Origin of the sequence: Arthrobacter dokdonellae, assembly GCF_003268655.1 — a bacterium.
GTDB lineage: Bacteria > Actinomycetota > Actinomycetes > Actinomycetales > Micrococcaceae > Specibacter > Specibacter dokdonellae.
This window is the reverse complement of sequence record NZ_CP029642.1, coordinates 170288-400973: the sequence shown is the minus strand read 5'-3', so window position 1 is coordinate 400973 and position 230686 is coordinate 170288. Positions and strand designations below refer to the sequence as shown.

Sequence of the window (230686 nt, the reverse complement as noted above, 5' to 3'; positions counted from 1 at the left end):
GGCCGCCAACGCCGCCGCCGAGGACGGGCACAGCGTGGAGGTCATCGACCTGCGCTCCATCTCGCCGATCGACTTTGACACGGTCGAAGAATCAGTGCACAAGACGGGCCGGCTGGTGGTGGCCCATGAGGCGCCCACCTTTGGCGGCATGGGCGGGGAAATCGCGTCCCGCATCAGCGAACGCTGCTTCTACTCACTCGAGGCCCCGGCCATCCGGGTGGGCGGCTTCCACATGCCCTACCCTGTGGCGCGCGCGGAAGAGCACTACCTGCCGGACATTGACCGCATGCTGGAGGCGTTGGACCGCGCCTTCACGTACTAGGAAGGCCAACATGCCCCAGCGCTCCCTTTTCAACCTGCCCGACGTCGGCGAAGGGCTGACCGAGGCCGAGATCGTCTCCTGGAAGGTCAAGCCGGGAGACGTCGTCGCCGTCAACGATGTCATCGTCGAGATTGAAACGGCGAAGTCCATCGTGGAGCTTCCGTCCCCGTACGCCGGTCCTGTGGCGGAGCTGATGGTGGCCGAGGGCGACACCGTGGAGGTGGGCACGCCCATCATCGCCATCGGCTCCGGGACCGATGCTGCCGTCGCTCCCGCCCCGGTCCCGGCAGGGCATGGCTCCGACGCTGAGGGCGAGGTCATGAAGCCCCTGGTGGGGTCCGGTCCCAAGGCCGACGCCGTGAGGCGCCGCCCGCGCGCCGGCTCGGCAGCCGCGGTGGTGCCGCCGCCCGGCCGGGTTCCGGCGTCGACCATGGGTGCGGCAGCCGGCACGGGTGCGGCGAACCGCGTGCTGGCCAAGCCGCCCGTGCGCAAGGCAGCCAAGGACCTGGGCATCGACCTGGCGGACGTCTCGCCCACCGGGCTGCGCGGCGAGGTCACGAAGAAGGACCTGCTCAGCTATCAGGACCAGCGCACGGCCGAACAGGACGGGGCCGGCACGTTCTGGGCGGCGGCTGGCGGGGCCGGCCCGGCTGGCGACCCCCGCGTGGAACGCATCAAGGTCAGGGGCGTGCGCAAGGCCACCGCCAAGGCCATGGTGGAGAGCGCGTTCTCGGCCCCGCACGTGAGCATTTTTGTGGACGTGGACGCCTCGCGCACCATGGAGTTCGTGAAGCGGCTGAAGGTGTCCCGCGACTTCGAGGGCATCAAGGTCTCGCCCCTGCTGATCCTTTCCAAGGCCGTCATCTGGGCGGCCGCGCGCAATCCGTCGGTCAACGCGACGTGGACGGGGGACGAGATTGTCATCAAGCACTTCATGAACCTCGGGATCGCCGCCGCCACCCCGCGCGGGCTCATGGTCCCGAACATCAAGGATGCGCAAAACCTCTCCCTGAAGGAACTGGCCATTGCGCTCAACGCCCTCGCAACCACGGCGCGGGCGGGCAAGACGCAGCCCGCGGACATGCAGGGCGGTTCGCTGACCATCACGAACATCGGCGCGCTGGGCATCGACACCGGCACCCCCATCATCAACCCGGGCGAGGTGGCCATCGTCGCGTTTGGCACCATCAAGCAAAAGCCCTGGGTGCTGGACGGGGAGGTCATCCCGCGCTGGATCACCACACTCGGCGGATCGTTCGACCACCGCGTGGTGGACGGCGACCTCTCCGCGCGCTTCATGGCGGACGTGGCCGCCATCATGGAGGAGCCGGCGCTGCTGCTGGATTGAGATCAGCAGGAGCCTGCCGGTGGTCGAGTCCATCGAGATCCGGAAGCTTCGACGCAGGCAATGAGCCGCATTGATATGTCTATAGCCGTATGATGCGACATGGCCTCCCGCGCATCCGAGACCCGGCGATGAGCGCGGTTTCGCGTTTAACGATTAACCAGCGTGGTTACGAAGGGCCTGCGCGCCGGGGTACCGTTTCCGCCGAAACGGCGCGGTGAGCCACCGTGGTCTGTAGACCACAGAGGACTTTTCGCTACGCCACTCACCCCGGACCGCCCACGTCATCCCTACCTGAGAGTGGAAAGAGATGCGCACGTGATGGCCACGCATGAAGAGCGACGAGCCCCCTTTCGAGGCGGTGGCGGGCCCTCACCCTTCACGGTTATGCAGCACGCGTGCCGCTCATTCGGTCGCTGAGTTCTTGGGCTGCATATAGACCTCTTTTCGCTTCATCCAGAAATAGCAGCCAATACCCGCGGCGACACTGAGTGGCGGAACGAAATAAATTGCCAATTCGCTACTGCGAAAAAAAAGCGCGATAGTCATCACTATTACGGCAGCGAATACCAAACCGGGGGAATTTGTCTGCCCGTCCTTGATTTTGGACCACTGCATCTGACCGTAGACGTATCCGGTAAAGATAAAAGCCCCGATAAGACACACTGCCCCGACGACTGCCATCGGCAGGGGTGCCATACCCACAACGGAGACTGAGGCGGCAAGGATCAAGCTGATGGTGAACCAGTATTTGGACTTCATGAGTTCCTCTGCGATGTCGGTACGTGCATTTCGCTGGAGCCGGCTAGTGCCGGGTGCCTAGCAACTCATATTGAAGTCGATGATCGCCCCGCCGATGGCGAAGCCCACGGCGCAGCTGAATGCGAGGGGCGGCATGGGTGCAAATGCGCCGCACATGGCCCCGTTCACGGCAAACCACGCCCAGAATGCCGCCCAAGCTGAGGCACAGCGAGGAAGGCTTCCCAAAGCCATCGACGACATCGCCCCACTTTGGTTTTCAGCCTTGTGAATGATCATTTCACTGCTGAAAGAGTCGGCCGATATTTTCGAGACCTTGAACTCGATGACACCTTTTTTCATCATGTCAACCAGACCAGTAAGAGCATCCGTCGGCATGGAGGCTGCCATGAAGTCACGTTGGAGTCTAAAGTCCAAACCGGAAAAGCTCCGCAAGTACTTGGTCATTTCACGCGAATTTGATATTAGGTCCACCCGCCGTTCGAAACCGGTGGGATCGGCTGCCTTTAAGCTTGACGTCTCCTCGGACGCGATGCGCAGGGCCGCCTTGTCTGGCATTTTTGTCACTGATACGCCACTCGCAGTTTGGTCAGTCGGATGTGTCACGCCTCCGCGATCCAAAGGAGCTGCCATTGCAGCGTTGGGAGTCATCGCCAGGGATGCCGCGACAATGGCCCCAATGATGGCGATCTTCAGTCTGGTCTTGTTGCGTGTGATGATGAGCACTATTCCCCCCAAGAAATGTTGTGTCTTTTGTCAATAGCCCATGACATTTTTGACACTAGTCGCTACATCACGACTTTTCAACTTCAGGAGTGGAATTTGGGTTCCCACGAATGGAGTCATTACGTGGACGGCTGGGTTATGTGGCCGGTTGGGCGTTTCCGCAGGTGAGAGCAGCGCTGAAGCCATTTCCGACCACATAACCCTGAGCGTGCCGGTCAATGGCCCGGGCGATTTGCGCGCCTGACCGGTTGCGCGTCTTGGACTGTGCATCTCGACTTTGCAAGGGGACACCTGCGCTTGTTCCCGATGTAGTGGCTATCGCTCTCGTCTTGAGCGTGCCGAAGAATCGCCTTGTCTGTTCACTGATATCAGAAAGGCCGATTCTTATGGAAACAGCAAAGCTCCGCGAGGCGTCAGGGCGCGTGATCGTCGCGTTGACGGCGGCGGGCAGGTCGCGCACCACGATCAAACGCCATGAGGCTGTGTTCAACGCGTTCGCCGGGTTCGTCGAGGCTCGCGGGCAGGGACTTCCTAATGAGGCGGATTGCCTCGATTTCATCGCCGAGCGATCCGGTTCCAGACTTGGTAGTTTGCGCGAGCCGACTCGTTCCAGGCATGCTCAACTCGCACGCCGGCCCCTGATCCTCCTGATGGAAGCCTTGGATGGGATTCTCCCTCAGGTCGGGCAGCCCACATCGCCGTTGATCGAGAACTGCCCGGCAACTTTCCGGACGGTCAGGGACGAATACCTGGCTGCGTGCCGGCAGCGAGGCAACGCCGAAGCCAGCGTCACGACCAAGCAACGCGCCGCCGATCAGTTCCTTGCCTACCTCGAAGAAGTCGGCCGAGAAACCCTCGACCAGGTACAGGCCCAAGACTTGGCCGGGTTCTGGGTCCGGCTCCAGCGTCGGAGCTATGCCCCGAAAACCACTGGCTCGCTGCGTTCGGGGTTGGCGGACTTCCTGCGCCACCTGGCCGAGCGCGGCCAGGTCCAAGAAGACCTGGCGGGGCGACTGCCACCCCAGCGCTATCCCCGGCGTGGCCAGTTGGCCCCGTACCCGTGGAAGGTTGAGGAAATTCGCTTGGTCTTGGATAAGATCGATCGGCAATCGGCGATCGGAAAACGTGACTACGCGATGGTCTTGCTGACTGCCCGGCTCGGTTTGAGAGTCGGAGATCTGCGCTGCTTGGAACTGGGATGGTTCGACTGGCGGGCTAAGACCGTGGCGTTTTCACAGCACAAGACTGGTCTGCCGTTGACGCTGCCGCTGCCCGGTGACGTCGGATGGGCTGTGATCGACTACATCCGCCATGGTCGGCCCGAAGCGGGTTGTCGGCAAGTGTTCGTCAAACACCGCTACCCGTTCACGGCTTTCGGTTCGTCCACCTCGGCGGGCTGCCGGCTGCGTTACTACGCACGGCGCGCTGGGATAGTGTTCCCGCCCGGGCGGTCGCACGGCCTTCACTCGTTGCGCGGCGCCTTGGCGGTGGCGATGCTCCAAACCGATACGCCCCCGCCGGTCGTAGCGGCGGTTCTGGGTCACGCGACGACCAACACGACTGCCGCGCACTATCTCAGGCTTGACACCGAGCACCTGCGCGGCTGCGCCCTCGACGTCGAAGATGTCCTGGACGTGGAGAAAGGGGCCCAGTCGTGAACGCGCCGACGCTGCCCGCCCTGGTTGACACCCTGGTCGCCGCGCGCCGCGCCGGCGGGTTCCGGTATAACGGCCAAGAACGGGTGTTGCGCCAGTTCGCCGAGCACTCCCGCCGGGAAGGATACGCGGACGGGTCGATCATTCAAGAAGCTGTCGAGGGATTCCTCTACGGCCGCCACCTCAAGGGGTCCACCATCCGCCGTGAAGAGATCGTCCTGCGCGAGCTGGCCGAACACGCCCGCCAATTCGGCTGGCAAGCGTGGGCACCACCGACCCTGACGCATGTGAAGACCGCCCACCGGCCGCCACCGTACGTGTTCAGCGACGACGAGATCCGCCGCCTCTTCCACGCCATCGACACCCAGACGTTGTCGGAGATGTCGAACAGGGCGCTGGTCGACCCGGTACTGTTCCGGGTTTTCTACGCCACCGGGATGCGCCTGTCAGAAGCACTCAATCTGGAACTGCGCGACTTCGACCCGGCCCGAGCCACCATCGAGGTGCGCGATGGGAAGAACCGCGAGAATCGCATTCTGCCGGTCACCGGACGCCTCGCCGCCACCCTGGAAACCTATATCGCGGCCGCCGAACCCCACTTCGAACCCGCCCACAAGCTCTTCCACACGGGGGATCGCTCCAGACCGGTTGATAAGTCCACGGTTTACAACAGGTTCCGGCGCTACCTCTCTGACGCCGACATCCCCCACTTCCGAGGTGGCCCGCACGTCCATTCGCTGCGCCACGGCTTCGCCGTTGCGAACCTGCGCCGATGGGCGGCCGCTGGCGCGGACCTGGCTGTCATGCTGCCATACCTATCGGCCTATATGGGCCACGCCGACCTGCGCGGAACCCAGTACTATCTCCAGCTGACCGCGGACGCATACCCCGAGGTCGCCGCCATGACCCAAGCCAGGTTCGGTTACGTCATCCCGGACCCAGCCAAGTCCGAAGGAGTCCAACGGTGAGCGGCGTCGACCCAGCCGGCGGGGATCTGGCCGGCAAGTGGCTCTCGAAGTTCCTCACCGACCATCTGGCCGGGGAGCGGGACCTGTCGGGCCAGACCATCGCATCCTACCGAGACGCGATCAAACTGCTGCTCACCTGGTTCCGCGACGTGGAGGAAACTCCACCGGAAAAGCTGAGCCTGGCGGACCTTGACCGGGTCCGGGTGCTCGCCTTCCTGGACTGGCTCGAAGCCGAACGCGGCAACTCAGCGGCGACACGTAACCAACGCCTTGCCGTCATCAAATCGTTCGCCCGATACACCGCAGTTGAGCAGCCAGAGTTCCTCAACCAAGCCACCCTAATCATCGCCATCAAGCAGAAGAAGACCCGGGCCGCTGACATGGGCCACCTCACCAGCGACGAGATGAAAGCCCTTCTGGCCGAACCAGACCCGGCCACCTGGCGGGGGCTGCGTGACATGGTCATACTTTCCACGCTCTACGACACCGCAGCCCGCGTGCAAGAGATCTGCGACCTGAACACCTCCGATATCCGCACGGCCCGCCCGATGGTGGTAACCCTCCATGGCAAAGGCTCCACAACCAGACGAGTGCCTCTGATGGACCCCACCGCCCGGCTCCTGACGGACTACCTCGACCGTCGCACGCCCCACCCTGGCGTCGGCGCAGACGCCGACCCACTGTTCAACGGGCCAGAACATACCCGATTGACCCGCTGGGGAATCACCAAAATCCTCGCCAGACACGTCCCATCCCTACGTCGCCGCGACCCCGGATACGCGGCGGGCATGAACGTAACCCCGCACGTGATCAGAAGGACCCGGGCAATGCACCTGCTTCAAGCCGGCGTCAACCTGATCTACATCCGCGACCTGCTCGGACACGCCGACGTCTCCACAACCGAGATCTACGCCCGCGCCGACACGGAGGCAAAACGCGCCGCCATCGAAAACGCCTACCAGTCGCTGACGCCCGAGTCCCTGCCCGACTGGACGAGCGATCAAGATCTCCTCAAATGGCTCGACCACGCCTGCCAATAACAACCAGGGTTATGTGGCCGGAAATAGCTCCAGCGCTGCTCTCACCTGCGGAAACGCCCAACCGGCCACATAACCCAGCCGTCCACGTAATGCCTCTTATGTGGAATTCCACATAAGCGCCATAGAGAGGCTGTGGACCCAAGCACCCTGCGGTGCTCATTGGCGACGACCAACGCCCACTGAAGGTTGATATCGGTGATTGCCAAGGTGTTGAACTGTTCCGAAGTTTGGAAGGGATCCACATCTTGGACATGGTACGGACCTGGGCATTTCGTGCGGAAGACTCCAATGCTGCTGTGGCGAACAGGTACGCCCCCGATTTGCGTATCGCTCCTGTGGCGGCGAATGCGGCGGCCACGTCCAAGAATGCAAGCAGCATGGAACAGTTTAGACGCCGATCCAGTAGCGGCGCTTGCCGTTGCGGCTGTCGTCGTAGATGCCGCCATTGCGTTCAATGGTGGCCCGGGAGCCGGCGTTGTCCTCGTCGCAGGTGACGAGTACGCGGTCGATGCCAAGTCCACGAGCGATCGGCAGGGCCTCATGCAGCGCCGCCGCGGCATGGCCGCGGCGGCGCGCGGACGGGCGCACGCTGTAGCCGATGTGCCCGCCTTCATTGAGCAGGAAGTCGTTGAGCACGTGCCGGATGGCCAGTGAGCCGACCACCGTGTTGCGGTCGATGATCCAGAGGTAGGTGCACGGCACGTATCCGGGCGTCCGGGGGCTGTCCGGCAGGGCGTCGGCGATGAGCCAGTCCACGAAGCGGCCAAACTCCGCGGGGTCGCGCAGGAGTTCCAGCGGCCAGTCGTCCGTGCCGCTCCCGTCTCGGTGCGCGCCGTCGAACTCCGCTGCGGCCTCCAGCCAGGAGGAGTGGTGTTTTCGGTCGGGAAGCTCAAGGCCTGTCATCACACGATGCTATAGGAGAACCGCTGTCCATCCGTTGGACTTTGGCGTCTCCAGTTGCACAGCGGACAGTCAGCGAACGTTCACCGATGAAGCATGCGCGCCAGCCAGGCTGGAGACATGAAACGCAGCCGGTTCCCTGCCCGGGCGATCCTGTCAACCTGGGATGCCGCGGACGTGAGGCGCCGCTTCAGGCAGGGGCTTGCGGCCGGACTGGCCGGATGGCAGGGCCGAACCACCATGGCCATCGCCTTGGTGGTGATGGCGGTGGTCGGCGTAGGTGCTGCAGCCTACGCCGGAGTTCCCCGCGCGGTCCCGGTCAAGGCGGTCCGGGTCGACGTCATTGGCGACTCCCTGAGCACCGGGTACAAGACGCCCGGCAACACCTGGCCCGGGCAGGCCCAGAGACTCGTGTCCGCCATGGGCCTGGCGGCAGAGATCACCAACGCGTCCGAAAACGGCGCGGGGTATGTCCAGCCCGGTGACATGGGGGACGTCTTCCTGGACCTGGTCAACCGGATCGTGAATTCCCAGTCCCAGGTGGTGGTGGTCTTCGGCTCCGACAATGACGTCGGGAACACGGGCCTGTCAGCTGCCGTAGAGGGCGCGCTGGCCAGGATCAGGATCCTGGCTCCCCAGGCGGCGATCGTCGTGGTGGGGCCCACCTCCGAATCAAATGACCCCGGCGGGCAGCTGACGCCGGTCCGCCAAGCGCTCGCCGTGCAGGCGGCGGCCATCGGCGCGAGATTTGTCGATCCCGTGGCCCTGGGCTGGTTCCAGGGCTCCGCGTCGCAGGACCTTTCCAGCGACCTGGAACATCCGAATGCCGCCGGCGAAACATACCTGGCCCGGCATATGAGCGCGCTCATGGCCCCCGCCATCAGGTCCGCGATGCGCCGGGACCGGTTGCGCGGTTGATTGGGCCTGTCCAAATCCAGGTCTCGATGCTCGCAGGGCTCACGCTGGACCAGCGGGGGGTTGCGAATGGCTCGACCGGCGGCCACCACCGGGATCATCGTGCCGCGATGGCCTCCGCCAGCACTGGCGCCAGCCGCTTCACGCCCTCCCGCAGCGTTTCGGGAGGGACGGCGCTGAACGCCAGGCGCAGCTTGTTGCTGGGCCCCCCGGCCGCGGAGAAGGCAGCCCCGGGCACAAACACCACGCCGGCCTCGATCCCGTTGTACAGCAGCGGGTAAGTGTCGATCCCCTCGGGCAGGGTGAGCCACACGAAGAATCCTCCCTCCGGCGTCGTCCAGGACACGCCGTCGGGCATGAACTCGTCAAGCGCCGCGAGCAGGGCCGTGCAGCGTTCCCGATACAGGTTCCGGTAGGTGGCGACCTGCCCCTGCCAGTCGTAGTCGCGCAGATAGTCGCTGACCAGCAGCTGGTTGAACGTCGGCGGGCAGAGCGTGACGGCCTCGCTGGCCAGGTAGTAGCGCTGCTTGAGGTGCGCCGGCACCAGTGCCCAGCCAATGCGCAGCCCCGGCGCAAAGATCTTGGAAAACGATCCCAGGTACAGCACGTCCTCCGGGTTGGCCGCGCGCAGGGGGGCCGGCAGGACGCCGTCGAACTTCAACAGGCCGTAAGGGTTGTCCTCCAGCACCAGGATGTTCGCCTCGCGGCAGATGTCCACGATTTCCTGGCGCCGCCCCGGGGCCAGCATCACACCGGACGGGTTGTTGAAGTTGGGGATCGTGTACAGCAGCTTGATGCGCTTGCCCTCGGCCTGCAGCGCGGCGATGCGTGCGCGCAGTTCGGAGGGGATGATGCCGTGTTCGTCGCCGGCCACTGGCTGGACGTCCACCTGGTACGCCTCAAAGGTGTTCAGCGCGCCGACGTAGGTGGGGTCCTCGAGCAGGATGACATCGCCCGGGTCGCAAAACACCTTGGCGGCAACGTCCTGGGCCGACTGCGAGCCGGCCGTGATGACGACGTTCTCGGGGTCGGCGTCGAGGATTCCCTCGGCCGCCATGACCTCGCAGATTTGGGTGCGCAGTTCCAGCGTGCCCTGGCCGCCGCCGTATTGCAACGCCTCCAGGCCGTGTTCGGCAATGATGTGCCGGGCCGTCTCGCCCAGGCGCTCCAGCGGCAGCGACTGCAGGTACGGGTTGCCGCCGGCCAGCGAGACGAGCCCGGGCTGCATGGAAATCTCAAAGACGTCGCGCACGGCCGACTGCTTGATGTTGGCCGCACGCACCGAAAGCAGGCTCTCGTGGCGCAGCGGGGGCGCGACGTTCACGGACTGTGCACGCGCCAGGGCATCGACGGTTTCTTCGGACAGGGTTTCGGCGGCAGCAGTGGCGCCGGCGGCTGAAGTGTTCACGATGTCAGGATACAACCGATGTTGCTAAATAGGCATCAAAAGTTTTTCATGAAGCTCTTTTACTTCAGACTGAGCACCGCATTCAACGGTTTTCCGTTGATGGTAACGGCCACCGGGCCGCCCGCCGCGTCCCTTGCCGTGAGCAGCAGCTGCTGCTGGACACGCGGGATGTCGCACTCCCCGCCCATTTTCAGCGTGCCGGTCAGGTGTGCCGTGATGGAACCCGGGCCGCGGGTCACGGACTGCACTTCCAGCCGCGACTGCCACAGCGCATTGTTCAGGCCCGACTGCCCCAGGAACTGCGAGTGGTCAGCCAGCAGCGTCCGCAGGGCACCTTCCACCGGGTCGGTGAAGCTGATCGCCACGCTGGTCACGGCCACGGCGCTGTCACCGCATCCGACGGCGGTGCCTTCGGTGCCTGCATCGCCCAGGGCAAGGTAATACAGCGTGGCCGAGGCCATGGTCGGCATGACCGTCGGGTCCTGGGCCGCCGCCGCAGGGGCGGACGACGCCGGAGCCTGGCTTTCCCCGGCCACGTCCGTAGGTGTCTGGCTGGCTTGGGCGGTGCCGGCGGCACCCGCACCCATGGCCGCAGTCGGCGCCGTCGGCGCCGTCGGAGTCGTCGGTGCCCCGGAGCAGCCGCCGAGCGCAAGCGCCAGCGCGGTCCCGGCCACAAAGACGTGGAAAGGATACCTCCATGCCGTGAACATCATGCCCTCCCTGGGTGGCCGTGCGGACGGCCCTACGCCCGGTCCCGCGGGTGGCCGCGGGCCGGGCGGGCCGCCTGACCCCAGCCTAGGCGGGCCACTGCGGGAGCTGCAGGGCAGTGGCCCAAGGGGAGCCGAAGAGCAACCTCATTGCGCCGCGGTCACGGAGCGGTGGCCCCGGTCACTGGCCGATCACGGGCGCCCGCCGGTACGTCAGGTGCGTGACCAGGTCCGTGGCGCGCGCGCCGGCCTGGTCAAACTCGAGGTGCGGCAGGCCGGCAAACAGCCGCTCGCCCGCCCCGAGCACCACAGGGACAAGGTGGAGCCGCAGCTCGTCGATCATGCCGGCCGCCAGATACTGGTTGATGGTTTGGGCCCCGCCGCAAATCGCCACGTCGCGGTCCCCGGCTGCGGCGTGGGCCAACGCCAGGGCCGACGCCGGGCCGTCGCCAACAAAGGAGAACGTGGTGCCGCCCTCCATCTCCAGGGGCTCGTGCGGATGGTGGGTGAGGACAAAGACAGGTGCGTGGTACGGCGGGTCCTCGCCCCACCAGCCGCGCCACGGACCCAACGCCACGGCGTCCCAGGTGTCCCAGGGGCCGCGGACCGGGCCAAACATGTTTCGGCCCATGACGAAGGCACCGGCATGGGTGATGGCGGCGATCTCCGCCGCGTTGGCGTCGGGCTGGTCAAACATCCAGGTGTGCAGGCGGGTGTCGGCGCCAACGCCCAGGGGGTGCTCCAGGCTTTGGTGGGGGCCGGCCACGAACCCGTCCAGTGACAGCGCCACGTCACAGCTGACCAGGCTCATGGCAGGCTGCGAAGGAACTCGGCGATCCGATTGGCCATCACGTCCGGTTCCCAGCTGTGGTTGGCGGCAGGGATGGTGGCCATGCTCCCGTGCCGGACGTTGGCGGCGATGGACTCGGCGGCCGGAGGCATGAGGGGCAGCGTCTGCTCGCCCACCATGGCCAGCGTCGGTGCCGTGATGGCGGACCACAGCTGCGCGCGGGGCGCCGACTGGGTCCAGGCCAGGGATTCCGTGTCCGGTTCCAGGGACGGGCCCATGGCCGTCATGACGGGCCACCCCGGGCTGTTCCGGGCGCCCTCCAGCCATTCCGGCGGCATGTCCTTCATGAAGTACGCAATGACCTCGTCCCCGTTCCCGGCTGCCAGCTTTTCGCGCAGTCCCACCAGGTTGGCGGCGCTGTCGGTGCCCTGTTCCACCCCCAGCGGCACCTCCCAGAGGACCAGGGCGGAGACGGGGAGCCCCGCGGCTGCGGCGGCGAGGCAGATGGATCCGCCCGAGGAACTGCCAAACAGCGCCGCGGGTGGCCCTGCCGCCTCGATGAGCGCGCGGAGGTCGTCGATGGTGTCGGCCAGCGTGAACGACGGCGCCTGGGCGCTTTCGCCGCGGCCCCTCCGGTCGTAGTTGACCACCATGAAACCCTGGGCGGCCAGCAGCGTGGCCATGGCGACGGTGTTTGGGTCGAAGCCGCGGAACTGCATGGCCCCGCCCACCAGGATGACGGGCGGGCCCGACCCTTCAACGGTGTAGGCGATACGGGTGCCGTCGCGGGAGGTGGCAAAGCTGCTCATGGGGGACTCCTTAAAGGTCTCTGGACGGCACGCTACGCGGTTGCGTGCGTGCCGTCCAGAATTTTTCCCGGGCGTCCGGGCGTCCGGGCGGGCAGGCGTCTCTAGACCAGCTGGTGCCAGTCCTGCGCCAGGGGCAGGCCGTGGGCGGTGGAGACCGAGTGGTGGGCCACCTGGCCGCCCGCCACGTTCAGCCCGGCGGCCAGTGCTGGGTCCGCTTCCAGGGCCGCGGCGACGCCGAGGTTGGCCAGCGCCACGGCGTAGCGGAGCGTGACGTTGGTCAACGCATAGGTGGACGTGTTGGGCACCGCGCCCGGCATGTTGGCAACGCAGTAGAAGATGGAGTTGTGCACCCTGAAGGTGGGGTTTTCGTGCGTGGTGGGGTGCGTGTCCTCGAAGCAGCCGCCCTGGTCCACGGCGATGTCCACCAGCACGGAGCCGGGCTTCATCTTCGCCACGAGGTCATTGGTGACCAGCTTCGGCGCCTTGGCCCCCGGGATCAGCACCGAGCCGATCACCAGGTCCGCCTGCACCAGGCAGCGCTCGATTTCCAGCGCGTTGGAGGCCACGGTCTTCAGGCGGCCTTGGTAGTGGTCGTCCAGCTGGTGGAGCCGGTCGATGTTGATGTCCAGGATGGTCACGTCCGCACCGGCGCCAATGGCCATGGCCGCGGCGTTGGTGCCGGACACGCCGGCACCCAGGATCACCACGTTGGCCGGTCGGACACCGGGCACGCCGCCGAGCAGGATGCCCTTGCCGCCGGCCGGGGCGGTCAGGCACTGGGCGCCGACCTGCACGGAGAGGCGCCCGGCCACCTCGGACATGGGGGCCAGCAGTGGCAGGGCGCGGCCCTGCTGGACGGTCTCGTAGGCGATGGCGGTGACGCCGCTGTCCATGAGCGCGCGTGTCAGCTCCGGTTCCGCGGCGAGGTGCAGGTAGGTGAACAGGACCAGGCCCTTGCGGAAGTGCGCGTACTCAATGCTGATGGGTTCCTTGACCTTGACCACCATGTCCGCCCGGCCCCAGACCTCCGCCGCATCGCTGACAAGTTCCGCACCCGCGCCCTCGTATTCGGCGTCCTCGATGCCCGAACCTGCGCCTGCGCCGCGCTCCACCAGCACGGTGTGGCCGTGGCGGGTGAATTCATGCACGCCGGAGGCCGTCATGGCCACGCGGAACTCGTTGTTTTTGATCTCCTTGGGAACGCCGATGATCATGGTATTTCCTTCTCTAGTGGCGGGACTCGGCGGGCAAATGCACCACGGCCTGGTACGTTTCAGCCTACGGCCGGGCTGTGGCCCAGATCATCGCACGTTCCGGCGCCGCGTCCGCAACGCCGCGCAATCACGGGGTTCCCGGCCTCCCAGCTCCGACAAATGTCGCAAGGGACGGCAGCAACTGTCGCCCGCTGTCTGTTGCGGGCCGTACGCTGGAGCCATGCGCAACGAGGAGATTGAGGACCTGGTGGAACGGCTCGCCGTCGAACTGGGCCGCGGGCTGTCCCTGGAGGACCTGGACGGGGTGCTTCTGGCCTACAGCGCCAACCAGGCCCAGGCGGACAGGGTGCGCGTGAACTTCCTGCTGAGCAAGCGCGTCCCCGCCGATGTCAGCGCCTGGCAGCTCTCCCATGGCATCGCCGCGGCGGTCCGGCCCGTGGTGGTGCCCGCCAACACGGAGCTGGGCATGCTGGGCCGGGTGTGCGTGCCGCTGCTGGTCCGTGGCTTCCGCGTGGGATACCTGTGGGTCCAGCAGGATGCCCAGGAGCAAAGCGCGACGGCGATCCTCGCGCAGCTGCCCCAGGTCCGCAATTCGCTGGACCTCCTGGCCACGCTGCTGCTCGACTCCAACACGGCCGAGTCCAGCCAGCGGCGCGCCCGTGAACAACAGTTCCTGGCGGCCGCGGACGGCGACCGGCATGCCATCGAGGTCGTTTCCGAATGGCCCGAAATCCGCCAGCGCGGACCATGGCAGGCGGCCACCGTCTACGCGGCACCGGGAGCGGACCCGGCTTCCCAGCCGCTCCCCAAGCCGGACCACCGTGCGGCCGGGGACCCGCTCGCGGCGGTGCTGGTCCACCGCAGCGCGGGCCTGCAGGCGACGGTGGGCATGGACGACGCCCTGTTCTCCGCCGGCCTGGGCAGCCACGCCGTCATGTTGTTCCGCGCCACGCAGGGCCGGACCGTGCACGCCGCCGTACTCAAGCGCTACGAAGGCGAGCTGGCGAAGCGGACGGGAGTTCCGGCGTCGCGCGTGGTGATGGGCATCGGGGAGCCGTTCGGCTCGCTGCGCGCGCTGCCGGCGGCCTACCGGGAATCACGGATCGCGGCCCAGGCCGCCGCCGTCGACCCGGTGCTTGGCACCATCCTCGACGTGCGCGGGGCCGGGGTGTACGAGGTGCTGGCCGGCGGCCAGGCCGACCCGGAGGACAGCGTCTATTTTCGGCTCATCCGGGCCAGGGGCGATTCCGGCGAGCTGTTTCCGGTCCTGGAGCTCCTCTATGACAACGACGGCGCCGTGGCTGGGATTGCCGACCGGCTCCACCTGCACCGGTCCACCGTCTATCACAGGATCGCCCGGGTGCGCGGGATCATCGGCGCCGATCCGCTGGCCGGCCGCGTCCGGCTCGAGCTGCACCTGGCGCTGAAGGCCGCGCGCTGGGCGGCCCGGCCGCGGATCTGAGCTGAAGTGAGGCTACGCCTCGAAGGCGGCCGCCTCCAGCCGGCAGGTGACGGTCTGCAGGAAGCGTCCGGCGTCGGCGCCGTCCACCAGGCGGTGGTCGTAGGTCAGGCAAAGGTACATCATGTGCCTGATGCCCAGCACGTCCGCGCCGTCAGTGTCCGTCACGACGCCTGGCCGCTTGACAATGGCACCGATGCCAAGGATGCCCACCTGGGGCTGGTTGAGGATCGGGGTGTCAAACAAGGCCCCGACACTGCCTATGTTTGTGATGGAGAACGTGCCGCCGGAGAGTTCGTCGGCACCGATGGAACCGGCGCGGGCACGTGCGGCGACGTCGGCGATGCCGCGGGCCATTCCGGCGAGGTTCAACGTTCCAGTGTTCCTGACCACGGGCACCAGCAGCCCCTTGGGAGTGTCGACGGCGAAGGCGAGGTGCTCGGCGTCGTGGTAGGAGATGGTGCCGGAGCCCTCATCAAATTCAGCGTTGAGCATGGGGTATCTCTTCAACGCCTCAGCCACGGCCACGGCAATGAACGGCAGAAACGTCAGCTTGACACCGTTGCGGGACGCAAATGCGGCTTTGCGGTCTTCGCGCAGGCGCACCAGGGCAGTCAGGTCAACTTCATGCACCTGGGTGAGCTGCGTTGATACCGTCAACGACTCCCGCATGCGCCGGGCAATGACCTGGCGGATACGCGGGGCCTTGACAGTTGTGCCGCGCAGGCTGGCTGAGGCCTCGTCGGGAGTTGGTCCCGCCGTCCGGGCGGCCGCAGGGACAGCGGCCGCCCGGACAGCGGTGGTATGTGGTTCGGCCGCAACGGCGGCCAACACATCGCCACGACGGATGCGGCCCCGAACACCCGTGCCTGCCAACGTGTCCAGTTCGACGCCGTTCTGCCGGGCCAGCTTGCGAACCAGCGGGGTGACATAGGTCCCGCCCGGCCTGGACCCCGGTGACTTTTTCGGTCGGAATCCGGTCGTGACCGGATAGGCATCGACCAAAGTAGTCCCGACGGGCCCAACCGCAGCTTTTTCGCTCCCGGCGGGCTCAGACATCGCGCTGCCGATGTGGGCGAGCACCTGGCCCACCGCTGCGCTCTGGTCCTCACGGACCAGAATGGCTTCGAGGACGCCGGTAAACGGGGACGGCAGCTCTGTGTCGACCTTGTCGGTGGAGACCTCCAGGAGCGGTTCGTCAACCTCAACGGCGTCGCCCACGTCCTTCAGCCAGCGCGTTACGGTACCTTCGGTGACACTTTCACCCAGCTCGGGCAGGACTACCGCTTCAGGCACGGTATGCCGCCCCGGTGTGGCCCGAAACAGCGGGGTTGCGCAGCAGCTTGCCCGTGGGAGTGATGCCGTCAATCTCAGCACCGGCCAGGAAGGTGCGCCGGACCACCCCGGTGAGGGAGGCGCCGTCGTACGGGGTGATGGCGTTCTTGTGCTTGAGCCGGGTCACGTCGACCACCTGCGATTCGTCGGCAGCGAAAATGGAGAAGTCGGCGTCCGCGCCCACCGCCAGCCGGCCCTTGGACGCAAGTCCCACCAGTTTGGCGGGGGCGGCGGACATCCAGCCCACGACAGTGTCTAGGGCGATGCCGCGCTTGCGGGCCTCGGTCCAGATCAGTGGCAGGCCCAGCTGAAGGGAGGAGACCCCGCCCCAGGCCACGGCGAAGTCGCCGTTTTCCAGGTCCTTCAAGTCCAAGGTGCTGGGGGAGTGGTCCGAGACGATGCAATCGATGGTGCCATCGATCAGGCCCTGCCAGAGCTGTTCGCGGTTGCCCGCCTCACGGATGGGCGGGCAGCACTTGTAGGCGGTGGCGCCGTCGGGCACGTCCTCGGCCTGCAGAGTGAGGTAGTGCGGGCACGTTTCCACGGTGATCCGGATGCCTTCGGCCTTCGCGGCGGCGATCAGCGGCAGGGCCTCGGCGGAGGAGAGGTGCAGGATGTGGGCGCGGGCGCCGGTGCGCCGGGCTGCGTCAATGACCCGGGCAATGGCCGCGTTCTCGGCGGCGCGCGGACGCGAGGCCAGGAAGTCCGAGTAATGGCGGCCGGGCACGGGCGTGATCTCCTCGATGGTCCGGGCGTCCTCGGCGTGCACAATGAGCAGGGAGTCGAAGGAGCCGATCTCGGCCAGGTCGCGTTCCATCTCCTCGGATTCCAGGTGCGGGAATTCGTCGACGCCGGAATGAATGAGGAAGCACTTGAAGCCGAACACGCCCTCCTCGTGCAGGGGGCGGAGGTCGGCGGTGTTGCCCGGGATGGCGCCGCCCCAGAAGCCGACATTCACGAACGTCTGGCCGGCGGCGGCCTCGCGCTTGAGCTCAAGGTGGGGGACCGTCGTCGTCGGCGGGATGCTGTTAAGCGGCATGTCCACCACGGTGGTGACGCCGCCGGCCGCCGCGGCCCGGGTGGCGGAGGCGAAGCCCTCCCAGTCGGTGCGGCCGGGCTCGTTGATGTGGACGTGGCTGTCCACCAGGCCCGGGAGCAGCGTTTCATCCGCGCCCAGCTCGATGGTCTCCCGGCCCGCCAGCCCGGCGCCGAGGGGCTCGACGGCGGCAATCACTCCGGCGTTGATGCCCACCTCGTGCGCGGCGGTGCCGGCCGGGGTGAGGACGCGCGCGCCGCGGATGACAAGGTCAAAGGCTGCTGAGTTGATCGGTGGTGCTTCAGACAAGGGTGGTCTCCTCTTTAAGGGCCGCGGCCAGTTCCATTCCAATGGTTGCACCGATCCGTTCCAGGAGCTGCCCCGCATGAATCATGCAGCGGGAGACGTCCGGTTCAAGGTCGGTCAGGGCGAACGTCCGGGTAAACCCGGCGCCGCCCAGGGCTGCCTCGTCCAGGGTGGTGCGCCCGCAGACGGCAACAACATTCACGCCGGCCGTGCGGGCTGCCGAGGCGACGCCCATGGGGGCCTTGCCGAAGAGGCTTTGCTCGTCCAGGCTGCCCTCGCCGGTGATGACGACGTCGGCCCCGGAGAGGTGTTCCGCGAGGCCGGTCAGTTCCAGGACGACCTCGATGCCCGGGCGCCGCTTGGCCGAAAGGACGGCCAGCGCAGCGTAGCCGGTGCCGCCGGCGGCACCGGCGCCGGGGGCGTCGATCGCGTCGACGGCGGCGGTGCCCAAGGCGTTGGCCATGATGCGGAAGTAGCGTTCCAGGGCCCTTTCCAGGTGCTCGACGTGCGCGTCGGTGGCACCCTTTTGCGGGCTGAAGATGGCTGCGGCGCCGTCCGGGCCGAGCAGCGGGTTGTCCACGTCGCTGGCCAGGGTGAACGTCACCCCGCCCATCCTCGGGTCCAGGCCCGTGAGGTCAATGTTCGTGACCTGGCACAGGGCCCCGCCGCCGGGCGCCAGGTGGCGTCCGGCGGCGTCCTTGAAGGTGGCGCCCAGGGCTGCAAGCATGCCCGAGCCGCCATCCGTTGTTGCGCTGCCACCCAGGCCCAGGACGATGTCCGTGCAGCCGTGGTCCAGGGCCGCCGCGACGAGCTGGCCCGTGCCGTAGGTGCCGGCCCCGAGAGGGGACAGGCGGCCGTCGGGCAGCTGGGCCAGCCCCGAGGCGGCGGCCATCTCAATGACGGCAACCTTCCCGCGGACGGCGAAGTCGGCGCTGACAGGCTCGCCGGTCGGGCCCTGCACGGTGGCTGAGACCCGGGTGAACCCCGCCGCGATGACGGCGTCGACAGTGCCTTCGCCGCCGTCGGCCACAGGCATGAGCTCAATCTGGAGGTCGGCGTTCGCGGAGGCCAGCCCGGTTGCCAGGTGGCGGGCCACCTCCGGGGCGGACAGCGATCCCTTGAACTTGTCCGGGGCGAGGATGACGCGCATGGTTGCTCCTAGTCCTGCAAAGCCAGGATGGCGGTGGGGGCGTCCGTGGCGTACTCGGCAATGTCCTCGATCTCGTTGACGTTGTCCAGTTCGGTGCCCATGGAGATGTTGGTGACCTTTTCCAGGATGGCCTCGACCACCACGGGAACCTGGTGTTCGTCCATCAGGCGCTTGGCCTCGGCGAACGCTGCCTGCATGTCCTCGGGACGCTCCACACGGATGGCCTTGCAGCCCAGCCCCTCGGCGACCTTGAGGTGGTCCACGCCGTAGCCGTTGGTCTCCGGGGAGTTGATGTTCTCGAAGGCCAGGGACACGTGGTAGTCCATCTTGAAGCCGCGCTGCGACTGGCGGATCAGGCCCAGATAGGAGTTGTTCACGACCACGTGGATGTACGGCAGGTTGAACTGTGCGCCCACGGCCAGTTCCTCGATCATGAACTGGAAGTCGTAGTCGCCGGAGAGGGCGACGACGGTCTGGCCGGGCTTGCCGCGGACAACGCCCAGGGCGGCCGGTCCGGTCCAGCCCAGGGGGCCGGCCTGGCCGGCATTGATCCAGCGGCGGGGGCCGAAGACGTGCAGCATCTGCGCTCCGGCAATCTGCGAGAGGCCGATGGTGGAGACGTAGGTGGTGTCCTCGCCAAACGCGGCGTTCATCTCTTCGTACACGCGCTGGGGCTTCATGGGCACATTGTCGAAGTGGGTCTTGCGCTGCAGGGCGCCCTTGCGGGCCTGGCAGTCGTTGGCCCAGGTGCCGTAGTCCGTCACGGAGCCGGCGGCCTTGCGCTCGCGGGCCGCTTCCAGCAGCACGTCCAGGGCCGCGCCGGCGTCCGAGACGATGCCCAGGTCCGGCGCGAACACGCGGCCGATCTGGGTGGGCTCGATGTCCACGTGGATGAACTTGCGGTCTCCGCGGTAGGTGTCCAGGCCGCCGGTGTGGCGGTTGGCCCAGCGGTTGCCGATGCCGATGACGGTGTCCGACTCCAGGAACGTGGCGTTGCCGTAGCGGTGCGAGGTCTGCAGGCCCACCATGCCGGCCATCAGCGGGTGGTTGTCCGGGATGGCGCCCCAGCCCATGAGGGTCGGGATGACGGGGATGTTCAGCAGTTCGGCCAGTTCCACCAGCTGCGCGGAGGCGCCGGCGTTGATGATGCCGCCGCCGGCGACGATCAGCGGCTTCTTGCCTGCCAGGAGGATGTCCAGGGCCTTCTCCGCCTGCTTGCGCGTGGCGGCCGGCTTATTCGGGACCAGCGGCTCGTAGGCGTCGATGTCGAACTCGATCTCGGCCATCTGCACGTCGATGGGCAGGTCCAGCAGGACGGGGCCGGGACGGCCTGAGCGCATCAGGTAGAAGGCCTTCTGGAACGCGCCGGGAACCTGGCCGGGCTCCTTGACGGTCATGGCAAGCTTGGTGACGGGCTTGGCGATGGTCTCGATGTCCACCGCCTGGAAGTCTTCCTTGTGCAGCTTGGCCACGGGGGCCTGGCCGGTGATGCACAGGATCGGCACGGAGTCGGCCCACGCGGCGTACAGGCCGGTGATCATGTCGGTGCCGGCGGGGCCGGAGGTGCCGGTGCAGACGCCGATGTTGCCGTCGGCGGCGCGGGAGTAGCCGTCGGCGGCGTGCGAGGCGCCCTCAACGTGGCGGGCCAGGGTGTGGCGGAGGCCGCCGTGGTCCTTCATGGCCGAGTAGAACGGGTTGATGGCGGCACCGGGGAGACCGAAGATCTCGGTGGCGCCTTCCTTTTCCAAGATCAAAACGGCTGCGTCTACGCTGCGCATCTTTGCCATGGTGTGCTCCTTCAAAAATATGTGGGGTGCGCCCGGAACGGGCGGCTGGGGGTGGTGAACGGGGAAGCTGAACGGGGAGCCGAACAGGGGTGGGTTTCCCGCCGCCGGACGCTTCGACGTCGTCCGGCGGCGGGACGCTTGTGGGGGCGGGCCCCTGTGTGGGGGCTACTTGCGTCCGGAGGAGGCGAGCGCCTGCTTGAAGAGGCCCGAGTGGTCCAGGCCGCCGTCGCCCTGGGCGACCATGCCCGTGACGAGCTGGGCGACCGCGCCGCCGAGCGGGACGGTGACGCCGGCCTCGCGGGCGGCAGCCGTGACGATGCCAAGGTCCTTGTTGTGCAGGGCCAGGCGGAAGCCGGGGTCGAAGTTGCGGTCGAGCATCTTCTGGCCCTTCTGCTCCAGGACCTTGGAGCCGGCCAGGCCGCCGCCGAGGACCTTCAGTGCGGCGTCGGTGTCGACGCCGTACGCCTCCAGGAAGACGATGGCTTCGGACAGGGCCTGGATGTTCACGGCCACGATGAGCTGGTTGGCGGCCTTGACAGTCTGGCCCGAGCCGGCGGGGCCGACGTGGACAATGGTCTTGCCGACGGCGTTGAGCACGTCCTGTGCGTCCGCGAAGTCCTTGGCGTCGCCGCCGACCATGATGGACAGGACGCCGTCGATGGCGCCCTGCTCGCCGCCGGAGACCGGGGCGTCGAGGGGGCGGATGCCCGCGGCGACGGCGTCCTCGGCGAGGCGCTTGGCAACATCCGGGCGGATGGAGCTGGCGTCGACCCACAGGGTGCCCTTGGCGGCGTTGGCGAACACGCCGTCTGCGCCGGAAACGACGGCCTCGACGTCGGGGGAGTCCGGGACCATGGTGATGACGACGTCGGCGCCCTTGACGGCGTCGGCAATGCTGGTTGCGCCGCGGCCGCCGGCGGCGGCGAGCTTGTCAATGGCGCCCTGGCTGCGGTTGAAGCCGGCGACCGTGTGGCCGGCCTTGACGAGGTTGACCGCCATGGGCAGGCCCATGATGCCGAGACCGATAACTGCAACGTTGCTCATTGTGTGTCCTTTGCGTGAAGTGTGCGGGAAAGTCGGGAGGGGCTAGAGGGCAGGCTGGCGGATGGCCCAGGCGAACGCGTCGTCCGCCGCTGCCTTGTATTCCAGGCCGATGTAGCCGTCGTAGCCGAGCTCGCGGCTGCGGGTGATCCACTCGCCCAGGGGCAGGTTGCCGGTGCCGGGGGCGCCGCGGCCGGGGTTGTCGGCGATCTGGATGTGGCCGAAGTCCTTGGCGTGGTTCTCGATCACGGCGGCAACGTCGTCGCCGTTGACGGCCAGGTGGTAGAAATCGGCGAGCAGCTTGACGTTTCCGACGCCGGCCTCGCTGGTCTTGGCGATGACGGCCAGCGCGTCGGCGGCGGTCTTCAGCGGGTAGGCCGGGGTGCCGGAGACGGGCTCCAAGAGCACGGTGCCGCCGATCTTTGCGACGCCCTGGGCGGCGGCGACGAGGTTCTGCACGGCCAGCTCATCCTGCTCGGCCGGGGTGAACTCGTCCTGGCGGTTGCCGTAGAGGGCGTTGAAGGCCTTCGTGCCGAGGCGCTCGCCGATGCCGACGACGACGTCGATGTTGTCCTTGAATTCGGAGCAGCGGCCCTTCCAGGAGACCAGGCCGCGGTCGCCGGCAGGCATGTTGCCGGCGTTGAAGTTCAGGCCGGTCAGCTGGACGCCCGCGTCGGTGATGGCGCGCTCAAAGGCGGTCAGGTCGGCGTCCGTCGGGACAGAGGTGTCAAAGGGCCACCAGAACTCGACGGCGTCAAAACCTGCGGCCTTGGCTGCTGCGGGGCGCTCCAGCAGGGGCAGCTCCGTGAGGAGGATGGAGCAGTTCACTGTGTACGTCATCGTGGGGTCCTTCCGAGGAACGTCGGCGTTCCGTGATCTTGGTCGACTCTTCCGTCAGATTTTCATCTAGTGGAATTTAGATTCTACTTTATGAAAAGTTTAGGCAAGGTGGAGCGCATAGTCAAGGGGGTTGGCGGGCTTTGATGTGTGCCACGGCATAATCCGCGCCGGTGGACCATCATCACGCGCCGCCGCGGCGCCTGTCGTTGCGCAGGAGGACAAGCTGCGCAGAGCTGGGCCTGCGCATAAGGCAAGCGTCAGGGGGGCTCCCTGCTAGGCTGGCGCGCATGCACACCTCGGGGGACCACAGCGGCAGGCCAAGGCAATATCGATTCGGTCGGCTCAGGGGGCGTGCCGTGCCGGGCCTGGCGCTCGCCGCCGTGCTTGCAGGCGTTGTCATGCTTGCCTACGCCGGCCAGCCCAGGGAGTTCGTCACCTCGGACAACCTGACCTTGACCGGGTCCGGCGATCTCCCGGACTCCCTGACGTTCGTGGACCCCTGGGCCATTGCCGGCGTGGTGCTGCTGGTGGCGGGCCTGCTGGTGCTCGCTTTTACGGCCGGGTACCGCATGGGCCGGCGGCGCCGGGCGCGCAGGCCCTGACGGCCCCCGTGCAAAAATGCCGCCGCTCCCCCACTCTCGCCATGGTTGGACCGGCGGCAAAAATTCCGGCTGGCGGCGCGGCTGCCGGAGCAGCGGGGTTATTGGCCGGTCATGGGTCGATATGAGGCACTGTAGCGGACCGTCGCGCCCTGCATGCCTGGGTGCGGTGCGGCGAATTCCACGTGCCCGTCGGCGCTGCCCTCATTTTCACCGCTCTCGCCTGCTCCGGCACCACTACTGCCAAGCAGGCTCCGGGTGAGGGATTCGCCCTCGGCCATGAGCTCGTCAACGGCCGCGGCCAGGTGGCAATCGTTGGGGCTTTCCCCATCCAGTGAGGCGGCAAGCACGCAGCGCCGGATGAGTTCCTTGGCAAAGGAGGCCGTGGTGCCTGCGACCCGTGCCGCGGCGGCCTGGAACGCCGGCTCCGAGAAGGACATTCCGCGCGAATAAAGGCTCAGCAACGCCAGGCGTTCCGGCTCCGAAGGCAGCGGGATCTCCACGGCCAGGTCAACGCGGCCGGGCCGCTGGGCCAATGCACGTTCGAGCATGTCCACGCGGTTGGTGGTGAGCACGAACGCTACGTCGGAATCGCTGTCCAGCCCGTCCATGGCGTCCAGGACCTCAAACAGCAGCGGCTGCGGGCCGTGGCCAAAGCTGCGGTCCTCCGCGATCAGGTCGACATCCTCCAACACCACGATTGACGGCGCCAGGGCGCGGGCCAGCTTCGCAGCCTCCGCGACGCGGGCGAGCGAGACGCCGGAGAGGAGCACCGCCGTCGTGCCTTCGCTTTGGCCCAAGAGGTAGCGGACGGTGTGCGTCTTGCCGGTTCCGGGCGGACCGTACAGCAGCAGGCCGCGCTTGAGGTGCTGGCCGTGGGCCTTCAGGGCCTGCGCCTGCCGGCCGATCCCCAGGGTGTGGTCCTCCACCCGGCTGAGCACGCCGTCGGGTAGGACGACGTCGCTGCCGGGCAAATCGGGGCGCCGGATGAACGTCACCCCGCCCACGCCGGGGCCGTAGTCGCTCAGGGCCAGGGAGATCACCTGGCCCTTGAACACGCTGTTTCTTTCCAGATGGCGGCGCACCTCGGCCAGGAAGAAGGCGGCCGACGGCGGATCCGCCGACAGGACTTCCAGCGAGGCAAAGTTGCTGCCGAATTGCGGGTTCGCCTCGCGCTGCAGCACAGCCAGCGGCGATCCGTCGTAGGTGAAAAGCCACAGGCCCAGTGCCACCACCTGGCGCTGCTCGTCGGGGCCCACGGCCTCGTTTTTGTAGTCGGGCCGGGAGAGCGGGAAGCGCGGGTACATCAACGACTGCTGAATGATCTCACTCAGTGACATGTGGTTGCGATGGTCGCCGCCGCCGACGCCCACCAGGCGGCTGTCCGGGTCGCGTGCCGCGATGGCCTCCATCAGCATGTCCAGGTCCACCAGGCGGTGCGCCGGTAGTTGCTCCACCACCACGGAAAGCTCGGCGGCCGGCGTTCCCATGTGTGCGTTGAGGGCGTCAAGGACCTGCCTGCCGTTGGGCACCACGTCCATTCCGGCCTGCGCCAACTGCACCAGCGAACCAAAGTCCTTAACGAACATCCCCAATTTTTCATCCATGGGCAGACACTAGCAGAGCGATCCGCTGCCGGCGGCGGGCGCGCAGGCCCTGACGGCTCCAGCGCAAAAATGCCGCCGCTGCCGCAAAATGCCACCGGTCCAGCGGCGGCAATTTGCAGGAGCGGCGGCAAAAACCACGGAACCCCTACGTCAGCTTGATCTGTCGGTTCATGTCCTTGTAGAGCAGGTAGCGGAACTCGCCCGGACCGCCGGCGTAGCAGGCCTGCGGGCAGAACGCGCGCAGCCACATGAAGTCGCCGGCCTCCACCTCGACCCAGTCGTTGTTGAGCAGGTACATGGCCTTGCCCTCCAACACGTAGAGGCCGTGCTCCATGACGTGGGTTTCGGGGAAGGGGATGACCCCGCCGGGCTGGAACGTCACGATGTTCACCTGCATGTCGTGTGCCAGGTCGGAGGAATCGGTGAAGCGGGTGGTCTTCCAGGCACCGTTGGTGTCGGGCATGGCCGTGGGCTCCACCTCCGCGTCACTGGTGACGAAGGACTTGGCCTCATAACCGTCGAGCCGCTCGTAGGCCTTTCGGATCCATTGGAAGGACACGACGTCGTCGGAGACGTTTTCCAGGCCCCAGATGTCGCCGGCGGCCAGGTAGGCGTAACCGCCCTCCTCGAGCTCGTGCAGTTCGCCCTCCAGGGTCAGGTTGACCTTGCCGCGGGTGACGAAGATGACGCCTTCGACGCCGGCCTCGAACTCGGCGCGCGGTGCGCCGCCGCCCGGGCCGATCTCCACGATCAGCTGTGAGAACGTGGTGGCGAAACCGGAGATCGGCCGGGCCAGGATCCAGGCACGGGAGTTCGAGAACCCCGGCAGGGTGCTCGTGACAATGTCCGTCATGACACCCTTCGGGATGACCGTATAGGCCTCCGTCACGATGGCACGTTCGGTGGTGAGGTGTGTCTGCGGCGGCAGGCCGCCCACGGGGGAATGGTACTTGGCCATCAATGAATCCTTTAGTGGGAAACGGTAGCGAGCCGCGGGTGGGCCAGCGCCGTCAGTTGGGTTCGGTCAAGGCCCGTCTGGGCCTGTACTTCCTCGGCACCGGCAGCTCCGCAGACCAGGCCGCGCAGGATGAAGTTGGCCAAGGCGCGGGCCGTGGCTGGTTCGTCCATGACGGCCCCAGGGGTCTGCTCCACGTAGTTGCGCAGGCGTAAGGCAGCGGCTGGCAGGCCCTGGCGGTAGAACGCGTACGTGGCGCTGAAACGGCTCGGCAGCTGGGCCGGGTTCAGGTCCCAGCCCTGGTAGTAGCCGCGCTCCAGGGAGCGGCGGACCAGGCGGCCGTGCAGTGCCCAGGCAGCATCTGCACCCTCACCGACCGGCATGATGTTGGTCGAGCCGTCGGAGAGGCGGATGCCCGTGCCGGCCACGGCCAGCTGCATGACTTCCTTGGCAAAATCGGCAACAGGATGTTCCATGGACTGGTATTCGGCGGAAATTTCCAACGAGGCGCTGTAGTCATAGGTGCCGTAGTGCAGCGCACTGATGCGGCCGGGAACCACGTGGGGCAGCTGTGCCACAGGGGAGGTGCCGTCAGGTCCCAGAATGAGCTGCGGTGTTTCCACCTGCACCTCAAAGCGCAGCCGGCCAGCTGGCAGTCCGTGGATTTTTTCCAGACGTCCCACCGCGAAGTCCATGGCCTTGACCTGGTCCACGGCGGTCACCTTGGGCAGGGTCAGCACGAGGCCGTCAGGGAGTTCCCCGGATTGGACCAGCGTCGAGACGAACAGGTCCAGGGTGCGCACGCCGCGGGCCCGGGTGGGGGCCTCAAAGCACTTGAAGCGGATGCCGATGAACGGCGGGGCCGTCCCGGCAGCCACTGCGGCGCTGACGGTCTTGGCCGCGGCCACGGCGGCCGCGTCCTCGACGTCGTCGCCGCGGTCGCCGAAGCCGTCCTCGAAGTCCAGGCGCAGGTCCTCAATCGGCTCGCTGGAAAGTTTGGCGGCGACCCGGGGGGCCACGGCCGCGGCCAGTTCGTCGTCCTGGCCCAGCAGGGCGCCCAGGCGCTCGAGGCCGCCGGCGTTGTTGATCGCCTCAAGGCCCTGCGCCCCCCAGTCGGCGGCAAAGGTGGTGGTGAACCTGTCCGCCGGCACGTACACGGTGTGCACAGGCTGGCGCGAGCCGTCGTCGCCGGGGTAGTTGCGGTCCAGCAACTGGTCGGTAGCCTGCAGGGAGGCATCTATCCGGGCGAGGTCCTCCGGTGAGAGCGACGTCACGTGGCTCATGCTCCAGCCGCCAGTTCGTAGGCCGGTACCGTCAGGAAGTCGGTGTAATCCTCCGAGAGGCAGATGTCCGCGATCAGGTCACTGGCCGGCTTGTAGTACTTGGCAAAAGCGTTGTCGCCCACCTCACCGTGGAGCTTTGCCGTTTCCTCGGCCAGGATTTCCTGGACAAGCTCGCGGGTGACGGTCCTGCCGGTGTCCGCGAGCGTGACGGCGTTGTGGATCTGCTGCCACACCTGGGAGCGGGAGATTTCAGCCGTGGCGGCGTCTTCCATGAGGTTGTGGATGGCCACGGCGCCGCTGCCGGAGAGCCAGACGGCGGTGTAGGCGACGGCCACGTAGAGGTTCAGGCGCAGCCCTTCCTCGGTCACTGTGCCCTTGGCGGAGGCGATGTCCAACAACTCGGAGGCATTGACACGGACTTCCGGTCGTTGCTTCTGAAGCTGGTTGGGGTTCTCACCGAGGACTGAATCGAATACTTCTCGACAGACGGGGACCAGGTCCGGGTGTGCCACCCAAGAGCCGTCAAAGCCGTCATTGGCCTCACGTGTCTTATCCGCTCGGACCTTGTCAAAGGCTGCGGCGGTAACCTCGGGCTCCCGCCGGTTGGGGATGACGGCAGCCATGCCACCCATGGCGAAGGCGCCGCGATGGTGGCACGTCTTCACCAGCAGTTCGGTGTAGGCACGCATGAACGGCGCGGTCATGGTGATCTGGCCGCGGTCCGGGAGGACAAAGGCGGCGCCGGCGTCCCGGAAATACTTGATGATGCTGAAGAGGTAATCCCAGCGTCCGGCGTTCAGCCCCGAGGCATGTTCGCGCAATTCGTAGAGGATCTCGTCCATTTCAAAGGCGGCGGGGATCGTTTCGATGAGCACGGTGGCGCGCACGGTTCCCTGCGGGATGCCGAGGTAGTCCTGGGCAAACATAAAGACGTCGTTCCAGAGCCTTGCCTCGAGATGGCTTTCCATCTTCGGCAGGTAGTAATACGGACCCTGGCCGTTGGCGAGAAGCAGCTTGGCCGTGTGGAAGAAGTGCAGGCCAAAGTCCACCAGGGCGCCCGAGCTGGGTTCGCCGTCGACCAGCACGTGGCTTTCCTCCAGGTGCCAGCCGCGGGGGCGGGCGACGACCACGGACAGCGGGGCGTCCGTGCGGAGGCGGTATTCCTTGCCTTCGGGGGAGGTGTAGGACAGGGTGCCCTGCGCGGCATCGCGCAGGTTCAGGACAGCGTCCACCACGTTTGCCCAGAGGGGGGTGCTGGCGTCCTCGAGGTCGGCCAGCCACACCTTGGCGCCGGAGTTGAGCGCGTTGATGGCCATCTTGGCCGGCGACGCCGGTCCGGTCATCTCCACGCGCCGGTCCGCCAGCGCAGGGGGGGCCGAAGCCACCTTCCAGCCGCCGGCGCGGACGCTGGCTGTTTCGGGCAGGAAGTCCAGGCCGCCGGTGGCCGCGGCACGCTCGCGCTTCGAGGTGCGCTCGGCCAGCCGCTCCTTGCGGACCGGGTTGAAGCGGCGGTTAAGTTCCGCGACGAACGCCAGGGCGCCGGGCGTCAGGATCTCGCCGGCGCGGGGAATCGGGGTAGGATCCGTGACGGCAACGGAGGCGGTGGGGAGGGAGGCGTTGGTCATGACTGCGTCCTTTCGTTCGATGATCCTGCCGCGGCGGCCACTGCGGAGGCGACGTCGCCGGCCACATGCGGGTCGAAGACGCTGGGAATGATGTAGCTGGCATTCAGTTCGGAGGCGTCCACGCGGTTGGCAATGGCGGAGGCTGCTGCGACCAGCATATCGTCGGTGATGTCGGACACGCCCGCGTCGAGCAGTCCGCGGAAGAAGCCGGGGAACGCCAGGACATTGTTGATCTGGTTGGGAAAGTCGCTGCGGCCCGTGGCCACGACGGCGGCGTGCCTGGAGGCGACGACCGGGTCCACTTCGGGGGTGGGGTTGGCCATGGCGAACACGATCGAGTCCTTGGCCATCGAGGCAACCTGGTCCTCGCCAAGGACGTTCGGGCCGCTGACTCCGATAAAGACGTCCGCCCCGGCCATGGCCTCGTGCAGCGTTCCGTCGAAGTTCTCCGGGTTGGTGTTGTTGGCCAGCCAGGTGCGGTGCGCGTCTGTGTAGGACTCGTTGCGGTTCACAGCACCATTGCGGCCACAGGCCACGATGTTCTTCGCCCCCTGGGCCAGCAGGAGCTGGATGATGGCGTTGCCGGCAGCGCCGACACCAGCGACGACAATCTTGACGCTTTCGATCTTTTTCTCCACGACCTTCAAGGCGTTGGTCAGTGCCGCCAGGGTCACAATGGCCGTGCCGTGCTGATCGTCGTGGAAAACCGGGATGTCCAGCTCTTCCTTGAGACGGCGCTCAATTTCAAAGCAGCGCGGTGCGGCGATGTCTTCAAGGTTGATGCCGCCGTAGACCGGGGCCATGGCCTTGACGATCATGATGATCTCTTCGGTGTCCTTGGTGTCCAGGCACACAGGCCAGGCATCGACATTGGCGAACTGCTTGAACAGCGCCGCCTTGCCTTCCATGACCGGAAGTGCGGCCGCCGGGCCAATGTCACCCAGGCCCAGGACCGCGGTGCCGTCGGTGACCACGGCGATGGTGTTGCGCTTGACGGTCAGGTTCCGGGCTGCGGCAGGATCGTCGTGGATGGCCATGCAGACGCGGGCGACACCGGGGGTGTAGGCGCGGGAAAGGTCGTCACGGTTGCGAATAACGAACTTGGAGTTGACCTCGAGCTTGCCGCCCAGGTGCATGAGGAAGGTGCGGTCCGAGACGTGAAGGACGGAGACGCCCTCCAATGCTTCCAGTGCGTCACGTACGCGGTCCGCGTGGGCGTCATCGGTGGTGTTGGCGGTGATGTCCACGGTGATTTTTTCGTGGTGGGACTCCGTCACATCCAGGGCGGTCACGGCTGCCCCGGACGCTGCCACGGCGGCGGCCAATTCACTGGTGACGGTGAAGTTGGAAGGGGCGCTGACGCGGAGGGTGATGGAGTTTCCGGGGCTGGGGTTCGCCATTGAATGTCCTTTGTGTGGGCCCGGAGGGGCTGTCGGAATCTATTTTCTTTTCGTATGATGGATATTATTATCTATCTAGTGGAAACACAAGCCCCATCCACCAGCTGGATGCAAATGCGGCGAGGTGCTGTATCTTTAGGGGTGAAACACAGTTTTCACGATGCGGATATTTCCTTCGGTAGATGCCGCGGTATGGACGGGCTCATGCCCAACAAAACAGGAGAAATGGCAATGGCGGCAAAGGCAAGCGGTGGCGTGCAGTCAGTCGAACGGGTGTTTGAGCTGCTCGAACTCATCACGGATGCTGGCGGCGATGTGACTTTAAGTGAACTCTCCGGCTCGACGGACCTGCCGCTGCCCACCATCCACCGGCTGCTGCGGACCTTGGTGTCGCTGGGCTACATTCGCCAGCTGCCCAACCGCCGCTACGCGCTGGGCCCGCGGCTCATTCGCCTGGGCGAGGGAGCCAACAGGCAGCTGGGTGCGCTGGCCCGGCCTCAATTGAAGTCTTTGGTTGACCGCTTGGGTGAGACGGCCAACATGGCTGTGCTGGAATCGGACATGGTCATCTACATTGCCCAGGTCCCTTCGCCGCACTCGATGCGTATGTTCACCGAGGTGGGCCGTCGAGCCCACACGCACGACACTGGGGTGGGTAAGGCGCTTCTTGCCCAGCTGGATAACGACGCCGTGCGCGGCATCATTTCCAGGCAGGGCATGCCCACACCCACCAGCAAAAGCCTGGGCACCATCGATGAGCTGCTGGCTGATCTGGAACTGATCCGCGCACGCGGCTACTCCATTGACGAGGAGGAGCAGGAGCTTGGCGTGCGCTGCTTTGCCATGGCCGTCCCGCATGCCCCCACCCCGACCGCCATCTCCGTCTCCGGACCCGTCACCCGCGTCGACCAGGCCTTTGCAGACCGCGCCGTGCCCATGCTGGAGGCGGCCGCCGCGGTCATTTCGGCGGAGATGAACAGCAACTAGCCGGCGCCGACTGGGGTGAAGTGCGCTGCGCTGCACTGGGCTTCGCTCGGACTGGCGGCCGCGCACAACAGCTCGGAGTGCGGGTCCCGCTGCTCGACCGCGGGCATCAATCGCCGTTCACCAGCCGGCGGGCCGCCGTGCTGTGTTCGGCAATGAGCGCGCCCAGGTCCAGGCCCGGAACCTGCCCGTCGACCACGCGCCACTCCCCGCCCACCATGACCCTGTCCGCCTGGTCGGCGCCGCAGAGGAGCAGGGCGGCCACCGGGTCGTGCGAGCCCGAGAAGCGCAGCTCGTCGAGGGTGAACAGGGCCAGGTCGGCCTGGCGCCCGGGGGCAATCTCGCCCAGGCTGTCCCTTCCCAGCACCCGGGCCGAGCCCCGGGTGGCCCAGCCGAGCGCCTGCTCCACGCGGACGCCGGCGCCGTAGCGCAGCCGCTGCAGGTAGAGCGCCTGGCGGGCTTCCAGGATCATGTTGGAGGCGTCGTTGGAGGCGGACCCGTCCACGCCCAGGCCCACCGGGACGCCGGCAGACTCGAGTTCCAGGACGCGCGCCGTGCCGGACGCCAGCCTCATGTTCGACGTCGGGCAGTGGGCCACGCCGGTTCCCGCGGCCCCCAGCCGGGTGATCTCGGCGTCGTCAAAGTGGATGCCGTGCCCCAGCCAGGTGCGGGACGTCAGCCAGCCCACGCTTTCCAGGTAGTCCACGGTGCGCAGGCCAAAGCGCTCGCGGCAGAAGTCCTCCTCGTCGAGGGTTTCCGCCAGGTGCGTGTGCAGCCGCACGTCCAGCCGTTCGGCCAGCTGGGCGCTTTCCGCCATGAGCCCGCGTGTGACGGAGAAAGGGGAGCACGGGGCCAGCGCGATCTGGATGACGGCGTCGTCGCCACGCTCGTGGTAGGCGGCCACGAGCCGTTCGCTGTCGGCCAGGATCACATCCGGGTCCTGCACCGTGGACTGCGGCGGCAGCCCGCCGTCGTTCTCGCCCAGGGACATGGAACCGCGGGTCAGCGTGGCCCGCATGCCCAGCGTGCGCACCACCCGGACCTGGATGTCGATGGCGTCCTCGAGTCCGTCGGGAAACAGGTAATGGTGATCGGCCGCCGTCGTGCAGCCGGAGAGGAGCAGCTCGGCCAGGGCCGCGGTGGTGGCGAGTTCCAGGTCGCGCGGGGTCAGGCGTGCCCAGACCGGGTAGAGGTTCTTCAGCCACGGGAAGAGTTCGGCGTTGGCCACCGGGGCCCAGGCCCGCGTGAGGGTTTGGTAAAAGTGGTGGTGGGTGTTGACCAGGCCCGGCGTGATGACGTGCCGGCCGGCGTCGAATACGTCGTCGCACGGCGCGGCGGGGGACTGCCCGGTACCCACCACTTCGTCGATGGTGCCGCCGGAAATGACCACCCCGCCGCCGGCGTCGAGGTCATTGGCGGAGAAGGCGGCCAGCGGGTTCTTGAGCCAAAGGCGGCGCGGCGGCGGGGGCGTTTCGGGTGTGCTGTGCATCGTGAGTGGGTCCTTGCGGGTGCGTGGGGTCGGTGGACTGCCCCGCGGGAACCCGGCGCCAATGACGAAGAGCCGGCACCCCGCGGGTGCCAGCTCAGTGTTGTCCTGCTCGTGAAAGACGCCGCCTGTGACAGGCGCTGCTTCCCATGACCCTGTCTGCTGATCCAGGTTGGCCCGACGAAAGCGGCCACAGCCACAATCTAGGCGGCCGGAGGGCGGAAGTCAACGCTGCTTTCATGATGTGAAAACAAGTTTCCAAAAAACTGTTGCCTGGTTCACAATCCGGTGTTAGTGTCTTCCTCAAGTCTATGGCGGGCGCCCAGCGAAGGGCCGCTATCTACCGGGCGTATCTTGAATCCAAACCAAGTGCACACCGGTAAGTGGAGGCCCCAGACGGGCGTCCCGCAAGGACATGAGTTGCCGGGTGCTCGAAAGTGACAAGGAAGTCACCATGAATACCAATCAGAGCGGCCAGGACCACCTGGCCCGGGCAGTGGAGTTGGCCACGGCCAACGTCCTGAACAGCGGCGGGCCCTTCGGCGCCGTCGTCGTCACAGCCGACGGGCGGGCCTTTGACGGCATCAACCGCGTTACGGCCAACAACGATCCCACCGCCCACGCGGAAGTCACCGCCATCCGCAGCGCCTGCACGGCGCTGGGCACCTTCGACCTCACCGGCGCCACCCTCTACACCAGTTGCGAGCCATGCCCCATGTGCCTCGCCTCGGCCCTCTGGGCCCGTGTGGACAAGGTGTTCTACGCCGCTGACAGGCACGACGCCGCCCGCGCCGGCTTCGACGACGCCGCCTTCTACGACTACTTCGACACCCCCGTGGAGCAGCGGCCCATGCCCGTGCGCCAGCTGGCACCCGGCGCCACCGATCCACTGGCCCCCTTTGTCACGTGGAACAGCCTCGCCACCCGGATCGACTATTAGGGCGGGCGGCGGAAATGGCACTCCTGAATAAGACCGGCAAGGACAAGGCCGGCCATGACATGGTGACCCCCACCGGCTCCGTCCCGCCAGCACGCCAGCGCGGGCTCGCACGGTCGATTGACCGCTACTTTGAAATCACGGCGCGCGGCTCCAACGTCCTGCGCGAATTCCGCGGCGGCCTGGCCACGTTCTTCGCCATGTGCTACATCGTGGTCCTCAACCCGCTGATCCTCAGCTCGGCGGACGGCTCCGGCCACACGCTGGGCATACCGCAGGTGGCGGCCGTGACCGCCGTCGTCGCCGGCGTGACCACCATCGTGATGGGCGCCTGGGCAAAATATCCCTTTGCGCTCGCCGCCGGGCTGGGCGTGAACGCCTTCGTCTCGGCCACCATCGCCACCACCAAGAACCTGACCTGGCCGGAGGTCATGGGCCTGGTGCTCATTGCCGGGATCGTCATGTTCGTCCTGGTCATCTCCGGACTGCGGGAGGCCGTCATGCGGGCCGTCCCGGCCGGGCTCAAGACCGCCATCGTGGTGGGGATCGGCCTGTTCATCGCCATCATCGGGCTCGTGAACGCCGGGTTTGTCCGCCGCGTGCCTGACGCCGCGCACACCACCGTGCCGGTGCAGCTGGGCCAGGACGGCAAACTGCTGGGCTGGCCCACGCTCGTGTTTGTGTTTGGGCTGGTGCTGACCATCATCCTGGTGGTGCGCAAGGTCAAGGGCGGCATCCTGATCGGCATCATCGCCTCCACGCTGTTCGCCATGGGACTCCAGCTTTTCACCCACACGGCCTCCAGCCAGACCGACCCCTCCGGCTGGTCGCTCATGGTGCCGGTGGTGCCTGGAACGTTCTTTTCCCTGCCTGACCTGTCGCTGATAGGCAAGGTCGACGTGTTTGGCGCCTTCGCCCACCTGGGGCTCATGTCCGCCCTGCTGCTGACCTTCACCATCCTGCTCAGCGTGTTCTTTGACGCGATGGGCACCATGACGGGGCTGGCCAGCGAGGCCGGGCTGGTTGACGAGAACAACAACATGAAGAACGCCAACCGGGTGCTGCTGGTCGACGCCGCGGGTTCCATGGCCGGCGGCTTTGGCTCGGTCTCCGCCAATGAGATCTTCGTCGAGTCGGCAGCCGGCATCGCCGAGGGCGCGCGAACGGGGCTGGCGAGCCTCGTCACGGGCGGGCTGTTCCTGCTGGCGGCATTCTTTGCGCCGCTGGTGGCCATTGTCCCGTTCGAGGCCGTGGCTCCCGCCCTGGTCATTGTCGGGTTCATGATGGCCTCCCAGGTCCGCAGGGTCGATTGGAGCGACTATGGCATTGCCATCCCGGCGTTCCTGACGTTCATCCTGATGCCGTTCACCTACTCGATCGCCAACGGACTGGGTGCCGGGTTCATCGCCTACGTCGTCATCCGGGTGGTGCAGGGCCGGGCGCGGGAGGTGCACGCGCTGATGTGGGGCGTCGCCGCGGCCTTTGTGGTGTACTTCGGCATCGGTCCCCTCCAGCAGATCCTCGGGATTGCCTAAAACAAGGATCGCCTGGAAAAGAGGGCGGCTGGCAGCCGGTCGGACGGACCGGGCCGCGACAACACGAGCGGCCCGGTCCGTCCATCCCACACCACTCAAACGGCACAGGAGGTTTCCATGGACATGAACACGATTGAAGAGGTGGTGGCCACCGCCGACCCCGCCGCCTGGCGGCCCGGAGACGCGTGGCTGGCCGGCGGCACCGTGCTGTTTTCCTACGGCAGCACCACGCTGCGCCGCCTGCTGGACCTGACCGCCGCGGGCTGGCCCGCCATCGAGGTGGACCGCGGCGGGATCGAGCTGGCGGCCACCTGCACCATCGCCGAGCTGTACGCGCTCCCGGACCGCCCGGGCCTGCCACGCAACTGGGCGGCGATGGAACTGGTCCGGCTGTGCTGCGACTCGTTTGTGGCGTCGTTCAAGATCTGGAACGCCTCCACGGTAGGAGGCAACATCTGCACGGCCCTGCCGGCGGGCCCCATGACCTCCCTGTGCGCCGCCCTGGACGGGACGGCCACCGTCCTGGAACCAGGCGGCCGGAGCCGGCAGGTCCCGGTGGCTGACCTGGTGGTGGGCGACGCCCGCACCAGCCTGGCACCGGGGGAACTCCTGCGCAGCATCCACCTGCCCGCCGCAGCCCTGAATTCCCGGGCGGCATTCCGGCGGCTTTCGCTCAGTAACCTTGGCCGTTCCGGCGTCCTTTTGATCGGCCGGCTGACACACGACGGCGGACTGGTCCTGACCGTGACCGCTTCCACCAAGCGGCCGGTACAGGTGCGCTTCGCGGGCGCCGCGAAGGACACGCGCAGTGCGGCCGGACCGGGCGCCGCGGAGCTGCGCCGTGCCCTGGACGACGCCATCCCGGCGGAGCTCTACCACGACGACATCCACGGGCTGCCCCAGTGGCGGCGCGACATGACCTACCGGCTGGCCGAGGAAATCCGTGCCGAACTGCTCGGCACCCCGAGTCACGCCGCAAGCGAAAGGCCCTGAACGATGGCCATGGACATCAACGGCACGCCCCACGCCAACCAGCCCCGGGCCGGCCAGTGCCTGCGCACCTTCCTCCGTGAAGAGGGCATGCTGGGCGTGAAAAAGGGCTGCGACGGCGGCGACTGCGGCGCGTGCACCGTGCACGTCGACGGGGTGCCCGTGCACAGCTGCCTCTACCCGGCCGTCCGCGCCGAAGGCAGGTCCGTCACGACCGTGGAGGGACTGGCCGACGGCGGCAGGCTGCACCCCCTGCAGGAGCAGTTTCTGGCCGCGCAGGGCTTCCAGTGCGGTTTTTGCACGGCCGGCATGCTCATGACGGCCGCCACCTTTGACGACGCGCAAAAGCGGAACCTGCCGCGGAACCTCAAGGGGAACCTGTGCCGCTGCACCGGCTACCGGGCCATCGAGGATGCCGTGCTCGGCGTGTCCACGGATAAAGTGTCCACGGAAACAGGGGCGGAGACAGGGTCCGCGGAGACGGCGGCGGCCTGCGGCCACACAGCGGGCGGCGGCACTTCTGCCGGCCGCCCCGTACCGGGCCAGCTGGGCGCCAACCCCGGTGCCCCGGCGGGTTCGGCCGTGGTGACCGGCACGGCCCGCTACACCCTCGACGTCGACCCCGCGGACTACCCCGGCCTGCTGCACCTGAAGCTGCTGCGTTCCCCGCACGCGCACGCCCGGATCACCTCGATCGACGACTCGGCCGCCCTCCGGCTGCCCGGCGTCCGGGCCGTCTTCACCCACAGGGACTCCCCGAAGCAGCTGTTTTCCACCGCGCAGCACGAGCTGTCTACGGACGACCCGGATGACACCCTGGTGCTTGATCCCGTGCTGCGCCACGTTGGCCAGCGCGTGGCCGCCGTCGTCGCGGATTCGGTGCAGGCGGCCGAGGCCGGGGTGCGGGCCCTCGTGGTCCGTTACGAGGTGCTGCCGGCCGTCCTTGACCCGGAGGAGGCGCAGCGACCCGGCGCACCGGCGGTCCACGGCGACAAGGATGCCGCGGCCAGCCGCATCGGCGACCCCGCGCGCAACATCGTCGCCGAACTTCACTCCGAGCTCGGCGACGTGGCGGCGGGACTGGCGGAGGCCGACGTCGTGCATCAGGAAACGTACACCACCCAGCGGGTGCAGCACACCGCGCTGGAGACCCACGCGTCCATCGCCCGCGTGGACAGCGACGGCCGGCTGCACGTGCGCTCGTCGACCCAGACGCCGTTCCTCACCCGGCGTGCCCTGTGCCGCGTCTTTGGCCTGGCGGAAGAAAATGTGCGTGTCGTGGCCGGGAGGGTGGGCGGCGGATTCGGCGGCAAGCAGGAGATGCTCACCGAGGACATCGTGGCACTGGCCGCGCTGGCACTGCGGCGGCCCGTGCAGCTGGAATACACGCGCACCGAGCAGCTCACGGCGTCCACCACGCGGCACCCCTTCACCATCGCGCTGCGGGCCGGTGCCAGGCGCGACGGCACGCTGACGGCGCTCGCCGTGGACGTCCTCGTGAACACGGGCGCGTACGGCAACCATGCCCCGGGCGTCATGTTCCACGGCTGCGGGGAGTCCCTGGGCGTGTACCGGTGCGCCAACAAGAAGGTCGACGCGAGGTCCGTCTACACGAACACGGTGCCGGCCGGCGCGTTCCGCGGCTACGGGCTGAGCCAGATGTTCTTCGCCGTGGAATCGGCCATGGACGAGCTGGCCGTGGGGCTCGGCATGGACCCGATGGAGTTCCGGCGCCGCAACATGATCCGGTCCGGAGACCCCATGCTGTCCACCTCTCCCGAGCCCGAACAGGACGTGCAATTTGGCAGCTACGGGCTGGACCAGTGCGTGGAGCTCGTGGACGATGCGCTGCGCCGGGGCGCGGAACGGGACATGGACGCCGGGTTGGCGGACCTGGGCCCGGAGTGGGTTGTAGGGACGGGGACCGCGCTGTCCATGATCGACACCGTCCCACCGCGCGGACACTTCGCCCATACCGTGTTGGAGCTGCTGGCCGACGGGACGTTCCGCGCCAGCGTGGGTACGGCCGAATTTGGCAACGGGACGACGACGGTGCACGCCCAGTTGGCCGCGACGGCGTTGAACAGCCGGGCGGAGCTGGTGGCCGTGCGCCAGTCGGACACGGCCCTGACCGAGCACGACACCGGCGCGTTTGGCTCCACCGGCACCGTGGTGGCCGGCAAGGCGACGCTGCTCGCCGCGCAGGACCTGGCGGAAGCGATCGTCAAGATGGCCGCCGACGGGGCCGGGGAGGCCGCCGCAGAATGCCGCCTGGTGCCGGGCGCCGTGGACTGCGCCGGCACGCCGGTGCCGCTCACCCGGGTGTTCCAACTGGCCGCCGCTTCGGGGCGGGCCCTGGTGACGGAGGGGCGCTGGGGCGGCACGCCGCGCTCGGTGGCGTTCAACGTCCACGGCTTCCGGGTGGCCGTCAACACCGGCACCGGGGAGCTGCGGATACTGCAGAGCGTGCAGGCAGCGGACGCCGGGGTGGTGGTCAACCCTCGGCAATGCCGCGGCCAGATCGAGGGCGGCATTGCCCAGGCGTTGGGCGCAGCCCTGTATGAGGAGGTGCTGGTGGGGCCCGACGGCGCCGTGACGACGGACATCCTGCGGCAGTACCACATTCCGACTTTTGCCGACGTGCCGCGCAGCGAGGTGTACTTCGCTTCCACGCACGACTCCCTGGGGCCGCTCGGCGCGAAATCGATGAGCGAGAGTCCGTTCAATCCTGTGGCCCCGGCGCTGGCCAACGCCATCCGCAATGCCACCGGCGTGCGGTTCACGCGGCTGCCACTGGCGCGGGACGTCATCTACCTGGGGCTTCGCGCAAAGCAGGGATAGAAGACGCTCCTGCAGTTGCGCGGCGGTGTGGCTGGACGCTCCTGCAGTTGCGCGGCGGTGTGGCTATCCCCCGGTTGCCCCTGAAGCTGCGGGACCACCGAGCAGGTGCAGATCAGACTCGGTGTCCAGGTCGGCGCCGTCGAAGAGGTCAATGCAGTCCACCAGGTCGATCAGCTCGGGGTGTGAGCGCAGGAAATCCCTGGCTCCGACGTCGCCGTTTGAGATGGCCGCCGCCTGGACGGCCAGGAGCGGGTCGAAGATGATGGGGTGGCCCCGGTGCAGGCCGCCGGTCGCGCCATGGTAGCCGGCGGCCGTGATGCGGCCCGGGCGGTGGGCGGCATTCAATCTGGCCACGAGAGCCGGGGACACCCCGGGCTGGTCCACCAGGGCCACCAGCACGTTGTGCCCGGCCCGCATCGATTCAACGCCCAGGTGGAACGATCCGCCCATGCCTGACGCCCAATCGTCATTGCGTACGAGCCGGCAGCCGGCCAGCGCTGATCCTGGCTGCTGCAGGGCCGCGACCTCAGCTGCTCCCGCACCTACGACGACGACGACATCGCTGCAGCCGCCGTCCCGCAGGACGGCGGCTGCATGCTCCACGAGGGTGCCGCCGCGGAACGGCAGCAGTGCTTTGGGTCCGTGCCCCAGCCGGGTTCCGGCCCCAGCCGCCAGCAGGACCGCCGTCGTGTTCGCCATGGCATCCAATGTATCTCCACCCACTCCCCGTCGGAACTTGGGTTCCGGCGGGCCCGACCTTTGGGCGTGGGCGCGCCGGTGGGTGTTAGCTGTCGCCGCCGGCGTTGCCGGTGGTGCCGGCGTTGATGTTGTGCAGGTCGTATTTCTCGGCGGCCTGGCGGGGCGCGTCGGGGTCGATCTGCCCGGTTTTGGCGAGCATTTGCAGGGCGCGGACGACGATGCTGTGGGAGTCGATCTTGAAGAACCTTCGGGCGGCGGCGCGGGTGTCGGAGAAGCCGAAGCCGTCGGCGCCCAGGGTCGCGAAGTCGTTGGGCAGGAACTGGCGGACCTGGTCCGGGACGGCCTTCATGTAGTCCGTGACGGCGACGACGGGTCCTTGCGCGCCGGCCATCTTTTCGGTGATGTACGGGGTGCGGGCGGGTTCGCCGGGGTGGAGGAACGCGTGTTCCTCGGCGGCGAGCCCGTCGCGGCGCAGTTCGGTCCAGGACGTCACGGACCACACGTCCGCGGCGACGCCCCACTCGGCGGCGAGGATGTCCGCGGCTTCCAGGGCCCAGGGCACGGCGACGCCGGAGGCGAGCAGCTGCGTGCGGGGCCCGTCGTGGTCGGTTTTTTTGAGCAGGTAGATGCCGCGGGTGATGCCCTCGACGTCCATGGCGGCCGGGGCCTTGGGCTGGAGGATCGGTTCGTTGTAGACGGTGAGGTAGTACATGACGTTGGGATCGGTGGAGTCGGGCCCGTACATGCGTTCCAGCCCGGCCTTGATGATGGCCCCGATCTCGTAGCCGTAGGCGGGGTCGTAGGTGATCACGGCGGTGTTGGTGGAGGCCAGGAGGGGGGAGTGGCCGTCGGCGTGCTGGAGGCCTTCCCCGGTCAGGGTGGTCCGTCCGGCGGTCGCGCCGATGATGAAGCCGCGGGTCATCTGGTCCCCGGCGGCCCAGAACTGGTCCCCGGTGCGTTGGAAGCCGAACATGGAGTAGAAGACGTAGATCGGGATCAACGGTTCCCCGTGCGTGGCGTACGCGGTCCCGGCGGCGGTGAACGCCGCGACGGAACCGGCCTCGTTGATGCCCGCGTGCACGATCTGCCCGGACACGGATTCCTTGTAGGCCAGGACCAGGTCCCGGTCCACGGAGAGGTAGTTCTGCCCGTTGGGGTTGTAGATCTTCGCGGTCGGGAAGAACGCGTCAATGCCGAAGGTGCGGGCCTCGTCCGGGATGATCGGCACGATCCGTGAACCGATGCCCTTGTCGCGCATCAGGTCCTTCAGGAGCCGCACGAACGCCATGGTCGTGGCGGCGTGCTGCTTGCCCGAGCCGCGGTTGGCGACCTCGTAGGTCTTCTCCCCGGGCAGCGCCAGCTCGGTGTGGGCGTGGCGGCGTTCGGGCAGGAACCCGCCCAGGGCGTGGCGGCGTTCCATGAGGTACTTGATTTCCGGGGCGTCCGGGCCGGGGTGGTAGTACGGGGGACGGTACGGGTCCGCTTCCAGGACCTCGTCGCTGATGGGCAGGCGCAGGTGGGTGCGGAAGTCCTTCAGGTCCTGCAGGGTCAGCTTTTTCATCTGGTGCGTGGAGTTGCGGGCCTCGAAGTGCGTGCCGAGCCCGTAGCCCTTCACGGTGTGGGCCAGGATCACGGTCGGCTTGCCCCGGAACTCCACCGCGGCCTGGTACGCGGCGTAGACCTTGTGGTAGTCGTGCCCGCCACGCTTGAGGTTCCACACCTCGTCGTCGGACAGGTGCGCGGCGAGTTCCTTCGTTTGCGGGGTCTGGCCGAAGAAGTGCTCGCGGACGAACCCGCCGGACTCGGCCTTGTACGTCTGGTAGTCCCCGTCCAGGGTCTCGTTCATGACCTTCACCAGGGAATGGTCCGTGTCGCGGGCCAGCAGGTCATCCCACTCCCGGCCCCACAGGACCTTGATGACGTTCCAGCCCGCGCCGCGGAAGAACGCCTCCAGTTCCTGGACGATCTTGCCGTTGCCGCGCACCGGCCCGTCCAGGCGCTGGAGGTTGCAGTTCACCACGAACGTGAGGTTGTCCAGCTTGTCGTTCGCCGCGAGCTGGAGCAGGCCCCGGGACTCGGGCTCGTCCATTTCCCCGTCGCCCAAAAACGCCCACACGTGCTGGTCGGAGGTGTCCTTGATGCCCCGGTTGTGCAGGTACCGGTTGGACTGGGCCTGGTAGATCGCGTTCATCGGCCCGATGCCCATCGACACCGTCGGGAACTCCCAAAAGTCCGGCATCAGCCGCGGATGCGGGTACGAGGACAGGGCATGGCCGGCCTTGGACTTTTCCTGCCTGAACCCGTCCAGGTCCTCCTCGGACAGGCGCCCCTCCAGGAACGCGCGCGCGTACATCCCCGGGGACGCGTGTCCCTGGAAAAAGACCTGGTCCCCGCCCCCGGCATGGTCCTTGCCCCGAAAGAAATGATTGAACCCGACCTCGTACAGGGTCGCCGCGCCCGCATACGTGGAAATGTGCCCGCCGACCCCGATGTCCGGACGCTGGGAACGATGGACCATCACCGCCGCGTTCCACCGCAACCACGCACGATACTTCCGCTCGATCTCCTCGTTGCCCGGAAACTCCGGCTCCTGGTCCGCAGGAATCGTGTTCACATAATCCGTCGTCGTCACCATCGGCACGCCAACACTCTGAGCCCCGGCACGCTGGAGCAGGCTGCGCATGATGAACTGCGCCCGCTCCGTGCCACGCTCACCAATCAACGCATCCAACGACTCCAACCACTCGGCCGTCTCCTCCGGATCACGATCAGGCAACGCATCCGTCAACCCGCTGAGGATATGAAAATTTTCTTTTGGCTGAAGCATTGATTTCTCTTTTCAGATCGCATTCGCACACCCCGGCGATGGTGAGGTGGCCTGTTTCCGCCCGTCGTGCGTTCTTCGTCGAACGAAGACTATGGGCTGGGGAAGTCCTTTGCGTGACATCGAACAATTTTTTTCACTGTGTGAAAGATAAATCTTGTATGTTGAGATTACTGGGTGTGGCGGCGTGATGCAACACATGTCCCGCATGGTGGATGGCTGGGACGGATAAGACGAAATTCGGGCAGCGCCACACTACGGGGCTGAGCCAAGCGCCGGCCGCCGCGTGCACGCCCAAAGCTGCCCGTCCGGGCGCGCCTGTGATGGGATGGAACCCAAGCCGCCATGACCCAGTTCCCAATGACCCAGGGTGCCAAGTACCCGCCCAAGAAGGAGCAGACATGAATGAACAGCCCGCGCCGCAGCAGCCGCAGGAAGACACCGGCGCCAAGGTGCTCGTCGTGACGGGCGCCGGGTCCGGGATCGGCCGTGCCGTGGCCCGACAGGCCCTTGTCGCCGGCTTCAACGTGGTTTTGGCGGGCCGGAGGGAAAACGAGCTGTTGGCAACCGCAGAAGGCCACGCGCAAGCGCTCGTGGTGCCCACCGACGTGTGCGACGAGGCGCAGGTGGCAGCTCTTTTCGCCCAGGCCGTGGAACGGTTTGGCCGCGTGGACGTGCTCTTCAACAACGCCGGCACCTTCGGGCCCTCGCAGTCGGTTGAGGAGATCTCCCTGGCAGACTGGAATGCCACGCTGGCCGTGAACCTCACCGGGTCCATGCTGTGCGCTGCCGGGGCCGTGCGCACCATGCAGCGCCAGAAACCCCAGGGCGGGCGGATCATCAACAACGGCTCCATTTCCGCCCACTCTCCGCGTCCACGATCCGTGGCGTACACCGTGAGCAAGCACGCCATGACCGGCCTGACCAAGTCCATTGAGCTGGATGGGCGGGCCTTCGGCATTAGCTGCGGCCAGATCGACATCGGCAACACCTCCACAGGGATCATGGCCACCCTTGACGTGGCCACGGGCGCCCTGCAGGCCGACGGCAGTCGGCGGGTGGAGCCTACCTTTCCGGTGGCCGACGCAGCCCGGGCCGTGTTGATGATGGCGCAGCTGCCGGCCTCGGCCACCATTGGCTCCCTGGTAATCACGGCCTCGGGAATGCCGTACATCGGCAGGGGCTGAACCGCCGCTCCAAACGCCGTCGGCCCCCAATCCATGTCTTGGAATGGGGGCCGACGGCGTTGCCGAAGGAACCGCTTGGTGCTTGGCTTCTTAGTGGTCGGCCTCGACCGGGCGGATGGGGACTTCCTTGCCTTCCGCGTCAAGGAGTTTGCCGTCTTCCCAGTGGTCGCCATGCTCCAGGCAGTCCACCACCTCGGCCGGGATGAGCCTGTCGGTTCCCGCGGCAAACACGGACGGGTTGTCAGGGTTGCCAAACTTGAAGTGGTTGAAGAGCAGATTCAGCAGAATCGCAACGACCGCGGCGGAGCTGATGCCGGATTCGAAGATGGTCCGGAACCAGGCGGGGAACTGGTCGTAGAACGTCGGGGCGGCAATCGGGATGACGCCGAAGGCCAGTGACGTGGCGACGATGATCAGGTTCATATTGTTTTTGTAGCTGACCGTGGACAGCGTGCGGATGCCGCTGGCGGCCACCGTGCCGAACAGGACAATGCCGGCACCACCGAGGACGGGGGTAGGGACGGCAGCCACGACGCGGCCCATGATGGGCAGGATGCCGAGGAGTACCAGGATGACGCCGCCGGCACCCACCACGAAGCGGCTCTTGATGCCCGTGACGGCCACGAGTCCCACGTTCTGGGCGAAGGCGCTTTGCGTGAAGGAGCCAAAGACGGGCGCCACGGCGCTGGAGATCATGTCGGCACGCAGTCCGTCGCCAAGGCGGCGGGAATCAATCTTGGTGTCCACGATGTCGCCCACGGCCAGGATGTCCGCCGACGTTTCGACCAGGGTCACCAGGATAACGATGATCATCGAGACGATCGCGGCCACGTGGAAGGTGGGCAGGCCGAGGTGGAACGGAGTGGGGAACGCGGCGATGGGACCATTGCCGACCTGGGAGAAGTCAGCCACCCCGAAGGCCGCTGCCACAATCGTGCCGATGATCATGGCCAGCAAGATGGACAGGCGTGAGATGGTGGCGCTGCCCAGCTTGCTCAGGAGCAGTACGATGACGAGGGTCAGAGCGGCCAGACCAATGTTGCCCATGCTGCCGTAATTGGGGGCCTTGCTGTTGCCGCCCATGGCCCAGTTGGCCGCCACCGGCAACAGCGACAGTCCGATGGTGGTGATGACGGTTCCGGTGACAACCGGAGGGAAGAAACGGATGATCTTGGAAAAGATGGGCGTAATCGCCAGGCCGACAAGGGAAGCCACGATGACCGCACCAAAGACGGCTTGGATCCCCAGGGGCTGACCGTCGCTGCCCTTGGTGCTGACGATTGCCAGCATGGTTGCCACACCGGCGAAGGAGACGCCCTGGACCAGCGGGAGCTGGGAGCCGAAGAACGGCACGCCCACCGTCTGGAGGATGGTTGCCAGGCCGCCCATGAAAAGGCAGGCCGCGATGAGCAGGCCGATGTTCGCGGAGTCCAGGCCGGCGGCCTGGCCGATGATCAGGGGTACGGCAACGATTCCCCCATACATGGTCAAAACATGCTGGAACCCGTAGGCAAAACTTGCCCCGATACCGAGCTTTTCATCTTCCGGCCGCAACGGTGCCGTGCGGCTGGCCGATTTCGATTTTCTGGTCATAGCGGACCTCCTTGTCTGCTTACCTCTACTAAAGTGCTGCGCCCAGGTTGGGTGCGACTATTCAGTGGGCGGGGACGTATGTGGTTCACCCCCGCCCACCGCGTGCTACTGGTGGTTCGAACTGCTGGTTTTAGCAGAAGCCTGCGACGCCGTCCCAGGCGTTGCCGGCATCCGATGCGTTTTCACGCAGGACGGTTCCCTCGATCAGGCCGTAGGGACGGTCTGCGGCGAAGAAGACCTCGTTGGGGTTGTCTTGGCCGAATGGCGAGAGGTCAACGAGGAAGTGGTGCTTGTTCGGCATGGAGAACTTGATCTCGTCAATCTCCGGGTGGGCCTGAAGGACCTTCGTGCCCATTTCGAACATCGTGGTCTGCAGGGCGTGGGAGAAGTTCTCGCTGAAGCCCTCCAGCAACAGCGCCTTCACGCTCTCGTAGGAGGCGTTGAAGTCAAAGTCTCCGCTGACCTTGGCCGGGTTGAAGCGCCAGCGGGCTGCAACATCCGTGCTCATGATCCTCTCGTTGGTTTCCTGCAGGGTGGTGTACTTGTCCCGCGGGAAGCCCTCGAAGCCGGACTGGGTGGACTTGAGAACGGTGAGGTTGCTCAGGCCACCGAGGATGTGCGTGTCCGCGCCATCCTTGACGACGACGGCCGTGCGGATCTCCTGGTTGCTCTTGACGAAGGAGTGGTCGTGGCCCTGGCCGCCGGCCTGGATGCGGTTCCAGGCGTACTGCTCGGCCGCCCAGCGGCCGCCGGTGACCCAGTCAAACTCGCTGGTGAAGTGGTCGCCGAGGCGGACCAGGAAGGCTTCGGGGGAGCCGACGCCGTCACGGGCAAAGCCGTAGACGGTGTTCTTCTGGGTGTCGGTGGGGACCACGTGGCCGTTGTCGCCCTCGAGGTGGGCGGCCTGGAAGTCGCCGCGCAGCTGGGAGGTGACGTTGAGGTCTTCGACCTCGTGGCGGTCGGTGTCGCGGGTGATCTTGACCAGGCGGACCTCGGCCTTGCCGTACTGGTTGGCGCCCAGGATGATGTTGTTCTCAGTCATGATTAACTTCCTCGGTATGTCGAATAGGCGAATGGACTCAGCAGCAGCGGCACGTGGTAGTGCCCCTGGCTCTCCTCGACCGCAAAGGTCAGGGTTACCTCCGGAAAGAAGGTGTCCGTATTGATGCCGGCGAAGTAGGCTCCCGTGTCGAACTGCAGCTGGTAGTTGCCGCTTTGCAGCCGCTCGGGGCCAAGGTCTTTCACCCGCCCGTCAGCATCAGTGGTGCCCGACGCAATCTGGACCCATGCCCCGCCGTCGCGGGCGTAAAGCTCGACGGCGACACCTGCTGCGGGTTTCCCTGCCGCGGTATCCAGAATGTGGGTGGTTATATGGGAGACGCTCACGCGCTCATCACTCCTTCGAGTCGCAGCAGTGCAATTTCGCGAAGCTGCTCGGCTACTATGAGGTTTTCTTCCTCAGCGGTGTTGTCCATGCGCTGGTGAAGGGTGTTGATGATCTCCTGCGGGCTGCGTCCTGCGGCCCGGATCAGGAAGACCTGGTCAAATTTGGCTTCGTAGGCACGGTTTCCCTCAGCCAAGGCGCGCACGATCTGTTCGTTGGCGGGATCCACTGCTGACTGTTCCTGGCGGGACAGCTCCGCTTCGGCTCCCGCTCCGGCAGCCCGCTCACCGATCCGGGGATGGTGGGCCATGGCAGAGGCTACTTCGTCAGCCGTGAAGGGGCTGGCAGCGTTTCCGGCCATCTCCATGAGCTCGCGAACGCTGGAGAACGGGCGGGCCGCGATGATCTCGCGAGCCCAACGCTCGATGTCAATGCAGGGGCGAAGTGCGGCCAAAACCTCGTCCGGCGCGGCTTCGTTGAAGTGTTCAAGCAACATGGCTTGGGCTGTCCTAGCGACTCGATGCTGGCATTCACGGCGTTGGCTATACGAAAGAATATTTTCGTATCGTGAAACTGTTATTTCAGCATATGAATAGTGAACAGCATCACATGAACGTTGTCAATGCCGAGTTCTTGTTTCGTTGCCGGTCCCTTGCCTGTCCGCTGGAACAGCTGAGGCCCGGGAGTGCGCCACTTTTGTGCGTGGCGCACTCCCGGGCCTTCACTACGTGCAGGGCAGGATGGAACCCGCCGGCACGGCTCGCCCTGGGGGACCCTAGAGGCCCAGCTCACGGCGCAGGCGTGCAACGTGGCCGTCTGCGGCAACGTTGTACTCGGCGGACTGGACGGTGCCGTCGGCGTTGACCACAATGGTCGAGCGAAGCGTTCCAATCAGCGTGGTTCCGTTGATTTTTTTCTCGCCCCAGGCGCCCCACGCCTCTGCAGCCTCGTGATTGACGTCGGAAAGCAGGGGGAAGTTCAGCTCGAATTCCTCCGTGAACTTCGCAAGGTCTTCCTGCGGATCGGTGGAGATGCCCACGACGTCAACCCCGGCGCTGTTGAGCGCTGAGAGGCTGTCGCGAAAGTCGCAGGCCTCGGTGGTGCAGCCGGGAGTGGCGGCCTTCGGGTAGAAATAGACCACCACCCGGCGCCCGGCGTAATCGGCCAGTGAGACCTGCCCTCCGGCGGCGTTGGGTAGGGAAAAGTTCGGTGCCGGGTTTCCGGCGGCAAGTTGTGCAGGCATGGTGCTCCCAGGTTGGTTTCTCGGACGTCACGGCTCTGTGATTTTCATATTATGAAATATGAATTCTGTCAGATGAAAAGATTCTAAGGTGGTGGCCGGTTCCCGTCAACGTTTGTGACGCGTGACCCGGCCCCTGAGACTAGCCGGACGGCTGCGCCGCCAGCCAGGCCAGGATGTCGTCGCGGCGGATGCGCCGGTGCGAGCCGCGGTACTGCACGGGGATGTCCCCGCGGTCGGTCATGTTGCGCAGGAACGTGTGGGAGATCCCGGCCAGCTCGGCCGCCTGCGAGGTGGTGAGGAGCTCCGCCACGCTGGCCACCGTCACCGCCTCGCCGCGGGAGAGCCGCTCCAGGAGATCGACGACGGCGTCCCTGGCCGAGGGCGCCAGGCGGTGCGCCGTGCCATCCACGAAGACGGTGACGTCGCGGCTCCCGGCGAGTGTCCTGGCCAAGGCGGCCCGTTCGCCGGGGCCCAGCCCGGTCACTTTCGGCGCATCCTGACTCATGCCAGCCACGCTATCAGCGTGATCCGCTGCTGCCCAGTGCGGCCGTCCACGCCCTGGCCATCGCTGCCGCAAGGCGCCGCGCGCCCTGTCCCCAGCCGCACAGGTAGTGTTTGGGCCATGACAGAAAAGATCAGCACTGCCCTGCTGGGATACGGGCTGGCCGGCAGCGTTTTCCACGCCCCTTCCCTGGAAGCGTTGGAGGAATTCAGCCTCGACGTCGTCGTCACTTCCGACCCCGGCCGGCAGGCCGCCGCGCGGGCCGCGCACCCCCAGGCCAGGGTGGTGGGCCGGGACGAATGGGTCCACGCGGGCGAAGGCCTGGACCTGGTGGTCGTGGCCACCCCGCCCGCAACCCACATGGCACTGGCGCGGGAGGCGCTGGAAGGCGGGTGCGCCGTCGTGGTTGACAAGCCCTTCACCGTGACAAGCGCCGAAGGGGAGGCGCTCATTGCCCTCGCCGGCGAAAAGGGCCTGGTATTGACCACGTATCAAAACCGGCGGTGGGATGGGGAGTACCTGACGCTGAAGAAGCTCCTCGCCGAGGGCACGCTCGGGCAGGTGCGGCGCTTTGAATCGCGGCTGGAACGGTGGCAGCAGGACATCACGAAGGAGTGGAAGGCGCAGGCCACGGCGGCGGACGGCGGCGGCATCCTGTACGACCTCGGCACGCACCTGATTGACCAGGCGCTGCAGCTTTTCGGCCCGCCCGTGCGTGTATACGGCGAGGCGGCCGCCCGCCGGCCGGGGGAGAAGGCCGACGACGACGCCTTCGTGGCGCTCGAACATGCCGGCGGCGTGGTGTCGCACCTGTGGATGAACCTCAACGTGCCCCAGCGCGGGCCCCGGCTGCGAGTCCTGGGGTCCGAGGCGGCCTTCACCAAGGACCTGGCCGACCAGCAGGAGGCCCAGCTGGCGGCCGGCATCCTGCCCGGCGACCCCGCGTACGGCGTGGACCCGGAGGAAAACTGGGGGCTGGTGGGCCGCGACGGCGCCCTGCACCCGGTGCCCACCGAACGCGGCAACTTCACGGGCTTTTACGAGGTCCTGGCCAGCGCCCTTCTGGACGGCGCGCCGGTTCCGGTGGATCCGGCCGACTCCGTGGCGGCGCTGCGTGTCATTGAAGAGGTACGCAGGCAGCTGTCCTAGGCGGCCGACGTGGCTGCCGGACAAAGTATGCTGGCCCTAGGATTTGCCCCTCCCGGGGCAGGCTGGATGCAGGGCAAAAATGGGGGGATGGTGACCATGGACGACGCCGGTGTGCAGGGTGGGGCAGGGCACTCGCGTTTGGCGCTGTCCGAACCAACCAAGAAGGTCCGGATGCGCTGGACCATGTCGGTGGTGCTGGTCAACGTGGGCATCAACACGGCCTTCTTCGGCCCGATACAGGTCCTGCTGGGCCAGCAGGCCATCCACTTCAGCGAGCCGGACAAGGAAGCCATCCTGGCCCTGGTGACCGGCGCCGGGGCCGCCGTGTCCCTCGTGGCCAACCCCTTGTTCGGCACGTTCAGCGACAGGTCCGTCTCGCGCTTTGGGCGGCGCGTGCCGTGGGTGTTCATTGGCGCCGTGCTGGGCACCATCGGCCTGCTCGGCTTGGCCGTGGCCCCCGGTGTCGCCGCCATGGTGCTGCTGTGGTGCCTGGTGCAGCTGGGCTGCAACGGCGCGCTGGCGGCCATCACGGCCGCGGTGCCCGACCAGGTGCCCGTCCGCCAGCGCGGCACGATCGGCGGGCTGGCGTCCATGGGGACGGTGGTGGGAATTCTGCTGGGCGCCGCCGTGGGCGCCGTCGTCGCCGGGAACTTTGCGCTGGGATACATCCTGTGCGCCATCGCGCTCGTGGCAGGCATGGTGCCTTACCTGTTTCTGTCCAACGACCACGTCCTGGCCGCGGCCGACCGCCCTCAGTTCACCTGGGCGGCATTCTTTGCCGGATTCTGGATCTCGCCCCGGCGCTACCCGGACTTTGCGTGGGCCTGGCTCACCCGATTCCTGGTCAACGTGGGCAACCACCTGGTGACGTTGTACCTGCTGTTCTTCCTCCGCGACGCCGTGGGCTTCGCCAACCCGGAATTCGGCGTTCTGGTCCTGACCGGCATCTACGCCGTCCTGACGCTGGTCACGGCGGTCATTGGCGGGCGGTGGACGGACCGGGTGGGCAGACGCAAGCCCTTTGTGATTGCCTCCTCCGCCATCATCGCCCTGGCCGCGCTGATCCTGGCCTTCGCGCCCACGTGGACCGGGGCCCTGGCGGGTGCCGCGGTCCTCGGGGTCGGCTACGGCGCCTACCTGGCCGTGGACTTTGCGCTGTTGACGCAGGTGCTGCCGTCAGCCGCCAGCCGGGGCAAGGACCTGGGCGTGATCAACGTGGCGAACTCCCTGCCGCAGGTCATTGTGCCCGTCATCGCCCTGCCGCTGGTCACCGAACTGGGCGGCTACGTCACGCTGTACGTGGTGGCGGCCGTGATCGGCCTGCTGGGGGCCGTGTTTGTGGTCAAGATCAAGGGCGTGGACTGAGGTTCGACGCCGGAAAACGTCCGGGCCGCCCGCTCAGGGGAAGAACACCATCTTGACCAGCGCCGCCGTGCCCACCACGACGATGGTGGCGCGCAGGGCCATGGGCGGCAGTTTCCGGCCGAACTTCGCGCCCACCATCCCGCCGAGCAGGGACCCCACCGCGATGAGGGCCGTGACCCTCCAGTCGATGTAGTGCCAGGCGACCAGCATGAACGTCACGGCCGCTATGCCGTTGACGGCCGTGGTGAGCACGTTCTTGACGGCGTTGATCTGCTGCAGCGCCACCGTGGTCATGATGCTCATCAGCCCGACAATCAAAATGCCCTGGGCTGCGCCAAAATATCCGCCGTACATGCCCAGCACGAAGATGGCCGCAACCAGGCCGACGGCGCCGCGCGAGGGCCCGCGCCGGGGACCCGTGTAGCGCCGCTTGGCCAACAGGCGCTGCAACGCGGGGCCGAACGCCACCATGAGGAGGCCGATGATGATCAGCACCGGGACAATCGTGCTGAAGGCCGACGCCGGAAGGACGAGCAGGAGCAGCGCCCCCACCAGCCCGCCGGCGGCCGATGCCGGCAGCAGCCGCTTGATCATGTCCTTGTTGGGCGCCAATTCCTTGCGGTATCCCCAGGTCCCGGACAGCCCGCCGGCCACGAGGCCGATGTTGTTGGAGATGTTCGCCGTCAGGGGCGGGAAGCCAAATAGCAGCAGCACAGGGAACGTCACGAGCGTGCCGGACCCGACGACAACATTGATCATGCCGGCCCAAAGGCCCGCCAGAAATATTGCCCCCGCTTCAAGCATGTGCCATCCGTTCCGGTATTCGCGCTGGAAGTTGCCTTCAAAGCCCGCACGCCGGAGCGGCGCCAGGGCCTTTCAAAGTCTACTGTCCGGCCGGCGGCGAACCTGCCCTGTTACTTCGCCACCCGCCTGGCAACCTGGAAGTGGCCGTCTGCGTGGACGGTGACGTAGCGGATGCCGGGGAACCGGGCCTCGGCCTCCGTGGCCGTCGTCGTGTCGGCTGTGCCGGCGCGGCCGGAAACATCCATGAGGACATAGTCCGGCGCCGGGTTCGTGTTCCCCACCCAGTACACCTCGTCGCGGTCCACCAGGTAGCTCATGAGGCTGATGTCCGTTTCCACACTCACCCCGCTGGGGACGGCTGCCAGCGCGCTGTAGGCGGCGGCGTTGCCCGCGGTGGAAAAGTCCCGTGCGGGGTGCAGGAGCCTGCCGAACGCGAAATGGCCGCTGAGCGACACCGCCACCAGGGCCAGGGCCACCCCGGAAAGCAGCCGCAGCTTCGCCGAATCAAGCACCTTGCGGCGGGACAGCGCGTCCAGGGCGGCGCAAAACACCACCGGCATCAACACGGCGCTGTACTGCCAGTCCTGCCCCCAGTAGTAGGGCAGGTCGCCGAGGAACCGCCACGCCAGCGTGGGCAGCACGAGCAGGACCAGCGGCGAAAACAAGGCCAAGCCGGCGGTGATGGCTGCCAGCAGCAGCACGGTGGCCACCTTGTCCTTTTGGAACAACGACGCCGGATCCGCCAGGAAGCCGGCAAGGTCCAGTTGGCTGCGGTACGCCCACGGCGAGCCGTGGTTCAGGGCGGGCAGGAAGACCTGTGTGGCCAGCACAAACCAGGCCACGCCCCACGCCGCCAGCCACAGTCCGGCGGGCCTGCGCGAACGGTGCGCCATGGCCAGCCCCAGGACGAGCACAGTCAGGCCCAGGTCCTCCTTGACGAAGACCAGCAGCGCCGCCCAGATCCAGGCCTGCCGCCACTTTTCCTCGAGCAGGGCACAGAGCGACAGCGCCAGGAAGGGGACGGCAAAGGCAATCTCGTGGAACTGCGCGTCCACGGCCGACTGCAGGCCCCAGCTCAGCGCGTAGGCGATGCCGAGGCAGGCGCCCGGGATCCCTCCGAGGCGTTTGACGGCGAGGTGGGCAATGACGGCCACCGACGCCGCGAACAGCAGGTCTTGCGCCACGAGCAGGGTGAAGGCGCTGGGGAAAAGGCGGTACACGGGACCCAACAGCACCAGGATCGGGTGGAAGTGGTCGCCGAGAAGGTTGAACCCCTGGCCCTTGATGCTGACGATCGGCGCCTGGAAGTGTGCGTAGTCTTTGGCCAGCTGGGTGAAGATGCCCAGGTCCCAGGACCGGATGGCGAAGCTTGTCCACTGCAGCCATGAATACAGCATGTAGACCACCAACGCGCCGATCCCCAGCAGGCCGGCCACGGCCCGGGGGCCGCCGGAAGCACCGTGCAGGCCGGGACGCACGGCGGTCCGGCCCAGGCGTCGCGGCGGCGCCTTGCCGGGGGAGGCTCCGCCCGGTGAGGGGCCGCGGTCCTTCGTTGCAGTCACGCTTGAAAGTCTAGGCCGTCGCGCGGGCGCCGGGCACGCGCCGCCGTCGTCCGCCCCGTTGACATTGGAGATCACCACGCCCCGCCCCGTTGACATTGGAGATCACCACGCCTTCGCAGGAGCGTTGAGGTGGTGATCTCGAACGTCAACGCGTGGAGCGGTGGTGATCTCGAACATCAACGGGGGCGGGGCGCGAGGTGGGAGGATGGCCGGATGGACCCACAAATCATCTGGACGGTCATCTGCGGCGTCGCCATCCTGGTGGGCGCCGCCGGCGTGATCATCCCGGTGCTGCCCGGCAGCCTGCTCATCGGCGTGAGCCTGCTGGCCTGGGCCCTGGCGCTGGGCCAGCCCGAGGGCTGGGTGGTGTTCGCCGTGGGCGCGCCGCTGCTGGCCGCCGGAATGGTCTCCAGCACCGTGCTCACCGGCCGGGCGATGAAGGCGCGGGCCATTCCGGGCCGGTCCGTTGTCGCCGGCCTGGTGCTGGGCGTGGCCGGATTCTTTGTGATCCCCGTGGTGGGGCTGCTGCTTGGATTCGCCGTCGGACTCTTTCTCGCCGAGGTGGCGCGGCACAAGAGCCTGAAGCCGGCCGTGTCCTCCTCCATCGCCGCGCTGAAGGCCACGGGCCTGGGCATGCTGGCCGAATTTGGCTTCGCCTCACTCGCGGCGGGGATCTGGGCGGCCGGTGTCCTGGTGTACTTCCTCAACCGCTGAGCCGGCTCACTCCAGATTCAGGGACACCTTCAGGGCCGCCATGGGGCCGCCGCACTTTTCGTTGCCGCCCACCCTGGTCCAGTTCAGGATGTTGGACTGCTGGCCCAGCACCATTCCGGCCGCGTCAAAGGCACTGAAGGTGACGGACGACGACGGTTGCGCACCGACATTGAGGAGCCAGGAGCCGTCCCGCTGGCGGGCCAGCATGGCGGACCCGCCGTCGGCCTGCTTGGCAAAGGTGGGCGTGAGCGGGACGCACTTGGCGCCGTCGCAGGCCGTGACGGCATCCACGCGGGCAACGGCCGCCTCGTTCCCCGTCACTGTCAACGTCACGTGGTTGCGCCATGACGGCGGCGGGCAGCCGCCCGAATCCTTGTCCATCACAATGGCGCCGATGATGAACGCCATGCACAGGGCCGCCACGAACGGGACCAAAAGAAATTCCACGCGGCGGCGGGGCGGAGGGACGGCGGACATGCAGTCATGCTAGCCAACGGAACTGGACGTTTCCTTACAACTTACTGGGTTCCAGTGGCCATTTTCCGAGCCCGGGATCATCCCAGCCAGCGCGCGGCAGTGCCCACGATCCCCAGCCCCACGTAGCCGCTGAGAGGAACCAGCAGCGTCCATTCGCGCCAGGAACCGGCGTTGCCGAGGACGGGCAGCGCCACATTGCCGTTGCGTTTCCACAAGAAGGGCACCAGCGGCAGTTTCCGCGCCAGCCGCGGGGGTCGGATCCGCAGCGGCCACAACAGATTGCAGCCGCCCGTGGTCAGCATGTCCCCGGCAACATGCACCGCCGCGCCCAGCCCCACCGCCAGCGGGAACCAGAACTGGTCCTGCGGGGCGAAGAAGGTGATGAAAACGCCCACGGCGATCCCCAGGACCCACGGAAACCTGCGCATGGTGTCGGGGATGAACTTCAGGGCCTTGGCCGCGAACGACGCCAGCAGCACGGTCAGGACCCCGGCTCCGGGATAGATCACGCCGAAAGGTTCCAGGTGCGCGGTCCACATTCCCGCCAGCATGGAGATGAACACAAAGACGGCCAGGCCCAGCAGGGAGTGGGTGCCATGCCGGTGCCCGCCGGACAGGCGCCCCACCTGGACGCACATGGCGTTGGAGACCGGCGGCAGCGAGTGCGCAATCGTGGCCTTCCGGTGGTCGGCGTCGGGCAGCAGCGCCGCGCCCGCCGTGACGATGGTGCCGGCCAGCACCCCGGCGGCGCCGACGTGCAAAAGCCCCAGTCCGACGTCGAACCCGTGCGGCAGGAACGGCAGCACCGCGGCGGCACCACCCGTGTCAACGTGGAAGCGGGTGGTCAGCGCCAGCCAGGCGGCGGCCCCGCAGGCGGCGTGGTGGGGTCCCATCATGACGTTTCCTTTCGGCGCGGGTGGATCCCTCAACGCTCGGAGGAAAAAGACGCAAGCACCACAGTAAGGCCACGGACGGACAAAGTCGTGTTGGCGCCGCCGTGAAATGCGCCCCATCGCGATACCGTAGCCCCATGGCAAAGGATTCAAGGCACGACGGCGGCCTGCGGCTCACCGTGAACGTTCCCATGCGCTGGGGGGACATGGACGCGTACGGACACATCAACAACGTGGAGGTGCTGCGCATCATGGAGGAGGCCCGCATCCACGCGTTCGGCCCCCCGGCGGGCACCGGGCTGCCGGGCGTCGACGTGGAGCTGCCCATCTTTTCCGACCTGCCGGAAGGCACGCAGGCGCTGGTGGTCGAGCACCGGGTGAAGTACCTGGTGCCGCTGAACTACCGCAACGTCCCGGCCCGGATCGAGGTGTGGATCAGCGCGGTCAAGGGGGCCAGCCTCACAGTGGCCTACGCCATTTTCGATCCGGTCACCCGCGTGAAGTGCGCCATGGCGGAAACCACCATCGCGTTCTTCCACGAGGGAAGCGGGACCGTCCTGCGCATTGCGGCGGAAAAGAAGGCGCAGCTGGCACCGCTTCTCGGCGAGGCGAACTTTCACTGAAATTTTCAGGCCGCCGCGGCGGTTACACCGACATGACAACACTGGGAATCATCGGGGCAGGACACATCGGCAGCCAGATTGCACGCAAGGCGGTACAGCTTGGGTATGACGTGGTCATCAGCAATTCGCGGGGGCCGGAAACCCTCGCCGGCCTCGTGGAGGAGCTGGGCCCGCGCGCCCGGGCCGCCACGGCACGGGAAGCGGCGGAGGCGGCCGATTTCGCCGTCGTCACGGTCCCCCTGAAGAGCTACCTGGACATTCCGGCGGAACCGCTGGCCGGCAAGGTGGTCATTGACACCAACAACTACTATTGGGAACGCGACGGCCGCGTTCCCGCCCTGGACAACGGCGAGGCCACCACCTCCGGTCTGCTGCAGGCGCACCTGGCGGAGTCAAAGGTGGCCAAGGGCTTCAACCATATCCTGGCAGCGGACATCACCACCGCCGGCACGCCCGCAGGCACCGAAAACCGCCGGGCCCTGGCCACCGCCAGCGACCACGCGGACGCCGCGGACCTGGTCACACGCCTGTACGACGAGTTCGGCTTCGACACCGTGAACATCGGGACGCTGTCCGAGAGCTGGCGGGTGGAACGCGACCGCCCGGCCTACGTGGTGCGGCAAAACGCGGCAGAGCTCGCCGAGAACCTGGCGAAGGCGCCGCGGGTGGTTTAGCGCGCAGGACGGGGCCGGCCTCCCGGGCGGGTCCGGTCCTTCCGGCGGCCGCCCTACGCTGCCGGATTGCGGCGTTCGACGAGGATGCCGTCCGCATCGGCGTAGACCATCGCTTCCGGCCAAATGGTGATGGCGCCCAGCTGCACGGGGACATCCACCTCCCCGATGCCGTCCTTGGCGCTCTTGACCGGGTTGGTGCCCAGGGCCTTCACACCCAGCGGCAGCGTGTCCACCACCTCGCTGTCGCGGATGGCGCCGTTGATGATGACCCCGGACCAGCCATTCTCCACGGCGGACCGGGCAATCATGTCCCCCATCAGGGCGGTTTCCAGCGAGCCGCCGCCGTCGATCACCAGCACCGCGCCGTTGCCGGGCGTCGCCAGCAGGGCCTTGGCCAGGGCGTTGTCCTGGAAGCAGCGGACGGTGCGGGCAGGTCCGCTGAATTCGGTGCGGGTGCCAAAATCGCGGAACTGCAGGGAAACGGAGGCCAGTTCGGTGCCGTGTTCGTCGTAGAGGTCAGCCGTAGTGAATGTCATGGTGCCAGCCTATGCGGCCGCGGGTGCGCCGTCACGGCCAATTCGTGTCCGGTCCCACGCCCACCGCGTCCGCCAGGCGCTCGCGGGCCGTGGCCAGGTGGGCGTCCAGCACGCTTTCCAGGCACGCGCGGGCCAGACGGGGCAAGGGACGCCTTTCCACGGATGGTCACAATGCTCGCTCTGAGTATGCTTGTCAGACAATCCGCGGCTGTTCGCCACTTGGACGTCGCGGAAGTGAATCGTCGGTGAAGGGATTCAGGCATGCCAGTGCAGCGAGATCGGGGCGGCGCCGGATCCAGGGGCAGTGTCGCCTCCATCCGCGCGGCCCTGGCAGCCCCGGAGCAGACCACCACCCGGCCGCTGGACCTGCATGCGCATGCGCATGACGCCTCCCACTTTTACCTCCTGCCGCAGGCCGTGGCCGTGCCGGCCAGTGCCGAAGAAGTCGGCCAGCTCCTGCAAGCCAGTGCCGCGCACCGCCTCCCGCTGACGCTCCGCTCGGGTGGGACCAGCCTCAGCGGCCAGGGAGTCACGGACGGACTGCTCGTGGATGTGCGGAAAAACTTCCGTGGGATCGAGGTGCTCGACGGCGGCGCCCGCGTCCGCGTCCAGCCCGGCGCCACGGTGCGCGCGCTCAACGCCCGCCTCCTCCGCTTCGGCCGCAAGTTCGGCCCGGATCCTGCCAGCGAGGTGGCGTGCACCATCGGCGGCGTGGTTGCGAACAATTCCTCCGGGATGGCCTGCGGCACGCGGGACAACGCCTATCGCACGTTGGAGTCGCTGACCGTGGTGCTGCCCAGCGGCACCGTCATCGACACCGGCGCGGACGACGCCGACGCCCGCCTCCGCGCGCTGGAACCCGACATTTTTGCCGGGCTGGTGGAACTGCGCGCCCGTGTCCTCACCAACCCCGAGTCCCGAAAGATCATCGAGCACCAGTTCTCCAGGAAAAACACCATGGGCTACGGGCTGAACTCGCTGCTGGATTTTGACAGCCCGGCCGAGATCCTGGCGCACCTGATCGTCGGCAGCGAGGGAACGCTCGGCTTTGTGGCCGAGGCCGTGTTCCGCACCGTGCCCCGCCTGGCCCACGCCACGTCCGGACTGCTCGTTTTCCAGGACCTCGAGGCCGCCAACACGGCACTGCCTGAACTGGTGGCCAGCGGCGCCGCCACCGTGGAGCTCATGGACGCCATGTCGCTGAAGGTGGGCCAGGGGCTGGCCCGGGTGCCCTGCGTCGTCCGTGATTTGCAGGTGGAAAACCATGCGGCGTTGCTCGTGGAATACCAAAGCGGCGACGCGGCGGAGCTGCCCGGGCTCGAGGACAGCGCCACCGCGCTGGCGGCCACCCTGGGCTTGTCCGCGCCAGCGCATTTCAGCACTGACGCGAGTGTCCGCGCGGAACTCTGGCACCTCCGCAAGGGCCTGTACACCTCCGTTGCCGGGGCCCGCCCGCCGGGCACCACGGCACTGCTTGAGGACGTGGTGGTGCCCGTTCCCGCGCTGGCCCGGACCTGCCTGGCGCTGGGGAAGCTGTTCGAAAAGCACGGCTATGAAAACTCCGTCACGTTCGGGCACGCCAAGGACGGCAACATCCACTTCATGCTGACCGACGGCTTTGAAACCGCCGACCAGCTGGACCGCTACGCCGCGTTCACGGAGGACATGGTGGATGTGGTGCTCGGCGAGGGCGGCTCGCTGAAAGCCGAACACGGCACGGGGCGCGTCATGGCCCCCTTCGTGCGGCGCCAGTACGGCGATGAACTGTACGACATCATGCGCCGCATCAAGGCGCTCTTCGACCCGTCCGGCATGCTCAACCCGGGCGTCCTGCTCGACGACGACCCCTCCGCCCATCTGCGCCACATCAAGTCCGCCCCGCCCGCAGTGGACGCCGAGGTGGACCGCTGCGTTTCCTGCGGCTACTGCGAACCCGTCTGTCCCAGCAAGGACCTGACGCTGACCCCACGGCAGCGGATCGTGACCCTGCGCGCGATCGAGGCGGCCCGCACCGACGGCGACCTGGCGCTGGCCAACGCGCTGGAGGCCGACTACGGCTACGCCGCCGTGGACACCTGCGCCGTGGACGGCATGTGCCAGACCGCCTGCCCCGTGGACATCAACACCGGCAACCTGGTCAAGCACCTGCGCCGCGACGCTGCCGGAAGACTCGAAAACGGGGTCTGGGAGACCGCAGCCAGGCACTGGGGAGCCGTCACCCAGGGGGCCGGGCTGGCACTGACGGTGGCCTCAAAGGTGCCGGCCGGCGTCGTGCTTCCGGCCAACACGCTGGGACGGAAGGTCCTCGGCGCGGACACCCTGCCGCTGTATTCGACCGAGCTGCCGGCCGGAGGACACGCACGACGCCGTCCCGCCCCTTCAGCGGAACCGGCGGCCGTGTATTTCCCGGCCTGTGTGAACGCCATGTTCGGCCCGGCGGCCGAATCCTCGCCAGGCGTGCAGGCCAGCTTTGAAGAATTGTGCGTGCGGGCCGGGCTGGAACTGCTGGTGCCGGAGGGGATCGAGGGTGCCTGCTGCGGCACGCCATGGTCGTCCAAGGGGATGGAGGCCGGGCTCGCGGCAATGCACGCGCGCACCCTGGCACTCCTCCGGGAGGCCACGCGCGACGGCGAGCTGAACATCATCTGCGACGCCTCCAGCTGCACGGAGGGGCTGATCCACACCATTGGATCGGAGGTTCCCGTGCCCGGCCGGCGGCCGCTGCGCGTGGTGGATGCGGTGGCCTTCACGGCGGAGCGCGTGCTGCCGGCGCTGGGCCGGACGTGGACGCGGATCGACTCCCTGGCGCTGCACCCCACCTGCTCCTCGACCCGCATGGGACTGAACCCGGCGCTGGAAAAGGTGGCCGGCGCCGTCGCGGATAATGTCCAGGTCCCCGACGGCTGGGGCTGCTGCGGCTTTGCGGGGGACCGTGGCATGCTCCATCCGGAACTGACAGCGTCCGCGACCGCTGCGCAGGCCACAGACGTCGCGGCGATGGGCGCCTCCGCGCACGCCTCCTGCAACCGGACCTGTGAACTGGGCATGACCCGGGCCACCGGCGCCCAATACCGGCACGTGCTTGAGCTGTTGGCGGAGGTCTCGACGAGCCCTGCCACCGCCGGCGGCCGCGAAACGTGCGGTTAGTTGCCCCACCTTCCGGCCTAAAGGGCACATTCTGTGGCTAAGGTAGTTATCAATACTGCTTGTGCACAATACCAAACGAAGGATGTATGAAAATGGCAGGAATTATCATCGTCGGGGTCGACGGCAACTCAACGTCCATGAAGGCCGCCCGGGTGGCAGCGAACCTGGCCAAGTCTCTGGGATCCACGCTCCGCGTGGTGACCGCGTTCGGTGAGGACAAGACCGAAAAGGTCGAGATCGGCAACGACGAATGGTTCCTGTCCACCGCCGACGAAGCCGAACGTGTCGCACAGCGCGTGGCCGACGAGCTGAAAATCAGCGGCGTGAAGACCGAGTACTCCTCCGCGCTGGGCAAGCCCGCCGACGTCCTCCTCGAGGAAGCCACGAAGCTCAAGGCAGACCTCATCGTGGTCGGCAACGTGCGCATGCAGGGCCTCAAGCGGGTGCTGGGATCGGTGGCCAACGCCGTGTCCCACAACGCCCCGTGCGACGTCTACATCGTCAAGACCGACGACTGACTGGTCCCGGACCGCGCGACCGACGTGAAACCCCCGCTGCCGCACGGCGGCGGGGGTTTTGTGGATTCAGGCCGCCTTGCTGCCTGCGGCTTCGTCCGCCATGGGCCGCGTGCGCGGGGCGTGCACGACGACGGCCCTGCTGGAGTGCCGCAGCACGGCCGGTCCCGGACTGACCACGGGCCTGGACTTCACGGACTTCACGGCAGCGTCGGCGAGCCGGCGCGCGGCTCCCACCAGCCCGTAGAGCACGGCCAGCACTGATGTCACGGCCAGGAAGGACACCAGCATGATGGCCAGCATGAGCAGGCCGAGCGCCACGGTCCCGGAATAAACCAACAGGTATGAATTGATGTGCGTAAAGTCCACGGAAATACTCCATATCGTCCACAGGCATGTGTACTTTCATACGGTATGCGTGGCCCATGCGGGGTGAATCATGCGCCCCGCGCGCCGTGTGAATGACATCAAGATGTGATGCTTTTTCGTGGGCTGTTACCTTACCGGTATTTACGGTGTTGGTCCTCCCGCGTGGTGGGGCCGGGTGTGGCGTCGGCGATCCACGGGCCGGTGCCTTCGGACAGGTCGATGATCCCGTCCTCCAGCCAGGCGTAGTCGCCGGCCAGGAGGGAGGCGGAGAGGGAGGAATCGGCGTCGTCCGTGTTGTGCCAAAGGTCGCTGAACAGGGCCTCGATGCGCAGCCGGGACTGGCCGGCAAACGCGTCGGCGAGCTGGAGCGCGGACCGGCCCTGAGCGGGGTCCTTGAGCCGGATCATCTCCACCCTGCTGCAGCAGGCGGCAATGGCAAACAGCTCGGCTCCGATGTCCACAATCCGGCCCAGGAATGCCTGCTTGTACTCGAGCCTGCCCTGCCAGCGCCCCATCCCGTAGAAGGTCTGGCGGGCCAGGCGCCGGGATTCGCGTTCCACGTAGCGCAGGTGCTTGGCGAGGGGGCCGAACTCGTTGTAGGAGCGGGGGTCCAGGCCCTTGCCCACCACCAGCTGCGGGAGCCACTTGGCGTAGAAGCCGCTGGCCGCCACGGCGGCCTTGCCCTTTTGCTGCAGCGTCGCCGTGGTGGAGGCCAGGTCGCCGGCGGCGGCCAGGTGCGCGTCCACCGCCTCGCGGGCGATCAGTAGGTGCATGATCTCCGTGGAGCCCTCAAAGATCCGGTTGATGCGCAGGTCGCGCAGCAGCTGCTCCGCCGGGACGGCGCGCTCGCCGCGGGCCGCGAGGGATTCGGCCGTTTCATAGCCGCGGCCGCCGCGCACCTGCACCAGCTCGTCGGCGCACCGGTAGGACATTTCCGAGGACCACAGCTTCGCCAGGGCGGCCTCGATCCGCACGTCCTTCATGCCGGCGTCGGCCAATGCGGCCGACAGTTCAAAGACGGCTTCCAGGGCGAAGGTGGTGGCGGCCATGAAAGCCAGTTTCTTGCCCACGGACTCGTGCTGGCCCACGGGGTGGCCCCACTGGGTGCGCGCGTTGGACCATTCGCGGGCGATCTTCAGCGACCACTTGCCGGCGCCGGCGGCCATGGCGGGGATGGACAGCCGGCCGGTGTTCAGCGTGGTCAGGGCGATCTTCAGCCCCTGCCCTTCGCGGCCCAGCCGGTTCTCCGCGGGCACCCGGACCTGGTGGAAGCGGGTGACGCCGTTTTCAATGCCACGCAGGCCCATGAACTTGTTGCGGTGCTCCACCGTGATGCCGGGGGAATCGGCCTCCACCACAAAGGCGGTGATGCCGCCGGTCCTTTTGCCGTTCCCATCCAGGCCCCGCGAGGGCACCACCGCCATGACCACGACCAGTTCGGCGATGACGCCGTTGGTGGTCCACAGCTTGACGCCGTCCAGGACGTATTCGGATCCGTCCTCGGTGGGGACGGCGGCGCAGGCCATGCGCGCGGGGTCGGAGCCGACGTCGGGCTCGGTCAGCAGGAAGGCGGTGACGGCCCCCGCGGCACAGCGGGCCAGGTACTTCTGCCTTTGCTCTTCCGTGCCAAAGACCTTGACGGGTTCCGGGACGCCGATGGACTGATGGGCGGAGACCAGCGCGCCGAAGGAGGGGTGGACGGTGCCCAGGATGGCCAGGGCGCGGCCGTAGTAGGTCAGGTTCAGGCCCAGGCCGCCGTACTTGCGCGGGATCTTCATGCCAAAGACGCCGAGCCTGGCGAGTCCGGCGAGGTATTCGTCCGGGACCAGGGCGTCCCGTTCAATGATGGCCGGGTCCATGGTGCGGGCATAGGCCTCCAGCTCCTCGAGGAAGGCGTCGCCGCGCGCCACGTCGTCGTCCGGGGCCTGCGGATGCGGGTGGATCAGGCTCAGGTCAAAGTCGCCCAGGTAAAGGCCCTTGGCAAAGCTGGGCCGCTCCCACGTGGTTTCCCGCGCCGCCTCAGCCGCATTGCGCGCGTCCTCGGCCGTGACATTTACGGGCGCCGCGGCCGGACCGTCAACATGTGTGCTCATGACTACCTCGATTCCGCCGGCGCCGACGTGGGCACCGGCATGCGGAGCTCAAGAATCGGCTCTTGCCTCGATGCTACTCGGCGGTAGGTGGGGCGGCAATGGTCGGTCGGGGGCATGTGCTTTCACGCCCGTTAAGGGCAGTATGGGGAGGAGTCATCGCATGCCCTACCCCAGGAGGCACCATGTCCCCGCGCCAGCCCTTTCTCCATGACTTGAGCATGCTGCTCGCCGCGCCGATGCAGGCCTGGTCCGGGCAGGACGGGCAGATCCGCGCGCAGGGGGCGCAGGGCATGTACGTCGCCGACACCCGGGTGGTCGGCGAGGCCGTGTTGACCGTCAATGGCGAGGAACCTGAGCCGCTGGGTTCCGCCGGGCCGGTGTTTGATTCCGTGGTGCGGGCCGTGGGAGGGGCCTATGCGGACCCGCTGCTCCTGCTGGCGCGGCGCCGGACGGTCGGGCCCTCGCGCGTCGCGGAGGAGATTTCCCTCCGTTCCGACCTCCCCGACGAGGTGACGGTTTCCGTGGGGCTGCGGATCGGGGTCGACTTTTCACCCATGACGGCCGTCAAGTCCGGCGGTCCGCGGGTTCCCCTTGCGCCCGTCCGCCGTGACGGCCGGTGGGTGGCTTCCTCCGGCGCGGTGACGGCGTCGTTCGAGGCCCCGGGGGCTGTTGCCATGGCGGACGACGGCGGCATCGCCTTCCGCTGGGATGTCACCATCCCTCCCCGGGGCCGGGCGCAGGTGGGGTGGTCCGTCGATGCCGTGGACGGGCAGTCACCGGTTGCGGCCGCCCGCGGTGAGAGCGCCGGTGGGATCGCCGACGCGGTCGGGACGGCCGGGCCCAAGCCGCTGCGGGTCAGCGCGCGGGATCCACGGCTGGCAGCCTTGGTGGCCCAAGCCCAGCAGGACCTTTCCGGGCTCCGGATGTCCGCCGTCGAACGGCCCGACGACGCCTTCCTTGCTGCCGGGGCGCCGTGGTTCTTTACCTTGTTCGGGCGCGATTCGATCATTGCGGCCCGCATGATGCTGCCTGTGGACCCCGGGTTGGCGGCCGGGACGCTCCGCACCCTGGCCGCACGGCAGGGCGTTGAAAACCATCCCGAAACCGCCGAGCAGCCCGGGAAGATCCTGCATGAACTCCGCCGCGGCGAGCTGGTGCTGCCTGCCAACTCCCACAACGATGGGCTCCGCCTCCCGCCTGTCTATTACGGCACCGTGGATGCGACCCCGTTGTGGATCAGCCTGCTGCACGACGCCTGGAAATGGGGCATGCCGGAGGAAGCGGTGAGGGGGCTGCTGGGCAACCTGGAGGCGGCCCTTGGCTGGCTTCGCGACTGGGCGGACGCCGACGGCGACGGATTTCTGGAGTATCTCGACACCACCGGCCACGGCCTGGCGAACCAGGGCTGGAAGGACTCGGGGGACTCCATCCGCTGGCGTGACGGTTCCCTGGCCCGCGGACCCATCGCCCTGGCGGAGGTGCAGGGCTATGCGTACAGGGCCGCCTTGGACGGCGCCGAGCTGCTGGAGGCGATGGGCCGTCCCGGCGCGGACGAGTGGCGGTCCTGGGCCGCCGTCCTGTCCGAGAAGTTCCGCGCTGCCTTTTGGTGCAGGGACGGGCTGGGGACCTATCCCGCCATCGCCCTTGACGCGGACAAGCGCCCGGTGGACGGGGTGGCCAGCAACATGGGCCACCTGCTCGGGACGGGCATCCTGTCCGAGGAAGAAGGTGCCGTGGTGGCCGCGCGACTGATGCACCCGAGCCTGTTCTCGGGCTTCGGCATCCGCACCCTGGACACCGGCAACGCCGGCTACTGGCCCCTGCGCTACCACTGCGGATCGGTCTGGACGCACGACTCCGCCGTCATTCTGGGGGGGCTCGCGGCGTCGGGCCACACCGCGGACGCCGCGCAGCTTGCGGCCGGACTGCTCAATGCCGCGGAGGGCTTTGGCTATCGGCTGCCAGAACTTTTTTCAGGGCGTCCGGCGGATGACGGCGGTCCGCAGCCCTACCCGTCTTCCTGCCGCCCGCAGGCGTGGGCGGCCGCGTCCGCCGTCCCGATCCTGCTCGCGACCCTTGGGTTGGAACCGCAGGGCGCAGGTCGGCTGCCCGTTGCGGCAGCCGTGGTGCCGACGCCGTTCGGCGCCTTCAGCGTCTCCGGCCTGTGGGCCAACGGGCGGCAGTTCAAGGTGGATGTTGACGCGGAAGGGAACACGGCCGTCTCTGCCGCTGGGTGATGGGCCCGGCGTGCGCCCCGACGCCCGCGGCCGGGCGGACGCTGAGGGCGGCCCAAACCGGCTCCCCCTTCACAGACGCTCCTGCAGATCCGGGGGACTTTTGCGAAACGCTCCTGCAGATCCGGCAACAGTGGCCAGGCACCACAGACGGCACGGAGGTAGCGCCAGCAGTGCCAGGCGCCAAGCGGGAAGTTCCTCCACTGTACAACTCTGGCGGCACGGCAGCCCGCCCAGGTCGCCAATGCTGTCCATTCGAGGGAAATTCTGCGGCGCGAGGCGCCCGGCGCTGTCCACCCGGAGACGTCCCGCGCCAACGACGACCGGCGCCGGCCTGATTTCGGCAGGCTCAATCACCGGAAGGGCCTGGAACCCAAGCCCGAAACCCCAGCTCAACCGCCCGCGCGCTGCAGCCTGAGCGTGAGGATCTGGAACGGGCGCAGCGCCACGCTGATGCGCCCGTCCGCAAAGGTGAGCGATCCGGCGTCGTATGGCTGCTCCAGGAGGTTGTTTTCCGCCACGGAGGCCACGGCAAAGGACGCCTTCAGGCCCACCGATGCCCGGGCGCCCAGCGGCTCATAGAGGCGCACGATGACGTCGCCGCTGCGGTCGTCGGCCAATTTGACGCATTCAATCAGCGCGGCCCGCGAGTCGGTGCTGACGACGGGCTCGACGGCGGTGCCATCGGCCGGCACGCCGCGCCATGGAAGGTTCAGCGCGTAGCCGGCGGCCACGGCCTCCTGCACGTCGGCCCCCACCACGAGCCCGTAAGTGAAGGAATGCCGGCCCTGGTCCGTCTCCGGATCGGGGAAGCGCGGCCCGCGCAGCAGGGACAGCCGAACAGTGGTGAAGCTGGACCCGTTGCGCCCGGGGTGGCGGGAAACGTCGTGCCCGTAGGTGGAGTCATTGACAACCGCCGCGCCGAAACCGGGTTCGCCCACATGCACCCAGCGGTGCGCGCACACCTCAAAGCGGGCGTTGTCCCATGAGGTGTTCTCATGCGTGGCACGCTGAATGTGCCCATACTGCGTCTCAAACCGCGCATGATCCGCGTGCACGTCAAGAGGGAACGCGGCCTTGAGCAGCGTCTCCCGCTCATGCCAGTCGACTTCGTTGTAGACGACGATGGTCTTCGAGTCCGGGGCGATGCGTACGCGTTGGGACATATGCGAATTGCGGAATGATCTTTTGATGGTGATCTCGGCGCTTCCGTCCTCCACAACCACCTCCATCGAATCGAGCCCGCGGATGTCCGTGACGGTGTTCTTGTAAAACTCGTCAATGTCCCACGCGTCCCACATGTTGGGGAAATCGGCGTGCAGCTGCAGCAGGTTGGCGCCCTGCCCGGCCGGCACCAGCTCGCGGTCCGCGGCCACGTCCAGGATCGAGCCGATCACGCCGTCCGCGCCGAAGCGGACGCTGATGAGCCCGTTATGTACGACGACGTCTGCACCGTCCCGCTCCACCGTCACCCCTCCCGCGGCTGGCGCCGGGACGCCGGCGCTGAGCGGGGCAATGCCGCGGCGCGGGTAGGGCGAGGCGTTGAAGAGCGTGTAGCCCGCGGGATCCCGCTCCGCGCGCAAGGGATCCCCGGCAGGACTTGCGAGGTTGGGGAGCGGTTGGGGGTCCGCCTCCGCGCCCGGCTGGAGGTCCGGTGCCGGGGGCGCCAGCGCGAGCAGCGCCGGGCTGATGATCGCGTTAAGGTCGGTGGCGATTTCGGCGTACCGTTCGGCGGCCTCGCGGTGCACCCAGGCGATGGAGGAGCCGGGCAGGATGTCGTGGAACTGGTGGAGCAGCACCAGCTTCCAGAGCCTGTCCAGCTCGGCGTACGGGTAGTCGAGCAGGCCGCGCACCGCGGCGGTGGCGCTCCACAGTTCGGCCTCGCGCAGCAGGTGCTCGCTGCGGCGGTTGCCCTGCTTGGTCAGCGCCTGGGAAGTGTAGGTGCCGCGGTGCAACTCCAGGTACAGCTCGCCCTTCCAGACCGGAGCGTGCGGATATTCGGCTTCAGCCGCGGCGAAGAACTCCGCCGGCGAGGCAATCGCGACCTGCGCAGAACCCTCCAGGTTTTGGGTGCGGCGCGCCCGCGCCAGCATCTCGCGCGTGGGACCCCCTCCGCCGTCGCCCCAGCCAAACGGCACCAGCGACCGGGATGCGGCGCCCTTGTCGCGGAAATTCCGCACGGCGTGCGCCAGCTCGGCGCCGGAGAGTTGGGAGTTGTACGTGTCCACGGGCGGGAAGTGCGTAAACACCCGGGTGCCGTCAATGCCCTCCCAGTTGAAGGTGTGGTGCGGGAACTTGTTGACGGTGTTCCAGGAGATCTTCTGGGTCAGGAACCACTTGGCGCCGGCCAGCTTCACTATTTGGGGCAGGGCGGCGGAATAGCCAAAGGAGTCGGGCAGCCACACCTCCTGGCACTGGATGCCGAAGTTGTCGCGGAAGAACCGCTGCCCGTAGCTGAACTGGCGGGCCATGGCCTCCGAGCCGACCATGTTGGTGTCGGATTCGACCCACATGCCGCCCACCGGGACGAACCGGCCCTCCGCCACGGCGTCCTTGACCCGCGCGTAGACCCCGGGGCGCTGTTCCTTGAGCCATTCATACTGCTGCGCGGAGGACATGGCGTACTTCAGCTCGGGGTGGTCCGCCAGCAGGTTCACCACGTTCGACGCCGTGCGGGCCACCTTCCGCACCGTCTCGCGCAGGGGCCACAGCCAGGCCGAGTCGATGTGTGCGTGGCCGACGGCGCTGAGTTGGTGGGCGCTGGCATGGGCCGGACGGGCCAGCACCTGCTTCAGTTCGGACCGTGCGGCTGCCGCGGTTCCGGGAACGTCCGTGAGGGAAACGGCGTCGAGCGCGCGCTCCAGGGCGTAGAGGATGTCCCAGCGCCGCGGGTTGCCCAGTTCCAGTTCGGCCGCCAGCTGCTCCAGCACCTCCAGGTCCTGCACCAGTTCCCAGACGTCGCTGTTGAAAATGTTGATGTCGGCCCGGGCCATCGTGTAACGCGGTTCCGGGCCAGCCGTTGATTTTTCGCCCAGTCCGGTGGGCACAAAGGGGTTGTCCGTGAACACAAACGGGTTGGCGGCCGCCTCGACGTAGAGGTCGATTTGTTCGCCGCCCAAAGCGCTGTCCGCCACCGGAATCCAGGTGTTCAGGGGGTTCAGGGCCTTGACCGCGGTGCCGTCCGGGCGGTACACGAGCCCCTCGGCCTGGAAGCCCGGCCACGACTGGCTGAATCCCAGGTCGACCACCAGTTCCACCTTGTGCTCCGCGGCTTCCGGCGGGACGGTTCCGGTGAGGTGGATCCAGCTGGTGCCCCAGGCCGGGCCCCACGCCTGGCCGACAGCGAACGGCGCAAAGGAGGGACCGTCGTCGTCCATGGCGCCGCTCTGGGCGGACGCATCCTGCCCGCTAAGCCCCAACGCAACGGCCGGGTCAACGGGTTCCCCCGCGCCGCCCTCCACATGCCAAGCCGTCAGGTCCAGCTGCGCCACCGGGGTGTGGACGGCGGGCAGGATCCGTTCCGCCAGGACACGCTTGAGGCGGTTCTCGATCAAGGTGTGCTTGTCATGCATGCGTAGCTGCCTTCCAGAGCGGACGGGCGGTACTTGAAGCTTTAGTCTAGTGGCGGCCTTGTGTGCGTCGGCGGGCATCCGGCGCGGTGCGCAGGGGTGCGCCGCTTGTTCCCTAGAGTGGTCCCATGAACTTTGCCACCGATGAATTCGCCTCCGTCCGCAGGCTTTTTGACTCAATGCTTGACGCCGATCCCGCCTACAGCGCCCAGCTGGCGGTCTACCGCGACGGCGTGAAGGTGGTGGACGTGGTGGGCGGACCGGATTCGTCGGCCGACTCGCTGACGGGCGTGTTCTCCTGCTCGAAGGGCGTGGCCGCCCTGGCCTTCAGCCTGCTGGTCCAGGACGGCCTCATCGACGTCGATGCCCCCGTGGCCTCCTACTGGCCCGAGTTTGCCCGCCATGGCAAGGGCGGCATCCTGGTCCGTGAACTGCTCTCCCACCAGGCCGGGCTGGTGGGCGTGCAGGGAGGCTTCGCCATGGAGGAATACAATGACCTTCCCGCCGTCGCGGACCGGCTCGCCGGCATGGCTCCGCTGTGGCGTCCCGGCAGCGTGACCTTCGGCTACCACGCCCTGACCATGGGCGTGTTCCTGGAGGAGCTATGCCGCAGGGTCACGGGCGAGCGGCTGCAGGACCTGTACAACCGGCGGATCCGAGAGCCCTATTCCGCGGACATGTTCCTGGGCCTGCCTGAATCCGAGGAGCCGCGCTTCCGTCCCGTCCGCTTCGCCGACGAACCCCCGGCGGGCTTCCTGGACCCTCACTCCATCGCGGGCATGTCCGGCAACGTCCAGGCCGGCAACCTGCTGGGGCTGCCCAACATTCGCAGTGTCCGCGCAGCGGGCAGCTGCAGTGGCGCCGGCGTGGGATCGGCCGACGGCCTGGCCCGCGTCTATGCCGGTGCCATCACCGGCGTGGACGGGCTGCCCGCCTACCTGTCGGCCGAAACCGTCGCCACCATGTCCCAGGAGCAGGTCTGGGGCCTCGACAGGGTCTTTTGCGACACCAGCGCGTTCGCCATCACGTTCATGAAGTCGCACCCGCGCATGGATTTTGGCAGCGCGCAGGCCTTCGGGCACGACGGCGCCAACGCGGCTTTGGGCTTTGCCGATCCCCTGTACGGGATCGGATTTGGCTACGTCCCGGCGTGGAACGAGGAGGGAGCCACCGCCGGCCGCGGCATGCAGCTCAGCGCCGCCGTGCGCAGGGCGGTTCTCGCTTTGCGCTGAAAGAGGTGGTGATCTCGAACTTCGACGGGGCGGGAGGTGGTGATCTCGAACGTCAACGGGGTTGGAGGTCCGCCAGGGCTGATTCAACGGCGCGGTGGAACGTGGGGTAGGCGTAGATCATCGTCCTCAGCGTGGCCACGGGCACGCGGGCGTGCACGGCCAGCGCCAGCATGGACAGGACCTCCCCGCCGGACGGCCCGACGGCGGCCGCGCCCACCAGGGTGCCCCTGTCCGCGTCCGCCACGAGCTTGATGAAGCCCTGCGCCTGATGGATCCAGCCGCGGGTGGAATCGGCCAGGTCCGTGAATCCGGTCCGGACGTCCAGCCCGGCCTCCCGCGCCTGGCGTTCCGTCAGGCCGACGGCGCCAATCTCCGGGTCCGTGAACGTCACGCGGGGCACGGCGTGTGACTCGGTGGTGCCCCGGTCCCGGCCCGCGTCCTCCCGTCCCGCGTCCTGCCGGCCCGCGTCCTGCCTGCCCGCGTCCTGCCGGGCCAGGATGTGCCCGGCCACGATGTTCGCGTGATACATCGACAGGTGGGTGAATGCCCCGGCCCCGGCCGCGTCGCCCATGAGATACAGCCCCTCCGCCATTTGCAGGTGGCCGTCCACTCCGGGCGCGTTTTTCCCGTCCCAGGCGATGCCCGCGGCGTCCAGGGACAAGGCACCCAGCGTCGATGTCCGGCCCGCGGCGACCAGTAACTTCTCAACGGTCAACTGCGAAACGGAAGGACCGGCGTCGTCCGGACCGCCTGTGGACAACTCCACCGTGAAACCGCCGGGGGAGTGGGAGACAGCCGTCGTGTCCGTGTTGAGCAGCACGTCGATGCCCTCGCCGCGGAACACGTCCGCCAGCAGTTCAGAGGCCTCGGGCTCCTCGCGCGGCACCAGCCGCGGACCGCGCGCCACCACCGTGACGTGGGTGCCAAAACGCGCAAATGCTTGTGCCAGCTCAACGCCGATCGGGCCGCCGCCCAGCACCATGAGCGACGCCGGCGCCTCCTCGGCCCGCAGGGCCTCCCGATTGGTCCACAGGGGGGTGCCGGCCAGTCCGGGGATGGGCGGCACGGCGGGATCGGTGCCGGGATTGAGCACTACGGCCAGGCGGCCCGCGAAGGTGGCCTCGCCGCCGTCGTTCATGGCGACGGTGACCTGCCGGGGGCCGGACAGCCGGCCGGTGCCGCGGACCAGATGCCCTCCCTTGTCGGTGAAGCGCCTGGCGGCAACGGCGTCGTCCCAGTCGTCGGTGGCCTCGTCCCGGATCCGCCGTGCCACCACGGAAAAATCAGGCTCCACGGAGGACCGCCCGGCCAGCCCGGGCACCCGGCGGGCCTCGGCCAGCGCGTTGGCCGCACGGATCATCATTTTGGAGGGGATGCACCCAAAGTAGGGGCATTCCCCGCCCACCAGCCGGGATTCCACGCCCACCACGGACAGCCCGGCCGCGGCCAGTTCCCCGGCAACCGCCTCGCCTCCGGGCCCCATGCCGAGCACTACAACGTCAACGGTTGTCACAGGCGAAGTCATGACAGCTCCTTATTTGGTGATGCCCTTGTCCTTCAGCCAGGCGGCCGCGGCGTCCTTGGGATCCATCTTCTTGGGGCCGCTGACCTCGGTGTTCAGGGCGATGAGGTCCTCGGTGGTGAGCAGCCCGGAAATTTGGCCCAGCGCCATCTTGGCCGCGTCGTTGAGCCTGTCCGTCTTGATCAGCGGAACCACCTGCTGGGCCAGCCAGTTGTTCTTGGGGTCGCTCAGGACCACCAGCTTGTTCTCGGGGATCGCGGGGGACGTGGTGAAGATGTCCGCCACCTGGACGTCATTGTTCAACAGCGCCTTGACGGTCAGGGGGCCGCCGCCGTCGCTGATCGGGGTGAACTTGGCCGGGACGCAGTTGTACTTTGCCTTCAGCCCGGGCAGCCCGTAGGGGCGGGTCTGGAATTCCGGCGGGGCGCCGAGGGTGAGCTGGCTGCAGACCTTGGCGAGGTCGTCGAGTGACTTCAGGTGGTACTTGGCGGCGGTCTCGGCCGTGACCACCATGGCGTCCTTGTCCTCCGCCTTCGCAGGGTCGAGGACGGAAAGCCCTGAGGGCATCACCTTGGGCAGCGCCGCCACGACTTCTTCCGGCGTGGTGGCGGTGGTCTTGGGGTCCAGATACCCCAGAAGGTTGCCGGTGTAGTCGGGCACGACGTCGATGGAGCCGTCCTCCACCGCCTTGACGTAGACCTCGCGCGCGCCGATGTTCAGCTTGGTGGTGGCATTGACGCCTGCCGCATTGAGCGCGCCGGCATAAATCTCGGCGATGGTGGCGCTCTCCGGGAAGTTGGCGGAGCCCACCACCACGGACCCGGAGCTTCCGGTGCCGCCGGTGGCGCCCGTGGAGCTGTTGGCGGTGAGCGGGCTGCCGCTGCAGGCCGTGGCCGCCAGCAGGACGGACAGCCCCGCGGCTGCACCCAAGACGACCCTGCGGGCGGGTCGGGAATTGTGAGTCATGGTTTTCCTCCTGTGGTGGCTGTTTCTGCGGTAGCTGGTTCTGCGATGGCTGTGGGGGTGTCGGCCGGAAGGTGCCGGGCTTCTTGTAATCCTGGTGAAACGGCAACGCGCTGCAGCAATGCCAGGAGCGCGTCAATGGCGATCGCCAGGGCGGCGATCACCACCGCGCCGCCCAGCACCTGACCGTAGTCCTGCACAGCCAGCCCGTCAATGATGAAACGGCCCAGCCCGCCGAGGCTGATGAAGGCCACGACGGCCACGGTGGCCACCACCTGCAGCACGGCGGATCGGAACCCGCCGAGCATCACGGCCAGCCCGTTGGGCACCTCGACCCGGAACAGCACCTGCCATTCGGTCATGCCCATGCTGCGGGCGGAGTCCACAATTTCGGGTTCGACGGCGGAAATCCCGGCATACGTCCCTGTCAGGATGGGCGGGACGGCCAGCAGCACCAGCGCCCACACTGCGGGCATGAGTGAAAGCGTCGACGTCGCCATGAGCGCAAACAGGGTCATGATGCCCAGGGTGGGCAGGGCACGCAGGACTCCGGACAGGGAAACCACGACGACGCGTCCCCGGCCCGTGTGCCCCACGTAGAGTCCGATGGGGACCGCGATGGCGAGCGAGATCAGCAGCACCAGGCCGGTATAGCCCAGATGCTCGGCGATGCGCTGCGGGATGCCCATCGGCCCCTGCCAGTTCGCCCCGTCCTGGAGCCACTGCAGGCCCTGGCCGAACGGATTGGTCGCCGAATAGCTGGTGGCGGGCAGGCTCATGCGGACACCTGCGCGAGCTTGGGTGTGTGCAGCCACGGCGTCAGCAGCCGCTGGAGCAGCACCAGAAGCACGTCCATGACCACGGCGAGGACCAGGGTTCCGATGATGCCCACCACAATCTCGGTCGGGAAGTTGCGCTGCAGCCCGTCGGTAAAGAAGAAGCCCAGGCTGGGGATGCCCAGGAGCGCGCCGACGGTGACGAGGGAGATGTTGCTGACGGAGATGACGCGCAGCCCGGCGAACAGCACCGGGACGGACAGCGGCAGGTCAACGGCGAGGAAGCGCTGGAGTGGCTTGAACCCCATGGCCTTGGCCGCCTGGCGGATGCCGTCGTCGACCGAATTAAGCGCGTCCAAGGTCGAGCGGACCAGTAGGGCGACGGCGTAAATCGTCAGGGCCACGATGATGTTGGCAAAGTCCAGGATCTTCGTTCCCAGCAGTCCCGGCAGGATCACGAACAAGGCCAGCGACGGCACCGTGTAGAGCAGCGATCCCACCGACAGGATGAAGGCGCCCAATGCCTTGTTCAACCGCGCCAGCTGAGCCAGTGGGATGGCAATGACAACGCTGAGCGCCAGTGGCACCACGGCCTGGACCAGGTGCGACCCGGTCAGCGAGAGGACCTGCGCGAGGTTGGCCAGAAACCACTCCATCAGGGCTGCGTCCCGTTGCCGTTTAAGGAAATCCTGGCGGCGTCGATGGCGGACAGCACCTCGGGCGCCTGCACCACTCCAGTGACGGTTCCGGCGTCGTCCACGGCAACCCCCAGGCCAGACGGGGAGGACAGTGCCGCGTCGAGGGCGTTGCGCAAGGGATCTCCGGCATGGAACAGGGAGCCGCCCGGCAGCAGTGGACCGCCGTGGCCGGGCGCCAGCCAGCCCAGGGGGCGGTTCCCGGCGTCGACCGCCAGGCGCCAGTCCGGGGAGGGGGCCGCGACATCCGGCCCGGCCGGTTCCATGGGCACTGTCGGGACGGGGTGGAGGGGGACGGCGGTCCCGGGGTGGAAGGACAGGTGCCGGAAGCCGCGGTCCCGGCCCACAAAGGCGGCAACGAAATCATCCACGGGGGCCCGCAGGATTTCCTCCGGCGCAGCGTACTGGGCCACGCGTCCGCCGGTGGCGAAGACCGCCACCTTGTCGCCCAGCAGCGTGGCCTCGTCGATGTCGTGCGTGACGAACACGATGGTCTTGGCAAGGTCCCGCTGCAGCCGCAGCAGCTCCTGCTGCAGCTCGGCGCGCACCACGGGGTCCACGGCGCTGAACGGTTCATCCATGAGCAGCACGGGCGGGTCCGCGGCGAGGGCCCTGGCCACGCCGACGCGCTGCTGCTGGCCGCCGGAGAGCTGGTTCGGATAGCGGCGGCCCATGGCCGCGGAGAGCCCCACCGTGTCCAGCAGCTCGGCGGCGCGTGCGCGGGCCTTTGCGCGTGGCACCCGGTTCAGGCGCAGCACCGTGGTGATGTTGTCCACAACGGTGCGGTGCGGCAGCAGGCCGGCCGACTGCATGACGTACCCCATGGAGCGGCGCAGCGCGGGGGCGGGAATGCTGGAGACGTCGCGGCCGCCCACCGTGATGGTGCCCGAGGTGGGTTCCACCATGCGGTTGATCATGCGCAGGGACGTGGTCTTTCCGCAGCCCGACGGACCCACGAAGACGGTGATCCTGCCGGCATCGATGCCCAGATTGAGGTTTCCCACGGCGGGCTGGCCGGCCTGGTAGCTCTTGACCACGTCGTGGAATTCGATCGTGGCGGAGCCGGCCTGGCCGACTGGGCGGCTGGCGGGAGCGGTACTGGTGTCGGCGTGTGGTGAAACATCCGGCACGACCATTTGCGGGTCCTCACTGTTGGGTGACTTTCACCTGCTGCCTTTGATCATAGGCGGGGTGTTTTTCCCGAGTAAAGCAGCGTCGGCGCCGAGGGGGGCAAAAGCAGCGGATTCCCGGGCCCGGGTTTCGCTTACCGCGGATGTCATGGCGGCATAGGGTGGAATCATGGATACACACCACACCAGCGACACGGAATTCAGCACCAAGGGCAGCTACGTCACGGGCGGCGAATACACGCGCGACACGAACTACATCGAAACGCGGATCACCCGCGATGGGGCGGACGGCTACCCGGTGGAAGCCGGCCGGTACCGGCTCGTCGTGGCGCGGGCCTGCCCCTGGGCGCACCGGTCCACCATTGTGCGCCGGCTGCTGGGGCTCGAGGAGGCCATCTCGATTGGCGTGTGCGGGCCCACGCATGATGCGCGGAGCTGGACCTTTGACCTGGACCCGGGAGGCCTGGACCCGGTGCTGGGCATTCCCCGCATCCAGGACGCCTATTTTAAGCGCACGCCCGGCTACCCGCGCGGCATCACGGTTCCCGCCGTCGTCGACGTGCCCTCGGGGGCCGTGGTGACTAACAACTTCCCGCAAATCACGCTGGACTTCTCCACGGAGTGGGTGGACTTCCACCGCGAGGGCGCGCCGGAGCTGTACCCGGAGGCGCTGCGCGAGGAGATCGACACCGTGAACAAACGGGTGTTCACCGAGGTCAACAACGGCGTTTACCGGTGCGGCTTTGCCGGGAGTCAGGAAGCGTACGACGCCGCCTACGACCGCCTGTTCACAGCGCTGGACTGGCTGGAGGAACGTCTTGCGACGCAGCGCTTCCTGGTGGGCGAGACCATCACGGAGGCGGACGTGCGCCTGTTCACCACGCTGGTCCGCTTCGATGCGGTCTACCACGGGCACTTCAAGTGCAACAGGAACAAGCTCACCGAGATGCCCGCGCTGTGGGCCTACGCCCGCGACCTGTACCAGACCCCCGGTTTTGGCGATACCGTGAACTTCGAGCAGATCAAGCAGCACTACTACATCGTCCACGAGGACCTGAACCCCACACAGATCGTCCCCAAGGGCCCGGACGCCTCCGGCTGGGAGACCCCGCACGGGCGCGACGCCCTCGGCGGGCGCCCGTTCGGCGACGGCACCGCTCCCACCCGCCCCGTGGACGCATAACGGGGCCGTACGGTTCCGGTGGTTGAGCCTGTCAATAACCAGGCTATCCGGTCGTTGGCCGAGGGTGGCCGCCAGAATCGGGCCCACAAGCGCCAGGGGCCCGCTGCTGGCTTGCGGGCAGTGGGAGCGCATGGGGACTGACGGCGGACGACACAAATACCGGTTCCGCCGCCTCCACTGTGCAGCTCTGGTGGCTTGGACGGCGCGTCGAGCGCGCCGAAAGCTGCCCAGAGTACAGTTTTGGCGACTTGGCGAGCCGCGAAGTCGCCAGAAATGTACGCTCGACGGGCGCGCCGGCGGCTGCACTGGGGAAGGGCGTGGGGATTTGTCGATAATCTTCAGCCCGGTGTTCCAGTTGAACGTCCCGGCGGCCGGGTTGGCCTGCAGCGTCAGGATCAGGGACTGGAAGCCTTCGAGTTCGCGGACGCGCCTGAGCGTTCCGGCCACCTTGCGACGCATGCCGCCGTCGGACACCAGGGAGGAGGCGGCAGCGGTTGCCTCGGCGGTGTCGCCGACCGCTCGGCCAATGAACGGCCGACGCAGATTGGGACCCGTGGAAAGATGGTGCCCATGAGTGACAAGGGACCGCGCTGGCTGAGTGCGGATGAGCGCGCCGCGTGGCTTGCGCTCCTGTCCACCACAACACTGCTCCCCGGTGCCCTGGAGGGACCGTTGCAGCAGGCCGCGAAGCTGTCACTGTTTGACTACAACGTTTTGGCCATGCTCTCCGAAGCAGCGAGCCGCACGCTGCCCATGAGTGAGCTGGCAGCGCGCACCAGCGCCTCTCTGTCCCGGCTGTCGCACGTGGTGAAGAAGCTGCAGGCCCGCGGGCTGGTGGAACGTGCCACGCACGCCGAGGACGGCCGCGTCACGGCGGCCACCATCACTTCCGGCGGCGTGGCGCTCATCGAGGAACTGGCGCCGCTTCACGTCGAAACCGTCAGGGGGCTGGTCTTTGACCGGCTTGACGGCGAAGATGTGGCCGACCTGGCCCGCATCGGCCGCAAGCTCGTCCGTGGCCTTGACGAAGGGCACTGGATTCTCCGCACGCCTGCGCCGTGACGAATGCTCCGCCAAATTCAATACGTCACAATTGTGTTCCCTATTGTCGAAAAAATCCGCAGGAAATAACCGGCTTACCGTAAGGAACAATTGTGGAATTCTCGCGTCGACAGGGACTGACGTTCGGACTGCTGGCAACCATCGCGGCAGCGGGGGCCACCCTGGCGGGGTGCTCCACCGGCGCCGTTGGCGCGGCAGGCGCCGGTGCTGACAACAAGGCCACGGACACCTTCCCCGTGACGGTGAAGCACAAGTTCGGCAGCACCGTCGTCAAGGCGGCCCCGCAGCGCCCCGCCACGGTGTCGTGGGTCAATGCCGACGTGTCGCTGGCCCTCGGCGTTGTCCCGGTGGGCATGGCCAGGGATGACTGGGGCGGCAATGCCGAAGGTTCGACGCCGTGGAAAGACGCCGCGCTGAAGAAGGCCGGGGCTGCGCTGGGCACGGACAGTGCGCCTGTCCAGTACTCCGAGGTGGACGGCATTAATTTCACCGAGGTGGCCAAGGTCAATCCTGACGTCATCCTGGCCGCCTACTCGGGCCTGACGCAGGAAGACTACGACAAGCTTCCACCACCATGATCGGCGCCGCGCTGGGCAAGTCTCAGTCGGCCAGGGAACTTATCGCCACCACGGAGAAGACCATCGCGGAACAGGCTGCCAAATACCCGAAAATCAACGGCAAGACCTTTGTTTACGGCAACTTGGAACCGGACAAGAGCGACGGCGTGAACGTCTACCTCTCCGCCGACAACCGCCCAAGGTTCCTCACGAGCATCGGCATGAAGCTTGCACCCGTGGTGGTTGCCGCCGAGAAGGGCAGGACCGCGTTTTTCCTCCCTTGGTCCGCCGAGAAGGCCAACGAACTGGCCTCGCAGGTGTTCGTCAGCTGGGTGCCGGATAAGAAGACGAAGGACGCCATCGTCAAGGACCCCCTGCTCGGCCAGATCCCGGCCATCAAGAAGGGCGCTTTCGTGGCCGATTCGGACAAAACACTCACCTACGCGATTTCCGCTTCGTCCCCACTGAGCCTGCCCTGGGCGCTGGACGCGTTCCTGCCGCAGCTCGGCGCCGCCGCCAGCAAGGCCTAAGGACCTGTCGCATGGGTGGCCCCGCCCAGAAGAACCCTGCAAGCTCGACGCCGGCGCCGCCCGCAGTGTCCCTGCCGCCTGCCGCGTTCCTGCCGCCTGCCTGGGCCGGCAGGCCGATAACGGCCCGGCGCCGGATCACCTGGCTGGTTGTGCTGGCGGCAGTGCTGGCGGCGGCCGCGCTGCTGTCCCTGCCCGCCTTCATCGCCGTCGCCCCCCGCGGAAAACAGGCGGAGCTGTGAGCATTCTGGACAGGACTGCGGGGCCGGCCGGCCCAACCCAACCGGCGGACGCCTGGATCCGCGAACAGCGCAAGGCGCCCCGCCGACGCCGTAACTGGGTCACGGCCGGCCTGGCAGCGGTGGTGGCCGTGCTCCTGGCCGTGAACGTACTGCTGGGCAGCTACACCGTCACGGTCCCGGACTTCCTGCGCCTGCTCGGAGGGGACACGATTCCGGGCGCGAGTTTCATCGTCATGGAAAATAAGCTGCCACAGGCGCTGCTCGGACTGCTGGCGCGGGCGTCGTTCGGCATGGCGGGCGCCATTTTCAGGCCATGCTGCGCAACCCGCTGGCCGTGGCGCTGCTGATCACGTGGCTGGCACGCGGGCGCGGCGGCCCGGGACTGATCCTGGTGGGCATCGGCGCCGCCGCATTTATGCAGGCCGCCGTCTCGATATCGACTTCGTGCTGCACCCCGACTGGCGGGTGCTGCTGGTGGGCGACGAGTCTTCGGGCACGCTGTTCTGGAGGTGCCCACCGCCGCCGACTTTTTGGACATTGCGTTCCCGGCCAACGTGGAAGTGCGCTGGCATGCCCGCAACGGTGCCGGCCACGGCGGACTCATGGACGCGGACGTCCGCAACTTCCTTGTGTCCGCAGCGTGCCTCCGGGGCGAAGAACCGGAAGAGGTTGACATTGACGGCGCGCTCCTCTGGGAGACGCCGGAAGCAACGCCGGGGCACGGACTTTATGCTTGGCTCGCAGGCGAGGCCGCCGCGATCCGAGGGCTGAGGCGGTACCTCGTGCGCGACGTCGGCATGGACCGCAACGCGGTGGCCTTCATGGGCTATTGGCGGATGGGCCAGGTGCTTGCCGCGTGAGTGCCCGGCAGCTACAGACACGTGCCGCGATGGAGGGCATAATGGCTTGCATCGCACGGCCACCAACGCCCTAAGGAGCATAGCCATGTCCGTTCAACTCAACCCATATTTGAACTTTCGCGACAACGCCAAGGCTGCCATGGAGTTTTACCACTCCGTGTTTGGCGGCAAGCTGGATCTGAGCACCTTCGCCGAATTCCACGCTTCCGACGACCCTGCCGAGGCTGACAAGATCATGCACGGCCAGCTGACCGGCGACAACGGCGTGGTGCTCATGGGCGCCGATGTCCCCCAGTCCATGGCCATCACGGCCAACTCCACCGTCTCGCTCTCCGGCGACGATGAGGAAACCCTGACAGGCTACTGGAACAAGCTTTCCGACGGCGGCACCGTCGCCGAGAAACTGGCCAAGGCACCTTGGGGCGACACCTTCGGCATGTGCACCGACAAGTTCGGGGTTCCCTGGCTCGTCAACATCTCCGGAACGCCCCAGCCCTAAGCCCGCAGGGGAGCCGCAACGGCTTGTGCAGGAGCGTCTGTCAATAACGGCCGTTACCTGCAGGAGCGTCTTCTAAAAACGGCCTTTATCTGCAGGAGCGTCCGCTTAGTCGCGGAGCTGCTTAGTCGCGGAGCTGGGCCAGGATCCTGGCCAGCTCCGCCCGGTCCCCGGCGGAGAGCCGGGCGAAGTATTCGCTGGACTTGTCCCGGCGCTCCGCCGTGATGTCCGCAAATAGCTGCCGGCCTGCCGCCGTCGACACCACCAGGGTGGCGCGGCGGTCGGTGGGGTCCGGATCCCGGCGCACCAGCCCCTTGGCCTCCAGCTGGTCCACCACCTCCGTGGCCGAACGCGGCGCAATCCGCAGCTTCTCGGCCAGGTCCTTCAGGCGCATTTCCTCCGGTTCCGCTGGCGGGGCCTGGCCGACGGGCCGGCTGTGCAGGAGCGTCATGAGTGCCCGCCACTGGTGCGGTGTCAGCTGCCAGGGGGACAGCTGTTCGGACCAGGTGCGCCGCAGCCCCCGGAATGCGGCGTGGAACAGCTCGCCCAGGTCTGCGGGATGGTCAGCGGAGGATGTCATGCCCACATTCTACCAATTGACACACAACCTCATAGTGAGGTAACCTCTGTATTGATTGGTGCGAGCCCCGCACCCGGCACACCATCTGGAGGTGCAGCCCATGACGGATAATGTCCGAACACAAAATCCCGCGCAACGCGGCGGAGGCCGTGGCCCGGGCCGCATCAACCCCGCAGACACGACGCAACTCAAACGCCACCCCGTGGACCTGTTGCGCATCGCGGCCCTGTTCGCCCCGCACAAGGCGAGAATCGCCGCCGTCGTGCTTCTTATCAGCGCATCCAGCGTCATCGGCATGGCGCAGCCGTTTTTGGTCCGCGGCGTCATCGATGTGGCGCTGCCGCGCAGGGACCTGGGGCTCCTGGGCATGCTGGCCGGCGCCATGGTGGCCGTCGCCGCGGCCACGGCCGTGATCGGCGTGGTGCAGACGTGGATGACCACGGCCATGGGCCAAAAGATCATGCACACGCTGCGCACCCGCCTGTTCACGCACCTGCAAAAACAGTCACTGGCGTTCTTCACCAAGACCCGCAGCGGCGAGGTGCAGTCCCGCCTGAACAACGACATCTCCGGCATGCAGTCGGTCATCACGTCCACGGCCACCGGCGTCGCGTCGAACCTGACCACCGCGGTCGCCACGGCCGTCGCCATGGTGGCGCTCTCGCCGCGGCTGTCCCTGCTGTCCCTCGTGGTCATCCCGCCGGCCGTCTGGTCCTCCCGCCGCGTGGCCCTGCTCCGGCGCGACATCACCTCCACCCTGCAGGCCGAGCTGGCCACCATGAACACCTATGTAGAGGAGGGCCTGTCCATCTCGGGCGTCCGGCTGGCCAAGACACTGGGCACCACCGGCCGCGACGCCGCCCGCTACACCGAAAGCTCCGAACGCCTGATTGGCCTGGAACTGCGCTCGCAGCTGGCCGGGCGCTGGCGCATGGCGACCATGAGCATCATCTTCTCCGCCATCCCGGCGCTGATCTACTTTGCCGGCGGCCTGCCCGGCAGCACCATGAGCATCGGCACCGTCGTGGCGTTCACCGCGCTGCAGGCCTCCATCTTCCGGCCCATCATGGGCCTGCTGAACCTCGGCGTCCAGTGGGTCAGCGCCATGGCGCTGTTCAGCCGCATCTTTGAATACCTGGACCTGGTCCCCGACATCGCCGCCCCCGACCGTCCCGTCGCGCTGGACCCGGCCAGGGTGCGCGGGGAGGTCCGCTTTGAGGGCGTCCGTTTTGCGTACGACGGCGGCCCCGACGTTTTGCGCGGCATCGACCTTGAGCTTGCGGCCGGGTCCGCAACGGCCGTAGTCGGACCCACGGGGTCCGGCAAGTCCACGCTGGGTTCACTGGTGCCCCGGCTGCACGACACGACCGGCGGCCGCGTCACGATCGACGGCGTGGACGTCCGCGACATCGCCCCCGACGTGCTCGCACGGATTGTGGGCGTGGTGTCGCAGGAAACCTATCTGGTCCATGCCTCGATCCGCGAAAACCTGCTGCTCGCCGCACCCGGTGCCGGCGACGCGGCGCTCTGGCAGGCCCTCGGCGCGGCCCGCATCGCCGATCTCGTGGCCGGGCTGCCCGAGGGCCTGGACACCCTGGTCGGCGCCCGCGGCCACCGCTTCTCCGGTGGCGAGCAGCAGCGGCTGGCCATCGCACGGACCATCCTGCGCAACCCGCGCGTGCTCATCCTGGACGAGGCGACGTCGGCCCTGGACAACACCACGGAAGCGCAGGTGCAGGCGGCGCTGGACCAGCTCGCCGTCGGACGCACCACGCTGACCATCGCCCACCGGCTCACGACCGTCGAGGACGCGGATCAGCTGGCCGTCCTCACCGGCGGCCTGCTGGTGGAAGTGGGCACGCCGCCGGCCCTGCAGGCCGCCGGGGGAGCGTACGCGCAGCTGGTTGCGGCGGGCGGCCAACTCCAACCGGCCGCGTAAGAAGATTTGTCGCCTCGCCAACCTCAACTGTTTTGCACGCATGGACGCCCACTGCCGCCGCGACTGCTGACCTTGGCCCCAAAAAAGCCGTTGTAAGCACCGAACTCGCAGCAAAGGTCAGAAGTCGGCGCGAAACGGCGTCGCTGAGCCGCTGATGTCAGCGGTCGTGATCTCGAACCTCAACATTGGAGGGTGCGGGCCCGGACATAGGATTGATCTGGTCAGCACAGGGTGGCAAGGAGACAGGCGTGGAATTTACGGAACGGTACGTGGCGCTGGGCGACTCGTTCACCGAGGGGCTCGGCGATACGGACCCGCAACTGCCCAACCAGGTGCGCGGCTGGGCGGACCGCACCGCCGAACAACTGGCCGCTGCCCATCCGGGCGAATCGTTCGGCTACGCCAACCTGGCCATCCGCGGCAAGAAGATGAAGCAGATCCTGACGGAGCAGGTTGACACGGCCGCGGCCATGAAACCCACCCTCGTCACCATTTATGCCGGCATCAATGACATCCTGCGGCCCAAGGTGGACATCGACGCCATGCTGGCCGGCTACTCCGCCGGCATCGCCAAGCTGACCGCCGCCGGCGCCCGCGTGCTCGTGTTCACGGGCTTCGACGCCAGCACCTCCAAGGTCTTCGCCGGCATCCGCGGCCGCACCGCCGTCTACAACGAGCTGCTGCGCGAAGTGGCGGAGGTGCGCGGCGCCGAAATCGTCGACTACTGGCGCTTCCGCGAATACAACGATTGGCGGCTGTGGGGCGTGGACCGCATGCACATGTCCACGCCCGGCCACATCAACATGGCCAACCGGGTGCTGGAAAAGCTGGGAGAAACAGCACGCATCCCCTTGCCGGAACTGCCGGCCATCCCGGTGCGGACCACCGCGGAAACGTTGAAGGACAATGCAGCCTGGACCCGCGAATATGTGGGTCCGTGGATTGGCCGGCGCCTGCGCGGGGTGTCCTCCGGGGACAACCTCGCGGCCCGCTGGCCCGAGCTCCACACGCCGGTGGTCCCGGGCTAAATGGCCGTGGTCGACACCTGGGCCGGCACGACGCCGGGACTCCTGGAGCTGCCTTCCGGAAGGCTGGTGCGGGGCCGAGGCCTGCAACGGCCGCTTCCGCAGGGGCAGCGGCCTGAATTTGGGCTGTATCTGACCGGCCGCCGGCCGGACATGACCGGCTGGCCAGGCCGGTGGCTACGCTGGCCCGACTTTTGGCTGCCGGTGGACCGCGACGCGGCGGTTCAGGCATTCAACGAGGCATGGACGCACGCAGAAACCCGCCGGGTGGAGATTGCGTGTGGAGGAGGCGTGGGCCGGACCGGCACTGCGCTGGCCTGCCTGGCCGTCCTTGACGGGCTGTCCGGAGGCGAAGCCGTGGACTATGTGCGCCGAAACTATTTGCCGCGTGCCGTGGAAACACCGTGGCAGCGCCGCTACGTGCGTAATTTCCGGTCGTGACGATCGCTGAACCCCGCCCCACGCAGGCGGCGGGGAGCGGCAGGGAGGTGAGTTCCGGCGTCGTGCTTCCCTCCGGCAAGGGACCATGGTAAGGGCAATTAGTCTTATTCGCTCCGCAACGTCTAGACTGGGTAGGCGCTAGGTGGCGCGGAGCGTGTGCAATTGCTCCGGTTTGCGGTGATCATCCTCCCGCCGGCCGGTAGTTAGGGGCTCAAGTTGCGTGCATTCTAAGTATTAGCCGGACCGGATTCGGTTCCCATCATCTCGAAAAGGACGACGGGGGCCCATGCTGTCCAAAGGCGGACGCTGCCTCGGCGCACGGTTTGCACCAGCGGACCGTTCCCATTCATTTATTAGGAGTGATCATGGCAGCACACTGCCAGGTGACCGGAGCCGAGCCGGGCTTTGGGCATAGCATTTCGCACTCGCACCGCCGCAACAAGCGCCGGTTCGATCCGAACATTCAGAAGAAGCGCTACTGGGTTCCGTCCCTGCGCCGCAACGTTACCCTGCAGGTTTCTGCCAAGGGGATCAAGGTCATCGATGTACGCGGAATTGACGCCGTTGTTGCACAGATTCTGGCACGAGGGGTGAAGCTCTAATGGCGAAGGACAAGGACGTACGTCCCATCATCAAGCTCAAGAGCACGGCCGGAACCGGGTTTACGTATGTGACCCGCAAGAACCGCCGTAACACTCCGGACCGCCTGGTCCTGAAGAAGTACGATCCCAAGATCCGTCAGCACGTTGAATTCCGAGAGGAGCGCTAAAGACTATGGCCAAGAAGTCCATGATCGCCAAGAACGAGAAGCGCAAGGTCATCGTCGAGCGTTACGCTGCGAAGCGCCTCGAACTGAAGAAGGCCCTCGTTAACCCCGCCTCCACCCCGGAAGAGCGCGAAGCTGCCCGCCTGGGCCTGCAGAAGCTCCCCCGCAACGCTTCGCCCGTGCGCGTCCGCAACCGCGACGCCATCGACGGCCGTCCGCGTGGAACGCTCCAGAAGTTTGGCATCTCCCGTGTCCGCTTCCGCAAGATGGCACACGCCGGCGAACTGCCCGGCATCAAGAAGTCCAGCTGGTAATACCGGGCTGAAAAGTTAGGGCGGCGACCTTCGGGTCGCCGCCCTTTTTTGACGCCTCGGTTTGACGCCGGGTGCTCGAGCTTGATGCCCGGTGGTCGAGCTTGATGCCCGGTGGTCGAGTTTGTCGAGACCCGCGGACCCGGCTTGCCATGAAGGCCCGACGGCGGACCGGCCCCTCGGCGGGGCGGTCCGGCGCCGGGCTTTTGTGCCTTGGCCGTGCCTTGGCCGTGCCGTCTAGGCCTGTAGCCAGGCCGTTGCCGCTCCGGGCAGTGAACCGGCTTCGAGGCCCGTGCTGGAAACCAGCACTTCACCGGCTGGCAGCGTGAAGGCTTCCGTGCCGAAGTTGGTCACGGACGTCCACCCGTTCGGGCGGCGGAACGCCAGGACGTCCGCGCGCCCCGTCTCCAGCCACTCCATGGACTCGGCCGCCTGCAGCCGTGACCGCAGGGCCAGGGCCGTGCGGTACAGCGACAGGGTTGAACCGGCCACGCCGGCCTCCGCCTCGACGGAGTATCCAGTGAACCATGCAGGCTGGGGCAGGTGGGAACCGCCCGCGCCGAAACCGTATGACGGTCCGGTCCGGGTCCAGGGCAGCGGCACCCTGCAACCGTCGCGGCCCATGTCGACGCCTGGATTGCGGAAGAATGCCGGGTCCTGGCGCTCTGCCGCTGGAATGTGGGCCACCTCCTGCAGGCCGAGCTCCTCTCCCTGGTAAAGGTAGGCGGATCCGGGCAGGGCAAGTTCCAGCAGCGTGGCGGCGCGCGCCCGGCGCAGGCCCAGTTCGGCGTCGAGCTCGGAGGCGGGGCCGCCGCGCAGCAGCCACTGGGAACCCTGCTTGGCCGCAGCGCCGTTCCGGGGCGGCAGTCCGTAGCGCGTGGCGTGGCGGACCACGTCATGGTTGGAGAACACCCACGTGGTGGAAGAGCCCGATTCCGCCGCGAGGCCCAGGTTGAAGGCGATGATGTCCCGGAACTGGCCGGCGTCGAAATCGGCCTCGAGCAGGTCGAAGTTGAACGCCTGTCCCAATCCGTCCGCGCTGGCATAGCGGGCGCGGCGGTCGGAGGCCACCCACGCCTCGGCCACGGCCGTGCGGGCAGGCGCGTACTCATTGAACACGGCGCGCCATTCGGCATAGATCTCGTGGACGTCGTCCCGGTCCCACAGCGGGTGGCTGCCGTCCTTGGGCAGGGCGTCAAGCTCGGCCTGGGTTGGCAGCGTCCGGCCCAGGTCCTTGGCCAGCCCATGCGCCACGTCGATGCGGAAGCCATCCACGCCACGGTCGGACCAAAAGCGCAGTGTCCGGCGGAAGTCCGCACGGACCTCAGGGTTGTTCCAGTTCAGGTCGGGCTGTTCCTTCGCGAAGAAGTGGAAATACCACTGGCCGTCGCCCACCGGTTCCCATGCGGGGCCGCCAAAGGTGGATTCCCAGTCCGCCGGGGGCTCGGCGCCGTCGGGCCCAGCCCCGTCCCGGAAGATGTACCGCTCACGGGCTGCGGAGCCCTTGGGGGAGGCCAGCGCCTCGCGGAACCACTCGTGCCGGTCGGAGGTGTGGTTCGGCACGATGTCCACGATGAGGCGGATGCCCGCGGCGTGCAGGGCTTGTGTCATCACGTCAAAGTCGGCCAGGGTGCCCAGGCGTGGATCGACATTGCGGTAGTCGTCCACGTCGTAGCCGCCGTCGGCCAGGGCCGACGGATAAAACGGGCTGAGCCACACCGCGTCGATGCCAAGCTCCACCAGGTAGGGGACGCGGTCGGTGATGCCGGACAGGTCGCCCACTCCGTCGCCGTTGGAATCGGCGAAGGAACGCGGGTAGATCTGGTAGACGGCAGCCTGCCGCCACCAGGTCTCGTCGGGGGTGGGCAGCAGCCGTGCCTCGGCAAGTGTGTCAGTCATGATGCGACTCTCCTTGGATGGTGGTGAGCTGGGGGTGGTGAGCTGGGCAATGGCGCGCTGGGTACCGTGCTGGGGTATGGGGGTGGCACCAGGTGTCTCCGCGTATTAAATCTAGGACCTATATTTAATACCAAGTCAATGCTCCCCGAATGCGGCGATAAGGTCAAGGGATGCTACGGGAAGATGTTGCGACGTCGCCGCAGTTGTTGCGGCGCATGAATGTAGGGGCCGTGCTCCGCTTCGCCTTGGAAGCCCAGACGTTTCCGGCCTCCGACGTCATGGCGGCGACGGGGCTGACCCGTTCAACGGTCCTGGGCCTTTGCGACACTCTGGTGGAGCAGGGGTGGATCGATGAGGTGGTCGATTCCCGGGAGGCTGGCCGCTACGGCAAGGGCCGGCCGGCCCGCCGGTACCGGCTGCGCGACAGGGCCGGCTACGTCATCGGCGTCGACGCCGGCCAACACACGGTCACCGCGGCCGTGGCCGGGCTGCGCGGCAACGTCCTCGCGCGCATCAGCCGTCCCGTCGCCGGCGGGAACGGCAGCGTCCGCCGGGCCACGACGCGCGCCGCCGTCGACTCCGTCCTGTCCGAGGCAGGTGCCAGGCCCGAAGAGGTCTTCCTCGTGGTGGTCGGTGTCCCGGCCCCTGTGGACGGACAGGGGCAATCGCCCGAGGGGCACGGTTTCTGGAAATTGATGAATCCCGGCTTCCCGGCGGTCTTCGAGGGATGTGGCCGCACCGTGGTCGACAACGATGCGAACCTGGCCGCTCTTGCCGAGCAGGCGCACGCTCCGGGAGTTACGTCCTTCGCAACCCTTTTGTCCGGAGAACGCTTTGGTGCCGGTCTGGTCATCGACGGCATGCTTCTCCGCGGCCGGCATGGCGGCGCTGGCGAATTGCGCCTGTTGGACATGGTCGAGGGGGTGGGCTCCTCCGAGGGGCTCGGATTCCTGGCGCGTCAATGGGCTGTGGCGGCCAGTAAGGCTCGGACCCTGCCGCCGGGATCGGCGCTGGCGCGGGTTCCGCGCGCCGACCTGTCGGCCGAGGCGGTGTTCGCCGCGGCCGCGGCCGGAGATGGGGCGGCGCAGGGGATCGTGGACCGGTTGGGGGAGCGGCTGGCCCGCGTTGTCCAGGTGCTGGCCAGCCTGCTGGACGTGGAGCAGGTCATCGTGGGCGGCGCCATTGCCAGCGCGGCCCAGCCGGTCATCGAAAAGGCCGCCGCCGTGCTGCAGGAACTCTTTTACCCTCCCGTGCCGAGGTTGGTGGCCTCGCGTCTGGGGGCAGACGGCGTGCTGCTGGGCGCGCTGGAATGCGGACTTTCAATGCTGCGCGCGCAGCCGCTGCAGTTCGCACCCTTTAGTGCCGGCACTGGACACTAGCGCGTCATTCCGGTCGCGAAAACGAGGCGCACACGCGACTTTTTTCGGTCCCGGACGCCGAGACCGGCGCCCGTACGGGAAGGCGGCGTATTCTCCGTTCTCTCGCTGCTGGACCCCCCGCGTCGGCGGATCGCGGGCCCCCATCGCTTGGCTAAGAGCGAAAATCGGCCCCGAATCCCGTCGATTTGGCCCAAAAAACCACGAAAAACGCCCAAAATTGCCGGAATCCCGCGGAGGAACTGGTAAGTTCGCTAGCAGTGGTTGACACGCAACCGCGTGGAACAAGAAAATCTTGACGTCCAGGAGGACAAACATGGCTAAGAATCGTAGCGAACTGGTAGCTGAAGTTGCTGCAAAGGCTGAGACCAGCCAGACCGCAGTGAACGGTGTCCTGGATGCACTGTTCTCGGTGTTCGAGAGCTCCGTTGCCGCCGGTGAAAAGATCACCATCCCGGGCTGGCTCTCCATCGAGCGCACCGACCGCGCCGCCCGCACCGGCCGCAACCCGCAGACCGGCGAGACCATCCAGATTGCGGCAGGCCACAGCGTCAAGCTGTCCGCCGGCTCCAAGCTGAAGGCTGCTGTCTCCAACAAGAAGTAGTCACCACACACTTCACCGCGGAGGCGGCTGGCACACGCCGGCCGCCTCCGGTTTTAGCCCGGGCCTCGGGAGGTTAAGCCGGTGCCTCGTCAGGCCTTTGCGCCGGGGTCCAATCTGGGAAGTCCCTGATTCGCCCTATCCCGGCATGGTGAAAGACAATGGAAGCGTGCCGCCCGTAGAATCAGCCCCCGCCACCAGCCCCCGCCCGGATACCGCCACGCCAAACCGCGGCGCGCAGGGCACTTTTGCGGCGGGCGTGCGCGGGCCGTGGTGGTGGCTTGGACTCGCAGCCGCGGTGGCCGGCGTCGTCGGCGCGCTCCTGTGGACCGGTGCCGCGGGTGTGCAGCAACTCGGCGATCCGGGGTCATTCACCCGATGGGGCCTGCCCGTGGCAACCACCATCCACAACCTGGCCCTGGCCACGGTGGTCGGCTCGCTGGTTTTCGCCATCGTCATCCTGCCCAAGGACGCCAAGGCCCGGCGCCCCCACACGGGCAAGCAAAAGATTGACTCGGCCATGCACGCCAATGCTCCCGAACACCCCGCATTCACCCGTGTCATGACGCTCGCTGCCATGGCCGGCGGGGTGTGGACCGTGACGGCCATTGCCGTTCTGGTGCTGACCTACTCGAGTATCTCCGGCCTGGCGGTGTCCGGCAGCAGCGGCTACACCAATCAGTTGGTGTTCTACATGACGGCGCTGCCCGTGGGGCAGGCCTGGCTCATGGTGGTCATTTGCGCGGCGGTCACCACCACACTCGTGTTCGGCCTGCGGAACGTCAGCGCGTTGGCCGTGCCGCTGGTGCTTGCGCTGCTGTCCTTTGTGCCGCAGGCCTTGATTGGCCACTCCGCCTCCAGCGCTGACCACATTGGCGCCGTGAACTCGCTGTTCCTGCACATCACCGGCGTTTCGCTGTGGGTGGGCGGCATCATTGTGTTGGTGGTGGTCTCCGGCGTGCTGGGCAACATCACCGCCCAAACCTTGCAGCGCTTCTCCGCCCTGGCCATTTTTGCCTTTGCGGGCGTGGCCGGGTCCGGAATCGTGAACGCGTCCATCCGCATCACCAGCTGGCACGATCTCTTTTACTCCAGTTACGGGCAGCTGATTCTGGCCAAGTCCGCGGCGACCATCCTGCTCGGCGTCATTGGCTGGATGCACCGCACCTGGATCATCCCGCGTCTGGCCGGGGGCCAAAAAAGTTCGACGGCGGCACGCACCCGGCGCCTGCTGTGGCAGTTGGTCTTTGGCGAACTGCTGATCATGGGCGTCACCAGCGGACTCGCCGTGGGCCTGAGCCGCTCGGCGCCGCCGCAGTCCCGGGAGCTGGTGCAGGCCGCGTTGACCCCAGCGCAGATCCTCACCGACTACCCGCTGCCTCCGGAGCTGACCTTTTCCCGGTGGTTCACTGAATGGCGCATGGACTGGCTGTGGGTGGCCTTTGCCGCGGCCGCCGCGGCCGCCTACCTCGCCGGCCTGCTCAAGCTGCGCCGCCGCGGCGACAAGTGGTCCGTCCTGCCCACGATCTCCTGGTTCGCAGGGTTGGTGTCGCTGGTGTACATCACCTCCGGCGGCACTGCAGTTTATGGCCAGGTGCTATTCAGTGCCCACATGGTGGAGCACATGTCGCTGATGGTCATAGCGCCGCTGTTCCTGGCTATGGGCTCGCCGGTTTCGCTGGCCCTGCAGGCACTGACGCCGCGTCGGGATGGCAGCCGCGGCATCCGCGAATGGATCCTGGTGCTGGTGCACTCCCGATACTCCCAGCTGATCACCCATCCGCTGGTTGCCGCGGCCAACTTCTCGGGCAGCTTGATCGTTTTTTACTACTCGCCGTTGTTCAACCTGGCCATGCGCTCCCACGTGGGCCACGAGCTGATGATTGTGCACTTTACGTTGACCGGCTACATCTTCATCATGAGCATGATCGGATCCGACCCTCTCCCGCGCCGGGCCCCGTACCCGATGCGGCTGCTCCTGCTGTTGGCGACCATGGCTTTCCACGCCTTTTTCGGCGTGTCGCTGATGATGGCCACCAACCTGCTCTCCGGCGAGTACTTCGGCAACATGGGCCGGCCCTGGGGTGACTCCGCATTGGTCGACCAGCAAACCGCCGGCGGCATCGCCTGGGGCGTGGGGGAGATCCCCACCCTGGCCATCGCCATGGGCGTGGCCTACATGTGGGCGAAGTCTGACGCCCGTGAGACGAAGCGCAACGACCGGGCCGCCGTTCGGAATAACTACGCCGACCTCAACGCTTACAATGACATGTTTGCCCAGCTGGCCCAGCAGGATGCCACGATGGATTCCACGCACAGCGGCCCGCCGCTGCCGCACCGGCTCAACAGTCCGGTTGCCGCGGCACAGTCCACCGGTAGCCAGGCAGACACGCCCCCGGCTTCGGCTTCACCACCCGGTTCACGATCTGGTTCACAAGGAGAAAAGCAATAGTGGAATCCGCAACGAACACCGCCTCCGCCGTCCGAATCCGGGCCTCCGAGCTGGAAGGCCGCGGCTGGCTGAACACCGGCGGCGCCGAGCTGAACCTGGAAAAGCTGCGCGGCAAGATCGTGATTCTCGATTTCTGGACGTTCTGCTGCATCAACTGCCTGCACGTGCTGGACGAGTTGCGCCCCCTGGAGCAGGAGTACAAGGACGTGCTGGTCACGGTGGGTGTGCATTCGCCCAAGTTTGAACACGAGGCCGACCCTGTGGCCCTCGCCGCCGCCGTGGAGCGTTACGACATCACCCACCCCGTCCTGGACGACCCCGACCTCATCACTTGGCAGGCATATTCCGCGCGCGCCTGGCCTACCTTGGTGGTGGTGGATCCCGAGGGCTACATCGTGGCCCACCTCTCCGGCGAGGGCCACGCGGCCGGCCTGGCGTCCTTCATCCCCGAACTCATTGCCGAGCATGAGGCCAAGGGAACGCTGCACCGCGGTGACGGCCCGTACGTGGCCCCCGAGCCCGTCTCCCGCGACCTCCGCTTCCCCGGCAAGGTGCTGCCGCTGGCGGACGGGAACTTCCTTGTCGCGGACACCGGCCACCACCGCCTCGTGGAGATGGGCCCGGACCTGGCCACCGTCATCCGCACCATCGGCGCCGGAACGAAGGGCCACAGCGACGGTCCAGCGGAACGGGCCGAGTTCAACGAACCCCAGGGCCTGGCGCTCCTGCCGGCCAGCCTTGCCGCCCAAGTGGGGTACGACGTCGTCGTGGCTGACTCGGTGAACCACCGCCTGCGCGGCATCACGCTCGCCACCGGGCAGGTGCGCACCGTGGCTGGCAACGGCGTGCAGCGCCTGCTGGAGGCGGGTCCGGCCCGCGTGGACGACGACGGCGCCACCGCCTCCGCGACCGAACTCGGCACCGTGCCCCTCGAGATCGCGCTGTCCTCGCCGTGGGACGTTGCCTATTCCTCGGTGCTGGAGACCGTCGTGGTGGCCATGGCAGGCACGCACCAGATCTTTGGTTTTGAACCGGCCAGCGGCAACGTGACGATTGTGGCCGGCAACGGGCTCGAGGGCCTGCTGGACGGTGCGGCCGACCAGGCCTGGTTTGCCCAGCCCTCCGGCCTGACCGAGGACGCCAAGGGCAACATCTGGGTGGCCGACTCCGAAACCTCGGCGCTGCGCGTTCTCAAGTTTGGCGACGCGGCGGGGCCGGGTGGGCGAAAGGTGACCGTGGAGACTGCCATCGGCGAGGGCCTCTTCGACTTTGGCTTCCGAGATGGCGACGCTGCCCAGGCTCGTCTGCAGCACCCGCTTGGCGTCGCGGTGCTCCCGGATGGATCCGTTGCAGTGGCGGATACCTATAACGGTGCCGTGCGGCGTTACGACCCCGCGACCAGGCAGGTCAGCACGCTGGCGCGCGGACTGGCCGAGCCCAGTGACGTGCTGCTGGACGAGTCCGGCGAGGTCCCGCTGCTGATGGTCGTGGAGGCCAACCGGCACCAGCTGATCCGCCTGCCGCTGCCCAAGAACGCCCTGCAGGTTGATGAGGGATCTGTGCAGACCCAGCGCCCGAGGACCCCTGTGGCCAGCGGTGAGCTGGCCCTCGCGGTACGCTTCTCGGCCCCGACCGGGCAGAAGTTGGACGACCGCTGGGGCGATCCCACGCAGTTGAAGGTCTCCTCCACGCCGCCGGAACTGCTGGTCTCCGGCGCTGGCACGTCCGTGGGCCTCTCTCGCACGCTGGTTCTATCCCCTGACGTCCCCGAGGGTGTCCTGCACCTGACCGCGCGCGCCGCAGCCTGTGACGGCCCGGAGGATGCCAGCGGTGAGATCCCGGACCACGCCGCCTGCCACCTGTACCAGCAGGACTGGGGTATCCCGGTGCTGCTCTCCGCGGACGGTGCCAGCGAGCTGGTCCTGGACCTGCGCGGAATGGACTGATCTCCCCCTGCGCCGGACGAGACTCCGGCAACGGAACCCAGCCGTTCCAGTATCCACGGTGTAGGCACACGGGCTGGCCGGGGTCGTAAGGTCCGCTGCTTCTTGCCGTGCTGGTCGCGGCCTCTTTGCGCTGGTCGTCCTAGTCTGCTGCTTCTAGTCGCGGCACCTGGGTCCCGGTGCCCGGGGCGCAGGCAGGGTTTGAACGGTGGTGGTCAGCTTCCGGTGGTGGGGAGGCCGTGGTGGTAGGGGTTGCGGAGTTTGGTTCGTGTGGGGTCGATCTTGTAGCTGGGGGTGAACCAGGGTGTGCCGTTGATGAGTTCGACGCTCCAGGAGCCGTCGTGGACCGCGTGGTGGTGCAGGGTACAGAGCAAGGCGGCATTGGAGATGTTGGTCTCGCCGCCGTCGGCCCAGGGCACGATGTGGTGGGCGTCGGTGGTCATGGCTGTTCTTCGGCAGTGGGGGAAGGTGCAGCCCTTGTCGCGGGCGATGAGGATTTTGCGTTGTGCGGCGGTGAAGAGGCGTTGGGTGCGGCCGACGTTGAGGATGTCCTGGCCGTTGCCCAGGATCATGGTGGTCACGTCGGCGTCGCAGAGTTCTGTGGTGAAGAGGGCCAGGGGCTGGGGTCCGCTGTAGGGCAGGAAGGCGATGCCGCCGGGTTGTCCGCACCGGGTGCGGCGTTGGAGGTCGGTTTCGGTGGTGGAGATGAACAGTTGGGGTTTCAGGCCGCCGTTCATGGGCAGCCTGCCGGTGCGGGCGGCGAGCTTGATGCCGTCGATGGTGCCGTCGAGGAGTTTTTGGGCGCGGGTGCGCCTATCTGCCACGACGGGATTGGTGCAGGCGGGGTCGATCGGGTCCAGTTCGGGAAGTTCCTCATCGGAGCCGGGCTCGGGCACCTGGATGCCGTTGACCAGGTGTGGCCACGGCGCCGCGGTTTCATTGTCCGCGTTGGTTGCACCGCCGGTTGCACTGCCGGGTTCCTGGGCCCAGTCCGGGGCCGGGCCCTGGCCTGCCGGTGGCCACGGGGAGGCTGCGCCGCCCGGGTTTTCCCCGCCTTCGCCGCCGCATCCGTCCCGGCTGTCCCGGCCGTCCTGGGTGTCCTGGTTGTCCTGGTTGTCCTGGTTGTCCCGGGTGTCCTGGACTTCAGGCTTTTCGCTGGGGGTGAGGAGGCCGTCCAGGAGCATTTGCCCGGGCATCACGTCATCCCCAGCCCGGGTGGATTCGAAGGTGCCGCCGTTGCCGGATGCGGGGTCCGCGCCGGGGTCGGTGTGTTGGCGGGGGTTGGCGGCGGATCCGATGCCTGCCATCCAGGTCTCGTATTGGGGCACGGTGGCCCAGCCTTCAAAGTGGACCAGGCCGCGGCGTGGCTGGCGGAAGGTGATGCCCTGTTTGGCCAGCAGTTCTCCCTCGGTGGGTTGCTGGCCGTCGGGATCGAGCACGTTCACCACCCGGAGTCCGACCCGGGCGAGGGAGTCGGGGTCCATGGCGCGGGCGTAGCCGGTCAGGGTTTCCTCGACCTCGCTGGCGGTCTGGGCGGGGATCCGGCCGCCGTCGGCGAGGTGGCGGGCTTCCTCGGTGTAGCGCGAAACGGTCAGTGCCCGCTCAAGGGAGAGTTCGCCGGCGAAGAAGGCTGCCGCTGCCACTGGTTGCGCGGCGGGGGTGGTGGCCAGGGTCAGTTCGTCGGTGGCGGGCAGGAACTTCCCGGCCAGGCGCAGCCGCCGCCCCGCTTCGCTGCGGCCCAGCTTCAGGCTGGTGCCGAAAAGGTCCGTGGGGAGCTTGACCCCGTCAAAGCGTCCCGCGCGCACCCGCCCGGCCAGGTCCCCGGCGGCCTGGACCTGCAAAGCGGCCAGGAAGGCGCCCAGGTGCTCCAGTTCCTGCGCCCAGGACACGGCCTGGGCGTCGCTGAGGGACCCCATGTCCATGCCCAGCGGGGCCGTGAGGCGCCGACCGTCAACCGGCGCGCACGCCCCGGGCGCCGCTGCGCCGGACCCGGGCCCGGAGGCCGGCCCGGCGGCCGGCCCGGCAGCGGGCGCGGCCACGTGCCCGGACCCGGCCGCAGCGAAGGTGGCCGGGCCGGCTCCCGCAACGCCCGGGCCGGAGATGGCCGGGCCACCGGTGATGGCCGGGCTGGCTCCCGCAGTGCCCGGGCCGGGGGTGGCGGCCGTGGAAGCCGCCGCCGCGGAGCGGGTCAGGGCCTCGGCAAGGGCGATCAGCCGGCGGACATGCCCGCCGGCGTCCCTGCCGTCCTGTGTGGAACCGGGATTGCCCGGCCTCCCCGCCATTGCTTCCATACCCGCAACTCTAACGGGTACCACTGACAAAAATAATGATCATTAGAACATGTGTGCTATTTGGAGTGCAGCCCTGCCTGTGGAGGAAGCAACGACACCATCGGTCCGTCCCGGAGACGGCGGGAACACGCCGGATCACCGCAAGCAGCCGGCTCAACCACGGAATACGACCAGCCCACCCAACGGTTTCGAGGCTCATCATCTGAGGTTCGACCGCCCCGGCCGCCAGGACAAACTCGACTGGCTGCGCTGGAGATCCACCCGGGAATTAGTAGCTGACCACCGGGGTGACGCCGACCGAATTGCCCTCGATGGCCAGCTTGGCCGTAAAGCCGAAGTCCTCCACGTGCTGGAAGGGCGCGACGGTGCCGGTGAACAGGTCCTGCTCCTTGTACTGGACCCGGGCCTTGACCGTCAGCGGGGCCATGATCCACTTGCCGCCATACGGGGTGATGGACACGGTGGGGTAGTCCACGATGCTCCACTTCACGGCGGACAGCACGCGGTTCTCCGTAGCCGCGCTCATGGGGCAGTTCGCTGGCATGAGCACCGCCTGCTTGGCACACGCGTCGAGGTACTTGTGGACAGTGGAGCCCACCTGGGACAGTAGGTCGCTGGTGGGTCCGGTGGCAAGTGCGACGGCGGGAACGGCGTCCACCGGGCCCGTCACGCTGCGTTTGACGGCGGGGGCGGCGAACAACGGTGACTTGTATTCGGCCTCGTAGCTGCCCGGGTAAAACACGGCAAAAGCGTTCTTTCCGTTCGGCATGTTCACGTCCACGCCGTTGACCGAGGCCTGGTTGGCGTTGACCACGGACACGTCGATGATCGGCAGCGTGGTGGGCGCGATGCTCCAGCTGTCAAAGAACAGCCAGCGCTTCGGACCGGGGACCAGCTTGAAGGGGGTCGACAGCGACTTGCCGTCGATGGTGTAGCTGACGGTGACCTGTTGCTGGTGGTTGCCGGCGTCAACGGGCTCGCCAATGGTGACGTCCTTCAAGTCCTCCTGCGACTTGGCCAGTCCGGCTCCGTCCAGAACGGCTGCGTTGGCTGACGGGACCCTGCCGTGCAGCAGTCCCAACGCCTTAGCGCCGTCGCCGGCACGGAGGGCGTCCAAGTAATTTTCAACCGTCCGCGCAGGTCCAAAGGAATTGTTGTTCACCGCGGTGATGGTGACAATGGCCGCGGCCATGGCGAGCATCAGTATCAGCAGCCACGCGGCGGCGATCTTGATGAGTTTGGCCCCGTTCTTCACGCCGTCCACTGTACCGTCTAGGACTCCGGGCATTGGAATCGGCCGCAGCGCGGTTGTGGGCATGTGACACCGGACCCTGCGGACTTCGCCCTTGTTACCGCCGTCTCCGGCGCGGTGCAGTGCCGAACATGTCGCGCATGAGGTTGCGGCCCAGTTGCGATCCCATCGATCGGATCATGCTTTTCACGCCGCCTCCGAGGGCGCCGCCCAAGGCGTCCAGGACCTCGGCACCCATGCCGCCGCCGTCGTTCCTGGGCGCAGAAAGCGTGGCGGGGGGCGGTGGCGGGAGAGGGGCGCCCACGGCGGGGCCCGTCGCGGGGGACGCAGCCCGGGATTCCAATTTCTCATACGCGGAGACGGGGTCCACGGCAGTTCCATAGGTGGGCAGCAGGGCGGAGGCGCCGACGACGGCCTTGACGGTGCCGTCCGGGCTGGGACCCATGACGGAGCCGGGCGCGCGCATGCGGGTCAGGGCCACCGGGGTCGGGGCGCCGTTTTCATTCATGACCGTGACCACGGCCTCGCCAATGCCGGCGGAGGTGAGGACTTCCTCGAGGTCGTAGCTGCTGACAGGGAACGTGGAAACCGTGGCTTTGAGAGCCTTGGCGTCGTCCGGGGTGAAGGCGCGCAGGGCGTGCTGGATACGGTTGGCCAGCTGGGCAAGGACGTCGCCGGGGACGTCCTTGGGGGTCTGGGTAACGAAGAAAATGCCCACGCCCTTAGAGCGGATCAAGCGCACGGTTTGGGTGATGGCGTTCAGGAAGGCCTTGCTGGCACCGGTGAACAGAAGGTGGGCCTCGTCGAAGAAGAACACCAGCTTGGGCTTGTCGGCGTCGCCCACCTCGGGGAGGTCGCGGAACAGGTCGGCGAGCAGCCACATGAGGAAAGTGGAGAACAGCAGCGGCTTGTCCTGCACGCTGGGCAGTTCCAGGCAGGTGATGACGCCGCGGCCGTCCGGGGCTGTGCGCAGCAGTTCGGCGGTATCGAATTCCGGCATGCCGAAGAACCCGCCCATGCCCTGGGCGTCCAGGGTGATGAGGTTGCGCAGGATGACGCCGGCCGTCGCCTTGGACAGCCCTCCCAGCTCCGCCAGGTCCGCCTTGCCCTCGTCGGAGGTGAGGAACTGGATGACGGCGCGCAGGTCCTTCAGGTCGTAGAGCTCCAGGCCTTTGGTATCCGCGTAGTGGAAGACGAGCTGGAGGCTGGATTCCTGCGTTTCGTTCAGGCCCAGGACGCGGGAAAGCAGAATGGGGCCGAAGCTGGTGACGGTGGCCCGGACCGGCACGCCGTTGCCGGCACCGCCCAGGGCCAGGAACTCCACCGGAAACGCCTTCGACTCCCACTGCTGGCCGATGGCCTGCGTGCGCGCCGTCAGCTTGTCGCTGCCTGGGGCCGCGGTGGCTAGGCCGGTCAGGTCACCCTTGATGTCCGCCATGAACACGGGGACGCCGGCCGTGGAAAGCTGCTCTGCCATCATGTGCAACGTGACCGTCTTGCCCGTGCCCGTGGCGCCAGCCACCAGGCCGTGCCGGTTCAGCATGGCCAGTGGCAGGCTGACCTGGGCTTCGGGGTGGACCTGCCCGTCCACGAGCGCCGCACCCAGCGCGATGGACGAACCACTGAACGTGTAGCCTGCCTGAAAGGTCGCGACGGTCTCTGCCGCGGATTTGGTAGCCATGGCAAAAGCGTACCCTGCGTCACATTCGGCGTCTGGCATCCATGCGGGGATGTCTGCGGCGCCAAGGCCGTGAAGTGGCGCATCGTTGGAGGCCAACGCTGCGCCACTTGGCAAGCGGCGCAGCGTTAGGGGCTGACGGTGCGCAGCTTCAAAGTGCGGGGGCCTCCTGTCAGCCCAAAAGCACGGCCACGGCAAACATCGCCGGTATCGCCAGGACGGTCGTTGCCAGGACGGTGTCCTTGGCGATGGTCAGTCCCACGAGGTACCGCTGCGCGACCACGTACACGTTTTGGGCCGAGGGCAGGGCCGCAGCCACCACCACGGCAAAAAGGGCGGCCCCGGACATGCCCAGCACCCAGTGTCCCAGCGCGAATGCCACCGCCGGGTGCAGCACCAGCTTGAAGCCGGTGGACAGAAGTGTGTCCGTGCGCCGGCCGTCGGCGGCCGCCAATGGCCTGCTGCTGCCCAGGGACATGCCAAACGCGATGAGGATGGCAGGTATGGCGGCGCCGCCTATCAGCTGCACGGGCTCGGCCACCAGGGAAGGCAGCTTCCAGCCCGTGGCGGCCAGCAACAACCCGACAAGCGTGCCGAGGATCATCGGATTGCGGAAGATCTGCAGGAAGACCCGACCCGGCGTTGCCCGGTGTCCGCTGGTGGTGGCGTCCAGCACCAGCAGATAGCACGGCGTGTAGAACGCGAGCTGGAAGATCAGCACCGGCGCGATGAGTGCCGCATCGCCCAACACGTAGGCCGCGATCGGGATGCCCAGGTTGGCCGCGTTGACAATGGAGGAGGACATCGCCGAGACGAGGGCCTCGCTGAGGGATCGTTTGAGCCAAAACCTGGATATGAGCAGGAAGAGCATGCCGGTGAACACTGCGCTGGCTGCGGCCACGAGCAGCGGTTCGGAGAAGACCTGCTTGAGATCCGCCTGGGACAGTGTCTCGAGCAGCAGGGCCGGGCTCGCCACAAAGAAGGAAAGCCGGCTCAGGACCTGGGCTGCATTGTCGCCCAACACGTTGCGCCGGCCGACAAACCAGCCCACCAGGATGATGAGCCAAACGACCGAAAACCCCTCGACGACGGCTAGCACGGCCGCGGTTGGCAGCGGTCATTCACGTTCGGCACCTCCCAAGCCTAAGCTGAAAGGGCGCATCCACAGCACATCACCCACGCCACAAGGAGTCGTCATGAGTGTCCTTCCCCGCAAGACCGTCGCCGTCACAGGTGCCCACGGCAAGGCCGGTCGCGCGGCGGTCGCTGACTTTCTGGCGCATGGATACAACGTCCTGGCCTGCGACATTGCCGGGCCGGTGGGCCGCAACTCGGATCTGGGCGCTCCCACGATGCGTGCCGACCTGACCGACTACGGTCAGGCGCTGCAGGCACTGACCGGCGCGGACGCCGTCGTCCATCTGGCCAACATTCCCGAGCCGGGCATGTTCCCGCCGGCCGAGACCCTCAACCGCAACACCGCCATGAACCACAACGTGTTCCTGGCCGCACAGGCGCTGGGGCTGGCCCGCGTGGTGTGGGCGTCGAGTGAGACCACGCTGGGCCTGCCGTTCGCGGACGACGGCGGGACCCTGCGCTATGCGCCCGTCGACGAGGCCCATTTCCCCCACCCTTCCTCAACGTATGCGCTCTCGAAGGTGCTGAGTGAGGCCGCTGCGGCCCAGTTTGCGGCGTGGTCCGGGATCCCGTTTGTGGGCCTGCGCCTGACCAACATCTTCACCGAGGATGACTATGCGCGGGTCCCCGGATTCTGGGCCGATCCCATGTCCCGGGCCTGGAACCTGTGGGGCTACGTGGACGCCCGTGACGTCGGTGCCGCCTGCCGCAACGCCGTCGAAGCCGACAGCAGCGGGAGCGAAAACCTGATCATTGCTGCCGCGGACACCGTCATGGATCGCCCGTCCGCTGAGCTGCTGGACGAATTCTTCCCGGAACTGGAGCGGCGGCGCGAGGTCCAAGGGCACGAAACGCTGTTGTCGATCGACGCGGCGCGCCGGGTGATCGGCTACGCGCCCGCGCACTCGTGGCGCGACAGCCGGTGATTGAGCCTGTTGAAATCCAGGACAAGCGCGGCCAACGAGTATTAGCGTGCGAAGGCGGGGCGGAGCAGGCCTTCGGTGACGGCCTCGGCCGGGTCGGTGCCCAGCTTCACGATCTTGTTCCCGGCGTCCACGTGGACCACGGTGGGCACGTAGTCGCGGGCCTCGGCGTCGCTCATTTGGGCGTAGGTGATCATGATGACCAGGTCATCCACGTTGACCAGGTGTGCGGCGGCACCGTTGATGCCGATGACGCCCGAGCCGCGCTCGCCCGCAATGGTGTACGTTTCCAGGCGGGCGCCGTTGGTGATGTCCACAATGGAGACCAGCTCGCCGGGCAGGATGTCCGCGGCGTCCAGCAGATCCGCATCAACGGTGACGGAGCCTACGTAGTGCAGGTCGGCGTGGGTCACCGTGGCACGGTGGATCTTGGACTTAAACATGGTTCGGTTCATAACGCCACCAGTCTACCGTGGTGGTGCAAGCGTGGTCTGTGAGACTGCTTACGCACCTATCGCCGGCTGAGGGGGGTGAGCTTGCGCCCCATGATGGCCTGCGTCAGCGCATCCACCACCTCGGTGTTGGCGAGCGGGTTGCGGATCAGCGTGAAGTCGACGTCACCCACGGGCGGCAGGTCGAAGCGCTTGGTGATGACCTTGAGATCGTCCGGGACCAGCGACGTCGGCATGACCGCGATGCCGATGCCGGCCCTTAGCGCCGCCAGCACGCCGCTGATTTGCTTCGTGGAACAGGTGATCCGCCACGTCCGCCCGGCGTACTCCAGCGCGTCCAATGCCAACCGGCGGCTCAGGCTGGGCGCAGGGTACACGATGACCGGGACGGGAGAGCCGGGCTCCAGGACTGTTTGTTCCAGCCCGACCCAGGCGAACGTGTCCTGCTTGACCACCTCGCCTTCCTGGGCACCGGACACCCACTTCACGAATACCAGATCCAACTGGCCGGCCTTCAGCCGCCGGTGCAGTTGGTCGCTTTGGCTGACGGTGAGCTCCAGGTTGATCTGTGGATACAGCTGTCGGAACTCGCGAAGGATGCGGGGAAGGCCGGTGATGGCGAGATCGTCCGCCGTGCCGAAGCGCAGCCGCCCCCGCATGGCCGCGCCGGAAAAGTAGCGCGTGGCGGCGTCGTTCGCGGCCAGGATGGTGCGGGCGAAGCCGGCCATCGCATCGCCGTTGTCCGTCAGGCGCACATCGCGGGTGTCCCGGGCCACCAGTACGCGCTTGGCCGCCTGCTCCAACTTACGGACGTGCTGGCTGACCGTCGGCTGGCTGATGCCCAGACGTTCTGCGGCCCGGGTGAAGTTCCGGGTTTCGGCGACTGCCAGAAAGCTCTTCAGCTGCACCGGGTCGAACGTGGGTGTGTCATGCATTTAGTGCCTGCCTCATCATTACGATCTGTAATGCTACTTATAATCACCATACCCTTTCGGTATGAGCCCGTGCTGCCTAGGCTTAAAGGGAGCCAAAATTCCTCCCCTCCCACACCCGCCCCTCACACCTTACGGACCTCCGCCTTGACGCCGCCCCCAGCAACCCTGAATTCTGCCCTGACAGCGCCCATCAACCTCGTCGCCACGCGTCCGCCGTGGAGCCAGACCTTCTCCTCGCTCAAGATCCGCAACTACCGCGTATTTGCCTCCGCGAACCTGCTCGCCGTCATCGCGGTGTGGATGCAGCGTGTGGCACAGGACTGGATGGTGCTGGAACTCTCCGGCTCCGTCACGGCCGTGGGCATCACCGTCTTCATGCAGTTCATCCCCTCCCTGGTCCTCATGCCGTTGGGCGGAATCCTGGCCGACAGGTACTCGAAGCGGTTGATCCTCATGATCAGCCAGGGTTCGGCCGGCGTCCTCGCCGCCATGATGGCCGTCCTTGCCCTGACCGGGCACCTGCAGGTATGGCACATTTACGTGATCGCTTTCGTGTTGGGCCTGGTGGTGGTGGCGGACCAGCCCGCCCGTCAGGTCTTTGTCAATGAACTTGTCGGCCCCCGCCAGCTGCGCAATGCCATCAGCCTGAACTCCTCCATCTTCCAAATGGGCGGGATGATCGGCCCGGCCGTCAGCGGCATTCTCATCACGGCGGTGGGGGGCGGCTGGGCATTCGCCGCCAACGCCGTGGCATGCTGCATCACCGTCTGTTCGCTGATCTTTATCCGCCCGCAGGAACTCGTCAAGATGGCCCCGGTCAAGCGCTCCAGGGGTCAGCTGATGGAAGGCGTCCGCTACGCCCTCGCCAAGCCCACCATCTTCTGGCCGGCCGTCATGGCAGGGTTCTTCGCCGTCTTTGGCCTGAGCCTGGCCGTGCTCATGGCGGCCTACGCCAACAATGTGTTCCACGCCGGCCCCGGGGGTTACGGGCTGCTCAACACCCTCGTTGCGCTGGGCGCGCTGGCCGGCGCCCTCACCTCGACCCGGATTGCCGTCCTTCGGCTGCGCACGGTCATGTCCGCGGCCGGCGCCTACGGCGTGGTGCTCATGGTCGCCTCACTGTCACCAAACATGGTCACCTTTGGCATGGTGATGGTGGTGGCCGGCTTCGCCTCGTTGATGTTTCTGACCAATGCCAACCAGCTGGTGCAGATGTCGACCAACGTGCTGGTGCGCGGCCGGGTCATGAGCCTGTACATCATGGTCCTCATCGGCGGACAGGCGCTGGGCGGCCCGCTCATGGGGTGGCTCGCCGAACACCTGAGCGTCGAGTCGGCCATGCTGATCGCCGGGGCCATGCCCGCCCTGGCTGCAGCCACCATCGGAGCCGTCCTGGCGCGGCGCGGGCAGTTGACGCTCAAGGTCAACCTGCGCAGCCTGAGGGCGCCGCTGTATATTGCCCCCCGGGCGATCCAGTAGGCGTGCACCCCTTTTCGCGAGCACTTTTCATCAGTCTCGCCGCACCCCTTCCCGCTGTCCCGGCAGAGAGGTAATCTTAAATTGGCGCCCCAGACCCCGGAAGGCCACCCAACGTACTACAGAGCTATCCGAGGCGCACATCATGCCAAACTCCATCAACCCGGTCGTTGAAACTTACTCCGCCTTGCTGAAGTCGGTACGGGCGGCGGGGCTGATGCGCCGTCGTCGTACGTTCTACGTGACGCTCTTCATTGTCCTGCTGCTGGCGCTGGGAGCTGCCGGCACCGGTTTCGTCCTGCTGGGCCGGACCTGGTTCCAGCTGCTGATCGCCGCCGTGTTGGGCATCCTGTTCACCCAGTTCGCGTTTCTGGCGCATGAGGCCGCACACCACCAGATCTTTGCCTCCGGGCGTGTGAACGACTGGTCCGCACGGATCATGGGCCCGCTGCTGGTCGGCATGAGCTATGCGATGTGGGTGAAAAAACATACCGCCCACCACCAAAACCCCAACACGAAGGGCAAGGACCCGGACATCCACACGGGCGTCATAGCGTTCCACGAGGAGGGCGCGGCAACCAAGCACGGCCTGGCCGCCGTGTTCACCCGGCACCAGGGCACGCTGCTGTTCCCGGTGATCCTGTTCCTCGGCTTCAGTCTGGTCCTGGACTCACTCAAGACCCTGCTGGGCCGCCGCGGCGTGCGGTACCGCTACGTGGAGATCAGCCTGCTGGTGCTGCGGTTTGGCGCCCTGCTCGCCGTGCTCCTGATGATGCTGCCCTGGGACATGGCGCTGGCGTTCGTGGGCGTGCAGATGGCCGTGTTCGGTTTCTACATGGGGGCGTCATTCGCCCCGAACCATAAGGGCATGCCTGTTCTGGAGGCGGGCAGCCGGGTGGATTTCCTGACGCGGCAGGTGGTGACGAGCAGGAACATTCGCGGCGGATTTTTCATGGATACGCTGTTGGGCGGGTTGAACCACCAGGTGGAGCACCACCTGTTCCCGGACATGGCCCGGCCGGAGTTGCGCCGCAGCAATGAACTGGTCCGCCAAGCGTGCAAAAGGAACGGCATTCCGTTCACGGAAACGTCGCTTCTGCAGTCCTACGCGGCGGTGGTGGCCTACCTCAATCGGGTTGGACTGACGGCAGTAGATCCGTTTGAATGCCCGCTGGTGCGCCAATACCGTTGAGCGCAAGGTCCGTGGCCGCCGGTGCCTGACGGGTGCGCTGGTGCGGCCAAAATCCCGACGGCGTCCACGGCCTGCGCATAGCGGGCGCCGTTTGCGGCTGCCGTCCTTCGTCCGGAACCATTTCCCCTTCGAGCATCCCCAATGACATCACCTTTTCACGTGTACAGCGAAGCAATATCCTTGAGCATATGACGTGGACGCCGTCGGGGCTAGGGGCAAAAGGTTATTGGCACCTGAAGTCGCCGCATTTAACTTTCCGGCAGCCTGTCCTGCCGTGGTGGTCCCAGAAAGCTGAACAAGGCACCGGCCACATCGTCCGGGGCTTTCAGCTGGCATTCCCATACGGTGTAGGTGCCCCACCCCAGCTCGTCAAGGAGGATGAGTGCCTGGGCGTCACGCGCCACGGTCCGGGTCCGCTTCGCGTCCCAAAATTCAGGGTTCGTCAGGGGTTTGCGGGTGCCGTTCGGGCATGAATGCGAGTGCCAAAAACATCCGTTGACGAAGATGGCCTTGCGGCGGCCGCTAAAGACGATGTCCGGTGTGCCCGGCAGCCCCGCTACATGAAGCCGGTAGCGGTAGCCCTGTCCGAAAAGCAGCCGGCGGACCAGCATTTCCGGCTTGGTGTCCTTGCCCTTGATGTTCGCCATGACCCTGTGGCGCTGGTCCCGGGTCAATGAATCAACCATGCTGCTCATGCTACGCGCGGGCGTATCGTGGAAGGAAAGGAAGTGGTGCCGCCATGGAACAAGCCAGCATCCGGTACATCGTGGACGATGTCGATGCCGCCATCGGGTTTTACGTGGGGCAGCTGGGTTTTGCGGAGGTGATGCACCCTGCCCCGGGATTTGCCATGTTGTCCCGCGGGACCCTGCGGCTGCTGCTCAGCGCGCCCGGTGCCACCGATGCCAGCGGCGCTCCCGGCGGAGGCGGCCGGGCGCTGGCCGACGGCACGCTTCCGACGCCGGGCGGCTGGAACCGGTTCTCCCTCGAGGTGGAAGACGTGGCCGTGCAGGCGGCACGGCTGGAAGCGGCCGGGGTGGTCCTGCGGTCCGGGGTGGTCAATGGGGTGGGCGGCCGGCAGGTGCTCGTGGAAGACCCCTCCGGCAACCTGATTGAACTGTTTGAGCCGACGCTGCCCGCCGCCGGATAACTCCGGCTTGGTCGCGGCCCAGCTGGGCTGTCCCAGGGTACTGGGCGCACCCCAGCGCCCGGCCTACCCCAGGGGCAGGTGCGGGTAGCCTGCCTGGCGCCGCTGGAACTGGAGGATGGCGGGGTTGCCGATGACGCCGTCGCGGATTTCAATGGCGCGCCGGATGGTCTCATTGCCCTCCCACGCCGACGGGCCGGCGAGGACCGGTTCGAGGAACGGCAGCACGGCCCCGCTGATTTCCCAGGTGGCCGAATTCCACAGGTAGGAGGGGCTGTGGTCCACTGCGTAGTAGTTGACGTGGTCCCCGACGGTAAACACGGGGTGGGCAAAGCTGGTGCTGCGGGCCCAGCTGAAGCCCATGCCCTCGTCGCAGGAGACATCGACAATCAGGCTGCCGGGCCGGAAACCCGCCAGGTCGTCCTCGGCCAGATACGTCATGGGCGCGTTCGGGTCCTGCAGCGTGCAGTTGACCACGATGTCCGCCTCGGCGAGGAACGCGGCCAGCGGTGCGTCGCCGTCGTCGAGCATGACGAAGCCGGTGTGGGGAGGATCCGGGGCGAAATCGAACTGCACCATCTCGGCGGAGTGGATGGGGGAGGCCACGGCAGCCACGCTGCGGCTGGTCAGCACCTGGACGTCGTGGACGCCCAAGGCGCTCAGCGCCGTGACAGCGCCCCGGGCCGTGGCGCCGAAGCCAATGACCACCGCCTTGAGCCGGCGCCCGTAGTCACCGGTGGAGCCGATCAGCGCCAGCGAATGCATGATCGACGAATACCCGGCAAGCTCGTTGTTCTTGTGGAAAACATGCAGCCCAAAACCGCCGTCGGACCCCCAATGGTTCATGGCCTCAAAGGCAATCAAGGTGAGTTTCTTGTCAATGGCCAGCTGGGTGATGGCGCGGTCCTGCACGCAATGTGGCCACCCCCACAGCACCTGGCCGTCCCTCAGCTCCGCCAGGTCGGAGGCCTGAGGCTTGGGCAAGAGCACGACGTCGGAGCCTGCCACCACGTCTTGGCGTGGCGCCACGGCGCCGACCAGTTTGCCCAGGGCGGCGTCCGAAACGCCGAACTGGGCGCCGTAGCCTTCCTCGACCACCATGCCGGCCCGGATGTCCGCATCGATGCGGAGAAGGTGCTCAGGGTGGATGGGGGCCCGGCGCTCGTCAGGCTTGCGCGACGTCCCCAGGACGCCGAGCCGCAACCCGGTGCCTGCGGCGGTCATTTTTTCTTTGCGGGAGTGGGTTTGTCCGCGATTCCCGAGCCGGCGCCATCGGCCCGCTTGTCGGCGCGCTTTTCCTTGATGGACTTGCTGGATTTCTTTGACGCGGTTTGCCGTGGTGATTTGTCGCCCATGTCAGCTCCCTGAAGGTGGGACCGAAGATGGTCCCATAGCCCTGACCTTACAGCACGAACCCGCTGAGGACTCGGACGGGTGGAAGCTGCGCTACATGAAAACAGTGCCCCTGTTCTGAGCAACAGGGACACCGGTCTGGGGAGAGCGGGCGACGGGAATCGAACCCGCGTATCGAGCTTGGGAAGCTAGCGCTCTACCATTGAGCTACGCCCGCAAAAGCTGCCATCCGCCGTGGATTTCCTTCGAGGCGGGGGTGCTTCGAACAAAAGTCTAGCGGATGTTTGCCGACCTCCCGGACACCGCCGCACGGCGCAACGGGGGGCCGCCTTGGCAGCCGGGTTCCGGCGTCGCGCTTCCTCAAACCCTAAAAGATGACCTCCGGTTCCTTCCCGGCGGCCTTCTTGCCCTGAAAGAGGCGGACCAGCGGCTCCACGTAGCGGGCGGCCACGGGCCCGAACACGGCCATGATCAGCACGTAGGTGGTGGCCAGGGCGGCCAATTCCTTCGGCACGGCGCCGGAGGCCACGGCCAGCCCGGCAATAACAATGGAGAACTCGCCACGGGCTATGAGCGCGGCACCGGCACGCGCCTGCCCCAGGGTGGCGATGCCCTGCCGGCGGGCCGCCCACCAGCCCGTGACCACCTTCGTTGCCGCGGAAACCACGGCCAGGAGCAGCGCAAAACCCAGCACGGGCGGGATGGAATGGGGATCGGTGTTCAGGCCGAACAACACAAAGAACATGGCGGCAAAGAGGTCCCGCAGGGGTTCGAGCACCCGGGAGGCGTTCTGCGCGGTGCCGCCGGAAATGGCGATTCCCAGCAGGAACGCCCCCACGGCGGCGGAAACCTGCAGGGCCGACGCAACGCCCGCCACGAGCAGGGCAGCGCCCAGCAGCTTCAGCAGGAACGATTCCCGGTCCGGACTTTCCAGGACGTTGGAGACAATGTGCCCGTACCGCAGGGCACCCAGGAGGACCGCCGTAATGACGGCCAGGGAAATGCCGACGGCGGTCAACCCGCCCAGGAAGGACACCCCGGCGAGGACTGCCGTCAGGATGGGGAGGTAGGCGGCCATGGCCAGGTCCTCGATCACGAGGATGGCCAGCACCACGGGCGTTTCCCGGTTGCCGAGCCGGCCCAGATCGCCCAGCACCTTGGCAACGATCCCGGAGGAAGAGCTGTAGGTGATGCCGGCCATGACCAGGGCGCCCACCGGACCCCAGCCGAGCATGAACGCCACGGCCACGCCCGGCGCCATGTTCAGCACCAGGTCCAGCAGGCCTGCCATCCAGGACTGGCGCAGACCGGTGACCAGCTCGCGGGCCGTATATTCCAGGCCGAGCATGAGCAGCAGCAGGATGACGCCGATCTCGCTGGCGATGTGCGCAAAATCGTTAATGCTGCCAAAGTCGATGAGCCCACCGTGCCCAAAGGCCAGGCCGCCCAAGAGGTACAGCGGCACCGGTGACATGCCGATGCGTCCGGCCATCCTTCCCAGAAAGCCCAGCGCGAAAAACACAACGCCAAGCTGGATGAGGGAAAGGGTGGTTGGATCCACGGCAGACCTACAATCTGGACTGCAGGATGCGGGCCGCTTCCGCCAGGCCCGTCTCCGTGCCGACAATGACCACCAGGTCCCCGACCTCCAGGACCTGATCCGGGCGCGGGGATCCAATGACCTCGTCGCCGCGCAGCAGCGCCACGATGGAGGTTCCGGTCAGGGTGCGCATCTGCGTGTCCCCCAATGGGCGCCCCGCGTACGCGGAGCCCGGCCGGATCAGGATCTGGTGCGTGGTGATGCCCGCAACGTCCTTTTGTTCGGCCGAAAGCTGGGCGATGAGTTGGGCAGAGCCCAGGAGGGTACCCAGGGCGGATGCTTCCTCCGCGCTGAGCGGGATGGACGCGGCGCAGGCGTCGGGGTCGTCCACGCGTGAAAGTATCAGTTCAGTGTGACCATCGCGGTGGGTCACGACCCCCACCCTGCGGCCCGTGGCGAGCCGCAGTTCCCTGCGGACGCCGATGCCTGGAAGAGGGGTCTCTTCAATATTCATGCCTCTTACCTTAGTCGTCATGGATTGCCAATTTTCGTCCTGCGTTAACGCCCGCGGGGCGGAGTTTAGTCCGGGCGGCCGTTTTTCGGCCGGGCGCCTCTATTTCGTCCGGTGCGCCGGCAGAGAGGGCGGCATGCGCTATTTTTAGAGGGTGCTGATCTCAGACCGCGACATCCGAGCCCTCATCGACGCCGACCGGATTGTCCTGGACCCCTACGAACCGTCCATGGTGCAGCCTTCCAGCGTGGACGTGCGCATAGACAGGTACTTCCGCCTCTTCGACAACCACCGGTACGCGCACATCGACCCGGCGGAGGAACAGCCCGAGCTGACCCGCCTGGTCGAGGTCGACCCCGATGAGGCCTTCATCCTGCACCCCGGAGAGTTTGCGCTGGCTTCCACCTATGAGACGGTCACGCTGCCGGACGACGTCGCCGCCCGCCTGGAAGGGAAGTCGTCCCTGGGACGACTGGGCCTGCTGACCCACTCCACGGCAGGGTTCATCGACCCCGGCTTTTCCGGCCACATCACCCTGGAGCTCTCCAACGTGGCGACGCTGCCCATCAAGCTGTGGCCCGGGATGAAGATCGGGCAGCTGTGCTTCTTCCAGCTATCCTCGCCGGCCGAGCACCCGTACGGCAGCGGCCAGTATGGCAACCGCTACCAGGGCCAGCGGGGCCCCACGGCATCGCGGTCCCACATGAACTTCCACCGCACCAGCGTCTAGCCTCTCCTCCAGATGAGATCATCCCCACGCCCTTGGTGGGCCCACGCGCCCGAGGGACCCGCCGCGAGCTTGCGAGTGGTGGGAGGGCGTGGGGATTATCTCGAACCTCAACGCTTGGCGGCCGTGTGGAATTCGGGCCGGTGGACCGGCAGCAGCAGCGCAAGGCCAAGCGCCAGCACCAGGACGATCCCGAGGATGCCCCAGCGCTGCGTGCCGAACATGGTGATGAAGAGGTAGAACATGGCCGGCGCCAGGAACGACACGGCCCGACCGGTGGTCGCGTACAGGCCAAACAGCTCACCCTCCTGCCCGGCGGGGGCCAGCCGCCCGATGAACGTGCGGGCCGAAGACTGCGCCGGACCCACAAACAAGGTCAGCATCAGCCCAAAAATCCAGAAGGCGCCCTTGCCGTGAAGGAAGAACAGCGCTCCGCCGCAGACCACCAGTCCCGCCAGCGACGTGACGATGACGGCCTTTGGCCCAACCTTGTCGTCCAGGAAACCTGCGGACATGGCGCCGACGGCAGCCACCACGTTGCCGGCGATGGCAAAGATGAGCACGTCACCGGTCTTAAAGCCGAAGGAGCCGACGGCGATGACGGCGCCAAAGGTGAAGACTGCCGCCAGCCCGTCGCGAAAGACGGCGCTGGCGACTAGGAAGAACAGGGTGTGGCGCGAGGTGCGCGCGAGCCTTTTGATCGTGTGCCACAGTTCCCGGTAGGCCTGGAAAAAGCCGATCCTGGGCATGTTTGGATTACGCGGGGACTCGGGGATGGCAAACATGACAGGGATGGCGAAGATGATGATCCACAGGGCCGAGAACACCGCGACGGCCCGGTACGTCATGCCGTCGGCGCTCGTGATGCCGAAGACGCCGACGTCGGGCTTGATCAGCCCAAAGTAGACCAGCAGCAGGGCCACGATGCCCCCCAGATAGCCGGCCGCCCAGCCAAAGCCGCTGATTTTGCCAATCGAGGACCGCGTGGAGATCTGCAGCAGCATGGCGTTGTAGTTGACGCCGGCAATCTCAAAAAACACGTGTCCGGCGGCAATCAAGAGGCAGCCCAGCAACAAGTAAGACTCGTGCGGCTGCACAAAGAAGCACGCACCCGTCAACAAGGCCACAATCAAGGTGTTCACCCCCAGCCACAGCTTGCGCCTCCCACTGTGGTCGGTGCGCTGGCCCGTGACGGGCGCGAGCAGCGCAATCGCCACCCCACCCAGCGCCGTCGTCAGCCCCAGCACGGCCGAGGCATGGTTGGCTCCGCCAAACGCGTCTCCGGTGAGGTACAGGGCCGTGAAAATGAACGTGGTCATGACGGAGTTGAAGGCCGCCCCGCCCCAGTCCCACGCGGACCACGCGACAATCTGCCACCTGGTGCCCGGCGTCCTGGCCATGGACGCGGGAGGGACGGCGGCCGATGTGAACTCTGTCATAGGGCACATGCTATAGCCACGAAGCATCCGAGGGGTGCAGGTTAACAATCCGACATGAGGGCATGATTGCCGTCACAACGGCGGACCATCGGCGTGCGCCGCCGCGGGGGACGCCGCCCGCCTTGGTAGGGTGATCAGGAACGGGAACCGTCGATTCTCCTGCGTGTCGCTCGTCCTGCCCCGAACCCCGCGGAGCCACCTTGCTGATTGTCCTTTGTGCACATTTCATCGTGGCAATTTTCGCGCCGCTTTTCTTTTCCCGCTGGGGCCGGGCCGCGTTTTACGCGCTGGCGGCCGTTCCGGCCGCCAGCTTCGCCTGGCTGCTGGCCCAATACGGCAGCGTCTACTCGGATTCCGCCTCGAACCCCACCCTCGACCTTGCTTGGGTCCCCAGCCTTGGACTGAACCTCACCTTCCGCATGGATGAGCTGTCCTGGCTGATGTCCCTCCTGGTCCTCGGCGTTGGCGCGCTGGTCCTGGCCTACTGCGCCCGCTATTTCAGGTCGGCCGACGCCGGACTGGGCGGATTCGGCGCCCAGCTGCTGGCTTTCGCAGGGGCAATGTTTGGCCTCGTCACGGCCGACAACCTGATCCTGCTCTACGTCTTCTGGGAACTGACCACGGTTCTGTCCTACCTGCTCATCGGTTACGCGGGCACCCGCATCGCGGCCCGCCGGGCGGGGCTCCAGGCCCTCATCGTCACCACCTTCGGCGGACTGGCCATGCTGGTGGGGTTGATCATGGTGGGGGAAAGCGCCGGCACGTACAGCATCTCCGGCGTGCTGGCCAAGGCTCCCGCACTGGTGGCAGCGGCAGGCGTCCCCGGGACGGTGGTCGACGTCGGCGTCGCCCTGATTTTGGTGGGCGCCGTGACCAAGTCGGCCCTGCTGCCCTTTCATTTCTGGCTGCCTGGCGCCATGGCCGCGCCCACTCCGGTCAGCGCTTACCTGCATGCGGCCGCCATGGTGAAGGCGGGCATTTACCTGGTGGCGCGCCTGGCGCCGGGCTTTTCCGGCACCGAGTACTGGCAGGTCGTCATCACGGTGCTGGGCCTTGCCACCATGCTGCTGGGCGGCTGGCGGGCCCTGCGGCAGCACGACCTTAAGCTCATTCTGGCCTATGGCACGGTAAGCCAGCTGGGCTTCATCATGACAGTGGTGGGGCTTGGCAGCCGGGAAGCCGCCCTGGCCGGCATGGCGATGGTGCTCGGACATGGGCTGTTCAAGGCCACCTTGTTCCTGGTGGTGGGCATCATTGACCACCAGTCCGGCACCCGGGACATCCGCGAGCTCTCCGGTGTGTTTCGCTCCGCCCCGGCACTGGGCGTGGTGGCGCTCATCGGCGCGGCCTCCATGGCCGGCCTGCCGCCACTGGCCGGTTTCGTGGCCAAGGAGTCGGTGTTTGCGGCGTTCGAGGCCAACGCCCGCTACGGACCCTCCGGCTACCTCCTCGGCGTGGCCGTGCTGGCCGTCATGGTGCTGGGTTCCATCCTGACGTTCGCCTACAGCGCCCGCTTCATGTGGGGCGGCTTTGCCCGCAAGCCCTCCGGCACCGGCGTGGTCGAGGCCACGGCGTTCAAGCCCGTCGGCTGGCTGTTCCTGGGCGCGCCCGCCCTGCTCAGCGCCCTGACGGTGGCCTACGGACTGATTCCGCAGGCCGTGGATACGTGGATTGCGCCCTACAGCGCCCAGTTTCCGGCGGACGGCCCGCATGGGCTGCATCTGGCCTTGTGGCACGGCGTCACGCTGCCGCTGGTCCTGAGCGCCGTGGTCGTGGTTGGCGGCGCGCTCCTGTTTCTGCTGCGGGGCAGTTTTGAGACGCTGCAGGACAGGCTGCCGCCGGGGCTGGACTTCGAGCGCGGATACCGCCAGTCCGTCGTGGGACTGGACCTGGTGGCCATCTGGGTCACCGGCCGCACCCAGCGCGGTTCGCTGTTCTTTTACCTGTCCGTCATCCTGGCCACCGCCATCGCGTCCATCGGCGCCGTCCTCGTCGTGACGGGACCGAGCTGGACGACGCAAAAATACTTCCTGGACCCCGGATCGCCCTTCCAGGTCTTTGCGGGCCTGGCCATCGTGGTGGGGGCCGTGGCCGCGGCCCGTGCCAACAAGCGCTTCATGGCGGTGTTGATGGTTTCCGTTACCGGCTACGGCCTCGCGTTGATTTTTGCCCTGCAGGGAGCCCCCGACCTGGCGCTGACTCAGATGCTCGTGGAGACCATCGTCCTGGTCGCCTTCGTGCTGGCGCTGCGCTCCCTTCCGTCCGGCCTGCGGGAACGCGGCGCCGGCGAGCACCGGGTGGTGCGCATGGTGCTCGGGACCGCGTTTGGCGCTGTCATGGTGCTGGTGGCAGTCGTGGCCATGGGATCACGCATCGCCACGCCCGTCAGCCTCGAGCTGCCGAAACTGGCGTATGAGGGCGGCGGCGGGATCAACGTGGTCAATGTGACCCTCGTGGACATCCGCGCCTGGGACACGTTCGGGGAGATCTCCGTCCTTGCCATTGCCGCCACGGGTGTGGCGAGCCTGATCTTCGTGCGCGGACGCGGTCAGCGCCTGGCCCGTGCCGAAACGGTGGCCACCGGCAGCATTGGCCGCCTGGGCGGGGCCGACCTGTTCTCCGGTCCCGCCGTCGAACTGGCCAGGCGATTTGCCGTGGTGCCGGCCACCAACCCGTGGCTGGTGGCCGGCCGGACGCTGGCCCCGGAGCGGCGGTCCATCATCATCGAGGTGGTCACCAGGCTGGTCTTCCACAGCATCATCGTGCTGTCCATCTACCTGCTGCTGGCCGGCCACAACGGCACCGGCGGCGGCTTCGCCGGGGGACTGGTGGCGGGGCTGGCACTGACCATCCGCTACCTCGCCGGCGGACGATTTGAATTGGCCGAGGCGAGCCGTCTCTCCGCCGGAACCATGCTGGGCCTGGGCCTGGCGGCCGCTGCGCTGAGCGGCATGGCCCCGCTGTTCTTTGGGGGGCAGGTCTTCCAAAGCGCCATCTTCGCCTTTGACCTGCCCGTGTTTGGCCACGTCAAGTTTGTCACCTCCACCATTTTTGACATCGGGGTGTACCTGGTGGTGGTGGGGCTGGTGATGGACGTGCTGCGCAGCCTCGGGTCCGAAATCGACCAGCACGAGGAGGACGGCCTGGGCGCCCTCACGTTGATCGAAGACGACGAACCGCTGGAGGTGGGCCGGTGAGCGTCAACCTGACATTGCTGCTGGTGATGGGCGTGCTGTTTGCCATAGGCATCTACCTGCTGCTGGAACGCAGCCTGACCCGCGTGCTGCTGGGGCTGATGCTCCTGGCGAATGCCGCCAACCTGCTGCTGCTGGCCACCGGCGGCTATGCCGGCCTGGCACCGGTCTTCACCAAGAATATCCCGGCAACGGAATACAATGATCCGCTCCCGCAGGCCTTCATTCTCACGTCCATTGTGATTTCCTTCGCCGTGACGGCGTTCATGCTCAGCTTGATCTATCGCTCGTGGATGCTCAGCCGGGCCGACCACATCCAGGACGACAGGGAGGACCGCAAGGTGGCCGCGCAGGACCTCTTCGACGCCGAGGAGGACTCCGAAATTGCGGTTGAAATCTCCGACTTCCACGAAAACGACCAACCCGCAGCCAGCCGCGAGATGATCCCGGAAGTGACCTGGAAAAAGGCCGCACACGCCGCCCACGGCCACCGCACCTTGGGCCCTGGGCCCGACCGCAAGGCCGGCCCCGGAGGCCCCGGGGAGGACAACGCATGAGCGTGGCATCCCTGGCGCCGCTCGCTGTCGCGCTTCCCCTGCTGGGCGCAGCCCTGGCGTTCATGCTCATCCGGCGGCCCCGCGCCCAGCGCCGTGCCAGCATCGCCACGCTGGCGCTCACGCTGGGACTTGAGGTGGTGGTGCTGGCCTTCGTCTGGACCGGCGGGCCCATGGCGGTGCCGCTGGGCGGCTGGGCGCCGCCGTTTGGCATTGTCATGGTGGCGGACCAGTTTTCCTCGCTGCTGCTGGTGATTTCCTCCGCCGTCAGCCTGGCGGTGCTGGTGTATGCGGCCGGACAGGGCGCGGCCGACGGTGAGGAAAGCGGTCCGGTGTCCGTCTTCCACCCCACCTACCTGATCCTGGTCGCCGGCGTGTCCAATGCATTCCTGGCCGGGGACCTGTTTAACCTGTATGTGGGTTTTGAGATCCTGCTGACCGCCAGCTACGTGCTGATGACGCTGGGCGGGACGGGATCACGCATCCGGGCAGGCATCACGTACGTGGTGGTCAGCGTGGTGTCCTCACTGCTGTTCCTCATCGCCATCGCCATGATCTACGGGGCCACCGGTACCGTGACGCTGGCTGACCTGGCCGTGAATCTCGGCGCACTGGACCCTGGCACGCAGCACCTGCTGCACGCCATGCTGCTGGTGGCCTTCGGCATCAAGGCCGCCGTCTTTCCGCTGTCGTTTTGGCTGCCCGACTCCTACCCGACGGCCCCCGCCCCGGTCACTGCCGTCTTTGCGGGGCTGCTGACCAAGGTGGGCGTGTACGCCATCATCCGCACGCAGACGCTGCTGTTTCCCGCTGGAAATTCGAACGCAGACCATTTCGGCGCGGTCTTGTTGGGGGTGGCGCTGCTGACGATGCTGGTGGGCATCCTTGGCGCGCTGGCGCAAACGGACATCAAGCGCATGCTTTCCTTCACGCTGGTGAGCCACATCGGGTACATGATCTTCGGCGTCGCACTGTCCTCCGTGGCGGGCCTGGCCGCCACCATCTTCTACGTCATCCACCACATCACCATCCAGACCAGCCTGTTCATGGTCACCGGGCTGGTGGAACGGCGCGGCGGGACATCGGCCATCGCGCGGCTGGGCGGGCTGGCGAAGCTGTCCCCGATCCTGGCGGTGCTGTATTTCATCCCCGCCATGAACCTCTCCGGCATCCCGCCGTTCTCCGGTTTCCTGGGCAAGCTGGGGCTGCTGGAGGCAGGCGTGGCGGACGGTTCGCCGCTGGCCTACACGCTGGTGGTGGGCGGGGTGGTGGCCAGCCTGCTGACCCTGCTGGTCATGGCGCGCGTGTGGAACCGCGTGTTTTGGCGCAGCCCGGCCGACGCCGAGGATCCCGACCCGGTGCTGCTGGCCACGGCCCCGGACGCGTCGGGTGCCGAAAGCATGCGTGCACTGCGCAGCAGCAAGCACGTGGACGCCACGGAGGGACGCTTTTCCGGCGAGAACGAGATCCCGATCCTGCCCAGGATGATGGTCTATTCCACGATGGGGCTGGTGGCGCTCGGTGTTGCCTTGAGCGTGTTTGCCGGCCCGCTGTTTGAGCTGAGCCAGCAGGCCGCCGACGGCATGCTGGCCCGCACGCCGTACATCGAGGCCGTGCTGGGCACCGGGGCGGGGCAGCCATGAGCCGCCCCATGGGCACGGCGACACGGCCCAGCCGCTGGCACAGGCTGCCGCTGCTGATCTGGCTGGTGGTGGTGTGGGGTGCCCTGTGGCAGGACTTCAGCCCGGGCAACCTGGTCTTTGGCCTGCTGATCGCATTGGCCGTGTCCTACGCGTTCTACCTGCCTCCCGTCGAACTCAGCGGCCGGTTCAACCTGCCGCGGGCGCTGGCGTTCGGGTTGTGGTTCCTCAAGGAGGTCAGCGTCGCCAGCTTCCAGGTCCTGTACTGGGCGGTGGCGAAGGGTCCGCGCATCCGCAATGCCGTCATCGCCGTGCCGCTGCGCAGCCGCTCGGACCTGATCATGACGGCCGTGGGCCACGTGTTGTCGCTGATCCCGGGCTCCTTGGTGGTGGAGGTGGACCGTGGCACGTCCACCCTGTACGTTCACGCCATGAACACACCAACCCCGGAAAGCGTGGAAAGGGTCCGTGCCGGGATCCAGGACATCGAGGCCCGGCTGATCCGCCTCATGGGCAGCCGCGAGGAACTGGCAGCACTTGCCGCTGAGGTTCGAGATCACGACGGGTCCGGCCGTTGAGGTTCGGGATCAGCCCCAGCCGCTCCCTCCCGACGACACCGCCCAAGGAGGCGCAGTGACAGGCTTGGAAATTGTCGTGGTGATTGCCGCCGTCGTGCTTGCCCTGGCCGCGGCCGGGACCATTTACCGCATCGCGGCGGGGCCTTCCCTACTGGACCGCGTGATTGCGGCGGATGTGCTGTTGGCGATTTTTGGTGCCGCCCTGGCGATGGAAATGGCGTTGACCCGGCATACAGACAACCTGGCGCTGCTGGTGGTGATCAGCGTGATCGGGTTCATCGGTTCCGTCACGGTGGCCAGATTTGTGGCGCACAGAAAGGAGGAGGCGTGATCATGGATGCCCTGCTGGACGTCCTGACGGCCATTTGCCTGCTGGGCGGGGCGCTGATGAGCCTGGCCGCGGCCATCGGGCTCCTGCGGTTTCCGGATCTGATGAGCCGCATGCACGCCGCCACGAAGCCGCAGGTGCTGGGGCTGTTCCTCATGCTGGCGGCGGTTGGGCTGCAGCTGCGCGCCTGGTCGCTGGTTCCCCTGCTGCTGGTGGCGTGGCTGTTCCAGCTGCTCACCGTGCCGGTGTCCGCCCACATGGTGGGCCGCGCTGGGTACCGCACCAAGCACCGCCGTCCGGAGCTGCTCAGCACGGACGAGCTCCACGACGTGGTGGCGGCGGTCGTGGAGGACCGCGACGAGGCCTAGACCTCGTCCGGGTGCTGCTGGAAGCGGGCGATGGCCTTCTGCGTGGTGCGGCTGGTCACGACCTGGATGATGGCGGCGACGGCGGAGGACACCAGGGCGAAGGCAAGGGCCGAGCGCATGCTGTTTTCGAGGTCGGCACCGTCCTTCGGCGGCTTGCGTCCGGTGCTTTTCTCCCAGGCGGTGTCCACGATCTTGCTGGCAACAAATCCAGCTCCCAGGCTCACCCCGGTGCTGAGCAGCTTGAACACGATATTCACAAAAACGCTCCTTGAAGTGCGGTGGTCCCGATGCGATGCGAAGGTTCCCTGCCAGCCTAACCGGTCAGCGGGAGCCCGTAACGGCATTCGCCGCGGTGCGGCGGCGCGGGTAGACTGAAGGCGCAATTCAACACGACAGGGGAGCGTCCCGTTCCATACCATGGAACAAGGCGCTGAGAGTGCGGTTCGCCGCAGACCCTCGAACCTGCTCCGGCTAGTACCGGCGAAGGGAGTCGAGTTCTCTTCGGTGCGCGGAAAGACCGCCGCACCGCCCCTCCTGCAAAGGAGGAAACATGAGCAAGTCAGTCGCGGGCAATTCCGCCAATCCCCGGACAGCACCTAAATCCACGTGGCGCGTGGTGGACATCGTGGTGGCTTCCGTCCTTTCCGTGGCCGTGGGCGTGATTTTCTGGCTGTGGTCCGCCGGTTACGGCTTCATCGCCGCCCTGACCGTCGCCTTCCCACCTCTGGGCGGGTTGTACGGCGGGGGCTGGCTGATCGCGGGAGTCATTGGCGCCCTGGTGATCCGCAAGCCCGGCGCCGCGCTCTACTGCGAGCTGGTGGCGGCCATTGTCGAGGCGCTGCTGGGCAACTCCTTCGGCCTGACCGTGATCTTCTCGGGCCTGGTCCAGGGCATCGGCTCGGAAGCCGCATTCGCCGTGTTCCGGTACCGCCGCTTTAGGCTGCCCGCGGCCCTGTTGGCAGGCGCGCTGGCCGGGGTGGCCATGGGCCTGAACGACACCCTGGTCTCCTACGTGACGTGGGCGCCGGTCTGGAAGCTCGTCTACATCGTGCTCGGCGCCGTCTCCGGCGCCGTCATTGCCGGCCTGCTGTCCTGGCTGGCCGTGCGCGGCCTCGCCCGCACCGGGGCCCTGGGCAACCTCCCGTCCCGCGGCGCCGCCACCGAACCGGTGGTGTAGCCGTGCGTGTTGCCGACCGGGGTGCCGTTGCCCCGGCGCGGATCAGCGCCCGGGGGTGGGGCTGGCAGCATTCGGGCCGCGCCGCCAAGGCCATCCACGACCTGGACCTGGAAATCGCGCCGGGGGAGCGGGTGCTGCTGCTGGGGCCTTCGGGCGCCGGGAAGTCCACGCTGCTCCACGCCCTGGCGGGCGTTCTTGGCGTCGACGAGGGTGCCGACGAGTTTGGCTCCCTGCTCATTGACGGCGCCCCCGTGGCGCAGGCCCGGGGCCGGACGGGTCTCATGCAGCAGGACCCGGATTCCCAGGTGGTGCTCTCCCGGATCGGCGACGACGTAGCCTTCGGCGCCGAAAACCTGTCCGTGCCGCGGGAGGAGATCTGGCGCCGCGTCCCTGCCGCGCTGGAGTCCGTGGGCCTGACGCTGCCGTTGGACCACCCCAGTTCAGCCCTGTCCGGCGGGCAGAAGCAGCGCCTGGGTCTGGCCGGCATGCTCGCCATGCGTCCCGGCCTGCTGCTGCTGGACGAACCCACCGCCAATCTGGACCCGGCCGGCGTCGTGGACGTGCGTGATGCCGTCCGCAACAGCCTGGATGAAACCGGCGCCACCCTGGTGGTGGTCGAACACCGGGTCTCCGTCTGGCTGGACGTGGTGGACCGGATAGTGGTGCTGGCCACCGAAGCCGCGGGGGAGCCCGGCGGCGTGCTGCTGGACGGGCCGCCCGCCACGGTCCTGGGCCAGGCGGCAGAGATGTTGTCGGCCGCCGGCGTGTGGGTCCCCGGGCGCGTGCCCGCCGTCCGTCCCCGTACCGCCATCCCCACGGCCGACGCCGGCCCCCGGCTGTTGCTGGAGGCCGGAGACCTGGCGGTGTCCCGCGTCAGGGGACGGCGAGGGCACCCTGCCGTGCCAGCCGCCGTCGTGCCTTCCGTGCGGATTCGCGCCGGGCAGGCGCTGAATGTGACGGGGCCCAACGGGGCCGGGAAGTCCACGCTTGCCCTGACGCTGGCAGGGCTGCTGCCCGCCGCGGGCGGACGGTTGGAGGCGGCGGAGGCGCTGTCCCGCGGGGCGGGCCCCGCGCCGCTGAAATGGCGCGGACGGGAGTTGATCAGCAGGATCGGCACCGTCTTCCAGGAGCCGGAACACCAATTTGTGACCGGCAGCGTGCGGGATGAACTCCTGTTTGCGCCAAGGCTGCTCGGGCACGGCGCGGACGGCGTGGAGGAGCTGCTGGAACGGCTCCGGCTCGGCCACGTGGCCGACGCCAACCCGTTTACCCTCTCGGGCGGCGAAAAACGCAGGCTGTCCGTGGCGACGGTGCTGGCCGCAAGCCCGCAGGTGCTGGTCCTGGACGAACCGACCTTTGGCCAGGACGCGAACACCTGGGCCGAATTGGCCTCGCTGCTGACCGAACTGCTGGACGCCGGCACGGCGGTGGTCTCCGTGACGCACGACGCCGCGTTCACCCAGGTGCTGGGCGGGGACCGGCTGGTCCTCGGCGCCTCCGCAGGGGATGCCGGCCCTGTTGAGGTTGGAGATAACCACGCCTCCGCCACGGCCAAGAAGGCGGTGCGGCGATGAGCGTGGACGTCCTGGCCCGGCCCCGGTCGCGCGCATGGCTGGCGGGGGCGAATCCGCTCGCCAAGCTTGGAGCCGGAATGGCCATCACCGTCGTTCTGCTGGTGAGTGTCGACTGGGTTTCCGCCACGGTGGCCCTGGCGCTCGAGTGTGCCGTGCTGCCGTTGGCCGGTTTGGGCGCGGGCATGCTGTTGCGGCGCGGCTGGCCCATCGTGTTTGCCGCGGCGGTAGGCGGCTACGGCACGGCCCTGCTTGCCCCGAAGACGGGAGAACTGCTGCTCGCAGCCGGGCCGCTGACCTTCACCACCGGCTCGGTGGAGTCCGGCGTGGCCATCGCCCTGCGTGGTCTGGCCATCGCCCTACCCGGCGTCATCGTTCTGGCCAGCACCGATCCGACAGACCTGGCCGACGCGCTGGCACAAAAGCTGCGCCTGCCGCACCGTTTTGTGTTGGGAGCACTTGCAGCCATGCGCCTGGTGGGGTTGCTCGTGGCGGAGTGGCAGACTCTGGGCATGGCCCGACGGGCCCGCGGCGTCGGCGGGGAACCCGGGTTCTTCAGCGGACTCAAGGCTTCGCTGGGGCAGGCGATGGCGTTGTTGGTCCAGGCCATCCGCCGTGCGTCGCGGCTGGCCGTGACCATGGAGGCCAAGGGGTTCGGTGCGGGGCACCGCACGTGGGCCCGGGAGTCCACGTTCAGCCGCCGCGACGCCTGGGTGGCGGGCGGGGGACTGGTGATCGCCGCCGCGGCGGTGGGTGCCGCCGTCGTGCTTGGCACGTGGAACCCTCCGCTGCGTTAGGTCCTTCCGCCGAGGTAGCGGGAAGGCGCCGAGACCACGGAATATTCCGGCAGGTTTCAGCGCGGACCGGCTGCCTCGGCGGGGAGGGTGGAGCGACAGGAGTAGCCTTGGTGTGTCCCGGGGCCCGCCGCCAAGCACGGTTTATCGCACGGGATGATTAGCAGCCCGGAAAACGTGCCCTCATTTGGATGAAAGTCACATAATGCCAGCGCAATATGCTTCCCATGATATAAAAGTTTAATGACTCAAGTGGCTGCAGAAACCGTTGGTGTAATGGTCCGGGACGCGCGCAATGACAGGGGCTGGACCCAGCTGGAGCTCGCGGCGCAATTGGGGACCAGCCAGAGCGCGGTGGCGCGCATGGAACAGGGCAAGCAAAACCTGAGCCTGAAGATGATCCAGCGCATGGAATCCCTGCTGGGCAAGCGCATTGTCAACGTCGGTGGTTCGCCCAAGAACGTGGTGACCCACCTGCGTGTGCACGGCGGCCGCGAACTCTCGGGCAGCGTGGAGGTCAACTCCAGCAAGAACGCCGGCGTGGCCCTGCTGTGCGCCAGCCTGATCAACCGCGGCACCACCACGCTGCGCCGTCTGGCCCGCATTGAAGAGGTCAACAGGATCGTTGAACTCCTGACCAGCATCGGCGTCGAATGCCGGTGGCTCAACGCCAACGACCTCCAGATCCGCCGCCCTGCGGTGCTGGACCTGGCCGCCATGGACGTTGAAGCCGCGAAGCGCACCCGCTCCGTCATCATGCTGCTGGGTCCCCTGCTCGACCAGGAGGACGTCTACCGCATCCCCTACGCCGGCGGTTGCGACCTCGGCACCCGCACCGTGGAGCCGCACATGCAGGCCCTGCGCGAGTTCGGCCTGGCCGTCACGGCGCACAACGGCTTCTACCAGGTGCAGGCGCCCGTCAGCGACGGCAAGGACCGCACCTTTGTGCTGACCGAGCGCGGGGACACGGTCACGGAGAACGCCATCATGGCCGCCACGCACCGCGAGGGCACGACCGTGATCCGCAACGCCAGCCCCAACTACATGGTCCAGGACCTCTGCTTTTACCTGCAGGAACTGGGCGTGCAGGTCGAGGGGATCGGCTCCACCACGCTGACCATCCGCGGCAGGTCCCGCATTGACGTGGACATTGAATACGCCCCCTCCGAGGACCCCATCGAGGCGATGAGCCTGATCACGGCGGGCATTGTGACCAAGTCGGAAGTCACCGTCACGCGCGTGCCCATCGAGTTCATGGAGATCGAGCTGAAGGTCCTGGAGCAGATGGGCTTCCACTACCTCAAGTCCGCCGAGTACACGGCCCGCAACGGCAAGACCCGCCTGGTGGACATCACCACCCTGCCCTCCGAACTGCATGCGGCACCGGACAAGATCCACCCCATGCCCTTCCCCGGGCTGAACATTGACAACCTGCCGTTCTTCGCGGTGATCGCCTCCTGCGCGGAGGGCACCACGCTCATCCACGACTGGGTGTACGAGAACCGCGCCATCTACCTCACGGAGCTGAACCGCCTCGGCGCCGGGGTGCGACTGCTGGACCCGCACCGCATTGACATCAAGGGCCCGACTGCGTGGCGGGCCGCGGAGATCGGCTGCCCGCCGGCCCTGCGCCCCGCCGCCTGCATCCTGCTGGCCATGCTGGCCGCCAAGGGAACCAGCGAGCTGCGCAACATCTACGTCATCGAGCGCGGCTACGAAGACCTGGCCGAGCGGCTGAACACCGTCGGCGCCGAGATCGAGTACTTCCAGGACTAAGTCCCAAAGTACGACGGCGGACGGTGACCTTTTGAGTCGAAAGGTCACCGGCCGCCGTCGTACCCGTTGAGGTTGGAGATCACGACGCCTCTTCGTCCCTCAGAGGCGTCGTGATCTCCAACCTCAACGGCCGGATCGGTGGTGATCTCCAACCTCAACGGCCCGATCGGTGGTGATCTCCAACCTCAACGGCCCGCGTTTCAGATGGCGGCGAGCGCCTGTTCCAGGTCCTTCTTCAGGTCGCCCAGATCCTCCAGGCCCACGGAGAGGCGCAGGACGCCGTCGGACAGGCCGATGGCGGCACGGCCCTCGGGCCCCATGGCCCGGTGCGTGGTGGTGGCCGGGTGCGTGATCAGCGACTTGGTGTCGCCCAGGTTGTTGGAGATGTCGATGATCGCGAGGGCGTTCAGCAGCTTAAACGCGGCGTCCTTCCGGGTGCCGGAGACCGGTTCGGCCAGTTCGAACGTCAGCACGGTGCCGCCGGCCTTCATCTGCTTCCTGGCCAGGTCATATTGGGGGTGCGATGGCAGCAACGGGTACTTGACCCAACTGATCTGAGGCTGCGCCTCCAGGAACTCGCCCAGGGCCAGGGCGCTGGCGCACGACGCATTCACGCGCAGGCCCATGGTTTCCAGCCCCTTGGTCAGCACCCACGCGTTGAACGCGGACAGTGCCGGGCCGGTGTGCCGCATCAGGTTCTTCACGGGCCCGTCAATGAACTCCTTGGTGCCCAGGATGGCGCCGCCCAACACGCGGCCCTGCCCGTCAATGTGCTTGGTGCCCGAGTACACCACGATGTCCGCGCCAAAGTCGCCGCAGCGCTGGAGCAGGGGCGTGGCGAAGACGTTGTCCGCGACCACTTTGGCGCCGGCGGCGTGGGCCAGTTCGCAGACGGCGGCGATGTCCACAATTTCCTGCATCGGGTTCGACGGCGACTCAAAGAACACGGCGGTGGTCGGCACGGACAAAGCCGACCGCCACTGGTCCAGGTCCGGTCCGTCCACAAACACGGTCTCCACGCCCCAGCGGGGGAGCAGCTCGTTCAGGATCACAAAGCAGGAGCCAAACAGGGAGCGCGAGGCCACCACGCGGTCACCGGCCCCCAGCAGGGCACCCAGGGCCGTGAAGACGGCGGACATGCCGGACGCCGTCGCAAAGCACGCCTCCTTGCCCTCAAGCAGGCGCAGCCGCTCCTGGAACGTGGCCACGGACGGGTTGCCGTAGCGCGAATACACGAAGCGGTCCACCTCGCCGGTGAACGACTGCTCGGCGTGCTCGGCGGATTCGTAGACGAAGCCGGAGTTCAGGAAGAGGGCCTCGGAGGTCTCCTGGAAGTTGGTCCGGTCCAGCCCGCCGCGGACCGCCTGGGTGTCTTCCGCCCAGCTGGCGGCGTGGTCGTTAAAGTTACTCAAGTGCGTGTGTTCCTTAGCTTTGGCAGGTGGTGCCGGGGTCACCGGCGTGGGACGTGCCTACTTCCAGGGCAGGCTGCGGTTCTTCCAGCCGTTGACGACGCGGTCGCCGTAGCCGTCGGGCACGCCCTCAAAGCCCTCGAGCACATTGAACGCCGTGTATCCGGCGGCAGTGGCGGCCTGCGCGGCGGCAACGGACCGGGCTCCGGAACGGCACAGCACCACCAGTTCCCGGTCGGTGGGCACGGCTGCCCGCAGCTCGGACACAAAGGCAGGGTTCGGCTCGCCCGAGGCAAGGTTCCACTGGATGAAGACGGCCTCCGCGTCCAGGGCGGAGACGTCCGGCACGCCAATGTGGGCCCATTCGCCGTCGGTGCGCACGTCCACCAAAACGGCGCCGGCGGCCACCTTGGCCCAGGCCTGGGCGGGCGCCACATCGCCGGCGTAGCTCACGCGATGCCCTCGCCGTCGAACTCTTCGGGGTCTTCCAGCCGTGAGACGGCGTGGGCGACGGCGGCGTCCGAGGAGGCCACGGCGTGCGGGAGGATGACGGCCTGGGCACAGATCACGGACGTGCCGTTGAACGTCACGGCGGGGCCGCCGTGCAGGATGTAGCCTTCCGCCAGCGCGGCGGAGATCCGCTCACAAAACGAGCTGTCGTCCGGGCCGGTGATCAGCCGGTAGGGCAGCGGGGCTTCTTCAACGCTCATGTGTACTCCTCAGTGCAGGCGGCGGCCGCTGCAAGCGGGTACCGGGCGGTGGAGGGGCCGTGGCAACCGGCACACCGCGGGGCAGTTCGCGCTTGCAAGCCGCAGCCGTTGGTTTGGCAGGGTTTGCCGAGTAGTCACCTGAGGCACCCCGCCGACACAGAGGGTTGCCGTCCAGCAAGTCAGGGCTTGGCGCTGGCACTCGTTACTCACAAGAAAAGTAACACATGGCTGGCGGGCACGGCCCATGGGGCCGGGGAAATGTGGCGCTGCATGACTTTTCCAGCAAAAGGACGGCCGGCAGGGGCAGCCCCGTCCGCCCGGCCGTGCGCCCGCCCCCTCCGCCCGGCCGTGCGCCTGTAGCCTAGGGCGTGCGGGCCAGCAGCGCGCTGAGTTCGGCAGTCAGCCGCGCGCGGACGTCCGAGGCGCCAATCTCCGTGCCATCGATGCTGTTGACCGGCGCGAGCAGCCTGATGCTGGACACGAGCCAGACGGCATCGGCGTCCAGCAGGTCCGCCGGCACCAGGGGGCCGTAGCCCAGCTCCCAGCCGGCTTCCCTCGCCGCGGCAAACAGGGCGCCCTGGGTGGTGCCGGGCAAAATGCCGCTGTCCAGGTTGGGGGTGATGAGCCGCTTGACGGGAGCGCCGCCGTCGTCCGTCACGTGGGCCAGGAGGACGGACGACGTCGGCCCCTCCAGCACGTGTCCGTCGCTGCTGGTGAAGATCACGTCATCCGCGCCCTGGGCGTGGGCGTGGCGCAGGGCCGCCATGTTAACGGCGTAGGAAAGCGTCTTGGCCCCCAGCAGCAGCCACGGCGCCCGGTGCGCCACGGTGCTGTCATAGCCGCGGTCCAGCAGGATCACGTCCAGGCCCCGGGCGCGCTGTTCGGCCAGTGCCGGGGAAACGGCGGTGGCCTGCACCCAGGCGGTGGGGGTGTCCGCGCCCTCGGGCCCGCGGGTGGCGATGAGCTTGATGACAACGTTGGTGTTGCCGTGCTCGTCCGGGACCTGGGGAGAGGCCTCGGAGAAGGCCGCGACCGCCGTCGCGATGGCCCGTAGCCAGACGGCGGCTTCGGGGACCTCCAGCCCCATCGACTGTGCGGAGGTGGCCAGCCGGTGCAGGTGGGCCTGCACCTTGCGGGGTTCGCCGTTGACGGCCAGCAGGGTTTCAAAAATGCCGTCGCCGCGGGTGACGCCCTGGTCGGTGGCCAGGAGGGCCGGAACGCCGGCGTCGACGAGGCGGCCGGACGGGTGTGCGGGGTCCAAAAACACCAAAACAGTCATGGATCGAGCTTAGTGCCCGTGCTTTGGGCGTCCGTCGGGTCTAGCGCGGCGCCACCGGTACCGGTCGAAGGTGAAGGAGCGGGCAATGCCCGTCAGGCCCGGCGATCCGTCTGCGTTTGTCCGGGGCAACGGTGAATTTTCCGCCCCCGGCGTTGGCCATGCCAGCCGGTAGGCTAAGTAAGGTCACTTGACGCGCACATGGCGCCACCTGAGGAGGCACCGCTTGATCTGGACAGCGTTCAGCCTGCCCAACGGACCCGCATGGCTCTCGGCCCTGCTGCTGCTGGCGGACATGTGCATCCGCATTGCCGTGCTCGGCATCATTCCCGGCAACCGCCGCCCCACCACTGCCATGGCCTGGCTGCTGTGCATCTTCTTTCTGCCGTACATTGGCCTGATCCTGTTCCTTATGTTCGGCAACTTCCGGCTGTCGCGCCGCCGCCGGGAAATGCAGGAGGCCGTCAACCGCCGCGTCGTTGAAGGAACACGGGAGATCGCCGGGCAGGTGACTCCGTACGACGGTCCGTCCTGGATCAACCAGGCCGTGGAGCTGAACCGGAACCTGGGCTTTTTTCCGGCCCTCGGCGCCAATTCGGTGGAACTGGTCAAGGGCTACCAGGAGTCGCTGGACGCCATGGCCGTGGCCGTCAACGAGGCCCGGGAATACGTCAATGCCGAATTTTACATCATGAGTTCCGACGCCTCCACCGACCGGCTGTTTCACGAACTCGAGGCCGCGGCCGCACGCGGCGTCAGGGTCCGGGTGCTCTTTGACCACATCGGTTCGCTGCGGGTGCCCGGCTACCGGGGCATGATCCGGAGGCTGAAGGCCAGCGAAATCCAGTGGCGCCGCATGCTGCCGCTGCTGCCTGTCAAGGGCCAGTGGCGCCGCCCGGACCTGCGCAACCACCGCAAGATCCTGGTGGTGGACGGCCGCGTCGGCTTCACCGGCTCGCAAAACGTGATTGAGCCGTCCTACCGCAGGAAGGCCAACGCCAAGGTGGGGCGCAAATGGGTTGAGCTCATGGCGCGGCTCGAGGGGCCGATTGTGGGCACGCTCAATGTCATGTTCGCCACGGACTGGTCCAGCGAGACCGAGGAAAACCTGGAGTCCCAGCTCGCCACCCACCACTGGGACTCGTTCGACGGCGGCGTGCTCTGCCAGGTGGTGCCCAGCGGACCCGGATTTGTCACGGAAAACAACCTGCGGCTGTTCAACACCCTGCTGTATTCGGCGGAGGAACGCATCACCATCTCCAGCCCGTACTTCGTTCCCGACGACTCCCTGCTCTATGCGATCACGACGGCGGCCCAGCGCGGGGTGCGCGTGGAACTGTTTGTCTCGGAGAAGGGTGACCAGTTCCTGGTCCACCACGCCCAGCGCTCCTACTACGAGGCACTGATGAAGGCAGGCGTGAAGATCTTCCTCTACCCCAAGCCGCTGGTGCTGCACGCCAAGCACTTCACGGTCGATGCGGACGTGGCCGTGATCGGCTCCTCCAACATGGACATGCGCAGCTTCTCCCTGAACCTGGAAGTGTCCGTCATGATGATCGACCAGGACGTGGTGCAGGCGATGCATGCCGTGGAGGAACAGTACCGGAAGGTGTCCCGCGAACTTCACCTGCACGACTGGGTCGCCCGGCCCATGCTGGCCCGCTACGTGGACAACGTGGCCCGCCTGACGGCCACGCTGCAATAGGTTCCGCCGCTCCTGCCGGGGGACCGGCCGGTCAGCCCGGGAACCCGGCTCCCAGCGTCGACAGCACGCCGTAGGCCTTCGCCTGGATCTCCTGCCACTCGGCCTCGTCGTCGGAGTCGGCCGTGATGGCGCCGCCGACGCCCAGCGAAAGGTGCGTGCCGGCGTCGGCCGTGTCTTGGAGGACAAGGGTCCGGATGGTCACGGACAGGTCCATGGCGGCGTTGAGTGAAAAGTAGCCGATGCCGCCGGAGTAGATGCCGCGCGGGCCGGCCTCCAACCCGTCGAGGATGGCCATGGTGCTGATTTTGGGTGCGCCCGTCATGGAGCCGGCGGGGAAGGCGGCGGCCAGGGCCTCGGCGCGTGAACTGCCCGGCGCCAGCTGCGCCTCGATGGTGCTGACCAGCTGATGGACGGTGGCGTAACTTTCAATCTCGCACAGCCGCGGCACGGTCACGGTGCCCGGCACCGCGCTGTGGGAAAGGTCGTTGCGCAGCAGGTCCACGATCATCACGTTCTCGGCCCGGTCCTTGACCGAGATGGCCAGGTCGGCCTTGAGTGCGGCGTCGACGGCGGGATCCGGGTCCCGGCGCCGGGTGCCCTTGATCGGCTCCGCGCGCATCAACCCGGCCGCGTCAATGCGCAGGAACCGCTCCGGGGAGGTGCTGCACACCGCCGTGCCGCCGAAGCGGAGGAACGCTGCGAACGGCGCGGGGCTGCGCCGGCGCAGGGCACGGTAGCAGTCCCAGGCGTCCAGCCCGGACGGTGAGTGCGCCTCGAGCTGCGTGGTCAGGCAGATCTCATAGGAATTGCCCTCGCGGATTTCGTTGCGGCTCGCCGCGATCATGGCCTTGTACCGCGGCTCCCCGTCGCGCAGCGTGAAGGCCGGGGCGGGCACGGGCTGTCCCGGCGGATCCTGATTTTCCCGGGGCAGCGCGGCGACGGCGGCGCGGACGTCCTGGACCCACAGGGCGGCCTCGTCCGCGGAGGCCGGGTGGTTGGCTTCGGCCAAGGTGAGCAGGAACAGGCATTTTTCCTGATGGTCGACGACGACGGCCCGGCCCGCGAACAGCAGCGCGGCCGTGGGCGGCGGGGGCGGGGTGGACGGGGCCGGGGCGCCGGTTTCGGCTCCAGTCCCGGCGCCGGTTTCCGTTGTGGCTCCGCCGGTTTCGCTTTTAAGTTCGTAGCCCAGCCAGCCCAGCCAGCCGAGGGTGAAGTCGCCGGGGTAGTGGCCTGGGGCGCGCACGGCCCTGCGGCCCCACACCGTGTCCAGCCAGCGGAAGAACGGGCCGCGGATCCTCGCGGTCACCTGCCCGGAGACCACCGTCGTGGTTCCGCCGTCGTGCGTGGCGGTGCGGCCAAAGCTGCCGGAGGCATCGGCCATGATGGAGAACCGCGAGCGGCGGGCCTGGTCTGTGCCCGCCTGCATCGTGCCCGCCTGCCCTGCGATGGAGCTGTCCAGCCACACGGCGTCCGTGGACGCGCCATACAGGGCGGCGAAGAGCGCGGGCGCAGGCGGGTAGGCGGCCACGCGTTCGGCGCAGAACTGCAGTCCGCGGCGCCGGGCAAGTTCCGGGGCCAGCAGTGTCTCCAGCGCCGGCAGCCCAGACAGGGCCGAGAGCAACCGCTCCGGAACATCTGCCACGCCCCGCGAACCGTCCACCACGATGTCCGCCGCCGCCGCCACGTCCCCGGCGGCAAAAAGCACGTCCTCCTGCGCGGCCCACCGGTCCCAAAAAGGCGTGTACGCATCGCCGTCGCGCTCCAAGGCACGGCGCCTGCGCTGCGGTGCCGGCGCATCCACCCAGACCACCACGTCGAGCATTTCCCGGGCGGCGGCATGGGCGGCGCCCACCCCTTCCACCAGCACGACGTCGGCCACTGCGGTGGTGCGGGAGCCGGCGTCGTCCGCGGCGGCCCACGTTCCGGAGTCCCAGTCCCAAGGGGTCCAGTGCGCCGTCCGGCCTTGGGCGAGCGGCGCCAGGACCGCCGAGCGGTAGCGTTCGACGCCGTCGGACAGCCCGTCCCAGCCGGGGTAGATGTCCTCGAGATGGAACAGGGAGACGGTGCGGTGGCGGCGCAGCAGGGCGGCCAGTTCCAGGGCGACGGTCGTTTTTCCCGCGCCGGAGCGCCCGTCGACGGCGATGATCACCGGCCGGGTGGGCCCAGTGCGCCGGGGGCCGGGCTGCGAGCTTGCGGCCAGTGGGAGGTGCCGGGGATCAGCCACGTGCGGTGCCGTGGGAGGTGGCGTGCGCCAGGATGCCGGGGATGGCGGCCGAGATCAGCTCCCAGCTGGCCTCAAAATCGCTTTCGTCCCCGTACCAGGGGTCATAGATGCCCTGCCGGTCGCTGGACGAGCCTGCCAGGGCCGGATCAAAGGAGCGCAGCAGGCGGACCTTCGCTGCCGCTTCGGCGTTGGGGGCCAGGGCGCGCAGGGCCGCAAGATGGTCCACGTCCAAGGCAAGGATGAGGTCATGGTCGGCAAACCATGCCGGATCGAATTTGCGGGCCTCATGGCCGCCGGCGGCGACGCCGTGGCGCGTCAGCGTGTCCACGGCACGCGGATCCATCGGGTTGCCGACTTCCCACGCCGTGGTGCCCGCCGAATCGACCTCCACGTTGAGCCCGGCCGCCGCGGCTGCGTCCGCGAGCATGAATTCGGCCATGGGCGAGCGGCAGATGTTGCCGGTGCAGACGGTGATGATCCGGTACGGATTGCTCATGGGGCCAGTCTATCGATGCGCGGGTGCCCACTCAGAACGGCGGGTGCCCATGCAGTGCAAGGGGGCAGGGCGGCCCATGACGCCTAGACGACGGCCAGCAGGATGCCGACGCCGATGAACAGGATGCCGAAGATCTGGTTCAGGATCAGCTGCCCGTGCTCGCTGGTGGTCAGGTGTTTGAGCTGTTTGGCCCCGGCCGCAAAGATGAACCACATGACGACGATGTCAATGACCACCACTGTTGCCGTAAGGATGACGTATTGCGGCAGCAATGGCCGTTCCGGCCGGATGAACTGCGGCATGAAGGCCAGAAAAAAGACGATGGCCTTGGGGTTGAGCAGGTTGACCCACAGCCCGCGGCGGAACATGGAGAACCCCGGTTCGAAAATGCCGGGCGCACCGTCCGCCGTCGGCTGCTCGGCCTTGGCCAGCAGCTTGCGCACGCCCAGGTACACCAGATACGCGGCGCCGACATACCGGATCAGGTGGAACAGGAACGGCGAGTTGGACACGATGATGCCCACCCCGGCGGCGACGATGACCACGTGCACCACGAGGGCCAGCTGCTGTCCCAGCACCCCCCAAAGGGAGCGCCGAAAACCGGACGTCAGCGCGTTGGACATGGTGTTGATGGCGCCCGCGCCGGGAGTCAGGCTGATCATGGCGCCGGCGCCGGCGAGGGCCAGCCACAAGGAGAATTGCACCAGCCAAGCTTACGGCGCGCAGCCATGGAACGGCTTGCTGTCCAGGTGGCGGGCACGCGGCGCTTCACCATCACGGCGCCGCGGCGCTACGGTGTAGCTGTGAAGAAGCCCTCCGTCCTGTTTGTATGTGTACACAACGCCGGCCGGTCCCAGATGGCCGCCGCCTATCTCACCACTTTGTCCGACGGGGCGATCGAGGTCCGTTCCGCCGGCTCCGAGCCCGCGGAGTCGGTGAATCCGGCCGCCGTGGCGGCCATGGCCGAAGACGGCATCGACATGTCGGCGGAAATCCCCAAGGTCCTGACCATGGACGCCGTGCGGGAGTCCGACGTCGTGATCACCATGGGCTGCGGGGACACCTGCCCGGTCTTTCCGGGAAAGCGCTACGAGGACTGGGACCCGGCCGATCCCGCCGGGCAGGGCGTTGATGCCGTCCGCCCCATCCGCGACGTCATCAAGGGCCGCGTCCGGGCACTGGTCGCCGAGCTGCTGCCCTGACGTCCCGGCTGCCCCGTTCCCGCCCGTTCGCGCCTGCGCTCTGGCCCGCGAACTGGATGCCTCCCCTGGACCTGGAAACCTAGGCCCCGCGGCGCAGCGCCCGCTCCATGCCGCGGTCCGGCACCAGCCAGATGGCGGCCACCACGGCGTAGGCGGCCAGCCCGAAAGCGGGCCAAACGAAGGTCAGCGCGCACCCTGCGATGTAGATGGCCGGGGAGACGCGGGCCTTGACGTTCTTCCCCAGGGCTCTTGCCAGCCGCCCGCCCGGGCCCTGCTGCCGCACGAACCCCGCCTGCAGAACGGCGTATGCCACGGCCGCCAGCAGCAGATTGACGCCATAAATGAACACCGGCACCGTGGCGAATCCGGATTCATCCATCCACCGGGTCATGAGCGGCACCAGCGACAGCCAAAACAGCAGGTGCAGGTTGGCCCACAGGATCCCGCCGGTCACCTCATCGGCCAGCTTGATCATGTGGTGGTGGTTGTTCCAGTAGATGCCGATGTAAATGAAGCTCAACAGGTAGCTCAGCAGGGACGGCAGGAGGGAGGCCAGGCCCGCCCAGTCGGCCGTGGCCGGGGTCTTGAACTCCAGAACCATGATGGTGATGATGATCGCCAGGACGCCGTCGCTGAGCGCCTCGAGCCGGTTCTTTTCCATGCGGACTCGGGCGGCTAGGCGCGCGCGATGACCTCGCCGTTCGGCATGAGAAACCAGCCATCCTGCGCGGCGCCCCAGCGGCGCCAGCCCGCGGCCATCCTGGCCAGCCCCTCGGCGTCGGCCATCCCGTATTCCGTGGCCTGCCGGGCAAACGCCGACTTTTCCACCCGGTCCGCCCACACGCCGGAAAGCCAGGCGCGCTCGCTGTCCGTCGCGTAGAGCCAATTGGCGGACGACGGCGTCACGTCCGTCAGTCCCGCGGCCTGCGCCCAGTGCACCAGGCGGCGACCGGCGTCGGGCTCGGCATTGTTGTGCCGGGCCACGCGCTGGTATACGTCCATCCACTCGTCCAGTTCGGGCAGCTGCGGGTACCAGGACATGCCGTGGAAGTCCGCGTCCCGCACGGCCACTATGCCGCCGGGCTTGGCCACCCGGCGCATCTCGCGCAGCGCCTCCACCGGGTCCGTCAGGTGCTGCAGGACCTGGTGGGCGTGGACCACGTCGAAGGTGCCATCCGGGAAGTCGAGGTCGTAGACGTCGCCGGTGTCAAAGCTGAGGTTGGCCAGATGCTGCTCCGCGGCGAGGGCCGTGGCGGCCGCCACCACCTCGGGTGAACGGTCCAGTCCCAGGACCTCGCCGGGTGCAGTGAGCCTGGCAAAGTCGGCCGTGATGGTGCCGGGGCCGGACCCCACGTCCAGCACGCGGAGCCCGTGGGTGAGGTGCGGGATGAGGTAAGCGGCCGAGTTGGCCGCCGTCCGTGAGGCATGCGACCTCAGCACGCTTTCGTGGTGGCCATGCGTGTAGACATCCCCGGTGCCGTTTTCAGAGTTCATAAGTGGGAGTGTATGCCCGGCCAGAGCCGGGCGCCACGCCCGCCCAAACCTTGAAGTGGAGCGCCGTTGGGTGTGAATGGTGCGCCACTCTTAAAGCTGCGCACCATTGGGGGTCCAACGGTGCCCAGGTTCCAGGCGGCGTGGCGCGGTCCCGGCCCGCCGGCGTCGTGCGTGTACGCCCGCAGTGAAAGTTGAGTCATCTTCGCTCAAGTTCATTTGACACGAAGACGTAGCTGAGTAGAGTTGAGTCCAGAACGCTCAATACCCGCTGGTTGAGCGAACCCGCGGCCCACCCGGCCGTGGACTTGTTCACACAGCGCCCCCTGAAAGGAACCCCTTATGTCACGTGCCGTAGGTATTGACCTCGGAACCACCAACTCGGTCATCTCCGTCCTCGAGGGCGGCGAGCCCACCGTCATCGCCAATGCCGAAGGCGGCCGCACCACGCCGTCCGTCGTGGCGTTCTCCAAGGGCGGGGAAGTCCTGGTCGGCGAAATCGCCAAGCGCCAGGCCGTCAACAACATCGACCGCACCATCGCCTCCGTCAAGCGCCACATGGGCACCGACTGGTCCATCGCGATAGACGACAAGAAGTACACGGCGCAGGAAATCTCCGCCCGCATCCTGATGAAGCTCAAGAACGACGCCGAGGCCTACCTGGGCGAAAAGGTCACGGACGCCGTGGTCACCGTCCCGGCCTACTTCAACGACGCCGAGCGCCAGGCCACGAAGGAGGCCGGCGAGATCGCGGGCCTGAACGTGCTGCGCATCGTCAACGAGCCCACCGCGGCCGCCCTGGCCTACGGTCTGGACAAGGGCAAGGAAGACGAACTCATCCTGGTCTTCGACCTCGGCGGCGGAACGTTCGACGTCTCCCTGCTCGAGGTTGGCAAGGACGAGGACGACTTCTCCACCATCCAGGTGCGCGCCACCCACGGCGACAACCGCCTCGGCGGGGACGACTGGGACCAGCGTGTGGTCGACTACCTGCTGAACCAGCTCAAGGTCAAGGGCATCGACCTGTCCAAGGACAAGATCGCCCTGCAGCGACTGCGCGAGGCCTCGGAGCAGGCCAAGAAGGAACTCTCCTCCTCGACCTCCACCAACGTCTCCCTGCAGTACCTCTCCGTCACCCCGGACGGCCCCGTCCACCTGGACGAGCAGCTGACGCGCGCCAAGTTCCAGGACCTGACCAAGGACTTGCTCGAGCGCACCAAGAAGCCGTTCAGCGACGTCATCAAGGAAGCCAACATCAAGGTTTCCGACATTGACCACATCGTGCTGGTCGGCGGCTCCACCCGCATGCCCGCCGTGTACGACCTGGTCAAGGAGCTGGCCGGCGGCAAGGAGCCCAACAAGGGCGTCAACCCGGACGAGGTGGTGGCCGTTGGCGCCGCGCTTCAGGCAGGCGTGCTGAAGGGCGAGCGCAAGGACGTCCTGCTCATCGACGTCACCCCGCTGTCCCTGGGCATTGAGACCAAGGGCGGTGTCATGACCAACCTGATCGAGCGCAACACGGCCATCCCGACCAAGCGCAGCGAGACCTTCACGACCGCGGACGACAACCAGCCGTCCGTGGCCATCCAGGTCTTCCAGGGCGAGCGCCAGTTCACCCGCGACAACAAGCCGCTGGGCACGTTCGAGCTGACCGGCATCGCCCCGGCCCCGCGCGGCGTCCCGCAGGTGGAGGTCACCTTCGACATCGACGCCAACGGCATTGTGCACGTCTCCGCCAAGGACAAGGGCACGGGCGCCGAGCAGTCCATGACCATCACCGGTGGCACCGCGCTGTCCAAGGACGACATCGAGCGCATGGTCCGCGAGGCCGAGGAGCACGCCGCTGAGGACAAGGCCCGCCGCGAAGCAGCCGACCTTCGCAACTCCGCCGAGCAGCTGCACTACTCTGTCGACAAGGTCCTGTCTGACAACGACGACAAGCTGCCGGAAGAGGTCAAGACCGAGGTCAAGGCCGACGTCGAGGCGCTGAAGACAGCACTGGCCGGTGAAGACGACGACGCCGTCAAGACCGCGTTTGAGAAGCTGCAGGCTTCGCAGTCCAAGCTGGGCGAGGCCATCTACGCCGCAGCCCAGGCTGACGGTGCCAAGTCCGACGCCGGTGCCTCCGAGGGCGCCGCATCGGAAGGTGCCGCCGACGAGGACATTGTCGACGCTGAAATCGTCGACGAAGAAGCAGACGAGAAGAAGTAGCCGTGTCTGAATCCGTAAACCCCGAAGAGGGCAAGCCGGAGAACGATCCGGTGGGCGAGCCTGTCGAAACTCCCGGCGAAACCCCGGGCGAGACCTCGGGCGAGACGCCCAACGGCGACGCGCTCTCCCAGGCGGAGGAGATCCTCAACGACGTTGAGGTCCCCGCCGAGGAGTCCGTGGCGCAGGGAACAGACAAGGCCGCGGCCGAAGAGCTGCGGAACGACCTTCTGCGCCTGCAGGCCGAGTACGTCAACTACCGCAAGCGCGTTGAGCGCGACCGGGCAGTGGCGGGCCAGATGGCCGTCATCGGCGTCCTCAATTCGCTGTTGCCGGTGCTTGACGACATCGACGCGGGCCGCACGCACGGCGACATCGTCGACGGGCCGTTCGCGGCCATCGCCGGCAAGCTGGAGAGCGCCCTTGAAACCTACGGGCTGGAACGGATCGACGCCACCGGCGTCCCGTTCGACCCCACGGTGCACGAGGCGCTCATCCAGCAGCCTGGCGGCGACGTCGAGATTGACACCGTCAGTCAGGTGCTGCGCAAGGGTTACAAGTCCGGCGAGCGCGTCCTGCGTGCCGCCCAGGTGATTGTGGCCGTACCGGAATAGTCCCCACGCCCTCCCCGGCCCCGCGCTTGTGGGCCCAGGCTAGGGACCCAGCGGTGGGTGCAGCTTGCCGGACCCCTGGTCCGGCAAGCGGCACCCACCGCGCACCGCATTAAACTTTCAAACTGAGAAAAGGAGGCGTCTTGGCAAGTCAGGACTGGGTCGAAAAGGACTTTTACAAGATTCTTGGAGTGGCCAAAGATGCGTCGGACGCCGACATCAAGAAGGCCTACCGCAAGCTGGCCCGCAAGTACCACCCGGATACCAACCCAGGTGATGCCAAGGCGGAGAAGACCTTCAAGGACGTCTCCGAAGCGTATTCCGTGCTCTCCGACAAGGAAGACCGCGAACAGTACGACGCGATACGCGCCATGGGCGGCGGCGCCCGGTTCAGTGCCGGGGGCGCGGGTGGTCAGGGCGGCCCCGCAGGCTTCGAGGACGTGTTCGGGGACCTCTTTGGTGGCGGACGCGGAGGCGCCCGCCGCGGCTCGCCCGGATTCGGCGGGGCGGGTGCCTCCGGGCTTCCCCCCGAATTTGCCGACCTCTTCGGCAACGGCGGCTTCGGCGGATTCCAGCCAACGCCCACCAAGGGTGCGGACCGGACGGCGTCGACCAGCATTTCCTTTGCCGGTTCCATCCACGGCACCAAGATCGGCCTGCGCGAGCCCAACGGCGAGATCATTGACGTGCGCATCCCGGCCGGAATCAAGGATGGCCAGAAGGTCCGCGTCAAGGGCAAGGGCCAGGCCGGTGCTGCCGGACCCGGCGACCTCATGGTCACCGTCAACGTCAAGCCCCACGACTTTTTCGCCCGCGACGGCAACAACATCCGCATCCACGTTCCCGTCACGTTCCCGGAAGCCGCGCTGGGTGCCGACATCAGCGTCCCGACCCTGAGCGGCGAATCGGTCCGGGTGCGGGTTCCCGCCGGAACACCGTCCGGACGCACCCTGCGGGTCAAGGGCGCCGGCGTGAAGACGTCGAAGGCCTCCGGCGACCTTCTGGTCACCATCGACGTTTCCGTCCCGCAGAAGCTGAGCCACGAAGCGGAGGAGGCTGTGAAGGCCTTTGCCGCCGCCACCGCCGACGGCAACCCCCGCGCGGCCTTGAAGGACAAGGCCAAGCTGTAACAACCCCAACCACCGGAACCGCCACCCCAAGAAAGGAGATCACCATGAATCTTGACCCCTATGCGCCCATCTTTGTGATCTCCGTAGCGGCCGAACTTGCCGACATGCACCCGCAAACCCTGCGCCAGTACGACCGCCTGGGCATAGTGAAGCCCAACCGGGCGCCAGGGCGGTCGCGGCGGTACTCCCAGCACGACGTCGACATGCTCCGCGAGGTGCAGCGGCTGTCCCAGGAGGGCGTGTCCCTGGAGGGGATCCGGCGGATTATGCAGCTGGAAAACCAGGTGGAGGCGCTCCGGGCGAAGGTCAAGGAGTTGGGCGAGCAGCTTGAATCCGTCACGGCGGAGATGGAATCCCGCCCCGCGTGGCCCAACAGCCGCGTCTTCGCCGCCGGCCTGTCCGGCGGGGACATTGTGGCCTTGGCCCGGGGCCAGCGCCCGCGCGCCCGCAGCCAGGCCGTCGTCGTCTGGCGCCCGCAGCGCTGACCAGTCAAGAACCAGCCCGCAATAAACGTCGAAAAACGCCTCGAAATTGCGATTTTTCGACATCTATTGCGGGCCAGTTGTGCCGGGCCGCGAACCAGTCAGCCGCTACTCGCTGAACAGGCCCGCAAGGTCCGTGGCAGTCAGGGCTCCGCCGGCCAGCGAGTCACCGCTCATGACGTCGGAGAACAACTGTGATTTTTTGGCCTTGAGCGCCATGACCTTTTCCTCGATCGTGTCCTTGGCGACGAGCCGGTAGACCATCACGTTCTTCTTCTGCCCGATCCTGTGCGTGCGGTCCACGGCCTGCGCCTCGGAGGCGGGGTTCCACCAAGGGTCCAGGATGAACACGTAGTCCGCCTCGGTCAGGTTCAGGCCGAACCCGCCGGCCTTGAGGCTGATCAGGAACAGCGGCGCGGTGCCGTTCTTGAACTCCTCGACGACGGCGGCCCTGTTCCGGGTGGAGCCGTCCAGATAGGTGAAGGGAATCTCCTCGGCGATGAGCCGCTCGCGCACCTTGCCCAGGAAACCGGTGAACTGGCTGAAGATCAACGCCCGGTGGCCCTCCTTGACCACGTCCTCCAGCTGCTCGAACAGCACGTCCAGCTTGGAGGAGCGCACGCCGGCCTGGCCGTCGTCGACGAGGGTGACGTCCAGGCTGAGCTGGCGCAGCAGGGTCAGCGACTGGAAGATGGTGAAGCGGTTCTTGTTGACATCCTCCAACAGGCCCAGGATCTTGGCCCGCTCCCGCTGCAGGTGGGTCTGGTACACCTTCTGGTGGCGGGCATTGAGCACCACTTCCAGGATCTGCTCCTGTTTGGCGGGCAGGTCCTTGATGACCTGTTCCTTGGTGCGCCGGAGCATCAGCGGCTTCACCCTGGTGCGCAGCTTCCCCAGCAGCTTGGCGTTGCCGTTTTTTTCAATGGGGCGCTGGTAGAACTCGGCAAAGCGCTTGGGGCTGGGGAACAAGCCGGGGGCCACGATGGAGAGCAGGGTCCACAGTTCCATCAGGTTGTTCTCCAGCGGGGTGCCGGTCACGGCCAGCTTGAACGGGGCCTTCAGCTTCCTGGCGCACTGGTAGGCCTTCGACTGGTGGTTCTTCACGAACTGGGCCTCGTCCAGGATCAGCCCGGCAAAGGCCTGCATGCCGTATTCGGCAAAGTCGATGCGGAACAGCGCGTAGGAGGTGATGACAATGTCCGCGCCGGCAAAGAACGCGGCGGAACCGATCCCGCTCTTGGCAAAGGTCTCCGAAACCGTCACCACCTTCAGCCCGGGCGCGAATTTCACGCTTTCACTGGCCCAGTTGCCCACCACGGACGTCGGGGCCACCACCAGGAACGGCAGGTCGTTGGTGCCGCCGGCCTTGACCTGCGTGACAAGCGCCAGCGTCTGCACGGTCTTGCCCAGGCCCATGTCGTCCGCCAGCACCCCGCCCATTCCATGGGTGTAGAGGAAATTCAGCCAGTTGAAACCCTCCCCCTGATACGGCCGCAGGGTGGCGTTCAGCGCAGGGGGGGTGGGCAGCGGGTCCACCGGTCCGCCGTCGAGCAGCCCGGACACCGACTTCCGCCACGCCTCAGCCTGTTCGTCCACAATGCCCAGCTGGGCCAGCTCGTCCCAGAGCCCGGCCTGGAAGCGGCTGATCCGCAGTTCCCCGTCCTTCAGGTCGTTCATGCCGCGGGCTTCGTCGATGAGCGCGCGCAACTCGTGCAGTTCGGGACGGTCCAGGGAGAAGTAGGCGCCGCTGGGCAGCAGCATGCGGCTTTGCCCCGCGGCCAGGGCGGAGAAGACTGCGGCAAAGGAGACGAACTGGCCCTCCACCGTGATCACGATGCCCAGGTCAAACCAGTCGCGCTCGTCCGTGGCATGCGTGGAGATCTTCACGATCGGCGCCTCGGTGACCTCGCGGTAGCTGGCAATGTCGCCGCTGGTCTCCACCGTGACGCCGGTCAGTTCCCGCAGCCGCGGCAGCACGGTCTCGGTGAACGCCATGGTGTCCAGCCCCGTCAGCGTGGCCGAACCGGCCAGCTTCGGCTCGCCCCATGCGCTGTTCGCCGCGACACCCATGCCCGCAACCTCCAGCCACGGCTGGCCCACGCTCTTGACGATGCGTTCCTCGGCACCGGCGTCCCGCACAGCCGATTCGCCCGGTTCCGGCCACAGCGGGCGCGAATTCACGCGGTTGCCCACCTGGTAGTGCCATTCCCAGTGCAGCCGCAGCGTGTGGTCGTCGCCATAGGCGGCCAGCAGGGAAAGTTCCGGCTCAACGTACTCCGGCAGGTCCACCGACTGGTCCGCCGAGACCACCGGCGCCGACTGCTTCAACTGCGGATAGAACTGGGTCAGGAACTTTTCCTCGCCCTCCGCCGGCACGTGCACGGCCTGCTTGCGCAGGGCAAACTCCAGCATCTGGGGCGGCGTCCCCGCGGCCAGCGGTGCCAGCGTGATGGTTCCGCGGACGACGGCGTTTCGCCCCGAGGTGCCGCTCCCCACGTTGGGCAGGGCGTCCGTCTGGTCGCTGAAGAACAGCCCGTGGACCGGGTTGCCGATGGTGCCGACAATGTCCTCGGTGACGGAGGTGCCGCCCACCTCGATCAAAGGCCCCACATCCAGGCCGCCGGCGCCGGCACGGGAAACGTCCAGCTGCACCGTGGCGCCGTCGGAGGAAATCCGCACGGGCTCCCCGGTGCCGGCCTGGACCAGGGCCACGCCGCGCTTGGGCGCGTCCGAGAGCAGCTGCCACAGGTTGCGCCCGGCAAAGTCGTTGACGGCCAGCCACGACGCGGCGCTGCTGTGGCTGTACTGCCGGGGGCTGTGTGAGGTGAGAAACTCGCTGAGCCATTCCAACTGCTCGGGATCGTGCTGGCGCCCGTAGCTCAAATAGCCCAACGTGTTCCAGCTGACGCCGGTCTTGACCCACTTGCCGCGGTTGCCCATGACCACGGGCCGGACATTGAGGATCGGCGCCGACGCCACCTTGCCCCCGTTGCCGCGGTAGGAAAAGCGCGGCGGCGGCAGCTGCAGCTCAAACTGCAGCCCCAGGGCGGGAGTGTCCGCGGACGGGGCGTGCACGGCGGGCGGCATGAGTTCGGCCAGCGACGCCTCCCAGTCGGCGGTTGCGCCGGTCACGTCGGCGGCGGCCCTCGCGGGGTTCACGGCCTTGTTGCCCTTGGCGTTGGCCAGCAGCGTCTCCAGGTAAGTCGGTTCGTGGACGGATTCCTCCGGGACAAAAAAGTCCTGAAAGTTAGGGTCGGATTCGGCGGCCGCGATCAATGCCACGACGTGCTTGCAGTTCTGCCGCACCGGGCAATTGCAGATGCCCACCCGGCAGGCCACCACGCCGTCATGCTCGCGGACCAGCTTGGCCGTGGAACGGTAGGGGGCCGTGCCCATGACCTTGCCGGACAGCAGCCCGGTGGCGGGCTCCAGGGTGACGTCCGTGACCCGGCCGTCGACGGCGTAGGCGCGGCCGGCGGCGATGGAATTTTCGGTGAACTCGGCGATCCGCGTCAAAAGGCGCGAATCGGCGGTGGGATACGTCACGTAAAGTGTCTTCCTGGCGGGCTTGTGCGGCCCCAATCGGGGAACCTCATCTAACCAATCTTAGGCGGGTATGCCCCGCAGTTTCACCCCGGGGCGCTCAGGGGGTCCTCCCGGGCATGGCCGCTCAGGCGTTGGCGCGGTAGGCGCGCAGCAGGATCGCGGCCACGTCCCCGGTGACGTCGGCGGGGTTTCGGAGGCGGACCCTGCGCCGGAAGGCGTCGTCCGGGCGGGTCTTGACGGCCTCCAGCAGCCCTTCCGCCGGTTCGTCCAGGCGCAGGAAAATGTCCACGGCCGACTTGCTGGAGGGCGTGACCTGGGCAAATTTCCGCCGCGGCGTGTTGAGCGAGACGTACGTCTTGCGCAGCTGGACGGTGACCTGGCCCGTGCCGTCCCCGGCCCAGCCCAGCGCCAGCGCTATGACGGCGTCGGCAATGGGCCGCAGCTGCGGCCGGTCCGCATACTGGCCGTCAAGCAGTTCGGCGGCGTCCTTGAGGAAGAAGTCCGGGTAGCCGAACAGTTCCCACATGACGGGGCTTTGCGCGTAGCCTGTGACCCCGTTGTCCGTCAGCCACGCCCGGATGGCGGCCTCCGAAGGCAGCGCCGCATGGCGGACGGCGTCCAGCCACCACGGCACGTCATGCCCGGTCCGGCGAAGCAGCAGCCCTGACATCCAGTCCAGCATTTCCTGCCAGCTCTTGAACCCGGGCTGCGGGGCGTCCGCCATGGAGCCTACCTCCGCCGAAACGTGAGGTCGAAGATGACGCGTCCGGCCTTGTGCGCCTTGTTTTCAAAGCTGGTGAGGATGCGCCCGTCAAAGCGGGGGGCCCAGCCGCCTTCGATGTCCGGCTCATCGCTTTGTTCGCGGTCGACGCCGGTGAGCCGCGCCTGGGTGAGGGGGCTGGCGGAACCCGCGCGTTCGCCGTCGTGCACGTTCTCAAAGTCAGGGGAGGCGGCGCCCACGGCGCGCATTTGCTCGGCGTAGGCGGACCAGTCGGTGGCCAGGCGCCAGAGCCCGCCCGGCGCCAGCACGCGGGACACGAGCGGGGCGAAGGAGTCCTTCACCATGCGGCGCTTGTTGTGCTTGGTCTTGTGCCAGGGGTCGGGGAAGAACACCCACACCTCGCTGACGGTGCCGGCGGGGAGCATGGTGCCCAGGACCTCGGGTGCGTTGGCCTGGACCACCCTGACGTTGCCAATCTCCGCAGCCACAATTTTTTGGATGGTCTGGGCCAGCCCCGGCGTGTAGACCTCCACGGCCAGGAAGTCCTTGTCCGGGCTTTCCTTGGCGGCGTGCACCACGGCCTCGCCCAGCCCGGACCCGATCTCCACCACCAGCGGTGCCGTGCGGCCAAACTCGGCGGCGGCGTCGAAGACGTACTCGGGGTGGACCGACGTGTCCGCGATGTGGCGCGGGACGTCGACGGCGAGGGTGGCGGCGTGGTCGTCCCAGGCCTTTTGGCGGCGCCCCTGCAGGCGCGTTCCGCGCCGCACAAAGGAGACGGGCTGCGTACGGTAGGTGCCCTCCGCCGCCTGGCTGCCGGGCGTGACGGGGCGGGCCGTGCCGTCCTGGCTGCGCGGCGCCTTCGGCGGGTTCTCCGGGGACGCGGGTGCTGGGGTTTCACTCATCGACGTTAAGCGTACCGTCGCCCAGGCGTGCACCGCCGCCGGGCGTTGAGCCTGCCCACGCCTGGACACCGGGCTGCGCCAACCGCATTTCTTTCATGCGCCGGGGCCAGCCTGGCTTTTACACGGGGGGTGCCCTGCGAAGGGCCGGCCCAGGTTTTACGCGCACGCAAGGCTCGCGGACCGGTCCAGCGCAGGCTACGCCGCCGGCTCCTCGGCCAGGTCCTTGCCCATGGTCTCCGGGATGGTGACGACGAACACGGCGCTGACCAGCAGCAGGGCCACGGCGTAGACGCTGAACAGGACGCCCAGCTGGATGGACCCCAGCCACGACTGCAGGTACGGTGCCGTGCCGCCAAAGACCGCCACGCAGATCGAGTAGGGGACGCCCACGCCCACCGTGCGGATGCTGGTGGGAAACAGTTCGGCGTAGACGGCCGGCACAATGGAGGCGCTGCCTGCGATGAAGAACAGCATGACGGACATGCTCACGGCCAGTTCCCAGGGCTGGTCGTTGAGCAGCCAGGTCATGGGAAAGTGCAGGACGGCGGCGCCAATGGCGCCTGTCAACAGCACCTTCTTGCGGCCGATCCGGTCCGACAGCCTCCCCCAGAACGGCAGTGCGGCGATGAACACGACGTTGCCGATGACGCTGGCCCACAAGGCTGCGCCCCGGTCCATGCCAAGGTCGGTGGCCGCATGGCTGGGCGCCACCACGCCCCAGATGTAGTAGACGACGGTCAGGCCGACGGTCAGGCCGATCACCTGCAGGGCCTGCTTGCGGTGGCGGACAATCTGCGGCCAGATCGGGGCGCGCTTGGAATTGGCGTCCTCGCCGGTGAAGACCTCGGACTCATGCAGCCGGGAGCGCATGTACAGCGCGTACAGGCCCAGTGCGGCGCCGACGGCAAACGGGACGCGCCAGCCCCAGGCCTGCATGTCCACCTTGGGCAGGACCAGCGTCATGGTGGCGCCCAGCAGCGTGCCGAAGAGGATGCCGGCGGTGCCGGAGGTGTAGATCAAGGTGGCCCACAGCCCCCGCTTTTCCTTGGGCGCCATCTCTGACAGGTATGTCTGCGACGACGGCAGCTCGCCGCCGTGGGCCAGCCCCTGCAGGAGCCGGGCCACCAGCAGCGTTGCCGACGCCAGCGCGCCCACCTGGGCGTAGCCGGGGGCGACGGCGATCAGCAGGCTGCCGGCCGAGGCCAGTCCGACGGCGAGCGTCATGGAGGACTTGCGCCCAATGCGGTCACCGATCCAGCCGAAAAGGAAGCCGCCGAAGGGCCGGGCGACGAAGCCGACCGCGAAGATGGCGAGGGTGGCGAGCACGGCGGAGGTCTTGTCGGCCTTGCTGAACAGTGCGCCCGCGAGGAAGGGGGTGAACGTGGCGTAGACGGCCCAGTCGTACCATTCGACGGCGTTGCCGATGCCCGTGCCGACCAGGGTCCGCCACACGGGGCGGTGCTTGGTCGACGTGCCGGGGACGGATCCCTGGCCGGTCTGGGGATGAATTGTTGTCTTCATGGGAAACCTTCGAAGGTCAGTTGGCGGCGTAGGCCGGCTGGGCGGCGGAAAGGGAAGCGAGGCGGCTGGTGGCCAGCTCGGCGTAGAGGGCGGCGCCGTCGGTGAGGACGGCGTCGTCGAACGTGGCGTAAGGGGAGTGGTTGAACGCCGTGGTGGTGTGGTCGGCGCCGGGGGCAACGGCGCTGAGGCCGATGAAGGTGCCGGGGACGGCGGCCATCACATGGGAGAAGTCCTCGGAGCCGCTGATGGGGGTGGCCAGCCGGGTGAGGCGATCGGCGTTGAACATGCCGGAGATGATGCCCTCGGCGTGTTCGGTCTCGGTGGTGTCGGTGATGCTGACCGGGTATTCGGTCTGGTAGTCCACGTCAACGTCCACGCCGTGCGCGGCGGCGATGTTCTTCACCAGCCGGGGGGCGGCCAGGCGCATCTTCGCCCGGGAGGCCTCCGAAAAGGTACGTATGGTGGCCTCGAAGTGGGCGGTTTCGGGGATGACGTTGCGCTTGCTGCCTGCCTGCAGGAGGCCCACGCTGAGCACCACCGGGTCGAACATGTCGAACTGGCGGGTGACCATCACCTGCAACGCCGTGACAATCTCGGTGATGACCGCGACCGGGTCCTTGGCCATATGCGGGGCCGAGCCGTGGCCGCCGGCACCGAGCACGGTCACCACCAGGCCGTCGGAGGCGCTCATCATGACGCCGGGTTTGGTAACGAACTGGCCGTGCGGGGCGAGTCCGGAGAAGACATGCATGCCGAAAGCGGCGTCGACGCGGCGCCCGGCGGCGTCCAGGACGCCCTCGCGGATCATGACGGACGCGCCGTCAAGCCCTTCCTCGCCGGGCTGGAACATGAGGACCACGTCGCCGGCCAGCTGCTCCCGCCGGTCCGCCAGGAGGGTGGCCGCGCCGGTCAGCATGGCCGTGTGGAGATCGTGGCCGCAGGCGTGCATGGCGCCGTCAACGCGGGAGGCGTAGTCGACGCCGCTGCGTTCCTGGACGGGCAGTGCGTCCATGTCGGCACGGAGCAGGACCACGGGCTTGTGGCCCGCGGAGTCCGGCATGGAAGACGGGGCGCCGCCGCGGAGCACGGCCGTGACCGAGGTGGTGTCGGTGCCGAGCGAAATCTCGTAGCCGAGGCCGTCGAGCGCCGTGAGCACGCGTTCCTGGGTCCGCGGCAGGTCCAGGCCGATCTCGGGATCCTGGTGCATCTCGTGGCGGAACCGGACCAGGTCCGCGGTGAGGTCTGCGGCAGCAAGTGACATGGAAACTCCTGTAAGGGTTGGGTGTGGTTAAAAGTGTGTGGTGAAGTGCGTCACGGCTGGCTAAATCACTGAAGTTATGCAAACAATTATGACGATGGCGAATTTTCATGCACCGTTGAGCGAGGAAGACCTTGCGCTCATTCATGCGCTCCAGATTGCGCCGCGCGCCGGGTGGGTCGACGTCGGCGCCGTGCTGGGCGTCCACCCGACCAGTGCGGCGGCGCGTTGGGACAGGCTGACCGAGACCGGGGCGGTTTGGGTCACGGCACACCGGATGGGAGACCCGAAAGCGGTCACCCTGTCCTTCGTCGGGGTGGACTGCACCATGGAGGGCCAGGCCCGGGCCGTGGAATCGCTGTGCGCCGTGCCGGAGATCATTACCGTGGAACAGACAGCCAGCAGCAGGGCGCTCTGGCTGACCGTCATTACCGAGTCCATGGCCCAGCTCAGCGGAGACGTCATCCCGGCGCTCCGTGCCATCGACGGAGTCCTTGGCTACGAGGTTTCCCTCTGCACCAGGCAGCATTTCAACGGCAGCTCGTGGCGGCTGAATGTGCTGTCCCGCGCCCAGCAGCAGCAAATGCAGGTCCTGTCCCGCGCCGCACAGGCACCGCGGGGAACTTCGGTGCACCTGCCCCAAAGCCACCTTGACCTCTTGCCTTTCCTGACCCGTGATGGCAGGGCCTCGGCGGCCGCGATGGCCCGTGAGCTGGGCCGCGCCCCCGCCACCGTGCAGCGGCAGCTGAACAAGGTTGTCGCTTCCGGAATTGTGTCCTTCCGGTGCGAGATGGCACAGTCACTCTCCGGCTATCCCGTCACGTGCCAATGGTTCGCGAAGGTGCCGGCGGGTCAGCATGAGACCGCTGCGTCAACCCTTCGGCAGCTGCGCAATGTGAGGTTCATCGCATCGACCACGGGGCAAAGCAACTTCACCATCATCATGTGGCTGCATTCGGTGGCCGACATCATGGACGTGGAGCTGACGCTGGCGCAAAACATTCCCGGCATTGAATTGCAGGAAAGCGTGGTGATGCTGGCCTGCGCCAAGCGGGTGGGTTGGACGCTGCGCCCGGACGGCACCGCGCTGGAGTCGGTGACCCCATGAAGTCGAGCCCGATTGGACCCTGGCGGCGCGCCACTTGCCAAGTGGCGCACGATTGGCCGCCTGCGGTGCTCCACTTGCCAAGTGACAAAAGGTGAGATGCCCCACCTCGGTGACCATCCGGCGTCGTGCCAGTGCTAGCATGGGAATACTTAATGCGTATCTTGCGCATTCTGCGTCGATGAACGCATTCAACTTGTCCCGCACTGAATTGCACCGCACTGGTTTTGCACCGTGCATCCGCGGTTGACACGCTCTGGCATTGAATCGGCGAACCCGTGGTCAAAACTGATCGTGGGCCGTTGAACCGCCTTAAGAAGGATTCCCTCTTTACATGACAACTTTTGCTGCCCTTGGCGCGCCCAAGGAAATTGTTGCTTCGCTTGCCTCCAATGGCATTGAGGAAGCATTCCCCATCCAGGTCAAGACCCTTCCGGACACGTTGGCCGGCCGGGACGTCCTGGGCCGTGGCCGCACCGGCTCCGGCAAGACCATTGCCTTCGCCATCCCGCTCGTGGCCCGTTTGGCCGAGCGCGAGGCCCCGTACTTCCGCAAGCCCGGCCGCCCCCTGGGCCTGGTCCTGGCGCCCACCCGCGAGCTGGCCACCCAGCTGAACAACGCCATCGAGCCGCTGGCCAAGGCCATGGGCCTGAACACCACCGTCATCTACGGCGGCGTCTCCCAGGCCCGTCAGGAAAAGGCGCTGCGCGCCGGCGTCGACATTGTCATCGCCTGCCCGGGCCGCCTTGAAGACCTGATGAAGCAGCGCATCGTCTCGCTGGAAAGCGTGGAGATCACGGTCCTGGACGAGGCCGACCACATGGCCGACCTCGGCTTCCTGCCCGTCGTCAAGCGCCTGTTGGACACCACGCCCACCCAGGGCCAGCGCATGCTGTTCTCCGCCACGCTGGACAACGGTGTGGACAAGATTGTCCAGCGCTACCTCTCCAACCAGCTCACGCACTCGGTGGACGAGGCCAAGGCCGCCGTTTCCACCATGGAGCACCACGTGCTGGTGGTCAATGACCAGACCGTCAAGAAGCAGGTTCTCGTTGAATTGGCTTCGGGAGCCGGGCGCCGCATCCTGTTCATGCGCACCAAGCACCACGCCCGCAAGCTGGCCAAGACCCTGACCGACGCCGGCATCCCCGCCGTCGACCTGCACGGGAACCTGTCGCAGAACGCCCGCGACCGGAACCTGGCCGAGTTCTCCACCGGCGGCGTCCGCGTCCTGGTCGCCACCGACGTTGCCGCCCGCGGCGTGCATGTGGACGACATTGAACTGGTCATACACGTCGACCCGCCCACGGAGCACAAGGCGTACCTGCACCGTTCCGGCCGCACGGCCCGTGCCGGCTCCGACGGCGTGGTGGTCACCCTGACGCTGCCGGAGCAGCAGGGCGACGTCAAGAAGCTCATGCGCGCCGCCGGCGTGGACGTGAACTTTGAGCGCGTCACCGCCAGTTCGACGGTCATCGCCACACTGGTGGGCGACGTTGCGGACAAGATTGACCCGCGCACCCGGGCAGCACTGCTGGCGGCCAAGCAGCCCGCGCAGGGCGACGGCCAGTCCACCGGCGCCAACGCCGAGCGCAAGCGCGCCCGCCGCGGCGCAGCACCCTCGGCCGGTGGCCGTGGCGGACGGGGAGGGCGCGGACGCGTCTCCTCCGACGGACCCGTGCTGGGCAACCGCTCGGAGCGCCGCGAAGGCCAGCCCCAGGCTGGCGGCGCCCGGCGCCCGGCACGTGCCGCCGGCGAAGGCCGCCCGGCCCGCGACGGCGACGTGGCCCGCGGGAAGCGCGCCCCCCAAGGCTCCTCGCACCGCAACGACGCCCCGCGTGCAGCATCGCGCGGCACCGGGTCGGCTGCGGTCTGGTCCTCCAACACCGGTGGAACCTCAGGCGGAAGCTTCAACGCCGCCGCCGGCGGCTCCGGCCGCCCGGCCCGCTCCGGGGGCGCCCGCCGCGCGTCGGCCCCGGCCTCGAACCAGCGCCGCGGGCGCTAAAAGTCCGCACGCCCTCCTCCACCTGGCAGGCCCGGTCCTTGCAGGCCCGGTCAGGGAACCCGCGGGCGCGTGGGACCACCCACAGCCCAAAGCACGACGCCGGCACCCAGGTTGGGTGCCGGCGTCGTGTCTTAAGGAGTGGCGGGGTGCCCTCCGAATCGATAATGCAGACGTTGGACCAAAAACGCCCTTTGTGGCCGTTTTCGGTCCAAGTACTGCGTTATCCCTTGGGGGAGGACGTCCCTTGGGCGAGGACGTGGGAGCCGGGGCGGGGATGGGCGCGCCCAACTGCGAGGCGGGCTATTGCACGCGTCCGCCTGACGACTTAGCGTGGAACCCAGAGCCAGCCGTGCGGAAGGCGCTGCGGGCGCGTGGATGGACAGGGAAATAGGACAATGGCTGTAGGCGATGTGGAAATATCAACACTCGTTCCCCAAGGCGAGTGGACGGACGACTCGCTGGCCGTCCTGGTCGACGGATACCGGCGCAAGCTCAGCGAGATGGGCGCCCTTTCAGACGAGATCAAGGCGCACGTGGAGCACACCTCCCGGGGAGGCGTCAAGATCCGGGTCGTGTGGGAGAAGGGCGATGCCGCCCCGCGGTCAGCCGCCCCGCGGTCAGGCGGAGTCGATGCTCAGCACGGCGAGGAATCCCCGGCCGGATAGGTGCGGCATGCTCTTGGCGCCCGCCACGAGGTCGAACCTGCCCAGCGTGTCGGTGACGAGGGCGCCGGTGGGGTTTCCGGCGTCGTCCGTCCCTTCCTGCAATACGTCGGCACTGCCCTGCAGCAGCACGGCAAACTGGCCGTCAAAGACAGGGTGCGGGCGCTTTTTGGACAATTCCAAAATGGTCGCGTAACCCTTATAGACGCCGCGTCGGGTCATCAGGTTCAGGTCCATGAGCGAACCGGTGGGCAGCGTGGCGGACGTGGCCGAATCGCCGGAGAAGCGGAACGGGCGGAATTTTTCCAGGGCCTGCTCGGTGCCGTCGACGGTCAGGGCGATCAGGTCGCCGTCGATGATGGTCAGGATCCGGTCAATGCCGGGCAGCGCCGAAAACGGGCCGGCCGTGGCCACCTCGGCGATGCTGATGCGCCAGTCCCAGGGCTCGCCCTTCGCGCCGGCGCCGAGCGTGGTGGACGCCGGCGTGCCCGCGGGGCCTGCCGCTCCCGATGCGAGCTGGCGCGTGGTTCCGCCGCCATTGGCCCATGGCGCGGGCTTGAGGGAGGCGTAGCGGACAATGTCCATTAGTTGTCGTCCGCGTTCTTGATGCTGTACACGTGCATGCGCTTGGGCTCGGCCTTCCGCCGGCGGGTCTGCTTTTTGTAGTAGGCCCAGGCGCCGGAAATGGCGATCGAGACGCCAAAGGCGAGGACAATCTTCAAGGGCAGCCCGAACCGGGCCAGCGACAGCACCAGGCACATGGCCGCGAAACTGGCGAACTGAACCGTGATGTCCAGCCAATCGGCTTTTTTACGCATACCGCAAGCTTACGCGCGGGCCCAGGCCGTGGGCACAATCTGCTTGCCCAGCGGCATCAGCGAGACCGGGATGAGCTTGAGGTTGGCGATGGCCAGCGGGATGCCGATGATGGTGATCGCCATGGCGACGGCGGTGGCGACGTGGCCGATGGCAATCCAGATCCCTGCCACCAGGATCCAGACGACGTTGCCCAGGGTGCTGGCCATGCCGGGGCCGCCGGGCCTGTCCACCACGGTCCGCCCGAACGGCCACAGCGCGTAGCCGGCGATGCGGAAGGAGGCGATCCCCCACGGGATGGTGATGATCAGGGCGCAGCAGACGAGGCCGGCAAGAACGTAGCCGAGCGCCAGCCACAGGCCGCCGAACACCAGCCAGATGATATTGAGGATTGTCTTCACGGACCCATTCTTCCGCTTATGCGCCCGCGCGGCATCAGGGACCACCCTGAGCGGCTCCCTGATCTTTGCCCCAGCCACCGGTGCTACGCTGATTTGCACTGAAGATGATTTGCACTGAAGGTGCGCCGCCGCTGCAAAGAGAAGGAACACAAACGCCATGGACTTTGGCACCGTCATCTTGATCATCGCGCTGGTGGCCATTGCCGTGGTGCTCGGCGTGGGCATCACCTTGGCCGTCCTCATATCCCGGGGCGTCCTGGGCCTGGTGAACAAGTCAAAGCCCAGGTATGAACTGGCCAAGCGCAATGCGCTCAAGGTCCGGGCCCAGTCCACCGCCGGCCCGCTGGGCGACGTCATGAAGCAGCGGATCCGCCTGCAGGAATCCCTCGAAGCGACCCAGCGCAGCCTGGCCGTGGCCCAAAGCACGCGCCAGTACACGGGCAACCTGGATTCCATCTACCGCACGCTCCAGCAGGCCGGCGCCGTGCTTGAACATCAGCTGCTCGTGGCCCAAAAGGAGCCCGATTCGGCCGTGCAGGCCGCGTACGCGCAGACCCTGGGCGGCCAGGCGGAACAGGTCATCCAGACGTCCGCCGGCATCCGCAGCGCCCTGGCGGCGGCTGCCGCGCCCATGACCGACGTCGACGTCAAGGACCTCACCAGGACCCTCGAGATCGAGGCCGCCATGCTGAAAAACTGGTCCGCCACGTATACGGATCTCGGCGATTCCTGAGCCGGCATGAGTGTCTTCGACCGCCTCTCCGCCCCCTTCCGTCGCAGGCCCCCGGCCGGGCGGGAGGCATCCGGACGCCAGCCCGCCGGGGCGTCCGACGCCGGTGCCTCCACCGGCGGCCAGCTCACCGTGGGCGCCGCGCAGCTGAAGCAGCTGGCGGCCCTCGCGCAAATGCGCCGCGGCGTGGCGGACGTTTCGGTCAGCCGCCAGCGCCTGGACCTGCAGGCGGTCGACTTGAAGTCAGCCATGGACTCCCTGGAAGCACAGGCCGCCGCCGCAGCGGCCGGTGGCGATGCAGCGGCCGCGCGGTCCGCCCGCGGCCGGCTCACCGTCATGGCCGAGCAGCACGGAGACCTCGTCTCACAGCGCGATGCCCTGGCCGAGCAGGAAGCCATGCTCACGGCGGAGCTCTCCCAGCTGCAGGCGCGGGTTTCCGGGTTCAACGTCACGGCCGAGACCCTCAGGGCCGCGCAGGCCGCGGCTGGAGCCCGGCACAACATCGCGAAGTCGCTGAAAGACCTTCAGGATCCCTGACAGGGCGTCGGTGAGCCAGAAACTGCCGGGAAGCCACCCCGAAAATGCCTCCCAGGTGCGGTTTCCCACACCTAGCCGGATTCGGTGATGTCGCCGGTGGCCGTGTTGAAGGTGAAGGATCTCGCGGCCGTGTCGGGGCCGGCCTCGAGGGTGAACACGGCCTCTGCCTGCCCCGCGGCGAGCTCTCCCGCCGTCACGGTGTGGTTCGACGTGAAGCCGAGGCTTGCCCCCGGTTCCAGCGATTCCGTGGCGATCACTTCGGCGCCGCCGTGCCGGATGACCACACCGGCAGGCTCCGCGCCCCGGTTTTCCACCCGGCCGCTGAAGGCCAGGACGTCGCCGGCTTTGTATCCGGGAATGGCGGGCCCGTAGTTGAGGTCCTGGGATTCGCGGTTGGAGAGCACCTGCGGCGCCTCCTCCGTGTAACCCTGCCCCACCTCCTTCCAGGCGGACGGGTCCCAACCTCCGTCGGTCTGTGTCAGCGTGAAGCTTTCGCCGGTGCTGCGCCACACGGCCGGACGCGCGGGCGTGACCGAACGCAGCACCACGTCAAAGGCGAGGCAGCCGGCGAAGGCGGTGCCGCCGTCGTGCGTCAGCGCCGCGGCGGGGGACCCGAGCAGTTCCCTCGGCTCGAGCGAGGTGAACACGATCTCCTGGTAGCCCTGGCGCTCGTAGAGCACGCCGATGCGGCCGTCGGGGAGGCGGGCGCCCGTGGAATATTCCGAACTCCCGGGGCAAAGGACGACTGCGAATGGCCACGTTGCGCCGTTGTCCCGCGAGAGCTTGAGCACCGTGTTGCGGCGCAGCGAGGGGTCGTGGTTGTGCGTGGCGATCAGCCAGCTGTCCGTTTCCGGAATCGCGAGGCCCGTGACGTTGGGCAGGCCGTCGAAGCGTGCCAGCGAGCCGTTGTCGCTGGGGTCGGGCAGTTCCGGGTGCGGCCGGGCGTCGGTGTAGCTGTGGCCGCCGTCGGTGGAGACCGCCGTGAGCCGGTGGGGGGTGGCGCGCGAATGCAGCAGCAGGGAACCGTCGGCAAGACAGACGACCTTGTTTTCGTTGGCGGCGCCGACTGCGGCGGTGGGGACGAATCCGCCCAAAGTCCAGGTGTCTCCGTGATCGTCGCTGTAGGCGCTTGCGGCCTTGATGGCGCCGTGGTGCAGGAGCACGAACTGCTGCACCAGGCGGCCCTCGAAGGGCCCGGTGTGGACCTGGATGCCCGTCCCGGCGGCCGCGAACAGGCCGGTGATGCCGGCGCGCTTGAGCATCGGGGTGAGACGGCGGTGTTCCCAGGTGGCGCCGTCGTCGTCGGAAAAGCTGAGGTCCGCGTGTTGGATGGCGTCCTCGCGGTCCAGCCCTTCGGCCGCCTCAAAGAAGCCGGCGTGCGTGCCGGCGGCGTGGAACATGAAGATCCGACGGGTCCGGGTGTCCACGAGCAGGCTGGGGTCGCCATAGCCGTCCAGGCCGGCGCCCGTCCTGACGGTCTGCTGCGGACCCCAGGTCCGGCCGTTGTCGGTGCTGCGGCGCAGGAGCAGGTCGATCGGATTGGGGAGATCGTCCAGGTTGGGGCGGCCGTCATACGCCGCGAGGAGCGTGCCGCGGGTGGACACGGCAAGCGCCGGAATGCGGTACTGCCGGTGGCCGCCCACGCCGCGGCGGGCCAGGACGCGTTCAAAACGGGGAGTCATGCCCACCAGCCTAGGTGCATTCCGGCAAGGCCAGAGGCATTCCGGCAATGCCCTGCTATTTGTACAGGGACTTCAGCCCCGCCTCGTCGTAGCGTGTCCCTGCCGTGGTGCCGGCGGGGACGGCAGCGTCCAGGGCTGCCAAATCCGCGGCGGAGAGCTCGATGGCGGCGGCCGCCACATTCTCCTCAAGGTAGCTGCGGCGCTTGGTCCCGGGGATGGCGCAGACGCCCTGCGCAAGCACCCACGCAAGGGCGAGCTGGCCCGCCGTGACGCCCTTCTCCGCTGCCAGGCCCTTGACCCGGTCCACCAATTGCAGGTTGGCCGCGAGGTTTTCGGGGGTGAAACGGGGCATGGCCCGGCGCCAGTCATCGGCGGGAAGATCGTCCGGGGCGCTGATTTTGCCGGTCAAAATGCCCCTGCCCAGCGGCGAATACGCCACGTAGCCGATGCCCAGCTCGCGCACTGTCTCCAGCACGCCGTTGCCCTCGGGTTCCCGTTCAAAGATGGAGTATTCGGTCTGCAGGGCGGTGATGGGGTGGACGGCGTGGGCCCTGCGGATGGTGTCCGGCGCGGCCTCGGACAGGCCCAGGTAGCGTACCTTGCCTTCCTTGACGAACTCGGCCATGGCACCCACCGTCTCCTCGATGGGGGTGTTGGGGTCCACGCGGTGCAGGTAGTACAGGTCCACGGTTTCCATGTGCAGGTTGCGCAGGGACCGTTCCAGTGCTTTGCGTGCATAGGCGGGGCTGCCGTTCACGGAGCCGCGGCCGCCGTTGTCGGTGATCTCGGTGCCAAACTTTGTGGCGAGCGAGTATTCGGCGCGCCGGTTCCCGATGGACTTCGCGATGAGCTGCTCGTTGAGGAAGGGCCCGTAAAGTTCGGCGGTGTCGATCAAGGTGACCCCAAGGTCAAGGGCGCGGTTGAGCGTGGCCGAGGATTCGGCGTCGTCCCGGTCCCCGTAAAACGCGCTCATGCCCATGGCGCCGAGTCCCTCGATGGAAACTTCCAGTCCCTGGCTGCCCAATTTCATTGTCTTCATTGCGTCCCTGCCTTCGTGGTGAACGGCGCGCCGGATTCACTCCGGCGGGTAATGTCAAGAAGAATGCTCCTGCAGATGGACCTGCGCGGCAAGGGGTGGGCGGCTGGCAGTTCGCTGGCAGTGCCGATTTTTCGGGCGGCAGCGGTCCGCTCAGGCGACCGTGATGCCGAGGTGAGCCGCAAGGATGGGCGCCAGCAGTCCCAGCTGGTATTCGTCAAGGACGACGCCGGCCATGGAACCGACGCCGTTGAGCGTGCGGAAATCCGTGCTGCGCAGGTCCACGTCCTTGAGTGTGGCTTGCTGAAGGTCCAGTGTCCCGATCCGGCAGTTTTTCAGGGCCAGCCGCGTGACGGTTGCCCCGCCCAGGTCCAGTTCGCCGATGATGCAGTCGCTGATTTGCAGGTCAGTGATTTTGGCCGCGCGCAGGTTGAGGAAGTCCAGCTTGCCGCCGTCGATCCGCACGTTGGCCCAGGTGCTGTCGTAAAGTTCGGCCGATCCCCACCGCGGGGTGGTGATTTCCACATCCCGCCAGCTTGTCCGGGAGGCCTTCAGGACGGGCGCGAAGCTGTCTGTGAGGACCGAGCCGCGGAACCGGGTGCCGCGCAGTTCGGCGCCGTCGAAGGTGGGGGCGTCGAGCTGGCATTCCAGAAAGTCCGTGGACGTAAGGTCCGCCCCGTCAAAGGACGGCCGGTTGAAGCGCTGGCCGTCATAGGTGTCGCCCGGGCCGAAAAACGCGTCCTCATTGTCTGCCAGGTTGTTCAGCTGGACGGGGTCGAGCCGGGGAAGGCGGGGTGCGGGTTTCGAAGGCATGGCACAAGACTAGCGAGCGGCGGGTGTGGGTGTTTTCTGATAACTATTTCTGGCCCGCATTCTTGCCATCCAACCCGTCGTCGTCGTGCCAGCTGCGGACAAGGCCGTGGGTGCTCATGGCAGCCGCTCGACCAGGCGGAAGCGCTGCAACACCAGCATGGTGCTGTCATCGACGGTGAACGCGGGGTCGTTGAGGGCAGTGCGCATTGGTGCCGAATGCCAGAACCCTTCATGCGCCTCGCGCCACTGCGCAACGGTGGTGTAGCCCTCGCCCTCGTCGATGGCGTGCTGTAGGTCCACGTCGGCGAGGCGCACGTGGCGCACGTCAGTGATCTCGATGACGGCCACTGGCCTTCCCTGGGAATCGACCACCACTTCCCGGGCGCCGACCACAGGAAAGTCCTCCTGCTCCACCTCATACTCGTGGACTGTTCCCGTGGTGGACGTTTTGGAGCCGTCGAGAATTGCGGCCACCAGCTGGTCGCGCAGTGGACCGGGGAAGGCAAATTCGGCGACGGGCAGTTGGCTGTAGTCTGACATGCGCCAAGCCTACTGGGTACGTATTAGTGCAAGTGTGCCAATTCGTTGTTGAGGTTCACGTGCGCCTGGCCCGCCCATAGTGCCCTGCCTTTTGGCGTGTGGAAGAGCGGGTCCAGCGCCAGCAGCCGGCGTACGACGGCGGCCCGTCCGTTGTTGAACTCAGCCGGGCGTATGTGGGCGTAGTCTGCGCGGACTCCCGCAAGATAGCGGGCATATGACTCCGGCGGCCCGCCGAGGACTGCGAGGTCCGCGTCGCAAAGCAGCGCGCCGGCGTGGTCCGTTGGTCCGGGGGAGTGGGTGGCGGTGAGGCGGACCAGCCGGGACACTTCGGCGGCCACGTCCGCGGGAATCAGGGGGTTTAAGTGCGCCTGTGCCAATAAAGCCGACTCCTCCTCGTCCTTTCCGGGGACACCGTTGTAGAAGGCGTCATGGAACCAGGCCGCGAGAATGACTGGCTGTGGCGGGCGGCCGTCGGTGAGCAGGTCAAGTGCCTCGAGAACGGCCAACAGGTGCGTTGCTGAATGGTAGTGCCGGTGTGGTTCGTTCCAGCGGCGAAGCAGCTCGGCGCCCACTTTCGGTGCGGCCGGGATGAGCGTGTCCCAGCGGTACTGCAGCGCCGGTTCAACGGACTTGCCGCGGTGCCGTGCCTTGACACGCAGGCCCGAGGCGGCCAGGGCGCGGACCAGATGCTTGCCGGACACCGGCACCGCACCGGCCGCCACCAATCCCCCGTAGAGACGTTCCGGAACGTCGTAATGGTCCTGGTCAAAGGCGCGTTCACTCACCCCGGCCGCCACGGCAAATTCGTGGAGCTCGACCAGCGATCTGTCCGAGACCAAATGCGAGAACACCGTGCCATGGGCCGGCCAAAACGGCGGATCGATCAAGATCATGGCCCCAGCTTAGGCCGTGGTTGCCGTGGTTGCCGAGGTTGCTGGAGATGGTGGACTAAGCTGGCCTTCCTTATAGACCCTCCGGCAGATCCGGGGAGTTTTGGGCGAACGCTCCTGCAGGTCACTGCAGGAGCGTTCCTTGTATCGCCCCCGGATCTGCAGGAGCGTCGAAAGGGAACGCGTGGGCCTACAGCTCCCGCTCCGCATACAAGGCCAGCGCGTCGCGGACGTACGCGGCCCCAGCTTCCCCGCCGTAATTTGCGCCAAAACGGGGATCAGCCACATACATCTCGCCCAGGCCCGTCACGTAGCCCCGCACGTCACCGTCGGGCGACGACGCCGGCGTGCCCGGAACGGACGTGAGCCACTCAACGTGGCGCCGCGCCAAGTCCTGCGCTTCCGCGGAGGAGGCCGGTACGCCGCTGGAAAACGCCTCAATCCAGTCGCTGTTCAACACGGCCAGCCGCTCCTTCCAGGCAGCCTGCCCAGAAGCGCCCAGGCCCCGCCACCAGGCATCGCCGCGGGCATAGGCGTCCTTGCCCCAGCGTTGCTCAACCTCGTCCTTGTAGTGGGTGTGGTCAAAGCCGTCAAACATCTGCTCGGCCATGAGCGTTCCTCCTTTTCGTACCGATTCAATGGTCTTCTCCACGGAAGCTATCTGCCGCGCCAGCCTTTCCTGCTCGGACCGCAGCCAGTTGACGTGCGCCTCGAGCGCGGCCGCGGCCGATTCCTGGTGGTCCAGCACGGCGGCAATCACAGGCAGCCCCAGGCCCAGTTCCCTCAGCAGCAATATCCGCTGCAGCCGCACCAGCGCCGCCTGGTCGTAGTGCCGGTAGCCGTTCCCGGCGACCCTGGTCGGCGCCAGCAGTCCCACGGAGTCGTAGTGCCGGAGCGTGCGGCTGGTGGTGCCGGCGAGGGCCGCGATCCGGTGAATGGGCCAATCAACAACTTCCATAAAATGACTCTAAATCTTGACGCAGCGTCAAGGTCAAGGGCGATTTCGCCGTGGGAAGAAACACTTCCGCGAAGTCACACAAATGAACTTGAGCGTACTAGACTCAACTTTGAAGGCATCACTTCCAAGCACCTCATGAAAGGACCTCTCTTGGACGCCAAGTTCACCACTAAGAGCCAGGAGGCTCTTTCCGCCGCAGCCATGAACGCCTCCACCGCCGGCAATCCCACCGTCGAGCCCGCCCACCTGCTCAAGGCCCTCATGGACCAGCGCGAGGGCGTCGCGGTCGCGCTGCTGAAAGCCGCCGGCGTCGATCCCGATGTGGTCAGCGTCGCAGCGAGCACCGCCATCCACAACCTCCCGGCGTCGTCCGGCACCTCCGTGGCGCAGGCGCAGCTGGGCCGGAACACGCTGCTGACTGTCCAGGCGGCCCAGCAGGCCGCCGAACGCATGGGCGACATCTACGTCTCCACCGAACACCTGCTGCTCGGCCTTGCGGACGACGCCGGGGCAACAGGAAGTGCCCTGCGCCAGGCCGGTGCCACCCGGCAGGCCCTCGACGCCGCCCTGCCCACCGTCCGCGGCGACGGCAAGGTCACCACGCCGGACCCGGAAAACACCTTTCAGGCGCTGGAGAAGTTCGGCACCGACCTGACGGCCGTGGCCCGTGCCGGCAAGCTCGACCCCGTCATTGGCCGCGATTCCGAGATCCGCCGCGTCATTCAGGTCCTTAGCCGGCGCACCAAGAACAACCCGGTCCTTATCGGCGATCCCGGCGTGGGCAAGACCGCCGTCGTCGAAGGCCTGGCCCAGCGCATGGTGGCGGGAGACGTGCCCGAATCCCTGCGGGGGAAGTCGCTCATCAGCCTCGACCTGGCGTCCATGGTGGCCGGAGCCAAATACCGCGGTGAATTCGAGGAGCGGCTCAAGGCGGTGCTGGAGGAAATCAAGGCCTCCGACGGGCAGGTCGTCACCTTCATTGACGAAATCCACACCGTGGTGGGGGCCGGCGCGTCGGAGGGCTCCATGGATGCAGGCAACATGCTCAAACCCATGCTGGCCCGCGGCGAGCTGCGCCTGATCGGTGCCACCACGCTGGATGAATACCGCGAAAACATTGAAAAGGATCCCGCCCTGGAGCGCCGCTTCCAGCAGGTCTACGTCGGTGAACCCAGCGTCGATGACACGATCGGCATTCTCCGCGGGCTCAAGGAACGCTACGAGGCGCACCACAAGGTTGCGATCGCCGACTCCGCCCTGGTGGCCGCCGCCACCCTCTCCAACCGCTACATCAGCGGCCGGCAGCTGCCGGACAAGGCGATCGACCTGGTGGACGAGGCCGCTTCCCGCCTGCGCATGGAAATCGATTCGGCGCCGGAGGAGATCGACCAGCTCCGCCGCGCCGTCGACCGCCTGACCATGGAGGAACTGGCGCTCAGCGGCGAAACCGACGAGGCCTCCGTGGAACGGTTGGCCGCCCTTCGATCGGACATGGCGGACAAGAAGGAGGAACTGTCGGCCCTGAACGCGCGCTGGGAGGCGGAGAAGGCCGGCCTGAACCGCGTGGGCGAGCTGAAGGCGAAGCTTGACGAGCGCCGTTCCGTGGCTGAGAAGGCCCAGCGCGACGGCGACCTGGAGCTGGCCTCCCGGATCCTGTATGGGGAACTGCCGGCGTTGCAGCATGAGCTGGACGCCGCGGCCGCCGAGGAGGAGACGGAAAAGAAGGACCTGATGGTGGCCGAGGAAGTCACCGCCGACGACATCGCCGAGGTCATCTCCGCGTGGACGGGCATCCCCGCCGGGCGCATGCTGCAGGGAGAAAGTGCGAAGCTGCTGAACATGGAGCAGGTGCTCGGCGCCCGCCTGATCGGCCAGTCCAAGGCCGTCACGGCCGTCTCCGACGCCGTCCGGCGCGCCCGCGCCGGCATCAGCGACCCGGACCGTCCCACGGGATCCTTTCTGTTCCTGGGCCCCACCGGGGTGGGCAAGACGGAACTGGCCAAGGCCCTGGCGGACTTCCTCTTCGACGACGAACGCGCCATGATCCGCATCGACATGAGCGAATACTCCGAGAAGCACTCCGTCGCCCGGCTGGTCGGCGCGCCTCCCGGATACGTCGGCTACGACGAGGGTGGGCAGCTCACGGAGGCTGTCCGGCGTCGCCCGTACTCAGTGGTGCTGCTGGATGAGGTGGAGAAGGCACACCCGGAGGTCTTTGACATCCTCCTCCAGGTGTTCGACGACGGCCGCCTCACCGACGGGCAGGGCCGCACCGTTGACTTCCGCAACGTCATTGTGGTGCTCACCTCCAACCTCGGCTCCCAGTTCCTGGTGGATCCTTCGCTGTCCGACGACGAGAAGCACAAGGCCGTCATGTCCATCGTGGAGGCGTCGTTCAAGCCCGAGTTCCTGAACCGCCTGGACGAGATCGTCATGTTTGACGCGCTGAGTGTGGACGAGCTGTCCAGGATCGTCGACCTGCAGGTCCAATCGCTGGCGGCACGGCTGGCCGGGCGCCGGCTGGCCCTGGACGTGACCGACTCGGCGAAGGCGTGGCTGGCGCTGTCCGGCTATGACCCCGCCTACGGGGCACGGCCCCTGCGACGGCTGGTCCAGCGGCAGATCGGCGACCGCCTGGCCAAGGACATCCTCTCCGGCCACATCAGCGACGGCGACACCGTGCTGGTGGACACGGCCGCGGACTTCGAAGAACTCGCCATGGCGGACGCGTCAGCTGGCGAGTCGGGACTGACCGTGCGGCGCAAATAACGCGCTTAACCGTCAAAAGGGCTGCGCCCCCGATGGGAAAATCCACCGGGGGCGCAGCCCTTTTCTGCGCGTGGCGCACTGGCAGTCCGTCTCCGCCGGTGCGGGCGCTATTGGATCAGCGACGTCTTCAGGTGATCGCCCGTCGGGTCCACGACGATGCAGTCAATCCGGCGGTCGTTGGCGGTATCCCACGTGCTCTCCGAAGGGTAGGCCTTGAATTCCTTCAAGCCCGCGTAGGCCTTGGTTGCATCCGTGTACTGCACGGCCTTGCACACCGCCGCGGCCTTGGCCTTGAGCACATCATCGCCCGGAAACGCGGTTGACTCCGTGAGAACCGAGGAACCCACCACCTGGGCCGAATGCAGGCTGCTGCACACCACCACGTCGGCGGCCTGGTTGATGCCGACATAGCCGCGCAGGCAGTCACCGGTCAGCCAGTCCTCCGGCGAGGCCCGCGGCACGATGACGTCGTCCGGGTTGGTGGAGGCACCCGACGTGGCGCCCGCGACCGCGGTGGGGGACCCGGCCGTGGAGTTGCCGGAGAAAAGGCCCAGCAGCAGCCAGACCAACAGCGCGACGAGGACGAGTCCGACCACGACCACGCCGAGGACGATCAGCAGCTTGCCCTTGTTTCCCTGTTGTTTGCCGGCGTCGGGCGCAGGCGCCTGATTCCAGCTTTGGTTGGAGGCGGGCTGGCCGGAGCCGGTCTGGCCGGGCATCGGGGGGATGGGCGGGACGCCGGGCCGCACCGGCGGCAAGGCGTCCGCGCTCTGTTCGCCCGAAGCCTGTTCGCCCGAAGCCTGTTCGCCCGAAGCCTGTTCGCCCGCGGGCGCTCCGGTGGCTGGTCCGCCCGCGGCCAGGCTGGCTGCTGCCGCGTCCGCCTCGCCCTGGGCATGCTGGGCAGGCGACTGCCAGGCGTTGGCCTTGGGCTGCCAGGGCGTGGCCGACTGCTGCCACTGCGTGGTGGGCTGTTCCCACGGCGTCTCCGGGCGGCGCCAGCCGGAACCGTCGTCAATGCCGCGGCCGACGCGGTGCGGCCCGACCCCGGGTGCGTCCGGGTGTTCTGCGGCGGCAGGCGCCTCAGCTGCAGCGGGCCCCTCAGCTGCAGCAGGCTCGTCGGCCTCGGGAACAGGGGGAGCCGATGGTGAGGCGGCCGCGGAAGGCGGCTGGCCGGCGTCGTGCGTCACGGCGGTCGCGTCGGTATCCCGGCCGTGCCCGGATTTGGGCATGTCGAAGTCGACGGCCGCCGGTGGCACGGAGGAGATGACCTCGGCAGCGCCGAGCTGCGTGGATCGTGCGGCCTCACGTTCAACTTCGGCCGCCTCGGCTTCCACCTTCTTCAGGTCGACGCTGTCGGCCGCTTCCGCGCTGATCTTGGCTTCCCCGAGTTCAGGTTCGGCAAAGTCGAAGTCGGCTGCGGAAATCTGGGTTTCCTGCGTCGCGTCGGCCCCCTCGGAAGCGTCGGTGGCGGGGACATCCGCAACCGGCACGGTGCCCTCCGCGGGAGGTTCCCCCGATGAGTGATCGTTTGCCTTGTCGTGTTCGGTCATGAAGAACTAGCCTTCCCTGCTGCGCCGGCGGCCGGCACCATTTATTGCCTGGACAAAAGGAATTCAGCTTCGCCCTGGGCGCAAATAAAGTTCCCCCTGCGGGAGTTAACTCCCCCATCCTCCCGACTCTATCCAATATTTCGCCGGCGTCGCGGAAAAATATTGGCCGCCCATGGCCCAACGATCCAAGCGCGGGCGCAGCCGGTGCCGATCTCATGTAATCTAGGAGTACGACAAATTGACCGAATATTCCGGAGCCTCGCTCTCAGCCCGAGCGACCACCTCCGGTCCAAGTGTAAAAAGGGGGTCACGCCATGGGGCGCGGCCGTCAAAAGGCGAAGGCAACCAAGCAGGCTCGGGACATCAAGTATTACTCCCCGAACACTGACTATTCAGCTCTGCAGAAAGAGCTCGGAGGGACAACCCGGCGAGCCCCGAGCCATCACCTTGAGGCTCCTGCAGAGCCTGATTACTCGGCGTATGAAGACAAATATGCGGATCAGTTTGAGGACGACGACGAGGCAGACTCCCGCCGCATCGGCTAGGAGCGTCTAGTCCACCAAATGCAACAAACCCTGCACGACGCGAAGCCGAAAGGCCCCTGCGACGGGCGGGGATTTTGTTGTTCCCCAGCGGCTCCCTAGCCTCGTTCCTCGGCCAGGGTCCCTCGCCGCTGTGGGCCCAGCGGCTCCCTAGCCTCGTTCCTCGGCCAGGGTCCCTCGCCGCTGTGGGCCCAGCGGCTTCAAAGCAAAAATGCCGCCGAAGGATCAAGCCGCGTAGCTGCCCACCAGGCGGACGGCCCCGCCGTCGACGCCCTTGGCGCCCTGCGTGTAGTCGGTGCCGGAGCGGTCGGCGTCGAAGGACTCAGCGGAGACGGTGCCCATGACCCACGACGGCAGGCCGCGTGCGTTCAGGCGTTCCACGGCGGCGTCGGCGGCGTCCGCGGAAACCACGGCCACCATGCCCACGCCCAGGTTCAAGGTGCGCTCCAGGTCGGCCAGCGGCACATTGCCCAGCTGTGACACGAGGCTGAAGATGGCCGGCAGGCTCCACGTCGAACGGTCCACGGTCGCGACGAGGCCCTGCGGCAACACGCGGGCCAGGTTGGCGGCCAGGCCCCCGCCGGTGACGTGGCTGAAGCCGCGGACGGCCTTTTCGGCCGTGACGGGCAGGAAACGGGTCAGGTCCAGGCAGTCGGCGGCGTACACGCGGGTGGGTTCGAGGAGTTCCTCGCCCAGGGTGCGGCCAAATTCGGACACCTGGCGGTCCAGGGCCCAGCCGGCGTGGTTGATGACGCGGCGCACCAGCGAGTAGCCGTTGGAGTGCAGGCCGGAGGAGGCCATGCCGATGATGACGTCGCCTGCCCGCACGCGCGCGGGTCCGAGCAGCAGGTCCGCCTCGACCACGCCGGTGCAGGCGCCGGCGACGTCGTACTCGTCGGGCGCCAGCAGGCCCGGGTGTTCTGCGGTTTCGCCGCCCACCAATGCGGTTCCGGCCACGGTGCAGGCGGAGGCGATGCCGCGGACAATGTCCGCCACGCGCTCCGGGACCACCTTGCCGGTGGCGATGTAGTCGGTCATGAACAGCGGCTCGGCGCCCACCACCACGATGTCGTCCACCACCATGCCCACCAGGTCAAAGCCGATGGTGTCGTGGATGTCCATGGCCTGGGCGATGGCCACCTTGGTGCCCACGCCGTCGGTGGACGTGGCCAGGTACGGCTTTTTGTAGCTCAGCAACCTTGAGACGTCATACAGTCCCGCGAAACCGCCAAACCCGCCCACCACGGACGGGCCGTGCGTGGCCTTGACGGCTTCCTTCATGAGTTCGACGGCGCGGTCCCCGGCCTCGGTGTCGACACCGGCGCTGGCGTAGGTGATTGCGGTGGCGGATTGCTGGGAGGCGTTGGTCATGGCGTCTCTTTCTGGCAAGGTTCTTGGGAGCCGGGGGCTTAGGAGCCGTCTGCGGCAGAACGGTCTTGGTCGGTCAGGATGGATTCCAGTTCCGCGTCCGGTCCCGGATCGCAGCCCGTGGAGGTGGTGCTGTCCGCCGGCTTGGTGCGCTCGAGCAGGTTCTTGCCGAGGCGGTCGCTGGACGGCAGCTCAATCGGGTAGGTGCCCGTGAAGCAGGCAGTGCACAGCTGTTCGCGCGGCTGGAGGGTGGCGTCGATCATGCCGTCCTCGGAGATGTAGGCGAGGGAGTCGGCGCCGATCGACTTGCTGATCTCATCCACGGCGGCGCCGTTGGCGATCAGCTCGGCGCGCGAGGCGAAATCGATCCCGTAGAAGCAGGGCCACCGTACCGGCGGGGAAGAAATTTTCACGTGGACTTCGGCGGCGCCGGCCTCACGCAGCATGCGCACCACGGCGCGCTGAGTGTTGCCTCGGACAATGGAATCGTCCACCACCACAATCCGCTTGCCGCGGATCACTGACTCCAGCGCGTTGAGCTTGAGCCGGATGCCGAGCTTGCGCAGCGTCTCGCTGGGCTGGATGAAGGTGCGTCCCACATAGGCGTTCTTGACGAAACCGTGGGCGAACGGAATGCCCGACTGTTCGGCATAGCCGATGGCGGCCGGAGTTCCGGATTCAGGTACGGGGATGACCAGGTCCGCCTGGGCGCTGTTTTCGCGTGCCAGCTGGCGGCCCATCTCCACGCGGGATTCGTAGACGGACCGGCCTGCAATGGTGGCGTCCGGGCGGGCCAGGTAGACATATTCGAAGACGCAGCCGGCGGGGGTGGCCGGGGCGAAGCGCTGGGTGCGCACGCCATCTTCGTCGATGGCGATGAATTCACCGGGCTCGATGTCGCGGATGAAGCTCGCGCCCATGGTGGCGAGCGCGGCGCCCTCGGAGGCGACCACCCAGCCGTTTTCGAGCCGGCCCAAAACCAGCGGACGGACGCCGTGCGGGTCGCGTGCCGCGTAGAGCGTGTGCTCGTCCATGAAGACAAAGCTGAAGGCGCCGTGGATCTTGGGCAGCAGCTCGATGGCCGTTTCCTCGAGCGAGCGGCCTTCCTTGCCCTTGAGCAGGGTGGTGACCAGCGCGGTGTCGGAGGTGTTGCCCTGTGCCATCTCGCCCGACGTGGGGACGCCGTCGGTGGCCACCACCATGTCGTACAGTTCGGCGGAGTTGGTCAGGTTGCCGTTGTGCGCGAGCGCGACGGTGCCGCTTCCCGTGGCGCCCAGTGTGGGCTGGGCGTTGGCCCAGTTGGAGGATCCCGTGGTGGAATACCGGCAGTGGCCGACGGCGATGTGCCCGGTCAGGGTGTTCAGGGTCGGTTCGTCAAAGACCTGGGAAACGAGGCCCATGTCCTTGTAGACGCTGATGCGCGAGCCGTCGCTGGTGGCGATTCCCGCCGATTCCTGGCCACGGTGCTGCAGGGAGTACAGCCCGTAATAGGTGAGTTTTGCCACTTCTTCACCGGGCGCCCAGATCCCCAGGACACCGCAGGCATCTTGGGGTCCCTTTTCGCCGGGCAAAAGGTCATGTGATAGTTTTCCGTCTCCGCGTGCCACGAGAAAATTGTCTCATGTAATGGCGGCGGGCTCTAACGCATGCCCGCAGCCGTCGGGCATCGTCAGTCGCCGGTTCCATCCTCCGGAACGGACTCGACCACGGCCGTTTCGGTGCGCCGGATGCTCCTGCGGTCGATGACCAGGGCCGCCACCGCGCCCAGGCCAACACCCGGAACCATCAGCAGCACGGCGAAAAAGCCAAAGACACTGCCGGAGCCAAACTGCTCCGCACCGTTCGAGGCGTAGGCAAGAATCGCTGCCACAATCACGCCCAGCAGGGCGCCGGCAACCATGAAGGGGACGTACTTGGGCGCGCGGCGCACCGTGAGCCGGCGGCGCGGAGCCGGTGCCTGCACGGCGTCGGCTGAGGGGTCAACGGGCTGGGAAGTCATACCTACAAGGGTACCCGCACCGCTAGAGTGGCAGTTCCCCCGAAAGGTCGGCCCGCAGCCCGGAAGCCGCCACCAGGCCGCGTTCGACGGCGTCACCCCAGCCCGTCCGTCCGGTCACCAGCGCAAGCCAGGTTCCGGCGTCGCACTCCACCACGTTGGGCGGCGTGCCCCGCGTATGCCGGGGCCCGGCCACGCACTGGGTTACGCCGAAGGGCGGCACGCGCACCTCGACGGAATTGCCGGGGGCGCGGGCGGCAAGTTCCTCCAGGGAGTAGCGCACGGCCATGGCCGTCACGGCGCGGGGCACGCCCCCCTGCTTCCAGGCGTCAAGGGCGGCCCTGCCCTCGGAAATGTCAATCCGGCGTCGGGAAACCACGGTGCCCCTTAGTTCAGGAGGGCGCTGACGGCTTGGCCTAGGCGGAGACTGCCCGCGGGCCTGCCGCCACCCATGATGGGCGGGACCACCTTGCCGAGCACCGCGGCCACTTCGGGGACGTCCAACGCCCCTGACGCCGCCAGCAGCGTCAGCGCCACCAGGGTGGCGGCGCGGCCGTTGCCGTCGAGCATCTTCACGGCCACAGAGGCCCCGGCGGGGGTGGCCATCGCCAACACGCCCTCGGCCCCTAGTTTGGCCAGGACGCCCAGGTCCTCCATGACCACGGTGTTGGGCCGGCCGTGTCCCTCCACGGCCCACGGGTAGTCGAGCATCGAGGTGGCCACTGTCGCGGCGCGCGCGTTGGCGGACTTGTCCGACGGCGCCTTGGCCAGGGTGGTGAAGGCCCGGGCCAGGCCCTTGAGCGTGACCGACATGACAGGGGCGCCACAGCCGTCGACTCCCGTATGGCGGATCGCCTGGCCCGTGTATTCCTCCAGTGCCCGGCGCACGGCGCGCTGCATGGGATGGTTCGGTTCCAGGTACCCGGCCGTGTTCCAGCCATTTTCCTTGCAGGCCCACAGGAAGGCAGCATGCTTGCCGGAGCAGTTCATGGCCAGCTTGGACTTGCCCCGGTCCGTGCGCAGCAGCCACGCGCGGGCCTCAGAATCCGAAGGCCAGGCGGCGGGGCAGCCCAGATGGTTCTCGGTGAGACCGGCCGCCTTGAGCATGCCGGAGACAATGTCCATGTGCTCCAGCGACCCGGTGTGGCTGCCGGCGGCGATGGCCACCTGCGCCCCGCGCAGCGGAACTCCGGACTGCATCGCCGCAAGTGCCTGGAAGGGCTTGACGGCGGAGCGCGGGAAGATGGGGGAGTCGACGGCGCCCAGGGACGTGACCACGGATCCGTCGGCGGCTACCACGACGGCGGAACCAACGTGCCGGGACTCGACAAATCCGCTGCGTTCCAGGACGGCGAGTTCAACGGCGTCGTGCGCCCGGAAGGTCTGGATCATGGTGTCATCCTAGCGACTAAAGGGCGGAAGGCTGCGCGGCGGCGCCGTCAACAGTGGTCCGGTTTTCTACTGGGGTGTGGGCAGGCCCGCGGATTCCTTGATGAGCAGGGGCACGTTGCCGGCTGGTCTGTCCGTGGCGGCCGCGCCGGAAATGGCGTCAAGCTGAGTGGTGTCCACGTAGATGGTGACGGTGCCGTTGCGGCCGTCGCTGATGATTCTGTGGATGGCAGAGGCCTGCGCCGGTGGCAGCGATGCCTGCCAGGCGGCCACGGCCCGCAGCGCCGCCTCCAGCTGTGCGACGTCGAAGGTGACCAGCTTCGGGACGGCGCCAGCGCGGGAAACCGCCTTTTCAGCCTCCCGTGTGGTGATGGCCACGTGGAGCCGCCCGCCTTCGATCCAGGAGTCGGAGTAGGCGCTGCCGAGCGCCGCCTTCAGCTGGTCGTTGAGCATCAGCAGTTCGGTGGACTGCTCAGTGGCAGGAGCAGTTGAACCGGTTTGCGGTCCGCCCTGCTGGGCGCCCGGTGTGTCGCCCGGGGACTGCTGGGGGGCGCATCCGCCCATGGCCAGTACTCCTGCCATGCTCGCGGCGGCGAGGACGGCCGCCAGCTTCCTGTTGTTCATTTCTTCCATTGCCACGTCCTGTCCAGTGTCAACGTCCTGCATGAACTGGATGACCGTCCCATCAGTGTTCCTGTTCCGTATCGGGCCGTTCCTTGTCGCGGCGCCGGAACAGCAGGAGTGCGCCGCCGGCCAGCAGCAGTCCACCGCCCGCCGCGCCAAAGCCGCCAAGCGTGCCCGGGACGCCGGTTTCGGCCAAGGCGCCACCGGCCGCCGAGCCCTGGGCCGCCGTGACGCCGGCCTCGACAACGGTCACCGCGCCGCCGGAGAGCGGGACGGCCGCCCGCACGGGCGCAACCACCCGGAACCTGATGGTGGCCGCCGTCGAGGTGTTCCAGTCCTTCAGGGACTGCCTGGCGGTAAGGGCGTAGCGTCCAGGGGCCAGTGCCTTGGGCGCTGCCACGGACCACCTGCCGTTGGTGCCGACGTGCGCGGTGCCTGTCACGGCGCCGGAAAGGACAATGGTGGCGCCCGGCTTCCCTGTACCCGTGATGGTCCTGACCGGTGCTGCAGCCGAGCCGTTCGCTGCCGGGGCGGTGAAGGCGGGCGCAGCCAGTGTCTGCTTGACTATAGTGACGTTGAAGGTGGCCAAAGCGGAGGTGCTGAAGCCGCTCTTGGCGCGGGCGGTGAGCTTGAACGTGCCGAAAGTGTTGGGGGCCTTGATGGACCACGTGCCGTTGGCGCCAAGGGGAACCGTGACGGTCCTGCCGCCGATGGTCGCGGAAACGGTGGTGCCGGCCGGCGCCGCGGCGACCCTGCCGGTGATGGTGGTTGACCGGTGGATGGTGCCGTTGGCCGGGGTGGCCAACGTGGGGGTGTTGACGAAGATCCTGACCGTGTAGCCGCCGGTGTGGGCCAGGGCGTCCACCAGGTCCGTGCTGTAGGTCGTGGTGCCGTCGCCGGCGCTCAGGATGCCGACGGCGGTAGTGCCTGAGATAACGGGGGCGCCGGAATCGCCACGGTCGCTGGGGAGGGTGGAAGCAAAGCCGCGCACGCCGCGGACGTCCGAGACGCTACTCGGGTTCTGGACGCCCGCGACGAGGAAGAGTCCCCGTCCCGTGACGGTGCCGCAGGTCCACCCCGTGGTCCGCCCCGACTTGCAGATGTCGGCGCCCGGGATGGCCGTTGACACCCCTGTGACCCTGGTGGCGGCGGCCGGGAGGTTGGCCGGGTCCATCCAGTGTGTCGCCAAGGGAAGCTGGTTGAGGCCTGCGGTGATGTTGTCAATGACGGAGACATCGGTGCCAATGTTGCCGACGCCAGCGAGGCTTGGGGCCTTGGGGTCGAAGCCGATGACGGGGCTGTTGCCTGGGCCTCCGAACTGGGAGAAGCCGAAAGTGCCCAGGCTGCCCAGGAAGGCGATGCCGGAGATTGGGGGCCTGGCGGCGGCGTCGTGGGCAGGGTCGGTCAGCAGCGGATTCTTCAGGGAACCGTCTAGGGTGCAGTGGCCGGCGGAGATGACGGCGGGCCGACCGGCCCTGTTGAAACCGTTCCAGCCGATGCTGCACGCCTCATACTCGTTGCCGGAAACATGGGACGCGTAGCCCTGGCCGTCCACCACGTCGCCGGCGAAGGCAGCGACGTGGCCGTCCGCTGGCTTCACGACCACGTTCCTGTACTTTGCGGCAAAGTCCGCTACGGACGCTGCGGACGCCACGGGGGCGGCAGTGGGCACCCTGGCCGCCGAGGCAGCGGGGGCGGTTGCCGTTCGGGGCGGGGACGCCGGCGCCGGCGGCTTGGCCGCAGTGTCACCGGTGCGGATGACATAACGGCCAGACGCATCGACCATGATGGACTGCAGGTTCTTGGCTCCGAAAACTTTGGCGTAGTCCGCGAACAGTGCTTCCACGCCGCCTGGGTCAACCTTTCCCGGGGCCGGCGAGGCCGCCTCCGGGATTACGGTGATCTTTGCGGTGCCGGCGGCTTTTCTGGCAGCGGCGGCATCCGTGGTCACCGCCTTGATGGAGTCACCATCCACGGAAACCACGGACGCGGGGTCCGACTTGCCGACCGCAGCTTCGACGGCGGCGGCTCCCCTGGCCAGCTCGCCATTGGCCTCGAACTCGGCCACCGACTTGCCAAGATCGCGCTTGAGGGCCGCTTCCAGGCCGGCCGGGAGAGTCCCGGCCGGTTGCGTTGCTCGTTTTGTGGGGGACGGGTCCGCCGTGGCGCTGGGGGCGGGAGCCGTTGCCGTGGGAGACGCAGGGGCGCTGGAAGAGACTGCCGACGTCGGAGCTGCCGGTGCGGGGTCCGTGGCCGCCGTGGTGGCCGATGGGGCGTTGCCGGCGGGCGATGCCGTGGGGGCCGCAGTGGCGCTGGACGGTGCCACCGCCGTCGGGCCCTCTTGGGGTGCTGCCGAGGCGCCGCCGGCGGCAACAGTGCCGCTGGCCAGGAGCGCCGCCACCGCGCAGGCCAAAGATCGGCGCCAAACGAAACCACGGGTGCTTGCGTGCATGTACCTGTCCCCCTGAAGTTGCGGACCGCCTGGGCCGAAAGGTCCGGTGCTCGGTTGTCGTTCCCGGGATGGCTCCGGACGGGCGCCATCCATTCGCAAAGCTATCAAGTCCGCCTCGCGGCGGCAATGGCCGTCAGCCCCTGTTACGGCGCGGTTCCGAGGCTGCGTTGACGCCATGCGGCCGGCCCGGAACGGTCGCCGTCCCCGGCGGACCGGCAGTTTACGGACCCGGACGCCAAGCCAAGTACGCTTGTAGCGTGAAGGTCCTAGTGATTGGCCCGGGCGGCCGCGAACATGCCATTGTCCGATCGTTGTTGAGCGACCCAAGCGTCACGGAGGTCCATGCGGCACCCGGAAACGCGGGGATCGCCGCCATTGTGCCCACGCACAGCATCGACGCCAACGATCCTGCGGCCGTGACGGCCCTCGCGCTGAGGCTGGAGAGCGACCTGGTGGTGGTGGGCCCCGAGGCGCCGCTGGCCGCAGGCGTGTCCGACGCCGTGCAGGCCGCCGGCATCCCGGTATTCGGGCCCAGCCGCGAGGCCGCCCAGTTGGAGGCCTCCAAAGCGTTCGCCAAGGCCATCATGGCCGAGGCCCAGGTCCCCACCGCCATGGCCATGGTGGCCGCCACCGCGCAGGAGGCGGCCGATGCCCTGGACGCCTTCGGCGCACCCTATGTGGTCAAGGACGACGGCCTGGCAGCGGGCAAGGGCGTGGTGGTCACCGATGACCGCGACGAGGCCCTGACCCACGCGCAAAGCTGCTTTGACGCCGGGGGCACGGTGGTCATCGAGGAATACCTCGACGGACCCGAGGTTTCCCTCTTTGTGCTGGCCGACGGCCGCACGGTGGTCCCGCTGGCGCCGGCCCAGGACTTCAAGCGCATCTTTGACGGCGACGAAGGGCCCAACACCGGCGGCATGGGTGCCTACTCGCCGCTGGAATGGGTGCCGGCAAGCCTGGTCGAGGAGGTCATCGACCGAGTCGCCCAACCCACCATCGACGAAATGGCGCGCCGTGGCACGCCATTCACCGGCGTCCTGTACTGCGGACTGGCCCTGACCAGCCGAGGCACCCGGGTCATCGAGTTCAACGCCCGCTTCGGGGACCCGGAAACGCAGGCCGTCCTGGCCCGCCTCAAGACACCCCTGGGCAGCCTCCTGCTTGCCGCGGCCAAGGGCCAGCTCGACGAGGCCGACGAACTCCGCTGGGCACCCGAGACCGCCGTCGCCGTCGTCCTGGCCAGCGCCAACTATCCGGGCGCTCCACGCACCGGCGACCGCATCCGCGGCCTGAAGAAGGCCAACCGCCTGGACGGCGTCCATGTGCTGCACGCGGGCACGGCCGTGGACGACGCCGGCAACACCGTCAGCGCCGGAGGGCGCGTTCTCGCGGTGGTCGGCTTGGGCGCGGACCTGGAGGACGCCCGCGAACGCGCGTATGCGGGCATGGAACAGATCTCGCTCGAAGGCGGCCAGTACCGGTGCGACATTGCAGCCAAGGCCGCGCGCGGCGAAATCACCGTGGCCGGTACGGCCGCCCAGGCGTAAGGAACACCAGATGACTTCGGCACCAACCACCGCCCCTACCCTGCCCGGCTGGGAACACGTCTACTCCGGCAAGGTCCGCGACCTCTACGTCCCCAGCGGCTCCCGAAGCTCGCAAGCTCGCTCCGGGACCCTCGCCGCTGTGGGCCCTGATGCGGCCCGGAGCTCGCAAGCTCGCTCCGGGACCCTCGCCGCTGTGGGCCCTGATGCGGCCCGGAGCTCGCAAGCTCGCTCCGGGACCCTCGCCGCTGTGGGCCCTGATGCGGCCCGGAGCTCGCAAGCTCCCTCCGGGACCCTCGCCGCTGTGGGCCCTGATGCGGCCCGAAGCTCGCGCGCTCGCTCCGGGACCCTCGCCGCTGTGGGCCCTGATGCGACTGTCGAGACCCAGGGTTCGCCGAGCCCAGCCGGCGGGCACCCGTTCGCCGGGCGCAGCGACGTGGTGCTGGTGGTCGCCAGCGACAGGATCAGCGCCTTTGACAACATCCTGGCCACCGAAATCCCGGACAAGGGACGCATCCTGACGCAGCTGAGCCTGTGGTGGTTCGAACAGCTCGACGTCCCCAACCACCTGGTGGCCACGACGGTGGAGGACGGGGTGCCGGTGGAAGTCGCCGGCCGGGCCATGGTCTGCAAAAAGCTGGAGATGTTCCCCATCGAATGCATCGCGCGCGGCTACCTGACCGGATCGGGGCTGCTGGAGTACCGCCAGCGGCAGACGGTATGCGCGTTGCCGCTGCCGGCCGGCCTGCAGGACGGATCCCGGCTGGAGCCGGCCATCTTCACGCCGTCGGCCAAGGCGGAGGTGGGCACGCACGACGAAAACATCACCTTTGAAACCATGGCCGGTACCGTTGGCGCCGAAGCGGCCGGCACCCTGCGCCGCCTGACGCTGGGCATCTATGCGAGGGCGGAGGAGATTGCGCGCGGGCGCGGCATCATCCTGGCTGACACCAAGGTGGAGTTCGGCACGGATCCCGCGACCGGCGAAGTCACCCTCGGCGACGAGGTCCTCACGCCGGATTCCTCCCGCTTTTGGGATGCGCAGCTCTGGAAGCCGGGCCGGGCCCAACCCAGCTTCGACAAGCAGTATGTGCGCGACTGGCTGGTTGGTCCGGAATCCGGCTGGGACAAGAACGGCGAAACGCCTCCGCCGCGGCTGCCAGCCGACGTCGTCGAACGCACCCGGGGACGCTACGTTGAGGCGTACCAGCGACTTACCGGCGCCGCGTTCAGTTAGCTGCCGCCCAGGGTGCCGGAGCGGCGCAGCGACTCGATGTCCACAATGCTTTCCATGGCCTGGGAAATCCTGTCCGTGGCCCCGGCATCCGTGAACATGGCCTTGGCATCGTTGAAGGCGGCCAAGGCGTCCTCGACGCGGCCCTGCGCCTTGAGCACCTTGCCCAGCAGCAGCGCGGTGTCGCCGGCGATATGCGTGGCGAGGGTCTCGCGCTCGGCCCCGATGCTTTCCAGCAGGGTCAGCGCCGCGGCCATGTCGCCGTTGAGGTAGAGCCACCGGGCCCGCAGCAGGGAAACCTCCAGGGCTTCGGTGCGGGTGGCGCCCACCACGGAATGCGCCAGTTCGCTGCGTTCGATCGCTTCCAGCGTGGCCGGCTCGACGACGCCCGCCGCCAGCCGCACCCAGGCGGTGGCCTTGTTGAACTGGGCCCAGCGGGAAAGGTCCTGGGTGGGGGAGAGGAGTCGGCCTGCCTGTGCGTGGTGGAACAGGCCCCGGTTGACGTCATGGCGGATGAACGCCACATTGCCGATCACCCAATGGATTTCCCCGGCCAGCTGCGGCGGCGTGGATTCGGTGACGGCATCCGCCAGGGTCAGGCAGTGCTGCCAGGCCCCTTCAAGGTCGCCTGCTTCGGCGAGGGCCCCCACCAGCGTCTGCAGGCCGATGAGGTAGGCGGCGTATTCCTCGTCGGTGTCCCCTGAACCTATTTCGACCGCGAGCGTGGCCTGCTCGATTGCCTCGGGCAGGCGGCCCAGGCTCAACAGGGCGGCGGACATGGTTTGCCGGGTGCGCAGCGTCAGCGCGTCGCTGTCCGCGGTCAGGGCGTGGCTGAGCAGTTTTTGCAGGACCTCCAGGGCGTCTTCCTGGCCGCCGCAGCGCAGCAGCGCGTTCGCCTGCAGGTAGGACATGTTCCACCAGGTGACCGAGTCGTGGCTGGCGAGGGCCTTTTCCGCCGCGGTGCCTGCGCTTTGGGCTGCGCCTACGTAGTCGCGGGTGTCCCAGCACTGGCGGGCATAGAGTGAGGCAATGAGGTAGCTGCTCTCCTCCGTGGAGACGGGCTGCGCCCACTCCTCGATGGAATGCGGGGCCAGCTGCAGCTGGCGTGAAAGCTGCTTGATAATTTCAACGGTGGGCTCGCGCCGCCCGTTTTCAAGCAGGGAAATGTAGCTGGCCGAGTACAGGGCCCCGCCCAGTTCCGCCTGGGTCAGGCTCCGCGCCAGGCGCTCCTGCCGGAGACGGTCACCAAAACTGCTGCCCACTATGCTGCTCCTCTTGCAAACCACCATGTCGATGCAAATATTAATGTCAACTCTATGCGCTATGACTAGTTTGTGTTAACCCGCTACAGATGTTGTCAACCGGAATTGTTGACGATGCTTCCGGCGACGGGGGCTCCTTCTGCTTCCGGCGGTCCGTGAAGGGCTACATCGGCACCCCTCCGCACAGCGTGAGCTTGTACAGCGAGGCATGCCCTTCCCTGGCCACCAGGGTGAAGCCCTCGGTGCCGCCAGCCAGGGTGACGCCGGGATACAACGACTTCGGGTTGTCAAACGCCGGGATGTAGTCCGTGCCGAAGTCCAGCAGGTAGGTCACGCCCAGGCGCTTGGCCGCAGCACACACGGCCTGGTCGCTGCCCACCCGGTTGAGCCAGAAGCGCAGCGTGTACTGGTCCGCGGTGAGGTCGCCTTGGGAACTGTAGGGGAAGAGCATGTGCCGGCCCGCCAGCGCCATGGCCAGCGCCGAACCGTTGTACGGGTTGTTGGCAATGACGTCCCGGGACGTGGTGAGCGTGTCGAGCCGGCGGATCAGCGACAGCTCCTGCGCGTCCACCTGGGCCAGCCTGTCCGGCTGGGGCGGGACGTTGTATATCTGCCCCACCGCGCCGGCCATCTGCCAAAAGCCCGGGTTGGAGAAGGCGAGGACGACGGCGAGGACCGCTGCCGCCGTCGTCGTTCCCTTGCGGGTGGAGACCAAGCGGAAGCGCCTGGCCCGGACCCGGTCGAGCAACCGGCCCAGCCCCAGGGCGGCCAGCGGGACGGCGGCCAGCGGCATCAGGGCCGCAATGCGCTCGGGGTTGTCCCACCACGGGGCCATGACCACGTTGGCGACGGGCAGGTTGGTTCCGGCGGCCAGGGGGTAGGTGAAGCTGAGCAGCAGCAGCGATGCCGGCAGCCAGCGCATTCCGTGCACCCTGGCCGCGGTCCACGCACCGTACAGCGCCAGCAGCGTCAGGGCGACGGCGGGGAACCAGATGGGGTCCGGGGCGTGGGTGACGTTGCGCACCAGCGCCAGCCAGAAGGGCAGGAACGCCGGGCTGGTGTAGTTGAAAAGACTTCTAAACTGTGGCAGGGACAGCAGGACGCCGGCCGCGGCGGCCACGCAGGCAGCCAGCGCGGCGGTCAGGGCCCAACCACGGCGCGGGCCCCGCCGGAATCCCCTGCGCAGCCACAGAAAGACCCGGTGGACGAGCAACGGAGTGAGGACCAGCAGGATGCTGAAGACGCCGTTGGGCTGGGCCATGGCGGTCCCGGGCAGGAAGAGCACGACCATGGCCAGCGCCATGGCCGGCTCCAGCGGCGGGCGCGCGGGCGGGCGGATGATCAGCAGGACCAGGCCCGCGCCGGCGGGGACCATCGCGTTGGACAGCAGGTTGGGGTAGGCGGAGCCGTATTGCAGCAGCAGGTAGGGGAAGGCCGGGAAGGCCGCAGAAAGGGCGCCGGCGGCCAACAGCACGCTGCGCTTCTCCCCAAACAGCGTTCGGGTGAAGAACACGCAGGACAACGGCCACACCAGACCTGCCACGGCCAGCGTGAGAACGTTCATGGCCGCCGGAATGCTGATGCCTGTCAGGAGCACCAAAAGGCTTGCCAGCCCGTGCCAGGCGGCGGGGTAGAACGCGGACTTGCCCGGGGGCAGGATGAAGCTTGAAATGGAGAAGGAGGACGCGTTCCTGGTCTGGACGGCGTATTCGGTCGCGTTCAGGTGGAACACGGAATCATAGCCCTGGGTGAACTGCCCGGGGCTGGGTGAGACCACCACCAGGAACACGGCGGTCATGGCCAGGGCCGCCAGGACTCCGATGGCGGCGGCCGGCACTGGTCCGCGGGAGCCGCTGGCCCCGCGTCGGCCCGTGAAGCTTCCTGGGCCGGCAGCTTTAAGTGCCGGGATGAAGCGGCGGGCCAGCCAGGCACCCGTCACGGTGACACAGGTCCCCAGCAGCACCACCGGCCACCCCCACGGCAGGCGGATCAGGGGCGCCACCACGGCGCTGGCGGAAACGATCGAAACGGAAACGGCCGGCGTCAGGCACATCGCGGCCAGGCCGCGGACGCGCAGGGCCGCGAAGACGGCGGCGCCGGGCACTCCGAGGATCAGCAATGTCACGGCCAAAGCGGGCACGGCCTCGATCCACGACGTCACAGTGGTGCCCCGAAACTGGTGCCCTTGATGTCAGCGCGCCTGGATCTTCGCCACGACGAGGCAGTTGGGCGTCAGCGGGCCGTGGCCGTCTCTCCCGGCGTCGAAGATGTGGCCGCGTGTGGAACGCGGGGGAAGGTTCTGGCTCATGCGCACCATTCTATCCGGGCGCGCTAGACGGCCAGCTCCTCCTCGTCGCGGGACTCCTCCTCGGCGTCGTCAATGTACTGCTGGACTTTGGCGATGGGCAGGTGCGAATTCAGGGCGAGGATGAAGACAATCACGGTGATGACCGCGTTGGTCAGGAAAGCCCACCAGAACAGGACCGGGTGTGCGGCGGGGTCCATCAGCCAGCTTTGCACCCCGACCAGGACCAGCCATGGGATCAGCCAGATGGCGCCGGCCTTGAAGTCGAGCTTGGGCTTGCTCTTGCGGTCGCCGGTGAATTCAAAGACGACCAGCAGGATGTAGCCGAGCAGGATGGTGATGAAAATCTTCAAGTTCGTGTTCCACCCGCCCCAAAACACGATCAGGTTCGCGCAGTAGAACGCGATCAGCGGGATGGTGTAGCCGCCCGGAAGCCTGAACGGACGCGCCCGGCCGGCCATCTGGCGGCGCAGCGTAGCCACCACCAGCGGCCCGGAGCCAAAGGACAGCACCGTGGCGGAAGTGATGAAGCCAACCAGCTGCTGCCAGCTCGGGAACGGCAGGAACATGACCAGGCCCACCAGGAACGTCAGGAAGAGGCTCCAGTGTGGGACGCCATGGCTGTTGGTGCGGGCCAGCCAGCGCGGGGCATTGCCGTTGCGGCCCTGGGCGTAGGAGACGCGGGCGGCAATGGTGGTGTAAATGAGGCCGGTGTCGGTGGGGGAGATGATGGCGTCCGCGTAAAGCAGGTAGGCCAGCCACGTCAGTCCGCCCATGGTGGCAATGGCTGCGAGCGGGCCGAAGTCGTTGGTGAACGCCAGATGCGACCAGCTGCCGGAGCTTTGCAGCACATGCTCGGGAATGCCCATGGTGAAGGCCACCTGCAACAATGCGTAGATGACGGCGGTGATGCCCACGGATCCGATGATGGCGAAGGGAATGTTCCGCTTGGGGTTCGACGTCTCGCCGGCCAGTTCAATGCCCTGCCGGAAACCGAGGAAGGAGAAGGTGATTCCCGCCGTGGCGATGCAGGTGAAGATCGCGGCGCCCCCGGAGGGGGCGAAACCCAGTGACGTGAAGTTGTTCAGCGTTCCCATCTGGGCAGTGCCGAAGGCCATGACCAGGAAGGTGGCGATGACCAGCAGGATGATGAACAGCTTCCACCACACCAGGACGTTGTTAATCTGGGCGAAGAGCCGAACGCCGTAATAGTTGATGACAACAAAGATGGCCATCAGGATCACGGCGATCAGGATGCCCAGCGGCGTCAGTGTGTGCACCGTGGTGTTGGATACTCGTTGGGCGATGGTGAACGGTCCGTATTTGGTGGCATACGTCAGGGCTCCCATGACCTCAATGGCCGGGACGGCGGCCGAGCTGATCCAGGTGATGAATCCCAGCGAATAGCTGGCGAAGGAGCCCCATACCAGGTGGGGGTACCTGACCACGCCGCCGGAGATGGGGAACATTGGCCCCAGCTCGGCATAGCAAAGGCCGATCATCAGGACCATGAGTCCGGCGATCAGCCAGGAAAAGATTGCCGCGGGCCCGGCAATTTGTGAGGCGTTGTAGGCCCCGAACAACCAGCCCGAGCCGATGATTGAACCTATGGCGGTAAACAGGAGTCCCACGGGACCCAGGTGCCGCTTGAGCTTTGCTCCTTGCTGGGGGACCCCTCCTTGGCGTCTGCTTTCTGTTGCTGCACTACTCATCGCAAAACCATCTCCTTTGGCGGCTTTTTCGTTGCGTGACCGAGGCTACACCCTGCGCTTGGCAGGTTTGAGTGAGTTTGCTGGGCGCATGCCCATAAAATGTGCCGCAGACGCGGAACGAAGGATGACTAAAGACCCCACATTTGCCACGAGCTCGGCGTGACTTCGCCGGGGCTGCCGGGCAGCCGGCCCCTTAAAGGGGGAACACTAAAGGCAGTGTCCGCGTGGACACTGCCTTTGCTGGTCGGGGTGACAGGATTTGAACCTGCGGCCTCGTCGTCCCGAACGACGCGCGCTACCAAGCTGCGCCACACCCCGATCCATTGCCCTTCCCCAACCACGAAGATTGTCGAAAAAGCAACCTCTCAAGAATAGCGGACGGATGCCGGTTACGCGAAATCGCCGGGCAATCCGGCGCCGGCCACACCAGGGAGTCCGTCCCGGGCCGGCGTCGTCGACACGAGAGGACGGCCTCGACCATGGATGAGCGGGCGTGCAGGTTTGGCAGTGGTCCGCACCCTCCGTTGGCGTCGCCCCTTCTCGTTGAGGTTGGACATCACCACCGATGGCGCCGTTGAGGTTGGAGATAAACCTCAACCACGGGTGGGAATTATCTCGAACCTCACGGCCAGCATTCGTGGTTATCTCGAACCTCACGGCTCAAGGGCGCCGCGGGGGCGCCGGAACTCAGCTGCCCGGCCTGGCCGTCAGCGTCAGGAGCACTGCTTCCGGGCGGCAGGCGAAACGGAAGGGGGCCGTGCGGGAGGTGCCGATGCCGCCGGAGACGTTGACCGGCGTCGTACGCCCGTCAACGCTCCAGTCGTGGAGTCCCTTGGCACGCCAGGTGGGGAGGTCGCAGTTGGTGACGAGCGCGCCGTATCCCGGGATGCAGACCTGGCCGCCGTGGGTGTGACCGGCCAGGATGAGGTCGGCGCCGTCGGCGGTGAAATAATCCAGCACGCGCTGGTACGGGGCGTGGGCAACGGCGATCTTGACGTGCGGGGCCGAGTGTTGGCTGGCGGAGCCGCGGGGCCAGCCGGCATAGCGCTCACGGCGCAGGTGGGGATCGTCCACGCCGCTGAAATCAAAGCGGATGCCCGCCAGCGGAAGGGACTGCGCCCGGTTGGTGAGGTTGGTCCAGCCGCCCATGCCGAAGCCCGCGTGCAGGGATTCGGTGTCCAAGACATGCGGGTGACGCTTGCCCTGCCCGGGAAGTTTCGACGGGCCGCCCAGATAGGCGAGCGGGTTCTGGAACCGCGGGGCGAAGTAGTCGTTGGAGCCGGGGACGAAGACGCCGGGGAACTCCATCAGCGGGGCGAGCGCGGCCAACAGCGGCTTCACGGCTTTTGGGTGGCTCAGGTTGTCGCCCGTATTGACCACCAGGTCCGGCTTGAGGTCCGCCAGCTCCCGCAGCCAGTTGGCCTTTTTGTGCTCGCCGGGGGAGAGATGGATGTCGGAGAGGTGCAGCAGGGTCAAGGGCTTGGACCCTGCCGGCAGGATCGCCAGGAATTCATTCCGGAGGGTGAACCAGGTGCGCTCAACCAGCGCGCCGTACGCCACGCACCCAACGCTTCCCGCGGCCGCCACACCGGCAGTCCAGCCGAGGGCGGCGAGGTGGGGGTGCCGGGTGCGTTGGGTGCTCATGATATTGACGACCTAGTCCTTCTTCTTCGGCGCCGGCGACTTGGTGTCGGACTTGTCGTCCTTCTTGGTGTTCTTGGTGTCCGTGGGTGCGCTGGGTGGCGGCGCCACCACGACCGGGTTGAGCATGCTGGACGGCGGCTCCGGGAAGCCGCTGGTGTCATAGTTGCCCGCAACCGCGTTCATGTAGCCCTGCCAGGCCACACCCGCGTAGGTGGCGCCGTCCACGTAGGGGATGCGCTTGTTCTGGATGAGCAGGTCATTGTTTCCACGGTTCTTGTTCTCAGGGCTGCCGAGCCAGGAGGAGGTGACCAGGCCCTTGGTGAAACCCGTGGTCCAGGTCTGCTGTGAGTCGTTGGTGGTTCCCGTCTTGGCCCCGGCCGGGTAGCGCAGGCCGATCTGCCAGCCCGAACCGTTTACCAGCACCTGCTGCAGGGTATGGACCACGCCGGCGGCCACCTCGGGCTGGATCGTCTGCTTGCAGTTGGCTGTGGGGACGGGGAACTTGTCACCCTTGGCGTTGGTGATGGAGACGAGCGCGATGGGATCGCAGTGCACGCCGCCGGAAGCAAAGGTGGCAAAGGCGGTGGCCATCGTCAGGGGAGCCACCTCGCCGCTGCCTAGGAGGCTGGAGACGTTGGAGAGGTTATAGGGCTTGTTGGGGTCCGCGCCCAAGTGGATGCCGGCCGCGGTCATCATCTTCTGGATGTTGCACAGGTCCAGCTGGGCGGCCTCGGCAACAGTTGCCGTGTTCAGCGACAGCACCAGCCCCATATGCGCGGTGATGCGGGCGTAGCGCCCGTCCTCGGCATTTTGCAGGTCGTCGGCGGCGTTGACGGGATCGGACGAATCGTAGGCCCCGGTGCTGACGCCACAGGAGTTTTGCCAGTGGAACCCGACGGGGTACCTGCGCACCGAGGCATCGACCATGTCGTTGATCTTGTGGCCCGAGTTGAGCCATTCGGCGTAGGTGAACGGCTTGATGGTGGAGCCCACGTCAAAGCCGCCGGAACCGCCCAGGGAGTTGCCGCTCTTGTCGAATTTGTCAACCGTGAAGTTGTACTCCGTGCTCCACTGGCCCTTAGGCGCGTGGAGCTTCGTGTTTTGCGCCATCGCCAGGATCTTGCCGGTCTTGGGCTGCACCGTCACCAGTGCCTGGCCCACCTTGTCCGGGTTGTTGTTCATGGGTGTGAAGTTGGCGAACTGGGCCTGTGCGGCGTCCTGCAGCTTCGGGTCCAGCGTGGTCTTGACGGTCAGGCCGCCCTGTTCCAGCAACTTCTCGCGGTCCGCCTTGGTCTTGCCGTAGCGGGGATCATTGGAGATCAGGTTGGTGACGTATTCACAGAAGTACTCGCCGCGCTCGGCGGTGGCGCAGCCGTTCTTGTTGGGATGGATCTTGAGGTCGATCTTGGTCTTGACCGCGGCGTCGTACTGCTTCTTGTCGATCATCTTCTGGTCAAGCATGTTGGCGAGCACCATGTTGCGCCTCGAGATGGCGTTGTCCGGGTTGGCCACGGGATCGTAGGCCGTGGGGCTGTTGACCACGCCGGCCAGCAGGGCGGCCTGCGGCAGCGTCAAGTTCTTGGCGTGGACGCCAAAGTAGTAGGAGGCGGCAGCTTCAACTCCGTAGTTGCCGTTGGCAAAAAGCACCCAGTTCAAATAGCCCTGGAGGATGTCGTCCTTGGAGTACTTCTTTTCCATGGCGATGGCGAGCTTGATTTCGCGGACCTTGTCGCCTGCCTTTTTGTCCCCACCCAGCTTGATTTTGTCGAACTCGCCATTGGCCGCATAGGTCTGGATGATGACGTTGTTGACGTATTGCTGGGTAATGGTCGAGGCCCCCTGGCGCCCGCCGCCCTGCACCATGGACACCACCGCACGCATCAAGCCCTTGGTGTCAATGCCGCCGTGTTGGTAGTAGCGCGCGTCCTCGATGGCGATGGCGGCGTTCTTCATGAACGGGGAGATGTCCGCAAGCTTGACGTTGGTGCGGTTCTGGTTGTAGAAGGTGGCCAGCTCGGAGCCGTCCGAGGCCAGTATCCTTGACGACTGCGCGGGCACGCCCACGTTCATCTGGTCCGGCAGGTGATCAAAGAAGTCGATCGAGGAGGTGGCGGTGTTGCCCGTCAGCGCCACGGCGGGAACCATCAACCCGGCGACCAAGACACCACAAACCGCGCTCACGCCAAGGAAGAGCATTAGTTTTCCGAGGGTGGTGGCGGTATCGAAAATGGGGTGTTTTTTTGCTGCCATTTTCTCAGTTTACCGGCAGGGACTACGCTTTGAAGCATGACCAAATGGGAGTACGCCACAATTCCGCTGATTATTCACGCAACAAAGCAGATCCTTGACCAGTGGGGCGAGGACGGCTGGGAGCTGGTCCAGGTCGTCACAGGACCGGACGGCAACGGGCTGGTCGCCTACCTGAAGCGGGAGAAGGCCTAACCGTGGAAACCGCGCAGACTCAAGGGAATTCTCGCATTGAAGCGCGACTGTCGGAGCTCGGACTGGCCCTGCCGGCCGTAGCCGCGCCCGTCGCCGCCTACGTGCCCGCAGTGGTGAGCGGCAGCTACGTTTACACCTCCGGGCAGCTTCCGTTCGTTAATGGGAAACTCACATCGACGGGCAAGGTGGGTGCCGGCGTTTCCGCTGAGGACGCCAAGGAGCTTGCGGCAACCTGCGCCATCAACGCCATTGCCGCCCTCAAAAGCGCCATTGGCGATCTGGACCGCGTGATCCGCATCGTCAAGGTCGTGGGCTTCGTGGCCTCCGACCCGTCTTTCACTGGCCAGCCCGGCGTCATCAACGGCGCATCCGAGCTGCTTGGCGAAGTTTTTGGCGGCGCGGGGGTCCACGCGCGTTCCGCCGTCGGGGTTGCCGTGTTGCCCCTGGATTCACCTGTCGAGGTTGAGCTGATTGCCGAATTTCAGTAATGCCCCCGCGGGCCACCGGCCCGCAGGGAAGCGGATTTTTCCGCTCAGCGCAGACCAGCGCGAAGCCGCCCAGGCATGGGTCGACTTTGGCGAGCGCACTCCCAGCAAGCCCCGTTCGGCGTCCTCCGTGGTGCTGTTGAAGGACAGTCCCGGCGGGTTGCAGACCTTCATGACGTACAGGCCCGGCAATTCGCCGCTGGGCCTGGTGGCGTTTCCCGGCGGCACCATTGAAGCTGCGGACGACGACGTCACCGACTGGGCGGGCCCCTCGCCGGCGCAGTGGGCCAAGGCCATGGGGACATCCGACGTCGACGTGGCGAAGCGTCACGTAGTGGCGGCCATCCGCGAAACGTTTGAAGAAACCGGCATCCTGCTCGCCGGGCCCGACGCCTCCTCCCTCGTGGAAGGCGTCTCCGGGCCCGAATGGATGAAGGCGCGTGAAGCCATCGCCGCGCAGGACATCACCTTTGCCAGCGTGCTCGAGCGCCGGGGGCTGGTCCTGCGCACCGACCTGCTCAAACCCCTGAGTCACTGGCTCAGCCCGGACTTCGCCCACCGCCGCTTTGACACGCGCTACTTCGCGGCCGCCGCTCCCGTCAACCAGGAGCCGCAGCTGCTCTCCAGCAAGGGCGTGTGGGGCCGGTGGGTGTGCGCCGCGGACATCCTCGCCGGCCGGGCCACCACCGGCCTGGGCGACGAGATCGGCCTGGACACCACGACCGGGCTGACGCTGGGGGAATTGGTGGTGCCCGGGGTGGAAATCATCCTCGAAAAGCTCGGCGCGGCGCGCGGCTGCATTGCGTACCTGAACCACAAGCGCCCCATCAACGAGTACCAGCCCGAACTCGTCAGGGAACCGGACGGCACCTTCGAACTGGAGGTGCAGGCGTCCCCGGCGTCGGAAGGCGCAGCCTGCCGCGAGCGGTAGCCTCGCCGGACAACGCTCCCTACTTTTCGAGGTTTTTTGCCTCACGCCTCTCACCGAGCTGGCGGTGGCACACGCGCCGGCGCTTTGCCGCAAACGGCGGCGGCATGGGCCAGATCGGCGGTTGAAACGGCAGCAGATGCGATCCACTTGGTTGAAACTGCAGCTGATGCGAGGATCGGTCCGGTTTCATCGCATCAGCTGCAGATTCAACGGGGTGGACGCGGGAAGCAGGCCACACAAGAACGGCCCGGCCACCATATGGTGACCGGGCCGCCGTCGTTCGGGTCTCGACAGGCTCGACCAGCGGTCTCGACAGGCTCGACCAGCGGTCTCGACCGGCTCGACCCGTGGGGACTAGCGGGAGCGCTGGCGGAGGCGGTTGACGTCCAGGATGACGACGGCGCGGGCCTCGAGGCGCAGCCAGCCGCGCTGGACAAACTCCGCCAGGGCCTTGTTGACGGTCTCGCGGGAGGCGCCGACCAGCTGCGCAAGTTCTTCCTGTGTGAGCTCGTGTGCCACCAGGATGCCGTCGGTGGCGGGGCGGCCAAAGCGGTCCGCGAGGTCCAGGATTGCCTTGGCCACGCGGCCGGGGACATCCGAGAAGACCAGGTCGGAGAGGTTGTCGTTGGTCCGGCGCAGGCGGCGGGCCAGGGCCTGCAGCAGCTGCATGGACACCTCGGGCCGGTTGCGCAGCAGCGCGTTGAGGGATTCGTTCTTCAGCCCGGCCAGCCGGGTTTCGGAAACGGCCGTGGCGGTGGTGCTGCGCGGTGCCGGGTCAAAGAGGGCCATCTCGCCGAACAGCTCGCCCGGGCCGAGGATGGCGACGAGGGATTCGCGGCCGTCGGGGGAGGTGCGGCCCAGCTTCACCTTGCCGGAAACAATGAAGTACAACTGGTCGCCCTGGTCGCCTTCGCGGAATACGGACGCCCCGCGGGAGAGGTCCACCTCGGCCAGTTCGTCGGTCAGCAGCCGGAAGGCCTCGTCGTCGAGCGTGGTGAAAAGGGGTGCGCGGCGCAGTACCTCGATGTCCATGAAATCTCCTTGAAGTATGTAACTAAACAGTTGGAACCTGGTACTGATTCTTTCAGAACTTTCCAGCTTTTGTGACCAATTTGGCATTACCGGCGTTCCCTGGCCGGGATTCCACCGCCGCCGGGCACAGGGAATGCCGGGACGGGACCGGTAACATGTGCTTGCGGGCGCCGTTCGGGAACCCGCACGCAGTGCATGGGCAACAGCCGGTGCGCGGGCTGGCAGAGGGAGGCGGGACTAAGAGTGTTTGGCTTCTCCTGGTTGGATGCAGTGTTGATTTTGTGGCTGCTGTGGCAGCTGATCTACGGGCTCGGGGCCGGCTTGGTGGTGAGCCTGGGCGGGCTGGTGGGCTTTGTTGCCGGTGCCGCCGCGGCGTTCTTCGCTTCCCCCTTTGTCAGCGAGCATGCGCCCGGACCCGGCTGGCGGACGGTTTTTGTCATCGGCGCCACGGTCCTCTTGATCGCCATCGGCCACGGCGTGGGCATCAGGATTGGCCGGACCATCGGCAGGCGGGTGAAGTCAGGGCCTGTCCGGATCATCGACCGGCTGCTGGGCGGCGTGCTCAACGTGGTGGTCGGCGCGGCCGTGATCTCCCTGCTCGCCTTTGGTGTGACCAACCTGGGCATCCCGGCCGTCTCCAAGCAGCTGAGCGGTTCGGTGGTCATTTCCAGGATCGACGCGTGGACGCCGGACCCGGTGAAGGCCGTGGCGGCGCAGATGCGCTCCCTGGTTCTGGAGGAGGGGATCCCGCAGCTGCTCAACCCTGCCGGGCCCAACGTTCAGGTGACCGCGCCCAATGCGAGCACCAACACGCCCGCCTGGACCAATGCGGCCAAGTCCGTGCTGAAAATCACCGGCACCGCCTTTCAGTGCGGCCAGAACCAGACAGGGAGCGGCTTTGTGGTTTCACCCGACCGCGTCCTGACGAATGCGCACGTCGTGGCTGGTGTTTCCATGCCCGTAGTGGACACCCCGACGCAGGGCTCGCTTCCGGCGCGGGTGGTCTATTTTGATCCGGCCAAGGACCTGGCCATCCTGGCCGTGGACGGGCTGAACGTGGCGCCGCTGGGCACCGGCCCCACCCTCCGCGACAACACGCAGGCGGCCTTTGCGGGGTATCCGCTGGGCGGTCCGCTCCAGGTCCGCCCCGCCACGGTGATGGCCTCCGGGCCCATGGTGATTCCGGACATCACGGGCAAACACAAATCGACCGAGGACATCTACCAGCTGGCCGGCAACGTGCAGTCCGGCAACTCCGGCGGCCCGCTGCTGGACACCTCGGGCCGCGTGGTGGGGGTGGTCTTCGCCAAGTCGACGACCTCCGAACCCGTGGGCTTCGCGTTCACGATGACCGAGGTTTCCCCCGTCATCGCGGCTGCGCCCATGCTCAGCAGCGCCGTGGGCTCGGGGAGCTGCAGCGTCAAGTGACGGCGGGCCCGGGCTACGCCAGCACCTTGTCCAGGTAGCTGACGGCCAGCACATAGCCGTGGGTGCCCGCGCCGACAATGACGGCGTCGCACACGGGGGACAGGTAGGAGTGGTGCCGGAACTCCTCGCGCTTGTGCACGTTGGAGATGTGTACCTCCACCGCTGGAAGTTCGACGCCGGCAATCGCGTCCCGGATGGCCACGGACGTGTGCGTGTAGGCGCCGGCATTGATGATGATGCCCACCGCCGTGCCGCGGGCCGAGTGGATGGCGTCGACGAGATCGCCCTCGTGGTTTGACTGGATGCACTCGGCGCTGAATCCCGCGGCGTTGGCGGCCGCAATGGTGAGCCGGGCGACGTCGTCGAGCGTGTCACTGCCGTAGATGGCTGGCTCCCTGGTGCCCAGAAGGTTCAGGTTGGGGCCGTTGAGGATGAGCAGTTCGCCGCGGTCCGCGGGCGTGGCGTCAGGGGTGGAAGTCATGGCTTAATCATGCCGCACGATCCGGCCCGCCACGGATGGCCCGGCGGTAGGATGCGGCTATGGACGTATGGGGACCTTTCATCTGGAATGTGGGCCTCTGGTGCAGGGAATGGATTCCCGTCCTTGCACCGACGGGTGTTTTCTTCGCGGCACTGGTTGCCTACAAGGCGTACCGCCAGCGGCTGGTGGCGGACAAGCGGGACCAATGGTGGACGCGCGCGCAGTGGGCCATCGACTCGGCGCTGGACTCCAGGGTGGATGTGAAGCTTACGGGGCTGAAGGTGCTGACGAGCCTCAAGGCCGGAAGCCTCGCCACGCCCGAGGATGTCGCGTTGTTCAATTCAATTGCCCGCGGCATTCAAAACGACATTGAAATGGGGGCCGTTGCGGTCTCTGAACCGGCGCGCGGCAGTGGCTTCGGTGGGGGCGCGCCGGAGCCCGACGCCGGTCTCGACACGCCGGCCCCCGTGGGCGAAAATGGGGATGGGAATGCTCCCACACAGAGGACCGGACAGGAGGACGATGAGCAACGACAAGCCCAGTAGCGGCCGGGACACGGAGCGTGCCGCGGCAGCAGGGACATTTACCGTGAGGCTGTCGGCCCTGGGTGAACGGACCGTGACCGTCAAGACTCTTGGGGAGAAGCGGCTGCTGGAGGAGGCCGAAAAGCTGTTGCAGACCGAACCCGCCAAGTCCGCCAAGTCCGCCGGCAAGTAAAAGCCGGCCCGCAGCCCCATCAGCGCGCCGTGACCTCCAACAGGATGGCATGCTCCGGGTTCAGCACGGGCATCGGGAGCCCCACCTCGGCCAGGAACCTCCCCGACGCCAGCGCGCCCCCCGCCACCCATGCCGGCGGCGACGCCTGCACAAACGTGGTGCCGGCCGCGTCCGGCCCCGGATAACACAGCTCGACCCGGTACAGCGTGTCCGGGGCGAGCCCGGGAAGTGCCACCCGGCCCGGCTGTTCAGAGTACGACGTCGCCACCGCCGCCAGCGCGAACAGCGCCCGGGTGCCGTCCCCGGCAACGACGCCGTGCAGCATCAGCGACGGGTCCGGCACGTCGGCCCGCACCATGGTGCCTGTGTGGATGAGCGCGCGGTGCCTCTTGTACAGCCCGACGGCGCCGCGCAGTTCGTCACGTTCGGCGCCCCGGACCTGGCGGATGTCCCACTCCAGGCCGAAGTGGCCAAAGAGGGCCGTGAGGGCGCGGAAGGAGAGATCGTGGGTGCGCCCCGTGGTGTGCGCGGTGGTGGGGCCGATGTGCGAGCCCACGAGTTCCGGCGGCACCACCAGCCCCGTCCACCGCTGGATGGCCTGGCGTTCCAGGGCGTCGTTGCAGTCCGAGGCCCAGATCCGGTCCGTGCGCTCCAGGATGCCCAGGTCCACGCGGGCGCCGCCGGAGGAGCAGCTTTCAATTTCCACGCGGGGGTGCGCGGCCCGCAGCGCGTCCAGCAGCCGGTATACGGCCAGGGTCTGCCGGTGCACGCTGGGCACGCCGTCGTGGCCCATTTCGGCGAGGTCACGGTTCTGGTCCCACTTCAAATAGCTGATCGGATACTCGGAGAGCAGGGCGTCGAGGCGGTCATAAATATACTGCCAGGCGCCGGGGTTCACCAGGTCCAGGACCTGCTGGTGGCGCCATGGCAGCGGCAGCGGGGACCCGGCGTCGTGCCGGGGGGCCGGCCCGGCGATCCAGTCGGGATGCGCGCGGGCCACGTCGGAGTCCGCGTTGACCATCTCCGGTTCCACCCAGAGCCCAAACTGCATGCCGCGGGACGTGACGGCCTCCACCAGGGGATGCAGCCCGTCCGGCCACAGGCCCTCGTCCACGTACCAGTCGCCCAAGCCGGCCAGGTCGTTGCGGCGGTGGCGGAACCAGCCGTCGTCGAGCACAAAGCGCTCCACGCCCAGCTCCGCGGCGGAATCGGCCAGTTCCGTCAACACGCCAAGGTCGTGGTTGAAGTAGACGGCTTCCCAGACGTTGAGGACCACCGGCCGGGGCATGGACGGGTGGTGGCTGCGGGCCCGGAACCAGCGGTGGAACGCCTCGGAGATGCCGTCCAGGCCGTGGTCCGAGTACGCGGCAAAGTAGCGTGGGGTCGCGTATTTTTCGCCGGGGCCCAGCGCCACCTCGCCGGACCCGAGCAGTTCCGCCGCTCCCATCACCGTGCGCCCGTCAGCCACGGTGTCCACAAACTGCTCGTGGTCCCCGCTCCAGCCAAAGTGGCCGGCCCACACCTTGCCGTGCCGGTTCCCGAAGCCGGGCGTGCCGACGGCCATCAGCAGCGGGGAGTCGTGCCCGGTCCTGCCGTGGCGGCCGCTGCGCACCCACGTGCCCTGGCCGGCCGGGCGGCGCTGCGGGTGGCGTTCGCGGCACCACCGGCCCGTGAGGTCGAGGATCTCCGTGCCGGCCCGGCCCACGGGAAGCACCACGGACACCGCGTCCAGGGCGAAGTCCGTGCCGCCGCGGTTCGCCACCTCGTGGCGCATCTCCAGCAGGCCGCCGTCGTGCAGCGTCAGGAACGTCGTCACGGAAAGGCCCAGTTCCTCATCGGCCTGCTCAATGGTGGCTTCCCGGCCGTGGTGGAACCAGCCGTGCAGGCTCAGCCGAGGGGAGAATCCAGGCGGCCCGTCCCCGAGCCGGTGCCCGCACAGTCCGGGACGGCCCCGCCAGCCCGCCGACGCCTGCGGGAGAAGCCCCAGCACCACGGGGACGTCCAGGGCGGAGTGGGGGACGGCGTCGTCCAGGATGCCAAGGTCCGGCAGTTCGGGACCGAGGTCGGCGCCCCAGTGCAGGACCTGCGGGCAGCCGCCGTCGAGCCCGATGACGAGGGAAATTCCGCCTTGGCGCAGGTGGATGGCTGGCACGTGTGGCTCCTGACGATTTGGACGGGTGGGGGCCTATGAGGCCGGCGGATGCGGGACGGTGGCGACCAGGCGCAGCTTGCCGACGTGCTCGCGCAGGATGCGCTGCGCCTCAAGGCCGAGGGCTTCGTCGCTGATGACCTCGTCCACCTCCTCCAGGGAGGCGATGGTGCTGATGCCCACGGTGCCCCACTTGCTGTGGTCGGCCAGCACCACCACCTTGCGGGCGGCCTCAATCAGGGCCCTGTCCATCTCGGCCTCGAGCAGGTTCGGCGTGGTGAAGCCGGCGTCCGCGTCCACGCCATGCACGCCCAGGAACAGCAGGTCCAGGTGCAGCGACCGGACGGACTGCGTGGCGATGGGTCCCACCAGGGCGTCCGACGGCGTGCGCTCGCCCCCCGTGAGGATCACCGACACGCGGGACCCCGCTTCCTGGAAAACATCGGCGATCTTGACGGAGTTGGTCACCACGGTGAGGTTTTTGCGGGCGCTCAGTTCCTTGGCCAGCGCCCACGTGGTGGTGCCGGCGCTGAGTCCGACGGCCATCCCTTCCTTGACGAGCAGCAGGGCTTCCCGGGCGATGGCCTGCTTTTCCAGCGTGCCCAGGGTGGACTTAAGCTCAAAGCCGGGCTCATGGGTGCTGGCCCCACCGGGGAGCTTGGCGCCGCCGTGGATCTTCTGGACCAGTCCGGCGTCGTCCAGCGCCTCGATGTCGCGGCGGACGGTGACCAGGGAGACGCCGAACTGCTCGGCCAGGTCGGAGACCCGCACCACGCGCTCCCGGGACACGGTGGCCACGATGGCGGTGCGCCTGGCGTCGGCCAGCATGGGCGCGTCCTCGCCGCGCTCGGCGCGCTCGGCGCGGAGGGGATCGCCCTTGGCGGTCTTCACGTGCTTCTCGGTTTTCATGGGTGAGCTCAGCCCTTGCTGGAACCGAGGGTCAGGCCGGCCACAAACTGGCGCTGCAGCGCAAGGTAGATGACCAGGGTGGGAATGACCGTGATGGTGGCCCCGGCGGCGAGGAGGTTGTAGTTGGACAGGAACGTCCCCTGCAGGTTGTTGATGGCCGTGGTGACAGGGAGCCGGTCGCCGCTTTGGATGAAGAGCAGCGGCCAGAAGTAGTCGTTGTAGATGAAGATCAATTCCAGCGTGGCCAGGGCGGCGATGGCCGGCTTGCACAGCGGCATGATGATGGAGACGTACTGGCGCCAGATTCCGGCCCCGTCCACCAGGGCGGCCTCCGTCAGGTCCGCGGACAGGGCCTTCATGTAGTTGGACAGCACGAAGGTGCAAAAACCGATCTGGAACGCGGTGTTGGCGATGATGACCGAGATGTAGGTGTTGAGCAGGCTCCCCGAATCGCTGAACCAGTAGGGGAGCTGGATCAGCTTGAACATCTCAAACAGCGGCGTGGCCAGGACCTGCGGCGGCAGCAGGTTTCCGGCGGTGAACATGATCAGCAGGGTGACGTTGAACTTCCAGCTGACCCGGCTGACGGCAAAGGCCATCATGGAACTGCACAGCAGCACCAGGATGATGGTGGGGACCGTGATGATGAGTGAGTTCATGAAGTAGCGCGGGAAGCCGCCCTGGGTCCAGGCCTGCGCGAAATTGTCGAAGTTGAAGGCGCCGCCGAGGCTGAAATAGCCGTACTTGTCTGTGTCCGCCTTGGGGCGCAGGGCCGTGAACAGGGCCCAGCCCAGGGGGACCATCCACATGACGGCCATGACGGTCAAAAAAATGTGGGTGCCGTAGTGCGGGCGGCTGCGGCCGTGGCCCACGCCGTCCTTCGACGTCCTGGCGGGCCTGGCGTGTTTGCTGGTCGTGGAAGCAGACATCAGAACTTCTCCTTCCGGAAGGTGCGGGACAGGTAGATGGTGATCGGCACCAGGGAGATGACGAGCAGGATGACGGCAAAGGCGGAGCCGATTCCGATGGACTGCCCCTCGCCGATGAGGTACGTGATGACCAGGGCGCTGATGAGTTCCAGGCCGTTGGTGCCCTTATTGATGACCCAGACGACGTCGAACGCGCGCAGCGATTCGATGATGGTGATGACCACAATGACGATGTTAATGGGCGCCATGGCGGGAAAGACGATGCGGAAGAAGGTCTGGCGGGCGTTGGCGCCGTCCAGGGACGCCGCCTCCTTCAGGGACGCGTCGACGCCTTTCAGGCCGGCCAGGTACAGGATCATGACGTAACCGGCGTGGCGCCACGTGGCAGCAACGAGGGCCGCCCAGATGTTGACGCTGGAATTGCCAAACCAGTCGACGGCCTGCGGCGTGCCGGCGGTGCCGAGCAGGAAGTTCAGCAGGCCGTTGTCCTTTTGATAGAACAGCTGCCAGATGATGCCCACGAGCGCCAGGGACAGCATGACCGGGATAAAGAAGACGCTCTGGTAGATCTTGCTGCCGCGGATCTGCTGGTCCAGCAGGACGGCCAGCAGCAGGCCCAGCGGGGTGGCGATGACGGCGAGGAACAACAGCCACAGGATGTTGTGCTGGACGGCCGGCCAGAACGCGGGGTTGTCGGTGAAGACGTAGCTGTAGTTGGCCACGCCAGCGGCACGGATGTCGGAAAGGGCCAGCCCGTTCCAGCGGGTGAAGGACAGCAGGACCGACAGCAGTGTGGGGATCCAGACGAAGGCCAGCTGCACCAGCGTGGGGATGCCCACCATGATGCCCAGGACCACCTTGTCCCGCTTGGAAAGCCGCCTGACCCTGCCCGGTTTGGGCCGGCGCGCGGGTGTTCTTTGGCCGGCCCGTGAGCCGGGGGTGGCTGATTCGGAAAGCTCGGTTGGCGTACTCATGGCGGCAAACTCGTTTTCTCGCAGTGGACGTTTGCTGGGGACAGGCTGGTTGCAGTGGGTACGGGGGCGGCCGGCCGGTGCCGGCCGCCGCCGCAAGCCGTCACTGGGCCGCGTACAGTGCCTTGGCCTGCGACTCGAGGTTCTTGACGTCCACCGTGCCGTCCTTGATGAAGCCCTGCAGCGCCGGGATCATGACGTTGTTGGCCATGGCCGGCAGGGCGTCGCGGTCAAAGAACTGGCTGATGCTCTTGGCGTTGGCGATGGTCTCGGCGCACTTCTTGGTGAGCGGGCTGAACGTGGAGGTGTCCGCGCCCTTGGCAGTGGCGATGTTGGAGGGGTCCACCTTCGCGTAGGCGTCCTGGCCCTCGGGGGTGCCCATGAACGCCAGGAAGTCCCGAGCGGCCTGGTTGTTGCCGCCCTTCTTGGACAGCAGCAGGCCGTCGATGGGTGCCTCCACGGCGTCCTGGCCTTCCATGGCGATTTCGGGGAACGCGAAGAAGTCGATGTCGTCCAGGATGGTCTTGTCCGTGTACTGCTGGGTGACAAAGGAGCCAAGCAGGTACATGCCGGACTTCTTCTTGCCCATGTTGATGGCCGCGTCCTGCCAGGTCATGCCGAGGGCGGCCGGGTTCTGGTACGGCAGCAGGGCCTTCCAGGTGTCAAAGACGTCGCTGACCTTCTTCTGGTCCCAGGACTCCTTGTGCGCCGTCAGGTCCATGTGGAACTGATAGCCGTTGAGGCGCATGTTGATGTAGTCGAAGGTGCCCATGGCCGGCCAGCCGTCCTTGTCCGCGAACTCGATGGGGATCAAACCATCTGACTTCATTTTGGCGCACAGGGTCTTGAGCGCATCGAAGGTGGTGGGAACGGTGTAACCCTTGTCCGCCCAGACGCTCTTGCGGTAGAAGAAGCCCCACGGGTAGTTGTAGTTGGGCACAAAGTACATCTTGCCGTCAGGGCCGGTGGAGGCCTTCTTCATGGCGTCTGAGTAGTTGGCGCCGACCTTTTGCCACACATCGTCGATGGGCGCCAGAAGGCCCTTGCCTGCGTAGTACTGCATGCGGTAGCCGGCGAACCAGGTGAAGGCGTCGTCCGGGCTGCCCTGGAGGTAGGTGGAGATCTTGTTCTGGAAATCGTTGTGGGGCACCACGTTGGTGGTGACCTTGATCTTCGTCTTCGCCGTGAACGCGTCGGTGACGGCCTTGTAGGCGGCCTTGGGCACGTCGTCGGAGGAGCCGGAGCCGAACGTGAGCGAGGTGGAGGCCGACGGCGTGGCGCCCGGGCCGCTGCCGCCCGTGCACGCGGCCAGGAGCGGGATGCCGGCGGCGCCGACGGCACCCACGCCGAGGGTCTTCAAAAGGGTGCGGCGGTCAAGACCCGGCCGGACGTTTCCCGCTGGGGGTCGATTTTCGTTGAGTGACATGATTTCTCCCTTGAAAAGCGCAAGCCTGTGAAGTGGATCACATGGAACAATCATGAAGCAACAAAAACGAAACGTCAAGGTGCAGAAAGGAAAATTTTCGATCACAATTTCATTCCCGCGGCCGCCCTTAAACACATCTGTGTTGCAGATGTTGGACTGAAAACGGCGTGTCATGTCTCGGACCTCTGTAGACAGTTCATGTCTCGCACCTGTGTTGACAGTTGATGTCTCATTGTTGTGTAGACACTTCCGGTCTGAGTAGTGGCCAGACCGGAAGTGTCTCACTTCTTTTTAGACGGTTTCTGGTTCGGGCTGTTCGGTCGTAGTTGTTGTTTTGACTGGCCTGATTTTACGTTTCCGCACGGCGCCGGCGGGGTCTGCCGCGATGCCGGAGGGTTTGCCGTTGCCTACGTATGGGGTGCCTTTGGGTGGGATGGGGTGGCTGATAATTTCTGAGCCAAGGCTGTCGAAGAACATGATGTCGGTGTCGTCGTGAATGATGTTCACGGTGGTGCCGATGTATTTCTTGCCCATCTTGAAATGCGTCCCCAAGACGGTGACATTGCCGTCTCGTCCGACACGACGCTGGCCGCTGAACCGCTCTGCCCCTACCGTGGGTTCTTCTGGTTCCGGCGGGCCGGGTGCCGGGGCCTTGGGTGTGGCGTTCCAGGCTTCCTGCGGTGTCATACCCGGCTTCAGGGCCTGGTGTTCACGTTCGGTGTTGTAGTACCGGTCGAAGGCATCGATCTGGGTTTGCAGGACCTCCAGCGTGGTGGCTGGTGGCTGCTGCTTCAGGTACCGGTGCAGGGTTTGATGGAACCGCTCGTTCTTGCCCTGGGTAGTGGGTTTGTAGGGTTTTCCGGTGATGGGTTCCACGCCCCGGGCCTTCAGGAATTCCACCAGTTCCCCGCGCCTGCCCAGCCGTGTCGGGTTAAGAGCCGCGCCGTTGTCACTGAGGAAGCGCTGGGGTACCCCGTGTCGGTCAATCGAGGTTGTCACGACCCTGATCGCGGCCTCGCTGGTTTCCCCGGAAGCAGCCAACGAGGCCAGGGCCAGCCGTGAATGGTCGTCGATGAGTTGGAAGATCGTGACCTTCGTCCCGCACGCCAGCACCCACTCGGTGGCGTCAATCTGCCAGCACGCATTCGGCTGCGGATAGACGAACCGGATATAGGCGCTGCGGGGCTTCTTCTTCGGCTCCGGCACCACGACGCCGGCACGGGTGAAGATCCTGGCCACAGTCGCCCTGGAGGGCGGTTGGAAGCCCTGTCGGCGCAACTTGGCGATCACTGAGAGCGGGCCGGCATCAAAGCCGGCCTTCTCCAACTCCTCGCGGGTTCCCAGCAGCAGATCGACCATGGAAGCGGGAGTGGTTTTCGGATGCCGCAACGCGATCGGAGGCCTCTTCTCCAACGCCTTGACCGGGCCGAGCGCTTGGGCTGCCGCCCGGACCTGGTAGAACCAGGCCCGGGAGACATTATGTTGTTTACAAAACGCGCTCACGGCACCGCGAGGAGCATCGGAAGGCCATGTAGCAACGAGATGACGGACTTTGATTGATGGTTGTGTTTTATGCACAATCCACAAGCAAAACCGACCAACTGTCTACAAGGCGATGAGACAGAGTGTCTACGAAGGTCCGAGACAAAACTGTCCAATAAGGTATGCGAGATCACAGGACTGAAAACGGCGAAAATCGACGAAATCGGTCCAACATCTGCAACACAGACGGGGTGGGGGGACGTACGGGGTGGGTCAGGCCTTCAGGGACTCCGAGATCTGGTTCATCACGGTGTTGTCCGCCAGGGTCGAGGAGTCGCCGGCCTCGCGGCCCTCGGCGATGTCCCTGAGCAGGCGGCGCATGATCTTGCCCGAACGCGTCTTGGGCAGTTCCGGCACCACCAGGATGGTCTTGGGCTTGGCGATCGGGCCGATCTCCTTGCCCACGTGGTTGCGCAGCGTGGTGACAATGTCCGGATCGTCCACGGCGGAGCCGCGCAGGATCACAAACGCCACGACAGCCTGGCCGGTGGTCTCATCCGCGGCACCGACGACGGCGGCCTCCGCGACGGAGGGGTGGCTGACCAGCGCGGACTCGATTTCCGTGGTGGAGAGGCGGTGCCCGGAGACGTTCATGACGTCGTCGACGCGGCCCAGGAGCCAGACGTCGCCGTCCTCATCCTTCTTGGCACCGTCGCCGGCAAAGTACATGCCGTCGAAGCGGGACCAGTACGTGTCCTTGTAGCGTTCATTGTCGCCCCAGATGCCACGCAGCATGGCCGGCCACGGTTCGCGGATCACCAGGTAGCCGCCGTGCCCGTCCGGCACGGGGCCGCCCAGTTCGTCCACCACGTCCACGGCGATGCCGGGCAGCGGGGTCTGGGCCGAGCCGGGCTTGGCGGAGGTGACGCCGGGCAGCGGCGCGATCATGATGGCACCGGTCTCGGTCTGCCACCAGGTGTCCACCACGGGTGCCAGGTCGTTGCCGATGACGCGGCGGTACCACATCCACGCCTCGGGGTTGATGGGTTCGCCCACCGAGCCGAGCACGCGGATCGAGGAGAGGTCGTACTTGGCGGGGATGTCCTCCCCCCACTTCATGAACGTCCGGATCGCCGTCGGCGCGGTGTAGAGGATGGAGACCTTGTACTTTTCCACGATCTCCCAGAAGCGGCCCTGGTGCGGGGAGTCGGGCGTGCCCTCGTACATGACCTGGGTGGCGCCGTTGATGAGCGGGGCGTAGGTGACGTACGAGTGGCCGGTGACCCATCCGACGTCGGCCGTGCACCAGAAAACATCCGTCTCCGGGTGGAGGTCGAAGACAGCGCGGTGTGTGTAGGCGGTCTGCGTGAGGTAGCCGCCGGTGGTGTGCAGGATGCCCTTGGGCTTGCCCGTGGTGCCTGAGGTGTAGAGGATGAACAGCGGGTGCTCGGCGGGATGCCCCACGGCGGTGTGCTCGGCGGGTGCCTTGCCCACGGTGTCGTCCCACCACTTGTCGCGGCCCTCGACCCAGTTGACGTCCTCGCCATTGCGCTTGACCACGACGACGTTCTCCACCGAGTGCCCGGGCGCCGTGAGCGCCTCGTCCACGGCCGGCTTGAGGGCGCTGGGCTTGCCGCGGCGGAACGTGCCGTCCGCGGTGACCACCAGCTTCGCCTTGGCGTCGTCGATGCGGCTGCGCAGGGCGTCCGCGGAGAAGCCGCCAAAGACCACGGAGTGGATGGCGCCGATGCGGGCACAGGCCAGCAGGGTGATGACGGCTTCGGGGATCATGGGCAGGTAGACGGCCACGCGGTCGCCCTTGGCCAGGCCCAGCGCCTCAAAGGCGTTGGCGGCCTTCTTGACCTCATCGGTCAGCTGCGCGTAGGTGTACGTGCGGGTGTCGCCGGGCTCGCCCTCGAAGTAAATGGCGACGCGCTCGCCGTTGCCGGCCTCCACGTGGCGGTCCAGGGCGTTGTACGCGGCGTTGATTTCGCCGTCGTCAAACCAGGTGGCGAACGGCGGATTGGTCCAGTCCAGCGTCTTCGTGAAGGGCTTGCTCCAGGTCAGCAGCTCGCGGGCCTGCCTGCCCCAAAACGCGGGGCGGTCCTCGTTGGCGGCGTCGTATTCGCCGGCCTTGACGATGGCGTTGGCGGCAAAGTCGGCGCTGGGCGGGAACTGGCGGTTCTCCGTCAGGAGATTTTCCAGCGCATCGCCGTTAGGCCCAGCCGTGGTGGTGTCATCGGACATCTAAAACCCCTTCATTCCTTCTTGACTGATGCCGCAGGCCCTGCTTCCACGCCTTGTTGACGGGCCTGGGAAACGGATCGCGGCACCTTAGCTTTCTGCAAGTTTCTCTACGTTTCACTCTAGCGTGTCGGGCGTCACGGCGTGGTTGCCGTCACAGGCCGAAGGGGCCGGAGGGGGCGGATCTGCGCCGAAGTGCAGAACATGTCAGCCACCGGAGTCGGGCGGACTTCATGGGCAGAACGGTCCGAGAGCGGTGATTGTGGCCGCTTTTGGCCGTGCCCGCTAGTGTTGGCCATCCGCGTTCATTAGGCTGTAACAGAACCGTGACTTTGAGGAGTGACCCCCATGACACAGCAAAAAGCGTCAACCACCGCCGTGGCGTCGGAACGCAAGGGCCCGGCACCAAGCACGGCCGTCCTTGGCCCGCTGACCGTCCGCGACATTGCGGCACTGGTCGGAGTTCTGGTCATTTTCGTCGCCTCGCTGCTGCCGCTGGTCATGGGCCCCGGTTTTGCGGGCAACCTCTGGAATCTCAGCCCGTTGTTCTTCCTGGGCATCGGCGTGATTTTGCCGCTGGCGGTCGGCGTGCTTTTTGTCATCCGCCGGCTGAGCCCGGAAGTGAAGCCGCGGGTCGGCTCCCTTTCGGTTGACCAGTTCGCGTCCGTGGTGGCCGGATTTGCCACCTTCTACTTCTTTCTGGCAACCGTCACCGGTTTCAGGGCCGCCTACCTGGTGGCCCTGATCGGCGCGCTCGTGCTGCTCGCGGCGACCGTGCTGGCACAGTGGATTCCCTTTTTCGCCTCCGACTTTTCCGGCCGCGCCGAGACCCCGGCCCACCCCGCGGCACGCGACGCCGTCGTGGCCACGCGCCGGCCCGGGGCCCACAAGCCGGTGCTGGCGCTGTCTGTCGGATCCGCCGCCGGCGGTGCCGCGGGCGTACGTCCCGGGCAGTTTCAGAAGGCCCCATCCGGACAGGGGGCCGGACAGGACCGGCCCGTCCCCGGCCCGGGCTGGAACGCCGGGTCCCAGACGCCCGCGCACACCCCGGCCGGCCAGATCTTCACGCCCGCCGGCGCTGCCGGCACCGCTGGAGTGACCGGTGCGGCGGGCTCCGCGGAAGCTGCGGCGGCCGCCCAGCCGCGCGCCGCGGTTCAGGGCGACGGTTCCCAGGGTGATGCTGCCCGGGGTCCTGTCGGCCACGGCGCCGCAGCGCAGGACACCCCAGCGCAGGACGCCGCACCGCAGGACACCGCAAAGCACGGCACCCCAGCGCAGGATTCTACAGCGCAGGACGCGGCACCGGCGACGACCGGCATGCCCGCGAGCCGTTCCGCCGAAACCGTTGCCTCCCAGGTGGACGCCGCCGGAACAGGACCGCGCGGGGCCGGCGCGTCCGCCCAGGTGTCTGCCAACGTGGGCGAAGCGCAGGCGGGTCACGGCGCGGAGCCGGCTGCCGGCGTCGTGCCCTCAGCAGAACGTGCCGCGGAAAGCGCCCCGGCGACGACGCTCAATCCCAAGGTCGTGGAGTCCGCGCCGTCTGAGAGCATTGGCGCCACCGTCAATCCGCAGGCCCAGCCCGTGGTGGCGGACCCCTTCTGGTTCGCCGTGGACCGCCCGCAAAACGTGGTGGACGAGCACACGCGACAGTTTGTGTTCAAGCTGATGCCCGGCTCCTGGATCCTGGCCCTTGAGGACCGCGGGAGCAGTTTTCTGGTGCAGGACAGCCACGGCAAGACGGGGCTGCTGCTGGACCTGGTCGGAGTTGAGCGGGCGCCGGAGGGCCAGTAGGCCTTGAAGCCCGTCGACAACGAATCGCCGCTGGCGCTCAAACGGCGGGCCCGCAGGATCAACCGCGAACTCGCGGAGGCCTACCCGTACGCGCACGCGGAGCTTGACTTTTCGAACCCTTTTGAACTGCTGGTGGCCACCGTCCTCTCGGCCCAGACCACAGACGTGCGCGTCAATGCGGTCACCCCGGCACTTTTTGCACGCTACCCCAACGCGCTGGCCCTTTCCGAGGCGGCGACGGTGGAGCTGGAAACCCTGATCAAGCCGACAGGGTTCTTCCGGGCCAAGGCCGCGAACCTGCTTGCCTTGGCGACACGGATCGTCGACGAGTATGACGGCGAGGTGCCCGGCTCCCTGCACGCGCTCACCACCCTGCCGGGCGTGGGGCGCAAGACGGCGAACGTGGTACTGGGCAACGCTTTCGGCATCCCGGGAATTACCGTTGACACGCACTTCATCCGGCTGGCGCGGCGTTTCGGCTGGACGACGTCGGCCGATCCTGTGCGGATCGAGGCCGACGTGGCCGCGCTGTTTGAGCGCAGGGACTGGACCATGGTCTCGCACCGGGTGGTTTTCCACGGCCGGAGGGTCTGCCACGCCCGCAAGCCTGCCTGCGGGGCATGCTCCATTGCCCACCTGTGCCCGTCGTACGGCGAAGGCGAAGTGGACCCGGTCAAGGCGGCCAAGCTGCTCAAGTACGAGCTGGCGCCCGGGCAGGAGCAACTCCTTGCCCGAATGCTGGCCGACGTGGGCCGGGCCGCCGAATACCGGCAGGAATCGCAGCGTGCCGCCCGGCTGGGCGACGGCGGATCGGGTGGCGCCGCCGGCGTGGCATCCGCCGGCGTGGACGTCGAATGAGCGCCTACACCGACCTGAAAGCGCTGGCCGGACGGGCCCGCTCCGGCGAGTTCCACGCGGCCCGCGCCGCCCTGTGGAATTCGCCCATGGACCGCAGCGTGGCGCGCGCGGCCGCGGTGCTGCTGCTCTTTGGGGCGCTGGACGATGTTCCGGCGGCGTCCTCGAAGCCCCTCGCGTCCGCCGACCTCGATATTCTGCTCGTCGAGCGCGCCGCCACGCTCACGAACCACCCGGGGCAGGTGGCGTTCCCCGGGGGCGGCGTCGACCCGGGGGACGCCTCCGTCCTTGCTGCGGCCCTGCGGGAAGCCGAGGAGGAGACGGGGCTGGACCCCGACGGGGTCGAAATCCTGGGCCAGCTGCCCGAGGTGCCTGTGCCCGTCAGCAACTTCCTCGTCACGCCGGTTTTGGGCTGGTGGACGAGGCAGACTGCCGTCGACGTGGTGGACTACGGCGAATCGGCGCAGGTGTTCCGTGTTCCCGTCCGCGACCTCCTGGATCCAGACAACCGCGTCACCGCGACGCTCACCCGGAACGGTCAGACCTACCGCGGACCGGCCTTCACGGTGAACGGAGTGGTGGTGTGGGGCCTCACCGCGGGCATCCTGACCCACGTCCTCGATGAACTCGGCTGGTCCGTGCCGTGGGATGCGTCCCGGGAGATCCCGGCGCCGTTGTAGGAGCCGCAGGTCTTGGCGGCTTCACGACCACTGGCGGCTTCACGACCACTGGGTGTGACGGCGCCCGGCTCACTTGGCGTCCGCGTAGGATTCCACCACTGTCACATTAACGGGAAACTCCAGCGGAATCGGGCCAAACAGCAGCCGGGTGGCGGCCCGGGACGATTCATGCACCATCTCGGTCACCGCCTCCACCAGCGCGTCCGGGCAGTGGACCATGACTTCGTCGTGCAGGAAGAACACCAGCTCCGGGCGGCCCGTTTCCCGGGTGCCGCCGGCGCCGGTGCCGGCGCCGCCGGTTCCGTCCGGGCTGGCGGGGGCACCGGCGTCGGGCATCAGGGCCAGGCAGTCCTGGGTAACCGGGACACCGCCGTCCGACGGCGGGGCTCCTTCCGCCGGAACCAGGGCGCGCAGCCGGCGCCTGAGTTCCGCCAGCCAGCAGCAGGCCCACTCGGCCGCCGTGCCCTGGACCACGAAGTTCCGGGTGAAGCGGCCACGCGACCGCGCCGCGGATTCCGCCCTTCGCTGCTCGTCGGCGGTGCTGCTGCGCTGGCTGGCCCGCCACTGCTCGGAGACCGGCGGAGTGCTGCGCCCCAGGTGCGTGGACACTTGCTCCCCCCGTTCGCCCGCGCGGGCCGCTTCCTCCACGAACCCCACAGCCTCCGGATACATGCGCGTCAGCTGCGGCATGAGACGGCCGGACTCGCCCGACGTCGAACCGTAAATGGCCCCAAGCAGCGCCACCTTGGCCATGGCACGCTCCCCGCCAAATCCCTGCGCCGCGATGCCCGCGTACAGGTCCTTGTCGCGGCCCGCGGCGGCCATGGCCGAATCCTGCGCCAGCGCAGCCAGCACCCGCGGCTCCAGCTGGGCGGCGTCGGCCACGATCAGCTTGTGGCCCGGATCAGCCACCGCGGCCCCGCGGATTTGTTTGGGGATCTGCATGGCGCCGCCGCCGCGGGAGGCCCACCGCCCGGAAACCACCCCGCCCACCACGTACTCGGAATGAAAGCGGCCGCCGCGCACCCACTGCTCCAGCCACGCCCACCCGTTGGTGGTGAACAGCCGGCTCAGTTTCCGGTACGCCAGCAATGGCGCAATGGCCGGATGCTTGAATTCCTGCAACTCCCACGAACGTGTGGACTTGGCGTCAATGCCCGCCCGGTGCAGGGCCCTCATCAGGTCCTGCGGGGAGTCCGGATTCAGACCTGGCGCGTCCAGGGCGGCCCGCAGCTCCATGGCCAGTGCCTCGAGTTTTGGTGGCCGGGCGTGGTCCGGCGGCTCGGCGCCCAGCAAGTCAGCCAACAGCGCACTGTGCAGGTCGGTGCGCCAGGGGATGCCTTCATGCTGCATCTCAGCGGCCACCAAAGCACAGGCGGACTCCGCGGTGGTGAGCAGTGCCAGCCTGGCCGGGTGGGTGGAGGCGGCAATGGCAGTTTGTTGGGCGGCCAGTTCAGCGGACACGGCAACAAGGTCCCACGCCGGGTTCTTGGCCGGCTGGTCAAAGAGGCTGGCCTGGGCGCTGCCTGTGCCCGGTGCCGGCGGCAGGTCCTCGGGAGGCAGCACATGGGCCGCCTGGCGGTAGCCGGTGTCGGCCGTGAATCTCGACGGCAGCAGGATTGCCTGGCTCAAGGCCAGATCGTGACAACGTTCCACCCGGATCCCAGCCGCCAACAGCCCGGGGTACCAACGTTGCGAGCGGTCCCACACCCACCGGGGCCGGTGGGCCTGCTCAACGGCCCGCACTGCGCCGGCCACGGAGGCGCGTGCCATGTTCTTGGCCGGCGCCGCCGGGCTGCCTTCCGCCGTCCACAGCTGAAGCTCGACGGCGGCGGGGTCGGGCGCCGAGGCCAATAACGCGTACATCCCTCCATTGTCCACTGCCTCGGCCGGCATTCGAATATTCGAACGGTTTTAAGGGTCTCAGGTCGAAGGACGCGGGCTGCCCGGACGGCTTGCGCGGGCCGCCCGGACGCGGGCTGCTGCCGTCCAAAATGGTTGCGTCCTCCACAGCGGCGCTGCCCCGGCGGCCTGTCCACATTCGGCCGCGGACCGCTGGAACGGGCGGACTGCCAGGTGGACAGTGAAGTCATGACGACACATATGAATGCCCGCCGCACGGCCGGTCCCGGCCGCGGACCGATGGTGTCGGAGCCTCTCGAGCGAGGGGCGCCCTGGCTGCCCGGGCAGGAAACCACGGTGATGATGGTTTCCGCCTCGCCGGCGCTCCATGGCGAGGTGGGACGCGTTTGCGCGGCGGCCGCCGTCGGGCTGGTCATTGCCGAAACCATGGAGGACGGCGGCGGGAAGTGGGGTGAGGTTGCTGCCGTCCTCATTGGCAGCGACGTGCCCGGCGGGCTGGCCGGCTGGCGCGGCCCAACCGTGGTGGTGGGCCGGGCCGAGGATGCGGGACGCATGTGGCTGCAGGCCGCCCGCCTGGGCGCGGACAGGGTCGCCGTGCTGCCGGACTCCGCCCAATGGCTGGCCAACTACTTCACCCGCCTGCGGGAACCGGCCGCCGGGGCGGGGGTCGTGGGAATAATTGGTGGCTGCGGTGGGGCCGGGACCTCCACCCTGGCTGCGCTGATTGCCGGCCTTGAAGCATCGCGGGGGACGCAGGTTTTGCTGGTGGACGGGGATCCATGGGGCGGCGGCCTGGACAGCGCTGTGGCGGCGGAAGGCCTTTCCGGCCTTCGGTGGCCCGACCTCCTGCAGGCGTCCGGGGCCATCAACCCTGAGCAGCTCGCGGCGTCGCTTCCTGCGATGGACGGGCTGTCGCTGCTTTCGTGGAGTGCGGACGGCGCTGCGGGGCGCGCCGCTGCTCCGGCGGCGGAGGCTGAGGTCATGCGGGCCGCGCGAGTGGCCTACGGGCTCGTGGTGGTGGATGTCCGACGGCCGGCAGGGCACGCACTCGGGCTTGGCGTTCACTGCGATGGATTTGTCATGATCGTCCCGGCCCGCCTCAGGGCGGCTGCCGCCGCGGAACGTGTGCTTGAGGCCTTGCCCGCGGCGCCCGTCGGAGCGGTGGTGGCCGGGCCCCTCCGCGACGGCGTTGACGCGCGCCTCGTCTCCGATGCGCTCGGCCTGCCGCTGCTGGGCTCCCTGCCACGGATCAAGGGCCTGGAAGAGGCGCTCGACGCCGGACGGCTCCTGGACATGGCCACCCACAGGAAGGTGCGCCGCCTGGTGGCGGGGATTCTGGCCTGGCTGGCCGGGGACGGCGCCGCCGGCACCCCCGGCAGCGGCCAGCCGGTGGGAGGGCGCCCCGCGGGAGCCGGGAGGCACGGGCGGTGACGCGCCACGCGGCACGGCGCCCGTTCGACGCCGCCCGGCTGCCGGATCCGCGGGCCGCGGGCATGGTTCCAGCCGTGCTGGATCCGGCCCTGCTGGAATCCGTCAGGGAAACGGTGCTGGGGGACTCTGGACCCATCACTGAGTTGCGGGTCGCGGCGGCGGTACGCGGGACCGGGCGGCTGCTCGGCGCCGCCGGATCACTGGTGGCCATGGACAGGATCAGTGCCGAACTTAACGGGCTGGGTCCGCTGCAGCCGCTGGCCTTGGACCCGAGCGTGACAGACATCTTCGTGAATGCGCCGGATTCGGTGTGGCTCGATCGGGGTGCCGGACCGGAACCCGTGGACGTGGCTTTTGATGACGAGAGTGCACTGCGTGCCCTCGCCATCCGGCTCATCGCCACCGGGGGCAGGCGGCTGGATGACAGTTCACCATGCGTGGACGTGAGGATTGCCCCGGGATACCGGATCCATGCCGTCCTGCCTCCCGTCTCCTCCAGCGGCACGCTGCTCTCAATCCGGATCGGACGCCGCCGCTCCTTTACGCTGGCCGAACTCCAGGCCGCAGGCTGCGTGCATCCTGTCCTGGCAGCCGTCCTGCGCCGCATCATCGGCTCCCGTCTGGGCTTTCTGGTCAGCGGCGCCACCGGAGCCGGTAAGACGACCCTTCTCTCCACCCTGCTCGGCCTCTGCCTTCCCGGCGAGCGGCTGGTCCTTGTCGAAGATGCAGCGGAACTGCAGCCGGACCACCCCCATGTGCTCACGCTGGAAGCACGGCATGCGAATGCCGAGGGTGCAGGCAGCATCGACCTCCAGGAACTGGTGAGGCAGGCATTGCGGATGAATCCAGGGCGGCTGATCGTGGGGGAGTGCCGGGGGGCAGAGGTCCGGGAACTGCTCATGGCGCTCAATACGGGCCACAGCGGCGGTGGCGGAACCATCCACGCCAACAGTGCTGCCGACGTTCCGGCCAGGCTGGCAGGACTGGGCGTGCTGGCCGGGATGAGCACCGAGGCTGTGGCGCTCCAGGCCTCCAGCGCGCTGGATGTGGTGGTCCACGTTGATCGCGGCGCCAACGGGCGGTTTGTTTCCCAAATCGGGGTCGTGGCCCTTCGTGGGGGGCGGCTCGCGGTGATGGCGGCCCTGACGGTCCGCCCGGTGGAACTTTTCGGGGCGGGCGGACGGGAGGACGCGGATGGCCCCGTACCCGCCAAGGGCCTGCTGTCCACGGGCGACGCCTGGCCGGAACTTGCACAGCGGCTGGGAATGGACCCGGCATTGTCCGAAGGGAGCCGGGAGTGGCTGCCGTAATGGTGTTTGCGCTGACCGCGCTTGCCTGCCTGCTTTACTCCGTCCGACGGCGGACCTGGCCCCGTCCCGCTGAGGGCCGCGGGGCGTCCCGCCCCGAAGATGCCTTGAACCGCGCGGCGACGTTTGGCCGGCCGTGGCGGGTCCGCCGCCGAGGTCCGGAGGCTTCGATGCCGCGGCTGGTGCGTCAGCTTTCCGCCCTTCTTGCCTCCGGACGTAACGGGCCGGTGCTGTGGGCTGCGCTCGCAGAGGTGCTTGTTTCGGAGCAGCCGGTGGGCGGCCACCGCGTCCGCGGTGACGGCCCTGGGCGCTGGCCTGCCCGCGGTTCGGCACGCAGGGCGGGGCCGGCGGGTCAACGGACGCCGCAGCCTCAGTGCCAGCAGGCCGTAGCCCTGGTCCGGGCCGTGGAGCGGGCCAGTGCCTTGGGCCTGCCGACAGCGGACGCCCTGAGGTCTGCCGCGCGGCACGGCACGGCCACGCCTCCCGGCACAGGACCACACCGGAAATCGGCCGGCCTTTCTCCCGGGCAACGGACGGTTTGGCTGGACGTGGCCGCCTGCTTCGAGATTTGCGAGGCCAGCGGAGCACCCATGGCAGCCGTTTTGTCCCGGCTGGCCGACCGCTTGGAAGTGGAGGAGGACACGGCCGAACTTCGGGAAACCGCCCTTGCCGGCCCGCGGTCCACGGTCCGCTTGTTGACGTGGCTGCCCTTCATTGGGCTTGGTCTCGGCATGGCCATGGGGGTTGATCCCCTGGGTGTCCTGTTGGGCGGTCCTCTCGGCTGGGCGTGTCTCGGCGCCGGACTGGTGCTGGTGATTTGCGGGCGGTGGTGGTCGTACGCCCTGATTGCCGCTGCCGCACGGACGCCGTCCCGGCAGCGCGCACGGGCCGGACCTGCCGCTGGCTTCGGGCGACTCCGGCGGGAAGCGGCGGCCGTACCTGGATCTGCAGCCAGGCCCGTTCCAGGCAGGGAACACTAATGGCCGTGCTCGGAGTATTTACCCTCATGGCCCTTGCGGCGGGATGCCTGATCGGCTTCGACGCGTCGAGTCGCTGGGCCGGCCGCTCCCCAGGAGCTGGGGCAGCGGGAGTTCGCCGGCGCACAGAACCTTCAAACCCGGGGAAACCGTGGAACGGGCGCAATGAGGCGGACGCCGGGATCGCCGACGTGCCTCTCCTGTTGGAATTCCTCGGCGCCGCCCTGGATGCCGGGCTGGCCATTCCATGGGCGTTGGAGCTCGTGGCGGGGGTGTCCACGGCGCGGATCCAGGCGGGCCTGTCCCAAGTCGTGGCAGGATTGCAGATCGGCGCTTCCTGGGAACACTCCTGGAAGGGAGTGCGCGATCAAGGCGAGGTGGAACAACTACACGCTGCCCTGAGCTTTGCGGCGCTGACGGGAGCGCCGGCCGCGCCGCTGCTCTACGCCGAGGCCGCGCAACGACGGCGGCAGACTCAGCGGGACGCCGAAAAGCGTGCTGCCGCGCTCGGTGTCAAGCTCGTGGTGCCGTTGGGCCTGTGCTCCCTGCCCGCCTTCATCTGCCTTGGCATTGTGCCCGTCGTGGTCGCCATGATCCCTGCGTTTTAGCAGCCAAACCGAGCGACCGACCATGCAATTCTCCGGTTTCTCCCTCCACAGGGGACCCTGCGGCGGCGTAGATCCACGATCGGGGGCAAGGGCCTTTCACGTTCCGTGAGCGCACGGAAAAGTGGACAGCAGGTGCCGCCCCGCGGCCCGGCGGACGCCGGCAACCATCGCGTCCACCCAGTCAGGACACAACGAGGAGTCACGATGTTCAGCACCGACTTTCACACGGCAGCGGCCGTCCCCAGCGCATCCGCACCCGAAGCCGGCAACGTACGGGAGATCTTCCCGGGGGCCAGCACCATGCGTCCGTTCGCCAGCAATCCACGGGTGCATCGGTTGGGCCGCCTGTCTCCGTTGCGGCGGCTGGGCGCGGAGGCCGGGATGGCCACCGCCGAATACGCCATAGCCACGCTGGCCGCCGTGGGGTTTGCGGGCCTGCTGGTGGTCATCCTCAAGAGTGACGAGGTCCGCGGATTCCTGCTCAACATCATCCGCACCGCCCTGAGCTTCTGATCCACCCATTCAGGCGGCAACGCAGCTGCGAACAGGCAGCAGGGAACAGGAGGCGGCAACGATGCGGCAGCGGTGGACTCGACGGGACAATCCGGGGCACGGCGTTCCGGACCCGGACAACCCTTCACCTCAAGACGCGGAGCACGCATGTGCCGGCCGGGACGGAGCTGAGCCACTGCTTGCCAGCCGCGCAGACCGGGGGTCCGTCACGGCCGAATTTGCGGTTGTCCTGCCGGCACTCACTGCGTTGTTGGCGCTTCTGCTGCTCGGTGCCGGCGCGGGCCTGTTGCAGCTGCGGCTCGAGGAAGGTGCCCGGGCAGGCGCCCGGGCTCTGGCAAGGGGCGAATCGACTGCCACGTCGGCGGACATTGCCAGAAACCTTGCGGGCGGCGGGAGCGCGGTCTCCGTTGATCTGACCGCGGGCTACGCCACCGTCACGGTCACGGGCGGGCTGTCAGGCCCGCTGGCCGTCATGATGCCCTGGCAGCAAAGCGCCAAGGCCACCGCACGCATGGAAAGCTTCGGGTTGGACCAGGCCGTCGGGGGCCGGGAACGGCCCGGACCGGTCCTGCCGCGGATCCCCGCCCGCCGCCTCACGGGGCGGATTTTTGCCTTCCCCGACCTGGCCCAGCCGGAGGTGCCAGCAGGGGAGGGGGAACAGCCGCCGCGCAAGACCGCGCTGTGGCGGTGGGCCCGGGCGCCGGCCGGCAGTGCGCTCGAGTTGGTGCAGACCGGGAAATATTCTATTCGCGGTGCGCCGGATGTGATGCGGGCGCGGGCATGTTCCATTCGCGGTGCGCCCGTGGCTGGCACTCGCCCGGATGGGAACGACCATGGCCGGACGTAACGCCGGGCCCGAGCGCGGCAGGAGGGCCGGGGCAACCTTGGTGGTCCGAGACCGGGAGCGCGGCGCCGGGACGGTGGTGGCGGCCGGACTGTCCGTGGTCCTGCTGTTGCTGCTGGCGGGGGTACTGGGGCTGGCGCAGGCGGGGGCAGCAGCATCGAAGGCTGCAACGGCGGCGGACCTTGCTGCGCTCGCCGCAGCCGACGCCGCCCGCGGCCTGGCCGCCGGCGATCCATGCCAGGTCGCGGCGGACCTGGCCTCCCGGCACGGCGCCGCACTGACGTCGTGCCGGGTCCTCGGCCCGTGGGCGGACACCGTCCAGGTCGAAGTGTCGGTGCGGACCACACTGCCCTGGCCGGCCCGCGGCTTGGCCAGGGCAGGGCCCCCGTCTGTTCCCTGAAAGTCAGCCGGCGTGCTTGAGCAGGACGTTAATGAGTGAGACGGCGCCGGCCTTGTCGAGCGGGTTGTTCTTGTTGCCGCATTTGGGTGACTGCACGCAGGACGGGCAGCCGGAATCGCATTCGCAGGAGCTGATCGCGTCCCGGGTGGCTGCCAGCCACACGCGGGCCATGGCAAAACCGCGTTCGGCGAAGCCTGCCCCGCCTGCGTGGCCGTCGTAGACAAAGATCGTGGGTTGGCCGGTGTCGGCGTGGAGGGCGGTGGATACGCCGCCCACATCCCACCGGTCACTCGATGCCACCAGGGGAAGGAGACCGATGGCCGCGTGCTCGGCGGCGTGGAGGGCGCCAGGAAACTGGGGCTCCACCAGGCCTCCGTCCAGGAGCGTGCGGTTGTCCATGGTGAACCACACTGCCTTGGTGAACAGGTCCCTCGCGCCGAGTTCGAGCGGTTCCTCACCCAAGACCTCATTGGAGATGAAGGCCTTGCGCTGGAATGACACCACCTGGGTGGTCACCTGCACCTCGCCAAAATGCATCTCCACCGGCCCCCACACCTCGTGCCGCTCCGATTCCAGAACGGCAATCTGGGTGACGTCCCGGGCTGTCGTGTAATAGTCGGGGTTGCCTCGGCGGACCAGGGCGCAATGGTCCTGTTCGTTGAGTTCCAGCACAACGTAGGGCTCACCCTGGTGCACGTAGACGGCACCCTGATGGGCCTGGTAGTGGGACTGGGGTGAGTCCATGGTGCCCAGGAGTGCGCCAGTGTCGGCGTCGATGATGTTGATGGGTCCGCCGCCGTCGGCCCGGAGGTTGACCATGGCCGCGGCGCTCTGCGGATGGGTCCAGAACCAGCCGGCCGGGCGCCTGCGCAGGTAGCCGTCGGCAACCAGCTGGTCCAACAGCGTCGCTGTGTTGTCCGGAAACATCGGCAGGTCTGCGTGGGTGAGGGGCAGCTCGGCCGCCGCCGCACACAAGTGCGGACCCAGCACGTATGGGTTGGAGGGGTCGAAAACCGTGGCCTCCACCGGGACATCAAAGATGGCCTCGGGATGGTGCACCAGGTACGTGTCCAGCGGGTCGTCACTGGCCACAAAGGCGGCGAGCGCGTCCTGGCCGGCCCGGCCCGCCCGGCCAATCTGCTGGAACAGGGACGCACGCGTCCCAGGCCAGCCCGCCACCAGCACCGCATCGAGGCCGGAGATGTCAATCCCCAGTTCCAGGGCAGAGGTGCTGGAGACGCCCAGCAGCTCCCCTGACCGCAGCGCCCTTTCCAGGGCCCGCCGTTCCTCGGGAAGGTAGCCGGAACGGTAGGCGGCGACACGTCCGGGCAGGCTGGGGTCCACGTCGTCCAGCAGGCGCCGTGTCACGCTGGCGATGGTCTCGGCGCCGCGCCGGGACTTGATGAAAGCGATGGTGCGGACCCGGGACGAGACCAGGTTTGCGAGCAGGTCGGAGGTCTCAGCGATGGCGGTGCGCCGGGTCTTGGCGCCGTTCTCGCCCTTGAACTCGGTGAGCTCGGGTTCCCAGAACGCGACGGTCGTGGCGCCGTGCGGGGAGGAGTCCTCGGTGATGGTGGTGACGGGTGCGCCGATCAGTCGCGAAAACGAGACGCCCGGATCCGAGGACGTTGCGGACGCGCCAATGAAGATGGGGTCCGCGCCGTAGTGGGCGCAGATGCGCCGCAGCCTGCGCATCAGCACCGCCACGTGCGATCCAAAAACGCCGCGGTAGCTGTGGGCTTCGTCGATCACCACGTATTTCAGGCGCCGGAAGAACCTGGCCCACCACGTGTGGTTGGGCAGCACGCCGAAATGCAGCATGTCCGGGTTTGCCAGGACAAAGTTGGCGTGGTCGCGGATCCAGCGGCGGTCGGCGGGCGCCGTGTCGCCGTCGTAGGTTGCCGGTCGAAGGGTTGGCAGGTGGAGCGAGGCCAACGACGCGAGCTGGTCGGCGGCCAGCGCCTTGGTGGGGGAGAGATACAGGGCCACGGCGCCGTCGTGCTCCAGCCTGCCCGGGTTCTCCAGGACGTGCAGCTCTGCGCGGTGGACAGCGTCCACCGCGGGCAGCTGGTACGCCAGCGACTTGCCCGAGGCGGTGCCGGTCGCCACCACCACGTGCTCGCCGTTGTGGGCGGCCTGCGCACCGGCGGCCTGGTGCAGCCACGGGGAATCCACGCCAAGACCCGCATAAGCCCGCACAATGTCCGGATGCACCCACTGGGGCCAAGGGACGCAAACGGCCTGCCGCGCCGGAATGTGGCGGACATGCTGGAGCTGGGCGGGGCGTTCACCCCCGCCCAGGAGCGGGATCATGGAGTCGTTGGCAGGCACCCCATCATTGTGCCACCGCCCGGCAGCGCGGCTCCGCCGCGGGGAAGCAGCCCCGCCCTGCCCGGATGCGCCAGCGCGGGCTACGCCCGTGCCATGTCCTGTTCGAGCCGGGCCCGCGGCACCAGCACGGTCACGGCACTGACGCTGCTCCAGCCCATCTTGGTGTAAAGCCGCTGCCCGTCGGTGCTGGCCAGCAGCAGGCCGGTGGTGACGGGGTACTCCTTGGCGCGCGCCGCAAGCGACTGCATCAGCAGCCGCCCGTAGCCCTGGCGGCGGTGGGCGGCGTGGGTCTCAATCTGGTCGAAGACGGCGTAGTCGCCATAGATGGCCACCTTTCCGCTGGCCAGCACGAGCCGGCCGCGGGCGATCGTGCCGGAAAAACGCGCCTGGCAGGTGGACGCCGCGCGTCGTCCGCCCATCCGGTCGACCTGGAGGGTGAGGTCGGGGTCGCCAAGAAACGGGTCCTGGTTGTCCTGGGTCTCCATCCTGACGGCCATCATCTGTTCCGACGCGGAAAGCATTCCGAGCCCCGCGGCGTGTGCCTGACGGACGTAGCGGTGGATGTCCGGGCCCAGGACACACATGGCCCGGTTGTCGTCCTCTGCCACTTTGGCGGCCAGCACGGCAAAATCCGCCGGCGCAGGGTCGCTGATGAAATATTCCCAATCGCCGCTGCGGTCCAAGCGCAGGGCGGAGTGATAGCCGGTGTTGAAGGAGGTCCGGTAGCTGCGGAGCGCCGTCCACCCGGCAAACCAGGCATCCAACAGTGCCGCAAGTTCCGTGGAACCAGATGTCATGCCACCAGCCTATGGTGTGGCCGCCCAACAGGCCACGCCGCGCCATGTTTGGCTCCACGCCGTACGATTAAGCGTGTGGCGTTAAACAAAATTGTGCTCTTTTACGGCTTTACCGAGGTCCCAGATCCGGAGGCGGTGCGGCTCTGGCAGCGGGCCGTGTGCGAAAAACTCGGGCTCAAGGGCCGGATCCTGATCTCCAAGGACGGCATCAACGCCACGGTGGGCGGGGACATCAGGGACCTCAAACAATACTTGAAAACCACGCGCGAATACGCCGGATTCAAAAACGTCGACGTCAAGTGGTCCGACGGCACCGGCGAAGACTTCCCCCGTCTGAGCGTGAAGGCCCGCGAGGAAATTGTCAGCTTCGGCGCCCCGGGCGAACTGAAGGTGGATGAAAACGGCGTGGTCGGCGGCGGCACGCATCTCAAGCCGGAGGAACTTCACGAACTGGTCGCCGCCAAGGAATCCAGCGGCGAGGAAGTGGTGTTCTTCGACGGCCGCAACGCCTTCGAGGCCCAGATCGGTAAATTCCGGAATGCCGTCGTCCCCGACGTCGCCACCACCCACGACTTCATCGCCGAACTCGATTCCGGCAAATATGACGACCTCAAGGACAAGCCGGTGGTTACCTACTGCACGGGCGGCGTCCGCTGCGAAGTACTCAGCTCCCTCATGGTCAATCGCGGCTTCAAGGAGGTCTACCAAATGGACGGCGGCATTGTCCGCTATGGGGAAACCTTCAAGGACAAGGGCCTGTGGGAAGGCTCCCTCTATGTATTTGACAAGCGCATGCACATGGAATTCAGCGAGGAGGCCAAGGAAATCGGACACTGCATCCGCTGCAGCAGCCCGAGCAACAAGTTCGAAAACTGCTCCAATCCAAGCTGCCGCTACCTGAACCTGTACTGCGCCGACTGCGCCAGCGAACCGGCAACCCTGCAGTGCCCGCAGGGTTGCACGGCTTAGCCCCCACGCCCTCCCGGAGCTCGTCCCTCTCCCCGGGGCGGCCCGTAAGAAATCCATGTTGCAGCTCTTGGACAAAATCCAGGACAAAATCCATGAAAAAAACGTCCGTTCGGTCCGTTCCGTCGGTCCAAGAGCTGCAACATAGATCATGGGGTTGCGGGACGTTGCCGGGTCACACCGCAATCAGTTCCCGTTGCGGCCCGTCGTGCAGTGCGAGGTAAACCCGGTTGCGCAGCCGGTTTGCCCCCTCCAACGTGAAGGTCGATCATCGTGCTGCCGGGGCCATCGAGCCCGTGGGCCGACGGTTTTGGGCGGCAAAAGTATTGAACTCGTTAGGCTGGAGGCATGACCGACTTCGCCACCGTTCCGGACGCCCCGCGCAGCGACAACCCTGTCCTGCTGGCGGCGCTCGCGGCGGACCTCGCCGCCGTGGACTATACGGTCGACGGCGTGACGGCGCTCCTCGGCGAGGAAGCCCACCAGGCGCTGGGCCGGGACCAGGTGGTGCCGGCGCTGCTTGCGCTGAAGGGGCGCGACGAACCGCTGGCCACCGTGGTCCGGCTGTGGCTGCTCGCCGAGACCGTCACCGCCTCCGCGCTCGCCGACGCGCTGCCCGGAACCGGCCCGGACGTGCTCACGGCGCTCGGCCTGGTGGAGGCCGCGGAACGCGCCCACGGCGGCGCCGGCCCGGCCGCCGCCCCGGAGGCCCCGGAGGCACCGGCCGCCCCGGACGCCGCCCCGGAGGCGCCGGCCGCCCCGGTCCTGCTGCGCGCCGCCGTCGACCTGCGCCCATACGGCTGGGCGGCGGAGACCCCGGGCGGCCCCGACACCAATCTCTGGGTGGCCAGCGATCTTGGCGCGCACCAGCGGCCGGGCGTGCTGCGCAGGGACCACGTGCTGGGCATCGGCCAGGCGTCGCTCACCCTGGCGCAGGGCACCATCCGCCGTGTGGTGGGCCGTGCCCTGGACCTGGGCACTGGTTGCGGCATCCAGCTGTTCCACCTGCTCCGCCACGCTCACACAGTGGTGGCCACGGATGTCTCCGTCCGCGCGCTGGCATTTACCCGCTTCAACCTGCTGCTCAACGCCTCCGCCCTGGGCCTGGCCGACGCCGACTTTGACCCCGCCAACCAGGACGCCCGCGTCTCCCTGCGTCGGGGCAGCCTGCTGGAACCGGTGGCCGGCGAGACGTTCGACCTGGTGGTGTCCAACCCGCCGTTCGTCATCACGCCGCGGCACCGTGGCGAGGACGCGGGCGCGCAATTCACCTACCGCGACGGCGGGCTGGCCGGCGACGCCATTGTCGAAGCCCTGGTCCGGGGGCTCCCCGACGTCCTGGCTCCCGGCGGCATAGCCCAGATGCTCGGCAACTGGGAGGTTGTGGCGGAGGAACGGCCCGACGGCGGCACCGAAGCCCTATGGCCGGCCCGCCCCATGCGGTGGTCCGCTGGCGGCGTGCAGGCCTGGTTCATCCAGCGCGAGCAGGTCAGCCCGGCCGCGTATGCCGAAACGTGGCTGCAGGATGCCTCGCAGGGACGCGACAGAGAGGCCTATGCGGATGCCTACGCGGACTACCTGCACGACTTTGCCTCCCGCAACGTGGCCGGCATCGGCTTTGGCTATGCCCTGTTGCGCCGGCCCGAGGATCCGGGGCCGGCGGCCACGGGGAGCCGCTTCGAGGAAATCCTCTACCCGATTGAGCAGCCGATTGGCCCGCACCTGGCCGCCGCGCTGGACCGGGAGCAGTGGCTGGCCGCCCGGGAATCCCTGCGCGGGGAGCTGCTGGTGGTGGCTGAAGACGTCACCGAGGAACGCCACCAAAAGCCCGGAGCCGAACACCCCGGCGTGATTTTGCTGCGGCAGGGGGCGGGTCTGCGCCGCACCATCCTGCTGACCACGGAACTGGCCGGCTTCGTTTCCGCCAGCGACGGCGAACTCACCGTGGGCCAGCTGATCGACGCGCTCGCAACCCTGCTTGAACGGGACGATGCGGAGTTTGCGCGGGCGCTGGAGGCCGACGTCCGCAACCTGGTCCGTGACGGCTTCATCCTCCCGGCTGACACGGCAGGGGCGTTGCCATGATCCTCTCCGCCGGCGCGCCCTGGTGGGCGATCCTGATCTGCCTGACGGCCGCCGTCGTGCTTCCCACGCTGATCGGGCTGGAACGGCAGGTCAACAACAAGTCGGCCGGGATGCGCACCCATGCCCTGGTGGGCCTCGGCGCGGCGTTGTTTGTGGTGGTCAGCAAGTACGGCTTTTCCGATGTGCTGGAAGCCAACCTGGTCCGGCTGGACCCTTCGAGGGTGGCCGCGCAGATCGTCTCCGGCATCGGCTTCATCGGAGCCGGATTGGTGTTCGTCCGCCGCAACAAGGTGCGCGGGCTCACCACGGCGTCGTCCATCTGGCTCACGGCGGCGGTGGGCGCCGCCGCCGGCGCGGGGCTGGTGCTGTATGCGGCATTCGTCACGGGCGCGTACTTCCTGATTGTGCTGGCCTATTCGAAGGTCCTGGAACGCGGGCGGCTGTTTGGCCGCCGCTATCACGTCCTGCAGGTGCAGTATGTGGACGGCACCGGGGCCCTGCGCGAGATCCTGCAGGCCTGCACGCAGCAGGGTTTCCAGATCCTGGGCTTCAACACGCGCCCCGCACCTGACGACGGAGGCGCCCTGGGGCGGCTGTTCAACGCCGAATCGCTGTCCGAATCCGCCCGGCTGGTGGAGGTCGAACTGGAAATCGAGGGTCTCGGCGCCAAGACGGGCCTGCTCTCTGAACTGGCCCGAATGCCCACCATCGCGGCCGTGACATTCGACGACGAAATAGAGTAGGCGCGGCCCCCTCCAGCCGCTGCGCGCAGCAACCTCCGGCGGGCCGCGGCCGGGCCCGAAATCCCGATTCCCGGGGCGCCCCAATTCGCCTCCAATACGTGTTCACGGTAAAAATATGGTGAACTAGGCTCATGGGGGGCGCCTCCAGCCCACCCTTTCATTCCCTGTAGGAGTACCGTGCCAAGCAAGGCAGCCAGCAAGCCAAAGACCGGCAAGAAGCTCGTCATCGTCGAGTCCCCTGCCAAAAGCAAGACCATCGCCAAGTACCTGGGCGAGGGCTTCGTCGTCGAAGCTTCCATTGGCCACATCCGTGACTTGCCGCAGCCCTCGGACCTGCCCGCAGACCTGAAAAAGTCGCCCATCGGCAAGTTCGCCGTCGACCTGGAGCACGACTTCAAGCCGTACTACGTCGTCTCCCCGGACAAGAAAAAGAAGGTGGCGGAGCTCAAGGCGCAGCTCAAGGACGCCGACGAACTTTACCTCGCAACCGATGGGGACCGCGAAGGCGAAGCCATCGCGTGGCACCTGCTCGAGGTGCTCAAGCCCAAGGTCCCCGTGCACCGCATGACCTTTGCGGAAATCACCAAGGAATCCCTGCAGCGGGCCCTGGGCAATCTGCGGGAGCTGGACACCGACCTGGTGGACGCCCAGGAAACCCGCCGTGTGCTTGACCGCCTGTACGGCTATGAGATTTCCCCCGTGCTCTGGCGCAAGGTCTCCCGCGGCCTGTCCGCCGGCAGGGTGCAGTCGGTGGTGACCCGCATGGTCGTGGAGCGGGAACGCGAGCGCATGGCGTTCCGTTCCGCCGGCTACTGGGACCTGCTGGGCACCTTCGCCCCCGATGCTTCGGCCGGCCAGCCGTTCAACGCCAAGCTGACCGCCGTCGACGGCAGGCGCGTCGCCTCCGGACGCGACTTCAACGACCAGGGCGAGCTGACCGCCAAGAACGTCGCCCACCTGGATGAGGCCGCCGCCAAGACCCTTGCCGAGGCCCTGCAGCAGGCCGACTTCGCCGTCCGCTCCATGGAGCACAAGCCCTACACGCGCCGGCCCGCGGCGCCGTTTACGACGTCGACCCTCCAGCAGGAGGCCGGGCGGAAGCTGCGCTTCTCCTCGAAGTCGACCATGCAGACCGCCCAGCGCCTGTATGAAAACGGTTACATCACTTATATGCGTACCGACTCCTCGGCGCTGAGCGATGAGGCGGTCAACGCGGCACGCCGGCAGGCCTCGGAGCTCTACGGTCCCGAATTTGTCCCTGCGGCCAAGCGCGTCTACGCCAACAAGAGCTCCAACGCACAGGAAGCCCACGAGGCCATCCGCCCCGCCGGCGACTCCTTCCGCACCCCGGCCCAGGTGGCCGGCGCCCTCCGCGGTGACGAGTTCAAGCTTTACGAGCTGATCTGGAAGCGCACGGTCGCCTCCCAGATGGCTGACGCCAAGGGCTCGACGGCGACCATCAAGCTCGGCGCCACCGCGGCGGGCAGCGCGGCCGGCGGGCAGGACGCCGAGTTTTCAGCCTCCGGCACCGTCATCACCTTCCGCGGCTTCCTGGCCGCCTATGAGGAAGGCCGCGACGAGTCCCGCAACGACGCCGACGAAACAGACCGCCGCCTGCCCAACGTGAAGGAAGGGGACCACCTGACGGCGGCCGACGTCACCGCCAGCGGCCACGAAACGTCCCCGCCGCCGCGCTTCACCGAAGCGTCCCTGACGAAGGAAATGGAGGAGCGGGACATTGGGCGCCCGTCCACCTACGCCTCAACGCTGTCCACCATCATGGACCGCGGTTATGTGCGCAAGCAGGGTTCGGCTCTGATTCCCACGTGGATCGCCTTCTCGGTGATCCGCCTGCTGGAACAACACTTCACGTCCTACGTCGACTACAAGTTCACCGCCGGCATGGAAACCGGACTGGACAGGATTGCCAACGGCGAGGACAAGGGCTCCGAGTGGCTCAAGCACTTCTATTTCGGTGACGGGGACGACGCCGGCCTGCTCGCCATCGTGAACAACCTGGGCGAAATCGACGCGCGGGACATCAACTCCATCAAGATCGGTGAGGACCTGGTGCTGCGCGTCGGCAAGTTCGGCCCGTACCTGGAAAGCACCGTCCCCACCCTGGACCCGAAGACGGGCGAAATCATCGAGGCCGCCCGCGCGAACGTCCCCGAGGACCTGGCCCCGGACGAGCTCACGCCCGCCAAGGCCCGGGAACTCATGGAGACCGCCGCTCCGGAGGAACGCGTGCTCGGCGTCGAGGAGGCCACTGGCCGGACCATCGTTGCCAAGAACGGGCGCTACGGCCCGTACGTCACCGAGGTCATTCCGGAATTGACCGAGGAAGAGATCGCGAACCAGCCGGTCGAGTATTACAAGAACGGCAAGCCAAAGCCGCAGAAGAAGCCCGTCAAGGCCAAACCGCGCACCGGCTCACTGTTCAAGTCCATGACCGTGGACACGGTCACCCTGGACGAAGCGCTGCAGATCATGAGCCTGCCCCGCGTGCTGGGCGCCGACGCGGAGGGCAACGAGATCACGGTGCAGAACGGCCGGTTCGGCCCGTACCTGAAGAAGGGCTCGGACTCCCGCTCCATCGGCTCGGAGGAGGAGATCTTCACCACCACCCTCGAAGCCGCACTGGAAATCTACTCCCAGCCCAAGCAGCGTGGTGCCCGTGCCGCGGTGCCGCCGCTGGCCGAGTTCGGCGACGACCCCGTGTCCGGGAAGAAGATCGTGGTCAAGGAAGGCCGCTTTGGCCCATACATCACCGACGGCGTCACCAACATCACGGTGCCCCGGGGCACGGACGTGGAAGAACTGACCCACGAGGCCGCCGTCGGGCTGCTGGCCGACAAGCGCGAACGCGGCCCCGTCAAGCGGACGGCCAAGGCACCGGCCAAGCGCAAGGTGGCGGCGAAGAAGTAGGGGTGATGCTGGGAGTGGGACCCGCCTCCGTGGTGGAACGCGCAATAATGGGCACATGAGACTAGGCGTGCTCGACATCGGATCCAACACCGTCCACCTGCTGCTGGTTGACGCCCGCCCCGGCGCCAACCCCGTTCCCTACGCCTCGCACAAGCGCGCGCTCAGCCTGGTGCAGTACCTGGATGCCGACGGCAACATCACCGACGACGGCCAGGTGGAACTCATCGAGTTCATCCTGGAGGCGTGGGAGTTTGCCGCGAAGCACAAGGCCAAGGACCTGCTGGCGTTTTGCACCTCGGCCATCCGGGAATCCGCCAACGGCGCCGCCGTGCTGGACCGTGTGCAGCATGAAACCACCATCCGCCTGACGGAACTCACCGGCGACGAGGAATCGGCCATGACGTTCTTTGCCGTCCGCCGCTGGCACGGCTGGGGCGCCGGCACCATCCTGAACCTGGACATCGGGGGCGGCTCCTTTGAAATTGCCCAGGGCAGCAACGAGCTGCCCGAGCTCGCCCACTCGGTGCCGCTGGGGGCGGGGCGGCTCACGCGCCAGTGGCTGACGGAGGATCCGCCCACCGCCAAAAGCGTGAAGGAGCTGCGCAAGCACATCAAGGCGACCTTGAAGGCGCCCGTGGCCGCCACGCAGGCGCTGGGCGCACCCCACATCGTCACGGGGTCCTCCAAGACGTTCCGGGCGCTGGCGCGCATCACGGGGGCCGCGCCGTCGGCCATGGGACCCTATGTGAAGCGCGAGCTCCACCTGACCGACCTGGGGCTGTGGAGCCAACGGCTCTCCGCCATGTCCTCGGCGGACAGGCTGCACCTGCCCGGCGTGTCGGTGGCCCGCGCCAAACAGGTCCTGGCGGGGGCGCTTGTGGCCCAATCCGCCCTCGAGATGTTCAAAGTCCAGTCCATGCAAATCAGCCCTTGGGCGCTGCGCGAGGGCCTGATCCTCCGGCGCCTGGACCAGCTCGTCTTCGACGGCCCGTTGGACCCACCCGCACATGTGGGTAAGCTGACCAATTCGGCAACCCTTTAGGCGGTCATGAGCACAACACCCACGGATCCCATCCCTTCCGAAGGCCCGACGGCGGCCGGCGGCCAGGTGCCCAGGCGCCCCATACCCGTGGCGCTCTCCACGGCGTCGGTCTATCCGCTGAGCGTGCACGACGGTTTTGCCGTGGCGGCGGACCTGGGCTACGACGGCGTCGAGGTGCTGGTGACGCACAACGGCGACAGCCAGGACGCCCGTGCCCTGAACGCCCTTGCCGAACGGTACGACCAGCCCATCCTGGCCATCCACGCGCCGACGCTCCTGCTGACCCAGCAGGTGTGGGGCAGCGCCTGGAACAAGGTCCAGCGCTCCGCGCAGATGGCCGTGGACGTCGGCGCGGACGTGGTGGTGGTGCACCCGCCGTTCCGCTGGCAGAATGACTACGCGTGGACGTTTGCGCACGGTGTGCGCGACATTGCCGACGCGTTTGGAATCCGCATCGCCGTGGAAAACATGTACCCGTGGCGGGTGCGCGGGCGCGAGGCGCTGGCCTACCTGCCGCACTGGGATCCGGTGCCGCTGGACTACCGCGACGTCACCTGGGACTTCTCACATGCGGCGTCTGCGGGAGCCTCCAGCCTGGACGCCGCGAAGGCGCTCGGCTCGCGGCTTCGGCACATCCACCTGACGGACGGCATCTCGCCGTCCACCAAGGACCAGCACCTGATTCCCGGCCACGGAACGCAGGAGTGCGTGGAGGTGCTCCAGCACATTGCCGGCAACGGCTTCGACGGCGCCGTGGTGGCCGAAATCTCCACCCGCAAGGCCAAGGGGGCGGGACAGCGGGAGGAATGGCTGGCCGAAACGCTGGAATTCGCCCGCGTCCACCTGGGCCAGACGCTCTAGTCTCGACACCCTTCGCTGGTGATCAAGCCCCGACCCTCCTGCAGGTCCGGGGGTGTTTTTGCCGACCCTCCTGCAGGCCCGGGGGTGTTTTTGCCGACCCTCCTGCAGGTCCGGGGCATTTTTTCAGGCCCCTTCGTCAACAGCAGTGTCGCTGTCACGGTCCCACGCGGCAATGACGATTTGTCCGCACATCCGTGGACTGACGGAGAACAGTGTCTTCCCGGTCGTGACCACGCCGTTGGAGTGCGCCTGTGGCCTCTGGCGTCCTGACACGAAAGTAGGTGAGTCAGGCTGCGGTTGCTGAGGTGCTTGTTGTCAGGGTGAGTGTGACGTTGTAGCCGGGTTCGTGGCCGCACACCGTCGATGGGCGCGGCGAGCATCGCCCGGGAGGAGGCGCCCATCAGGTCCGAGACGCCGTCCGAGTGCTTGATGCCGGTGGATTCGAGAAACTTCTCCAGCCGCTGCACTTCCCGGACCCGGTCCTGGATGGCAAGGGTCCGGGCCCGGGCCAAGTCACGCAGCTTGCGGATCGGCTCGGGCGGAACGATACTCGCACGCAGCAGCCCGTGGGTTCCCAATTGGGCCAGCCAGGCGGCGTCTGAATCTGTTTTTCTGCCCGGAATGTTCCTGGCGGCCTTCGCGGCGGCATGTCCCGACGAGCGAGGAATTTATTGGTGGTGGAACCCCAGGTGGCGAGTTCGGAGGAATAAGTCCCGGCACGCTGTCCCTGGGTTCGGATGGCGACCTTTGCGTCATCTTTGGAAATATCAATGCCGCAGCGAGCTCATGAACCCGGTCTACCGGACACCTCCTGACAACTATTTGTTCCCTTTAGGCGGTGCCGTGTGGAGGACGGAATTAAATCAGGACTCTCACACACGTGCCGTCCACCCAGATATAGCCAGACCAGTGCTACCACCAGACGCTTTGCGCCAGTGCCCGCTTCTTCGTTTCAGGGAAGTCCTTCCATCAACACTCCGGCCGGATCAGGAGCGAGTTCGGGTGGAATTGCGTTGAAAAGGTGTGTGCGAACGAAATACCGTCGGCATCTTGCGGGAGGAAATCCTCTCGGACAGGCTTTGGGTGTGCACCGCCACCGCCCTTGTACGGGAGTCTGTGGACGGAGCACGCTGACACGCGCGTGAAGCGCTAAGAAGGGAACAACAGATCGATGATTACAACATTGGCCGCACTCGTCACGGCGATCGGGCTCGGCATGACAGGGATCGGGGCAGGCGGCACCCACCCCATGCCCGTTCACACCCCGTCCAAGAACATCTACGTGAACTGCTCGGCACGCCCGACACCGCACCCGGACGGCTCGCACCACCACCCGCTTGCCACTTTGGCCGCGGTGTCCAAGACCGTTCTCACGGCCGGGGACCACGTACTGTTCGAGCGGGGGTCCACTTGTGAGGGCTCCCTGTCGATCGCTGCTTCCGGCACGAAAGGTAAGCCAATCGTGTTCGGCGCCTACGGTCACGGCGCGGTGCCCCGAATCGCTGGAGGTACGACATCGACCTCCCCTGCGGCCATCACCGTCGAGAACGCCAGCCACCTTGTCGTGCAGGACCTCGAAGTCTCGGGCGGCTATTGGCAGAACGTGCACGTGCGCTCCGATGATCCCAATGTTGTGATGAGTGACCTCACATTCCGCGGGCTGGTCCTTGACGGCAACGCCTGGGTGCCGCCGTTCAACCAGTGGGTGCTGGGCACCGGTGGCCTGATTGTCGAGCCCTGCACCTACGGCGCACGGATCACCGGAGTCAGCATCGCCGACGTCGTTTCGCACAATCAACACGAAACAGGCGTGCAGATCGGGCACAGCCCCATGAGGCCGTACGACCCGGCAAGTTCCGGCGGCGGCATGAACACCCCCGATTGCCACATGGATGTGCCGGCCGGCGGGACCTTTGACCACTCGGGTGTCACGAACGTGGTCCTGCAGAACAGTTCGCTGCACGACAACGATGCCTCGGGCGCGCAGATCTTCTACTCCTCGCACGTGACGCTGCAGCACAACACACTGTTCAACAACGGCTCCGGTGCCGGCGCGAACATCGCAAACTCCTCCGGGATGAACGGCGAGGGAGCATGGTGGGCGAACACCGACCACGTAACTGCCGAATACAACAACGCGTACGGCAACCGGGCGGGCCGGACGAACAACGACGGCAGCGGGCTGGACCCGGATGTCAGCACCTCGCAGAACCTCATCCAGTACAACTGGTTGCATGACAACGAGAACTACGGCGTCTCCGTGATCGCCGGAAACAGCGCCAGCGTCGACACGGTGATCCGTTACAACGTGATGAGCAATAACGGCACGGACTACCCGAACGCACCCGATGTGATGGTGAGCAACCCCTACCACACCGGCGGTGTGCAGGGCTTGGCGGTGTACAACAACACTCTCACGCGCGCGGGCGGTGGCCAGGGCATCCGCCTGCAGTCAAACTTCCTCGGCGATGCCCCGGTCACTGTCGCCAATAACATCGTGTACCGCACCACGCCGGGACAACTGATCTCCACGACGACGGCCGACGCGGTCGTTGACCACAACGACTTCTTCGTCGCCTCGGGTGCGCCGACGTTCGCGTACGCCGGCGTCAGTTACGGATCCTTGTCCGCCTACCAACAGGCCACCGGCCAGGACCGGCACAGTGCCATCGCCGACCCGCAACTGGCCGAACCCACCTATGCCGGAACGGCGTATCCGACCCGGCCAGCGTTCGTGCCTGCCATTTCATCACCAGTGCGTGCGCTTGGGTCCGCAGTTGCCGACAACGGCGGCTTCGACTTCTATCACGCTCGCGTGAGAGGAACGGACGTCACGACCGTCGGTGCCGTGATCGCCGGCCGAGCCTTCTAGCAGACGCTGTACGTTCCGGCGGTGTCTCCCTGGCTCATCGGCGCCTAGTACTACAGTCGCGTTTGTGGGGTGTGGCCGCGGGCTTTGTAGTGGAATTGTTGGGCGTGGTATTGGTGTCGCCGTCGCCAGAGTGAGCAGCGGATTACGTGGTGTGGGTCCGGTTCCCGGTGCCAGATGATGCGGGTGATGAGGTGCCTGATTTCGGGCAGGGAGAGTCTTACCAGGTGCTCGGCGCCTGGCTGCGGGCCCCCTTTTTAGAGCGGATGACGCTCAGGAAGGCGTGGGCGAACATGGAGAGCGTGATGTGCCGGTACCAGCCGGTGTATTGGCGCACCTGGTAGTGGTCCAGGCCCGTTTCGCCCTTGGAGGTTTGGAAGGTTTCCTCGATGGCCCAGCGGGCCCCGGCGACCCGGGCCAACTCGGCCAGGGTGACGCGCTCGGGCGTAAAGCAGATGAAGTAGGCCAGGCCCGTGGGATCCTTGAGGGAGCGGCGGGCCAGCAGCCAGTGCTCGCCGGTTTCGGCGGGGCCGTTGATGCGGATCCTGGCCCAGGAATACAGCCGGTCGCCCTTGGTCCCGGCGCCGGCGGTGCGGGTGCGCCAGGCGCGCCTGTCCAGGGCGGCGAAGAGCTCATCGGCCCGGCCCTCCCCGCCCACCGAGCCACGGGCCCGGGCGATGGCGCGCTGGTTCATGGGCACGGCCATGACATAGTGCAGGCCCCGGTCTTCCAGACGGCGGCGCAGCCCGGCGTGCTGTCCGTAGACCGCGTCCCCGGTAAGCCATTCGGCCTCGATCCCGGCATCCAGGGCGCGTTCGATCATGTCGGCGGCCAGCACGGGCTTGGTCGCCATCACCCGGCCTTCCGGGATGCCGGCGCGCTTGCACCGGGCAGCGTCATCCATCCATGCCTTGGGCAGGTAGAGTTCCCGGTCCAGGAACGTCCGGCCCGCCGGTGTCGCATAGGACAGGAACACCCCGAGCTGGCAGTTCTCCACCCGCCCCGCGGTGCCCGAGTACTGGCGGGCCACCCCTGCCGATGCGGTCCCCTTCTTCAGGAAACCGGTCTCGTCGATCGCCAGGATCCCCTTCGGGTCCCCCAGATGCTTTTTCACGTAACCGACCAAGGCGTCCCGGACCTTGTCCGGGTCCCAGTCCGTGGTCGAGAGCAGACGCTGCATCCCATCCGGCGTGCCTTGTCCGGCACGTTCGGACAGGGTCCAGGAGTTCTTCCGCTCCTCATCCGAGAGCAGCCCGCGGATGTAGCTGACGGCGTTGTTCCGCGGCTCCGTCCGGGCGAACTCACCCCCGATCAGCTCCCGGATTTCCTCCAGGCCATCAGCCCATTCCTGTATCTCTGCCACCCAAGTATCATCGCCCACCCACCATGATTAACAGGATTCCGGGCCAAAGTCCGATTAAACCGCCGACACGGCCAGAAAATAAACGCGACTGTAGTACTAGGAAGAGAGACACCGCTATTGCAACAGGCCCGTTCCTGAACTGGGTCCCGGCTGAGGAGACATTCCCAACACTGGCCGGGACCCGGTGCTCCGGTATGACGGCCTCGCGATGCTGACGAGTACGACGCTGGGTTTCACCCTCTGCGCGGGGAGCTTGGAGGGGCGCTGAGCTGCGGCGGGCAGGGCTCGGCACCGCGACCGGCATCACGACGGACCAGGAACTGGCGCCCATGCTCTCCCTGCTGGCCGCCCTCGCCGAGGGACCCGTCTCCTACGTCGATGACCACTTCGTGCCCCACGCAGGGGCGATGCCCGTCACCGAGAGCTGGAACACCACACGCCGCGGCGCCCGGCCCTGAGCCCGGGGCCGTCGTCGTCGGCTCCGCCCTTCTCTACCTGCCCGGTGTGCTGGCCCAGCTGAGGGCGGTCATCGGAGCGGGCGCTCTCACGGAGGAGCCACCGATCCCATATAGGGAGGAACCCCCGGCCGATGGCCGGGGGTTCCTCCCTATAACCATTCCAGGTTCCAGACTAGCCGTGGCGGGGCATGTACCAGCTCTGGGCAGCCGTCACGTACGACCCGGCCCCAAAGTACCGGCTCAGGTTGACGGGTCCGGCAAGTGACGCGAAATTTGCGTTGGGTCCCCTGGTCGCATAGGCGAATGCCGTGACGGCCGGAAATCCCGCCGTGGCCCCGGACTGGGGCTGCATGCCGTTTCCTGGCGCCTGCACGTGATTGGCCGGCGGGTTCAACAGGCCCGTCAGGATGTTGTCGTTGAAGGTGTACCCACCGGACTTCAGATTGAAGTTCGCGACCCCCGACCCTGTTTTATAGACGATGTTCCGGTCGAACTGCACGTTGCGCAGGCTCGTCGTGTTCTCATTGACGACCGTCTGGCCTACGCCGTCTCCGACGTAGATCGTATTGTTGCTGAACTGTGCGCTTTCCACGGCACCAGCGCAATTCTCCACGCCCCGGAACGAGTCGTTCTGGCTGAAGTTGTAGCGTACGACGGCGTCACGGATGATCCCTGGGCCGTTGTTGCACAACAGAAAGAACCCGCCGGCGTTGTCATGGCTGTAGTTGTACTGGAACGTTGTGCCGATATTTCCCTGGTCAACGTCGTAGGCCATGCCGTCCCGATGGGTCTCGCCGCCGGAGACGTCGTTGTACTCAAACAGGCTGTTGTTGGTGTTGAAGTCCCAGATTCCAGCATTGTAGCCGGCGGATCGTTTGTTGAAGCCGGCCACCGTGTTTCGCTCGACGGCCGCGGCGTCGGTGGTGTTCATGACAATCCCGTCGCCGCCGATATCGGTCAGGGCGTTGTCCTCAACGACAATGTGCGTTGACGGCAGCCAATTGGTGTCTTTGGTGGGGCCGACTTCCGGCCGGCTGCTCCACGTACTCAGGGTGGCAACAATGCCTTGCCGGTCTATGTGGTCAAGGGTATTGCCAAGAATCTTCACGCCGTCGAATTTTGTCGGGACCGACGAGCCCGTCACCGTGAAGGCTATGCCTTGGCTCCCGTTGGGCCCCTTGAGGTCACCCCCAAGGACGTCGTGGACGTACAGGTTCTGCAGCGCGTACCCGCTTCCCGTGCCGAAGTCGTTGAGCTGGACCAGGACGCCCCGCCGTTGCGTAGCGGGATTCGCCGCGTTCGTAATTCCCAGGTTTTTCAGCTTAATGTGCTGTTCGTTGTACAGCCACACGGCTGACGGTGCGCCCGCCCCATCGATAACGGCCCGCCCGCCTTGATGCCCGTAGTCCGAGATGACGAACGGCTGGGCTGCGCTGCCAGATCCGGTTGGGGCCAAAGTGCCAACGCACGTCGCGCCGCGCTTGAACAAAAGCTGGTCACCGGGGCCGTATTTCTGCGAATTCGCCTGACCCAACGAGTTCCAGGGGCTGCCCTGCGAGCCGTCCCCGGAATGCACCGCCGCACAATCAACGTAATGCTTGTGTCCACTGGCCGGCGTGTTCGCAGACGCCGGCGCGGCAAGTCCAAGGCACATGGCCAGGCCCGTGCCAACGGCTATTGCTGCCGCGGCTGCTCTCCTGTGTTTTACCGACATATCTTTCTCCATTTCTTTACAACTTGTGGGATGGGCGGTGTTCGGCTGATGACCACCGTGCGCAGTGAAGAGTGGCCCCAGTAAACCCGGTTCCGACATTCGTAAACTTATGTTTTGTGATTTATGCCCGTAATAATCCGGCAAAAGATAAATACTTTGACAGCGGCGTCACCTCGAAGCAACAACGAAGTCAAATTGAGGGGTCCGGTTGTATTGGACGAGGTTCTCAGAGGTGCTCACGTCTGGTTTGCTGGCGCGAGGATGAGCCCCGTTCTCAATGCCCTTTGCTATGTATTTTGCGGAACCTCGTCAATCAGGAGCTCAGGAATAGGCTGTGATTGATGGGGGGAGTCCTTTAGCTCCTTCTGCAGCGTCCACATGGTCGCCTTCAATGTTTCACGGAGGTCCCGGTACGACGGTTCGGAATAGACATTGTTCAGCTCGGCGGGGTCGGCCTCCAGATCGTACATTTCCCACTCCGGAGGGTAGCTTTTTCCGGAGGTTCCGGGCAGACCGAGGCCGTCGTTGTAAAAGTAGATGAGCTTGTGCTTGTCGGTTCGGATTCCATAGTGCGCGAAAGCGTGGTGATTGATGTCGTCGTTTTCGAAATACCTGTAGTACATCGCATTTCGGGTTGGCTTCTCTGGCTCGGTGGTTAATTGCGGCCAGAAGCTGAGGCCTTGCATTCGAGGGTGCGCATCTATCCCGGCACATTCGAGGATGGTTTGGGCGAAGTCGACGTTTGTGACGATCTGGGTCAAGGGCATCGACGTTGCCGGGATCTTCTCCGGGTAGCTGATCAGCAGTGGCATCCGCAGGGCCTCGTCGTACATGAACCTCTTGTCGAACCAGCCGTGGTCGCCAAGGAAGAACCCTTGGTCGGAGGTGTACATCAGGAGCGTATTGTCGAATTGTCCCCGTTTACGGAGCCAATCGATGACGCGTCCGACGTTGTCGTCGACGGAAGCAATGCAGGCGAGGTAGTCCTCCATGTAGCGCTGGTATTTCCACAGTGCTTCCTGGTCGTAGCTCAAGCCTTGGGGAGGCAGCTCTTTGAGGTCCGTCAGGGTCAGGTCATCGGCGACTCGCATGGCGGCTCGATGCGCAGCGGCCGAGCGGGTCGCGTAATCGTCTGTAAAGGTTGCCGGGACGGGGATCGGCGCATTGTACATGCCCTTGTGCTTTTCGTCCGGCTCCCAAGGGCGGTGCGGCGCTTTATGGTGAATGAGCAGGCACCACGGTTCGTCGCCCGCCAGTGAGTCCGCCCACTCCAGAGACAGGTCCGTGATGATGTCGGTGGCGTATCCTTCAATGACTTCAACCCTGTCTGCGGTGAGGATTTGTGGATTGAAATATTCACCCTGGTCGCGCAAAACAGCCCAGTGGTCGAAGTTCTGGGGATCATGTCCCTCCCCCTCGCCCATGTGCCATTTTCCAACGACCGCGGTCCGGTAGCCCGCGTCCCGGAGCTGGGAGATAAAGGTGGGCTGGCTCGCGTCGATAGGTGTCTCAAGGGTTGTTACGCCATTGATGTGACTGTAGGTTCCAGTAAGGATTGAGGCCCGCGACGGTGTGCAAATGGCGTTTGTGCAAAAGCAGTTGTCGATGACTCGACCGTGCTGGGCGATTTCGTCGATTCTCGGCGTCGTGTTGACGACTGAGCCGTATGCGCTGATCGCGTGCGAGGCGTGATCGTCGGTGAGGATCAGCACGATGTTTGGCCTGCGCTGCGTGCTAGCCATTGTTGTTCCTTCCAAGGGTGTGGATGGCGGATATCGATGCAACCCGCTCCAGACGCCTTCTGAGCGGATCCAGCACCGCGAGGCTCGCGTGCAGCCCGCCGTATCGTGAGTTGGCAAGCCAGCGCTCCTGGTGCCGCTCCAAGAGCCGGGACAACCGGACCATCAGCTGGCGCGCATCGCGTGGAGCAGGATCGCCACTGGCGCTCATACCGGCACCAATGAGGTCGATCGCGAAGAGCGCCATATCGATCACGAAGGCCAGGTCCGCCACGGCGAGTTCAGCGTCACTGCAGGCCGGCTGCGCGGAGATTAGCCGCAACTGGTCCTGGATGAGCCGTTCGCGGGCGGTTGCCATCAGGTGGGCCGGGGGAATCTTGCCGATGGGCAGGTCACCGCCTCGGCTCAGTGCAACCCATAGCGGTGTCGTGTTCAAAATCGGGCAATCCAGCAGCTCGGCAATGTGCCCAACGGAGCACAGGACTTCCCCAACGATCCCCGATTCGTCGTCGAAAAAGTGCCGGTTGAGCACCTCCGGAAGCGAAAGGCTCCTGTTGGCTTCCAAGGCCCAGCTGAAGGCTCCTCCGGCAGCGATAGGCGGAAGCGAGATCACTGGCGGATCCCAATATCCCTCATTTCCCCAAGACGTGAGGAGATACCCCTCCGACGAGTATTCAATTCCGACCTCGGCCGCGTCGATCAAATTGGCCAATGCCTCATCGAGGCGCCCAGTGACCGAACGCCACGCATTGGTTCCCGGCGCCACCCAGAACGGTGTCTTCGACGAGATGAAGGATCTTGCCCGGTCCCGGAAGCCTTCAACCAGATCCCGCAACACAATGCCGTGCGCGGCATGGACCGCTTCATCTTCGAGATCATTGAGCGCAACCAACCGCTTCATCATTTCACC

Annotated in this window: 201 protein-coding genes, 2 tRNA genes, 2 pseudogenes and 2 riboswitches (2 of these 207 cut by a window edge); of the genes and pseudogenes, 94 read left to right on the top strand and 111 right to left on the bottom strand. The window is 67.2% G+C overall.

Going from position 1 to position 230686, the window contains the following annotated elements; all coding sequences use genetic code 11:
* Window positions 1–322 carry the 3' end of an alpha-ketoacid dehydrogenase subunit beta gene (locus tag DMB86_RS01825; protein ID WP_113716307.1) on the top strand. 653 nt of this gene lie to the left of the window's left edge, so 322 of the gene's 975 nt are visible here — the last part of the coding sequence; the start codon falls outside the window, past its left edge; its stop codon occupies window positions 320–322.
* Window positions 323–332: 10 nt separating this feature from the next.
* Complete coding sequence (locus tag DMB86_RS01820) at window positions 333–1670, top strand: dihydrolipoamide acetyltransferase family protein (RefSeq protein WP_113716306.1); 1338 nt, start codon at window positions 333–335, stop codon at window positions 1668–1670.
* 402 nt (window positions 1671–2072) lie between these two features.
* On the opposite strand, the gene DMB86_RS01815 is transcribed toward DMB86_RS01820, so the two are convergent.
* Complete coding sequence (locus tag DMB86_RS01815; protein ID WP_113716305.1) at window positions 2073–2429, bottom strand: hypothetical protein; 357 nt, start codon at window positions 2427–2429, stop codon at window positions 2073–2075.
* 57 nt (window positions 2430–2486) lie between these two features.
* On the bottom strand, window positions 2487–3152 hold the full coding sequence (locus tag DMB86_RS01810; protein WP_113716304.1) for a hypothetical protein: 666 nt from the start codon (window positions 3150–3152) through the stop codon (window positions 2487–2489).
* 386 nt (window positions 3153–3538) lie between these two features.
* Here DMB86_RS01810 and DMB86_RS01805 point away from each other — a divergent pair, with 386 nt between their 5' ends.
* Genes DMB86_RS01805 through DMB86_RS01795 form a run of 3 tightly spaced genes read left to right on the top strand, consistent with a single transcriptional unit; the run spans window position 3539 to window position 6815 of the window.
* Entirely contained in the window at window positions 3539–4810 is a 1272-nt protein-coding gene (locus DMB86_RS01805; RefSeq protein ID WP_171814333.1) for a tyrosine-type recombinase/integrase, read from the top strand.
* The gene (locus DMB86_RS01800; protein WP_171814332.1) at window positions 4807–5775 is read left to right on the top strand and encodes a tyrosine-type recombinase/integrase; all 969 of its coding nucleotides are present in this window, start codon (window positions 4807–4809) and stop codon (window positions 5773–5775) included. The genes DMB86_RS01805 and DMB86_RS01800 overlap by 4 nt, the downstream gene beginning before the upstream one ends.
* Window positions 5772–6815: a tyrosine-type recombinase/integrase gene (locus DMB86_RS01795; protein WP_171814331.1), complete on the top strand. Its 1044-nt coding sequence runs from the start codon at window positions 5772–5774 to the stop codon at window positions 6813–6815. The genes DMB86_RS01800 and DMB86_RS01795 overlap by 4 nt, the downstream gene beginning before the upstream one ends.
* Window positions 6816–7202: 387 nt before the next feature.
* Here DMB86_RS01795 and DMB86_RS01790 read toward each other — a convergent pair whose 3' ends face one another.
* Window positions 7203–7718, bottom strand: a complete 516-nt coding sequence (locus DMB86_RS01790) for a GNAT family N-acetyltransferase (protein WP_113716301.1) — start codon at window positions 7716–7718, stop codon at window positions 7203–7205.
* Window positions 7719–7835: 117 nt separating this feature from the next.
* Between DMB86_RS01790 and DMB86_RS01785 the strand changes: the two genes are divergently transcribed.
* Complete coding sequence (locus tag DMB86_RS01785) at window positions 7836–8633, top strand: SGNH/GDSL hydrolase family protein (protein ID WP_171814330.1); 798 nt, start codon at window positions 7836–7838, stop codon at window positions 8631–8633.
* Between the two features lie 94 nt (window positions 8634–8727).
* On the opposite strand, the gene DMB86_RS01780 is transcribed toward DMB86_RS01785, so the two are convergent.
* From DMB86_RS01780 to ald, 5 genes are all read right to left on the bottom strand, one after another.
* Window positions 8728–10038 (bottom strand): aminotransferase-like domain-containing protein, encoded by a 1311-nt coding sequence (locus DMB86_RS01780; protein WP_227878531.1) that lies wholly within the window; start codon window positions 10036–10038, stop codon window positions 8728–8730.
* 59 nt (window positions 10039–10097) lie between these two features.
* Window positions 10098–10751, bottom strand: coding sequence for a GerMN domain-containing protein (locus tag DMB86_RS01775; protein WP_113716298.1), 654 nt, complete (start codon window positions 10749–10751; stop codon window positions 10098–10100).
* 175 nt (window positions 10752–10926) lie between these two features.
* Entirely contained in the window at window positions 10927–11556 is a 630-nt protein-coding gene (locus tag DMB86_RS01770) for a dihydrofolate reductase family protein (RefSeq protein ID WP_113716297.1), read from the bottom strand.
* A complete protein-coding gene (locus DMB86_RS01765; RefSeq protein WP_113716296.1) occupies window positions 11553–12344 on the bottom strand; it encodes an alpha/beta fold hydrolase in 792 nt (263 codons plus the stop codon). Before DMB86_RS01765 ends, DMB86_RS01770 begins: the two co-directional genes overlap by 4 nt.
* Window positions 12345–12445: 101 nt before the next feature.
* Window positions 12446–13558 carry an alanine dehydrogenase gene (ald, locus tag DMB86_RS01760; RefSeq protein WP_113716295.1) on the bottom strand — a complete coding sequence of 371 codons (1113 nt, stop codon included), beginning with the start codon at window positions 13556–13558 and terminating at the stop codon, window positions 12446–12448.
* 220 nt (window positions 13559–13778) lie between these two features.
* Here ald and DMB86_RS01755 point away from each other — a divergent pair, with 220 nt between their 5' ends.
* Window positions 13779–15020, top strand: coding sequence for a PucR family transcriptional regulator (locus DMB86_RS01755; protein ID WP_113716294.1), 1242 nt, complete (start codon window positions 13779–13781; stop codon window positions 15018–15020).
* Window positions 15021–15032: 12 nt separating this feature from the next.
* Here the strand turns inward: DMB86_RS01755 and sucB are convergent, their stop codons facing one another.
* The 6 genes from sucB to DMB86_RS01725 all read right to left on the bottom strand — a co-directional run bounded on the left by sucB (window position 15033) and on the right by DMB86_RS01725 (window position 22512).
* On the bottom strand, window positions 15033–16313 hold the full coding sequence (gene sucB, locus DMB86_RS01750; RefSeq protein WP_418202294.1) for a 2-oxoglutarate dehydrogenase, E2 component, dihydrolipoamide succinyltransferase: 1281 nt from the start codon (window positions 16311–16313) through the stop codon (window positions 15033–15035).
* Window positions 16306–17697 carry an allantoinase AllB gene (allB, locus tag DMB86_RS01745; protein WP_418202293.1) on the bottom strand — a complete coding sequence of 464 codons (1392 nt, stop codon included), beginning with the start codon at window positions 17695–17697 and terminating at the stop codon, window positions 16306–16308. The genes sucB and allB overlap by 8 nt, the downstream gene beginning before the upstream one ends.
* On the bottom strand, window positions 17690–18844 hold the full coding sequence (locus DMB86_RS01740; RefSeq protein ID WP_113716293.1) for a glycerate kinase: 1155 nt from the start codon (window positions 18842–18844) through the stop codon (window positions 17690–17692). Before DMB86_RS01740 ends, allB begins: the two co-directional genes overlap by 8 nt.
* An 8-nt stretch (window positions 18845–18852) precedes the next feature.
* The gene (gene gcl, locus DMB86_RS01735) at window positions 18853–20631 is read right to left on the bottom strand and encodes a glyoxylate carboligase (RefSeq protein WP_113716292.1); all 1779 of its coding nucleotides are present in this window, start codon (window positions 20629–20631) and stop codon (window positions 18853–18855) included.
* Between the two features lie 165 nt (window positions 20632–20796).
* The gene (locus DMB86_RS01730) at window positions 20797–21675 is read right to left on the bottom strand and encodes a 2-hydroxy-3-oxopropionate reductase (RefSeq protein ID WP_113716291.1); all 879 of its coding nucleotides are present in this window, start codon (window positions 21673–21675) and stop codon (window positions 20797–20799) included.
* Window positions 21676–21717: 42 nt separating this feature from the next.
* Window positions 21718–22512, bottom strand: coding sequence for a hydroxypyruvate isomerase family protein (locus DMB86_RS01725; protein ID WP_113716290.1), 795 nt, complete (start codon window positions 22510–22512; stop codon window positions 21718–21720).
* A gap of 356 nt (window positions 22513–22868) precedes the next feature.
* On the opposite strand from DMB86_RS01725, the gene DMB86_RS01720 reads away from it, so the two are divergent.
* Entirely contained in the window at window positions 22869–23114 is a 246-nt protein-coding gene (locus tag DMB86_RS01720) for a hypothetical protein (RefSeq protein WP_113716289.1), read from the top strand.
* A 98-nt stretch (window positions 23115–23212) separates the two neighbouring features.
* Here DMB86_RS01720 and DMB86_RS01715 read toward each other — a convergent pair whose 3' ends face one another.
* From DMB86_RS01715 to DMB86_RS01695, 5 genes are all read right to left on the bottom strand, one after another.
* Window positions 23213–24718 carry an AAA family ATPase gene (locus tag DMB86_RS01715; protein WP_113716288.1) on the bottom strand — a complete coding sequence of 502 codons (1506 nt, stop codon included), beginning with the start codon at window positions 24716–24718 and terminating at the stop codon, window positions 23213–23215.
* A gap of 145 nt (window positions 24719–24863) precedes the next feature.
* Window positions 24864–25676, bottom strand: a complete 813-nt coding sequence (locus tag DMB86_RS01710) for a bifunctional allantoicase/(S)-ureidoglycine aminohydrolase (RefSeq protein ID WP_113716287.1) — start codon at window positions 25674–25676, stop codon at window positions 24864–24866.
* Window positions 25677–25687: 11 nt separating this feature from the next.
* Complete coding sequence (locus DMB86_RS01705) at window positions 25688–26956, bottom strand: DUF6986 family protein (RefSeq protein WP_113716286.1); 1269 nt, start codon at window positions 26954–26956, stop codon at window positions 25688–25690.
* A complete protein-coding gene (gene aceB / locus DMB86_RS01700) occupies window positions 26953–28581 on the bottom strand; it encodes a malate synthase A (RefSeq protein WP_113716285.1) in 1629 nt (542 codons plus the stop codon). The genes DMB86_RS01705 and aceB overlap by 4 nt, the downstream gene beginning before the upstream one ends.
* Complete coding sequence (locus tag DMB86_RS01695; protein ID WP_113716284.1) at window positions 28578–29981, bottom strand: NAD-dependent malic enzyme; 1404 nt, start codon at window positions 29979–29981, stop codon at window positions 28578–28580. Before DMB86_RS01695 ends, aceB begins: the two co-directional genes overlap by 4 nt.
* Before the next feature lie 231 nt (window positions 29982–30212).
* Between DMB86_RS01695 and DMB86_RS01690 the strand changes: the two genes are divergently transcribed.
* Window positions 30213–30968 (top strand): IclR family transcriptional regulator, encoded by a 756-nt coding sequence (locus DMB86_RS01690; RefSeq protein WP_113719256.1) that lies wholly within the window; start codon window positions 30213–30215, stop codon window positions 30966–30968.
* 106 nt (window positions 30969–31074) lie between these two features.
* Here the strand turns inward: DMB86_RS01690 and DMB86_RS01685 are convergent, their stop codons facing one another.
* Window positions 31075–32454, bottom strand: a complete 1380-nt coding sequence (locus DMB86_RS01685) for an 8-oxoguanine deaminase (RefSeq protein ID WP_113716283.1) — start codon at window positions 32452–32454, stop codon at window positions 31075–31077.
* A gap of 451 nt (window positions 32455–32905) precedes the next feature.
* Here DMB86_RS01685 and DMB86_RS01680 point away from each other — a divergent pair, with 451 nt between their 5' ends.
* From DMB86_RS01680 to DMB86_RS01665, 4 genes are all read left to right on the top strand, one after another.
* Entirely contained in the window at window positions 32906–33391 is a 486-nt protein-coding gene (locus DMB86_RS01680) for a nucleoside deaminase (protein ID WP_113719255.1), read from the top strand.
* Between the two features lie 59 nt (window positions 33392–33450).
* Window positions 33451–34923: an NCS2 family permease gene (locus DMB86_RS01675; protein WP_113719254.1), complete on the top strand. Its 1473-nt coding sequence runs from the start codon at window positions 33451–33453 to the stop codon at window positions 34921–34923.
* Between the two features lie 117 nt (window positions 34924–35040).
* A complete protein-coding gene (locus DMB86_RS01670; RefSeq protein WP_113716282.1) occupies window positions 35041–35916 on the top strand; it encodes an FAD binding domain-containing protein in 876 nt (291 codons plus the stop codon).
* 3 nt (window positions 35917–35919) lie between these two features.
* Window positions 35920–38754, top strand: coding sequence for a molybdopterin-dependent oxidoreductase (locus DMB86_RS01665; RefSeq protein ID WP_113716281.1), 2835 nt, complete (start codon window positions 35920–35922; stop codon window positions 38752–38754).
* Between the two features lie 63 nt (window positions 38755–38817).
* Here DMB86_RS01665 and nboR read toward each other — a convergent pair whose 3' ends face one another.
* Window positions 38818–39453: a nicotine blue oxidoreductase gene (nboR, locus tag DMB86_RS01660; protein WP_113719253.1), complete on the bottom strand. Its 636-nt coding sequence runs from the start codon at window positions 39451–39453 to the stop codon at window positions 38818–38820.
* An 85-nt stretch (window positions 39454–39538) separates the two neighbouring features.
* Window positions 39539–42280: a pyruvate dehydrogenase (acetyl-transferring), homodimeric type gene (gene aceE, locus DMB86_RS01655; RefSeq protein WP_113716280.1), complete on the bottom strand. Its 2742-nt coding sequence runs from the start codon at window positions 42278–42280 to the stop codon at window positions 39539–39541.
* Window positions 42281–42678: 398 nt separating this feature from the next.
* Here aceE and DMB86_RS01650 point away from each other — a divergent pair, with 398 nt between their 5' ends.
* A complete protein-coding gene (locus tag DMB86_RS01650; RefSeq protein WP_113716279.1) occupies window positions 42679–43464 on the top strand; it encodes an SDR family oxidoreductase in 786 nt (261 codons plus the stop codon).
* A gap of 90 nt (window positions 43465–43554) precedes the next feature.
* Here the strand turns inward: DMB86_RS01650 and DMB86_RS01645 are convergent, their stop codons facing one another.
* The 6 genes from DMB86_RS01645 to DMB86_RS01620 form a co-directional block, all read right to left on the bottom strand.
* Window positions 43555–45057, bottom strand: coding sequence for a nucleobase:cation symporter-2 family protein (locus DMB86_RS01645; RefSeq protein ID WP_113716278.1), 1503 nt, complete (start codon window positions 45055–45057; stop codon window positions 43555–43557).
* Between the two features lie 130 nt (window positions 45058–45187).
* A complete protein-coding gene (gene pucL, locus DMB86_RS01640) occupies window positions 45188–46099 on the bottom strand; it encodes a factor-independent urate hydroxylase (protein WP_113716277.1) in 912 nt (303 codons plus the stop codon).
* A 2-nt stretch (window positions 46100–46101) separates the two neighbouring features.
* Window positions 46102–46443 (bottom strand): hydroxyisourate hydrolase, encoded by a 342-nt coding sequence (uraH, locus tag DMB86_RS01635; protein WP_113716276.1) that lies wholly within the window; start codon window positions 46441–46443, stop codon window positions 46102–46104.
* Window positions 46440–46937, bottom strand: coding sequence for a 2-oxo-4-hydroxy-4-carboxy-5-ureidoimidazoline decarboxylase (gene uraD, locus DMB86_RS01630; RefSeq protein WP_113716275.1), 498 nt, complete (start codon window positions 46935–46937; stop codon window positions 46440–46442). Before uraD ends, uraH begins: the two co-directional genes overlap by 4 nt.
* A 279-nt stretch (window positions 46938–47216) precedes the next feature.
* Window positions 47217–47684 carry a thioredoxin-dependent thiol peroxidase gene (bcp, locus tag DMB86_RS01625; protein ID WP_113716274.1) on the bottom strand — a complete coding sequence of 156 codons (468 nt, stop codon included), beginning with the start codon at window positions 47682–47684 and terminating at the stop codon, window positions 47217–47219.
* Window positions 47685–47823: 139 nt separating this feature from the next.
* A complete protein-coding gene (locus DMB86_RS01620; RefSeq protein ID WP_113716273.1) occupies window positions 47824–48189 on the bottom strand; it encodes a helix-turn-helix domain-containing protein in 366 nt (121 codons plus the stop codon).
* 117 nt (window positions 48190–48306) lie between these two features.
* Here DMB86_RS01620 and DMB86_RS01615 point away from each other — a divergent pair, with 117 nt between their 5' ends.
* Together DMB86_RS01615 and DMB86_RS01610 are read left to right on the top strand one after the other, a co-directional pair.
* A complete protein-coding gene (locus DMB86_RS01615) occupies window positions 48307–49335 on the top strand; it encodes a Gfo/Idh/MocA family protein (protein WP_113716272.1) in 1029 nt (342 codons plus the stop codon).
* Between the two features lie 87 nt (window positions 49336–49422).
* On the top strand, window positions 49423–50700 hold the full coding sequence (locus DMB86_RS01610) for an MFS transporter (protein ID WP_113716271.1): 1278 nt from the start codon (window positions 49423–49425) through the stop codon (window positions 50698–50700).
* 33 nt (window positions 50701–50733) lie between these two features.
* Here the strand turns inward: DMB86_RS01610 and DMB86_RS01605 are convergent, their stop codons facing one another.
* A complete protein-coding gene (locus DMB86_RS01605; protein WP_113716270.1) occupies window positions 50734–51504 on the bottom strand; it encodes a sulfite exporter TauE/SafE family protein in 771 nt (256 codons plus the stop codon).
* 110 nt (window positions 51505–51614) lie between these two features.
* Window positions 51615–53066 (bottom strand): DUF2079 domain-containing protein, encoded by a 1452-nt coding sequence (locus DMB86_RS01600; RefSeq protein ID WP_171814328.1) that lies wholly within the window; start codon window positions 53064–53066, stop codon window positions 51615–51617.
* Between the two features lie 213 nt (window positions 53067–53279).
* Here DMB86_RS01600 and DMB86_RS01595 point away from each other — a divergent pair, with 213 nt between their 5' ends.
* Window positions 53280–53780, top strand: coding sequence for a DUF456 domain-containing protein (locus DMB86_RS01595; RefSeq protein ID WP_113716268.1), 501 nt, complete (start codon window positions 53280–53282; stop codon window positions 53778–53780).
* Window positions 53781–53786: 6 nt separating this feature from the next.
* Here DMB86_RS01595 and DMB86_RS01590 read toward each other — a convergent pair whose 3' ends face one another.
* Both DMB86_RS01590 and DMB86_RS01585 read right to left on the bottom strand, forming a co-directional pair.
* Window positions 53787–54257, bottom strand: a complete 471-nt coding sequence (locus DMB86_RS01590) for a hypothetical protein (RefSeq protein ID WP_113716267.1) — start codon at window positions 54255–54257, stop codon at window positions 53787–53789.
* A gap of 77 nt (window positions 54258–54334) precedes the next feature.
* Window positions 54335–55153, bottom strand: coding sequence for a metal-dependent hydrolase (locus DMB86_RS01585; protein WP_113716266.1), 819 nt, complete (start codon window positions 55151–55153; stop codon window positions 54335–54337).
* A 134-nt stretch (window positions 55154–55287) separates the two neighbouring features.
* Here DMB86_RS01585 and DMB86_RS01580 point away from each other — a divergent pair, with 134 nt between their 5' ends.
* Window positions 55288–55773 carry an acyl-CoA thioesterase gene (locus tag DMB86_RS01580; RefSeq protein ID WP_113716265.1) on the top strand — a complete coding sequence of 162 codons (486 nt, stop codon included), beginning with the start codon at window positions 55288–55290 and terminating at the stop codon, window positions 55771–55773.
* A 32-nt stretch (window positions 55774–55805) separates the two neighbouring features.
* Window positions 55806–56447 (top strand): NADPH-dependent F420 reductase, encoded by a 642-nt coding sequence (locus DMB86_RS01575; protein ID WP_113716264.1) that lies wholly within the window; start codon window positions 55806–55808, stop codon window positions 56445–56447.
* Between the two features lie 53 nt (window positions 56448–56500).
* On the opposite strand, the gene rraA is transcribed toward DMB86_RS01575, so the two are convergent.
* Window positions 56501–56983: a ribonuclease E activity regulator RraA gene (rraA, locus tag DMB86_RS01570; RefSeq protein ID WP_113716263.1), complete on the bottom strand. Its 483-nt coding sequence runs from the start codon at window positions 56981–56983 to the stop codon at window positions 56501–56503.
* A gap of 261 nt (window positions 56984–57244) precedes the next feature.
* On the opposite strand from rraA, the gene DMB86_RS01565 reads away from it, so the two are divergent.
* Both DMB86_RS01565 and DMB86_RS01560 read left to right on the top strand, forming a co-directional pair.
* Window positions 57245–60130 (top strand): FAD-binding and (Fe-S)-binding domain-containing protein, encoded by a 2886-nt coding sequence (locus DMB86_RS01565; RefSeq protein ID WP_113716262.1) that lies wholly within the window; start codon window positions 57245–57247, stop codon window positions 60128–60130.
* A 92-nt stretch (window positions 60131–60222) separates the two neighbouring features.
* Window positions 60223–60648, top strand: coding sequence for a universal stress protein (locus tag DMB86_RS01560; protein WP_113719252.1), 426 nt, complete (start codon window positions 60223–60225; stop codon window positions 60646–60648).
* Between the two features lie 66 nt (window positions 60649–60714).
* Here DMB86_RS01560 and DMB86_RS01555 read toward each other — a convergent pair whose 3' ends face one another.
* Entirely contained in the window at window positions 60715–61014 is a 300-nt protein-coding gene (locus DMB86_RS01555) for a hypothetical protein (RefSeq protein ID WP_113716261.1), read from the bottom strand.
* A 131-nt stretch (window positions 61015–61145) separates the two neighbouring features.
* A complete protein-coding gene (locus DMB86_RS01550; protein WP_113716260.1) occupies window positions 61146–63107 on the bottom strand; it encodes an acyl-CoA dehydrogenase family protein in 1962 nt (653 codons plus the stop codon).
* Between the two features lie 182 nt (window positions 63108–63289).
* Here DMB86_RS01550 and DMB86_RS01545 point away from each other — a divergent pair, with 182 nt between their 5' ends.
* The gene (locus DMB86_RS01545) at window positions 63290–65344 is read left to right on the top strand and encodes a glycogen debranching N-terminal domain-containing protein (RefSeq protein WP_113716259.1); all 2055 of its coding nucleotides are present in this window, start codon (window positions 63290–63292) and stop codon (window positions 65342–65344) included.
* Window positions 65345–65733: 389 nt separating this feature from the next.
* On the opposite strand, the gene DMB86_RS01540 is transcribed toward DMB86_RS01545, so the two are convergent.
* Complete coding sequence (locus DMB86_RS01540) at window positions 65734–68913, bottom strand: alpha-mannosidase (protein WP_113716258.1); 3180 nt, start codon at window positions 68911–68913, stop codon at window positions 65734–65736.
* A gap of 125 nt (window positions 68914–69038) precedes the next feature.
* On the opposite strand from DMB86_RS01540, the gene DMB86_RS01535 reads away from it, so the two are divergent.
* Window positions 69039–70142: a serine hydrolase domain-containing protein gene (locus tag DMB86_RS01535; RefSeq protein WP_113716257.1), complete on the top strand. Its 1104-nt coding sequence runs from the start codon at window positions 69039–69041 to the stop codon at window positions 70140–70142.
* A gap of 52 nt (window positions 70143–70194) precedes the next feature.
* On the opposite strand, the gene DMB86_RS01530 is transcribed toward DMB86_RS01535, so the two are convergent.
* From DMB86_RS01530 to DMB86_RS01510, 5 genes are read right to left on the bottom strand one after another with little or no spacing between them, the layout of a single operon-like run.
* Window positions 70195–71667 carry a dihydrolipoyl dehydrogenase family protein gene (locus DMB86_RS01530; protein WP_113716256.1) on the bottom strand — a complete coding sequence of 491 codons (1473 nt, stop codon included), beginning with the start codon at window positions 71665–71667 and terminating at the stop codon, window positions 70195–70197.
* Between the two features lie 9 nt (window positions 71668–71676).
* Window positions 71677–72630 carry an ABC transporter substrate-binding protein gene (locus tag DMB86_RS01525; protein WP_113716255.1) on the bottom strand — a complete coding sequence of 318 codons (954 nt, stop codon included), beginning with the start codon at window positions 72628–72630 and terminating at the stop codon, window positions 71677–71679.
* On the bottom strand, window positions 72627–73406 hold the full coding sequence (locus tag DMB86_RS01520; RefSeq protein ID WP_113716254.1) for an ABC transporter permease: 780 nt from the start codon (window positions 73404–73406) through the stop codon (window positions 72627–72629). The genes DMB86_RS01525 and DMB86_RS01520 overlap by 4 nt, the downstream gene beginning before the upstream one ends.
* Complete coding sequence (locus DMB86_RS01515) at window positions 73403–74059, bottom strand: ABC transporter permease (protein WP_113716253.1); 657 nt, start codon at window positions 74057–74059, stop codon at window positions 73403–73405. The genes DMB86_RS01520 and DMB86_RS01515 overlap by 4 nt, the downstream gene beginning before the upstream one ends.
* Window positions 74059–75234, bottom strand: coding sequence for an ABC transporter ATP-binding protein (locus tag DMB86_RS01510; RefSeq protein ID WP_113716252.1), 1176 nt, complete (start codon window positions 75232–75234; stop codon window positions 74059–74061). The genes DMB86_RS01515 and DMB86_RS01510 overlap by 1 nt, the downstream gene beginning before the upstream one ends.
* A gap of 163 nt (window positions 75235–75397) precedes the next feature.
* Between DMB86_RS01510 and DMB86_RS01505 the strand changes: the two genes are divergently transcribed.
* The 7 genes and pseudogenes from DMB86_RS01505 (at window position 75398) to DMB86_RS01475 (ending at window position 80158) form a co-directional block, all read left to right on the top strand.
* A complete protein-coding gene (locus DMB86_RS01505) occupies window positions 75398–76411 on the top strand; it encodes a glutathione S-transferase family protein (protein ID WP_113716251.1) in 1014 nt (337 codons plus the stop codon).
* Between the two features lie 570 nt (window positions 76412–76981).
* Window positions 76982–77473, top strand: coding sequence for a MarR family winged helix-turn-helix transcriptional regulator (locus DMB86_RS01500; RefSeq protein ID WP_113719251.1), 492 nt, complete (start codon window positions 76982–76984; stop codon window positions 77471–77473).
* A 92-nt stretch (window positions 77474–77565) separates the two neighbouring features.
* Window positions 77566–78560: pseudogene (locus DMB86_RS01495) on the top strand (TroA family protein).
* A gap of 11 nt (window positions 78561–78571) precedes the next feature.
* On the top strand, window positions 78572–78799 hold the full coding sequence (locus DMB86_RS01490) for a hypothetical protein (RefSeq protein ID WP_113716250.1): 228 nt from the start codon (window positions 78572–78574) through the stop codon (window positions 78797–78799).
* Entirely contained in the window at window positions 78796–79146 is a 351-nt protein-coding gene (locus DMB86_RS21485) for a hypothetical protein (RefSeq protein ID WP_193926263.1), read from the top strand. Before DMB86_RS01490 ends, DMB86_RS21485 begins: the two co-directional genes overlap by 4 nt.
* A 162-nt stretch (window positions 79147–79308) precedes the next feature.
* Window positions 79309–79659 carry a siderophore-interacting protein gene (locus tag DMB86_RS01480; RefSeq protein WP_171814327.1) on the top strand — a complete coding sequence of 117 codons (351 nt, stop codon included), beginning with the start codon at window positions 79309–79311 and terminating at the stop codon, window positions 79657–79659.
* A gap of 85 nt (window positions 79660–79744) precedes the next feature.
* The gene (locus tag DMB86_RS01475) at window positions 79745–80158 is read left to right on the top strand and encodes a VOC family protein (RefSeq protein WP_113716248.1); all 414 of its coding nucleotides are present in this window, start codon (window positions 79745–79747) and stop codon (window positions 80156–80158) included.
* A 121-nt stretch (window positions 80159–80279) separates the two neighbouring features.
* Here the strand turns inward: DMB86_RS01475 and DMB86_RS01470 are convergent, their stop codons facing one another.
* Window positions 80280–80735: a MarR family winged helix-turn-helix transcriptional regulator gene (locus DMB86_RS01470; protein WP_113716247.1), complete on the bottom strand. Its 456-nt coding sequence runs from the start codon at window positions 80733–80735 to the stop codon at window positions 80280–80282.
* 100 nt (window positions 80736–80835) lie between these two features.
* Here DMB86_RS01470 and DMB86_RS01465 point away from each other — a divergent pair, with 100 nt between their 5' ends.
* From DMB86_RS01465 to rpsN, 6 genes are all read left to right on the top strand, one after another.
* Window positions 80836–82674, top strand: coding sequence for an ABC transporter ATP-binding protein (locus DMB86_RS01465; RefSeq protein WP_113716246.1), 1839 nt, complete (start codon window positions 80836–80838; stop codon window positions 82672–82674).
* 248 nt (window positions 82675–82922) lie between these two features.
* Entirely contained in the window at window positions 82923–83702 is a 780-nt protein-coding gene (locus DMB86_RS01460) for an SGNH/GDSL hydrolase family protein (RefSeq protein WP_113716245.1), read from the top strand.
* On the top strand, window positions 83703–84140 hold the full coding sequence (locus DMB86_RS01455; RefSeq protein WP_227878530.1) for a protein-tyrosine phosphatase family protein: 438 nt from the start codon (window positions 83703–83705) through the stop codon (window positions 84138–84140). It begins immediately after the preceding gene.
* A 365-nt stretch (window positions 84141–84505) separates the two neighbouring features.
* Window positions 84506–84742, top strand: a complete 237-nt coding sequence (gene rpmB, locus DMB86_RS01450; protein ID WP_113716244.1) for a 50S ribosomal protein L28 — start codon at window positions 84506–84508, stop codon at window positions 84740–84742.
* Entirely contained in the window at window positions 84742–84909 is a 168-nt protein-coding gene (gene rpmG / locus DMB86_RS01445) for a 50S ribosomal protein L33 (RefSeq protein ID WP_044574616.1), read from the top strand. The genes rpmB and rpmG overlap by 1 nt, the downstream gene beginning before the upstream one ends.
* Before the next feature lie 5 nt (window positions 84910–84914).
* Entirely contained in the window at window positions 84915–85220 is a 306-nt protein-coding gene (gene rpsN / locus DMB86_RS01440; protein WP_113716243.1) for a 30S ribosomal protein S14, read from the top strand.
* A gap of 234 nt (window positions 85221–85454) precedes the next feature.
* On the opposite strand, the gene DMB86_RS01435 is transcribed toward rpsN, so the two are convergent.
* Entirely contained in the window at window positions 85455–87116 is a 1662-nt protein-coding gene (locus DMB86_RS01435) for a glycoside hydrolase family 13 protein (RefSeq protein WP_113716242.1), read from the bottom strand.
* 170 nt (window positions 87117–87286) lie between these two features.
* Here DMB86_RS01435 and DMB86_RS01430 point away from each other — a divergent pair, with 170 nt between their 5' ends.
* The 4 genes from DMB86_RS01430 (at window position 87287) to DMB86_RS01415 (ending at window position 93491) form a co-directional block, all read left to right on the top strand.
* The gene (locus DMB86_RS01430) at window positions 87287–88495 is read left to right on the top strand and encodes an ROK family transcriptional regulator (RefSeq protein ID WP_171814326.1); all 1209 of its coding nucleotides are present in this window, start codon (window positions 87287–87289) and stop codon (window positions 88493–88495) included.
* 313 nt (window positions 88496–88808) lie between these two features.
* Window positions 88809–89096 carry an HU family DNA-binding protein gene (locus DMB86_RS01425; RefSeq protein ID WP_110502511.1) on the top strand — a complete coding sequence of 96 codons (288 nt, stop codon included), beginning with the start codon at window positions 88809–88811 and terminating at the stop codon, window positions 89094–89096.
* A gap of 145 nt (window positions 89097–89241) precedes the next feature.
* Entirely contained in the window at window positions 89242–91545 is a 2304-nt protein-coding gene (locus tag DMB86_RS01420) for a bifunctional copper resistance protein CopD/cytochrome c oxidase assembly protein (protein ID WP_113716241.1), read from the top strand.
* Entirely contained in the window at window positions 91545–93491 is a 1947-nt protein-coding gene (locus DMB86_RS01415) for an NHL domain-containing thioredoxin family protein (RefSeq protein ID WP_113716240.1), read from the top strand. The genes DMB86_RS01420 and DMB86_RS01415 overlap by 1 nt, the downstream gene beginning before the upstream one ends.
* 212 nt (window positions 93492–93703) lie before the next feature.
* On the opposite strand, the gene DMB86_RS01410 is transcribed toward DMB86_RS01415, so the two are convergent.
* The 4 genes from DMB86_RS01410 to DMB86_RS01395 form a co-directional block, all read right to left on the bottom strand.
* The gene (locus tag DMB86_RS01410; protein ID WP_129545441.1) at window positions 93704–95779 is read right to left on the bottom strand and encodes an HNH endonuclease signature motif containing protein; all 2076 of its coding nucleotides are present in this window, start codon (window positions 95777–95779) and stop codon (window positions 93704–93706) included.
* Window positions 95780–96047: 268 nt separating this feature from the next.
* Window positions 96048–97043 (bottom strand): zinc ribbon domain-containing protein, encoded by a 996-nt coding sequence (locus tag DMB86_RS01405; RefSeq protein ID WP_227878528.1) that lies wholly within the window; start codon window positions 97041–97043, stop codon window positions 96048–96050.
* Between the two features lie 85 nt (window positions 97044–97128).
* The gene (locus DMB86_RS01400) at window positions 97129–98712 is read right to left on the bottom strand and encodes a helicase HerA-like domain-containing protein (protein WP_113719247.1); all 1584 of its coding nucleotides are present in this window, start codon (window positions 98710–98712) and stop codon (window positions 97129–97131) included.
* A 169-nt stretch (window positions 98713–98881) separates the two neighbouring features.
* Window positions 98882–99808 (bottom strand): AEC family transporter, encoded by a 927-nt coding sequence (locus DMB86_RS01395; protein ID WP_113716238.1) that lies wholly within the window; start codon window positions 99806–99808, stop codon window positions 98882–98884.
* Window positions 99809–99905: 97 nt separating this feature from the next.
* Here DMB86_RS01395 and DMB86_RS01390 point away from each other — a divergent pair, with 97 nt between their 5' ends.
* On the top strand, window positions 99906–100772 hold the full coding sequence (locus DMB86_RS01390; protein WP_113716237.1) for an NAD-dependent epimerase/dehydratase family protein: 867 nt from the start codon (window positions 99906–99908) through the stop codon (window positions 100770–100772).
* Between the two features lie 41 nt (window positions 100773–100813).
* On the opposite strand, the gene panD is transcribed toward DMB86_RS01390, so the two are convergent.
* Window positions 100814–101224: an aspartate 1-decarboxylase gene (panD, locus tag DMB86_RS01385; protein WP_113716236.1), complete on the bottom strand. Its 411-nt coding sequence runs from the start codon at window positions 101222–101224 to the stop codon at window positions 100814–100816.
* Between the two features lie 56 nt (window positions 101225–101280).
* Window positions 101281–102156, bottom strand: a complete 876-nt coding sequence (locus DMB86_RS01380; protein WP_113716235.1) for a LysR substrate-binding domain-containing protein — start codon at window positions 102154–102156, stop codon at window positions 101281–101283.
* Window positions 102157–102300: 144 nt separating this feature from the next.
* Here DMB86_RS01380 and DMB86_RS01375 point away from each other — a divergent pair, with 144 nt between their 5' ends.
* Window positions 102301–103635 carry an MFS transporter gene (locus DMB86_RS01375; RefSeq protein ID WP_227878527.1) on the top strand — a complete coding sequence of 445 codons (1335 nt, stop codon included), beginning with the start codon at window positions 102301–102303 and terminating at the stop codon, window positions 103633–103635.
* A 142-nt stretch (window positions 103636–103777) separates the two neighbouring features.
* On the top strand, window positions 103778–104824 hold the full coding sequence (locus DMB86_RS01370) for a fatty acid desaturase family protein (RefSeq protein ID WP_113716233.1): 1047 nt from the start codon (window positions 103778–103780) through the stop codon (window positions 104822–104824).
* Between the two features lie 248 nt (window positions 104825–105072).
* On the opposite strand, the gene DMB86_RS01365 is transcribed toward DMB86_RS01370, so the two are convergent.
* On the bottom strand, window positions 105073–105510 hold the full coding sequence (locus DMB86_RS01365; RefSeq protein ID WP_113716232.1) for a very short patch repair endonuclease: 438 nt from the start codon (window positions 105508–105510) through the stop codon (window positions 105073–105075).
* Between the two features lie 53 nt (window positions 105511–105563).
* Between DMB86_RS01365 and DMB86_RS01360 the strand changes: the two genes are divergently transcribed.
* Window positions 105564–105974: a VOC family protein gene (locus DMB86_RS01360; protein WP_113716231.1), complete on the top strand. Its 411-nt coding sequence runs from the start codon at window positions 105564–105566 to the stop codon at window positions 105972–105974.
* 63 nt (window positions 105975–106037) lie between these two features.
* Here DMB86_RS01360 and DMB86_RS01355 read toward each other — a convergent pair whose 3' ends face one another.
* From DMB86_RS01355 to DMB86_RS01340, 5 genes are all read right to left on the bottom strand, one after another.
* Complete coding sequence (locus tag DMB86_RS01355; protein ID WP_113716230.1) at window positions 106038–107195, bottom strand: N(5)-(carboxyethyl)ornithine synthase; 1158 nt, start codon at window positions 107193–107195, stop codon at window positions 106038–106040.
* Window positions 107192–107326 (bottom strand): hypothetical protein, encoded by a 135-nt coding sequence (locus DMB86_RS21385; protein ID WP_257792225.1) that lies wholly within the window; start codon window positions 107324–107326, stop codon window positions 107192–107194. The genes DMB86_RS01355 and DMB86_RS21385 overlap by 4 nt, the downstream gene beginning before the upstream one ends.
* A gap of 144 nt (window positions 107327–107470) precedes the next feature.
* Window positions 107471–107541, bottom strand: a tRNA-Gly gene (locus DMB86_RS01350).
* Window positions 107542–107691: 150 nt separating this feature from the next.
* Window positions 107692–108885, bottom strand: coding sequence for a cation:proton antiporter (locus tag DMB86_RS01345; RefSeq protein ID WP_113716229.1), 1194 nt, complete (start codon window positions 108883–108885; stop codon window positions 107692–107694).
* Window positions 108886–108892: 7 nt separating this feature from the next.
* The gene (locus tag DMB86_RS01340) at window positions 108893–109378 is read right to left on the bottom strand and encodes a cation:proton antiporter regulatory subunit (protein ID WP_113716228.1); all 486 of its coding nucleotides are present in this window, start codon (window positions 109376–109378) and stop codon (window positions 108893–108895) included.
* A gap of 151 nt (window positions 109379–109529) precedes the next feature.
* Here DMB86_RS01340 and dcd point away from each other — a divergent pair, with 151 nt between their 5' ends.
* The gene (gene dcd / locus DMB86_RS01335; protein WP_113716227.1) at window positions 109530–110105 is read left to right on the top strand and encodes a dCTP deaminase; all 576 of its coding nucleotides are present in this window, start codon (window positions 109530–109532) and stop codon (window positions 110103–110105) included.
* A gap of 107 nt (window positions 110106–110212) precedes the next feature.
* Here dcd and DMB86_RS01330 read toward each other — a convergent pair whose 3' ends face one another.
* Window positions 110213–111541 (bottom strand): MFS transporter, encoded by a 1329-nt coding sequence (locus tag DMB86_RS01330; RefSeq protein ID WP_227878526.1) that lies wholly within the window; start codon window positions 111539–111541, stop codon window positions 110213–110215.
* A 200-nt stretch (window positions 111542–111741) separates the two neighbouring features.
* Between DMB86_RS01330 and DMB86_RS01325 the strand changes: the two genes are divergently transcribed.
* The 6 genes from DMB86_RS01325 to mnhG all read left to right on the top strand — a co-directional run bounded on the left by DMB86_RS01325 (window position 111742) and on the right by mnhG (window position 118203).
* The gene (locus DMB86_RS01325) at window positions 111742–114738 is read left to right on the top strand and encodes a Na+/H+ antiporter subunit A (protein WP_113716225.1); all 2997 of its coding nucleotides are present in this window, start codon (window positions 111742–111744) and stop codon (window positions 114736–114738) included.
* Window positions 114735–115292 carry a Na(+)/H(+) antiporter subunit C gene (locus tag DMB86_RS01320; protein ID WP_113716224.1) on the top strand — a complete coding sequence of 186 codons (558 nt, stop codon included), beginning with the start codon at window positions 114735–114737 and terminating at the stop codon, window positions 115290–115292. Before DMB86_RS01325 ends, DMB86_RS01320 begins: the two co-directional genes overlap by 4 nt.
* A complete protein-coding gene (locus DMB86_RS01315; protein WP_113716223.1) occupies window positions 115289–116932 on the top strand; it encodes a Na+/H+ antiporter subunit D in 1644 nt (547 codons plus the stop codon). The genes DMB86_RS01320 and DMB86_RS01315 overlap by 4 nt, the downstream gene beginning before the upstream one ends.
* A gap of 8 nt (window positions 116933–116940) precedes the next feature.
* Complete coding sequence (locus DMB86_RS01310) at window positions 116941–117507, top strand: Na+/H+ antiporter subunit E (RefSeq protein ID WP_113716222.1); 567 nt, start codon at window positions 116941–116943, stop codon at window positions 117505–117507.
* Window positions 117508–117571: 64 nt separating this feature from the next.
* Complete coding sequence (locus DMB86_RS01305) at window positions 117572–117838, top strand: monovalent cation/H+ antiporter complex subunit F (protein ID WP_113719246.1); 267 nt, start codon at window positions 117572–117574, stop codon at window positions 117836–117838.
* 2 nt (window positions 117839–117840) lie between these two features.
* Window positions 117841–118203 carry a monovalent cation/H(+) antiporter subunit G gene (gene mnhG, locus DMB86_RS01300; RefSeq protein WP_113719245.1) on the top strand — a complete coding sequence of 121 codons (363 nt, stop codon included), beginning with the start codon at window positions 117841–117843 and terminating at the stop codon, window positions 118201–118203.
* Here the strand turns inward: mnhG and DMB86_RS01295 are convergent.
* Window positions 118200–118460 (bottom strand): DUF4235 domain-containing protein, encoded by a 261-nt coding sequence (locus tag DMB86_RS01295; protein WP_113716221.1) that lies wholly within the window; start codon window positions 118458–118460, stop codon window positions 118200–118202. The two genes, mnhG and DMB86_RS01295, sit on opposite strands and share 4 nt — an antisense overlap.
* A gap of 127 nt (window positions 118461–118587) precedes the next feature.
* Window positions 118588–118709: riboswitch (TPP riboswitch) on the top strand.
* Between the two features lie 44 nt (window positions 118710–118753).
* On the opposite strand from DMB86_RS01295, the gene DMB86_RS01290 reads away from it, so the two are divergent.
* From DMB86_RS01290 to DMB86_RS01275, 4 genes are all read left to right on the top strand, one after another.
* Entirely contained in the window at window positions 118754–119380 is a 627-nt protein-coding gene (locus DMB86_RS01290) for an ECF transporter S component (RefSeq protein ID WP_113716220.1), read from the top strand.
* A 2-nt stretch (window positions 119381–119382) separates the two neighbouring features.
* Window positions 119383–120954: an ABC transporter ATP-binding protein gene (locus tag DMB86_RS01285; RefSeq protein ID WP_113716219.1), complete on the top strand. Its 1572-nt coding sequence runs from the start codon at window positions 119383–119385 to the stop codon at window positions 120952–120954.
* Window positions 120951–121748 carry an energy-coupling factor transporter transmembrane component T family protein gene (locus DMB86_RS01280; RefSeq protein WP_113716218.1) on the top strand — a complete coding sequence of 266 codons (798 nt, stop codon included), beginning with the start codon at window positions 120951–120953 and terminating at the stop codon, window positions 121746–121748. The genes DMB86_RS01285 and DMB86_RS01280 overlap by 4 nt, the downstream gene beginning before the upstream one ends.
* A gap of 240 nt (window positions 121749–121988) precedes the next feature.
* Complete coding sequence (locus DMB86_RS01275) at window positions 121989–123521, top strand: UDP-N-acetylglucosamine 1-carboxyvinyltransferase (RefSeq protein ID WP_113716217.1); 1533 nt, start codon at window positions 121989–121991, stop codon at window positions 123519–123521.
* A gap of 200 nt (window positions 123522–123721) precedes the next feature.
* On the opposite strand, the gene DMB86_RS01270 is transcribed toward DMB86_RS01275, so the two are convergent.
* The 4 genes from DMB86_RS01270 to DMB86_RS01255 form a co-directional block, all read right to left on the bottom strand.
* Window positions 123722–124933, bottom strand: a complete 1212-nt coding sequence (locus tag DMB86_RS01270; RefSeq protein WP_113716216.1) for an O-succinylhomoserine sulfhydrylase — start codon at window positions 124931–124933, stop codon at window positions 123722–123724.
* A gap of 57 nt (window positions 124934–124990) precedes the next feature.
* The gene (locus tag DMB86_RS01265) at window positions 124991–125383 is read right to left on the bottom strand and encodes a rhodanese-like domain-containing protein (protein ID WP_113716215.1); all 393 of its coding nucleotides are present in this window, start codon (window positions 125381–125383) and stop codon (window positions 124991–124993) included.
* Entirely contained in the window at window positions 125380–125640 is a 261-nt protein-coding gene (locus DMB86_RS01260; protein ID WP_113716214.1) for a DUF1737 domain-containing protein, read from the bottom strand. Before DMB86_RS01260 ends, DMB86_RS01265 begins: the two co-directional genes overlap by 4 nt.
* An 83-nt stretch (window positions 125641–125723) precedes the next feature.
* Window positions 125724–125847, bottom strand: a riboswitch (SAM riboswitch).
* Window positions 125848–126001: 154 nt separating this feature from the next.
* On the bottom strand, window positions 126002–126919 hold the full coding sequence (locus DMB86_RS01255) for an aminodeoxychorismate lyase (RefSeq protein WP_113716213.1): 918 nt from the start codon (window positions 126917–126919) through the stop codon (window positions 126002–126004).
* A gap of 226 nt (window positions 126920–127145) precedes the next feature.
* Between DMB86_RS01255 and cls the strand changes: the two genes are divergently transcribed.
* Window positions 127146–128621 (top strand): cardiolipin synthase, encoded by a 1476-nt coding sequence (gene cls, locus DMB86_RS01250; RefSeq protein WP_418202338.1) that lies wholly within the window; start codon window positions 127146–127148, stop codon window positions 128619–128621.
* A gap of 31 nt (window positions 128622–128652) precedes the next feature.
* On the opposite strand, the gene pabB is transcribed toward cls, so the two are convergent.
* From pabB to DMB86_RS01235, 3 genes are all read right to left on the bottom strand, one after another.
* Window positions 128653–130770 (bottom strand): aminodeoxychorismate synthase component I, encoded by a 2118-nt coding sequence (gene pabB / locus DMB86_RS01245; RefSeq protein ID WP_227878796.1) that lies wholly within the window; start codon window positions 130768–130770, stop codon window positions 128653–128655.
* A 67-nt stretch (window positions 130771–130837) separates the two neighbouring features.
* Window positions 130838–131341, bottom strand: a complete 504-nt coding sequence (locus DMB86_RS01240; protein ID WP_113716212.1) for a low molecular weight protein-tyrosine-phosphatase — start codon at window positions 131339–131341, stop codon at window positions 130838–130840.
* Between the two features lie 83 nt (window positions 131342–131424).
* Window positions 131425–132045: a LysE family transporter gene (locus DMB86_RS01235; protein WP_113716211.1), complete on the bottom strand. Its 621-nt coding sequence runs from the start codon at window positions 132043–132045 to the stop codon at window positions 131425–131427.
* 153 nt (window positions 132046–132198) lie between these two features.
* On the opposite strand from DMB86_RS01235, the gene DMB86_RS01230 reads away from it, so the two are divergent.
* Window positions 132199–132543: an arsenate reductase/protein-tyrosine-phosphatase family protein gene (locus DMB86_RS01230; RefSeq protein WP_236783389.1), complete on the top strand. Its 345-nt coding sequence runs from the start codon at window positions 132199–132201 to the stop codon at window positions 132541–132543.
* A 79-nt stretch (window positions 132544–132622) separates the two neighbouring features.
* On the opposite strand, the gene DMB86_RS01225 is transcribed toward DMB86_RS01230, so the two are convergent.
* Together DMB86_RS01225 and DMB86_RS01220 are read right to left on the bottom strand one after the other, a co-directional pair.
* Entirely contained in the window at window positions 132623–133204 is a 582-nt protein-coding gene (locus DMB86_RS01225; RefSeq protein WP_113716209.1) for a TMEM175 family protein, read from the bottom strand.
* A gap of 14 nt (window positions 133205–133218) precedes the next feature.
* A complete protein-coding gene (locus DMB86_RS01220) occupies window positions 133219–134037 on the bottom strand; it encodes a methyltransferase domain-containing protein (RefSeq protein ID WP_113716208.1) in 819 nt (272 codons plus the stop codon).
* 339 nt (window positions 134038–134376) lie between these two features.
* Between DMB86_RS01220 and dnaK the strand changes: the two genes are divergently transcribed.
* From dnaK to DMB86_RS01200, 4 genes are all read left to right on the top strand, one after another.
* A complete protein-coding gene (dnaK, locus tag DMB86_RS01215; RefSeq protein ID WP_113716207.1) occupies window positions 134377–136245 on the top strand; it encodes a molecular chaperone DnaK in 1869 nt (622 codons plus the stop codon).
* Between the two features lie 50 nt (window positions 136246–136295).
* Entirely contained in the window at window positions 136296–136856 is a 561-nt protein-coding gene (locus DMB86_RS01210) for a nucleotide exchange factor GrpE (RefSeq protein WP_227878795.1), read from the top strand.
* 140 nt (window positions 136857–136996) lie between these two features.
* The gene (locus DMB86_RS01205; protein WP_113716205.1) at window positions 136997–137983 is read left to right on the top strand and encodes a DnaJ C-terminal domain-containing protein; all 987 of its coding nucleotides are present in this window, start codon (window positions 136997–136999) and stop codon (window positions 137981–137983) included.
* A 44-nt stretch (window positions 137984–138027) separates the two neighbouring features.
* Complete coding sequence (locus tag DMB86_RS01200) at window positions 138028–138468, top strand: heat shock protein transcriptional repressor HspR (protein WP_113716204.1); 441 nt, start codon at window positions 138028–138030, stop codon at window positions 138466–138468.
* 105 nt (window positions 138469–138573) lie between these two features.
* On the opposite strand, the gene DMB86_RS01195 is transcribed toward DMB86_RS01200, so the two are convergent.
* The 5 genes from DMB86_RS01195 to DMB86_RS01175 form a co-directional block, all read right to left on the bottom strand.
* A complete protein-coding gene (locus tag DMB86_RS01195) occupies window positions 138574–142011 on the bottom strand; it encodes a DEAD/DEAH box helicase (protein ID WP_113716203.1) in 3438 nt (1145 codons plus the stop codon).
* Window positions 142012–142135: 124 nt separating this feature from the next.
* Complete coding sequence (locus DMB86_RS01190; RefSeq protein ID WP_227878525.1) at window positions 142136–142735, bottom strand: DUF5655 domain-containing protein; 600 nt, start codon at window positions 142733–142735, stop codon at window positions 142136–142138.
* 5 nt (window positions 142736–142740) lie between these two features.
* Window positions 142741–143637 carry a tRNA (guanosine(46)-N7)-methyltransferase TrmB gene (gene trmB / locus DMB86_RS01185; protein ID WP_113716202.1) on the bottom strand — a complete coding sequence of 299 codons (897 nt, stop codon included), beginning with the start codon at window positions 143635–143637 and terminating at the stop codon, window positions 142741–142743.
* 195 nt (window positions 143638–143832) lie between these two features.
* Entirely contained in the window at window positions 143833–145158 is a 1326-nt protein-coding gene (locus tag DMB86_RS01180; protein WP_113716201.1) for an MFS transporter, read from the bottom strand.
* 16 nt (window positions 145159–145174) lie between these two features.
* The gene (locus DMB86_RS01175) at window positions 145175–146419 is read right to left on the bottom strand and encodes a M20 metallopeptidase family protein (RefSeq protein WP_113716200.1); all 1245 of its coding nucleotides are present in this window, start codon (window positions 146417–146419) and stop codon (window positions 145175–145177) included.
* Between the two features lie 94 nt (window positions 146420–146513).
* Between DMB86_RS01175 and DMB86_RS01170 the strand changes: the two genes are divergently transcribed.
* From DMB86_RS01170 to DMB86_RS20215, 3 genes are all read left to right on the top strand, one after another.
* Window positions 146514–147524: an Lrp/AsnC family transcriptional regulator gene (locus DMB86_RS01170; protein ID WP_113719241.1), complete on the top strand. Its 1011-nt coding sequence runs from the start codon at window positions 146514–146516 to the stop codon at window positions 147522–147524.
* A gap of 331 nt (window positions 147525–147855) precedes the next feature.
* Window positions 147856–149526 (top strand): DEAD/DEAH box helicase, encoded by a 1671-nt coding sequence (locus tag DMB86_RS01165; protein WP_113716199.1) that lies wholly within the window; start codon window positions 147856–147858, stop codon window positions 149524–149526.
* A gap of 395 nt (window positions 149527–149921) precedes the next feature.
* On the top strand, window positions 149922–150191 hold the full coding sequence (locus DMB86_RS20215) for a hypothetical protein (protein ID WP_129545440.1): 270 nt from the start codon (window positions 149922–149924) through the stop codon (window positions 150189–150191).
* Here DMB86_RS20215 and DMB86_RS01160 read toward each other — a convergent pair.
* The 3 genes from DMB86_RS01160 to DMB86_RS01150 are packed head-to-tail and all read right to left on the bottom strand — an operon-like array spanning window position 150144 to window position 151405.
* Window positions 150144–150773, bottom strand: coding sequence for a HutD/Ves family protein (locus tag DMB86_RS01160; protein ID WP_113716198.1), 630 nt, complete (start codon window positions 150771–150773; stop codon window positions 150144–150146). The genes DMB86_RS20215 and DMB86_RS01160 overlap by 48 nt on opposite strands.
* Window positions 150773–151006: a hypothetical protein gene (locus DMB86_RS01155; protein ID WP_113716197.1), complete on the bottom strand. Its 234-nt coding sequence runs from the start codon at window positions 151004–151006 to the stop codon at window positions 150773–150775. Before DMB86_RS01155 ends, DMB86_RS01160 begins: the two co-directional genes overlap by 1 nt.
* A 9-nt stretch (window positions 151007–151015) precedes the next feature.
* Window positions 151016–151405, bottom strand: coding sequence for a YccF domain-containing protein (locus DMB86_RS01150; protein ID WP_113716196.1), 390 nt, complete (start codon window positions 151403–151405; stop codon window positions 151016–151018).
* A 157-nt stretch (window positions 151406–151562) separates the two neighbouring features.
* Here DMB86_RS01150 and DMB86_RS01145 point away from each other — a divergent pair, with 157 nt between their 5' ends.
* Together DMB86_RS01145 and DMB86_RS01140 are read left to right on the top strand one after the other, a co-directional pair.
* On the top strand, window positions 151563–152138 hold the full coding sequence (locus DMB86_RS01145; protein ID WP_113716195.1) for a hypothetical protein: 576 nt from the start codon (window positions 151563–151565) through the stop codon (window positions 152136–152138).
* Between the two features lie 6 nt (window positions 152139–152144).
* Window positions 152145–152672: a hypothetical protein gene (locus DMB86_RS01140; protein ID WP_113716194.1), complete on the top strand. Its 528-nt coding sequence runs from the start codon at window positions 152145–152147 to the stop codon at window positions 152670–152672.
* Between the two features lie 71 nt (window positions 152673–152743).
* Here DMB86_RS01140 and DMB86_RS01135 read toward each other — a convergent pair whose 3' ends face one another.
* From DMB86_RS01135 to DMB86_RS01110, 6 genes are all read right to left on the bottom strand, one after another.
* On the bottom strand, window positions 152744–154354 hold the full coding sequence (locus DMB86_RS01135) for a sialidase family protein (RefSeq protein WP_113716193.1): 1611 nt from the start codon (window positions 154352–154354) through the stop codon (window positions 152744–152746).
* 55 nt (window positions 154355–154409) lie between these two features.
* Window positions 154410–155393, bottom strand: a complete 984-nt coding sequence (locus DMB86_RS01130) for an aldo/keto reductase (RefSeq protein WP_113716192.1) — start codon at window positions 155391–155393, stop codon at window positions 154410–154412.
* 150 nt (window positions 155394–155543) lie between these two features.
* Entirely contained in the window at window positions 155544–156203 is a 660-nt protein-coding gene (locus DMB86_RS01125; protein WP_113716191.1) for a pentapeptide repeat-containing protein, read from the bottom strand.
* Between the two features lie 114 nt (window positions 156204–156317).
* Window positions 156318–156743: an ASCH domain-containing protein gene (locus DMB86_RS01120; protein ID WP_113716190.1), complete on the bottom strand. Its 426-nt coding sequence runs from the start codon at window positions 156741–156743 to the stop codon at window positions 156318–156320.
* A 23-nt stretch (window positions 156744–156766) separates the two neighbouring features.
* Complete coding sequence (locus DMB86_RS01115) at window positions 156767–157636, bottom strand: DUF4031 domain-containing protein (RefSeq protein WP_113716189.1); 870 nt, start codon at window positions 157634–157636, stop codon at window positions 156767–156769.
* 187 nt (window positions 157637–157823) lie between these two features.
* On the bottom strand, window positions 157824–158591 hold the full coding sequence (locus DMB86_RS01110) for a MerR family transcriptional regulator (RefSeq protein ID WP_113716188.1): 768 nt from the start codon (window positions 158589–158591) through the stop codon (window positions 157824–157826).
* Window positions 158592–158741: 150 nt separating this feature from the next.
* Between DMB86_RS01110 and clpB the strand changes: the two genes are divergently transcribed.
* Window positions 158742–161360: an ATP-dependent chaperone ClpB gene (gene clpB / locus DMB86_RS01105; RefSeq protein ID WP_113716187.1), complete on the top strand. Its 2619-nt coding sequence runs from the start codon at window positions 158742–158744 to the stop codon at window positions 161358–161360.
* 107 nt (window positions 161361–161467) lie between these two features.
* Here clpB and DMB86_RS01100 read toward each other — a convergent pair whose 3' ends face one another.
* Window positions 161468–162910: a hypothetical protein gene (locus DMB86_RS01100; RefSeq protein ID WP_113716186.1), complete on the bottom strand. Its 1443-nt coding sequence runs from the start codon at window positions 162908–162910 to the stop codon at window positions 161468–161470.
* Between the two features lie 314 nt (window positions 162911–163224).
* Between DMB86_RS01100 and DMB86_RS01095 the strand changes: the two genes are divergently transcribed.
* Window positions 163225–163455, top strand: a complete 231-nt coding sequence (locus tag DMB86_RS01095) for a DUF3073 domain-containing protein (protein WP_113716185.1) — start codon at window positions 163225–163227, stop codon at window positions 163453–163455.
* A 222-nt stretch (window positions 163456–163677) separates the two neighbouring features.
* On the opposite strand, the gene purM is transcribed toward DMB86_RS01095, so the two are convergent.
* From purM to DMB86_RS01060, 7 genes are all read right to left on the bottom strand, one after another.
* A complete protein-coding gene (gene purM, locus DMB86_RS01090; RefSeq protein WP_113716184.1) occupies window positions 163678–164823 on the bottom strand; it encodes a phosphoribosylformylglycinamidine cyclo-ligase in 1146 nt (381 codons plus the stop codon).
* 38 nt (window positions 164824–164861) lie between these two features.
* Entirely contained in the window at window positions 164862–166427 is a 1566-nt protein-coding gene (gene purF / locus DMB86_RS01085; RefSeq protein ID WP_113716183.1) for an amidophosphoribosyltransferase, read from the bottom strand.
* Window positions 166428–166489: 62 nt separating this feature from the next.
* Window positions 166490–166819: a hypothetical protein gene (locus DMB86_RS01080; RefSeq protein WP_113716182.1), complete on the bottom strand. Its 330-nt coding sequence runs from the start codon at window positions 166817–166819 to the stop codon at window positions 166490–166492.
* A 22-nt stretch (window positions 166820–166841) separates the two neighbouring features.
* Window positions 166842–167195 carry a sterol carrier family protein gene (locus DMB86_RS01075; protein ID WP_113716181.1) on the bottom strand — a complete coding sequence of 118 codons (354 nt, stop codon included), beginning with the start codon at window positions 167193–167195 and terminating at the stop codon, window positions 166842–166844.
* Window positions 167196–167203: 8 nt separating this feature from the next.
* The gene (locus DMB86_RS01070; RefSeq protein ID WP_113716180.1) at window positions 167204–168208 is read right to left on the bottom strand and encodes an asparaginase; all 1005 of its coding nucleotides are present in this window, start codon (window positions 168206–168208) and stop codon (window positions 167204–167206) included.
* Window positions 168209–168274: 66 nt separating this feature from the next.
* Window positions 168275–168838 carry a hypothetical protein gene (locus tag DMB86_RS01065; protein ID WP_129545439.1) on the bottom strand — a complete coding sequence of 188 codons (564 nt, stop codon included), beginning with the start codon at window positions 168836–168838 and terminating at the stop codon, window positions 168275–168277.
* Between the two features lie 52 nt (window positions 168839–168890).
* Window positions 168891–171230, bottom strand: coding sequence for a hypothetical protein (locus DMB86_RS01060; protein ID WP_171814325.1), 2340 nt, complete (start codon window positions 171228–171230; stop codon window positions 168891–168893).
* A gap of 308 nt (window positions 171231–171538) precedes the next feature.
* On the opposite strand from DMB86_RS01060, the gene purD reads away from it, so the two are divergent.
* The gene (gene purD, locus DMB86_RS01050) at window positions 171539–172831 is read left to right on the top strand and encodes a phosphoribosylamine--glycine ligase (RefSeq protein WP_113716176.1); all 1293 of its coding nucleotides are present in this window, start codon (window positions 171539–171541) and stop codon (window positions 172829–172831) included.
* 355 nt (window positions 172832–173186) lie between these two features.
* A complete protein-coding gene (locus DMB86_RS01045) occupies window positions 173187–174065 on the top strand; it encodes a phosphoribosylaminoimidazolesuccinocarboxamide synthase (RefSeq protein ID WP_418202337.1) in 879 nt (292 codons plus the stop codon).
* On the opposite strand, the gene DMB86_RS01040 is transcribed toward DMB86_RS01045, so the two are convergent.
* The 6 genes from DMB86_RS01040 to DMB86_RS01015 form a co-directional block, all read right to left on the bottom strand.
* Entirely contained in the window at window positions 174062–175324 is a 1263-nt protein-coding gene (locus tag DMB86_RS01040; protein ID WP_113716174.1) for a helix-turn-helix domain-containing protein, read from the bottom strand. The two genes, DMB86_RS01045 and DMB86_RS01040, sit on opposite strands and share 4 nt — an antisense overlap.
* Before the next feature lie 163 nt (window positions 175325–175487).
* On the bottom strand, window positions 175488–177464 hold the full coding sequence (locus DMB86_RS01035; RefSeq protein WP_129545438.1) for a DUF6541 family protein: 1977 nt from the start codon (window positions 177462–177464) through the stop codon (window positions 175488–175490).
* A 191-nt stretch (window positions 177465–177655) separates the two neighbouring features.
* Window positions 177656–179341: an APC family permease gene (locus DMB86_RS01030; protein ID WP_113716172.1), complete on the bottom strand. Its 1686-nt coding sequence runs from the start codon at window positions 179339–179341 to the stop codon at window positions 177656–177658.
* Window positions 179342–179582: 241 nt separating this feature from the next.
* Window positions 179583–179659 (bottom strand) — tRNA-Pro (locus DMB86_RS01025).
* A 369-nt stretch (window positions 179660–180028) separates the two neighbouring features.
* Window positions 180029–180985 carry a metallophosphoesterase gene (locus DMB86_RS01020; RefSeq protein WP_113716171.1) on the bottom strand — a complete coding sequence of 319 codons (957 nt, stop codon included), beginning with the start codon at window positions 180983–180985 and terminating at the stop codon, window positions 180029–180031.
* A 12-nt stretch (window positions 180986–180997) separates the two neighbouring features.
* Window positions 180998–183235: a transglycosylase domain-containing protein gene (locus tag DMB86_RS01015; protein WP_113716170.1), complete on the bottom strand. Its 2238-nt coding sequence runs from the start codon at window positions 183233–183235 to the stop codon at window positions 180998–181000.
* Between the two features lie 36 nt (window positions 183236–183271).
* Between DMB86_RS01015 and DMB86_RS01010 the strand changes: the two genes are divergently transcribed.
* The 3 genes from DMB86_RS01010 to DMB86_RS01000 are packed head-to-tail and all read left to right on the top strand — an operon-like array spanning window position 183272 to window position 184843.
* Window positions 183272–183427, top strand: coding sequence for a DUF4177 domain-containing protein (locus DMB86_RS01010; protein ID WP_107503899.1), 156 nt, complete (start codon window positions 183272–183274; stop codon window positions 183425–183427).
* Between the two features lie 2 nt (window positions 183428–183429).
* A complete protein-coding gene (locus DMB86_RS01005; protein ID WP_113716169.1) occupies window positions 183430–183915 on the top strand; it encodes a RidA family protein in 486 nt (161 codons plus the stop codon).
* Complete coding sequence (locus DMB86_RS01000; RefSeq protein WP_113716168.1) at window positions 183899–184843, top strand: NUDIX hydrolase; 945 nt, start codon at window positions 183899–183901, stop codon at window positions 184841–184843. Before DMB86_RS01005 ends, DMB86_RS01000 begins: the two co-directional genes overlap by 17 nt.
* A 354-nt stretch (window positions 184844–185197) precedes the next feature.
* Here DMB86_RS01000 and DMB86_RS00995 read toward each other — a convergent pair whose 3' ends face one another.
* Window positions 185198–185875: a Crp/Fnr family transcriptional regulator gene (locus DMB86_RS00995; protein ID WP_062007784.1), complete on the bottom strand. Its 678-nt coding sequence runs from the start codon at window positions 185873–185875 to the stop codon at window positions 185198–185200.
* A 243-nt stretch (window positions 185876–186118) separates the two neighbouring features.
* Here DMB86_RS00995 and DMB86_RS00990 point away from each other — a divergent pair, with 243 nt between their 5' ends.
* Complete coding sequence (locus DMB86_RS00990) at window positions 186119–187303, top strand: MarP family serine protease (RefSeq protein ID WP_113716167.1); 1185 nt, start codon at window positions 186119–186121, stop codon at window positions 187301–187303.
* Window positions 187304–187316: 13 nt separating this feature from the next.
* On the opposite strand, the gene aroQ is transcribed toward DMB86_RS00990, so the two are convergent.
* Window positions 187317–187784 (bottom strand): type II 3-dehydroquinate dehydratase, encoded by a 468-nt coding sequence (gene aroQ, locus DMB86_RS00985; protein ID WP_113716166.1) that lies wholly within the window; start codon window positions 187782–187784, stop codon window positions 187317–187319.
* A 59-nt stretch (window positions 187785–187843) separates the two neighbouring features.
* Between aroQ and DMB86_RS00980 the strand changes: the two genes are divergently transcribed.
* Together DMB86_RS00980 and DMB86_RS20210 are read left to right on the top strand one after the other, a co-directional pair.
* Window positions 187844–188329, top strand: a complete 486-nt coding sequence (locus DMB86_RS00980) for a hypothetical protein (RefSeq protein WP_113716165.1) — start codon at window positions 187844–187846, stop codon at window positions 188327–188329.
* Complete coding sequence (locus DMB86_RS20210) at window positions 188307–188501, top strand: hypothetical protein (RefSeq protein WP_129545437.1); 195 nt, start codon at window positions 188307–188309, stop codon at window positions 188499–188501. Before DMB86_RS00980 ends, DMB86_RS20210 begins: the two co-directional genes overlap by 23 nt.
* A gap of 19 nt (window positions 188502–188520) precedes the next feature.
* On the opposite strand, the gene DMB86_RS00975 is transcribed toward DMB86_RS20210, so the two are convergent.
* The 7 genes from DMB86_RS00975 to acs all read right to left on the bottom strand — a co-directional run bounded on the left by DMB86_RS00975 (window position 188521) and on the right by acs (window position 198614).
* Window positions 188521–190653, bottom strand: coding sequence for an alpha-galactosidase (locus tag DMB86_RS00975; protein WP_113716164.1), 2133 nt, complete (start codon window positions 190651–190653; stop codon window positions 188521–188523).
* Window positions 190654–190686: 33 nt separating this feature from the next.
* Complete coding sequence (locus DMB86_RS00970; RefSeq protein ID WP_113719240.1) at window positions 190687–191478, bottom strand: DeoR/GlpR family DNA-binding transcription regulator; 792 nt, start codon at window positions 191476–191478, stop codon at window positions 190687–190689.
* A gap of 89 nt (window positions 191479–191567) precedes the next feature.
* The gene (locus DMB86_RS00965) at window positions 191568–192488 is read right to left on the bottom strand and encodes a carbohydrate ABC transporter permease (protein WP_113716163.1); all 921 of its coding nucleotides are present in this window, start codon (window positions 192486–192488) and stop codon (window positions 191568–191570) included.
* Window positions 192488–193462, bottom strand: coding sequence for a carbohydrate ABC transporter permease (locus DMB86_RS00960; RefSeq protein ID WP_113716162.1), 975 nt, complete (start codon window positions 193460–193462; stop codon window positions 192488–192490). Before DMB86_RS00960 ends, DMB86_RS00965 begins: the two co-directional genes overlap by 1 nt.
* Before the next feature lie 100 nt (window positions 193463–193562).
* Window positions 193563–194885 carry an ABC transporter substrate-binding protein gene (locus DMB86_RS00955; RefSeq protein WP_113716161.1) on the bottom strand — a complete coding sequence of 441 codons (1323 nt, stop codon included), beginning with the start codon at window positions 194883–194885 and terminating at the stop codon, window positions 193563–193565.
* 291 nt (window positions 194886–195176) lie between these two features.
* Window positions 195177–196388, bottom strand: a complete 1212-nt coding sequence (locus DMB86_RS00950; protein WP_227878454.1) for an integrase core domain-containing protein — start codon at window positions 196386–196388, stop codon at window positions 195177–195179.
* Window positions 196389–196640: 252 nt separating this feature from the next.
* Window positions 196641–198614 (bottom strand): acetate--CoA ligase, encoded by a 1974-nt coding sequence (gene acs, locus DMB86_RS00945; protein WP_113716160.1) that lies wholly within the window; start codon window positions 198612–198614, stop codon window positions 196641–196643.
* A gap of 345 nt (window positions 198615–198959) precedes the next feature.
* Here acs and DMB86_RS00940 point away from each other — a divergent pair, with 345 nt between their 5' ends.
* From DMB86_RS00940 to DMB86_RS00930, 3 genes are read left to right on the top strand one after another with little or no spacing between them, the layout of a single operon-like run.
* A complete protein-coding gene (locus DMB86_RS00940; RefSeq protein ID WP_113716159.1) occupies window positions 198960–200402 on the top strand; it encodes a hypothetical protein in 1443 nt (480 codons plus the stop codon).
* A 3-nt stretch (window positions 200403–200405) separates the two neighbouring features.
* Complete coding sequence (gene nth / locus DMB86_RS00935) at window positions 200406–201260, top strand: endonuclease III (protein WP_113716158.1); 855 nt, start codon at window positions 200406–200408, stop codon at window positions 201258–201260.
* A complete protein-coding gene (locus DMB86_RS00930) occupies window positions 201257–201937 on the top strand; it encodes an NUDIX hydrolase (RefSeq protein ID WP_113716157.1) in 681 nt (226 codons plus the stop codon). The genes nth and DMB86_RS00930 overlap by 4 nt, the downstream gene beginning before the upstream one ends.
* Window positions 201938–202006: 69 nt before the next feature.
* On the opposite strand, the gene DMB86_RS00925 is transcribed toward DMB86_RS00930, so the two are convergent.
* Window positions 202007–203803, bottom strand: a complete 1797-nt coding sequence (locus DMB86_RS00925) for a bifunctional 3'-5' exonuclease/DNA polymerase (RefSeq protein ID WP_113716156.1) — start codon at window positions 203801–203803, stop codon at window positions 202007–202009.
* Between the two features lie 225 nt (window positions 203804–204028).
* On the opposite strand from DMB86_RS00925, the gene ssd reads away from it, so the two are divergent.
* The 7 genes from ssd (at window position 204029) to DMB86_RS00890 (ending at window position 209880) form a co-directional block, all read left to right on the top strand.
* Window positions 204029–205231, top strand: a complete 1203-nt coding sequence (gene ssd, locus DMB86_RS00920) for a septum site-determining protein Ssd (RefSeq protein ID WP_113716155.1) — start codon at window positions 204029–204031, stop codon at window positions 205229–205231.
* Entirely contained in the window at window positions 205228–206541 is a 1314-nt protein-coding gene (locus tag DMB86_RS00915; protein ID WP_418202292.1) for a TadA family conjugal transfer-associated ATPase, read from the top strand. The genes ssd and DMB86_RS00915 overlap by 4 nt, the downstream gene beginning before the upstream one ends.
* A gap of 587 nt (window positions 206542–207128) precedes the next feature.
* On the top strand, window positions 207129–207518 hold the full coding sequence (locus tag DMB86_RS20205; protein WP_129545436.1) for a hypothetical protein: 390 nt from the start codon (window positions 207129–207131) through the stop codon (window positions 207516–207518).
* Complete coding sequence (locus DMB86_RS00905) at window positions 207518–208123, top strand: type II secretion system F family protein (RefSeq protein ID WP_113716153.1); 606 nt, start codon at window positions 207518–207520, stop codon at window positions 208121–208123. Before DMB86_RS20205 ends, DMB86_RS00905 begins: the two co-directional genes overlap by 1 nt.
* A 204-nt stretch (window positions 208124–208327) precedes the next feature.
* On the top strand, window positions 208328–208636 hold the full coding sequence (locus DMB86_RS00900) for a DUF4244 domain-containing protein (protein WP_113716152.1): 309 nt from the start codon (window positions 208328–208330) through the stop codon (window positions 208634–208636).
* Window positions 208637–208697: 61 nt separating this feature from the next.
* Window positions 208698–209483 (top strand): TadE family type IV pilus minor pilin, encoded by a 786-nt coding sequence (locus DMB86_RS20710; protein ID WP_193926262.1) that lies wholly within the window; start codon window positions 208698–208700, stop codon window positions 209481–209483.
* A complete protein-coding gene (locus DMB86_RS00890; protein ID WP_113716151.1) occupies window positions 209470–209880 on the top strand; it encodes an Rv3654c family TadE-like protein in 411 nt (136 codons plus the stop codon). The genes DMB86_RS20710 and DMB86_RS00890 overlap by 14 nt, the downstream gene beginning before the upstream one ends.
* Before the next feature lie 3 nt (window positions 209881–209883).
* On the opposite strand, the gene DMB86_RS00885 is transcribed toward DMB86_RS00890, so the two are convergent.
* A complete protein-coding gene (locus DMB86_RS00885) occupies window positions 209884–212193 on the bottom strand; it encodes a DEAD/DEAH box helicase (RefSeq protein WP_418202336.1) in 2310 nt (769 codons plus the stop codon).
* 98 nt (window positions 212194–212291) lie between these two features.
* Window positions 212292–213008: a GNAT family N-acetyltransferase gene (locus tag DMB86_RS00880; protein WP_113716149.1), complete on the bottom strand. Its 717-nt coding sequence runs from the start codon at window positions 213006–213008 to the stop codon at window positions 212292–212294.
* Between the two features lie 75 nt (window positions 213009–213083).
* Between DMB86_RS00880 and trhO the strand changes: the two genes are divergently transcribed.
* From trhO to DMB86_RS00850, 6 genes are all read left to right on the top strand, one after another.
* Window positions 213084–213977 carry an oxygen-dependent tRNA uridine(34) hydroxylase TrhO gene (gene trhO, locus DMB86_RS00875; protein WP_113716148.1) on the top strand — a complete coding sequence of 298 codons (894 nt, stop codon included), beginning with the start codon at window positions 213084–213086 and terminating at the stop codon, window positions 213975–213977.
* Between the two features lie 345 nt (window positions 213978–214322).
* Complete coding sequence (locus DMB86_RS00870; RefSeq protein ID WP_113716147.1) at window positions 214323–216059, top strand: DUF7059 domain-containing protein; 1737 nt, start codon at window positions 214323–214325, stop codon at window positions 216057–216059.
* Window positions 216056–216802: an MgtC/SapB family protein gene (locus DMB86_RS00865; protein WP_113716146.1), complete on the top strand. Its 747-nt coding sequence runs from the start codon at window positions 216056–216058 to the stop codon at window positions 216800–216802. The genes DMB86_RS00870 and DMB86_RS00865 overlap by 4 nt, the downstream gene beginning before the upstream one ends.
* 177 nt (window positions 216803–216979) lie before the next feature.
* Window positions 216980–219730: a type I DNA topoisomerase gene (topA, locus tag DMB86_RS00860; RefSeq protein WP_113716145.1), complete on the top strand. Its 2751-nt coding sequence runs from the start codon at window positions 216980–216982 to the stop codon at window positions 219728–219730.
* 55 nt (window positions 219731–219785) lie between these two features.
* Window positions 219786–220772: a Ppx/GppA family phosphatase gene (locus DMB86_RS00855; protein WP_113716144.1), complete on the top strand. Its 987-nt coding sequence runs from the start codon at window positions 219786–219788 to the stop codon at window positions 220770–220772.
* Window positions 220773–220778: 6 nt separating this feature from the next.
* Window positions 220779–221633, top strand: a complete 855-nt coding sequence (locus tag DMB86_RS00850; protein ID WP_113716143.1) for a sugar phosphate isomerase/epimerase family protein — start codon at window positions 220779–220781, stop codon at window positions 221631–221633.
* 356 nt (window positions 221634–221989) lie between these two features.
* On the opposite strand, the pseudogene DMB86_RS21580 reads toward DMB86_RS00850, so the two are convergent.
* Window positions 221990–222274: pseudogene (locus tag DMB86_RS21580) on the bottom strand (IS110 family transposase); the annotation flags it as partial.
* Between the two features lie 821 nt (window positions 222275–223095).
* Here DMB86_RS21580 and DMB86_RS00840 point away from each other — a divergent pair.
* On the top strand, window positions 223096–224505 hold the full coding sequence (locus DMB86_RS00840; protein ID WP_171814324.1) for a right-handed parallel beta-helix repeat-containing protein: 1410 nt from the start codon (window positions 223096–223098) through the stop codon (window positions 224503–224505).
* 217 nt (window positions 224506–224722) lie between these two features.
* Here DMB86_RS00840 and DMB86_RS00835 read toward each other — a convergent pair whose 3' ends face one another.
* Window positions 224723–225865, bottom strand: a complete 1143-nt coding sequence (locus DMB86_RS00835) for an IS701 family transposase (protein WP_418202279.1) — start codon at window positions 225863–225865, stop codon at window positions 224723–224725.
* 329 nt (window positions 225866–226194) lie between these two features.
* Here DMB86_RS00835 and DMB86_RS21380 point away from each other — a divergent pair, with 329 nt between their 5' ends.
* Window positions 226195–226323 carry a hypothetical protein gene (locus DMB86_RS21380; RefSeq protein WP_257792224.1) on the top strand — a complete coding sequence of 43 codons (129 nt, stop codon included), beginning with the start codon at window positions 226195–226197 and terminating at the stop codon, window positions 226321–226323.
* A 172-nt stretch (window positions 226324–226495) separates the two neighbouring features.
* Here DMB86_RS21380 and DMB86_RS00830 read toward each other — a convergent pair whose 3' ends face one another.
* From DMB86_RS00830 to DMB86_RS00820, 3 genes are all read right to left on the bottom strand, one after another.
* Window positions 226496–228136 (bottom strand): right-handed parallel beta-helix repeat-containing protein, encoded by a 1641-nt coding sequence (locus DMB86_RS00830; RefSeq protein WP_113716140.1) that lies wholly within the window; start codon window positions 228134–228136, stop codon window positions 226496–226498.
* Window positions 228137–228324: 188 nt separating this feature from the next.
* The gene (locus DMB86_RS00825; protein WP_113716139.1) at window positions 228325–229779 is read right to left on the bottom strand and encodes a sulfatase family protein; all 1455 of its coding nucleotides are present in this window, start codon (window positions 229777–229779) and stop codon (window positions 228325–228327) included.
* A protein-coding gene (locus DMB86_RS00820) for a family 20 glycosylhydrolase (protein WP_171814323.1) crosses the window boundary here: on the bottom strand, window positions 229772–230686 show its 3' portion. The gene runs 927 nt beyond the window's last position; 915 of the gene's 1842 nt are visible here — the last part of the coding sequence; its start codon lies off the right edge, out of view; the stop codon is at window positions 229772–229774. Before DMB86_RS00820 ends, DMB86_RS00825 begins: the two co-directional genes overlap by 8 nt.

Excerpts from the sequence above, each read along its gene's own strand:
- DMB86_RS01615 (WP_113716272.1), top strand. The coding sequence starts at position 48,307 with ATGACAGAAAAGATCAGCACTGCCCTGCTGGGATACGGGCTGGCCGGC.
- DMB86_RS01435 (WP_113716242.1), bottom strand. The coding sequence starts at position 87,116 with ATGACTGACACACTTGCCGAGGCACGGCTGCTGCCCACCCCCGACGAG.
- DMB86_RS01820 (WP_113716306.1), top strand. The coding sequence starts at position 333 with ATGCCCCAGCGCTCCCTTTTCAACCTGCCCGACGTCGGCGAAGGGCTG.
- DMB86_RS01765 (WP_113716296.1), bottom strand. The coding sequence starts at position 12,344 with ATGAGCAGCTTTGCCACCTCCCGCGACGGCACCCGTATCGCCTACACC.
- DMB86_RS01530 (WP_113716256.1), bottom strand. The coding sequence starts at position 71,667 with ATGACTTCGCCTGTGACAACCGTTGACGTTGTAGTGCTCGGCATGGGG.
- DMB86_RS01280 (WP_113716218.1), top strand. The coding sequence starts at position 120,951 with ATGAGCGTGGACGTCCTGGCCCGGCCCCGGTCGCGCGCATGGCTGGCG.
- DMB86_RS01620 (WP_113716273.1), bottom strand. The coding sequence starts at position 48,189 with ATGAGTCAGGATGCGCCGAAAGTGACCGGGCTGGGCCCCGGCGAACGG.
- DMB86_RS01695 (WP_113716284.1), bottom strand. The coding sequence starts at position 29,981 with ATGGCGAACCCCAGCCCCGGAAACTCCATCACCCTCCGCGTCAGCGCC.
- DMB86_RS00980 (WP_113716165.1), top strand. The coding sequence starts at position 187,844 with ATGGACGTATGGGGACCTTTCATCTGGAATGTGGGCCTCTGGTGCAGG.
- DMB86_RS01310 (WP_113716222.1), top strand. The coding sequence starts at position 116,941 with ATGGGCACGGCGACACGGCCCAGCCGCTGGCACAGGCTGCCGCTGCTG.
- DMB86_RS01580 (WP_113716265.1), top strand. The coding sequence starts at position 55,288 with ATGGCAAAGGATTCAAGGCACGACGGCGGCCTGCGGCTCACCGTGAAC.
- aroQ (WP_113716166.1), bottom strand. The coding sequence starts at position 187,784 with ATGACTTCCACCCCTGACGCCACGCCCGCGGACCGCGGCGAACTGCTC.
- DMB86_RS01240 (WP_113716212.1), bottom strand. The coding sequence starts at position 131,341 with ATGAGCAATCCGTACCGGATCATCACCGTCTGCACCGGCAACATCTGC.
- DMB86_RS01685 (WP_113716283.1), bottom strand. The coding sequence starts at position 32,454 with ATGCACAGCACACCCGAAACGCCCCCGCCGCCGCGCCGCCTTTGGCTC.
- DMB86_RS20215 (WP_129545440.1), top strand. The coding sequence starts at position 149,922 with ATGGCTGTAGGCGATGTGGAAATATCAACACTCGTTCCCCAAGGCGAG.
- DMB86_RS01550 (WP_113716260.1), bottom strand. The coding sequence starts at position 63,107 with ATGAGCACACATGTTGACGGTCCGGCCGCGGCGCCCGTAAATGTCACG.
- purM (WP_113716184.1), bottom strand. The coding sequence starts at position 164,823 with ATGACCAACGCCTCCCAGCAATCCGCCACCGCAATCACCTACGCCAGC.
- DMB86_RS01010 (WP_107503899.1), top strand. The coding sequence starts at position 183,272 with ATGACCAAATGGGAGTACGCCACAATTCCGCTGATTATTCACGCAACA.
- DMB86_RS01200 (WP_113716204.1), top strand. The coding sequence starts at position 138,028 with ATGAATCTTGACCCCTATGCGCCCATCTTTGTGATCTCCGTAGCGGCC.
- gcl (WP_113716292.1), bottom strand. The coding sequence starts at position 20,631 with ATGGCAAAGATGCGCAGCGTAGACGCAGCCGTTTTGATCTTGGAAAAG.
- aceE (WP_113716280.1), bottom strand. The coding sequence starts at position 42,280 with ATGCTTCAGCCAAAAGAAAATTTTCATATCCTCAGCGGGTTGACGGAT.
- DMB86_RS01030 (WP_113716172.1), bottom strand. The coding sequence starts at position 179,341 with ATGAGTAGTGCAGCAACAGAAAGCAGACGCCAAGGAGGGGTCCCCCAG.
- DMB86_RS01315 (WP_113716223.1), top strand. The coding sequence starts at position 115,289 with ATGAGCGTGGCATCCCTGGCGCCGCTCGCTGTCGCGCTTCCCCTGCTG.
- DMB86_RS00970 (WP_113719240.1), bottom strand. The coding sequence starts at position 191,478 with ATGCTGGCCGACGCCAGGCGCACCGCCATCGTGGCCACCGTGTCCCGG.
- DMB86_RS00905 (WP_113716153.1), top strand. The coding sequence starts at position 207,518 with ATGGCCGTGCTCGGAGTATTTACCCTCATGGCCCTTGCGGCGGGATGC.
- DMB86_RS01500 (WP_113719251.1), top strand. The coding sequence starts at position 76,982 with ATGAGTGACAAGGGACCGCGCTGGCTGAGTGCGGATGAGCGCGCCGCG.
- DMB86_RS01225 (WP_113716209.1), bottom strand. The coding sequence starts at position 133,204 with ATGGAAAAGAACCGGCTCGAGGCGCTCAGCGACGGCGTCCTGGCGATC.
- DMB86_RS01605 (WP_113716270.1), bottom strand. The coding sequence starts at position 51,504 with ATGCTTGAAGCGGGGGCAATATTTCTGGCGGGCCTTTGGGCCGGCATG.
- DMB86_RS01505 (WP_113716251.1), top strand. The coding sequence starts at position 75,398 with ATGGATACACACCACACCAGCGACACGGAATTCAGCACCAAGGGCAGC.
- DMB86_RS01135 (WP_113716193.1), bottom strand. The coding sequence starts at position 154,354 with ATGACTCCCCGTTTTGAACGCGTCCTGGCCCGCCGCGGCGTGGGCGGC.
- DMB86_RS01815 (WP_113716305.1), bottom strand. The coding sequence starts at position 2,429 with ATGAAGTCCAAATACTGGTTCACCATCAGCTTGATCCTTGCCGCCTCA.
- DMB86_RS01020 (WP_113716171.1), bottom strand. The coding sequence starts at position 180,985 with ATGAGCACCCAACGCACCCGGCACCCCCACCTCGCCGCCCTCGGCTGG.
- DMB86_RS01805 (WP_171814333.1), top strand. The coding sequence starts at position 3,539 with ATGGAAACAGCAAAGCTCCGCGAGGCGTCAGGGCGCGTGATCGTCGCG.
- aceB (WP_113716285.1), bottom strand. The coding sequence starts at position 28,581 with ATGACCAACGCCTCCCTCCCCACCGCCTCCGTTGCCGTCACGGATCCT.
- DMB86_RS01330 (WP_227878526.1), bottom strand. The coding sequence starts at position 111,541 with ATGACAGAGTTCACATCGGCCGCCGTCCCTCCCGCGTCCATGGCCAGG.
- DMB86_RS01785 (WP_171814330.1), top strand. The coding sequence starts at position 7,836 with ATGAAACGCAGCCGGTTCCCTGCCCGGGCGATCCTGTCAACCTGGGAT.
- DMB86_RS01465 (WP_113716246.1), top strand. The coding sequence starts at position 80,836 with ATGACGGATAATGTCCGAACACAAAATCCCGCGCAACGCGGCGGAGGC.
- rpmB (WP_113716244.1), top strand. The coding sequence starts at position 84,506 with ATGGCAGCACACTGCCAGGTGACCGGAGCCGAGCCGGGCTTTGGGCAT.
- pucL (WP_113716277.1), bottom strand. The coding sequence starts at position 46,099 with ATGACTGAGAACAACATCATCCTGGGCGCCAACCAGTACGGCAAGGCC.
- DMB86_RS01180 (WP_113716201.1), bottom strand. The coding sequence starts at position 145,158 with ATGAAGACAACAATTCATCCCCAGACCGGCCAGGGATCCGTCCCCGGC.
- DMB86_RS00995 (WP_062007784.1), bottom strand. The coding sequence starts at position 185,875 with ATGGACATCGAGGTACTGCGCCGCGCACCCCTTTTCACCACGCTCGAC.
- DMB86_RS01725 (WP_113716290.1), bottom strand. The coding sequence starts at position 22,512 with ATGACGTACACAGTGAACTGCTCCATCCTCCTCACGGAGCTGCCCCTG.
- DMB86_RS01525 (WP_113716255.1), bottom strand. The coding sequence starts at position 72,630 with ATGACTCACAATTCCCGACCCGCCCGCAGGGTCGTCTTGGGTGCAGCC.
- DMB86_RS01650 (WP_113716279.1), top strand. The coding sequence starts at position 42,679 with ATGAATGAACAGCCCGCGCCGCAGCAGCCGCAGGAAGACACCGGCGCC.
- DMB86_RS01585 (WP_113716266.1), bottom strand. The coding sequence starts at position 55,153 with ATGATGGGACCCCACCACGCCGCCTGCGGGGCCGCCGCCTGGCTGGCG.
- DMB86_RS01080 (WP_113716182.1), bottom strand. The coding sequence starts at position 166,819 with ATGACTTCCCAGCCCGTTGACCCCTCAGCCGACGCCGTGCAGGCACCG.
- DMB86_RS01275 (WP_113716217.1), top strand. The coding sequence starts at position 121,989 with ATGACTCAAGTGGCTGCAGAAACCGTTGGTGTAATGGTCCGGGACGCG.
- DMB86_RS01565 (WP_113716262.1), top strand. The coding sequence starts at position 57,245 with ATGCCAGTGCAGCGAGATCGGGGCGGCGCCGGATCCAGGGGCAGTGTC.
- DMB86_RS01380 (WP_113716235.1), bottom strand. The coding sequence starts at position 102,156 with ATGCATGACACACCCACGTTCGACCCGGTGCAGCTGAAGAGCTTTCTG.
- DMB86_RS01705 (WP_113716286.1), bottom strand. The coding sequence starts at position 26,956 with ATGAGCCACGTGACGTCGCTCTCACCGGAGGACCTCGCCCGGATAGAT.
- DMB86_RS01475 (WP_113716248.1), top strand. The coding sequence starts at position 79,745 with ATGTCCGTTCAACTCAACCCATATTTGAACTTTCGCGACAACGCCAAG.
- DMB86_RS01645 (WP_113716278.1), bottom strand. The coding sequence starts at position 45,057 with ATGACCAGAAAATCGAAATCGGCCAGCCGCACGGCACCGTTGCGGCCG.
- DMB86_RS01065 (WP_129545439.1), bottom strand. The coding sequence starts at position 168,838 with ATGGAAGAAATGAACAACAGGAAGCTGGCGGCCGTCCTCGCCGCCGCG.
- DMB86_RS01095 (WP_113716185.1), top strand. The coding sequence starts at position 163,225 with ATGGGGCGCGGCCGTCAAAAGGCGAAGGCAACCAAGCAGGCTCGGGAC.
- DMB86_RS01360 (WP_113716231.1), top strand. The coding sequence starts at position 105,564 with ATGGAACAAGCCAGCATCCGGTACATCGTGGACGATGTCGATGCCGCC.
- DMB86_RS01675 (WP_113719254.1), top strand. The coding sequence starts at position 33,451 with ATGGTGACCCCCACCGGCTCCGTCCCGCCAGCACGCCAGCGCGGGCTC.
- rpsN (WP_113716243.1), top strand. The coding sequence starts at position 84,915 with ATGGCCAAGAAGTCCATGATCGCCAAGAACGAGAAGCGCAAGGTCATC.
- DMB86_RS01070 (WP_113716180.1), bottom strand. The coding sequence starts at position 168,208 with ATGATCCAGACCTTCCGGGCGCACGACGCCGTTGAACTCGCCGTCCTG.
- DMB86_RS01115 (WP_113716189.1), bottom strand. The coding sequence starts at position 157,636 with ATGATCTTGATCGATCCGCCGTTTTGGCCGGCCCATGGCACGGTGTTC.
- DMB86_RS01165 (WP_113716199.1), top strand. The coding sequence starts at position 147,856 with ATGACAACTTTTGCTGCCCTTGGCGCGCCCAAGGAAATTGTTGCTTCG.
- DMB86_RS01740 (WP_113716293.1), bottom strand. The coding sequence starts at position 18,844 with ATGCGCGTCATCCTCGCCCCGGACAAGTTCAAGGGATCGCTGTCCGCC.
- ssd (WP_113716155.1), top strand. The coding sequence starts at position 204,029 with ATGACGACACATATGAATGCCCGCCGCACGGCCGGTCCCGGCCGCGGA.
- DMB86_RS00855 (WP_113716144.1), top strand. The coding sequence starts at position 219,786 with ATGAGACTAGGCGTGCTCGACATCGGATCCAACACCGTCCACCTGCTG.
- dnaK (WP_113716207.1), top strand. The coding sequence starts at position 134,377 with ATGTCACGTGCCGTAGGTATTGACCTCGGAACCACCAACTCGGTCATC.
- DMB86_RS01260 (WP_113716214.1), bottom strand. The coding sequence starts at position 125,640 with ATGAGCGTTGAAGAAGCCCCGCTGCCCTACCGGCTGATCACCGGCCCG.
- DMB86_RS01430 (WP_171814326.1), top strand. The coding sequence starts at position 87,287 with ATGCTACGGGAAGATGTTGCGACGTCGCCGCAGTTGTTGCGGCGCATG.
- DMB86_RS00825 (WP_113716139.1), bottom strand. The coding sequence starts at position 229,779 with ATGGCTAGCACGCAGCGCAGGCCAAACATCGTGCTGATCCTCACCGAC.
- DMB86_RS00885 (WP_418202336.1), bottom strand. The coding sequence starts at position 212,193 with ATGATCCCGCTCCTGGGCGGGGGTGAACGCCCCGCCCAGCTCCAGCAT.
- DMB86_RS00925 (WP_113716156.1), bottom strand. The coding sequence starts at position 203,803 with ATGTACGCGTTATTGGCCTCGGCGCCCGACCCCGCCGCCGTCGAGCTT.
- bcp (WP_113716274.1), bottom strand. The coding sequence starts at position 47,684 with ATGCCTGCACAACTTGCCGCCGGAAACCCGGCACCGAACTTTTCCCTA.
- DMB86_RS01425 (WP_110502511.1), top strand. The coding sequence starts at position 88,809 with ATGGCTAAGAATCGTAGCGAACTGGTAGCTGAAGTTGCTGCAAAGGCT.
- DMB86_RS01575 (WP_113716264.1), top strand. The coding sequence starts at position 55,806 with ATGACAACACTGGGAATCATCGGGGCAGGACACATCGGCAGCCAGATT.
- DMB86_RS01400 (WP_113719247.1), bottom strand. The coding sequence starts at position 98,712 with ATGGCTACCAAATCCGCGGCAGAGACCGTCGCGACCTTTCAGGCAGGC.
- DMB86_RS01130 (WP_113716192.1), bottom strand. The coding sequence starts at position 155,393 with ATGAAGACAATGAAATTGGGCAGCCAGGGACTGGAAGTTTCCATCGAG.
- DMB86_RS01175 (WP_113716200.1), bottom strand. The coding sequence starts at position 146,419 with ATGTCACTTGCTGCCGCAGACCTCACCGCGGACCTGGTCCGGTTCCGC.
- DMB86_RS01255 (WP_113716213.1), bottom strand. The coding sequence starts at position 126,919 with ATGACTGTTTTGGTGTTTTTGGACCCCGCACACCCGTCCGGCCGCCTC.
- panD (WP_113716236.1), bottom strand. The coding sequence starts at position 101,224 with ATGAACCGAACCATGTTTAAGTCCAAGATCCACCGTGCCACGGTGACC.
- DMB86_RS01665 (WP_113716281.1), top strand. The coding sequence starts at position 35,920 with ATGGCCATGGACATCAACGGCACGCCCCACGCCAACCAGCCCCGGGCC.
- DMB86_RS01355 (WP_113716230.1), bottom strand. The coding sequence starts at position 107,195 with ATGACCGCCGCAGGCACCGGGTTGCGGCTCGGCGTCCTGGGGACGTCG.
- DMB86_RS20710 (WP_193926262.1), top strand. The coding sequence starts at position 208,698 with ATGCGGCAGCGGTGGACTCGACGGGACAATCCGGGGCACGGCGTTCCG.
- DMB86_RS00955 (WP_113716161.1), bottom strand. The coding sequence starts at position 194,885 with ATGTCACTCAACGAAAATCGACCCCCAGCGGGAAACGTCCGGCCGGGT.
- DMB86_RS01730 (WP_113716291.1), bottom strand. The coding sequence starts at position 21,675 with ATGAGCAACGTTGCAGTTATCGGTCTCGGCATCATGGGCCTGCCCATG.
- DMB86_RS01545 (WP_113716259.1), top strand. The coding sequence starts at position 63,290 with ATGTCCCCGCGCCAGCCCTTTCTCCATGACTTGAGCATGCTGCTCGCC.
- DMB86_RS01455 (WP_227878530.1), top strand. The coding sequence starts at position 83,703 with ATGGCCGTGGTCGACACCTGGGCCGGCACGACGCCGGGACTCCTGGAG.
- DMB86_RS01120 (WP_113716190.1), bottom strand. The coding sequence starts at position 156,743 with ATGTCAGACTACAGCCAACTGCCCGTCGCCGAATTTGCCTTCCCCGGT.
- DMB86_RS01390 (WP_113716237.1), top strand. The coding sequence starts at position 99,906 with ATGAGTGTCCTTCCCCGCAAGACCGTCGCCGTCACAGGTGCCCACGGC.
- DMB86_RS01220 (WP_113716208.1), bottom strand. The coding sequence starts at position 134,037 with ATGAACTCTGAAAACGGCACCGGGGATGTCTACACGCATGGCCACCAC.
- DMB86_RS01125 (WP_113716191.1), bottom strand. The coding sequence starts at position 156,203 with ATGCCTTCGAAACCCGCACCCCGCCTTCCCCGGCTCGACCCCGTCCAG.
- DMB86_RS01755 (WP_113716294.1), top strand. The coding sequence starts at position 13,779 with ATGCGCAACGAGGAGATTGAGGACCTGGTGGAACGGCTCGCCGTCGAA.
- DMB86_RS01510 (WP_113716252.1), bottom strand. The coding sequence starts at position 75,234 with ATGGTCGTGCCGGATGTTTCACCACACGCCGACACCAGTACCGCTCCC.
- DMB86_RS01775 (WP_113716298.1), bottom strand. The coding sequence starts at position 10,751 with ATGATGTTCACGGCATGGAGGTATCCTTTCCACGTCTTTGTGGCCGGG.
- DMB86_RS21385 (WP_257792225.1), bottom strand. The coding sequence starts at position 107,326 with ATGGGCGACAAATCACCACGGCAAACCGCGTCAAAGAAATCCAGCAAG.
- DMB86_RS01190 (WP_227878525.1), bottom strand. The coding sequence starts at position 142,735 with ATGGCGGACGCCCCGCAGCCCGGGTTCAAGAGCTGGCAGGAAATGCTG.
- DMB86_RS01170 (WP_113719241.1), top strand. The coding sequence starts at position 146,514 with ATGGCGAATTTTCATGCACCGTTGAGCGAGGAAGACCTTGCGCTCATT.
- DMB86_RS00900 (WP_113716152.1), top strand. The coding sequence starts at position 208,328 with ATGTTCAGCACCGACTTTCACACGGCAGCGGCCGTCCCCAGCGCATCC.
- DMB86_RS01610 (WP_113716271.1), top strand. The coding sequence starts at position 49,423 with ATGGTGACCATGGACGACGCCGGTGTGCAGGGTGGGGCAGGGCACTCG.
- DMB86_RS01290 (WP_113716220.1), top strand. The coding sequence starts at position 118,754 with ATGAGCAAGTCAGTCGCGGGCAATTCCGCCAATCCCCGGACAGCACCT.
- DMB86_RS01470 (WP_113716247.1), bottom strand. The coding sequence starts at position 80,735 with ATGACATCCTCCGCTGACCATCCCGCAGACCTGGGCGAGCTGTTCCAC.
- DMB86_RS01160 (WP_113716198.1), bottom strand. The coding sequence starts at position 150,773 with ATGGACATTGTCCGCTACGCCTCCCTCAAGCCCGCGCCATGGGCCAAT.
- DMB86_RS01710 (WP_113716287.1), bottom strand. The coding sequence starts at position 25,676 with ATGGCCAAGTACCATTCCCCCGTGGGCGGCCTGCCGCCGCAGACACAC.
- DMB86_RS01770 (WP_113716297.1), bottom strand. The coding sequence starts at position 11,556 with ATGAGCCTGGTCAGCTGTGACGTGGCGCTGTCACTGGACGGGTTCGTG.
- DMB86_RS01560 (WP_113719252.1), top strand. The coding sequence starts at position 60,223 with ATGGCAGGAATTATCATCGTCGGGGTCGACGGCAACTCAACGTCCATG.
- DMB86_RS21380 (WP_257792224.1), top strand. The coding sequence starts at position 226,195 with ATGCTCTCCCTGCTGGCCGCCCTCGCCGAGGGACCCGTCTCCTACGTC.
- DMB86_RS01535 (WP_113716257.1), top strand. The coding sequence starts at position 69,039 with ATGAACTTTGCCACCGATGAATTCGCCTCCGTCCGCAGGCTTTTTGAC.
- DMB86_RS01370 (WP_113716233.1), top strand. The coding sequence starts at position 103,778 with ATGCCAAACTCCATCAACCCGGTCGTTGAAACTTACTCCGCCTTGCTG.
- DMB86_RS01140 (WP_113716194.1), top strand. The coding sequence starts at position 152,145 with ATGAGTGTCTTCGACCGCCTCTCCGCCCCCTTCCGTCGCAGGCCCCCG.
- DMB86_RS01015 (WP_113716170.1), bottom strand. The coding sequence starts at position 183,235 with ATGGCAGCAAAAAAACACCCCATTTTCGATACCGCCACCACCCTCGGA.
- DMB86_RS01590 (WP_113716267.1), bottom strand. The coding sequence starts at position 54,257 with ATGTCCGCCGTCCCTCCGCCCCGCCGCCGCGTGGAATTTCTTTTGGTC.
- DMB86_RS01790 (WP_113716301.1), bottom strand. The coding sequence starts at position 7,718 with ATGACAGGCCTTGAGCTTCCCGACCGAAAACACCACTCCTCCTGGCTG.
- DMB86_RS01365 (WP_113716232.1), bottom strand. The coding sequence starts at position 105,510 with ATGGTTGATTCATTGACCCGGGACCAGCGCCACAGGGTCATGGCGAAC.
- DMB86_RS01680 (WP_113719255.1), top strand. The coding sequence starts at position 32,906 with ATGAATACCAATCAGAGCGGCCAGGACCACCTGGCCCGGGCAGTGGAG.
- DMB86_RS00880 (WP_113716149.1), bottom strand. The coding sequence starts at position 213,008 with ATGACATCTGGTTCCACGGAACTTGCGGCACTGTTGGATGCCTGGTTT.
- DMB86_RS00890 (WP_113716151.1), top strand. The coding sequence starts at position 209,470 with ATGGCCGGACGTAACGCCGGGCCCGAGCGCGGCAGGAGGGCCGGGGCA.
- DMB86_RS00865 (WP_113716146.1), top strand. The coding sequence starts at position 216,056 with ATGATCCTCTCCGCCGGCGCGCCCTGGTGGGCGATCCTGATCTGCCTG.
- trmB (WP_113716202.1), bottom strand. The coding sequence starts at position 143,637 with ATGAGTGAAACCCCAGCACCCGCGTCCCCGGAGAACCCGCCGAAGGCG.
- DMB86_RS01100 (WP_113716186.1), bottom strand. The coding sequence starts at position 162,910 with ATGACCGAACACGACAAGGCAAACGATCACTCATCGGGGGAACCTCCC.
- DMB86_RS01145 (WP_113716195.1), top strand. The coding sequence starts at position 151,563 with ATGGACTTTGGCACCGTCATCTTGATCATCGCGCTGGTGGCCATTGCC.
- DMB86_RS01230 (WP_236783389.1), top strand. The coding sequence starts at position 132,199 with ATGGCCGCCGCCTATCTCACCACTTTGTCCGACGGGGCGATCGAGGTC.
- DMB86_RS01515 (WP_113716253.1), bottom strand. The coding sequence starts at position 74,059 with ATGGAGTGGTTTCTGGCCAACCTCGCGCAGGTCCTCTCGCTGACCGGG.
- DMB86_RS00850 (WP_113716143.1), top strand. The coding sequence starts at position 220,779 with ATGAGCACAACACCCACGGATCCCATCCCTTCCGAAGGCCCGACGGCG.
- DMB86_RS01690 (WP_113719256.1), top strand. The coding sequence starts at position 30,213 with ATGGCGGCAAAGGCAAGCGGTGGCGTGCAGTCAGTCGAACGGGTGTTT.
- DMB86_RS01490 (WP_113716250.1), top strand. The coding sequence starts at position 78,572 with ATGGGTGGCCCCGCCCAGAAGAACCCTGCAAGCTCGACGCCGGCGCCG.
- DMB86_RS00960 (WP_113716162.1), bottom strand. The coding sequence starts at position 193,462 with ATGAGTACGCCAACCGAGCTTTCCGAATCAGCCACCCCCGGCTCACGG.
- nboR (WP_113719253.1), bottom strand. The coding sequence starts at position 39,453 with ATGGCGAACACGACGGCGGTCCTGCTGGCGGCTGGGGCCGGAACCCGG.
- DMB86_RS01410 (WP_129545441.1), bottom strand. The coding sequence starts at position 95,779 with ATGGAAGCAATGGCGGGGAGGCCGGGCAATCCCGGTTCCACACAGGAC.
- DMB86_RS01110 (WP_113716188.1), bottom strand. The coding sequence starts at position 158,591 with ATGGAAGTTGTTGATTGGCCCATTCACCGGATCGCGGCCCTCGCCGGC.
- rpmG (WP_044574616.1), top strand. The coding sequence starts at position 84,742 with ATGGCGAAGGACAAGGACGTACGTCCCATCATCAAGCTCAAGAGCACG.
- DMB86_RS01155 (WP_113716197.1), bottom strand. The coding sequence starts at position 151,006 with ATGCGTAAAAAAGCCGATTGGCTGGACATCACGGTTCAGTTCGCCAGT.
- DMB86_RS20205 (WP_129545436.1), top strand. The coding sequence starts at position 207,129 with ATGGCAGCCGTTTTGTCCCGGCTGGCCGACCGCTTGGAAGTGGAGGAG.
- DMB86_RS01715 (WP_113716288.1), bottom strand. The coding sequence starts at position 24,718 with ATGGATGAAAAATTGGGGATGTTCGTTAAGGACTTTGGTTCGCTGGTG.
- DMB86_RS00830 (WP_113716140.1), bottom strand. The coding sequence starts at position 228,136 with ATGTCGGAACCGGGTTTACTGGGGCCACTCTTCACTGCGCACGGTGGT.
- DMB86_RS00930 (WP_113716157.1), top strand. The coding sequence starts at position 201,257 with ATGAGCGCCTACACCGACCTGAAAGCGCTGGCCGGACGGGCCCGCTCC.
- DMB86_RS01520 (WP_113716254.1), bottom strand. The coding sequence starts at position 73,406 with ATGAGCCTGCCCGCCACCAGCTATTCGGCGACCAATCCGTTCGGCCAG.
- mnhG (WP_113719245.1), top strand. The coding sequence starts at position 117,841 with ATGGATGCCCTGCTGGACGTCCTGACGGCCATTTGCCTGCTGGGCGGG.
- DMB86_RS01595 (WP_113716268.1), top strand. The coding sequence starts at position 53,280 with ATGGACCCACAAATCATCTGGACGGTCATCTGCGGCGTCGCCATCCTG.
- DMB86_RS20210 (WP_129545437.1), top strand. The coding sequence starts at position 188,307 with ATGAGCAACGACAAGCCCAGTAGCGGCCGGGACACGGAGCGTGCCGCG.
- uraD (WP_113716275.1), bottom strand. The coding sequence starts at position 46,937 with ATGTTGCTTGAACACTTCAACGAAGCCGCGCCGGACGAGGTTTTGGCC.
- DMB86_RS01340 (WP_113716228.1), bottom strand. The coding sequence starts at position 109,378 with ATGAATATTGAAGAGACCCCTCTTCCAGGCATCGGCGTCCGCAGGGAA.
- ald (WP_113716295.1), bottom strand. The coding sequence starts at position 13,558 with ATGATCATCGGCGTTCCCAAGGAGATCAAAAACAACGAGTTCCGCGTG.
- DMB86_RS01540 (WP_113716258.1), bottom strand. The coding sequence starts at position 68,913 with ATGCATGACAAGCACACCTTGATCGAGAACCGCCTCAAGCGTGTCCTG.
- DMB86_RS00870 (WP_113716147.1), top strand. The coding sequence starts at position 214,323 with ATGACCGACTTCGCCACCGTTCCGGACGCCCCGCGCAGCGACAACCCT.
- DMB86_RS01670 (WP_113716282.1), top strand. The coding sequence starts at position 35,041 with ATGGACATGAACACGATTGAAGAGGTGGTGGCCACCGCCGACCCCGCC.
- rraA (WP_113716263.1), bottom strand. The coding sequence starts at position 56,983 with ATGACATTCACTACGGCTGACCTCTACGACGAACACGGCACCGAACTG.
- DMB86_RS01420 (WP_113716241.1), top strand. The coding sequence starts at position 89,242 with ATGGTGAAAGACAATGGAAGCGTGCCGCCCGTAGAATCAGCCCCCGCC.
- DMB86_RS00965 (WP_113716163.1), bottom strand. The coding sequence starts at position 192,488 with ATGTCTGCTTCCACGACCAGCAAACACGCCAGGCCCGCCAGGACGTCG.
- acs (WP_113716160.1), bottom strand. The coding sequence starts at position 198,614 with ATGTCCGATGACACCACCACGGCTGGGCCTAACGGCGATGCGCTGGAA.
- DMB86_RS00940 (WP_113716159.1), top strand. The coding sequence starts at position 198,960 with ATGACACAGCAAAAAGCGTCAACCACCGCCGTGGCGTCGGAACGCAAG.